Raw genomic sequence first — 225,579 nt, 5'->3', positions numbered from 1 at the left:
CGGCGGGATGAAAGAGCAGCATCTTCACAGTGACCAACTCTCCCACAGCGGCCGGGCGGCAGCCGGAACCCCGGACGGGGACGTCACGGTCCAGCCAGAACATCCACCGAGGCCCTCAGCCCGTCACACGAGGGGCGTGCTGGTCCGCCTCGGCGAGGATGCGTTCGGCCAGTTGCCAGGGCTCGCGTCATCGGTCGGCAGGACAACCGTGTCCGGGCCCAGTCGCTTCTCGCAGGCCATGGCGCCGTCGACCTGCGCAAGTCGCCAGGCCCGCACCCCGGCGTCCCGCTCGGGATCGTGCGGGAACATGATCTGGTCTGTGATGCGTCGGGTGAGGGTCTGTCGGCCGGCCGACAGCCAGCATGTCTGACGCGACCTGCAGACCACTTACGCACCCGCTGGCACAGGCGAAGTCCAACGCCAGCGCCTCGCGGAGAACCTCCTCCAGCAGGAGGAGGACGGCGTCAGCACCCGCACCCCGTGGTCAGTGCTGCACGCCGGCCGCGCCCAACCACCCGTGACCGTCCAACCGGTCAGCGTCTAGGACTACCCGTGTACGGCACCCGCTTCGGCGCCTCAGGCCGGTCGGTAAGCCGAAGCCGCCGAATACCCGGTTCCTGCGCCTGTCGCGTGCACAGGGCTTCGCGCACAGGAACGGGACCACCACGACACCGCCCCATCAACTCACTCGAAGGAGACCATCGTGACCCCGGCGGCCACCAGCCGACGCCCTCCAAACCGGCGGCCGGGAATCGGAGGGCCGCCGGCCCAGCGCGCGGGGAGTGCGGGGCCGGGCGGCACCGGTCGGCGGTCAGGCTCCGGGGTGCAGGCCGAGCCAGCCCGGTGAGGGGTCTCCCTTGACCTCGCCGAAGTACAGGGCGAAGGTCTGCTTCCAGCGCTCGATCGCCGCGCGGTCGGCCATGAAGCGGGGGAAGCCGTCGAGGTTGCCGTTGGGGTACTCCCAGACGGGCTTCAGCCCGGTCGGCGGGGTGACGTCGGTGCGGACCGACCAGCCGTTGGTGGCGGCCTTCTGCTGTTCGACGGAGAGCCGCCAGTTCAGGTACAGCTTGGCGGCGGTGGGGTTCTTGGCCTGCTTGAGGATCGCGGCCCGCTGTCCCCAGGACATGAACGGCGCCTTGTCGGGCAGCACCCACTTGACCGGCCCGGTGGACAGCGGCGCGCCGGATCCGCCGATGCCGATGGCCTTCTGGCCGCTGCTGACGGCCGCGCTCGGGGTGTAGCTGCCGCGGGCGAACTGGAGGTCCTGGGTGGCCAGTCGGGCGAGCCAGTCCCAGCCGTACTTCTGCACGTAGAGGGTGTAGAGGTACAGGACCGCGTCGTCGTCGTGCGGGTAGGAGGAGGCGATCTTCCCCTTCCAGCGGGCGTCGGCCAGGTCGAGCGGACCGCTGGGGATGTCGGAGCCGACCGCGGCGGGACCGTACATGTAGCTGAAGGCGCTCACCTGGACGGCGACCCACGCGCCGTGCGGGTCCTTGAAGGGAGCGTAGAGCTTGGAGAAACCGGCCGGCTTGTAGGCGAGCAGGCGGCCCTGCTCCTTCCAGCGCACGAAGTCCTGAACGGTCTGGAGCTGTACGACGTCGGGTATCAGGGTGTCGGTCGCGAACTGGTTGTCGACGCGGACGTCGTGGAACTTGCTGTAGTCGACGACCACCGTCAGGTCGATGCCCGGGAACCGGCTCTTGAAGCCGTTGCGGATTCCGTCCGCCTGGCTAGAGACATCGCCGCCGGCGTAGAGCACGAGCTTGCCGCCCTCCGCGAGGGCTGCTTGGTAGAGCTCGTCAAGAGTCCGCTTCTCCTCGCCGCCGCCCGTTGCCACGCGCCCCGCAGAGGCTTGGCCGGTGGCGGCCTGAGCGGGGGTGACGGAGGCAGTGGCGACACCGAGACCGAGAGCGGCGCCCGCTCCGGTGGCAAGCAGGCGGCGTCGGCTGGGAAGGCTGGTCATGGTGGGGGGAGCCTCTCTATCCGTTCTGTTCTGTTCGGTTGTCTGTGTGCTGCTGCTGTGGGGTCAGAACATGGTGTTGTCGTTGGCGCTCTTCTCGGGCACCTCCTGGATCACGTCCCAGTGCTCGACGATCTTCCCGTCGGCGACGCGCCAGAAGTCCGCGACGGCCATGCCCCGGTCACCGGGCTTGAGGTGCAGGTTGCTGTGGGTGACCACCAAGTCCCCTTCGGCGACCACGCGCTTGATGTCCAGGCGCAGGTCGGGGAACTGCCCGCGCAGCCAGTGCACATAGCCGACGAAGGCACCCGGGCCGTCCTGCGCCTCGGGGTTGTGCTGGGTGTAGCTCTCGCCGAGGTGCGCGGCGGCGGCCGCCTCGGGCTGATAGTCGTTGAAGGCCTGCTCGTAGAAGGCGGTCACGAGTGACTTGTTGTCCGCAGCGGACATCTCTGTCTCCTGCCTCTCGGTGGGTGCGGTACGACTCAGTCGTTCATGGCGTCGCGGACGAGCGCCGTGTCCACGAACTGTTCGAAGCGGACGATGAGTCCGCCCCGTACGACGAAGTGGTGCGCGACCCGGACGTCGATCAGCTTGCCGGTGGCCTTGTTGGTCGCGGTGTAACGGGCGAGGACGACGACGTTCTCGCCGTCGACGACGTAGGTGTCGTCGTGCGCGGCCCAGCCCTCCCACTCCTTGCCCAGCTGCTCCATGACGTTCGAGGTGACGCCCTCGGGCGTGCGATAGGTCCCGGCCAGCGGGAAGCCGGCCATCTCCGTCCACTCCACGTCGGGGGCGAGGGTGGCGCGCAGGGCGTCCAGGTCACCGGCTGCGGAGGCCAGGTACTGGCGGCGGACGACGTCGGCGGGAGCCGTCGACGAGGCGAACTCGCTCATGGTCAGCCCCACTTCATCTCGCCCTTGGCGACCTTCGAGCCGATCTGGGCGGCGATCAGCATGCCGTTGTCCGGGAAGCGCTTGACCAGGGCGTCGTTCAGCGCGGCACCGTCGGCGGCCTTGCCCAGTTCCTCCTCGAAGGCGACCAGGTAGTCACGGGTGGCGCTGATGGCGGAGCCGTCGGCCGCGGTGCCGGGGAGGCGGTGGCCGGGGACGACCAGTTCCGGGTCGAGGGCGGCCATCTCGTCGAGCAGGCCGATCCAGGCGGCGCGGTCGCCGGGGGTGGGGGTGTCGGCGACCCAGACGTGCTCCTGCTGGAAGAGCAGGACGCCGCCGAGCAGGGCGCGGTGCTCGGCCTGCCAGAGGTAATGGCGGTCGGACAGGCCGGCCGGGCCGCCCCTCAGCTCGAAGCGGTGGCCCTCCAGGGTGAGGTCGCCGGTCAGCGGCTCCAGGTCGACCAGGCGGGTGGGCAGGTTCGGGCCGAGCGCAGCCCAGGCCTTGAGCTTGCCCTCGTACGAGTGGGCGATGTGCTCGATGACGATCGGGGTGGCCACGAACCTCGCCTCGGGGAAGGCGTCGGCGATCACCTCGGCGCCGAAGTAGAAGTCGGGGTCGCCGTGGGAGACGAAGACGGTGGTCAGCGTCTTGCCCGAGTCGAGGATCTCGGCGACCAACCGGTGGCCGTCGGCGCGGGTGAAGGCCGCGTCCACCAGCAGCGCCTCGCTCTCGCCGGTGACGAGGGTGGCCGTCTTGTTCTTGCTGCCGGCCGGGAAGTCGAGGTCGAGGACTGTGAAGGAGAGGGTGCTCATGCGTGCTTCCTCGGGTGAAGGGTGATGGTCGGGGAAATCGCCTCGCGGCAAGGTGTACGACGTGAACGGAGTCGAGGCGGGCAGCCCGTGTCGAGCAGGGGTTCAGCCCTGGGTGCCCGGCTGGTCGAACGGGTGGAGGCTGAGGACGTGGGGCCGGACGAGTCGGCGCCATGTACATCGCCGGTGCGGAGGCCGAGGCGGGCCGTGTGACGGTCGAGGGCAGCGCGGTCGCTCATGAACCGGCCGACGCCGGACGGGTTCATGGTGGCGTGGCCGAAGATGCCCTTGCGGCCGGCGGGCGGGGCGACGCCCGTGCGGGCGCCCAGGCGCCGATTGCGTGCTCCCGCACGTCCTTGGAGAGCAGCCGGCTCAGGTACGGCTTGACGGCGGGCTGGTACGGAGCGTTCTTGAGGAGGGACGCCGGTCTGCGGCAAGGCCGCCCAGGGGGACTTGCGGGGCAGGGTGAGCGTCGGGAGACCGCTGGCGCTGTCGCCGCTGCCGAAGTCCGCCACGTGGCCGCCGGTTCCCGCCGGGTCGGCGGAATCCCGGGTGCCCCGCACGAACCTCGAGTGCTGGGCGAGCGGTTCCTTCGGGTAGTCGAAGCGGCAAGTGCCGGTGAGCGCCTTGATCTGCGGGTGGACCGTCTTCCAGCCGACCGGCGTGCAGTACCGGCAGGCCGCCGAGCACCACGTCGTCGACAGCGCCCGCAACCGGGCCTCCTCGCTTGAGCCGGTCCGCTCGGCGGTGGAGGAGGCGGCGGCGTCCGCCGAAGCGGGTGCAGACAGGCCGGACGCGAGGACGCCGCCCATGGGAGCTACGACGCCGAAGGCGGCCAGGACGCGCTTTCCCATGGGGCGGACTCCACATCTGCGGGGTGGACACGGCGAAGTATCTGCCGACGCAGACAATATATCTGCCTTAACAGATATTGCAACAGCAGATTCTTCCGCTCATGTTCTTCTGCCATCCTTGAGGAGTGAACGAGCAACTGCTGAACGACGACGACGTGACGCTCTTCGGTCTCTTCGTGGAGGCCCACAGCCGTATCAAGCCCCTGGTGAACCGCGATCTCGATATACCGCACACCTGGTTCGAAGTGCTGCTGCGACTGGCCCGCACCCCCGGCCACCAGCTCCGCATGACGGACCTGGCAGAGGCCGTGTCCTTCAGCTCGGGCGGCTTCACCCGGCTCGCCGACCGCATGGAAAAGGAAGGACTCATCCGCCGCGACCCCGATCCTGCCGACCGACGAGCCGCACTCGCCGTACTGACCGACAAGGGCGGTCAGGCGCTCGACCACGCACTGACCGCCCACGTCTCCCACCTGCGCAACCACCTCTCCGGACCACTCTCAGCCCAGGACCGCCGCCACCTTGAGCGCATCCTTCGCACGCTCCGCGACGCGAACGCGTAAGTTCCCGTCCTTGATCCGGATCACCGCCGCGGGCTTCGGACGCCGCCAGAGCCTGCCTCTGGCTCCACCGGCGACCTATCTTGGCGAGCACGTTGCAGTAGCTGCTTCCCGGCGTCCGGAGTCCCGCCGGGCCTATGACGGCCGTCACGACCCGGTGCCGTACGCCCAGCTCCTCGCGCTGATCGAGGTCGCGTCCAGGCCCAGGCCCAGAGCCTCACCAACCCCCCGACCACGAGGTCACCCGTTCCTGCGCGGGCGCCGCTCTCCATTCCTCGCCATGGCCCGTCGAGGTCACCGACGACGAGCGGAGCACCGTCCTGACCGCCGCGGACGGCGGGGTCCTGCGCTTGCAGCGCGCCCTGGACCCCTCCACACCCGACACCCGCCCCGCGACGGCGGCCGGCAGCTTCCTCGCGATGCGGGTCCGGCCGGCCGGGGTGCGCTCGCGTCGGCTGGCCCAGCAGGCCACGGTGGCCGGGCACGGCCGGTGAGACGGTGCCCTGCCGGAGGTGCGGCTGCTGGCCGAATGACCCGATGGCGAGGAGGAACCGACCCGGTTCCGGCTATCCGACCTACCCGACGACACACCGATCCCGGAGCTGGTCCGCCTGGCAAAGATTCGCTGGCGCATTGAGCACGACTACCGGGAACTCAAGCACGGCCTGGGCCTGGACCATTTCGAGGGCCGTTCCTGGACCGGGTGGCATCACCACGTCCCCCTGGTCACCGCCGCCCACGCGTTCCTCACCGAGCAGCGGCTGGCCCCAAAAGCCGATACAGCGGACTCACCCTGTACCAGATCCTCGACGCCATCCAGGCCCTGCTGAATTGCTGGACCGGTACCTGCACCACCTGCCACCAACCCCTGCCCGGGAGGACAACACCAAGATCAAGAAAGACCTAACAGAGTCCTACTGGTCGCCGTGTGACGGGCCGATATGCAGTTCGGAGTCGGTCAGCCCGCATCGACTCCGAGTTCGATCACCGGTCCGACCAGGGCAAGAGCCTGATCGACGACATCGTCCAGGCTTTCGCTGCCGTCGCTGTCCACCCAGCGGCGCAGGGCGGCTTGGAAGGCCGTCAGGGCGACGCCGGCAGCGACGGCAGGACGCAGGTCGACGTCCGGGTCCAGTCCGGCACGCAGGGCGAGGATGCCGGTCATCTCGGCCTGCCACTGGGACTGCCGCTCCAGGAAGCGGGCCAGAAGGGCCGGGGTGTCGAGGATCAGTCTGCTCACGCGCAGCATCTTGGCCGGATTGCCGACGCTCATCGAGGTGAACACCGACAGGGCGCGACGCAACGCCACCGCGGGCGGCTCGTCGGCGGGCCGGGCGTTCAGCTCCGCGCACAGCCTCACGCCGGCTTCCGCCAGCATGTGCACGATCACGTCTTCCTTGGAATCGAAGTAGCGCGAGAACGTACGGCGTGACATTCCCACGGCGGCCACGATCTGGTCGACCGTCGTCTCTTCGAATCCCTGGTCGGCCAGCAGCTTGACCGCGGCCTCCGCCAGTTCGCTGCGCACGAGCAGGCGCTTGCGCTCCGCCATGTTGGCCGCCGGGGCCGTCTTTGTATCTCCCACGACACCGATGCTAGTCCGAGCCAGAGAAGTCCCGACAGGCCCTTGTTGACTCACTGTGTCATGGACGGCAGTCTGGGTCTCATGTCAGACAGCAAATGGACCGCATCCCGCATCCCCGACCTGACGGGCCGGACCTTCGTCGTCACCGGAGCCAACAGCGGCCTCGGCCTGGCCACCACTCGCCACCTGGCGCGGCACGGTGCGCACGTCGTCATGGCCGTACGCAACGAGGCCAAGGGCCGCCGGGCCGTCGCCGACATCCGCGCCGCCGATCCCGACGCAAGCCTTGAGACGCGCCATCTCGACCTCGCCGACCTGGACTCGGTCAAGGCGTTCGCCGCCCGCGCGCACGACGACGCCCTGCAGGTCGACGTCCTGATCAACAACGCGGGTGTCATGACGCCACCCCGAACGCTGAGCCCCCAGGGCCACGAGTCACAGTTCGCCGGCAACCACCTCGGCCACTTCGCCCTCACCGGCCTGCTCATGGACCTGCTGCGGCAGGGGCGTGACCCGCGCGTGGTGACCGTCAGCTCGATCGGACATCACGGCGGGCAGATCCACTTCGACGACCTCTCCGGCGCCCGGAAGTACCAGCGCGTGAAGTACTACGACCAGTCGAAGTTCGCCAACGTCCTTTTCGGCCTGGAACTCGACCGCAGGCTCCGCGCGGCCGACAGCCCGGTACGCAGCCTGCTAGCCCACCCTGGGATCACAGCCACCAACCTCCAGCAAACTGGCCCGACCGGCCTGTTCCGGGTGGGAGGCGCCCTCGTCAACCGGCTGTTCGCCCAGGACGTCGAGATCGGCGCGCTTCCCCAGCTGCGCGCCGCGACGGCACCGGACGTCGAAGGCGGGCAGTTCTTCGGCCCCGACGGATGGAAGGAGTTGCGCGGACATCCCACGGTCGTCCGCCCCGACCCTGCGGCGCAGGACCCTGACACCGCACGCCGCCTGTGGGTGCTGTCCGAGGAACTGACCGGTGTGGTCTACGCACCCGCCCCTTCAGCATGACCCAAGGCCGTCTTCGGCCCGCAAACAGCTGCAGCGGTGAGCAAGTGCCCTGAGGAGTGCGTGCAGCCGCGCCTCGGCCTCACGGATCCGAACGGTGATGAGACTCTTTGAAATCGGCCAGACCCGCTTCTCTTCCCCACTTGTTCCGGTTTCGGACGGTGTGGGGAGGGTGGGGAGTGTGAGCATGCTTGAGGGGTCGCCGATCGTCAGGTCGGCGGCCCCTGGCCTCGGTTACGCGCTGGGCCGACGTTGCGAACGGCATCCGGACACTTGGCTGGCGCGCCGGCTCCGATCCGACAGCTGGAGCGGCATGGCCCAGACGTTCCTGACGCGTCGCGGCGGAGCCGCCGTGCTCACCGGCAGGTTCGTCGGAGTCATCCGGGCCTTCCCACCCTTCGCCGCTGGAGCGTCCGGCATGCCGTACCGCCGCTTCTTCTACGGCGCGACCGCATCGCTGGTCCAGGGCAGCGGTAACGTGCTCCTCGGCTACTTCGTCGGCGCGGCGGCGACCAGGGTCCTGCACTCGGCGGGGCTGATCGGCGCCGCCGTGCTTGCCGCCGTTGCTGTGGCGCTGTTCTGCGTCGTTCGGATCCTCAAGCGCCGTCGCGGCCGCGTGCAGGCGGTGAGTGCCGTGGTGGCGTCGGGCGGGGTTCCTCGAACCTCCGAACAGCGGCCAATGCGCGTCGTCACGCATTCCGAGGAGAACTAGTCCATGGGACGCGCCGGGCAGCGCATGGAAACCGGCAGCCGGCTCGCCCGCCCCGAGAACTCCCCGGCGGGACCTGCACTGACCGCGCGGCACCGACGTAGGCACGGGTCGCCCGCACCCTCGACAGACCCACGCCGCCGCACGCCAAAGGCGTCGGATTCGGCACCGACGCTGGTGATCGCCGACGTCCCGCCCGTCTCCCCCGGTATCCCAGCGGCCGCGCATGTCAGCACCCGGCGCGAACTCGGTGAGACGGCCATGAGGCTTCTCAGCACCGCGGAGCGAGGTCGGACGGGTCGACCGGGGCACTGGCGGGCGGCGGAGCAGCCGCCTCGACGCTCCCACGGGCACTGTATGCCGTCGAAGGCCAGACCGGTGTGGAGCTGGTCGCGACGATCAGCCGCCCGTCACGCCCTCGGCCCGGGCCCCCATTCGCAGGCCCCGGGCAGCGGTTCGAACCACTCCGGCGTTTCCGGTCAGGCCGTCCACCGCCACCCCGTCCTGCGTGGACGGCGGCGAACTGCCTGCCCGCCGGCGAAGCCCGACGGCGCGTCAGAGCACGCCGGTCCAGACCAGCTTGGCGCCCGAGTCGCCGGCCAGGTACGAGTAGACGAGATTGAGGCCGGAGAGGCCCACCACGACGACAACGAGCGCCGCAGGCGCCCAGCGTGGCATACGGGCTCCGCGCTTCGAGCGAACCTGCAGCAACAACAGAATGGTCGTTATACCGAGTCCCAGACTGAGAAGCTGCAACGTGTCGGCGTAGTCCGCGTGTTGCGCCACCTTGTGAAGCACGCTGCTCGGGTAGTGCTTCTCGGTGACCACTTCCTGCAGGCTTTCACCGGACTCCCGGGCGACGATCGCCATGAGAGGAGTCACCACCGCGAGCACCCACACCACCCAGCCCAGCTGGGGGCGGAACCGGGGCAGCATGGCGTATCCAGCAGCGCCCAGCGCCAGCAACGGGATGAGCACTACCGCCGCGTGCACTGCAAGCGGGTGCAGGGGGAGACCCATGAATTCTTTGAACACTGCTCGCTCTCGTTCCCTAGTGCATGAATGCCGGCTCGGCCGTGGTCGACTCGTGCCGGCCCTTTGACGAGTCAGCCGACATGCGGACGAACGGCGCCGCCTGCTCCACACCGGTCCCCAACTGGACCGTGGTGACAGTGACGGCGCCGTTGGCCTGGTTGCCCTGCGAGACGCCTCGCATGGCCATGGGACCGGCCACCGCCGTGGTGACGAGGGCGTTCAGCAGGGTCTGCCGAGCGAGGCGCCCGACTGTCGGGGGCTGCTCCCGGTGCGCCGGGCGCGTCGGCGTCATGGTTGCCGAGGCCGGACAGTGCGGTGTTCGGCGTCGGTACGTGCATCCGGCCCGGACCGAAGCCGCTGCCGACCCCGGTGAAGAGGACCTGGCCGACGGTCCGCTCGCTCTCGGCATGTGGCCCAAGATGCATCAGATGACACAGTGTGTCAATGGTGACCCAATGCGATCTACCCAGACGATGCGTCGGGCATCCGCGCTGCACCCGGCGCCGACAGCCGGTCGCCGAGCGGTCAGGACCGGGCTGCTGGTGCCGCGGCGCGGGCCCGGTGCGCGCGGATCTCGTCGTGGTGGTCGGCGGCCCAGCCGATCAGGGACGTCACGATCTCGTGGAGGCCGCGGCCCAGCGGGGTGAGGGAGTACTCGACGCGCGGCGGGACCTCCGCGTATGCGGTGCGGGTGATCAGACCGTCCTCGTGGAGCTGGCGGAGCGTGAGGGTGAGCATCCGCTGGGAGATGCCGGGGACCTGGCGCTGCAGGTCGGTGTAGCGCAGCGGGCCGGCCTCCACCACCGCGATGAGCAGCAGGCTCCACTTGTCGCCGACGCGGTCGAGGACCTGCCGGATGAACTCCATGTGCACGGCGGGGATGCGGGCACAGGGCCCCACCGCCGCCGCACCGCCCGAACTGCCGGTGACCTCCATGACGCACATTCCTCTCCGGCACGAACACCGATGTGCCTTTTGTATCGACTTCCATACTGGCCCATCATGGCGCTACGAACAAAACGTAAGAATCAAGCGCAGGCATGGGAGGCGCGTCATGAAGATCGAGATCTGGGCCGAGATCACCTGCCCCTGGTGCGGACTGGGCAGCCACCGTCTGGACCGGGCTGTGGAGCGGTTCGAGCACGGCGACGAGGTGGAGGTCGTCCACCACTCGTTCCCGCTGAGCAGTTCCTTCCCCGTGGATGAGACGTTCAGCGTCCGTGACGCGCTGCTGCGCCGGCACGGCATCGGCGGCTCCCAGGCCGAGGCGTCCACGCGCCGGATCGAGGCGCTGGCCGAGGCCGAGGGACTCACCCCCTACCAGGTGCTGGACAACCTGGTCGCCAACACCGACCTGGCGCACGAGTTCCTCGCCCACGCCTCCGCCGAGGGCAAGAACCGCGAAGCCTGGGACACGATCTTCCGCGCCTACTTCGGCCAGGCCCGCCCCGTCTTCAGCATGGACGACCTGCTCGACCTGGGCCAGGAGATCACTCTGGACCGCGAGAGCACCCGCCAGGCGCTCACCGAGCACCGCTACCAGCGGCAGGTGAGCGACGATGCCGCCCGCGCCCAGCGCCTGGGCGCCACCGGCGCGCCCTTCATCGTCATCGACGGCAGGTACGGCATCCCCGGGGCCCAGGACAGCGACGGCCTTCTCCGACGTGCTGCGCACGGCCTGGGACGCCTCCCACCCGCTCCCCCTCGCCACCGACGGCGACGCTGCGGTCTGCGGCCCCGACGGCTGCGCCGTAGCGGCCCGCAGCTGACCTCCACCGGTCACCCCCGATCCGCCCCCGACCCACCCTTGATCGTTTCGAAAGGCCGACTTCCCCATGTCCTACCTGCTGCACATCGACGCCTCCTCGCTCGACGAGGCATCCGTCTCCCGTCAGGTCGCCCGGTCCTTCCGTGACGAGTGGAAGGGCGCGGTCGTCCACCGCGACCTGGCCGCCTCCCCCGCCCCGCACCTCAGCGCGGCGGGCATCACCGCCCGCACCACCGACCCCGCCGCCCGCACCCCCGAACAGGCGAAGGCCGCGGCGGTCCAGGACGAGCTGATCGAGGAGTTCCTCGGCGCCGACGCCTACCTCTTCACCGTGCCGATGTACAACCTCACGATGCCGTCCGTGTTCAAGGCATGGCTCGACCAGATCATGGTCAACGGGCGCACCCTGAGCTTCGACGGACCCCCTCCCACCCTCGGCCGCCCCGCCACGGTGATCTCCGCACGCGGCGGCGGCTACGGCCCCGGCGCCCCCAAGCACGGCATGGACCACCTGGTGCCGACGCTGGAAACCGTCCTGGGTCACCCGGCCAACCTCGGCCTCGACCTGACGACGGTCCTGCCCGAACTGACCATGGCCCCGTACGTGCCGATGATGGCCCCGCTGCTGCCGGTGCACGAGGCGTCCATGACCAAGGCGCACGACGAGGCCCGCCGGCTGGGCTCTGCCCTGACCGGCCGACAGGCCGCCTGATCCACCCCTGAACTGACCGAAAGGCGTTTGATCACCATGAGCAACCTCCTGGTCCTCGGCGGCAGCGGCCGCACCGGCACCCACGTCCTGGAGCACGCCGCCCAACGCGGCCACCACGTCCGCGCCCTCGTCCGCAACCCCGACAAGGTGCAGGCACCGGCCGGCGTCGAACTGATCCAGGGCACACCCGCCGACATCGACGACATCCGCAAGGCCGCCGAAGGCACCGACGCGGTGATCAGCGCGCTGAACAACGCCCGCGCCTCCGACAACCCGTGGGCCAAGCCGGTCAGCCCGCCCATGTTCATGACCGACGCCACCCGCAACACGCTCACCGTCATGGGCGAACAGGGCATACCCCGCATCGTGCTGACGTCCACGCAGGGCGCCGGCGACGACTGGGCCCGGCTCAACCCGCTGGTCAAGGCGTTCATCAACCTGTCGAACATCAAGGCGGGCTTCGCGGACCACACCGGCCTCGACCAGCTCGTCCGCGCCTCGTCCGGCATCGACTGGACCCTTGCCCGCGCCGTCACCCTGACCGGCAAGCCCCTCAGTGGTCCCGTACGGGCAGCCGAGGCCGGCACCGAAAAGCCCGGCGCCCGGATCAACCGCGCCGACCTCGCCCACTTCCTCGTCCAGACGATCGAGGACGACACCTGGATCCGCAAAGCCCCCCTCGTCTGGAACACCCGCGGCTGACGCCCTCGGGCGGTCCGACATGAACCGGCCCCTGTCCCACCCCACCCCACCACCGCACCGCAATCCGAACAGTGAAGGGGAGAACATCCCATGTCCAAGGTGATCGCCATCTTCGGCGCCGGCAAGGGCCTCGGCGCCTCCGTCGCGCGCCGCTTTGCCCGCGAGGGTTTCCGTGTGGCGCTCGTCGCCCGCGGCAAGGAGCGTCTCGACGCCCTCGTCGAGGAGCTGAAGGCCGAAGGCATCGACGCGGCCGGTTTCACCGCCGACCTGTCCAAGCCCGAGCAGGCCGGCGCCACGGTCCAGGCCATCCGTGACCACTTCGGTCGCATCGACGTGGTCGAGTACGGTCCGATCAGCGGCGAGCAGGCCTTCGCTCCCGCCGCGAAGCTGGACGCGGCCACCCTGCGCAAGGACAGCCCGCTGCTCCTGCTCACCCCGGTCGAGGTGGCCCAGGCCGTGCTGCCGGAGTGGAACGAGCGCGGCGACGGCGCCTTCCTCATGACCACCGGCGCCACGGCCGGCTCCCCGCGCCCCTTCGCCAGCGGCGTCGGCCCGCTCATGGCAGCCGCCCGCAACTGGCTCTTCTCGCTCAACGGCGAGCTGGCCGACGCCGGCATCTACGCCGGCACCCTGTCCATCGCCGCGTTCATCGCCCGGAGCGAGATGGGCGAACTCGCCGCGAGGAGCCTGGCCAAGACCGGCTCCGGCACGGGCCCGCTCGTCGACCCCGACGCGCTGGCCGACCAGTACTGGGACATGTACACCAAGCGTGACCGCGTCGAGCAGCTCTTCCCCGAGTACGACGCCGCCTGAGGCAACGGCTGGGCAGGTGCTGCCCTACCGGCCCAATAGGACACCGCGCGGGGTGCGGCGCCCGGACGCACAGCCGTGCCCCGACGGTAGTCGAGCGGGAAAGCCCACGAGCCTGCGCGGCCCGGCAGCGCAGCCCGCGTTGCCGAGCCCTCAGCCGCCCCGCCATCAGCTCACCCGACCTCATCCCTGCCGTGATCCACACACTGTCAACCTTGCCTAGGGGCGAGTCGCTCCGCGAGGTCCTCTTCAAGCTGTCGAACATCAAGGCGGGCTTCGAAGACCACACCGCCCTCGACCAGGTCGTCCGCGCCACGTCCGGCATCGACTGGACCCTGGCCCGCGCCGTCGCCCTCGCGGACAAGCCCCTCAGCGGCCCCCTACGGGCCGCCGAGGCCGGCACCGAAAAGCCCGGCGCCCGGATCAACCGCGCCGAGCTCGCCCACTTCCTCGTCCAGACGATCGAGGACGACACCTGGATCCGCAAAGCCCCCCTCGTCTGGAGCACACGAGGATGACCCACCCCATGATCCACACCCACCGTTCGGGGACGTGGCGCTCAGGCAGGGCATCACGTTCGAGGAGCTGAGCCGCCTTGCGCCGTGGACGCGACCCTCAGGACCCTGTTCCCAACCACGGCACGCGGTGAGGGCGCCCCGCCGACAGGGACGGGAAGCCCATGCCTCACACCACCGCCTTCGCCAGGAACCAGTGGTTCCCGGCAGGAGTGGCCAACGAGACGCTCTCGCCAGTGATCACTTCCAACGGGCTCCGCCGCCGGACGCACCACCGGTGATCGAGTTCAAACAGAGCGGGTCGGCGGGAAGACATCTCGTACATGTACTTCCGAGCGCATCAGCATCCGAGACGTCTCCTTCAGAGTGACACTGGACCGCATTTGACACCCGGAATGCCCGAATATGCAGCATGGGCAGCGGACAGAGACGACGATACCCGTAGCGCAGATTCGCCCCGGATTCGTCCCCGAGGGTTTGTTTAGCTAGTAAACATGGCCTCTGACCTGCTGAAATACAAGACGGCAGACGAGTCGGGCTATACGCCGGGGAGAATCACCGCAGCGCTATGACCTGTGCAAACGTACAGGGAGGACGTTTCCCTGGCTACCTTGATGGCTACGTAAGGAGGCGCTCCGCGCCGGAGCGGTCCGGACAAGGGCTTCGTCGCTCTCGGAGAGGCCGGTTCTGGTGGCCACCGAGGCGGACGACATCACCGCCGACATGGTGATCACCGAACCCCACCGGCGCGATGTACCAGTGGTCCGGTTCAACCCCGCCGACATCGGCGAGGACCTCGCGATCCCGGCTCATTTCGGCACCTGGCCGCCCCCTGTGGCGCTACCGGCCCGTTGTCCAGCTCCGCTTCCAGGACGGCGAACCTGCCCGGGACGGGACACCCACCGGAATCCGTACTAGAATCTGTACAGAATCAAGCCTCTATATGGGTACGGTGACAGCATGGTGATCCCTGAGGTCGTGACCGTCAGCGACGCGCGCGCGGGACTGTCGCGGATCCTGGCCGACCTGTCGGAGTCCGGCGCGGATGCCGACCCGGTCCTGATCGGCGCCCACCGCAAGCCCCAGGGCGTCCTCCTGTCCGTCGAGGCCTTCGAGGCGCTGAGCGGCCGAGCGGCACGGCGTGCGGCCGTCGCCTCGGCCACCGGCTCCATCGAGGCCGAAGGGCTCCACGCCTCCGAGGCCTCCGACCGCGATACCGAGGCGTATGTGAAGGGCGACGTCGACGCGGACACCCTGGTCGCCCGCGCGATCGCCCGTCACCGACAGACTTCGGAGCGGCGGGCAGGGTGAACGATCCGTACGCCATGCCGGGCGGCGTGCTGCGCAACAAGCTCGGCATCACCGACCATCAGCTGCTCGCGGCAGCAGAGGCGGACATCACCCGGGCGCGCCTCGTCATGCTCGCCGAACGCCCCCTACCCGGCGCGTACGACCTCGGCCATTTCCAAGCGTTCCATGCCGCGATCTTCGGCGACATCTATCCGTGGGCAGGCGAATTACGCACCGTGAACATCGCCAAGCGCACACCCTTCTGCCCGGCGAGAAACCTGGTGCCCTACGCCGGAGAGGTATTCGGCCGTCTCGCCTCATCCGGCCGGCTGCGGAGTCTCCCTCGGCAGGAATTCGTCATCCAACTGGCCACGTTGTACGGCGACATGAACGTCCTACACCCGTTCCGCGAGGGCAACGGCCGTGCCCAGCGGGCGTTCCTGGCCCAGCTGAGCGCCGACGCGGGATACACCCTGAACTGGTCGGGCATGGACCCTCAACGCAACGAGGACGCCTCGGTGAAGAGCTTCCTCGGTGACAACAATCTGTTGGAGCAGCTACTCGACGAGCTCATCACCACCACGGGGTGACGCCCCCCACCACCACCGGCAGGCGCGTGGCGTGTGTCAGGCCGAAATGGAGTGCGCCGGTTCCCTGGCCACGCGGACGCTCCAGGCCGAGCAGCCCTCATCCTGGCCAAGGGCAACCTCTGACCATGCCACACGCGGCCCACCCCCATGACCTGACGACAAAGCCCTCTCCGGCTTCGCTGCAGACAGCTCGCTCAGCTGCCCTAGGATCGTCAGCAATCGCTTACGCACTGTCATGTCAGGTGGACGTACGAGCTTGGGGAGGCCCCGGATGTCTCGGGGAGAGCGCATAGCCGATCGCTACGAGTTGTGCACGCCGATCGGCCACGGCGCGATGGGCGAGGTATGGGAGTGCACCGACCTGCGCCTGAAACGGCAGGTCGCCCTCAAGTTCATCCGTCCGGAACTCCTCGGCTCCGGCGACGAACGGCAGCGCTTCATCCGGCGCTTCCGGCGTGAGGCCGCCGCTCTCGCCGGGGTTGACCATCCCCACGTCGCGACCGTGCACGACGCCGGTGAGTGGAAGACGATGCAGTATCTCGTCATGCAACTCGTGCCAGGCGTGGCGACTGTGGCGGATCTCGTGGCGGAGCATGGCCCGCTCGCTGTGGAGGCAACCGCCGCCGCAGGCGCGCAGATCGTCGCCGGGCTGTCCGCCGTACATGCGGCAGGTCTCGTGCAGCTCCCTCGGCGACCTGCTGGGCCAGGGCGCGCGGCGTGTAGTCCGCTCCAGACGGCGGACGACAAGCAGTGGAAGCTCATCGGCGCGGACGTCGATGGTCTTCAAGATGCCGTCGGGTGCAACCATGATGTTCTGCGGCTTGAGATCCCTGCCACGGAGTCCCGCCTCCGTAAGAACACCGGCACCCGGCCCGGACGGTAGACCAGCGGTTCCAGCACGACGCAGGAGATCCTCGCCTGGTCCACCGCGCTGCTGACCGGAGAAAAACCCAACTGCCTGGCCCGGCTGCGTCCAGGCGGCGCCGCGGTGCTGCTGCTGCCGCCCGCCGTCGCCGCCAGGAAAGCGGGACGGCGGATCCGTGGTTCACTGCTGCGCACCGGCCACCTCCGGGCCGTCGTCGCATTGCCCCCGGGATGCGCGGCACCGCACAGCGTCTCCCTGCACCTGTGGCTGCTGCGGACACCCGCGCCGGGGGAGGAGAAGCAGGCGGGCCGGCGGCTCCTGGTCGCCGACGCCGCGTCACGCTTCCCCCGGGACTCCGCGCGGGAGAGCACCTCCGCCCCCGACTGGGCGGCGATCGGCACCTTCGTCCGCGAGGCCGTCGAACAGGCCGACTCCCCGCAGCTCCCCGCCTACGTCGCGCAGGTGCCCGTCATCGAACTCCTCGACGACGAGGTCGACCTCACCCCGGGACGCCACATCACCCCGTCCCCAGCGGACACCGCGCCCCGACTGGCCGCGTCCTGGGACGAGTTCACCTCACTTACCGCAAGCATGGACAAGTCGGCGCGGCTGCTCGCGGCGCTCGACCTCGTCGCAGCCACGGCGGACACACCGACAGCGACCACCGTCGCCGAACTCGCCCGGGCCGGTGCACTCACCCTGCGCGGCGGCCAACAGCCACCGGAGGAATCGATCCACCCCAGTCCCTCGTCCGACGGCGACATCCCCTTTCTCACCGTTCCCGACCTATTGGGGACGGGGGAACCCGGGGGCTGGCTCGCCCCCGACGGTGATTCGGCCCGCGAGGCCGTGATCGTCCAACCCGGGGACATCGTGGTCGTGGGCGTGGCACGGAGATTCTCCGCCTGGGTCCACGACGGGCCGCCCACCGCCCTCGGTCCGCAGCTGCACGCCGTGCGGGTGCAGCCCGAACAGCTCGACGCCTGGTTCCTCGCCGGTTCGCTCCGCGCCCCGGCCAACGCCCGGCAGGCCGGCACCCACACGACGAGTTCCTCCCGCATCGACGTCCGCCGCCTCCAAGTCCGCCAGGTCCCGCTCGGCGAACAACGCCGCTACGGCGAGGTGTTCCGTGAACTGGATTCCTTTGAGAAGGTGTTGCGCCGCGCCGCCGACCTCGGCGCGGGCCTCGTCCGCGGCCTCGGCGACGAACTCGCGGCGGGACGCCTGGCGGGCGGGGCCGTAGAGCGCTGAGCGTTACACGGCGGCCGGTTCCGTGTGACTCGCGAAACGGCTCTACCGCCGACCTGCGAGCGTCACGCCGCCCGGCCTGCGCGGTTCGTGCACACGCGTCGGTGTTCGTGGGACCGGCGGGCCGTCTCCAGCCGTCCGCGGAAGGCGGCCATACGTCGACGACATCTCCCGGCCGCTCGGCGGGCACTCACGCCTCCGCATCCCCCGGGTCCGCGAGGCGGCCCAAGAGCTGGGTGTCGACCGCGACGCGTACGGCCTCGACGCGGGCCGCAAGGTCCGGTATCAGCCCGGCGGCGGTGCGGCCGGCCGTGTCAACCGCTCTGATGGCGACGTCCAGTTCGCCGAAGGCGAGGCGGCACTCGGCGAGGCGCAGCCGGATGACCGCTCGTTCAGCCCGCTCGGCAGGGCTGTCCCCGTGGATCAGGTACGGCTGCATGCGTGTTCAGGCATCGCGGCGAGATCGCCCAGATGCCCCAGGGCAGAGGCTGATTGCCCCAGTTCAGGCCCGTCGCCGCCGATCTCCGCCCCCACGCCCCATGGCTACTCTCGTGGCTGCGTACGTAGCCGCGCGACCCCGTTCGAACCGGTGCAGAGCGGGGTCTAGCCTAGCCCTCGATTTCACAGAAAGCGCCCCCTGACCAGTATGTTCGCTGACCAGGGGCCCTTGGTGGCAGACGAGTCGGGCTGTACGCCGGGTTCTGTCGCCCGGTCGCCTCGCGGCGGCCGGGGAGACGGCCATCCATCTAGGGTCGACGTTGCCGTCGGCCTCGTGCGGTCTACCCGCGGACTCGGGCGGGCAGCCCTCGAACGTCCGCGCAGAAACACCTGGGTGTTTCCTTTTGACCTTGCTCCGGGTGGGGTTTACCTAGCTGCTCAGGTCGCCCTGGGCACTGGTGGTCTCTTACACCGCCGTTTCACCCTTACCGAGGACCGAAGTCCCCGGCGGTTTGTTTTCTGTGGCACTTTCCCGCGGGTCACCCCGGGTGGCCGTTAGCCATCACCCTGCCCTGTGGAGCCCGGACGTTCCTCGGGAAGGCCCCTGAGGGACTTCACGCGGCCGTCCGCCCGGCTCGTCTGCCGTGTCGACCATGTTACCGGGCGGGTGGCGGCCCCCCGACCGGAGGCGGTCGCCAGTACCGAGCCCGCCAGGATCAGGGTGAAGGCCGCCGCGATGGCCGCAGTCAGTGGCTCGGACAGGAAGATCGCGCCCGCTGCCACCGCCACCGCCGGGTTGACGTACGTGAACACCGTCGCCCTCGTCGGACCGGCCTCCTTGATCAGCTCCAGGAAGGCCACGAAGGCGACCGCGGTGCAGACCACGCCCAGGGTGGCCAGCGCGGTCAGGACCGAGGCGGAGGGCATCGCCGACGGCCAGGTCATCGCCGCCGCCGGGGCGTAGACCAGGGCGGCGAGGGCCAGGCAGGGGGCGATGAGCTGGAGGGTCGGGACGTCCTTCAGGTAGCGCGCGGCTATCAGGGGGGCCGTCGCGTAGCCGATCACCGTTATCAGCACCTCGGCCAGGGAGCGGGCGTCGCCGCCGGTCAGGTGGGGGACCGTAAGGACTCCTACGCTGGCCAGGCCCAGGCCGAGCCCGACGACGCGCCGCACTCCCAGTCTCTCCGTCTCGCCGAAGAAGCGGGCCAGGGCCACTCCCACGATCGGGACGCCCGCGATCAGCAGGCCCGCCGTCGAGCTGGACAGGTGGCGTTCCGCGTCGGTCAAGGTCCACCAGGGGCCGATGATCTCGATGCACGCGAAGGCCAGCATCGGGCGCCAGTGGGTGCGAACGGTGGCGGGCAGGCCCCCCTGCCGTACCGCGAAGGGCAGGAGCAGGGCCGCGCCCAGCGCACAGCGCGTGAACACCACCATCGACGGGGACAGCGGGGCATCCACCGCCACCTTGATCAGCAGGTAGGGGATGCCCCAGACCACTCCCATCAGGGAGAACAGGAACCAGCCGCGCGCAGTCATGCGGCTATGTTCGCCACGTCAGCGGCTGCCGTCTTGAACGCTGTTGCGGTACGCCGCCGGGGTGACCCCCAGGACCCGCCGGAACCAGCGGGTCAGGTGCGCCTGGTCGGCGAAGCCCACCAGGCCCGCGACCTCGGCCGGCTTGAGTCCGGACTCCAGTAGTCCGCGGGCCCGGTGCACCCGGTGCTGCGCCAGCCAGGCGTACGGGGGCATCCCCATCGTCGTACGGAAGGCTCGCAGGAGTTGGTAACGGGACAGGCCCAGAGCGGTGGCGAGTTCGGCGAGGGAGGGGGGCTCCAGGAGTTCGTCGGCCAGGCGGTCCCGTACCGCGTGGGCGATGTGGGCGGCACCTGGGAGGGCATCGTCGAAAGCACGGGCCGTGGAGTGGCGGCCGACGAGGGCCGTGAGCAGCCAGGGGAGACGGGACTCGGTCTCCAACGGGTCGGGGCAGGAGCTCAGTTCGGTGTGGGCGCGGCTGAGGGCGGTGGCGAGTTCGGGGTCGTCGAGGAGGGGCTCGGGGAAGTACGGGAAGCCGCCGCCGAGGGTGCCTTCGGTGAGGAGGGAGGGATCGGGGTACAGGGCGCGGTAGGCGTAGCCGCCGTCGGAGGCTGCGGGGCGGCCGGTGTGCATTTCGCCTGGAGCCAGTACGACGATGGAGCCCGGGCCCGGACGGAGGTGGTCGCCCCGGTAGTCGATGACCTCGGAGCCGCCGACGCAGATGCCGATGCTGAACTGCTCGTGCGTGTGCGAGGCGTAGACGTGGCGGTCGAAGCGGGCGGTCAGGAGGTCCAGCGGGGGGCCGCAACGGCCCAGCCGTGCTCTCGTCCACAGTGCCTGTTCCGCCACGGTCGTCCCCCTGTCCGTCTTGCTCAGAGCTCAGAGGGTGCAACGCCCTGGCACTCAGAGAAAGTCCGCGGTCTCCAACTCGAAGGCGAACGGCTCCGGGAGGGTGAGCGCCTTGCCGAAGGGGCGGGTCCAGTGCTCGCGGTAGTCGTCCTTCTCCGGGTCGCTGAACAGCGTGACCGAGTCGGTGTCCCGGTCGACGAGAAGGTGGAGGGGGATGCCTCCGCGTGCGTAGCAGCGGCGCTTGGCCTCACGGTCTGCCTGGGGCTTCGGGGACGTCACTTCCAGGACCATGGCGACGCCGTTGCAAGGCATCCAGGATCCGGCCTGCGCGAAAAGGTCGAGGTCAAGGGGCGCGAACGTGACGTCCGGAACCGCGTGGTTCTTCGGACTACTTCTCGTGCTCCCCGTCCGGCGGCTGCGTCACAACGATCTCTCCCTCGCTCAGTTCAGCCCGGAAACCCTCCGGGGTGTCGAGGGCCAGGAAGATCTCCGGCAGTCCCTCAGCCGGCGTGAGCGGATCATGGGCCACGGCAGTCATGTCACGCCCCTCCTTCTGTCGCTCGTCAGGCTGGGGCATCGGAAGATCATCTGTCCGTGGGATCGGGAACCGTTCCCTCGATCGTGGCAGAGGCTCAGCGCCGCCGTCGCACACGATCAAGCAGGCGCGAAGCGCACCTTCGCAGCCCCCGGAGACGTTCCCGGATCCGACTGGACGACCTTCACCCTGAGCCGCTCGCCCAGCGACAGATCCTCCCCGTCGATCCGCCCCACGACCGCCGGGGTCTCCAACTGCACGGTCCCCACCGTCGGCCGGTGTTCGTCGAGGTCCACCACGCACCCGTCGAACACCTCCCCCACCCGGTCCTTCAGCACCGCCGCCTCGACGAGGTCGACGCACGCCCGTTCCACCGTGGCCGCACGGTGGCCGCCCTCGGACATCTCGCGAGGCAGCGCGTCGAAAGCGGCGAGCACCCACTCCGGCACGGGCTCCCCCGCGGCCGCCGCAAGGCAGATCTCCGACGCGTACCGGTCGACCAGGCGCCGCAGTGGTGCCGTGCAGTGGGCGTACGGGGCGGCGACCGCCGCGTGGGTGGTGAGGGAGGGCAGGACGCCGTCGCGGAAGACCGTGTAGCCGGCGCCCCGCAGCAGGGTCGTGCACTCCTGGAGGAACGCCGCGTGGGAGGGGACCCCCGGGGCCAGGGAACGGATCAGCGCCGCGTACGACACATGGTGCGGCCAGTCGATGTGCAGGGCGGTGGCGGTACGGCGGAGCCGACCCACCGCGCCGTCCGGGGCGGCGGGGAGGGTGCGGAGCACGCCCGTGCCGTACGCGAGCATCAGGTCGGCGGCGGCCATGCCCGTGAGCAGGGAGATCTGGGCGTTCCAGCCGTCGGCGGGCAGCGGAGCGCGGTACGTGAGCTCGTACGGGCCGTTCCGCTCGACGATCTCCTGCTCGGGGACCCGCAAGGAGATTCCGCCGCGCTCGACCTCAAGCCGCTCCCGGAGCGCACCGACCTCGCTCAGCAGAAACAGCGGCTCCTCCGCCGTACCCGAGTCGACCGCCCGCTGCACGCCCTCGTAGTCGAGCCTGGCCCGGCTGCGGACCAGGGCCCGGCGGACGTCGGTGGCGGTCGTACGGCCGTCCGCGTCGAGGTCGATCGTCCACAGCGCGGCCGGGCGGATCTGGTCCGGGAGGAGGCTCGCGGCGCCCTCGCTGAGCGCCGGCGGATGGAGCGGGATGCGGGTGTCCGGGAAGTACAGGGTCATCACCCGCCGGTGTGTCTCCGTGTCCAGTGCCGATCCGGGGACCACGAAGGCGGCGACGTCCGCGATGGCGTACCGGAGGCGGTAGCCGGTGCCCCGCCGGGAGAGGTGCATCGCCTGGTCGAGGTCGGTGGAGGCGGGCGGGTCGATGGTGAAGAGGGGGAGGTCGGTGGCGTCCTCGTACCCCTTCAGCACAGGCGTACGTCCTGCCTCCGCGGTCGCCTCGGGCGGGAAGTCCGAGGGCACGCCGAGTTCGGTGCGCAGGGCGGCGAAGGCGGCCCGTAGCGGGACGTCGGTCACACGTATGCGGCGGCGGGGCATACAGCGAGGGTAAGCAGATCGGGCCCCGTACGCTGTCCGGAGCTCAACAGAAGGAGATGTTCCGTGCTGGTCCTGCTGCCTCCCTCCGAAGGCAAGGCGTCCTCCGGTCGTGGCGCCCCGCTGAAGCTGGAGTCGCTGTCGCTGCCGGGGCTCAACGAGAGCCGGGAGGCCGTCCTCGACGCGCTCGTCGAGCTGTGCGCCGCCGACGAGGAGAAGGCGCGCGAGGTGCTCGGGCTGAGCGAGGGGCTGCGCGGCGAGGTCGCGAAGAACGTCGAGCTCAGGACCGCTGGGGCGCGGCCCGCCGGGGAGATCTACACGGGTGTCCTCTACGACGCCCTCGACCTGGCTTCCCTCGACGCGGCCGCGAAGAGGCGTGCGGGGCGTTCGCTGCTCGTGTTCTCGGGGCTGTGGGGCGCGGTCCGGGTGACCGACCGGATTCCGTCGTACCGCTGCTCGATGGGGGTGCGGCTGCCCGGGATCGGGGCGCTGGGCGCGCACTGGCGTACGCCGATGGCCGCCGTCGTCGACGAAGCCGCCGGGAAGGGCCTCGTGCTCGATCTGCGGTCCTCCGCCTACGCGGCCGCGTGGAAGCCGAAGGGTGAGGTCGCGGGGCGCACGGCGACCGTACGGGTGCTGCACGCGCCGACCCGGAAGGTCGTCAGCCACTTCAACAAGGCGACGAAGGGGCGGATGGTGCGGAGCCTGCTGTCGGCCGGGGTCTCCCCCAAGGGGCCGGCCGAGCTGGTCGAGGCGCTGCGGGAGCTCGGGTACGTGGTGGAGGCCGAGGCTCCCGCGAAGGCCGGGCAGGCGTGGGCGCTGGATGTGCTGGTGGACGAGATCCACTGACGTTTCGTTGCAGTGGCTGCAACGGCCGTTGCGTGCATCGCAGCGCTTCGGCACGATGACGCCATGGCCTCCTCCTCGCATGCCTCGCGTACCTCGCATGGCTCGTTGCTCGACCTCGCGCCCGTCGTCCCCGTTGTCGTGCTCCAGGACGCCTCCGACGCCGTACCGCTCGCGCGCGCCCTGGTCGCCGGCGGGCTGCCCGCGATCGAGGTGACGCTGCGGACACCGGCCGCGCTGGACGCGATCCGGGCGATCGCCGAGGAGGTGCCGGAAGCGGTGGTCGGGGCCGGGACCGTCATCACGCCCGGGCAGGTGCGGGAGTCGGTGGCGGCGGGTGCGCGCTTCCTCGTCAGCCCGGGCTGGACGGACGTACTCCTGGAGGCGATGCGGGGGTCCGGGGTGCCGTTCCTGCCGGGGGTGTCCACGGCCTCGGAGGTCGTGGCGCTGCTGGAACGGGGGGTGCGGGAGATGAAGTTCTTCCCGGCGGAGGCGGCGGGCGGTACGGCGTATCTGAAGTCCCTCGCCGGGCCGCTGCCGCAAGCGCGGTTCTGTCCGACGGGCGGGATCGGGCCCGGTAATGCCCCCGAGTACCTGTCCCTGCCCAACGTCGGTTGCGTGGGCGGCACTTGGATGCTGCCCACCGATGCGATCGCCGCGCGCGACTGGGGGCGGGTGGAGGCGCTGGCCCGGGAGGCGTCCGGACTTTCCGGCCTACGGCCGCAGGTGTGACGTGTCGTTGAGGAGCCGCACGCTCGCGTTGCCGTCGGCGTAGTACGCGACCACCGACATCGACGCCGCCGAGAGTTCCATGCGGAACAGGGACTCGGGCGGGGCGCCGAGGGCCAGGCGGACGAACGTCTTGATCGGGGTGACGTGCGTGACGAGCAGGACCGTTCGGCCCGCGTACGCCGCGACGAGCTTGTCCCTGGTCGCCGCGATCCGGGTCGCCGTGGCCGCGAAGCTCTCGCCGCCGCCGGTGGGTTGGGCCTCCGGGTCGGACAGCCAGGCGGTGAGGTCGTCCGGGTAGCGCTCGCGCACCTCGCCGAAGGTGAGGCCCTCCCAGGCGCCGAAGTCGGTCTCGATCAAGCCGTCCTCGACGGTCACCTCGATGCCGAGGCGCTCCGCCACGGCGGCGGCCGTCTCCTTCGTACGGGTCAGGGGCGAGGCGAGGATGTGCTGGATCGTGCCCCGCTCGGCCAGGGCTTCGGCAGCCCTCCTGGCCTGTTCCCTGCCGATGTCGGACAGGGACGGATCGGTGCCGCCGCTGCCCGAGAACCGCTTCTGGGGCGTCAGCGGAGTCTCCCCGTGCCGCAGGAGCACGAAGGTGGCCGGAGCACCCATGTCGGCCGGGGCCCAGCCGGGGCCTGCCACGGCCGTCGCGGCACGCACGTCGGCCGCGGCCTTGGCGGCGCGCACGTCAGCCACGTCAGTCTCCGCGTCTGCGGGACGCACGTCCGCCTCCGCCGAGTCAGCGGACAGCTTCCGCACCGAACTCGCCGACGCCCCCGAATCCATCGCCTCGTTCGCCAGCCGGTCCGCCCGCTTGTTCTGCTCGCGCGGGATCCACTCGTACGTCACCCGCCCCGGCGGAAACACCCGCCCCGCCTCCAGGGCGAGCGGCTTCATGTCGGGGTGCTTGATCTTCCAGCGCCCCGACATCTGCTCGACGACGAGCTTGGAGTCCATGCGGACGTGGACACGGGCGGCGGGGTCCAGGTCGTGCGCGGCGCGCAGGCACGCCAGCAGCCCCCGGTACTCCGCCACGTTGTTGGTGACGACGCCGAGGTACTCGTACGCCTCGACCAGCGTCTCCCCCGTCACCGCGTCCAGCACCACGCAGCCGTAGCCGGCCGGCCCGGGGTTGCCCCGCGAGCCGCCGTCGGCCTCGACGATGAACTCCCGCACGCCGACGCCCCTTACAGGCCGGAGTCGGACGTGCGCACCAGGATGCGGCGGCAGTTCTCGCAGCGCACCACGGTGTCGGGCGCGGCCGCGCGGACCTCGTTGAAGTCCGTGATGGACAGCTCCTGGCGGCAGCCCTGGCAGGTGCGCTGGTACAGCTTGGCCGCGCCGATGCCGCCCTGCTGCTCGCGGAGCTTCTCGTAGAGCTTGAGGAGGTCGGCGGGGACGGAGGCGGCGATGACCTCGCGCTCCTTGGTCACGGAGGCGATCTCGCCGTCGAGGGTCTCGAAGGCCGCGTCCCGGCGGGCGGTGGCGTCCTCGATCTTCGACTGGACGGAGGAGACGCGTCCGGTCAGCTCGGCCACCCGCTCCTGTGCGGACTCCAGACGCTCCATGACCTCGAGGACGACGTCCTCCAGGTCGCCCTGGCGCTTGGCGAGGGAGGTGATCTCGCGCTGGAGGTTCTCCAGGTCCTTGGGCGAGGTCACGGCTCCGGAGTCCAGGCGCTGCTGGTCGCGGGCGGCGCGCTGACGCACCTGGTCCACGTCCTGCTCGGCCTTGGTCTGCTCGCGGGCGGTGTCGCTCTCCTCGGTCTGGGCGGCCACGAGCAGGTCGCGCAGCTGGGTGGCGTCCTTGGTGAGCGACTCGATCTCGGCGTGCTCGGGCAGCGACCTGCGCTTGTGGGTGAGCTGCTGGAGGCGGACGTCGAGGGCCTGGACGTCGAGGAGGCGGATCTGGTCGGCGGGCGCGGCGTTCAGTTGGGGGCTCCAGGTGAAGGGGAGTGGCTGGTCCAGGGGTCGGTGACCGTCTTGGAGACGTGCACACGCAGGTTCCAGCCGTGGCGGTCGGAGATCTCGTCGAGCTGGGCGGCGGCCAGCTCGCACCAGGGCCACTCGGTGGCCCAGTGCGCCGCGTCGAGCAGCGCGAGAGGACTGTGGGCGCGGGCCGCGACGAACTCTGCGACCGGGTGGTGGCGCAGGTCCGCGGTGAGGAAGGCGTCGACACCGGCCGCGCGCACCTGGTCGAAGAGGCTGTCGCCGGAACCGCCGCTGACGGCGACCGTGCGGACGGTGGCCTCGGGATCGCCGGCGACGCGGATGCCCTGGGCGGTGGCCGGCAGGCGTTCGGCGGCTCGCGCGGCGAGTTCACGGACGGTCGTCGGGGGGTCGAGCTCGCACACACGGCCCAGCCCCCGGCGCCCTTCCGGGTCCGTCGGGTCCGGCACCAGCGGCCGTACGACACGGAGGTCGAGCGCGCCCGCGAGCGCGTCCGAGACGCCCGGGTCGGCGGTGTCCGCGTTGGTGTGGGCCACGTGCAGCGCGATGTCGTTCTTGATGAGGGTGTGGACGACCCTGCCCTTGAAGTGCGAGGCCGCCACGGTCGTCGTACCGCGCAGATAGAGGGGGTGGTGGGTGACCAGCAGGTCCGCGCCCAGCTTCACCGCCTCGTCGACGATCTCCTGGACCGGGTCCACGGCGAAGAGGACCCGCGCGACCTCCTGGTCGGGTTCGCCCACGACGGTACCGACCGCGTCCCAGGACTCGGCCCGCTCGGCGGGCCACAGGTTCTCCAGCGCGGCGATGACTTCAGACAGACGGGGCACGGGGAAAGGCTACCTGCCTGGTCTGTCCGCCTGAACCTGTGCCGTCGGCCGACGGAACCCGGGCCCCGGGAACCCGTGCCCCGCCGAGCACAGTCGCCCCGGTTTCCTCAGGCGAATCGTTCCTGTGCCACCCCTTTGCGTGAAGGGGAAGCCCGCCCGCCCCACGCCCGCGCGTGGGAAAGCTAGTTTCGTGACCGGAGGTGACCGGACGATGACGGCCTGTGCCATCGAACCCGCGGCGGCGAACGAGGAGAACGGGGAGAACGGGGAGAACGGGGACGGGGGGACCTCGCGTACGGAGCGCGCTATCACCGAGGACGGGGACACACCGCGGACGGAGCGCGTGATCACCGAGGACGGCAGGACCCCGCGCACCGCATGCGTGATCACCGTCGACGGCTCCTACGCGGCCCGCCTCGCCCGCGACGGCGACTCCTGGTTCCCGGAGCGCTGGACCCTGGACGGCCCCGAGCCCTACGCCGTGCCGCTGCCCGGCAACCAGCCCGAGGAGCCCGGCACCGAGGTGCAGCCCATGGGCGACGGGCGGGTGCTGATCAGGCGGTTCACGGACGGGCGGCACGCCTTCTCGCTGCTCTACCCGACCGCGCCCCGGACCGGCGAGCTGCCGCTGGGCGCGGTCGGGTGCCCGGACGAGGGGACGGTCCTACGGCTGCTGCCGCCGGCGCCGGGCGGCGAGAAGGCGTACGCCCTCGCCGTGGGCCCGCGCTCCAGTGCCGTGTGGCTGGTGGCGGGCGGTGCCTTCGGGCCGGAGCACGTCGCCCAGGTCCCGGGGCGCTGCTCGGGCGGGGTGTGGCTGGACCGGGCCGGGCGGATGCTGGCCCTGGACCGGGAGACGGACGGGCGGACCAAGGCGGTCGTGGTCGATCTGGAGCGGGGCGGGGAGGTGTCGCCGCTGCTGCAGATCGCCGACGGCAGCGACGACCGGCTGCTGCTGGCCGACCCGGACAGCGGGCTGCTGCTGATCTCCTCGGACGCGCCGTCGCCGGGACGTCCGCGGCTGGGCTGGGGGGTGCTGGGCAGCACGCTGCCGGTGCGCTTCCCGGAGTGCCTGCGGGTGCCCGACTGCGCACTGACACCGTTCGCGATCCAGCCGGGGCAGGTGCTGGTGCCGGAGAGCTGCGGGGTGGCGCTGCGCGTCGACGGGCCGATGGGCAGCTGGGTGGGCGTGTGGCGGCCCGCCGCCCGGCAGGTCCAGCATCTTCCGGCGCCCGGGGGGTGGCTGGCGGGGGCCGGGCTGTGGACCGAGGACGGGGAGCTGCTCCTGCCGTACGCCACGGCGGACACGCCGTGCGGGGTGGCGCGGTGGGCGGCAGCCCCGGGGAGCGGGGCCCCCGCAGGGGAAGCGGAGGGTCCGGGGACAGCGGGGGCAACGGGGGCGGGGGACGCGGGCCCGGAGGGTTCGGAGGGCGGCGGCGGGAAGCTCGCGGGGTCGCCCGAACCGGACCCTCCGGAGCCGGCCGTGGCCCGTCCTGTGCCCTTGCAGCAAGCCCCGTTGGGCAATCTTGTAACGAAGTAGTGCCGGTTGGCCGGGCCGCCTGGATTCGCCCTGTGGTGTGCCGGTTAAACTCCCCCCGCTGTAAGAAAGATCATGTTGACGGGGTGAATTACTTCCATGAGCGACGCCAGCACGAACCAGTCGACTGCCGACGTCCAGGAGTCCACGGGCCACGGTAAGCACCGGGGTCCGGTCTCGGTCCAGGACAGCGACACGGCCCCGCGTGGCCGTCACCGCAAGTCGGTCGAGCAGACCGAGGCCGCGGCCTGAGGTCAGACGGCGACACACGGCCCGCTCCTCGTCCGGGGAGCGGGCCGCTTCGCGTCTACTCCCTTTTCAGGCCCAGGACTTCGGCCGCCGCGAAGGTCTCCCCGGCCGGCCGGCGCGCGTAGTGCGGGGTGAGTAGCGCGTCCAGTTCGTCGTAGGTGAACGTGTCCTGCTTGCTGTCGAACTTGGCCTGCACCCGCGGCCGTTCGACCACGACGACCATTCCGCCGTGCACCACGAGCAGCTGGCCGTTGACGCGCTCTGCGGCGGGCGAGGCCAAGTAGCCGACGAGCGGGGCGACATGCTCGGGGGCGAGGGGGTCGAGTCCCGACTCGGGCTGCTCCAGGCCGGCGAAGACGTCCTCGGTCATCCGGGTGCGGGCACGCGGGCAGATGGCATTGGCCGTGACGCCGTACTTGGCGAGCGCGAGGGCCGTCGAGGTGGTGAGTCCGACGATTCCCCCTTTGGCCGCCGCGTAGTTGGGCTGTCCGGCGGACCCGGCGAGAAACGCCTCCGAGGAGGTGTTCACGATCCGGCCGTACACCGGCCCGCCCGCCGCCTTGGAACGCTCCCGCCAGTGCGCGGCCGCGAACCGGGTCGTGTTGAAGTGGCCCTTGAGGTGGACCCGGATCACCGCGTCCCACTCGCCCTCGGTCATGGAGAAGACCATGCGGTCGCGCAGGATGCCCGCGTTGTTGACGAGGATGTCGAGCTTGCCGAACTCGGCGATCGCCAACTCCGTGAGCTCACGCGCCTGTTGGTGGTCGGCCACGTCCCCGGTGTGGGCGACGGCCTGTCCGCCCGCGGCCCGGATCTCGTCGGCGACCTGCTCGGCGGGGCCCGCGGAGGCCTCGCCGGAACCGTCCCGGCCCGGTTGTCCGTAGTCGTTGACGACGACGGCGGCGCCGAGCCGGGCCAGCTCCAGCGCCTCCGCCCTGCCCAGCCCCCGGCCGGCGCCGGTGACGATCGCCGCGAGCCCATCGAGCGGCCGCGCCCCCGGCCGTACCCCTGCCTGCACCCCTGCCTGTGTCATACGGGGACCTCAGATCTCGATGCAGGTACGGAGTGAGCTCCCCGTGCGCATCTGGTCCAGCGCCTCGTTGATCTCGCTCAGCGACACCCGGTGGGTGATCAGACCGTCCAGGTCGATGCGGCCGGCCCGCCACAGGGCGATGGTCCGCTCGTAGGAGCGCAGCACGTCCCCGCCGCCGTACAGGGAGGGCAGGATGCGCTTCTCGTCGAAGAACAGCTCGAACATGTTGAGCTGGAGGTTGTCGTCCATGGCGCCCGCGCCGACGACCACGAGGGTGCCACCGCGCCGGGTGGTCTCGTACGCCGTCCTCGCGGTGGCCGACTTGCCGACGACCTCGAAGACGTAGTCGAAGCCCTCGCCCCCGGTCACCTGCTGCTTGGCGTCGGCGAGTTCGTCCGGGGAGACGGCCCGGGTGGCCCCGAACCCCAGGGCCGCCTCGCGGCGCGAGGCGACCGGGTCGACGGCGACGATCTCGGCGGCGCCCTTGAGGCGGGCGCCCTGGATGGCGGAGATGCCGACGCCGCCGCAGCCGATGACGGCGACCGACGAACCGGCCTCCACGTCCGCGGTGTTGAGCGCGGCCCCGAGTCCGGTGGTGACCCCGCAGCCGATCAGCGCCGCGATGTCGAAGGGCACGTCGTCGGGTATCGGCACCGCGCAGCCCGCGTCGACGACGACCTCCTCGGTGAAGGTGCCGGTGCCCGCGAAACCGAACACGTCCCCGCCGGGGCGCCGGAAGTTGGGGGTGCCCGCGTTCATGAACCCGGCCAGGCACAGCTCGGTCTGCCCGCGCTTGCAGGCGGGGCAGGCACCGCAGGCGGGCAGCCAGCAGACGACGACCCGGTCGCCCGCCTTCAAGTGGCTGACGCCCTCCCCGACTTCGACGATCTCGCCCGCGCCTTCGTGTCCGGGCACGAACGGCGCCGGCTGCGGGAGGACCCCGGCCATCGCGGACAGGTCGGAATGGCACAGCCCGGTGGCCCGTATCCGGATCCGCACCCTGCCGGGTCCAAAGCCCACCGCCTCGACGTCCTCGAGGACTTCGAGCTTTTCCTGGCCGATCTCGTGCAGTACGGCTGCGCGCATGGTGCGGCTCCCCTCGTACGGCGTTGTGGGTTCAGGAGTGTTCGACGACGGTGTCGGCGAGGACGGGTGCGTCGTCGCGCTCCACGGCGCTGACGGCGACCCTGGTGGACTGCGGCGCGTGCCACATACGGATCCGCAGGGTCTCCCCCGGGTACACGACCCCGGCGAACCGGGTGACGTAGGACTTCACCCGGCTCACGTCCCCGCCGAGCAGTGTGTCGACGACCGCCTTGAGCGTGATGCCGTAGGTGCACAGCCCGTGCAGGATGGGCCGTTCGAACCCGGCGACCTTCGCGAACTCCGGGTCGGCGTGCAGCGGGTTCCAGTCGCCGGAGAGACGGTAGAGCAGGGCCTGGTCCTCGCGGATGGGCCGCTCGACGGTCCGGTCGGGCTCACCGGCGGGGGGTTCGAGGCGGGCGGAGGGGCCCCGGTCGCCGCCCCAGCCGCCTTCCCCCCGAACGAAGATCTGCGCGTCGTTGGTCCACAACGGGCCCTCGGCGTCCGCGACTTCGGTCCGCATGACCAGAACGGCCGCCTTGCCCTTGTCGTACACGGCGGCGATGCGGTGGGTGGCGGTCGCGGTGCCCTGGGCGGGAAGGGGGCGGTGGATGACCAGTGACTGACCGCCGTGCAGGACCTTGGCGAGGTCGACCTCGATGCCGGGCATGGACAGGCCGCTGATCACTCCCGGCGATCCCGAGCCCGCGACCGTCGCGAAGCTCGGCAGGACGTGCAGCCGGGACTCGAGGGTGTAGCGCAGTTCGTCGGGGTCGGTGGCGGGGCTGGGCTTGTCGGGATGCGAGCCCGCCCCGATGCCGAGGTGGTAGAGCTGGACGTCCTTGGAGTTCCAGGAGATCTCGCCGGTCCGGGGTTCGGCGGCGAGGGCCTTGGCTGCGTCGATGGGCATACGGCTCCTGACAGGGGCTCGGTCAAGACCTCGGTACGGCCGTCCGCACCGTCGGCCGCACCGAGGTCGTCGCGGGCCGATCTAGAACGCGTTCCAGTCCGGCGCCCTCTGTATAGCCGAGCACAACGCACTTGTGAAGGCTCCTGACGGGGTGTCAGGTGCAGTGTCAGGTGGACCCGCCCGGTTCCGGCACCGTGACATTTGTACTGCCCAAGTCCGTACACGCACATCTGCCGCGCGGACTCAACGATCCGTAGCGTCGTCGGTATGACAACAGGGGACAAGCTGTCGTGCCGCGTGGACGAGATCCGCGAGGAGGTCCGCGAGGCGCGGAAGCACCAGCGGTACTACAAGGCGAACAAGAAGCGCCTCAACGCCGAGTACAAGGCGGCGCAGCAGGCCGGGGAGGTCCCCACGAACGCCGGCCTGGGCAGCGGGTTCGGTCTGCTGCCCTGGCTCCTGCTGGGGATGGGCGCCTTCTCCAACCTCTTCCAGGGCGAGGCCTCGAACCCCTGGATCGGGGGCCTCGGCCTGTTCACGTTCAACTCGCTCTACATCTACGTCGCCTTCCGCGCTTTTCACAAGGAGACCCGGGAAGCGGTCTCCACGCGGGTGGCGCTGGGCCTGCTGGGCCTTGTGACCTGCGGTCTGGCGATGGGGTACGGCGGCAACTGGCTGCTGTTCTTCCCCCTGTTCGGACTCGCGACGGGCGCGGTCGTGCGGCTTCCGCACCTGCGGTGGGTGGGCGCGGTCGTGACCGTGGTGGCCGGCGCGGCCTCCGTCTTCCGCGACGGCTGGGGCGGACTCGACACCGCGTACGCCACGTGGATCTCCACGATGGTGACGGCCGCGATCATGTCCCTCTCCGAAGCGGTACGGCAGCTGCGGGAGGCCCGCGAGGAACTGGCCCGGCGCGCGGTCGAGGAGGAGCGGCTGCGCTTCTCCCGCGATCTGCACGACCTGCTCGGGCACACGCTGTCGGTGATCGTGGTGAAGTCGGAGGCGGCCCGGCGCCTCGCACCACGCGACCTGGACGCGGCTCTCGTGCAGGTCTGCGACATCGAGTCGGTCGGCCGCCAGGCGCTCACCGAGATCCGTGAGGCGGTCACCGGCTACCGCGAGGGCAGCCTCAGCGCGGACCTCGACCGGGCCACCTCGGTTCTGCGCGCCGCGGGCATCGAGCCCGTGGTCCACCGCTCCGGTCCCCCGCTCTCCGCCCGGACCGAGGCCCTGCTGGGCTGGGTGGTCCGCGAGGCGGTGACCAACGCGGTACGGCACAGCGGGGCGGAGCGCTGCGAGATCTCCGTGCGGGGCTCGGCGGAACGGGTACGGCTGCGCGTCTGGGACGACGGTCGGGCACCGGTACCGGCGTCGGCAGCAGCACCACCGTCGGCGGTGGCAACGCAGACCATCGGCGGCACCGGTCTCAAGGGGCTCGCGGAGCGGCTGGCCGCGGCCGGTGGGTGGCTGGAGTCCGGACCGGGGCCACGGGGCGGATTCGTGGTGCACGCCGAGTTGCCGGTCGAGTCGGAGGAACCGGCAGGGCCCGAGGACCCGGCGGCCACCGTGAGCGAGTCCCGGATCGGCGAAGCTGCCCGATGACACCGCGCAGAGCCGCCCACACCGCCGGCCGGCCCGCCCACTCCACCGGCCCGTCCCCGGGCTCCGCCGGTGCTGCGGTCCATTCCTCCGCTCCCCCGGTCCACTCTCCAGTTCTCAAGGATCAGGCGCGTCGGCGCAACACAGTCGCACCTCCTCCGCCCCCCGCCCCGCGCCCTACCCTTGGGCCGTGAACGAGATGCCCCGGGACCACCGGCCCGCCAGGTCCATCCGCGTGTTGCTCGCCGAGGACCAGCAGATGATGCGGGGGGCGCTCGCGCTGCTGCTCGGGATGGAACCCGACATCCAGGTCGTGGCCCAGGTCGCGGCAGGGGACGCGATCGTGGACGCGGCCCTCACGCATCGCCCCGACGTGGCGCTGCTCGACATCGAACTGCCGGGGATGAGCGGTCTGGAGGCCGCCGCCGAACTGCGCGACCAGGCGCCGGACTGCCGGGTGCTGATCCTGACCACCTTCGGAAGACCTGGTTACCTGCGCCGGGCCATGGAGGCGGGTGCCACAGGTTTCCTCGTCAAGGACGGTCCCGTCGAGGAGCTGGCCGCCTCGATCCGCCGGGTGCTGACCGGCGAGACCGTGATCGACCCGGCCCTCGCCGCGGCTGCCCTGAGCGCCGGCCCGAACCCCCTCACCGCCCGCGAGTGCGATGTCCTCAAGGCGTCCACGGACGGCGCGACGGTCGCCGACATCGCCAGCAGGCTCCATCTCTCCGAGTCCACGGTCCGCAACTACCTCTCCTCCGCCATCGGCAAGACCGGCACCCGCAACCGGATGGAGGCGGTACGGGCGGCCCGGCAGCAGGGCTGGCTGTGAGGCAGGCCGTGCCCTACTCGACCACCTCCGCCGACTTGTACTCCGTCCCCCTCGGCGCCAGGCACACGAACCAGTCGTAGGGGGAGCCCTCGACCCGGCGGATGCCCTGAACGTCGGTGCCGGTGCCGGTGCGGGCCCGTGTTCGGACCGTTGCCTCAGTTCGCGGAGATCGTTCTCGGCAGCCACGCCAGCATCAGCACCACCCCGCCGAGCAGCACCCCCGTCCCCACCCGGAACGCCAGCGCGTACCCCTCCGTCAGCGCCTCCGGCGAGTCCGCACCCCCCGTCCGGGCCGCGGCCAGCGTCGACAGGACCGCGAGTCCGAGCGAACCGCCCATCGTGCGCGAGGTGTTGACCAGCCCCGACACCAGCCCGGCCTCCCCCGGCGCCGCCCCCGACGTGGCCAGCGAGGCGAGCGGCGTCGAGGCGAGACCCGCGCCCAGCATCATCAGGATCCCGGGACCCATGATCGAGGTGACGTAGCCGCCGTCCGGGGTCATCGTCGACTGCCAGCCGTAACCGGTCAGCGCGACGAGCGTCCCCAGAGCCGCCACCCGGCGCGCCCCGAGCCGGTGCATGAGACGCGGCGCGAGCTTGGAGCCGAGCACGATCGCCAGGGAGCTCGGCAACATGGAGAGTCCGGCTTCGAGCGGGGAGTATCCGAGCACGTTCTGGGCGTAGAGGGTGATGAAGTACCACGTGCAGAACAGGGCGGCGCCGCTCAGGAACATCGCCGCGTTCGCCGACGCCACCGCCCGCACCCTGAGCAGTCCGAGCGGCATCAGCGGAGCCGCCGTACGCGACTCGACGACGAGGAAGCCCCCGACCAGCGCGAGCCCGGCGGCCAGCGGAAGCAGGGTGGCCGCCGCCGTCCACCCCTCGGCCTCGGTCTGCGAGATGCCGTACGCCAGCACCGCCAGCCCGCCGGTGACCAGCAGCGCTCCCGGCAGGTCGAGGCGCCGCCCGGCCCCGTTGCGGCTCTCGGACAGCCACAGCAGCGAGCCCATCAGGACCACCGCACCGACCGGCACGTTGATCAGCAGCACCCAGCGCCAGGACAGGGCGTCGACGAGGAGTCCGCCGAAGAAACCGCCGGCCGCGCCGCCGCCCGCGCCCACGGCCGTCCAGGTGGCGATGGCCCTGGCCCGCGCCGCGCCCTCGGGGACGGCCGACGTGACGATGGTCAGGGTCGAGGGAGCCAGCACGGCCGCGCCGAGGCCCTGGACGGCCCGGGCGGCCAGTAGTTCTCCGCCCTGCTGGGCGAGGCCGCCCGCCAGCGAGGCGGCCGTGAACAGGCCGAGGCCGACGAGGAACATCCGCTTGCGGCCGTAGAGGTCGCCGGCCCGGCCGCCGAGGAGCATGAACCCGGCGAAGGCGATCGAGTAGGCGTTCACCACCCACTGGAGGCCTGACGCGCTCATGCCCAGGTCGGCGCGGATGGAGGGCAGCGCCACGTTGACGACCGACACGTCGAGGACGACCAGGAACTGGCCCGCGCACGCCAGCGCCACCACCAGCCAGGCGGGGGGCGTGGAGCGGACACGAGCGGGTCTGCGGGTGGCGTCAGCGGCTTCGAGCATGACGGTCATGGTCTCAATCCGCTCCGACTTCCCCAAGAGAATATAAAGAAATCGTTAGTACGCCGAAGCATCGGAATAGTTGCCCATGCATACGTAGTTCAAGCCACACGTAAGCCGATCTTCCAGGCCCGGAGGCCTCCCTCACATGACGCACACGCCGACCGACCAGCCCACCCGGAGAGCGTCCGGCGCTGTCGTCCCGGTGCTCGCCTTCGCGGGCATCGTGGTCGCGGTGATGCAGACCCTGCTCGTCCCGGTCATCAAGGACCTGCCGCAGCTGCTCGACACCGAGCCCAGCAACGCCACCTGGGTCCTGACCTCCACCCTGCTCTCGGGTGCCGTCGCCACCCCGATCATGGGCCGCCTCGGCGACCTGTACGGCAAGCGCCGCATGCTCATCCTCAGCCTCGCCGTGATGGTCGTGGGCGCCCTGGTCAGCGCGCTCACCAGCGATCTGCTCACGATGATCGCCGGCCGCACGCTCCAGGGCTTCGCCATGGGCGCGATCCCCCTCGGCATCGGCCTGATGCGCGACATGCTGCCCCGCGAGAAGCTCGGCTCGGCCATGGCCCTGATGAGCTCCTCGATCGGCGTCGGCGGCGGACTCGCCCTCCCCCTCGCCGCCCTGATCGCCCAGCACGCCGACTGGCACGCCCTCTTCTACGGCGCCGCGGGCCTCGGCGCCCTCTCGATCGCCCTCACCCTCCTCGTCGTACCGGAGTCCCCCGCGCGCGCGGAGGGCACCTTCGACGTCCTGGGCGCGATCGGCCTCTCCACGGGTCTCGTCCTCTTCCTCCTCCCGATCACCAAGGGCAGCGACTGGGGCTGGACCTCGGGCACCACGCTCGGCCTCTTCGCCGCCGCCGCGGTCGTCCTCGTCCTGTGGGGCGTCATGGAGCTGCGGGTCAAGGCCCCCCTGGTCGACCTGCGCACCACGGCCCGCCCGGCGGTCCTCTTCACCAACCTGGCGTCGATCATGGTCGGGGTCTCCTTCTACGTGGTCTCGCTCGTCCTTCCCCAGCTGCTCCAGCTCCCGAAGGCGACCGGCTACGGCCTCGGCCAGTCGATGGTCGTCGCGGGACTCCTGGTCGCTCCGCTGGGCCTGACGATGATGTTCACCGCGCCCGTGTACGCCCGGCTGTCGGCGAAGTACGGCCCCAAGTTCACCCTCATCCTCGGCATGCTGATCATCGCGATCGGCTACGGCGCGGGCCTGGGCCTCATGAGCGCGGCCTGGCAGAGCCTCGTGATCGCGGTGGTGCTGGGCGCGGGCATCGGTCTCGCGTACTCCTCTCTTCCCGCGCTGATCGTCGGCGCGGTGCCCGCGTCGGAGACGGGTGCGGCGAACGGCCTCAACACGCTGATGCGCTCCATCGGTACGTCCGTGTCGAGCGCCGTGATCGGGATGGTGCTGGCGAACACGGCGAACGACGTCGGGGGCGTGGCGGTTCCGACCATGCACGGGTTCCGGGTGTCCTTCCTCATCGCGACCGGTGCGGTGGCCGTCGGACTGCTGATGGCGCTGTTCCTGCCGAAGCCGAACCGTGCGCCGCAGCTGCGTGCGAGCAGCGAGGAGGACGCCGGGATCGAGCGGGCCGACGAGGTGCTGCGGGGCTTCCGTGGCCGTGTCCTCGACTCCGCGGGCACGCCGGTCCCCCGGGCCAAGGTCACGTTGATCGACCGGCGGGGGCGGCAGGCGGGGGCAACCCTGTCCGGTGACGACGGCACCTACGTCCTCACCGTCCCCGCCCAGGGCGCCTACGTCCTCGCCGCCCGCGCCACCGGCCACGGCCCCCTGGCCTCCTCGGCCACCCACGCGGGCGACGACCGCGCGATCGACCTCGACCTGGCCCTGCCGGGCGAGACGATCACGGCCTGACCGCCCCGACCCACACCGCACCCCCGTCCCGGACCGAGGACGGGGGTGCGGTGCGTCGGGGGTGCGCGGGAGGCCGTAGCCCCCGCACACGACCGACCGCCCATCACTCTGCAACCCACCACCGAGCCGCCCACCACAGCGACACCCCCGCCCCCTTAGGCTGCCCGTACCGGACGACTGGAAGGAATCGCCATGGCCGTGGCTCCCAAGCCCGAGGTTCTCGCCGCTTTCGAGGGCGCGAAGGGGTTCATGCCCCTGGGTGAGGGGCTGGCGCTCTACGAGGCCGCCCTGGACGCCGGACGGCTCGGGCTGCCGCTCCTGGAGGTCGGTACGTACTGCGGCCGGTCCGCGATCCTGCTGGCCGACGCCGCCCGCGAGGCCGGCGTCACCGCGCTGACCGTCGATCACCACCGGGGCAGCGAGGAGCAGCAGCCCGGGTGGGAGTACCACGACCCGGAGACCGTCGATCCCGAGCTCGGGCTGATGGACACGCTGCCCACCTTCCGCAGGACCCTCCACCGGGCCGGCCTGGAGGAGCACGTGGTCGCCCTGGTCGGTCGCTCTCCCCGGATCGCGAGGATCTGGGGGTCCCCTCTCGGCCTGGTCTTCATCGACGGCGGCCACACCGACGAGCACGCGAACGCCGACTACGAGGGCTGGGCCCCGCACGTGGCCGAGGGCGGGCTGCTCGTCATCCATGACGTGTTCCCCGAGCCCGCGGACGAGTTCACCGGTCAGGCGCCGTACCGCGTGTATCTCCGGGCCCTCGACTCCGGCGCCTTCACGGAGGTTTCCGCAACCGACTCGCTGCGGGTGCTGCGCCGGACGCGGGCGGGGACCCGGGAGCAAGGTTAGAGTCGCAGACGTGTCGTACGCAGGCCCTGAATTCGGTTCCCCCCAGCCCCGCCGCCCCCGGCGCCGCCCGCTGGCCGTCGCCCTCGCCGTGCTCGTACCGGGCGCCCTGATCGGGTGGCTGGTCTACGGGGGTGTGAGCGGAGCGGCCGACGGCAACGGAACGGCGGCCGCGGCGAGTCCGCGGGCGAGCGCTCCGCCGACCGTCTCCTCCACCACCGCCGAGGACAAGAAGCCGCTCGGCTCGCTCCGGGGCAAGGTCGTCGTCATCGACCCCGGGCACAACCTCACCAACTTCCGGCACACGGCCGAGATCAACCGCAAGGTGGACATCGGCACGAACCGCAAGGAGTGCGACACGACGGGGACGTCCACCAACTCCGGTTACGCGGAGGCCAAGTTCACCCTCGACGTCGCCCATCGGCTGCGCACCCTGCTGGAGCGGCGGGGCGCGACGGTGAAGCTGACGCAGGACGGCGACCGGCCCTACGGCCCCTGTGTGGACGAGCGGGCCAGGATCGGCAACCGGGCCAAGGCCGACGCGGTGGTGTCGATCCACGCCGACGGCGCGAGCGCCGGGCAGCGCGGCTACCACGTGATCCTGCCGGGCCGCGTCCACCACGGCATCGCCGACACCCGCCGGATCGTCGCCCCGTCCGCCGAACTCGGCAAGAGCATCGCGCACGACTTCGGACGCGCGACGCACACCGCCCCCTCCAACTACATCGGCCACGGCACCGGCCTCGACACCCGCACCGACCTGGGCGGCCTCAACCTGTCAAAGGTTCCCAAGGTGTTCATCGAATGCGCCAACATGCGCGACAGCAGGGACGCGGCCCTGCTCACGAGCGCGGCCTGGCGGCAGAAGGCCGCGCAAGGAATCTCTGACGGAATCGTGAGTTTCCTGCACGGGTGACGATCTGCGCGTGGATCCCGTCGTACGATCCGCCCGGCCGGACGATAGGGTCTACCGACGACGAGACGACCTACGAAGGACTTGAAGTGAATATCCGCTCCCTCACTCGAGGCGACGGCGTGGTGATCGGTGCAGCGGTGTTGCTGTTCATCGCGTCGTTCCTTGATCTGTACTCGGTCGACGGAGCCCCCGACGACGCCGACCTCCCCAGCGCCTGGGCGAGCGGTCCGGTCGTGATGGGGGTTGTTCTCGCGGGCATCATCGGCGCCGCCCTCGTCGTCGTGTCGCGCAGCCTGTCCCAACTCCCCAAGGTGGCGGGCCTCGACCTCGGCCAGGTCGGCACCGCGTTCACGGTGTTCGCCGCCTGGAGCGCGCTCGGGAACGTCTTCGACCCGCTGAGCGCCGCGGACTACGGCTCCAGTTCGAACACCGTCAGCGCCGGCGTCGGCCTGATCCTCGCTCTCGTCGCCACCCTGGTCATGGCCGCGGCCGCCGTCGCCACCCCGCTCGTCCCCGCCCTCCAGGCCGGCCTCGTCCCGGCCCCCAAACCGCCCCAGCCGCAGCCCTACGGCGCCCAGCCGCCCGGTGGTTACGGCTACCCGGGCGCCCAGCCCCAGCAGCCGGGACAGCAGGGACAGCAGCCGTACGGCGGTCAGCCGCAGCCGGGGCAGCCCTTCGGCGCCCAGCCGCAGCCCCAGGCGCAGGCCCCGCAGCCGCCGGCCGCGGAGTTCTCGCCGTTCTGGTTCGCGGTGCCGGTGCCGCGTCCGCTGTTCGCGGAGGACGGTTCGCCGACGCCGATCGCCGAACTCGCGCCGGGTACCTGGTACCTGGCGGTCGAGCAGCGCGGTCCGGCTCTGGTCGCCCAGACGCAGGACGGCCGCCGTGGTGTTCTCCAGGACACCAGCGGCATCCAGCGCGGCTGAGTCCTTCCAGGTCGTAGGACGGCCCCTCGCCCTTCCGGGCGGGGGGCCGTTGCCGTACATTCGCGAGCGGTCACAGAAGAGCTGACGGACCGTCAGGAGGCGTTGTGCGACTCGGCCTTGCGCTCGGTTACTGGGGACGTGGCCCCTCCCCCGACCATGTGCCGCTGGCCCAGGAGGCGGAGCGGCTCGGCTATCACTCGGTGTGGACCGCCGAGTCGTGGGGCTCGGACGCGTTCACCCCGCTCACCTGGATCGCGGCGCGGACGTCAACGATCAGGCTGGGTACGGCGGTTGCGCAGATGGCGGCCCGGTCGCCGACCACGACCGCCATGCACGCCCTCACCCTGGACCATCTCTCCGGCGGACGGGTCATGCTCGGGCTCGGACTGTCCGGTCCGCAGGTCGTCGAGGGCTGGTACGGCCGTGCGTTCCCCAAGTCGCCGCTGACCGCGACCCGGGAGTACGTCGACGTCGTACGGCAGGTGCTGAGGCGTGCGGCGCCGGTCGAGGTGAACGGCCGCTTCCACTCGCACCCCTACCAGGGCCCGGACGGCACCGGGCTCGGCAAGGCGCTCAAGCCGATCACCCATCCCCTGCGCGCCGATCTGCCGATCCTGCTGGGCGCGGAGGGTCCGAAGAACGTCGCCCAGACCACCCGGATCGCCGACGGCTGGCTGCCGCTGTACTGGTCGCCGACCCGGCCCGAGGTCTACGGGGACGCGCTCGCCGAGGCCCCGGAGGGCTTCCTCGTCGCCCCCATGGCCCAGGTGCGGGTCTGCGACGACGTGGCCGAGGGACTGCTGCCCGTCAAGACGATGCTCGGCTTCTACATCGGCGGGATGGGCCACGCGGCCCGCAACTTCCACGCCGATCTGATGGCCCGTATGGGATATGAGGACGAAGCCCGCCGCATCCAGCGGCTGTTCCTCGAAGGCCGTCGCGAGGAGGCCGTGCTCGCCGTGCCGGACGCGTTCGCCGACGAGGTCTCCCTGGTCGGCCCGCGCCAACGCATCGCAGAGCGGCTGGAGTCGTGGCGCAAGGGCCCGGTGACGGACCTGCTGGCGCTGGCCCCGGACCGTCGGTCGCTGCGGGTGCTGGCGGAGCTCAACGCGTGACGCCAGGTTTCGCCGGAGAAATCGCGGCCATTCGAACACCATGTCCACTCATACGCGCCGTGGTGCCAATTCAGCCGGGACGGTCATAGCGGTCGTCGCCGACATCATGGCCCTCATCCTGGGCCTGTGGATCCTGATGTACCTGCTGGACGCCAACCGTGCGAACGACTTCGTGCAGTTCATCCACGATGCCGCTCGCTGGCTCGCCGGCTGGTCCTACGACCTCTTCACCTTCGACGAGGCCTGGGCCCGGGTCGTCGCGGGCTACGGCCTGGCAGCGGTGGTCTACCTGTTCGTGGGCCACGCCATCGCCAACCGGGCCCACCGCCACTGAGCGCTCCGCCGGGGGTGCCGTGATCGTCCGCGGCGCCCCCGTGGCTGGTCGCACAGTTCCCCGCGCCCCTTCAGGCCGCTACCGAACCCCGCGATCTCAGGCGCAGCAGTCGGGGTCCAGGCCGATCGGCAGGCGGTCGCCGGCGAACACCGCGCAGGTGGCCTCGTGGCCGCCCAGCGCGGCGACGGCGAGCAGCAGTGACCCGGCGGTCCAGGTGGTCAGCTCCTGTGGCCACACCGCCCCGTCGTCGAACACGTACCCGGTCCAGTACAGGCCGCTGTCCGCGTCCCGCAGATGCTGGATCGACTGGAGGATCTCCAGGGCCCGGTCGGACTCGCCCGTGACCCACAGGGCCAGCGCGAGTTCGGCCGACTCCCCGCCCGTGACCCACGGGTTGGGGACGACACAGCGCACTCCGAGACCGGGTACGACGAACCGCTCCCAGCCGTCCTCGATACGGGACTTGGCCTCCGCACCGGTCAACGCCCCGCCCAGGACCGGGTAGTACCAGTCCATGGAGTAGCGGTCCTTGTCGAGGAAGCGTTCGGGGTGCCGGCGGATCGCGTGCCGCAGCGCGCCGACCGCCAACTCCCAGTCGGGCTGCGGCTCTTCGCGCTGTTCGGCGATCGCGAGCGCGCACCGCAGCGCGTGGTGGATGGAGGAGGACCCGGTGAGCAGTCCGTCGGTGACGGGCCTGCCGTCGTCCTCCCGCTTCCAACCGATCTGCCCGCCGGGCTGCTGGAGTTCCAGGACGAACTCCGTCGCCGCGTACACCGTCGGCCACATCCGGTCGAGGAACGTGTCGTCCCCGGTGGACAGGTAGTGGTGCCACACTCCTACGGCTATGTAGGCGACGAAGTTGGTCTCGCGCCCGCGGTCGGTGACGTCCGCGAAGTGCCCGTCCTGGTACGCGGCGTACCAGGAACCGTCCTCGTTCTGGTGCCGTGCGAGCCACTCGTAGGCGCGCTCGGCCGCCTCGTGCTCGCCCGCCGCGTCCAGGGCCATCGCGGCCTCGGTGTGGTCCCACGGGTCGAGGTGGTGCCCGCGGAACCACGGGATCGCCCCGTCCTCCCGCTGCACGGCCAGGATGCCGGCGACGGTCGCGGCGGCCTGCTCGGCGGTGAGGACCCCGGGCAGGACGAGGTGTTCTGTCCGGGGGGTCGTCACTTGGCGTCCACCCGGGGGAGGTGCGGCTTGGTCGCGTAGGCCACGAAGCTCTTGCCGATCAGCGGGTTCAGCGCCTGTTCGGCGACCCGGGTGGCCAGCGGTTTCTTCATGATGTCCCAGACCAGCAGCTTGTGGTACGCCTGCACCGGCAGCGCCTTGTCGTTGTCGACGCCGAAGGCGCACTTCAGCCACCAGTACGGGGAGTGCAGGGCGTGCGCGTGGTGGGTGCCGTAGGGCTTCAGGCCGGCCTCGCGTATCTTCGCGAGCAGTTCGTCCGCCTTGTAGATGCGGATGTGGCCGCCCTCGACCTCGTGGTAGGCGTCGGACAGGGCCCAGCAGACCTTCTCGGGGCCGTAGCGCGGGACGGTGACGGCGATCCGCCCGCCGGGCTTCAACACCCGGACCATCTCGGCGAGTACGCCCTTGTCGTCGGGGATGTGCTCCATCACCTCGGAGATGATTACGACGTCGAAGGACTCGTCGGGGAAGGGGAGGGCCAGCGCGTCGCCCTCCATCGCCGTCGCGGTGGCACCCTCGGGGGCCTCGCCGGCCTCGTTCATCGCCGCGAACCACTTGGCGACCTCGCGGATTTCGTCGGCGTTCTGGTCCAGGGCCACGACCTGCGCGCCGCGCCGGTAGCACTCGAAGGCGTGCCGGCCGGCCCCGCATCCGAGGTCCAGGACGCGGTCACCCGGCGCGAGCGGGAACCTGGAGAAGTCGACGGTCAGCACGTGGCCCTGCTTTCGGGATAGACACCGGTGTCAGTGGTGGGGGCTGCGGGGGCAGCGGTCTTCGAGGAGGCGACGGCGGACACGGCGCTGTTCGAGGGCGCCGGGGACGCCGGGCCGGCGTCGGCACCTGTCCCCGTCGGGGCGTCGGCCATCACCTCCCGGTATCTGGCGACCGTTCCCTCGGCGGCGCGTGCCCAGGTGAAGCGGGCGAGTACGCGCTCGCGTCCCGCCGCCCCGAGTCGGGCCCGCAGGTCCGGGTCGCCCAGCAATCGGCTCAGCGCCACCGCCAGGGCGCCGGGGTCACCCGGCGGTACCGCGAGGCATGTCTCGCCGTCGCGGCCGGCGACCTCGGGGATCGCGCCGCCCGTGGTGGCGACCAGCGGGGTGCCGGTCGCCATGGCCTCGGCGGCCGGCAGGGAGAAGCCCTCGTAGAGCGACGGCACGCAGGCGACCTCCGCCGAGCGGACCAGGTCGACCAGTTCGGCGTCCGAGATGCCCTTGACGAACTCGACGGCGCCTTCGAGGCCGTAGCGCTCGATCGCGGCGGCGACCGGGCCCTCCGTGGGCCGCTTGCCCACGACGACCACATGGGCCCCGGGGTGTTCCGTGCGCACCTTCGCCAGTGCCTCGACGAGGAAGACCAGGCCCTTGAGGGGGACGTCCGCGCTGGAGGTGGTGACGATCCGGCCCGGGACCACGGGGACCGACGGATCCGGCGAGAACTGGTCGGTGTCGGCGCCGATGTGGACGACGTGGATGCGGTCGTCGCGGACGCCGAGGTGGTCGACGATCTCCTGCCGCGAGGTGCCGGAGACGGTGAGCACGGACGGCAGCCGACGGGCCACCCGCTTCTGCATGCGCGTGAAGGAGTACCAGCGGCGCTTGGACAGCCGCTGCTGCCAGCCCTCGGCCGCGTCCAGCTCCAACTGCCGGTCCACGGTGATGGGGTGGTGGATGGTGGTCACCAGCGGCGCGCCCACGTCGCCCAACAGGCCGTAGCCGAGGGTCTGGTTGTCGTGGATCACGTCGAACTCACCGCTGCGGGCCCGGAGATGACGTCGGGCCCGCAGGGAGAAGGTCAGCGGCTCAGGGAAGCCGCCGGTCCACATCGTGGCGACTTCCAGGGCGTCGATCCAGTCCCGGAACTCGTCGCGCCGCGGGGTGCGGAAGGGGTCCGGGGAGCGGTAGAGGTCCAGGCTCGGCAGCTCGGTCAGGCTCAGGCCGTCGTAGCCCGGGTCGAGGACCGGGTAGGGCTGGGAGCCGATGACCTCTACGCGGTGGCCGAGGCGGGCCAGTTCACGCGAGAGGTGCCGTACATAGACGCCCTGCCCGCCGCAGAACGGGTTCCCTTTGTAGGTGAGGAGCGCGATACGGAGCGGTCGCTCGCCGTCGGCGGCCGAGTCCTTCGAGGGCCCGGCCTGACTGGCCTCAGCGGTCACTCTGGGCCCCCTTCTGCCTGCACTGTCCCGCGAGATTACGACGAGACGGTAATCTAGAACAAGTTTCAGACTTGATCGTTCAGGAGGCTCTGAATCTACCGGCAGGTAGGGGTCCTGTGAGCGGTGGATCAGGTGATTCACGCCACGAACGCCGCGACCGCGCCACGGCCCGGCACCCTGCCATGCTGTGTGATCGCGAGCCCTCACGGGCTGTCACGGAACCCAAGGTGGACAAGGTGGCCAAGTCGGCCGGAGTGGAAGCCAATACCGCACGACCCGACGCGCCGGCGCTGACCGAGCGGCAGGAGGCCCGGCGCCGCCGCATCCTGCACGCGAGCGCGCAGTTGGCGAGCCGGGGCGGGTTCGACGCGGTGCAGATGCGGGAGGTCGCGGAGTCCTCGCAGGTGGCGCTCGGCACCCTCTACCGCTACTTCCCCTCCAAGATCCACCTGCTGGTCGCCACCATGCAGGACCAGCTGGAACACATGCACGGCACGCTCCGCAAGAAGCCGCCCCAGGGCGAGACGGCCGCCGAGCGGGTCGCGGAGACCCTGATGCGGGCCTTCCGCGCCCTCCAGCGCGAACCGCATCTGGCCGACGCGATGGTCCGCGCGCTGACCTTCGCGGACCGCAGCGTGAGCCCGGAGGTCGACCAGGTCTCCCACCAGACCACGTTGATCATCCTGGACGCGATGGGCCTCGCGGACCCGACGCCCGAGCAGCTCTCCGCGGTCCGCGTCATCGAGCACACCTGGCACTCGGCGCTGATCACCTGGCTCTCGGGCCGCGCCTCCATCGCCCAGGTGAAGATCGACATCGAGACGGTGTGCCGCCTGATCGACCTCACCGAACCGCGGCCCTGAGAACACCGGTCCGCCCGAACCGGGATCCCGCCGAGCCCGCCCGAACCGCGGTCCCGAGGAAACCGGTCCTGCCGAACCGGGGTCCCACCAAACCCGGCCCCGCACGAAAACCGGCCCCTCCGAACCACAGCCCCGAGAAAACCCAGCCCACCCAAACCACGATGCCGAGAAAACCGGGCCCGCCCCCGGGGTCCGAGGACCCCGGGCCCGCCCGGAACCCGGTCCCGTCCCAACCACGGTCCTGACCGAACCCGCCCCCACCCAAACCCCAGACCCGCCCGGACCCCGGCCCTAGCCGAACCCGGACCCGCCCGGACCCCCGGACCCGCTCGAACCCGGACCCAACCACTCCTCCCCGCCTCTAACCGACGGCCGCAAGGAATGACCTACGAGACGGGTTCCCTTCGCCGGCATGGTCCGGATCAGGTCCTGGAGGTCGCCGTCGAGCCTTCCCGCTGCTCTCCGGCCTCTCAGCCCGACCGTCGACGTCGGCCCCGGCGGAAACCTTCGTGTCTCGCCCGAGTCGGCTACTCCGGTTGGACTCCCTCACTCGTCTCGTAGGCCTACGTCCAGAATAGAACGGGCGTCCAGGAATGAAAACCCTCAAACCATGTTTTCCCGGGCCCTACTCCTCCGGCGGGAACACCGACTCCCCGCTCCCCAGCAGCCTGATCATGATGGCCTCCACCGGGCAGTTCTCCGCCGCCGCCAGGACCTTCTCGTTGGCGTCGGTCTCCGGGTCGGCAGGGTGGGACTGACGGGCGGTGTCCAGGCGGAAGCCCCCGGGGGCGGTGTGCACGCACTGCGCGGAGCCGATGCACAGGGAGCGGTCGACCTCGACGAGCCAGCGGTCTCCCATCGCCGCTCACGCCCCCCAGCCGGCCGGAAGATGGATCATCTTGTGCTCCAGGTACTCGCCGTATCCCTCCGGACCGAACTCCCTTCCCAGCCCGGAGTTCTTGTAGCCGCCGAACGGGCCGAGCATGTCGAGGCTGAAGGTGTTGACGGAGTAGGTGCCGGTACGGACCTGGCGGGCCACCTCGATCCCGCGCTCGACGTCGGCCGTCCACACGCTGCCGGAGAGGCCGTAGTCCGAGTCGTTGGCGATCTTCACGGCCTCGGACTCGTCGCCGTAGGGCAGCAGGCAGATCACCGGGCCGAAGATCTCCTCGCGGGCGATCCGCATCGAGTTGTCGACATCCCCGAAGAGCGTCGGTTCGACGTACCAGCCGCGGTCCAGGCCGGCCGGGCGCCCGCCGCCGGTGAGGATCTTGGCGCCCTCCTCCTGGCCGATCCTGATGTAGTCGAGGTTGCGGCGCTGCTGGCGTTCGGCGACCAGGGGGCCGACCTGGGTGGCGGGGTCGAGCGGGTCGCCGACGACCAGTGAACTCGCCGCCGCGGCAAGGGCCTCGGCGAACTCGTCGTAGCGGGAGCGGGGCAGCAGGATGCGGGTCTGGGCCACGCAGGCCTGCCCGTTGTTCATCCAGGCGGACGGGACGATCCCGGCGACGGCCGCCTCGACGTCCGCGTCCGGCAGGACCACGGCCGCCGACTTCCCGCCCAACTCCAGCGTCACGCGCGTGAGGTTGCGGGCGGCGACCTCCATCACGCGCTTGCCCGCGCCCACCGACCCGGTGAAGGAGACCTTGTCGATCCCCGGGTGCCCGACCAGGTACTCACTGACCTCGCGGTCGGCCGGGAGGATGGACAGCACACCCTCGGGCAGCCCGGCCTCCTTGGTGATCTCGGCCAGGATGTAGGCGTCCAGCGGTGACTCGGGCGACGGCTTGAGCACCACCGTGCAGCCGGTGAGCAGCGCGGGCGCGAGCTTGGCGGCGGCGACGAACTGCGGGACGTTCCAAGGGACTACGGCCGCCACGACCCCTACCGGCTCGCGGCGCACGAGGATGCGGCCGAGGACTCCGTCGCGCTGCTCCTCGTAGGTGAAGTTCCGGGCGACCGTGATCGCCGAGTCCCAGACCATCATCGCGCCGAGGGCCTGCGCGAGGACGCTCCAGGAGTACGGGGAGCCGTTCTCGGAGGAGATCACGCGGGCGATCTCCTCGTGCCGTACCGCGATGGCGTCCTTGATGCGGGTGACGACCTCGATGCGCTCGTCGAGCGACATCCGCGGCCAGGGCCCCTCGTCGAAGGCGGTGCGGGCGGCGGCGACCGCCGCGTCCACGTCCGCGCGGGAGGCGTGCGGCACCCGTCCGATGACCTCCTGGGTGTGCGGGGAGATCACCTCGATGACGTCCTCGCCCAGGGGGTCGGTCAACTCCCCGCCGATGAACAGCTGTCCGTGTTCCACGAGCTCGGCCATGGCGAACGCCTCCCAGGGCGGCTTGCTGACGAACCATCAGATACGGAACTGATACCAGTTCCACTCGGAGGAGTCCACGGGCCGCACATCACGGCTGTTGGTGACCTCGGGCTACCGTCGAAACTCGTTCTAGTTATAGTGCTGGGAACGCGGTGATTGGGGAACTCATGGCGCAGGTGCACGACCACGGCGGTGGCGTCCGGTCCGTCCAGGTGCCCATCCCCGACAACCCCCTCGGCCACACGCTCGTGTACGTCGTCGACACCGACCGGGGGCCGGTGCTGGTCGACACCGGCTGGGACGATCCGGACTCCTGGGACACCCTCGCCGAGGGGCTGACCGCGTGCGGGACCGACGTCGGCGAGATCCACGGCGTGGTCGTCACCCACCACCACCCCGACCACCACGGCCTCTCCGGCAAGGTGCGGGAGGCCTCCGGGGCCTGGATCGCGATGCACGCGGCGGACTCCGCGATCGTGCGGCGCACACGGGAGACCCGGGCCGAGCGCTGGTTCACCTACATGACGGCCAAGCTGGAGGCCGCGGGCGCCCCCGAGGAACACGTGGCGCCCCTGCGCACCGCGCGCCGCCGTGAACTCCCGGGCTTCTCCCCCGCGTTGCCCGACCGCGAGATCGTCCCAGGCGAACTCCTCGACCTCCCGGGCCGCCGGCTCCGCGCGATCTGGACCCCGGGACACACGCCCGGCCATGTCTGCCTGCACCTGGAGGAGGAGCATCCGGCCCGACTCCCGGGCCACGGACGGCTGTTCTCCGGCGATCACCTGCTCCCCGAGATCACCCCGCACATCGGCCTGTACGAGGACCCCGACGACGCCACCGTGACCGACCCCCTCGGCGACTACCTCGACTCCCTGGAACGCGTCGGCCGGCTCGCCCCCGCCGAGGTCCTCCCCGCCCACCAGCACGTCTTCACCGACGCTGGCGCCCGGGTGCGGGAGTTGCTCGCCCACCACGAGGAACGCCTCACCGACCTGCGCTCCCTCCTCGCCGAGCCCCTCACCCCCTGGCAGCTCGCCGTGCGCATGGAGTGGAACCGGCCCTGGGAGCAGATCCCCTACGGATCACGGAACATCGCGGTCTCGGAGGCCGAGGCGCATCTGCGGCGGCTGGTGAAGCTGGGGCACGCGGAGGCGGTGACGGGGAGCGATCCGGTGACGTACGTGGCGGTCTGAGCGCACAGGCGGCTCTCAACCGCTTCCCTACGGACGAGTACAGTAGCCAGGTCGTATCACACCCGTACGGGGGAAAGCCGGTGCAATTCCGGCGCTGACCCTCCCCCAGTGCCTCAAGGGCCTGGGAGGTGCCCCCACCGTAAGCCGCCCCCGGGGCGGCGAGCCGGACTGCCCCGTACGGTTCGTGACCGGCTCGCGCGCATCGGCAACCGGCCGGTGTGCGGCATCGTCCAGGTATACGGAGCCGAGCCGCCCGGGGTCCTCCCGTGCTGCCCGGCTCTCCGCAGGGAGAAGGGCATCCGCCGATCATGAACGTCCGCCGCAGCGCCGCGGTCCTGGCCGCCACCGTCGTGATCGGCACGGCCACGCCCGCCGTCGCCGCCTCGCCGTCCCCGTCGCCCTCCCTGCCCTCGGGGCTGTACGGCAGCAGCGACCCCACGTACGACGGGGTATGGCGGCAGTCGCTCGCACTGATCGCCCTGTACCGGGCGCACGCGGAGCCCGCCGCCGAGGCCGTCGACTGGCTCGCCGGGCAGCAGTGTCCGAGCGGTGCGTTCCCGGCGTTCCGCGCGAACCCGGCCAAGGCCTGCGACGCCAAGCTGATGGTCGACACCAACAGCACGGCCGTGGCGGCCCAGGCCCTGTCCGTGGTCGGCGGGCACGGCGGCGCGGTCACGAAGGCGGTGGCCTGGCTGAAGTCCGTCCAGAACAAGGACGGCGGCTGGGGCTTCGCCCCCGGCGGGGCCAGCGACGCCAACTCGACGTCGGTGGTGATCGGCGCGCTCATCACCCAGCACACCCGCGTCTCGACGATCCGCAACGGCGGGAAGTCGCCCTACGACGCCCTGCTGAAGCTGTCCCTGCCCTGTGCCGACGGGGGCGCCTTCGCCTACCAGCCGGACAAGAAGGGCAAGCTCAGGGCCAACGCGGACGCGACGGCGGCGGCGGTCGTCGCCGCGCGCGGGACGAACTTCGTGACGGCGAGGGCCGACACCGGCAGGGAGACCACCTGCGCCGACGCCTCGTCCCTCACCCCTGCGCGGGCCGCGGCCAACGGAGCCTCCTTCCTCGCCGAGGCGGTCGCGAAGGACGGCTTCCTGAAGTCCGCCCTCCCCGGCGCCGAGGACCAGCCCGACTACGGCAACACGGCGGACGCGGCCGTAGCCCTCGCCGCGCAGGGCGGTCCCGAGGCCGCGCGGGGGCCGCTGGCGTGGCTGGAGCGCAACTCCGCGAAGTGGGCCGCGCAGAGCGGCCCGGCGGCGTACGCCCAGCTGATCCTCGCCGCCGAGGCGAGTGGCGCCGACCCGGGCGACTTCGGCGGCACGGACCTGGTGAAGGAGCTCACCGCGACGGGACCGGCGCCGGTCACCGCGTCCCAGGACGACTCCGACAGCTCCGTGTGGTGGATGATCGGCGCGGGTCTCGCGGCCGGCGCGGGCATCGGCTTCCTGCTCAGCAGCCGCAACAAGAGGAAGCGGCCGTGACCCGACGGGCGGCCCTCCTCTCCCTCGTGGCGGGCCTCCTGCTGGCCACCGTGAGCCCGGCCCACGCCACCGGGTACCGCTACTGGTCCTTCTGGGACCGCACCGGCACGACCTGGACCTATGCCACCCAGGGCCCCTCGACCGCGGTCCCCTCCGACGGAGACGTCCAGGGCTTCCGCTTCGCGGTGAGCGAGGACTCGTCGGACGCGACGAAGCCCCGCGGGTCGGCGTCGTTCACGGGGATCTGTGCGGACACGCCCGCCCGGGAAGGCCGTAAACGAGTGGCCCTGGTCCTCGACTTCGGTACGGCCGCGGACGCCCCGTCCGGCGAGACACCCCCGGCGGGCCGCACGGAGTGCGCGTCGGTCCCCCGGGACGCGACCACGGCGGAGGCGCTGGCATCGGTCGCCGAACCCCTCCGGTACGGCACGAACGCCCTGTTGTGCGCGGTCTCGGGGTATCCGGAGACGGGGTGCGGGGAGCCGGTCGCGGAGCACGCGGAGAACGGCGAGAAGGGGACCGCTGCGAAGAAGAGCGCGTCGGACTCCGGTCCGTCCGTGGGCCTGTTCGCGGGTCTGGCGGCGATCGTCGTACTGGGGGCGGCAGCGGCATGGCAGACGAGGCGGCGCAGGAATGCCCCGTAGCTCCTCCGTCCGGTCCGAGTCCCTGCACCCCGGCGCCTGGTGGCTCTGGGCCCTCTCCCTCGGGATCGCGGCCACCCGCACCACCAACCCCCTCCTCCTCGCCCTCCTCGTCGTCGTCTCCGCCTACGTGGTGGCGACCTGCCGCCGCCCGACCCCCTGGTCCCGCTCCTACACCGCGTTCCTCAGGCTCGCCCTCGCCGTGCTCCTCGTCCGCCTCCTCTTCGCGGTCGTCCTCGGCTCCCCCATCCCCGGCACCCATGTGCTCGTCACCCTCCCCGAAATCCCCCTGCCCGACTGGTTCCAGGGCATCCGCCTGGGTGGCAGGCTCACGGCGGAGGCCCTGGTCTTCGCGCTCTACGACGGCCTGAAACTGGCCACCCTCCTCGTCTGCGTCGGCGCGGCGAACGCCCTCGCCAACCCCCACCGGCTCCTCAAGTCCCTGCCCGGCGCCCTGTACGAACTCGGCGTGGCCGTGGTGGTGGCCCTCACCTTCGCCCCCCATCTCATCGCCGACGTGCAACGCCTGCGCGCCGCCCGCCGCCTCCGAGGCCGCCCGGACACCGGCGTCCGCGGTCTCCTCCAGGTCGGACTCCCGGTCCTGGAGGGCGCGTTGGAACGCTCGGTCGCCCTGGCCGCTGCCATGGACGCCCGCGGTTACGGCCGTACCGCCGAGGTCCCGCCCCGAGTCCGCCGTACGACCACCGCGCTCACCCTCGGCGGCCTGCTCGGCGTCTGCGCGGGAACGTACGGACTCCTCACCGCGGAGGGCGGCACGTACGGCGTCCCCGTGCTCCTCGCCGGGCTCGCCGCCGCCCTCGCGGGTCTGCGTCTGGGCGGCCGCCGCACCCCGCGCACCCGTTACCGCCCTGACCGCTGGACGGCCCGGTCCCTCCTGGTCGCCGGTTCCGGCGCGGCCGTGGCGGCGGTGATGTTCCTCGCGAGCGTCGCCGATCCGGTCGCCCTGCACCCCGGCGTGGTGCCGCTCGTCGCCCCCGTCCTCCCCCTGTGGCCGGCCGCGGCGGTCCTCGTGGGCCTGCTGCCGGCCTTCCTCGCCCCCGCCCCCAAGGAGCCGTCGTCGTGATCCGCTTCGAGGATGTCTCCGTGATCTACGACGGCGCGTCCGAACCCACCGTCCAGGGCATCGACTTCCAGGTGCCCGAGGGTGAACTCGTCCTGCTCGTGGGCCCCTCGGGGGTCGGCAAGTCCACGGTCCTCGGCGCGGTCGGCGGCCTCGTCCCGCACTTCACCGGCGGCACCCTGCGCGGCCGGGTCACGGTGGCCGGCCGCGACACCCGCACCCACAAGCCGCGCGAACTGGCCGACGTGGTCGGCACGGTGGGCCAGGACCCGCTGTCCCACTTCGTGACGGACACCGTGGAGGACGAACTCGCCTACGGAATGGAGTCGTTGGGCCTGCCGCCGACGGTGATGCGCCGCCGGGTGGAGGAGACCCTGGACCTGCTTGGCCTGGCTCCGCTGCGCGACCGCCCGCTGGCCACCCTCTCCGGCGGCCAGCAGCAGCGCGTGGCGATCGGCTCGGTCCTCACCCCGCACCCCGACGTGCTGGTCCTGGACGAACCGACCTCGGCCCTGGACCCCGCGGCGGCGGAGGAGGTCCTGGCCGTCCTCCAGCGTCTGGTCCACGACCTGGGCACCACGGTCCTCATGGCCGAACACCGCCTGGAACGCGTCATCCAGTACGCCGACCAGGTGGCCCTCCTGCCGGCCCCGGGCGCACCCCTGCGGGTGGGCACCCCGGCCGAGATGATGGCCGTGTCCCCGGTGTACCCCCCGGTGGTGGACCTGGGGCGACTGGCGGGCTGGGCGCCGCTGCCGCTGACGGTGCGGGACGCACGGCGCAGGGCGGGGGACCTGAGGGAGCGGCTGGCCGGACGGGTACCGACAGGCAACGCACCCGCGGCCGCCGACGGCGGGACCGCCCCACAGGGGCCACCCGCACCCGACCACGAAAGCGAAACGGGTGGTGCGGGTGGGAACCCCGGAACGCCCCGCCGAAGGCGGGCGTTCCGCACGCGACCCACCCCACCCGCACCAAACCTCGCCGACGTCACCGCCCTCTCCGTCCGCCGAGCCCAGATCCAGGCCCTGACCAGCATCGCCCTCACCATCCGCCCCGGCGAGACCATCGCCCTCATGGGCCGCAACGGCGCCGGAAAGTCCACCCTCCTCAACACCCTGGTAGGGCTCGTGGCACCGAGCACCGGCACAGTCCAGGTAGGCGGCGCCCCACCTCACCGCACCCCGCCCCGGGACCTCGTCCGCCGAGTCGGCCTCGTGCCCCAGGAACCCCGCGACCTCCTCTACGCCGACACGGTCGCCGCCGAGTGCCACGCCGCCGACACCGACGCCCACGCGGCCCCCGGCACCTGCCGCGCTCTCGTCACCGGCCTGCTCCCGGGCGTGACCGACGACACCCACCCCCGCGACCTGTCCGAAGGCCAGCGCCTCGCGCTCGCCCTCGCCGTGGTCCTGACCGCCCGGCCGCCGCTGCTGCTCCTCGACGAGCCGACCCGCGGACTGGACTACGCGGCGAAGGCCCGTCTCGTCCGCCTGCTCGGAGAACTCGCCGCCGAGGGTCACGCGATCATGCTGGCCACCCATGACGTGGAACTCGCCGCCGAGCTCGCCCACCGGGTGATCCTGCTGGCCGAGGGCGAGGTGATCGCCGACGGCCCGGCGACGGACGTCATCACGTCCTCCCCCTCCTTCGCCCCGCAGGTCAGCAAGATCCTCGCCCCACAGCGCTGGCTCACCGTCGCCGAGGTGCGGAAGGCCCTGTCATGACCCGGGACCCCGTCACGACCCGCGACCCCGTCGTGACCCGGACTCCCGTCAGGACCCGAGCCGTCCACCTCGGCCCCCGCTCCGTCCTCACCCTCGCCCTGGTCAGCGCCGTGGGTGTCGCCGCCTTCGGCTGGCCCTTCCTCGCCCCGCCCACCTCCCAGGTCGGCGCCCACGCCCAGGACGCCCCCTGGCTCTTCGCCGGGCTGCTGGTCCTCCTCGTCGCGGTGGTCGCCGCGGCACTCGCGGAGTCGGGGCTGGGCCCCAAGGCGGTGGCGATGCTCGGCGTGCTCGCCGCGACCGGCGCCGCGCTCCGGCCGATCGGCGCGGGCACCGCGGGCATCGAGCCGATGTTCTTCCTGATGGTGCTCAGCGGCCGCGTCCTCGGCCCGGGCTTCGGCTTCGCGCTCGGCAACGTCACGATGTTCGCGTCCGCCCTGCTCACGGGCGGGGTGGGACCGTGGATGCCGTTCCAGATGCTGGCGATGGGCTGGTTCACGATGGGCGCGGGCCTGCTGCCGGTGCCCGTCCGTGCGCGGGGCCGTACGGAGGTCCGGCTTCTGGCCGCCTACGGCTTCCTCGCCGCCTTCGCCTACGGCACCGCCATGAACATGGCCGGCTGGCCCTTCCTGGGCGCCCTCGCCTCGGATATCGCCTTCGACCCGCACGCCGGTGTCCCCGCCAACCTGGCCCGTTTCGTCGCGTACTGCCTGGCCACGTCCGTCGGCTGGGACCTCGGGCGGGCCGTGGTGACCGTCGTCCTGACGCTCACCCTCGGTCCGGCCCTCCTCAGGGCGCTGCGCCGGGCCACCCGCCGCGCGGCCTTCGAGGCCCAGGTCACATTCGAGGCGCCCGAGCGGTGAAGCGCCCCACATGACCCAGCTCACCTACTAAGGGGAACAGTAGGAACATTTCCGACATAACACCCATCGCGCACCCCCTCTGACCTGCGCTTTGAGAGCCGGATCACAGGGGTGGTCTTTCCCGGCGATTCGACCACAACTAGTAAAAGGGGTCATTGCGGACGCCGTCCGAGCCTGTTTCTGTGGACGACGTCGCACGGCGCCGACAAGCCCACGGGCCTCGGCGCCGACGCATGTTCCCCGGGGCAGCGAGCGACACCACCGTCCCCGAAGAAAAGGTTCCTCGTGTCCGTCTCCCGCTTCGCCCGCCGCATCGCTTCCCCGAAGAAGGCCATCACCACCGTCGCGATGGCCGCCGCCACCGCCGGCCTGGTCCTGACCGCGGCGCCGGCCCAGGCGGCCACGACCAACTCCTCCGTCCAGGCCAAGGCCATCGCGCACAAGATGATCCCGAACGCCGCGCAGTACAACGCGTTCAGCAGGATCGTCGAGCACGAGAGCGGCTGGGACGTCAACGCCACCAACTCCTCCTCCGGCGCCTACGGCCTGGTCCAGGCCCTGCCGGGCTCCAAGATGGCCTCCGCCGGCTCCGACTGGAAGACCAACGCCAAGACCCAGATCAAGTGGGGCCTGGACTACATGAACTCCCGCTACGGCAGCCCGACCGCCGCCTGGGCCTTCTGGCAGGCCAACGGCTGGTACTGAGCCGCCGCGCGGTCACGGCCGTACGCCGTCGAAGAACCGCACCACCTGGGAGGCCGACACCAGGACCGATCCGAAGTGGTCCACGGCCCCCTGATCGACCACCCGCACCCTCGCTCCCTGACCTGCGAGGGTGCGGGCGCATGTCCGGGTGTTGGCGAGGGGCACGTCGGTGTCCCCGGCGGCTGCGTACAGCCGCACCGGCACCTCCGGCTTCCAGCCGCAGGTGTGGTCGGCGCTCCGCATGGCGTCCAGCACGGCGCCGGACGGGTGCCGCAGCCGCTCGTGGAAGGCGGGCGTGAGCAGCTGTTTCACCGAGGGCGCGAGTCCCCTGACGACGTCCTCCTGCTCGTGGCTCCCGTCGAGCAGGCTCTCCACCCGGCTCGCGTACGGCGCGCGGAAGGCCTCGGACGGGTCCTTGTAGAGGGGGTGCAGGCGGTTCTGCGCGACCAGCCAGTACGCGATGTAGAGGACCCCGCTGGTGTCGTTGACCCGGCCGTCGAACAGCGCGGGCATCTCCTGGCCCTCCAGGTCGTACGGGCCGCTGACCGGTGCGAGGGCCACCAGCCGGAAGTGCCGGTCGGCGCCCGCCTGAAGAGCCTTCCCGAGCGCCATGGCGACCTGGCCGCCCTGCGAGAAGCCCGTCGCGTACACCGCGCCGGTCGGCGGGCGGCCGAGCCGTTCCGCCGCCGTCCGCGCCGCGCGCAGCATGTCGACGGAGGCGGTCACCGACGAGGCGGTGTCCATGTACGGATGCGGACCCGGCCCCTTGCCGAGACCGAGGTAGTCGGGGGCGGCGACCGCGCGGCCCGCGGCCGCGTTGACGTACGACGGCACCCGCCCGAAGTCCTCGCTCACCGAGGGCGCGTAGTCGCGGTCCACCATCGTGCCGTGGGTGTCGGAGACCAGGTCGAGGCAGTGGCCGCCGCCCTTGGGAAGCGTCAGCAGCCCGGTCGCGGTGGTGGGTTCGCCGTACGGGTCGACGGTCCGGTACGTCAGCCGGTACGCCCGTAAGCCGTACCGCACCCCGTCGGCGTCGACGTCCCACCCGCTCAGGAACGACCTGACCTGCCCGGCGTCCCGGTCGGCGACCGGCGTGACGGCGACCAGGTCACCGCGTCGCGTCTGCTGCGTCCGCTCGCCGGCGGCTGCTGCCACCGGGGCCGCGGCGAGCCCGGCGAGCAGCAGGGCCGCGGCTGCGGCGAGTCCCCTCCGCGTGCGCCGGCCCGCCCGCTGCCCATGAGATGTGCGCGTGTCGTCACTCATGTCCTCGACGCTACGGACGCGCGGGTCACCCCCGACATCCGAGAGTCCCCCGCATCCGTGGTGGACTTGGGTGCACCCCGACCGTCCGGCCGTCCGGAGACCCGATGAGCGAACAGAGCGGCGCCGACACGCGGGCAGCCCGCGATCCCGAGGCGCGCGGGCTGCGCCTGGTGGCCGTGCTGCTGGGGCTGACGGTGGTCAGCGGACTGATCGACGCCGTCAGCTATCTCGGCCTCGAACACGTCTTCACCGCGAACATGACCGGCAACGTGGTGGTGCTCGGGTTCGCCGCGGCCGGGGCCCCCGGCTTCTCGGTGGAGCACACGCTGACCTCGCTGGTGTCCTTCGTGGTGGGCGCGATCGCGGGTGGCCGGGTCGCCGTACGGCTCGGCTCCGGCTCCCGCCGCACCTGGGCCCGCCTCACGCTCGGCGCCGAGGCGGTGCTTCTGGGGATCTCGGCCGTGGTCGCCTTCGCCGCGCCCGGCGCCACGGCCACCGCCTACACGCTCATCGCCGTCACGGCGTTCGCCATGGGCCTGCGCAACGCCACGGTCCGCAAGCTCGGCGTCCCTGACCTGACGACGACCGTGCTGACCATGACGCTGACCGGCCTCGCAGCCGACTCCCGGGCCGGCGGCGGCCCCGGCACCCGCTCCCCCCGGCGCACGGCGTCCGTGGTCGCGATGGTCGCCGGGGCCGGGATCGGCGCGTGGCTGGTGCTCCACCACGGCCTCGGGATTCCGCTGGCCATCGCGGCGGGGCTGGTTGCCCTGCTCGCGGTGACCGCGTCGGGGCGCGAGTGACCGCTTTTTCAGGAGCTGCCAGGAGCTACTTGGCCAGGAAGGCCAGCAGCGCCGAGGTGACCTCCTCCGCGTGGGTCCACAGCAGCCCGTGCGGCGCGCCCTCGATCTCGACGTACTCGGCGGACGGCAGCAGCGCGTGGAAGGGCCGGCCGGTCGCGTCGATCGGCAGGATGCGGTCGCCGGTGCCGTGCAGGATCAGCGCCGGTACGTCGATCTTCGCCACGTCGGCCCGGAAGTCGGTGATCCAGGTCGGCACGCAGGCCACGGAGGCGTGCGCCGAGGCACCCGCCGCCACGTTCCAGCTGCCCCGGACGGCCGCTTCGCTGATCCGGCTGCCGAGCGTCTCGTCCAGGTTGTAGAAGTCCTGGTAGAAGGCGTCGAAGTAGGCGTAACGGTCCTTGGTCACGGCCTCCAGGATCCCGTCGAACACCGACTGGTCCACGCCCGTCGGGTTGTCGTCGGTCTTCAGCAGGAAGGGCTCCAGGGAGGCCAGGAAGGCCGCCTTCGCGACCCGGCCCGAGCCGTAGGTGCCCAGGTAGCGGCCCACCTCGCCGGTGCCCATCGAGAAGCCGACGAGGACCGCGTCGGTCAGGTCCAGGGTGGTGAGGACCTTGTCGAGGTCGGCGGCGAAGGTGTCGTAGTCGTAGCCGGTGGTGGGCTGCGAGGAGCGGCCGAAGCCGCGGCGGTCGTAGGTGATGACCCGGTGGCCGGCCTCTAGCAGCGCGGGGAGCTGCTTCTCCCAGGAGTGGCCGTCGAGCGGGTAGCCGTGGATCAGCACGACGGGCTGTCCGGTGCCGTGGTCCTCGTAGTAGAGCTCGATCGGCGCGCTGTTCTCCGCGCCAACGGTGATGTACGGCATGTCGGTTCTTCCTCCTTGGACGGGGAGTCCAGCTCACCAGTGGCGGCCGGTTCGCGCCAGGCAGAAACACAGGCGGAAGTAGGAAGCGCTGTTCTAATTGTCATGATGACCAGGCACACTGCACCCTCCGCGACCCCCTTCGGCGGCACCCTCCGCTCCCTGCGCCGGGCTGCCCGGCTGACCCTGGAGGAGCTCTCCGAGGCCTCCGGAGTCAGCGTCCGCGCGCTCGGTGACCTGGAGCGCGGTCGCAGCCGCGGGCCGCAGCGCCGTACCGTCGACGCCCTCGCCGCGGCCCTCGGGCTCGACGACGAGCAGCGCGAGCGCCTGCAGCGGCTGGCCGACACCGGCCGGGAACGCGGCGGGGCGCCGACACCGCCGTATCTCCTGCGGACCGTCCCGGACTTCACCGGCCGGGAGCAGGAGCTTGCTGAGCTGGAGTCCCTGGGCACCGGCACCCGTACGCGTGCCGTGGTGCTCTTCGGGCCGGGCGGACAGGGCAAGACCACGCTCGCCGCGGAAGCGCTGCGCCGCCTTTCCGGCTCCTTCCCGGACGGCTGTGTCTGCGTCCAGCTGCACGGCATGAGCGACTCCCCGCTGCCGGCCGACGAGGCTCTGGTCCTCCTGCTGACGGCGCTCGGTCTCCCGCCGGATCGGATACCGGTCGACCCCGCGGCCCGCGAGGCCGCCTACCGGGCCACGCTCGCCAGCCGCCGCGCCCTGGTCGTCCTCGACGACGCGGCCGACGAGGCCCAGACCAGACCGCTGTTGCCGGACGCCGAAGGCAGTCTGGTGCTGGTCACCAGCAGGCGTCCGCTGGCCGGTCTGGAAGGGGTACGGCGAATCCGGCTCGGCGGGCTCAGCGGCGGCGAGTCGGCGACGCTCCTGGAGCGGATCCTGGGCACCCCGCGCGTCGACGGGCAGTCCGAGTCGGTCACCCGGCTGACCGAGCTGTGCGGGCACCTCCCCCTGGCCCTGCGGATCGTCGGCAACCGTCTCTCCAGCCGCCCCAGTTGGACCCCGGCCCACCTGGTGGGCCAACTCGCCGACGAGGGACGCAGGCTGAGCGGACTGATCGCCGGCGACCTCGCCGTACGCAGCGCCCTGACCCTCTCCTACGGCCAACTCACCTCGCCGCACCGGCTGTTGCTGCGCCGACTCTCCCTCGTCCCCGGCCACGACACCGGCCCCGACCTCGCCGCCGTGCTGACCGACGAGGACCCGCTCACCACCGAGGACTCCCTCGACCTGCTGGTCGACCGGGGCCTGCTGGAGGAGTCCACGCCCGGCCGGTACGCCCCGCACGATCTCGTACGGCTCTTCGCGCGGGAGCAACTCGGCGCCGAGGAAACGGAGTCGGTGACCCGGGAGGTGCGGCGGCGCATGGCGGACTGGCTGTTGCGGTCGGCCTCCGCCGCGGGCCGCCGGTTCGAGGCACCCGGCGCGCCGGAGCCCTGGCCGGGCGAACCCGCCCCCTTCACCCCCGGGTCCGCCGAGGAGGCGGAGGAGTGGCTCACGGCCGAGCGCTCCAACTGGGCGGGCGCCCTGCCCCTGATGTTCGCGGCGGACCGGCACCAGGAGATCCTGCACGCCTCGCGCACCCTGTACTGGTTCTCCGACCGCTGGTGCCTGTGGCCCGAGTGGCGGACCCTCTTCTCCCACGGCGCCCGGTCCGCCGCCGCCCTCGGGGACCGAGCGGCCGAGGCCCACCAGCTCAACTGCCTCGCCTGGGCCCACTCGGTCGGCGCGAGCCGGTTCGAGGAGGCCGAGCAACTCGCCCGCCAGGCACTGGAGTTGGCCTCGGAGACCGGTGACCTGGACCAGCAGGCCTGGGCGTGGTCGTACATCAGCGGGGCCTGCATGGGCCAGGGCCGGCCCGCGGAGGCGGCGGAGGCGGCCGCCCGGGCCACCCACCTCTTCGACACCACCGGGGACTCCACCGGCAAGGCCGTCTCCCAACGCGTCCTCGGCACCGCCCTGCGCGAGTCAGGCCACGCCGAGGAGGCACTGGCCCTGCACCGGGCTCTGCTCGGCACCCGGCCCGGGGACGTGCCCGGCCTGAACGAGTTCGTCGAGGCGCTGCTGCGCTGCGAGACGGCCCGGGATCTGCTGGCCCTGGAACGCTGGTCCGAGGCTGCGGAGACCTTCCGGACCGTCGGCACCCCCCTCGACCACGCCGGCATCGACCGTCTGCGCGCCCACACCTCCCTCGGCCTCGCCACGGCCCTGGAACACTGCGGTGACCCCGCCGAGGCCCGCGAGCTCTTCGTCCGGGCCCGCGACCTGTACACGGCATTCGGCGACACGGCGTACGCGGCGGAGGCGAGAGCGGGGGTCGAGCGCCTCGGACACATCGACTGAGACGCGGCACCGCGAGACCCTCACCCTCCTCGACTGGACGCCTACAGCCGCTGGATGATCGTCCCCGTCGCCAGCGCCCCGCCCGCGCACATCGTGATCAGCGCGAACTCCTTGTCCGTGCGCTCCAGTTCATGCAGGGCCGTCGTGATGAGCCGGGCCCCGGTGGCCCCCACGGGGTGCCCGAGCGCGATCGCGCCGCCGTTGACGTTGACCTTCTCCAGGTCCTGTTCGAAGACCTGGGCCCAGCTCAACACCACGGAGGCGAACGCCTCGTTGATCTCGACGAGGTCGATGTCCTTGAGGGACATGCCCGCCTTGCCGAGGACCGCGCGGGTCGCGTCGACGGGGCCGTCGAGGTGGAAGTGCGGGTCGGCGCCGACCAGCGCCTGTGCCACGATCCGGGCCCGCGGCCTCAGCTTCAGCGCCCGCGCCATCCGCTTCGACGCCCACATGATCGCCGCGGCGCCGTCGCTGATCTGGGACGAGTTGCCCGCCGTGTGGATCGCCGTCGGCATGACCGGCTTGAGGCCCGCCAGCGCCTCCATGGACGTGTCGCGCAGCCCCTCGTCCCGGTCGACGAGCCGCCACATGCCCTGCCCGGCCCGCTGTTCGTCCTCGGTGGTCGGCACCTGGACGGCGAACGTCTCCCGCTTGAAACGCTCCTCGGACCAGGCGACGGCCGCCCGCTCCTGGGAGATCAGGCCGAGCGAGTCGACGTTCTCGCGGGTCAACCCCCGGCGCCGCGCGATCCGTTCGGCCGCCTCGAACTGGTTGGGCAGGTCGACGTTCCACTCGTCCGGGAAGGGCTTGCCCGGCCCGTGCTTCGATCCCGAGCCCAGCGGCACCCGGGACATCGCCTCGACACCGCAGCTGATGCCGACGTCGATGACCCCGGCCGCGACCATGTTGGCGACCATGTGGGAGGCCTGCTGCGAGGAGCCGCACTGGCAGTCGACCGTCGTCGCCGCGGTCTCGTACGGCAGCCCGACGGTCAGCCAGGCGGTGCGCGCGGGGTTCATGGACTGCTCGCCGGCGTGGGTGACCGTGCCGCCGACGATCTGTTCCACCGCGTCGGCGGGGATGCCGGCGCGGCCGAGGAGTTCTCGGTAGGTCTCGCCCAGCAGATATGCGGGATGCAGATTGGCGAGCGCGCCGCCGCGCCTGCCGATGGGGGTACGGACGGCTTCGACGATCACGGGTTCGGCGGCCATGGGTGCGGGTCCTCTCCTCCGAACGGATCCATGGAACTAGTACGTGTTCTAGTTGGCGCGTGCTTGCAGTCTGCGGACGGTCCGGCCACCACCGCAAGGGTCTTGCAGGCAATTGGGGCCTCTGCACCCCTTGCCTCTTGTAGAACCCGTTACTACCTTCACGGCAGCTCTGTTCCTGATGGGCCGTCAGAAAGTTGTCGAACGGCTGGAGTGAGTTGCCGATGTCGTGTCCAGCGCTTCCCGACGGGTTCGACTTCACCGACCCCGACCTGCTGCAAAGCCGCGTACCGCTGCCGGAGTTCGCCGAACTGCGCCGGGCCGAACCGGTGCGCTGGATCCCCCAGCCGGGCAATGTTGCCGGCTTCCAGGACGAGGGGTACTGGGCGGTCACCCGGCACGCGGACGTCAAGTACGTCTCCACCCACCCGGAGATCTTCTCGTCGTACCTCAACACGGCGATCATCCGCTTCAACGAACGCATCGAGCGCGACGCGATCGACGCGCAGCGGCTGATCCTGCTCAACATGGACCCGCCGGAGCACACCAGGGTCCGCGGGATCGTCCAACGGGTGTTCACTCCCCGGGCCATCCGCGCCCTGGAGGAACGCCTGCGCAACCGCGCCCACGCGATCGTCGAGCGCGCGACCGCCCTGCCCGGCGGCTCCTTCGACTTCGTCACCCAGGTCGCCTGCGAACTGCCCCTGCAGGCCATCGCCGAACTCATCGGCATCCCGCAGGACGACCGGGCGAAGATCTTCGACTGGTCCAACAAGATGATCTCGTACGACGATCCGGAGTACGCGATCACCGAGGAGGTCGGCCAGGAGTCGGCCATGGAGCTCATCGCCTACGCGATGAACATGGCGGCCGACCGCAAGCAGTGCCCGGCCCAGGACATCGTCACGAGGCTGGTGTCGGCGGAGGACGAAGGCAGCCTGAACTCCGACGAGTTCGGCTTCTTCGTGCTGATGCTGGCGGTGGCGGGCAACGAGACGACCCGCAACGCCATCACCCACGGCATGCACGCCTTCCTCACCCATCCCGACCAGTGGGAGCTGTACAAGGCCGTGCGCCCCTCGACGGCGGCGGAGGAGATCGTCCGCTGGGCCGCCCCGGTCAACGCCTTCCAGCGCACCGCCACCCAGGACACGGAACTCGGCGGCAAGCAGATCAAGAAGGGCGACCGGGTGGGCATCTTCTACGCCGCCGCCAACCACGACCCAGAGGTCTTCGAGAACCCGGACGTCTTCGACATCACCCGCGATCCCAACCCGCACCTCGGCTTCGGCGGCGGAGGCCCGCACTACTGCCTCGGCAAGTCCCTGGCGGTCCTGGAGATCGACCTGATCTTCAACGCCATCGCCGACGCCATGCCGGACCTCCGCGCGACCGGCGACCCACGCCGCCTGCGCTCGGCGTGGATCAACGGCGTCAAGGAGCTGCAGGTCACGCTGGGCTGACCCCTGTTCCGGCGCTGCGGGCCGACGGCTTCCGCGAGCTGTCGGCCCGTTCCGGCACGGAAGCCCGGCCGGTCCGCCCCGCCAGATGCCGTACGACGAACTCCGCGTCGCGCCCCACGCCCTGGATCATCGACGAGGCCATCGCGTACTGGAACAGCCGCCCCACGAAATACAGCCCCGGCCGCCCCTCGACGACCCCGCGCCGCTGCACCGGCTCCCCGTCCCCGTCGAACACGTCCAGGTCGATCCACGAGACGTCCGGCCGGAACCCGGTGCACCACAGCACGTTGGCCACCTCGGGCCGGGTGCCGTCGGCCAACTCCACACGTCCGTGGCGCACTCCGGCCGTACGGGCCACCCGCTCCACCCCGGCCGCCTTCAGGTCCCTCGACTTGACCCGGATCAGCGGCGCGCTGTGCGCGAGCACCCTGGGCCGCGTCTTCCGCCCCATCGGCGTCCGTACGGTGAGCACATGCCGGAAGAGGAAGAACAGCACCGGTGTCAGCGCCCGGGACACCCGCCGCTCGATCCGCCAGGGGATCTGCCCCGGATGCGGTCCGGACAGCAGGACGCGCCGCGAGGCCGACAGCTCCAGCGCGATGTCCGCCCCCGAGTTCCCGGCCCCGACGACCAGCACCGGCCCGTCGTGCAGCTGACCCGGACCGCGGTAGGAGACGGCAGGCAACTGCCGTACGCCCGGATCGAGTTCGGCCGCGAAGTCCGGCACTTTGGGCAGCCGGTCGTACCCGGCCGCGATCACCACGTTGTCTGCCGTGTACGTCGGTGCCCCGTCCGTCTCGACGACATACCGTGTCCCGTCGTACGACAGCCTCCGCACCCGCACCCCGGTCCGCACCGGCAGCTCCGCCCAGGCCGCGTACGCCTGGAGGTAGTCGGCGAACTCGTCCCGGGTCGGGAACGCCCAGTCGTCCCCGGGGTACGGCAGTCCCGGCAGCCCGTCGAAGCGTGCGGGGCTGAACAGCCGCAGCGAGTCCCACCGCTCCCGCCAGCAGTCGCCGATCCGCTCGCCCGCCTCCAGGATCACGAAGGGACGCCCGCGGCGTGCGAGGTGGTACCCGGTCGCGAGCCCCGCCTGTCCGCCACCGACGACCACGGTCTCGATGTGCTCGTGCTGTTGTCCGGTGTTCATGCCGACTCCTCGGTCCCGCGGTCGGCCCCCGTCCGTGTCCGGCGGTCGGCCTCGTAGATCGCCACGGCCTGCCGCAACATCCGCTCCGCCTCGGCGTACTCGCCGCTCACCCGCAGCAGCACCCCGAGTTCCGCGGCACAGTCGGCGAGCCTCAGCCGGGCCGTCCGTACCTGTTCGCGGAGGGTGGTCACGTCGTCGGACACGCTTCGATGCTCGTCGCGCGGGCCGGGCGCGCGCATCGACAGGACGCCCGGCGTCCCGCCCTTCGGCCAGCTCCGGTTCCACGAGCCCATTGCACCGCGCCGAACCGTCACCCGTCATCCGGCAGCACCCCTCGGGGGCGCGGGACTCACCGCTTCACGAGCGCCCGCTCCTCATCGGCCTCCGCCGCCACACGCACCACCCGAGCCCGGGGCCCCTGGAACAGATACGACAACCCGAACCCGCCGGCGACAACGGCCGCCCCACCCACCGCGTCCAGCACCCAGTGGTTCCCCGTGGCCACGATCGCCGAGACGGTGAACAGCGGGTGCAGCAGTCCGAGTCCCTTCATCCACCACCGGGGCGCGATGATCGCGATGACGACCCCGCACCACAGCGACCACCCGAAGTGCAGCGAGGGCATCGCCGCGTACTGGTTGGTCAGCGCGGTCAGGGTCCCGTAGTCCGGCTTGGAGAAGTCCTGCACGCCGTGCACGGTGTCGATGACCCCGAGCGCCGGCATCAGCCGTGGCGGGGCGAGCGGATAGAGCCAGAACCCGACGAGGGCCAGCAGCGTCGCGAACCCGAGCGAGGCCCGGGCCCACCGGTAGTCCACCGGGCGCCGCCAGTACAGAACGGCCAGCACGCTCAGCGGGACCACGAAGTGGAAGGACTCGTAGTAGTGGTCGAAGAAGTTCCGCAGCCAGTCGACCTTGACGACCGCGTGGTTGGCCCAGTGCTCGATGTCGATGTGCAGCAGGCGCTCCAGATCGAGGACCTGCTGCCCGTGCTTCTCGGCGGTGGCCCGCCCCGCGGAGTTGCTGCCGCCGGTCGCCGCGAGTCTGACCTGCTGGTAGGCGGCGTACGTGACCCGGATCAGCAGGAGTTCGAGGAGCAGGTTCGGACGCGTCAGCACCCGTCGCAGGAACGGCAGCAGCGGTACGTGCCGGAACCGGGCGGGCACCCGAGGGGCGTACTGCGTGGCGATCGGTGTCCGGTAGTACGGCGAGGTGCGCGACAGGAAGGGGATCGCCGTGGCGGCGGCGAGTGCGGCCAGCAGCACCATGTTGTCCCGCAGGGGGTACAGCGTCGCGATGTGCGGCAGCAGCATCTTCGTCGGCAGGGTCATCACCACGACGACGGCGACCGGCCACACGTACCGGTCGGAGGCCCGCTTGCCGACCCGCCCGACCACCGCGAGCAGCACCCACAGCAGCTGGTGCTGCCAGGTGGTCGGCGAGACGGCGATCGCCGCGCAGCCGGTGATCGCGACGGCGAGCAGCAGCTGGCCGTCGCGGGCGTAGCGGACGGCCCGGCGTACGCCCAGCGCGGCGACGGCCGCGCCGAGCGCCAGGAAGAGGGTGATCTCCAGCGGCCCGGCCACGCCCAGGCGCAGCAGCAGGCCGTGCAGGGACTGGTTGGCGAGGTCGTCGGCGGGTCCGCCGAGGCCGGTGCCCGCGATGTGGTGCACCCAGTAGGTGTACGAGTCGTGCGGCAGCGCGGCCCAGGCGAGCGCGGTACCGGCGACGAAGGTCGCGGCCGCGGTGAGGGCGCCCCGGCGGCGGCCGGTGAACCAGAGCAGGGCCGCGAAGAGCAGGACCGTGGGCTGGAGGGCGGCGGCGAGCCCGATGAGCAGACCGCTGACCCGCTCACCCCGGACGGCGAAGCAGGCGACGAGGACCAGCAGGACCGGAATGATGCTGGTCTGCCCGAGGTAGAGCGTGTTGCGCACGGGCAGCGACAGCATCAGGAGGCTGATCGCGACCGGCGCGGCGAGCAGTGAGGTGCGGCGGCCGACCGGCTGGGGCAGCGCGCGGGCGGCGACGAGACCGAGGGCGACGACGAGGAGCAGGGTGCCGAAGGTCCAGCCCCAGCCGAGCGCCTGTTCGGCGGCGCGGGTGAGCGGCTTCAGGACAAGTCCCCCGAACGGGGTACCGGTGAACTGCGTCGAGTCGTACAGCGACCCCTTCACATGCAGGACACCGTCCGGGCCGACCCAGGTCTCCAGGTCCGTCAGCCGCTCGCCTCTGGGGGTACGCAGGACCACGGCCACCTCGCGCAGGGCGAGGACGGCCGCCACCAGCCACAGGGCGAGCCTGGCCGCACGCATCCGCGCCTGGACCTCGGTGGTCCCACTGTGCTCCGCATTCGCCACGCCGCGTCGGCCTCTCGTCCCGTTCGTGCCATGCGTCCGTGAAGAAGGACGCAGGCCACCCCGGCTTCACCTGACGTCCGCTTCGTTTTGTCCGAATGACGATAGTCCGCCCCGACGGCCGGCGCGCAGCTGGACGCGAGATGGATCACATGCGCTCGGGGAAGGCGCCTTGCCGACCAGGCACGGGGTACCTCAATACGGCACGTTTATGTACGCTCCGCGACCGGACCCGAGCGGCACGTAAGCCCGGCAAGTCCACCTATGGTCGCTTTTTGCCCTTGTCCCCGTCGAAAGGCAGGCGAGCGAAGTTTTGCCGAGTGCCCCCGCCCTCTCTCACCCCGCCCGCACCCCTCACGACCCCGGCGCCTCCGAGGCCGTGACCGTCGACCCGGCCCTCGTGAAACGTGCCGTGAAGGCCGCCGCGCTGGGCAACGCCATGGAGTGGTTCGACTTCGGCGTCTACAGCTACATCGCCGTCACCCTGGGCAAGGCCTTCTTCCCGTCCGGCAACCCGACCGCCCAGCTCCTGTCGACGTTCGGCGCCTTCGCGGCGGCCTTCCTGGTCCGCCCCCTCGGCGGCCTGGTCTTCGGCCCGCTGGGCGACCGCGTGGGCCGCCAGAAGGTCCTCGCCGTGACCATGATCATGATGGCGGCCGGCACCTTCGCCATCGGCCTGATCCCGTCGTACGCTACGATCGGCGTCGGCGCCCCGCTGCTGCTCTTGGCCGCCCGCCTGGTCCAGGGCTTCTCGACCGGCGGCGAGTACGCGGGCGCGTCCACCTTCATCGCCGAGTACTCCCCCGACAAGAAGCGCGGCTTCCTCGGCAGCTGGCTGGAGTTCGGCACGCTCGCCGGCTACATCGCCGGCGCGGGCCTGGTCACGCTGATGACGGCCCTGCTGTCCACCGAGGACCTGGTGTCCTGGGGCTGGCGGATCCCGTTCCTGATCGCGGGCCCGATGGGCGTCATCGGCCTCTATCTGCGGCTGCGCCTGGAGGAGACCCCGGCGTTCACGGCCGAGACCGAGAAGGCCGAGTCCGCCCGCCGGAAGGTCCCGCTGCGCGAGATGATCACCGGCCAGTGGCAGGCCCTGCTGCTGTGCGTGGGCCTGGTCCTGGTCTTCAACGTCACCGACTACATGCTGCTGTCGTACATGCCCAGCTACCTGACCAGCGAGCTCAAGTACGACGAGACGCACGGCCTGCTGGTCGTCCTCGCCGTGATGGCGCTGATGATGGTCGTCCAGCCCTTCGCGGGCGCCCTGAGCGACCGCATCGGCCGCCGCCCGGTGATCGCCGCCGGCTGCGCGGGCTTCCTGTTCCTGTCCGTCCCGGCCCTGCTGCTGATCCGCCAGGGCAGCCTGTTCGCGATCGCGCTCGGCATGGGCGCGCTGGGTCTGCTCCTGGTGTGCTTCACGGCGGCGATGCCATCGGCCCTCCCGGCGCTCTTCCCGACCCGGGTGCGCTACGGCTCCCTGTCGGTCGGCTTCAACGTCTCGGTGTCCCTCTTCGGTGGCACGACCCCGCTGGTGGTGACCGCGCTGATCGGCGCGACCGGGAACATGATGATGCCCGCCTACTACATGATGGCCGCGGCCGTCGTCGGCGGTGTGGCCGTGTGGTTCATGACGGAGTCGGCGGGCCGCCCGCTGCCCGGCTCACCGGCTCAGCGGTAATTCCCCTGACAGGAGTCGGGAGCACGCCTATATTCATTAGCGCAACTAGTTAGCTGACCTAACTAGGCATATGAAAGGCATAGGTGTATGAGCGAGTCGCAGTTCTGGGACGACGTCGACGACTACTTCACCGCCCACCTCGCCCCGGAGGACGAAGCACTCCGGGCGGCCTTGCGCGACAGCGAGGCCGCCGGTCTCCCGGCCATCGCCGTCACGGCGCCGCAGGGCAAGCTCCTCCAGCTCCTGGCCCAGATCCAGGGCGCCCGCACGATCCTGGAGCTCGGCACGCTCGGCGGCTACAGCACGATCTGGCTGGCCCGCGCACTGCCCGCCGACGGCCGCCTGGTCTCACTGGAGTACAGCCCGAAGAACGCCGAGGTCGCGAACCGCAACCTCGCCCGCGCGGGCCTCGACAAGGTCGTCGAGGTACGCGTCGGCCCCGCCCTGGAGTCCCTCCCCCGGCTGGCCGACGAGAACCCGCCCCCCTTCGACCTGGTCTTCATCGACGCCGACAAGGCCAACAACCCGCACTACGTGGAGTGGGCCCTCAAGCTCACCGGCCCGGGCAGCCTGATCGTGGTGGACAACGTCGTACGGGGCGGCCGGGTGGCCGACCCCGACAACCCCGCCCCCGACGTCCGGGGCACCCGCACCGCGCTCGAACTGATCGGACAGCACCCGAGGTTGAGTGCCACGGCGATCCAGACGGTGGGCAGCAAGGGCTACGACGGTTTCGCGCTGGCGCGCGTCCTGCCGTAACCCCTCGACGATCAAACCTCGTGGTAGAAGCCGACGTTGACGCTGCGCGGGGCGGTGCGGTCGCGGATGACGATCTCCCCGTTGCCGCCCCGGGGCAGCGTCACGGAGCCGCCGTAGACCAGCGGCTGCGCGTAGGCCCCGGCCACCAGTTGCACCTCGGACGAGGGATCGGGCTGCGAGCCCTGGAGCCAGGTCACCTGCCAGACGCCCTCGGGCCCGCACAGGAACTCCAGGTGCACCCGGGAGACGAACAGCCAGTCGTCGGGGGTCGCGAGCCGGCACACGGACTTGTCCCGGCCCACCCGCAGCACGGTGCCCGGGTCACTGGGCGCGTCGGCCATCTGCATACCGGCCGTGGCACCCTCCTCCGCCGCGGTGACGACGGCCATGGTGAGTTCGAGCACGTGCGCTCCTCCTGGAAGGTCCTTGCGCGGCAACCACGTCGGCTCGCCGCCGCCGCATGATAAATCGCCCGGCACGGCGGTGTCCGGCACAAGGCACGCAAGACCGGCCCGCCCCCCGACTTCGGGCGACAGGCCGGTCGTACGTACGGACGAGACGTCAGCTGTGCAGCAGCCGCTCCGTCAGCTCGCGGTAGTCCCGCAGCGCCAGCCGGAGTTGCTCGGTGTCGCCGGCGCTCACGGCCTTGTTCTGGCCGCCGTCGCCGGTCTGCCAGGAGTTGCGCAGGGTGCGCCGACGCTGCTTCACGGCCTCGGCGAACCGGGCGGCGGCCTCCTCCAGCACGTGGTCGGCCTCCTCGACGGCGGACCGGGGTTCGTCGACGAACCCGGCGACGGCGTGCTGGAGCCGCGCGCTCAGCTTGTCGCACTCGTCGTGCGGCAGCAGCCGGGCTTCGCGAGTGCTCCCGCCCACATCCCTCCCCTTACCGACACCGGCGGTCCCGCGGCCGAGGCCGGACGCCTTGTCACGACCGACGACGGAGTCACCGCCGAACCCACCCTCGTCACCACGCCGCTCGGCGCCGGTGGTGCCCGCCGCACGTCCCTTCTGGTCCAGATCAGGAGCCTCGGTCTCGGTGGGCGTCACCAGCGGGCTGTGCGAACCCTCGGGGTCGTCGCCCGTACCCCTGCCGGTCCGCCCCTCGGCCCCCGGCCTGCTCGTGGCATCCGTCATGTCAGCTCAACTCCCCTTCGCGTGACGCCTGTTGACTGCCCACGGCTGATGTCCCCGGCTGGCGCGCGTGTGGGACTCGCCGGTGGGTGTACGGGACTCCTCGCGGCTCCGCGACGGGCCGACAAGATCCTCGAAGAGGGCCCGTGCCTCGACCATGGCCGCGCGCATGTCCTCCGTGTCCGTCCGGCCGTCGCCGTCCTGCCGGGCACTCGCCACCACGTGCACCCGCCGGTAGCCGTGCACGTGGTCCGCGTGGTGCACGGACAGCGCGTTGAACTGTTCCTCGTACTGCCCGCCGTCCGGGAAGCCCCGGGCCTTGGCGAGCTCGGCGAGCAGCCGGTCCGCCTCGGCGACGGCCTCCCGAGGGGAGTCGACGAAGCGCTCCTGGGCGGCCGTCCAGCGGTCCTCGTACCGCTGACGCTCCGCCGGTTCGAGTGGCTGCTCGCGCAGCGATCCATGCCGCTCCACGCGTTCGGCGAGTTCGCGCTCGGCGGCCTTCTCGTCCCCGTCGTGCCGGGCCACGGCACGGTCGTATTCGGGCCCGAAGCGCCGCTTCAGGCCCCGGCCGTGCTGCGCGCCCCGGCCACGCAGGGTCAGGACGGCCGCCACAACGAGGACGGCCGCCACGATCACGATCAGAGCGATGATCAGGCCTGTTGACATGTCTGCCGGGTTGCCCTGAACCCTTTGTTCAAACCGTCTCCGCATATGTGTACGCGACAATCCAGCCATGACCTGGACCATCACTCCGGAACATCCCGCCTCCCCCACGGCAGCGGCACTCTGGCGCGCCTACTACACAGAGGTCAGCGACCGCTATTACCTCCTCCACGAGAACCGCAGAACGGACCCGGCCGAGCTGGAGAGGGAGGTGGCGAAACAGACCGGAAGCGAACTGACCCCTCCGACAGGCCAGTTGCTGGTGGCCAGATACGCGGGGGAACCGGCCGGCACAGCCGGCATACGCCTGCGCCCCGACGGAAGCGCCGAGCTCACCCGGGTCTACCTGCGCGAGGAACTGCGCGGCAAGGGCGGCGCACCCCTCCTCGTCGCAGCGGCGGAGTCCGCGGCCCGAGCCCTCGGCGCGACCCGCCTGGTCCTGGAAACCCGCAAGGACCTGACCGAGGCCCTGGCCCTGTACGCGAGGCTCGGCTACGAGGAGACAGAGCCCTACAGCGACGACATCTACGCGGACCACACCCTGGCCAAGCCCCTGTAGCCCCGACGGCCCGCAAGCCGCGTACGGCGGCAAGGGGACGGGGTGGGGGGTGTCCGCCCGCAGCGGCCGGCGTCCGGACGGGCACCCCCCACCGCGCCGCAGGCATCAGGGGCGCGGGGAACTGCGCAAAAACGCCCGCCCCCACGCACCCGCACCCGCACACGAACCCGCACACGAACCCGAACCCGAACCCCCTGCTCAACCGCCGGTGGCATACGGTTGCTCACGATCCGACCCACACAATTCGTCATTCAGATCCTTCACCAGCCGCACAAGATCGGTGGGCCGATCGGGCCCCCACCAGTCCCCCAGCAGCTCCCCGAGCGACGCCTCCCGGGCCGCCGCGAGCCGCGCGGCAACCTCCTCCCCCGGCTCGGTGAGGAACAGATCAAGCCCCCGCCGTGTCCCCAGCCCCCGTTCCTCCACCTGCCGCGCCCCCTCGATGATCACGCCCAGCGGCACGGACGTGCGCTCGGCGAGCAGCGCCGGCTCCACCCACCCGTACTTCCGGATCCGCAGCACCAGCCAGCTCGCCGCGGGCAGCAGGTCGTACCCGGCTCGCGCGGTGATGTCCCGGTAGACCTCCCGCCGCCCCTCCCGGGTCCCGAGCACCGACAGCGCCCGGCACACCTCGTCGTACGACGACCGTTCCACGGGGTTGCTGGCCAGCGTCTCGGTGACGTCGGGTGCCGTGACCGACCCCCGCAGCCGGTCCTCCTTGAGGAACCAGGCGAGCACGAACCCGAGGAACGCGACGGGCGCCGCGTAGAGGAACACGTCGGTGATCGACGAGGCGTACGCGTGCAGCGCCTCGGGCCTGAGCGAGCCCGGCAGCTCCGCGAGCCCCCGGGAGTCGGCCTCGATCCCGGACACCGAGACCCCGGGCGGCAGTTGGGCCCCGTGCAGGGCCTCGGCCAGCTTGTCCCCGAGCCGGTTCGCGAAGACCGTACCGAAGATGGCGACGCCGAAGGACGCCCCGATGGACCGGAAGAAGGTCGCACCGGACGTGGCGACGCCGAGGTCCTCGTAGGAGACGGCGTTCTGCACGATGAGCACCAGCACCTGCATGACCAGGCCGAGCCCCAGCCCGAAGACACAGAAGTAGACGCTCATCACCCAGGTGGAACTGCTCTCGTCGAGCCGGTGCAGAAGCAGCAGCCCCAGCGTGGTGACCGCGGTCCCGGCCACCGGGAACACCTTCCACCGCCCGGTACGGCTGACGATCTGCCCGGACAGGGTCGAGGAGAACAGCAGCCCGAACACCATGGGCAGCATGTGCACACCGGACATGGTCGGTGAGACTCCGTGCACCACCTGGAGGAAGGTGGGCAGATAGGTCATGGCCCCGAACATCGCGAACCCGACGATGAAGCTGATGACGGCGGACAGGGTGAAGGTCCGCACCCCGAACAGCTTCAACGGCAGCACGGGCTCGGCGGCCCGCCGTTCGACCCCCACGAACACCACGGCCAGCAGCACCCCCAGCACCGCGAGCCCGACGATCTGGGGCGATCCCCATCCCCAGGTGTTGCCGCCCAGCGAGGCCACCAGCACCAGACAGGTGGCGACGGCGGCGATGAGGAAGGTCCCCAGGTAGTCGATGACGTGCTTGGTCGACTTACGGGGGATCCGCAGCACCACGGCGATCACGGTCAGCGCGACCACACCGACCGGAAGGTTGACGTAGAACACCCACCGCCAGCTCAGATGCTCGGTGAACAGCCCGCCCAGCAAGGGTCCGAGCACGCTCGTCGCCCCGAACACCGCTCCGAACAGCCCCTGGTAGCGGCCTCGTTCGCGCGGTGTGACGAGATCGCCGACGATCGCCATCGACAGCACCATCAGCCCGCCGCCGCCGAGCCCCTGCAGAGCCCGGAAGGCGATCAGCTGGGTCATGTCCTGGGCCATGCCGCACAACGCGGAGCCGATCAGGAAGATCACGATCGCGGTCTGGAACAGCCGCTTGCGCCCGTACTGGTCACCGAGCTTGCCCCACAGCGGTGTCGCCGCCGTGGAGGCCAGCAGATACGCCGTCACGACCCAGGACAGATGTTGCAGGCCACCGAGGTCGCTGACGATGGTGGGCAGCGCGGTGGACACGATCGTCTGGTCCAGCGCGGCGAGCAGCATGCCGAGCAGCAGGGCCCCGATCGAGACGAGGACGTTGCCGGACACGTGGTGTTCTCCCGTGTCTCGCACATCCTCCGTCATACCGTGCGCGTCCGCGGCCATGAAGACCTCCTGAGACTCTCGTTACCCCTCCATCGTGGTCGGTGTGACCCCTTACGGCCTGTTGAGTCCCATTGGAAGCAGATATTCCGGGGGCTTCCGAAAGTCGGCTGTGGAGGGGTTCTGCATAATCTCTGGAGTTTGTGAGGGGAGGGACGAACACATGGCGGAGTCGAACGGCCATCGGTGCCCGGAGTGCGGGGCACGGAGAGGGGCGGACAACACCCCGTCCTGCGGGTGCACCCGGCGCGCGTCGGACGCACTGCGGGACACGCGTACGGCGGACGCGGCCGCGGCGGAGGACTTCGATCCGCTGCGCATACGGCCGTACGTGGAACTGGACGACGAGACCGCACCGGTGCCGAGGGTGCCCGCGCCGGACGCCACGATGCCGCTGCGCGTGCCGACACCGCTACCGCCACCGGCCACCCCGAGCCCCACGGATCTGAGCCTGTTCGAGGCGGAGCGGGACGCCTCCGCGCACGCCTCGACCGCGGCCGCGCATCCGCGCCGCACCCGACGCCGTACCGTCCTGCTCGCCTCCGCCGGGGCGGTCGTGGCCGTGGTCGCCGCGGCCGGTCTCGCCAGTGGGCTGTTCGCGTACGAGCCGCCGTCGCGGGACGAGGCGGCACCGCAGGACGTACGGCCGGCGGTCCCGGACGCGACGACGACCGCCGCGTCGGCTCCCCCGTCCAAGGCCACGGCGTCCTTACGGCCGCCCGCCGCACCGCCGTCCGCCACGGCGAGCGCGAGCCCGTCGGCCTCCCCGTCCCCGTCGAGGTCCAGCGCCTCCCCGAGCCCGTCCCGGTCGGCCGAGCCCTCGGCGACCCCGACGGCGTCCGCCGCGACGAATCCGGCGGCCGGGTCCGACGCGGCACGCGAGACGGCGCCGCCGGTGCTGCGGCGGGGGTCCGAGGGGGCGGAGGTGGTCGAGCTCGAACTGCGGCTCACCCAGGTCGGGCTGTACTCGCGCAAGGCGGCCGGGCACTACAACGAGGGGGTCGAGGACGCGGTCGCCGCGTATCAGTGGCAGCGAGGGATCCAGGTGGCGGAGCACGGGGTGTACGACCTGGTCACGCGGGAGCGGCTGGAGTCGGAGACGAGGCAACCGTAAGGCGGTTGTGCGGGTGCGGGACAGGCGCCGGTCGCGCCCACCCCGCACCCCTGAAAGCTCTCAACCCACGTGGATCCGCAGCGTGCCGTCCGGCCGCGCCTCCACCCGCACCTGCGCCAGGTCCCGCACCACGACGTCCGGGCCGTGCGTACCGGCCCTCGGACCGATCCCCACCACGGGCATCCCCGCCGCCTTTCCGGCCGCGATCCCCGCCCCGGAGTCCTCGAAGACCACGCACTCCGCCGGTGCCACGCCCAGCTCCGCCGCCCCCTTGAGGAATCCCTCGGGGTCCGGCTTGCTGGCGCCGACCGACTCCGCGGTGACACGGACATCGGGCAGTTCCAGCCCCGCGGCCGCCATCCGGGCCGTGGACAGCGGCACGTCGGCCGAGGTCACCAGCGCGTGGGGCAGTCCTCGCAGGGAGGCCAGGAACTGAGGCGCCCCCGGTATCGCCACCACCCCGTCCATGTCCGCAGTCTCCTCCGCGAGCATGCGCGCGTTGTCCGCGAGGTTCTGTTCCATGGGCCGGTCGGGCAGCAGGACCGCCATCGAGGCGTGCCCCTGGCGGCCGTGGACGACCTTCATGACCTCGTCGCCGTCCAGCCCGTGGCGGTCGGCCCAGCGGCGCCAGATGCGTTCGACGACGGCGTCGGAGTTGACGAGGGTGCCGTCCATGTCGAGCAGGAGGGCGCGGGCGGTGAGCACGGTGGGGGCGGCGGTGGCCGTCATCGGCAGCTCCAGGACGCGGGACGTGGGGCTTCGGAGGTGTCGCCTCCGCACCCCCCGGAGGAACAAGGCGGCCCCGCCCGCCGGTCAGGGAGAACGAGCGGAGGCCACTTTGTTTCTCCACGGTACAAAATCGGGCCGGTTCTCGCCACCACCTCCCGGAGAACGCCCGGAACAGTTCACCCGCCGTTCAGCTCAGCCGGCCACGGCCTCCCACAGGCTCCACAGCCCGAGCGCCAGCATCAGCAGCGCCGCGACCTTGGCGATCAGCTTCAGCGGGACCCGCTTCATCAGGGCCTTTCCACCGACGATGCCGAGCCCGGCCACCGTCCACAGTGCGAGGACCGCGCCGAGGCCGACGGAGAGCGGGTCGTCGTACCGGGCCGCGAGGTTCGCCGTCATGATCTGGGTCAGGTCTCCGAACTCGGCGACCAGGATGAGCATGAACCCGGCCCCGGCGACCTTCCAGAAGGACTGGTCCCGCGGCTTGCGGATCTCCTCGTCGCCGTCGCCCTTCTTCAGGAGCAGTACGGCCGCGCCGCCCAGGAAGAGCACGCCGGTCACGGCCTGCACGATCTGCTGCGGCAGCAGGGTCAGCACGCTGCCCGCGGCCACGGCGAGCGCGACATGCAGCGCGAAGGCGGCGGCGACGCCCGCGAAGACGTAGGAGGCGCGGTAGCGGGTGCCGAGGACGAGGCCGGCGAGCGCGGTCTTGTCGGGCAGTTCGGCGAGGAAGACGACGCCGAAGACGACGGCCGTCACGGTGAAGCTGATCAAGGGTCCTCAATCGGTCGGGGGCTGCCCCACCGAGAGTGTTCCTGGGAAACGACGCCTCGGCACGGCAGCACACAGTCAGTGCACTACTGGCCGAAGGTCTCGCTGGCCGATCCCTGAAGACCTGCCTCCGGGCGCCGGCTCAGACGAGCTGAGCAGTATGTCGACGGTCCGGCGAAGAGCTACTCCCCTTCAACGCCCTCCATCGTACGTGATCGTTTCGCCATAAACCTTGTCGTGTCATGTACGCGTCACTAACTTCTCACCGTACGCACATCTCCCCGCAACACGGAGCCGCGAGCATTCGAACGCTCGCGCTCCAACACCCCCGCCCCCCAAGGGAGTTCGCATGCCGAAGTTCTACGCGCGTCGACGGCTGAGCATACTCGGCGCGCTCACCGCGCTCATAGCCTCCGTCGCGGTCCTCAACGGCCCGACCGCCTCCGCCGCCCTCCCCACCCCGGTCAGCGCGGCCACCGCCCGCACCTACCTCGCCTCGCTCACCGTGGCGACCGAGAACCGCACCGGCTACAACCGGGACCTGTTCCCGACCTGGATCACCATCAGCGGCACCTGCAACACCCGCGAGTACATCCTCAAGCGGGACGGCTCGAACGTCGTCGTCAACTCCGCCTGCACCGCCACCAGCGGCAGCTGGTACTCCCCGTACGACGGCGCCACCTGGACCGCCGCGTCCGACCTCGACATCGACCACCTGGTCCCGCTCGCCGAGGCCTGGGACTCCGGCGCCGGCGCCTGGACCACCGCCCAGCGCCAGGCCTTCGCCAACGACGTCACCCGCCCCCAGCTCATCGCCGTCACGGACAACGTGAACCAGTCCAAGAGCGACCAGGACCCGGCCGAGTGGATGCCGTCGGTCACGTCGTACCGCTGCACCTACGTCCGCGCCTGGGTCCAGGTGAAGTACTACTACGACCTCTCCGTCGACTCCGCGGAGAAGAGCGCGCTGACGAGCTACCTCGCCAACTGCTGACGATTCCGTAACGGAACCTCGCCGCGGACCTCCGTCGTTCCGTACCGTACGGGGCGACGGAGGAGGATCACGTGACGGATCTGCGGGTGGGACCACTGCTCAGGTACGTGGACGGCTCGTCCGCGACCGTGTGGGTCGAGACGAGCCGCCCGTGCACCGCCGAGGTGCGCTGCTCGGACGGCACCGGCGGCGAGGCCCCCACCTTCCAGATCGCGGGCCACTACTACGCGCTGGTGCCCGTCGACGGCCTCGCCCCGGGCACGGAGCGGTCCTACGAGGTGTTCCTGGACGGCACACGCGTGTGGCCGCTGCCGGACTCGCCCTTCCCGCCCTCGGTGATCCACACGCCCACCGAGGAGGCGCCGGTCCGCGTCGCCTTCGGCTCCTGCCGCTGGGCCGCGCCCCCGGACGGCGAGCACGACCCCGTGGGCCCCGACGCCCTGGACACCCTCGCGTCCCGGATCGCCGCCGATCCGGAGGGCGAACGGCCGGACGTCCTCGTCCTCCTGGGCGACCAGGTCTACGCCGACGAGACCTCCCCGGCCACCCGGAGCTGGCTGGCCGCCCGCCGCGACCTGAGCGACCCGCCGGGCAACCAGGTGGCGGACTACGAGGAGTACACCCACCTCTACTACGAGTCCTGGCTCGACCCCGAGGTGCGCTGGCTGCTGTCCACCGTGCCCAGCTGCATGATCTTCGACGACCACGACGTCATCGACGACTGGAACACCTCCGCCGCCTGGGTCGAGGACATGCGCACCCTCTCCTGGTGGCGGGAGCGGCTGCTGAGCGGGCTGATGTCGTACTGGGTCTACCAGCACCTGGGCAACCTCCCCCCGGCCGAGCTGGCCGCCGACCCGCTCTACGCCGCCGTACGCCGATCCCCCGACGGAACCGACGAGTTGCGCGCCTTCGCCTGCCGGGCCGAGGCCGACGCGGCCTCCGTGCGCTGGAGTTACCGGCGCGACTTCGGCCGGGTGCGGCTGCTCATGGTGGACTCCCGCGCGGCCCGCGTCCTCGACGAGGACAACCGGTCGATGCTGGACCCCGGCGAGGCGGAGTGGCTGCGCGAACAGGCGCTCGCGGAGCGCTCCTCCTACGACCATCTCCTGATCGGCACCTCGCTGCCCTGGCTGCTGCCGCATCTGGTGCATGACGCCGAGGCGTGGGACGCCGCACTGTGCCGGGGGGAGCGCGGGGCGCGCTGGGCCCGGTTCGGGGAGAATCTGCGGCGCAAGGCGGATCTGGAGCACTGGGCGGCGTTCCCCGACTCCTTCACGGCTCTGGCGGACCTGATCGCCGAGGTGGGTTCGGGTCCCGAGGCGCCGGCGACGGTGCTGGTGCTGTCGGGGGACGTGCACCACGCGTACGTGGCCGAGCCGAAGTGGCGCACGGGCGGACCGGACGCCCGCGTCCTCCAGCTCACCTGTTCCCCCGTCCACAACTCCGTGCCCTCCTACATCCGGTTCGGCTTCCGCTTCGGCTGGAGCTCGACGGCGCGGGCGCTCGGGCGGGGGCTCGCCCGGCACGGACGCTGTGCGCGTCCGCCGGTCTCCTGGCGGCACACGGGCGGTCCCTGGTTCGGCAACCAGCTCATGACGCTGACGCTGAGCGGGCGTTCGGCGCGGCTGCGGCTGGACCACGCGCGGGAGTCGGGCGAGGGCGGGACCCGGCTGGTGACGATCTCGGAGTCCGAACTCACCGGCGGGAGCGGACGCGAGGCGTCCCGGCTCGCCGGGCACGACATCTGATACACCGTCAAGCCCGCTGGATTCGGACACACTTTCGGTCGCCGATGAGAAGCGTGGGAGCGCTTCCACGTGCGACTGCGGGTGCAACGGAAGGGATAAGAGGGGCGTACCGATGGCCAAATGTTGAACTAGCAAGCATCAAAGAGGGGCCCCTAACGTGGAGGGCTGATTCGGCTCCCATCCCCCTGGGGCGACCCCCCTGTGGGACCGACCCGACCGAAGGAGTCCCCCACATGACCGGACGCCTGAACAGCGCCCAGCCATACGTCCTCGGCCTGTACCGCATCGTCGTCGGCCTGCTCTTCCTCTGTCACGGCACCGCCTCCCTCTTCGGTGTCCTCGGCGGTGCCGCGGGCACCGGCGGCACCCTCGAAGCGGGCAGCTGGCCCGGCTGGTACGCCGCCGTGATCCAGCTCGTCTGCGGCAGCCTCGTGCTGCTGGGTCTCGGCACCCGCGCCGCCGCGCTCCTCGCCGCGGGATCCATGGCGTACGCGTACTTCAAGGTGCACCAGCCGGCGGCTCTGTGGCCCATGGAGAACGGCGGCGAGGCCGCGGCGATGTTCAGCTGGGCCTTCCTGCTGCTGGTCTTCACCGGGTCCGGCGCGTTCGGCCTGGACCGGCTGTTCGCGAAGCGCTCGGCACAGGAACGAAAGCCGGCGGCCGAGCCGGTGGCCGTCTGAGGCGATCACGTACGGTGCCCTCCCCGCGTCCGTGGGGAGGGCACCGGCGCGTCCGGTGCGTCCGGTGCGGACGCGCCAGCCGGGTGAACATGCCGCGCGCTTCTCATGAGCCCCCCGTGAATCTCCTGTCACTGCCCACGCGTACGCTGTATGGCTGTCTACGGGGGAATCACGGGGAGTCGCGGTGTTGGAGAGCCTGGGGTCAGTGACCGGCAGTCCATGGATCTACGCCATGGTCGCGCTGTCGGTGCTCCTCGACGTGTTCGTGCCGCTGCTGCCCAGCGGGGTGCTGGTCATCACGGCCGCTACGGCCGCGGCGGCGGGCAGTGCGGCGACCGGACAGGTCCCGGACGTGATGGCCCTGATCCTCTGCGCGACGACCGCCTCCGTGCTGGGTGACCTGGCGGCGTACCGCCTCGCCTTCCGGGGCGGCGCCCGCCTCGACCGCGCGATCGCCCGCTCGCGTCGCCTCACCACCGCGCAGGAACGTCTCGGCGACGCGCTCTCCGCGGGCGGCGGGGCCCTGGTGGTCCTCGCCCGCTTCGCCCCGGCCGGCCGCTCGGTCGTCTCCCTCCTGGCCGGCACCGCCCACCGCCGAGCCCGTGACTTCCTCCCCTGGTCCGCCCTCGCGGGCCTCTCCTGGGCGGCGTACAGCGTGGCCCTCGGCTACTTCGGCGCCCACTGGCTGGGCGCGACCTGGCTGGCGACGGGGGTGTCGGTGGCCGCGCTGTTCGGGGCGGGCGCGGTGGCGGCCTTCGTGATGCGCCCACGACCGGGACAGGCGGAGGCGGGCTGACGGCGTCGACGACGCTGGGGGCAGGTCGGCCGGGGGCTACTGGAGCCGCGCAGCGACACGGCCCTGCGCCCGCACGCAGGCCAAGCTGAAGCAGCAACCGACCGGCGACCGCAGGACGGACCCGGGCTACGGGCCGGTGGGGCCACACAACGGCACGGCCCCGGCAGCAGGTAGGTCAAGCTGAAGCGGGACCCGACCGGCGACGGCGGGACGGACGTCGGTCAGGGACTGGTGACCCCGCGCAACGGCACACCCCCGCACCCGCAGGACGCGCGACGGCTACGGGCCGGCCGCCCCGCGCAACGAGACGACCCCAGGTCGAGCCCCAGCAGCAACCGACCGGCGACCGCAGGACGTACATCGGCTACGGACCGGTCGCCCCGCAGGGACACAGCCCCGCGCGCCGCAAGCCATGGCACCAACAGGCGCTGTCCCGGTCGGCACCCGCCCGGGGCAGCCCGCCTCACCCGGCGCTGCTCGCGGCTGGAGCCGCCCGGGTCACCCCGCCTCGCGGCGGGCCGTTCCCCTGACTTCCAGGTCCGCCAGCAGTTCCGCCGTCGCCTCCGCGATCACCTCCACCGCCCGTTCGAAGACCTCGCGGTTGTGGGCGGCGGGGGTCCGGAAGCCGGACACCTTGCGCACGTACTGGAGCGCGGCGGCCCGGATCTCCTCCTCCGTCGCCTCCTCGGGCAACACAGGCGGACGAAGCGTCTTGATACTGCGGCACATACCGACAGTCTCCCTCCCCGAGCGGATCGGCGCTTCCGTCCGCCCGTTCCGAATGCCATGATCTCGCCGAGGCGGCCACCGGTCCCGGGGCCGACCGACGAGAGGAACAACCCGACATGGCGCACGACTCCGCGCACCAAAAACGCACCGTGGCCGTCCTGGGCCCGGGTGGCACCGGCGGCCTCCTCGCCGCCCTTCTGGCCCGCGCCGGACACCGGGTGATCTGCCTGGCCGGCGACGACACGGCGGACACCCTGCGCACGGCCGGCATCCAGGTCCGCAGCGGCACCTTCGGCGACTTCACGACCCCCGTCGAGGCCGACACCGAGCTGCGCGAACCGGTCGACGCCTGTGTGATCGCCGTCAAGCACACCTCCCTGCACTCCGCCCTCGACCGCGTCCCGCCCACCGCCCTGGGCGACGCCCTGGCCGTCCCCCTCCTGAACGGTGTCGAGCACCCGGCGACCCTGCGCACCCGCTACCGCCCGGACCGGGTCGCCCCCGCGGTGATCCGGGTCGAGTCGACGAGGGTCGCGCCGGGCGTCATCGAGCACGGCAGCCCCTTCGCCGAGCTCGACCTGACCGGCGACGGCGTCCCCCGCAAACGCCTGGACGCCCTGGCCTCCGTCCTGGCCGCGGCCGGCCCCACCACCCGCGTCCTGGACGACGAGACAGCCACCCTGTGGGCCAAGATGTCCTTCCTCGCCCCCTTCGCCCTCCTCACCACCCTGCACGCCCTGCCCCTCGGCGAGGTACGCACCCGTCACCGCGAGGAACTGTCCGCCCTGGTCGAGGAGACCGCCGCGGTCAGCGCGGCCTGCGGCGGACCCGCCGACCCCGCCCAGGCCCTCGCCCGCTACGACGCCTTCCCACCCGGCACGAAGTCGTCGATGCAGCGCGACGCGGAGGCGGGCCGCCCCCTCGAACTGGACGCGATCGGTGGGGCGTTGCTGCGCGCGGCGGACCGGCATGGAGTGAAGGTGCCCGTCGCGACCCGGGTGGTCGGGGAACTGGCGGACGCCGGCCACTGACGGCCCGCCCGACCCGTCGCCTGGCGATCCGTCACCGGCCGTCTCTGCGCGGACTCTCAGCCGTCGTCCCCGCCGGTCAGGTCGAACCGCCAGTCGTTCGACGTGATCCAGTGCCCCTTCGGGTACTCGAACTCGGCCTGTCCGAGCAGCGTGAAGCCCGCCCGGCGGCAGACGCCGTTCGACGCGGTGTGCTCCACGCTCGGGAACGCGTGCAGATACCGGTGTCCGCCGGTGGCCCGTGCCTCCGTCACCACGGCGCGGGCCGCCCGCGCGGCCAGTCCCCGTCCCTGGAACTCCGGCAGGATCCCCCAACCGGTCTCCCATATCAGCGAGTCCTGCCACTCGCGCTCCCAGAACCCCACCGAGCCGACGGTCTCCCCGCCCTCCGCCAGCGTGACGCGGTACATCCGCCCCGACGACAACTCGACGTACCGCCGATGCCGGTCGACGAGCTTCTCCTCGCTCTCCGGCCCGCCCAAGTGGTCGGTCATCTCGGGGCTGTTGGTCCGCTCCAGCAGCCAGAAGTCGCCCTCCGCCCAGGGCACCAGCCGCACCTGCTCCGTATCCATGCCGACCACCGTAGGCGCAGGGTCTGACAACGCCTCCGACCTGCGGATTTGCCGAACCGGCAACAAACCTCGCGCGACCCCGTCGCCACCCCGCATGCTCGTCGTGGCCCGTATCCGTACGTACGGAGGACACATGCCACACCTCACCCACCGTCTGGTCCCCGGTCCCGCCGGCCGGATCCATGTCGTGGAACAGGGCACCGGGCCCCTCGTCCTGTTGCTGCACGGCTTCCCGGAGTCCTGGTACTCGTGGCGGCACCAGCTGCCGGTGCTGGCCGCGGCCGGATACCGCGCGGTCGCCGTGGACGTGCGCGGATACGGCCGTTCCTCGAAGCCGGAGGCGGTGTCGGCGTACCGGATGACCGAGCTGGTGGAGGACAACGCGGCCGTGGTGGCGGCGCTCGGCGAGCGTTCCGCGGTGGTCGTCGGGCACGACTGGGGCGCGACGATCGCCGCGCACTCGGCGCTGCTCCGGCCGGAGGTCTTCCACGCGGTCGCCCTGCTGAGCGTGCCGTACACCCCGCCCGGCGGCCCCCGCCCCAGCGAGGTCTTCGCCGGGATCGGCGGGGAGGAGGAGTTCTACGTCTCCTACTTCCAGGAGCCCGGCCGGGCCGAGCGGGAGATCGAGCCGGACGTACGCGGCTGGCTGGCGGGCTTCTACGCCGCGCTCTCGGCGGACACGATGCCCACCGCCGACGCCCACCTCCCGGCCGCCGACCCGCACTTCGTCGCACCCGGCGGGCAGTTGCGCGACCGCTTCCCCGCAGGCCGCCTCCCGGCCTGGCTCACCGAGGACGATCTCGACGTCTACGCCGGGGAGTTCGAGCGCACGGGACTGACCGGTGCCCTGAACCGCTACCGCGCGATGGACCGGGACTGGAAGGACCTGTCCGCCTACGCGGGCGCGCCGATCCGACAGCCCTCGCTCTTCCTGGGCGGCACCCTGGACGCCTCCACCACCTGGCTGTCCGACGCCATCGACGCCTTCCCCACCACGCTGCCCGGTCTGCACGCCGCCCACCTCCTCGACGGCTGCGGCCACTGGATCCAGCAGGAACGCCCCGAGGAGGTCGGCCGTCACCTGACCGAGTGGCTGGGGTCGGTCGCGAGCGGGCGGTAGCGCACGTTCACCGCGGCCGTGCGGTCGCCGCCGTCGTGGCGTTCGAGGCGGACGGGAGCGCCGCCGGGTTGGTCGAACAGCCGGATGCCGTCGCCGAGCAGGACGGGCACGATGTGCAGGTCGATCTCGTCGATCAGCCCGCGTTCGAGGAGCTGCCGGCCGATCGTGGGCGAGAAGACCTCCACGTTCTTGCCGCCGGCGGCTTCCAGGGCGATCCGGACGGCCTCGGCGATGTCGCAGCTCAAGAAGGTCACCCCGCCGGCGGGCGGCGCGTCCTCGGGGTGGTGCGTGAGGACGAACAGCGGCCCCTTCCACGCGCCGCCGTAGACGGCACCGGCGTCGGGGAAGGCGTCCCAGCCGTCCCGGCCGCCCAGCACGGCCCCGGTGGTCGCGGCGTACTCCTCGACGAGGCCGGGCCGGAACGAGAACCCCGTCATCCAGTCCATCGTGTGCCCGGGACCGGCCACGAACCCGTCCAACGACATCGTGAAGTGCCAGAGCACCTTGCCCGCGGCGGTCTGCGGTGCCATGTCCGCCACCGAAGTCGTCTGCGTATGCGTATGCGCGTGCTGCGGATTCTCCATGGCTGTTCCTTTCTCACGGCGCTTCTCGTTTCCTTGAGACCGGCCCGGCGCGCGGAAGTCATCGCCGGAGCGCCGACGTGCGGTCCTGCCCAGCGGCCGACCCTGCTCCACGCGCGGCCACGGCCATGACGGCGACGGCGGTGAGCACCATGCCCGCGCCGACGTAGAGCGGTGCGGTGTAGCCGAGACCCGCGGTGATGGCGAGGCCTCCGGCCCAGGCACCCAGGGCGTTGCCGATGTTGGACGCGGACACGTTGGCGCCTGCGGCCAGCGCGGCGCCCTGCGCGTGGTCGGTGACTCGGGTGATCATGCCGGGCACGCCGGCGAACCCGGACACGCCCATCAGGAAGACCAGCACCACCGACGCCGTGGGGCTCTCGGCGAGCAGTCCGAACACGGCCAGGGTGACGGTGAGACCGGCCAGGGCGAGGAGCAGCGTACGGTCGCGGTCGTGGTCGGCGGCCCGACCGCCGACCATGTTCCCGACGACCAGGCCGACGCCGTACACCATGAGCAGCCAGGCGACATCCGCCGAGGAGAAGCCGCCGACCTCGGTGAACGTGTAGGCGATGTAGCTGAACGCGCCGAACATCCCGCCGTAGCCGAGCGCGGTGGCCACCAGGGTGAGCCAGACCTGCCCGGACCGGAAGGCGCCGAGCTGGGCGCGCAGGCCGGTGGGAGGCGCCGGTTCCGTCGTCGGTGTCGTAACGGTGCGGCCCGGCACGCACGCGATGATCCCCGCGAGCGTGAGCAGGCCGACCGCGGTGACCGCCCAGAACGCGGCCCGCCAGCCCCAGTGCTCCCCCACCAGCGCGCCGAAGGGCACGCCGAGCACGTTCGCGACGGTCAGCCCGGCGAACATGACGGCCACCGCGCGGGACTTGCGCTCCGGCGCGACCAGGCTGCGCGCGACCAGGGAGCCGATGCCGAAGAACGAACCGTGGCACAGGGCAGCGACGATCCGCCCCCACAGCATCACCGGGTAGCTCGGCGCGATCGCGGACAGCAGGTTGCCGAGGACGAACAGGACCACCAGGCCGACCAGAACCTGTTTGCGGGGCAGCCGTGCGGTCGCCGCGGTCAGGACGATCGCGCCGACCGCGACGCTCAGCGCGTATCCGGAGATCAGCCGGCCCGCGGCCGCCTCGGACACCGCGAAACTCGACGCCACCTGCGGCAGCAGGCCCGCGATCAGGAACTCGGTCAGCCCGATGCCGAACCCGCCGACGGCCAGCGCGAGCAGCCCACTTGGCATCCGTCGCCGTTCGACCGCCGGGCTATGCACGGCACTCCTCAAGATCCGCGTCCATGAACAGACCCTCGCCTCCCGGCCGCGGCCCGGTCCATGGACAAAGCACCGACGAAGCTTGGACGAAAGCGGGGCCGACGTTCCCGACCGGGGAGCCGGAGCGGTGAACCAAGTGGCTCTACGACGATCTCGGCGCGCGGGCGCTCCCGGGCCAAATGCCATTGAGATGCCGACGTGGATCGACAAGGCTCTGGGGCCATGGAGTTCTTCTGCTACCACCGTGACCGGCCCGGCTCCCTGCCCCTGCGGGAGGAGCTGACGGAAGCGCACTGGTCCTACATGGACCGGTTCGCGGACGAACTGATCGCCCGTGGGCCGACGTTCGGCGCCGACGGGGAGACACCGACCGGCAGTGTGCACATCGTCGATCTGCCCGACCCCGCCGCGGCGCGCGCGTTCGCGTTCGACGAGCCCAACTACCAGGCCGGGGCGTACCGGGACGTGCTGCTGCGTCGCTGGCGCAATCTGCTGGGCCGCACCATGTGGGACTTCCCCGGCGGCCGGACCGGTGACGACCGGTACCTGGTGCTCGGTCTCGGCACGGGCGAGGCCGTCGATCTCGCCGTACCGCCGGAAAGGGACGATCTGATCGCCTACGGTCCCCTGCTCTCCGACGACGCCACCGCCTGGCTGGGCACGGCGGCCCTGGTCCGCGCCCCGGACCCGGAGCGGGCCCGAGCCGTGCTGACCGCGGAGCGGTACGCGGCCGTGGAGGTCCACGCGTGGGAGTTCGGCGGGCGGCGCTGACAATCCGGTTCTCGGGGCAACCGCACAGGGACCAGCCGTCCGAGCAAGGAGCGTCCACGCCATGGGTACCGCCGTCCGCGTCCCGCAGACCCGGGACATGATCGGGGACGAGCTCTCCGGAGACGAGGCGTTCACCGCCCTGCGCCACTACGGCGGCCTGCGGCTGCTGGCCGACTCCTTCGCCCGGTTCCGTTACGCCGACGGCTTCACCAACGCCCGGGCCCTCGCCTTCCAGGTGGTCCTCGGGCTGGTGCCGTGCACCGTGGCGCTGGTCGGGCTTGCCACGTCGGTGCACACGGAGGGCGTGGGCCGGATCATCGAGCTCACGCTGGGCCGGATCGTGCCGGGCGCGAGCGCCGACATCGTCAAGGACGCCTTCGACGGCACCCGCCGCACCGCGCACGGCAGTGTCTGGAGCACGCTCGCCCTGTGGCTCGGTCTGGGCTTCGCCCTGCTGAACCTCGCCTCGGCCATGGGCCAGATCGAGCGCGGCGCGAACCGGATCTACGGCATCGAGCGCGACCGTGCCTTCCCGCGCAAGTACGCGCGCGGGATCGTGCTCGCGATCGCCGCCGGTCTGCCCCTGGTGCTCGGGTTCGTCGTGCTGGTCGCCGGCGAGGCCGTGGGCGACGCGGTGGCCGAGTCCGCGGGCCGGGAGGGCGGCGGGCCGCGCTGGTGGGGTGTGCTGGACCTGCCGGTGGGGCTCGCGCTGGCCTGGGTGGCCTCCGCCGTGATCTTCCGCTGGTCGCCGCGTCGCGTGCAGCCCGGTTACACCTGGCTGGCCTTCGGCTCGGCCGTGCATCTGCTGCTGTAGGTGTCGGCCACCTGGCTGCTCGCGCTGTACGTCGAGGAAAGCGGTGCCTTCGGCGCGGTGTACGGCCCGCTCACGGCCTTCATCGCCCTGCTGCTGTGGGCGAACCTCACCGCTGTCGCGCTGTTCCTCGGCATCGCGTTCGCAGCCCAGCTGGAGGCGGCCCGCGCCGGCATCGAGTCGGCCGTGCACCCGGATCCCGGTCCGGGTGCGTGAGTCCGTACGGCGATCTCGGCGTCAGCCTTGCGCGGCGGCGGTGACGGTCGCGGGGTCCACGCCGGTCAGTTCGACGACACGGTGCGGTGGCACGCCGGCGGCCAGGGCGCGTCCGATCAGGCCGTCCCGGCCGTCCGCGGTGTCGCGGTAGGCGAGCAGCTCCTCCTCGACCCCGGCGAGGGACTCCGGGGCCAGGTGGTGGCGGACCCGGCTCAGTTCCTCGTCGCTCAGCGGCACGGGCAGGCGTTCGGCCCCCTCGGGCACGGCGGCGGTCTCCTCCGGCGGCAGCAGACGCAGGTGCGGGGAGGTCGGCGTGGAACCCTGGGCATCCAGCCACGCGCGAACTGCGGGAGTCTCCATGCACGCGAGCTCGCCGACGGCGGCGGGGGGCACGCCGAGCTGCGCGGAGGCGTCGTCGAGCAGGAACAGGTAGGCGTCGTCGGTCATCCTCGGCTCCTTCTCACCAGGGGCTGATCGACCTCCCATTACCCGGCCTGGTCCGGCTAATGTGCGGGGGCGGGGAGCGACCCGGGAGGAGCGAGGACATGGTCGGTATTCCGAGCGCGCTGTGACGTCGTAGGCCCTCCGGCCTGTCATCGCGTGCTGCCCTCGACGGTGCGGCACAGCCTGCCTTCGATCCGAGGATCCCCGTGCCGTCCTCTTCTTCCGCCGTACCCGATTCCGATCGTTCCGATCGGTCCGTCCCGTCGAGCCTGTGGCGGGACCGCGACTTCCGTAGCCTCTGGGTGGGCCAGACGGCCTCCCAACTCGGCGAACACACAAGCCTGTTGGTGTTGCCGCTGTTCGCCGTACTGACCCTCGACGCCGGTGCCGGCGAGTTGGGCGTCCTGCGAGCGGTGGGGCAGGCGCCGATCCTGCTGCTCTCGCTCTTCGTCGGCGCGTGGGTGGACCGGTGGCGGACCCGTACGGTGATGGTGCTGTCGGACACCGGCCGGACCCTGGCCCTCGGCGCCGCCGCCCTGGCCGGGTTCCTCGGCTGGCTCGGCCTGCCCGCGCTGTTCGTGGTCGTCTTCGCCGTCGGCGTCCTGTCCGTGTTCTTCGACGTCGCCTACCAGTCGTCTCTCGTACGGCTGGTGAGACGCGATCAGCTGGTGCGGGGCAACAGCGCGCTGGAGGGCAGCCGGTCCGCGGCGCAGATCGGCGGTCCGGCCCTCGGCGGGGCGCTGGTGTCATGGCTGTCGGCGCCGGTCGCCGCCGCCGTCGGCGCGTTCTTCTTCACGCTGTCGTTCCTGTCGATCCGAAGGATCCGGCGGAGCGAAGCGGTCCCGGAAGTCCGGGAGCTCCCGGAGCTGCGGCGTCCTGCTCGCACCGGGCGGCGCATTCACGAGGGGCTCCGTTTCGTCGTCGGCGACACCTCGCTGCGGGCCGTGTGCCTCGCCTCGGCGGCCTTCCAGTTCTCCTTCGCCGCGCTGATGACCGTCCATCTGCTCTTCCTGCCGCGGGAACTGCATCTGTCGGGCACCGTCGTCGGGCTGTCGCTCGCGGCGACGGGTCCTGGCGCGCTCCTGGGATCGCTGCTCGCCGCCCGTCTGCCGGGCCGGTTCGGTCATGGTGCGGTGCTCGTGTCCGCGGCGGCACTCGGCGACGGCGCGTTCCTGTGGGTACCCGCGCTGCACGGCTCATCGGCGACGACGGTCGCCGCGCTCCTCGCGGTCGGCTTCGTGTTCGGCGCGGGCGGCCAGCTGGTGAATGTCACGGTCATGGCCGTCCGGCAGGCGGTCACCCCGGACGGCATGCAGGGCCGCGCGGCCGCCACGATCACGTTCGTCGGCATGGGCCTGACCCCGCTCGGCTCCCTGCTCGGCGGATACCTCGCGCAGGAGTGGGGGTTGCGCACCAGCCTCCTGGTGACGGCCGCGGGCATGCTGCTGTCACCGGTGGTGATGGCCCTGTCCCCACTCGCCCGCCTGGGACGGACACTTCCGGAACCCGCGGAACCCGCGGAACGCACCGTCCGGGCGTCCGACTGATGTGTACGGGACCGGCCGGTCGCCGCCCGGCCAGGTGGCAGGCTCGCTGCATGGCAGATGACGTCGTGGGGAATCAGGTCGCCGACCTTCAGGCAGAGTGCGCAGAACAGGCCCGCAAGAACCGCTTCCGTCGGCGGTTCTGGCGGTTCGCCCACGCCGCGCTCGGACTGCCGGCCGCCGTGCTCGCCGGGATCTCGGGCGCAACGGGGCTCTCTTCAGCAGACGCCCGTATCCCAGCGGCAGTACTGGCACTGGTCAGCGCGGGGCTGAGCGCCGCCATCGCCTTCCTGAAACCGGAGGTGCATCAGCAAGCGGCTCACGCACGCCGCAGGGCCTACCTGGCATTGGAGGTCGAGGCCCGGTTCGCCCTGACCCAGGCGGCATCCAGGGGAGAAGCCGTATCACTGTGCGACTACCGGAATCTGCTGGAGCGCCGAAGGATGATCATCGCGGGTCAGGTCGACGAGCTTGTGCAGCGGATCGCTGTGGGAGGTCCCACCGTGGCTGAGGCCGACGAATGAAGAGGCTCGCACTGGCCAACTGGAGTGTTCGCTCACACCCGTTCGCATGAACCTCCCGAAGCCACTCGCCACCCAAAATCGAACAGGCGTAGCATTGTCTCGTGGCTGAGACCTATGACTTTCCGAGTGACCTCCTCGCCGGTCAGGAGGAGCTGCATCAGGTCCGGGCCGAGCTGTCGGCCCTGCTCAAGCGGCTCCCCTGGTCGGTCGCACCGCTGGACGGCTTCAGCGACGACAACGGCTGGCGGAAGGTGGAGCGCCCCGCCTCCCCCGGCTGGACCCCCGACGAACAGGCCGAGGTGGAGAAGCTCCGGCAGCGCGAACACGAACTCGCGGTCTTCGTCACCACCCACCGCTTCTGGAGGGAAGTGGAGACCCCGGACCGCGTCGACGCCCGGACCGGGCTGAAGCACGCGTCCCGCAAGCAGGAAGCGGGCTGAACGACGAAGGACCCCGGCCGAGACGGCCGGGGTCCTTCGTGATGTGGGCGCGGACGGTTTCGAACCGCCGACATCCTGCTTGTAAGGCAGGCGCTCTACCCCTGAGCTACGCACCCGAGACGAGTCGACAGCCTACCTTGCCCGGGGCCCTGCCCTGCAAACCCTTACCCGCGGGACCGGCGCGATCAGGGTCGGTACGGGGGAAAACCCCACCCCCGATCCGGGAGCGACCCGGATCCCCCGCCCGGGCCCCGGTCCCTAGGGTCGAAGCAAGGTCGCGGACTGCCCGCGACCGCCCGCCCAGGGCTAGATCAGGGGGAGATCGACATGGTCCGTTCCGTTCCCGCACGTGCCGCCGCCGCGGCCGGGATCCTCGCGCTCGTCGTCGCGGGGGCCACCGCCTGCGGTGCCTCCGCCGGGGACGACAAGACCCCCGATCACAAGTCCTTCGCCCTCCAGGGCCGCACCCTGACCGTCGACTCCGACGACTCGGCGCTGGAGATCGTCGCCGCCGATGCGAACAAGGCGGGCACGATCGAGGTCACCCGCTGGTTCCAGGGGACCGTCGCCGTCGGCAAGGACCCCGAGGTGACCTGGTCGATGAAGGACGACCGGCTGGTGCTGCGGATGAAGTGCAGCGGTGTCGTGGCCGACTGCGCGGCCAAGCACCGCATCGAGGTGCCCCGGGACATCGGCGTGAAGGTCGTGGACGGCGACGGCAGCGTCCGGGCCCGGGGTTTCACCCGGCCGCTGAGCATCAGCACCGGTGACGGTTCCGTGCGGGTCACCGACTCCAGCGGGCCGCTGGAGCTGCGCACCGGCGACGGGTCGATGCGCGCCCAGGTCACCTCCCGCCGGGTCACCGCCCGTACCGGGGACGGCTCGCTCCACCTCGAACTGGGCGCCGTACCGGAGCGGGTGGAGACCCGCAGCGGCGACGGCTCCGTGACCGTCGAGCTGCCGAAGGCCACCTACCGCGTCGACACGAAGTCCGGTGACGGCGGGGTCGACGTGTCCGTGCCCCGCTCCGACTCCAGCGACCACTTCGTGTCCGCCCAGAGCGGAGACGGGAAGATCACGGTGCGAACCGCGAACTGACCGGCCCGTGTGTTCGTCCCTTACCGGTGGGAGAATGACACCGGGCACCGCCAGGACGAACACAGCACGGGAGAGGGATGTGACGGCGACACCATCGCAGTCGTACTCGTCGTCGTCGGTGCCGCGTGCACACCGCCGGGCGCTCAGGGACACCCTCACGCTCGTCGGTCTGCCCCTGCTCGCCGCCCTCGCGCTGCCGGCCGCGTTCGCCGGCGGCGGCACCCGGCGCTGGTTCGGGGGGCGCGCCGAGAGCCAGCGGGCCGAGGCGCAGGCCGCGAAGGACGCCGCCGCGGCCGCGTTCTACGAACTGGACACCGCCCAGCGGGATCTGCGGATCTCGATAGAGACCATCACCGCCGTCGACGACTCCCCCGCCGCCCGGCGGGCGGTCGCCGACTTCCAGGCGATCAGCGGACGCATCGACGAGGCCAGCCGCCACTACATCGAGGCCGTCGACGCCCATGACCTCGACCGGGACGACCTGGAGGCGTCGGTCGCCGCACACGCGCGTACCGAGCTCACCCGGGCCAAGGACGAGCTCGGCAACATCAAGAAGGAGCTGGACCGGTTCGGCGACAGCCTAGGCCCGCTGCTCGACAAGGCCGAGACCCGGCTCGCCCGCCTCGCCCCGGCCGTGGAGCGGGCCCGGCAGGGGCTGCTGGCCGCCTCCAACGCCCTTGACGCGGTACGGGAGTCGGGGCTGAAGGCGGACGACCTCGCCGCCCGGCTCGCCACCCTCGGACCCGAACTGACCAAGCTGAACCAGGGTGCCGGGCAGCACGGCGTGGCGCAGACCCTGGAGCGCGCCGAACTGGTCGCGCGGGAGGCCGAGTCGATCCGGGTCGAGGCCGAGCGGCTGCCGGAGCGAGCCGCGGAGATCGACCACCGGCTGGTCTCCCTGCGCACCCGCGCCGAGGCCCTCACCACGCGCGCGGGCCAGGTCGACCCGGTCCTCAGCGAACTGCGCCGCCGGTTCACCGCCGCCTGCTGGCAGGACCTCCAACACGTGCCGGACCAGGCCGCGGAGAACGTCCGGCAGGCCGAGCAGAAGCTCCGCGAGGCCCGCGTCGCCCGCGACGAACAGCGCTGGCCGGACGCCACCTCGCTGCTCTCCACGGTCCGCGCCCTGCTCAACACCAGCGACGAGTCCGTGTCCGCCGCCGGCGACCGGCTGCGCCGGCTGAACGCCGTGCAGAAGGACCCCCAGCAGGAGATCGACCGCACCCGCTTCGCCCTGCGCGACGCCCAGCGCCTCGCCATGACCGGCCGCACCACCCCCGACCCACGGCACGCGCGCCCCCTGGACGACTCGGTGGCCCGCCTGGACCGGGCGATCGCCACCCTGGAGGGCCGCCACCCCGACTACTGGCACTTCCTCACCGAGACGGAAGCGGTACGGCAGACGGTGGCCCGGGTGGTCGCGCAGATCCGTGAGGAGCGCGGCGGCGCGCACTAGAACTGCTCGTCAACTACTCGCGAGCAGGCAATTGAATCCCGCACGAACTAGACAAATCATCCTTTTTTGCATAGATCCCCCAATGCGGTGACATGTACTGATACCCGCAGACCTCTCGCAAAGGAGATGGTGGTATGTCCTCCACCGAATTCCAGCTCGAGGACCTCACCGAGGTTCCCGGCACCGACGTCGAAGCGGCTCTCGACCCGTCGAGGCCGACGGGGTCTACCGCGACAGCCGCCAGTGCGCGGCGCTCGCTCTGACGTCCTCGTCGAGCAACCTCCTGCTGTCGCCTCCGACGCCACGGCCGAAGAAGGGCTGACGGGAGAATCCGAATGGAGCAGTCAGGCACTTCGACCCGCCTCGCGGGCGCGGTGCAGGGCCTCACCTCGGAGGCGCGATCGCCGAGGGGCAGGGCCCCGGGACGACCGCCGACCCGTCCCTCGCCACCGTACGGGTGGTGGGCGCCGATGTCGTCCTGCCGAGCGTCCTGCTGCGCTGCCCGCCCCCCGAACCGGACGACCTCACCCTGTTCAGCAGAGCCGTACACGCCTATCCGCCCCCCGCCGAAGCCGCTCCCACCTCGGTGTGGAGTCACTGGGCCATGAGGCGGGCGCTCCTGCGGCTGGACGCGTCCCTCGACGGCGCGTCGGGCGACGACAGCGAACCCGGGGCGGCCTGGCTCGACGACGCGCCATGGCAGTTCCTGACCCACCAACTCGCCGCGCTCGCGCTGCCCGGCGAGGACTGCGCGGTGGCCCGTGCGGCGCGCCGCCGTCCCCTCGATGTCGCCCGGGGGTTCGTCCGGGCGGTCCGCCGCCGCGACTGGCTCCAGGCAGCGGAGCGGGACGCCGGCTGGTCCTCCTGGACGACGTGCCGCAGACACTGGGCCTGGACACCGGCCTTGAGTTCGTGGCGCAGATGGGCGGCGAGGACGCCCGGGTGGCGCTCCAGGTCGAGGCCGCCCAACCGATGCGGACCGGAGCGCTGGTGTGACGGCGCCCGAGGTCGGGGCGGCCCCCGGGGTCCGGTCGACCCGCGGGGTCCAGACGACGCGCGAGGTCCAGGCGACGCGCGAGGTCCGGGACCTGGCCGAGGCCGCGTTGACCTGGGTGTCCGCCCACCGCGACGGATTCGCGCTCGGCGACGACGCGCTCGCCGAGCACGGCAACGTGAACACCACCTGGAAGCCCCTCGGGGAGCTGGCCCAGGTGTGCGTCTGCGTACGACGGCACACCGAACCGGCCGACCCGCTCCACGTGACGGCGTCCGACCTGCTGTCGTTCGCATGGCACCAGACCGGGCGTGGCGCCCTGTTCACGGAGTTGCAGCGCCTCGAACCCTTCGCGACCTATCCGCTGGAGCTGTACGCGGCCTTCGCGTCGGCGGGCCTGCGCCACGAAGGCTATGAGCGCGCCACCGCGACGGTGGCCCGCACCCGCGGCTGGCACGTGACGGAGCAGGAACCGAACCGGCGCATGAGTGTGCTCAACTCCGAGCGCCGCAGCGGCATCCCGGAACACGGGGACATGGCGCGGGCACTGGACCGCACCTGGCTCGCCGGCCTGCCGGAGCCGTGTACCTGCCGTTCAAGGAGCTGGGCTACAGCAGCCCCGAGGCCGAGCGGGCCTTCCGGCTCAACCAACGGCTGGACAGCTTCGCCGCGCTGGAGATGTCACCGGTCCGCCGCCTGGGCCTGTCCGCCTTCCAGCGCCGCTTCGGCCTGCCTCCCCGGCTGCCGGAAGCCGACCTCGTCGGCGCGACCTGGCTGGGGCGCGCACCCGAACCCTGGACGGTGGAGGGGCACATCGCCTACGACATCACCCACACCGTCTTCCATCTCACCGACTGGGGAGAGAGGCCCGAAGGTCTGCCGGCCGAGGTCGCCGACTACCTCGCGACCTGGCCTCCGGTCTGGCTGGACGACTGGCTCGACCTGCAACGCTGGGACCTGCTCGGAGAGTTGCTCGTCGTCGACGCCTGTCTGCCCCGGCTCACGTTCGACGAGCGGGCCTGGGAGGGGTTCGCCGCCGCCCAGCAGCCGGACGGCGCGATGCCCGCCGTGCGCACGATGCCGCAGGGCGAGCCCGACGAGGTCTTCGACATCGTCTACCACCCGACGCCGGTGGCCGCCTTCGCCTCCGTACTGGCCACGTCCCGCGCCCTGACGCACCTGGTGCGCACCCCGTCATGACAGCCGCCGCACTCCCCTGGCCGGGCGGTCCGCACGACCTAACCGACGTACTCCCGCCCGACGTCCCGCGGGCGGAGGACGACGAGAGGGTACGGCGGCTGCTCGATGCGGCCGTCGCCGCCGTGGACGCGCCCGACGTCGTGTTCGCCCTGACCCGGCACGGTCGCCGCACCGTGATGTCACCCCGTCCTCAGACGCGCTGCCACAGGCCCGGAGCGAGAGCGGGCTGCCACCCGGCCTGCGCCTGATGCGGCTGCAGGCACTCGTACTCGACGCCGTCGAGGGTCACCCGCTCCCCGACCTCGTACACCCGGCCCGCGGCCCAGGAACCCTCCTGGCCGTCCTCGGGGACGGATGTGCCGCTCCCGCTCGTGCTGGTCTTCAACGTGAGGCCGTAGGTGCTGAGCACCGGGTTGATCGGCTGGTAGAAGGTCGTACCGCCGCGTGTGCAGTCGCCGGAGCCCCCGGAGGTGACGCCCTGGGCCTGGACTCCCGAGATGTAGGAGCCGCCGGAGTCACCCGGCTCCGCGCACACCGTCGTACGGGTCACGCCGTCGACGGTGCCCTCGGCGTAGGTGACGCTGGTGTCGTGCTGCTGGATCATGCCGCAGTGCCAGCCCGTGGTGGAACCGGACCGGCACACCGCGGCCCCCACCAGGGCCTGCACCGAGCCGGCCGTCTGCACGTCCTGGCCGCCCTCGCCCTTGACGGCGGACGTCGCGGTCCAGTCGCTGTTGACGCCCACCCACGACATGTCCTGCCCGGGGAAGACGGACGCCTCAAAGGTGCCCTGGGCGACCTGGTTGTACCCGGTGGTCTTCGATCCCGCCTGCCCGCAGTGGCCGGCTGTGGCGAACCCCTGCTGGTCGCCCTTGGTGACGCCGAAGCCCACGGAACAGCGGAACGTGTCGTCGATGTAGAAGGCGTCACCTCCCTTGATGTCGAAGAGGGCGCGCGGCTGCTCGGCCGACACCTTGACGTCCACGAGCGCGCTGTCGACGCCGGCGGCCCCGATGAGCGTGTCCGCGGCGGCGCGGCTCGTCGCCTGCAGCGTCACCCGGTTGGTCCGTACGTCGACGTACCGGACCGGCGTCTGAAGGCCCTTGCCGGTCACGGCACGGTCCAGCTTCGTCTTGGCCGCCTTCAGGTCCGCCAGCGGGGTGTCGACGACCACGGCCCGCGCACCGCCGGCCTCGATGGCCGGGGTGTCCGTGACGTCGGTGCTCGCGACCGTCAGGGCGGCGGAGGTGGGGCCGTTCACCCAGGCTCCCGCGAAGCGCTTGCCCAGCGCGTTACGGAGCCGGCCGGCGCGCGTGCCCGCCTCGGCCTCGTTCACCAGGCGGGTCCTGGCCTGGGCCTCGGTCAGGCGCAGATCGCGCTCCATGGCCCGCAGGACCACGGGTGAGGGGCTGTTCGCGCCCAGCGTCTCGGCGGCGGAGGGTGCCGGCGTCGGCGCGGGGGGCTCGACGGCCGCGGCCGCGGGCAGCCCCGTGAGCACGAGTGCGCCGAGTACCGTCAATGCGGCACAGGCGGCTGAAGCGGGTCTGTGGGCCATCAGGCGTCTCCTCAAGTCGGGTACAAAACATCTCGAACCCCTAGGCTTTGCCGAATACGGCTCAAGGGATGTCCGTTTCCCGGTCGTTCCGCGCATCGGACGACAAGAGGGGGCCGCCCGGCGGATCAGGTGATGCCGCCGGGCCGCCGCACCGGGTACGTCAGACAGGCTTGAGGCCGGGGTCGCCCGCCTCCGTCACGAAGGACGCGGCGGTCGAGACCGGCGCCCCCGGAGTCGTCACGGCGGACACGGTCCTGAAGTCGGCCCGCGCCTTCTGCCGGTCGAGGGTGACCCGCACATAGCCGCGCCGCCCGTCGTAGAACTTCAGATGCGGGTTGGCCTTGAGGTACGTGTCCCACGTGGAGGGTTTCTCGGCGCCGTCCCGTCCGCTCGCGACCGACGTGGCGGCGAACTCCGTGCCGAGGGTCCGGGAGGCCGGGTCGTCGAAGTCGTCCTTGATGTCGAAGGCGTACGCGGCGTGCAGGTCCCCGGTCATCACCACCAGGTTCTCGACCCCGGCCGCTTTCGCGCCGTCGAGGATCCTGCGGCGCGAGGCCCGGTAGCCGTCCCAGGCGTCCATGGACATCTTGGGTGCCGCGGTGAGGTCGAGTTTGCGCTGCGAGAAGCAGACCTGTTGCGGCATCACGTTCCACAGGGCCTGCGAGGCGCGCCAGCCGTCGATCAGCCAGCTCTCCTGCGCCGCCCCGGTGATGGTGCGCGCCGAGTCGTCCTGCAGGGGGCCGCCGGAGTGCGTGGTGTCCGCGTACGCCTGGTCGGCGCGGTACTGCCGGGTGTCGAGGACGTCGAACTGGGCGAGCGTGCCCCACTGGAGCCGGCGGTAGAGGCGGGCGTCGGGGCCGTTCGGCTGTTGTGCGGCGCGCAGCGGCTGGTTCTCCCAGTAGGCCCGGTAGGCGGCGGCGCGGCGCAGCAGGAACTCCTCCGGCGGGTCGTCGTTCTCGCTGACGGCGCCCGCGTAGTTGTTCTCGACCTCGTGGTCGTCCCAGGTGACGACGAAGGGGTGCGCCGCGTGGACCGCCCTGAGGTCCGGGTCGCTCTTGTAGAGGGCGTAGCGCAGCCGGTAGTCCTCCAGGGTCATGGCCTCGCGGTTGAAGAGGTCGGGCAGCTTCCGGTCGGTGTAGGCGCGGTGGCCGCCCACGGAGGTGACGGCGTACTCGTACAGGTAGTCGCCGAGGTGCAGGACCACGTCGACGTCGTCCTGGGAGAGATGGCGGTGCGCCGTGTAGTAGCCGTCGAAGTAGGCCTGGCAGGAGACGGCGGCGTAGGAGAGGGACGCGGCGGCGGCCGTGGCGGCCGGTGCCGTGCGGGTACGGCCCGTTTCGCTGATCCAGGTGCCGGTCTTGAACCGGTAGTAGTAGACCCGGTCGGGATCGAGGCCGGCGACGTCGACGTGCAGGGTGTGGTGGTACTCCGGATAGGCGACGGCCGTACCACTGCGGACGGGTGCGCCGAAGCTCTCGTCGGAGGCCAGCTCCCACTGGACGACGACGGATTGCTGGGGCAGACCGCCGTCGGGCTCGAACGGAGCGGGGGCGAGCCGGGTCCACAGCAGCACGGAGTCGGGCAGCGGGTCCCCGGAGGCGACGCCGAGCGTGAACGGGTCACTGCCGATGCGCGCCGCGTCGAGTTCGCGGGAGCCGGAAGCACCCCGGGCCGGCAGGTCGGTGCTGAACGCGAGGGCGGCGGCCGCCGCGGTGACCGTGAGAAACCGCCGTCGGCCCAAGTGCCGTGCGGCGGCGCGCAGTTCGGGGTGGTGTCGCGAAGCCAAGGGGGCTCCTCCCGCGGTTGATCGCCGGCAGAGAACCCCCGCATGCTAACCAGACAATGATCAGATTTCGGACATGCCTGTCGGAGCGCCGGTTAACCTGTGCTCATGCCTCGCTACGAATACCGCTGCCGGACCTGCGGCGACACCTTCGAACTCAGCCGCCCCATGGCCGAGTCCTCCGCCCCCGCCGACTGCCCGGCCGGCCACGACGACACCGTGAAGCTGCTGTCGACGGTGGCGGTGGGCGGCTCGGCGTCCGCGTCGGCCCCGGCCCCCCAGGCGGGCGGCGGCGGAGGATGCTGCGGCGGCGGTTGCTGCGGCTGACCGCCGTACGGACGCTTCTTCAGGCTGCCTTCAGGTCCGCGTCCCTAGCGTGGGCCCATGTCAGCCATCGACTGGGTCAACGGCCTCATGGACACCCTCGGCGCGCCCGGCGCCGGGGTCGCCGTCGCCCTGGAGAACCTCTTCCCGCCCATCCCGAGCGAGGCGATCCTGCCGCTCGCGGGCTTCGCGGCGAGCGCCGGCCGGATGAGCCTGGTCGCCGTGCTGCTGTGGACGACGGCGGGCTCGGTGATCGGCGCCCTCGCGCTCTACGGCGTCGGCGCGCTCCTCGGCAGGGACCGCACGGTGGCACTCGCGGCCCGGCTGCCCCTCGTCAGGGTCTCGGACATCGAGAGGACCGAGACCTGGTTCCTGCGACACGGCACCAAGGCGGTGTTCTTCGGCCGGATGATCCCGGTCTTCCGCAGCCTCGTCTCGATCCCGGCCGGCGTCGAGCGCATGCCGCTGCCGGTGTTCCTGACGCTCACCACGCTGGGCAGCGCCCTGTGGAACACGGCGTTCGTCCTCGCGGGCCACGCCCTGGGCGCCAACTGGCCCCGGGTCACCGAGGTCGTGTCCGCGTACTCGAAGGTCGTCCTCGTGGCCGCCGCGCTCGCGGTCGTGGCGTTCGTCGCCGTACGACTGCTGCGGCGGCCCTCGTCTACTGAGGCGTCCGAACCGTCCTGAGCAGCTCCCGCAGGATCCGCTCCCCCGCCAGCACTCCCCGCTCCGGCAGCGCGCTGATCGCCGGAGCGGCCCAGTTCTCGTCCGCCAGCTCTCCGTGCCCCGGACGCCAGCCCCGGTCGGCCGCGAGGAGCAGGTCGGCGTCGAGGAGCGAGTCGCCCGCGGCCAGCGTCAGGACGGCCCCGGTACGCCGGGCCACCTCGCGCACGGCCGCGCTCTTGGTGAGCGGCTTGGGGACGGCGTAGATCTTGCGGCCCTGGAGGGAGACCGTCCAGCCGCGGCTCTCGGCCCACACCGCGAGCTCCTTCACCCATTCCTCGGGCAGCAGTTCGCGCTCGACGACGAGGTAGGCGAAGAGGTCCTCGGCGATCCGGTGCTTGCGCAGCCACAAGGGGTCGGCCGTGGCCTGGAGGTGCGCGCTGATCTCGGCCAGCGAAGCGCACTCGTCGGCGAGGCGGGCGGTGACCCGCTCGTGCCAGTCGAGGTCGGTGACGCCGTCGACCAGCAGGTGGCCGCCGTTCGCGCAGATCGCGTAAGCGGGCGGCGGGCCGGGCAGGTTGATGCGCTGGTACTGCTTGCGGGTGCGCGTGGTCGTCGGCACGAAGACCGCCTCGTCCCCGAGCTCGCAGAGCAGTCCGGCCCCGGTCTCCGTCATGTACGACAGCGGTCTGCTCTCGTGCACCTCGACACAGAGCAGCCGGGGCGCCCGCGCGTCCGGCATGGTCAGCGCGAGGGCGGCGGCGGAGTAGATGAGCGTACGGTCGAGGTCGCTCGCGACCAGCACCGGAGCCTGTGCGGCCATCAGACCGACACCGCCTTGCCGTCGGCACCCGTCGCGCCCCGCGTGTACTTGGGGTGGATCAACCCCACGCAGGTGTACGGGAGTTCGGCGACCTCTTCCACCGGGACACCTCTCTGCTCGGCCAACAGGCGTACGTGGTCCAGGTCCGCGCCCGCGCCTGCCCTGGCCAGGATCTTCCAGGGGACCCGGCGCAGCAGCACCCGGGTGGTCTCGCCGACGCCCGGCTTGACGAGGTTGACGTCGTGGATGCCGTACTCCTCGCTGATGCGCTCGACGGCGGCCCAGCCCTCCCACGTGGGCTCGCGGTCACCGGCCAGCAGTTCCTTCACGGTGGCGTCAACGGCGTCCACGACCTCGGGGAAACGGGCGGCGACGGCGTCCAGGAAGTCCACCGACACGTCCGCGCCCGCGAGTTCGCGGTAGAACTTCGCGCCGTGGAAGTCGTCCGGACCGACCAGGTCCGCGCGCAGCACCGTGCGCGAGATCAGGCCGGACACCGTGGAGTTGAGGCAGGCGGAGGGGATGAGGAAGTCCTCACGGGTGCCGTACGTCCGCACGCACGAGCCCGGGTCGGCGAGTACGGCGATCTCCGGGTCGAAGCCCGAGGCGCCCCCCTCGGCCTCGAACTTCCGCACCGCTTCCGTCAGTTCACGGGTGATCGCGCCCTTGCCGGTCCAGCCGTCGACGAAGACGACGTCGGCCGGGTCGTGGTGGTCGGCCAGCCAGCGCAGGGCGTTGGCGTCGATGCCGCGGCCGCGGACGATCGAGACAGCGTAGTGCGGCAGGTCGAGACCGTGGCGGAACTGCGCCCAGCGGCGCATCAGGACGCCGACGGGAGTGCCGGCACGGGCGAGCGAGACGAGGACGGGGCGGGGCGAGCGCTCCTGGAGCACGATCTCCGTGACCGCGCCGACGGCCTGGGCGAGCCTCGCCGAGGACTCGCCGAGGGCCGTCCGGAACAGCTCCTGGTACTGGTCGCTCGGCTGGTACTCCATCGGCAGCGACTCCGCGTAGTGCGCGCCGCCGCTCTGGATGGCCTCCTCGCGCTCCTCGGTCGGCGCCTCCAGCGTGACGTCCGAGAGGTCCTGGAGCAGCCAGCCGACGTCCTCCGGGGCGTAGGAGGAGAAGGCGGGGCCGCGGAGGGGCTCGGGGAGCATGGAGGGCCTTTCGGGGGTGTAGCTGGGGACGACCGCGAGGGTGACGTGCGGGGTGTGCTCGGCGAGCCGTGCCAGGAGGCCGTCGGGGGCGTGCAGTTCGGGGGTGTCGGCGGCGGAGTCGACGACCACGACCACCGCGTCGAAACCGGCGCCGGCGACGTTGTAGGCGTAGCGGTCGCCGGGGCCGTCGGAGGGGGTGTCGTGGGCGGGGAAGACCAGACGGCTGCGGATCGCGTAACCGGGGTCGTCCACCGCGAGCACTGGGGAGCGGGTGGTGGTGGAGTAGGTCACCTGGACGTCCTGGACGACCTGTTCGAGTTCTCGGGCGAGCCTGAGGGGGGCGTACATGAGTTCTTCGAAGCCGAGGATGTGCACGCGGTGCGCATTGACGGGGAGCGCTTCTGCGAGTCGAGCGGCCATCGCCGGGAGTTCGCTCTCCAGGCGTATTCGGTGTGCCGGGGTGAAGCCGTGTCGGCCGCCGTCGGGGAGGTCTCGGGGCCACGACAGGTCTACACGGTTGAGTGCCGGGTGCGGGTTCGTGGGGGCCTGCCGCGCCTCTGAGGAGTCGGACTCGAACCGTGCTACAAGGTCCTGCCCCTTCTCCAGCACCCCGTCGGGCAGGCGTACGGTGCCCGATGCCGCCGCCACCAGGTCCACCCTCGCGTCTATCTCCCGCGCGAAAGCCTCCAAGCGCCCCGCGTCCGCCTCCGAGCGCATGTCCACCAGCGCGACCACCACGTACCGGTCCCGCGGATACCGGTCGTGCAGATCCCTGATCGTGTTCAGGACCGTGTTGCCCGTCGAGAACTCGTCGTCGACCAGGACCAGGGGGCCCTCGCCGGCCAGGAGCGCAGGGTCCTCCGGGAGGAGCAGATGGCTCGTGGCGTGGGAGTGGGACTCCTCGAAGCCGCCCGCGGGGGCCACGCCGGGGACCGGGCGGCGGGTGGAGTGGAGGTAGGGGGCGAGGGCGATGCCGTCGGCGACGGAGTGGCCGAGGCCCGTCGCCGTCTCCGCGTAGCCGAGGACGACCGCCCGGGCCGCCTCCTCGTCGCCCAGCAGATCGCGCACCCGGCGGCCCAGTGCGAAGCCATGGCCGTAGACGACCGAGGGCGACTGCGGGACATGCTTGCCCAGCACGTGGGAGACCAGCAGATGGGCCCGCTTGGGGTTGCGGCGCAGTGCCAGTCCCAGCAGGCCGGTGAGCCGGTCGTCGCCCACGAGTTCGACGCCGAGCCGGTCGGCGACCCACGTCCCCGACCAGACCCCGCCCGGCGTCCCGTCGTTCACTGCCTTGTTCATGCGTCCCTTGGTGTCCACGAAATGATCAGCCGGAGATTCCGGCGGCGAGCAGCTCCACGAAGCCGATGTCCTCGTTGGCCACCCCGAAGACCTCGGCGCGCAGCAGGGTCCGCTCGGCCCAGGCGCGATGCGGCTTCACTTCGTTCATCTTGTTCGTGTACTGCGATCTCAGCACCCCGCCGCCGCCCCGCTCGGGGCGCAGGATGTCCTGCGCGTCGCTGAACTCCTCGTGGCTGACCACGGACAGCGCGTGCACGGGCAGCACATGGGAGGGGTGGATGCAGGTCTTGCCGAGCAGGCCGTTGGCCTGGTCGAGGGTGATCTCGCGCAGCAGGCCGTCCATGGCGTGCTCGATGAGCGCCTCGCGCAGTTCCTCGGCCTGGCCCTCCAGGAAGGGGCTGCGGCGCAGCTGCGGCTTGAACATGCGCTCCTGGACCCGGAAGTACTCCCAGACCGGCCCGGTCACCGTGAACCCGGTGCCGTCGGCGCGGCCCAGCATGTTCACCACGTCGGCGATCACGGAGGCGACGATCTGGACGTCCCAGGCGGTCATGTCGGGGGCGCGGCGCAGGCCGTAGGAGGAGCAGAAGTCGGTGACGCCCAGACGGAGGGCCAGGACCCGCTCGCGGTACTTGTCGACCGCGCGGGCGATGCCCTCCAGGGTCTCTACGCGCGTCTCCCGGTAGAGCAGCTCCGGCGACTCCAGCACCGGCATCGCGAACAGCCGGTGCCCGCTCGCGACCTCGGCGGCGGAAAGGGCCTCCAGGAAGGGGATGCCGCGCTCCTCGGTGAACTTCGGAAGCACGAATCCGGACAGCAGCCGGACCGCGGGACCGAGCCGGCGGACGAGATCGGGGATCTGCTCGGGGGCACGGACCCGGATGAAGAGCAGCGGGAGATCCACCCGCCGCTCCGCCAGGTCCGTGAACTGCCGGACGAGGTTCTCCTCACCCTCGGCGACGTCCTCGTCACCGATCGAGTCTTCCAGGCACAGCACCATCGAGACCACGCCGCGTCCGGTCTGCTTGACGATGTCGTCGGCGAGCCGCGGCCGCGTGGCCGGACTGTAGAGCGTGGCGCCCAGGGCCGCGGAGAGCAGCCGGGCCGGGGAGTCCGCGGCGAACTCGCACGGCTCCTGATGGAAGAGGCGCTGACGCACCTCAGGGGCGATGTGCCCGAAATGACGCATATGACTCCCCCGTGGTAGCTGCGCCGCCTGTGAAGGGTGCGCAGGTGGCCGGTAATAGTACGTAGGTACCCATGTCCGAGGTTCCCACCGGGCATGAATTTCAGGTAACGCAGACAAGCACGGCCATGTCGACACCGGTACGAGACGAACCGGTGTCGCGCACCCCCGCGTTGTCGTGATCAGGACCGAGAGGGCAGGATGACCGCATGACGCACGCCATGCTGAAGGGGTCGAACGTCCCGCTGGAAGCCACCACGGTACGCGCCGTGCTGCGCTGGGCGCCCGGGCAGGGGGTCCCGGTCGTCGACGCCTCGGCGCTGCTCCTCGGCCCCGACGGCCGTGTGCGGTCCGACGAGGACTTCGTCTTCTACAACCAGCCCCGGCATCCCTCCGGGAAGGTCTGGCTTCTCGGCAAGAAACGCGTCGCCGAGGGCCCCACCGACACGATCCAGACAGATCTCGCCGGTGTCGAGCCCGACGTCAGCCAGATTCTCCTGGTCGCCTCGACGGACGACACGTCCGCGGAGGACGCCACCTTCGGCCGGGTGCAGGGCCTGTGCATCCTGCTGTACGACGCCTCGGTCGCCGACGGCGAGCCGCTGGTCTCCTTCGACATCAAGCCGGAGACGGGCAGGGAGACGGCCCTGATCTGCGGCGAGCTGTACCGCCGCGGCGAGGGCTGGAAGTTCCGCGCCCTGGGCGAGGGCTATGTGGAGGGTCTGCAGGGCCTGGCCACGGACTACGGCATCGTGGTGGACGAGTCCGACTCCGGTGAGACCCCGTCCCAGCCCGAGCCCACGTCGTTCCCGCTCCCCCCGGAGCAGCCGGCCCAGTCGGCCTCCTCGGTCCCCACCCAGGCGGCCTACGGCTACCCCCAGTCGCCGACCCCGGCCACGGCCCCCGTGGCAGCGGCGGCCGGTTACGGCTACCCGCACCCGGTGCCCGCGGTCCCTGCGGGCGCGGAGTTCCGCATGCCTCCCCAGGGGCCGCAGTTCATCGGGCGGTAGCGGCGCTCACCGGTCCGCCTTCGACTTGTATCCCCGCCCCCACTGCAACCCCCACCCGTACAATCGGTCCAGCTCGCCCTGGAACCCGTACACGAACTGCACCTCGCGCCGCACGATGAGCTCGCCCTTGACGTTCTCGATCATCACGACGGCGCAGGACCGGGCCTGAGGGTGCCGCTCGTCGAGGCCTATCTCGATGCGCGGCCCGTTGCTCGGGTACAGCGTCACGATGGCGTGCGTACGGTCGAACGCCGGCGTCTGGTCGTAGATGTACACGAAGACCAGCAGCCGCTTGATCTGGTCCCGGTGGTCGAGGTTGACGTACATCGTCTCGCCGGACGCCGAGCCGAACCGGTCGTCCCCGCTGAGCTTCACGTACGGCGGCGCGTTGACGTCTCCCAGCAGGCCGCCGAGGGGCTGGACGACCCCCTTGGTGCCGTCGGCCAGCTCGTACAGGCAGCCGAGGTCGAGGTCGACGTTGACCATGCTCTGGCTGTGCCCGAGGACCTCCGGCGGCTTGAGCGCCTTGAAGGGGTGCCGCAGCAGCGACTCCCGCTGCGAGCCGCCGATGTCGGAGGTCCGCATCCGCCAGGTCAGGTTGACGCGCAGGTTCCCGGTCGCCGCGCCCTGCTTGGTGAGCGAGACCCGGTTGTGCCGCTTGGTCAGTTCGATGGCGTTGCTGGCCGCGCTGCCCGAGTCGAAGTCGACCTCGCGGCCGCCCCGGAGTCCGTCCAAGAAGCCCATTCCCGCCCCCATGTTCACTTTGGAGAAAACCGGCGGGGCGGCCGGAGGCCGGCCGCCCCGCTCAGAGCGTTCCTCACCAGGAAGGGTGTCACACCCCGGACGAGACCTCAGTCTTCTCGTCCGAGCCCTCGGCTTTTCCCTCGGCGGCCGCGAGCGCCCTGTTGCGGCGTACGGAGGACAGGAAGGACCAGCCGATCAGGACCACTCCGACGAGACCGGTGATGATCTCGTGGATCTCGTACTGGATGGTGACCATGAGGATCACGGCGAGGGCGCCGATCGCGTAGTGCGCGCCGTGCTCCAGGTAGACGTAGTCGTCGAGGGTGCCCTGGCGGACCAGGTACACGGTCAGGGACCGGACGTACATCGCGCCGACGCCGAGGCCCAGTGCCATCAGGACGATGTCGTTGGTGATGGCGAAGGCGCCGATCACGCCGTCGAAGGAGAAGGAGGCGTCGAGGACCTCCAGGTACAGGAACATGAAGAACGCGGCCTTGCCGGCCATCAGGACCGCCGACTTGGACTTGCCCTCGCGCTCGGCCCGTTCCTCCTCCTCGTGCTCGCGTTCCTCGTCCTCTTCGAGCTTGTCCTCGAAGTAGCCGGAGAGTCCGCCGACCACCATGTAGGTGATCAGGCCCGCGATACCGGAGATCAGGACGGTCTGCGCCTTGTCGACATGCGCTCCGCCGTGCTGGTGGGCGTGGGTCGCGAAGGTGAAGGCGGTGATCAGCAGGACGACCAGGGCGATGCAGACCGACAGCATGTCGACCTTGCCGAGCTTGGCGAGCGGCCGCTCGATCCAGCGCAGCCACTGGATGTCCCGGTCCTCGAAGATGAAGTCCAGGAAGATCATCAGCAGGAACATGCCACCGAACGCGGCGATCGCCGGGTGCGCGTCGGTGACCAGCTCCTGGTAGTGGTCCTTGTTGTTCAGCGCGAGGTCGACCGCCTCGATGGGCCCCATCTTGGCGCTGATCGCGACGATCACGACGGGGAAGACCAGCCGCATGCCGAACACCGCGATCAGGACGCCGACCGTGAGGAAGATGCGCTGCCAGAAGGCGTTCATCTTCTTCAGGATTCCGGCGTTGACCACCGCGTTGTCGAACGACAGGGAGATCTCGAGGATGGAGAGGATCGCCACGACACCGAAGCCCTCCCACCCCCCGTAGAGGACCGCAGCGACCAAGCCGAGCGCGGTGACCGCGAACGACCAGCCGAAGGTTTTGAGAACCACTGGCTACCCAATCCGTACGTGTACGGGTTTCCCCCGTGCCGCACTCGGCTTTACGAAACTTTGAAGCGAAGTGTAGTCGGGTACCCCCGAAGCCCGACCCGGCCCCGGCTTTTGCTCATATCGCGTTACGAGACGTTGACCCCGAAGTCGAGGGCGATGCCCCTCAGGCCCGAGGCGTAGCCCTGCCCCACCGCCCTGAACTTCCACTCGCCCTGGTGGCGGTAGAGCTCGCCGAAGATCATCGCGGTCTCGGTGGAGGCGTCCTCGGAGAGGTCGTAGCGGGCCAGTTCCTGGCCGTCGGCCTGGTTGACCACCCGGATGAAGGCATTGCTGACCTGGCCGAAGGTCTGGCCGCGGTTGTCGGCGTCGTGGATCGACACCGGGAAGACGATCTTGTCGCACCGGTCCGGCACCTGGGAGAGGTCGACCAGGATCGACTCGTCGTCGCCCTCGCCCTCACCGGTGAGGTTGTCGCCGGTGTGCTCGACCGAGCCGTCCGGGCTCTTGAGCTGGTTGTAGAAGACGAAGTACTCGTCACCCAGGACCCGCCCGCTGCTGCACATCAGGGCGCTGGCGTCGAGGTCGAAGTCGGCTCCGGTGGTGGAGCGCGCGTCCCAGCCGAGTCCGACCATCACCTGGGTGAGGTTGGGGGCGGCCTTGGACAGGGAGACGTTCCCTCCCTTGGCGAGCGTGACGCCCATGTGCTGTTCCCTCCCCGAGAGTGTGTTTCTGTGCTGTTCCTGCACGTCCGGCGCCGCACGCAAACCGTGCGGCGCCGGACGAGGAGAGCCGGGGCAGGTCCGAGGACCTGCCCGGTGGACAGGTCCTAGACGTTGACGCCGAAGTCCTGGGCGATACCGCGCAGGCCCGAGGCGTAGCCCTGGCCGATGGCGCGGAACTTCCACTCCGCGCCGTTGCGGTAGAGCTCGCCGAAGACCATGGCCGTCTCGGTGGAGGCGTCCTCGGAGAGGTCGTAGCGCGCGATCTCCGCCTCGCCGGCCTGGTTCACGACGCGGATGAACGCGTTGCGCACCTGGCCGAAGGACTGCTGGCGGTTCTCGGCGTCGTAGATCGAGACCGGGAACACGATCTTGTCGACGTCGGCCGGGACGGCGGCGAGATTGACCTTGATCTGCTCGTCGTCGCCCTCGCCCTCACCGGTGATGTTGTCACCGGTGTGCTCGACCGAGCCGTCCGCGCTCTTGAGGTTGTTGAAGAAGACGAAGTTCGCGTCGCTGGCGACCTTGCCGGCCGCGTTCAGCAGCAGCGCGCTGGCGTCCAGGTCGAAGTCGGTGCCGGTCGTGGTGCGCACGTCCCACCCCAGACCGACGATGACCGCGGTCAGGCCCGGGGCCTCCTTGGTCAGCGATACGTTGCCGCCCTTGCTGAGGCTGACTCCCACGAGTCCTCCATAGGTTGCTGTTTCTGATGCTGCCGGATCAACGTTTCGATCCTAGTGACGGGTTCCCCGCACACGCAGTCCCTGGAGGCGAACAATCACAGGGTGTCGAGCGCCTTCACGTACTCGTTCAGGTCGCGGGCGTCCGGCAGGGCGTTGACGACGGTCCAGCGGACCACGCCCTCCTTGTCGATGACGAAGGTGCCGCGCACCGCGCAGCCCTTGTCCTCGGCGAAGACGCCGTAGGCCCGGGAGACCTCGCCGTGCGGCCAGAAGTCGCTGAGCAGCGGGTACTCCAGGCCCTCCTGCTCGGCGAAGACGCGCAGGGTGTGGATGGAGTCGTTGGAGACGGCGAGCAGCTGGGTGTCGCGGTCGGAGAACTGCGGCAGGTTGTCACGCAGCTCGCACAGCTCACCGGTGCAGACGCCGGTGAAGGCGAAGGGGTAGAAGAGCAGCACGACGTTCTGGGCGCCGCGGAAGTCGGACAGCTTCACGGTCCGGCCGTGGTTGTCCTTGAGCTCGAAGTCGGGGGCCTTTTCGCCGACCTGGATCGCCATCGCGTGGATGTCCCTTCGGGGGGCTGTTCGAGTGACACGCCCACCCTACGCAGCGATCACGGCAGGACGGCGGACGGGCCGGTCGCGCCGGCCCGTCCGGTCCTACAGGGCTACTTCTTGGACTTGGCCGCCTTGGGCGTCACCAGCCGGCTGCCACTCCAGTCCTTGCCCACGCTGACGCTCTTGGAGGCGGACAGGCCTGCCGTCGTCGCGGCTTCGGAGATGTCACTCGGCTCCACGTAGCCGTCTCGGCCGGTCTTCGGCGTCAGCAACAAGATCGAGCCGCCCTCCTCGATGTACGTGGTGGCGTCCACCAGCACATCGGTCAGGTCGCCGTCCTCGTCACGGAACCAGAGCACCACGGCATCGGCGACGTCGTCGTAATCCTCGTCCACAAGGTCGCTGCCGATGACTTGCTCGATGGCCTCGCGGAGTTCCTGGTCTACGTCGTCGTCGTAGCCGATCTCCTGGACCACCTGCTCGGGCTGGAACCCCAGCCTCACGGCAGGGCTCGTCTCCGCGTGGTCCGCGGTCGCGCTCACGGGTTGCCTCCTGATCTTGTCTTTGGGTATGTCTCAGCCACGCGCGTGCGCGAAGCATTGGCCGTAGTCCACACGGGCGGGGCGGATCGCGCAAGTACCCGGCGTTTCAGACCGCCGAAACGGTGACGTTCCGGAACGTGTCGCCCAACTCCTGGCACATCATCGCGCTCACGTCGTGACGCATGCCACACCTTTCTGCCCCCTTTGCGTGTTTGGGAACCATACCCGGGTGCGGACCCTCGGGTTACCCCGGAGTAGAGATGACGTTTGGCCCCCCGAGGTACACGATGGGGAGCGGTGCAGACATACAGAAATACGGCCCTCTGACAGGTAAGGAACAGCGTGGCTTCCGGATCCGATCGCAACCCGATCATCATTGGCGGCCTTCCGAGTCAGGTTCCTGACTTCGATCCCGAGGAAACCCAGGAGTGGCTCGACTCCCTCGACGCCGCCGTGGACGAGCGTGGCCGGCAGCGGGCCCGCTATCTGATGCTGCGGCTCATCGAGCGGGCCCGTGAGAAGCGCGTGGCCGTGCCCGAGATGCGCAGCACGGACTACGTGAACACCATCCCGACCGGAGCCGAGCCGTTCTTCCCGGGCAACGAGGAGATCGAGCGCAAGATCCTGAACGCCACCCGGTGGAACGCGGCCGTCATGGTCTCGCGCGCCCAGCGTCCCGGGATCGGCGTCGGCGGCCACATCGCCACCTTCGCGTCCTCCGCGTCCCTCTACGACGTCGGCTTCAACCACTTCTTCCGCGGCAAGGACGAGGGCGACGGCGGCGACCAGGTCTTCTTCCAGGGCCACGCCTCCCCGGGCATCTACGCGCGCGCGTTCCTGCTGGACCGCCTCAGCCAGGACAACCTCGACGCGTTCCGCCAGGAGAAGTCGAAGGCGCCGCACGGGCTGTCCTCGTACCCGCACCCGCGCCTCATGCCGGACTTCTGGGAGTTCCCCACCGTGTCGATGGGCCTCGGCCCGATCGGCGCGATCTACCAGGCGCGGATGAACCGCTACATGCACGCGCGCGGGATCGCCGACACGAGCAAGTCGCATGTGTGGGCGTTCCTCGGCGACGGCGAGATGGACGAGCCCGAGTCACTCGGACAGCTCACCATCGCCGCGCGCGAGGGCCTGGACAACCTGACCTTCGTCGTCAACTGCAACCTCCAGCGCCTAGACGGGCCGGTGCGCGGCAACGGCAAGGTCATCCAGGAGCTGGAGTCGGTCTTCCGGGGCGCCGGCTGGAACGTCATCAAGCTGATCTGGGACCGGACCTGGGACCCGCTGCTCGCGCAGGACCGCGACGGCATCCTGGTCAACCGGATGAACACCACCCCGGACGGCCAGTTCCAGACGTACGCCACCGAGTCCGGGGCCTACATCCGCGAGCACTTCTTCGGTGACGACCAGCGGCTGCGCGCCATGGTCGAGGGCATGACCGACGACCAGATCCTGCACCTGGGCCGCGGCGGCCACGACCACAAGAAGATCTACGCGGCGTTCAAGGCGGCCGTGGAGCACACCGGCCAGCCGACGGTCATCCTCGCCAAGACCGTCAAGGGCTGGACGCTGGGCCCGAACTTCGAGGGCCGCAACGCCACGCACCAGATGAAGAAGCTGACGGTCGACGACCTCAAGGGCTTCCGCGACCGGCTGCACCTGCCGATCTCCGACAAGGAGCTGGAGTCGGGCGCGCCGCCCTACTACCACCCGGGCCGGAACTCGGAGGAGATCCAGTACATGCACGACCGCCGGCTGGGTCTCGGCGGTTACGTCCCCACGCGCGTGGTGCGCGCCAAGCCGCTCGCACTGCCGGACGACAAGACGTACGCGACCGTGAAGAAGGGGTCCGGGCACCAGTCGATCGCCACGACGATGGCTTTCGTACGACTGCTCAAGGACCTGATGCGGGACAAGGAGCTCGGGCGCCGCTTCGTACTGATCGCGCCGGACGAGTACCGCACCTTCGGCATGGACTCGTTCTTCCCGAGTGCGAAGATCTACAACCCGCTCGGCCAGCAGTACGAGTCCGTCGACCGGGAGCTGCTGCTCGCGTACAAGGAGTCGCCGACGGGCCAGATGCTGCACGACGGCATCTCCGAGGCCGGCTGCACGGCCTCCCTCATCGCGGCGGGTTCGGCGTACGCCACGCACGGCGAGCCGCTGATCCCGGTCTACGTCTTCTACTCGATGTTCGGTTTCCAGCGCACCGGCGACCAGTTCTGGCAGATGGCCGACCAGCTGGCGCGCGGGTTCGTGCTGGGTGCGACCGCGGGCCGTACGACGCTGACCGGTGAGGGTCTCCAGCACGCGGACGGCCACTCGCAGCTGCTCGCCTCGACCAACCCGGGCTGTGTGGCGTACGACCCGGCGTTCGGGTTCGAGATCGCGCACATCGTGCAGGACGGTCTGCGCCGGATGTACGGGCCGGACAGCGAGGACGTCTTCTACTACCTCACCGTCTACAACGAGCCCATCCAGCACCCGGCCGAGCCGGAGAACGTGGACGCCGAGGGCATCCTCAAGGGCGTCTACCGCTTCTCCGAGGGCGTCTCGGGGACGATCCCGGCACAGATCATGGCGTCCGGTGTGGCCGTGCCGTGGGCGGTCGAGGCGCAGAAGATCCTCGCCGAGGACTGGGACGTCAAGGCGGACGTCTGGTCGGCGACCTCCTGGAACGAACTGCGGCGCGAGGCCGTGGCCTGCGAGGAGTACAACCTGCTGCACCCGGAGGAGGAGCAGCGGGTGCCGTACGTGACGCGGAAGCTGGCCGGGGCGCAGGGTCCGTTCGTGGCCGTCTCCGACTGGATGCGGTCGGTTCCCGACCAGATCGCGCGGTGGGTGCCGGGCACGTACCAGTCGCTGGGCGCCGACGGGTTCGGCTTCGCGGACACCCGGGGTGCGGCGCGGCGGTTCTTCCACATCGACGCGCAGTCGATCGTGGTGGGCGTGCTGACGGAGCTGGCACGGGAGGGCAAGGTGGACCGGTCGGTGCTGAAGCAGGCGATCGACCGGTACCAGTTGCTGGATGTCTCGGCGGCTGACCCCGGGGCGGCTGGAGGGGACGCGTAGTTCTTCGGCTGCGGGTGCGTGGGGGCTGGTCACGCGGTTCCCCGCGCCCCTTCAGGGCGCCTGCCACGCCCTGTCTCTTTACCGTTTCCCTACGATGCGGACATGAAGGAACAGTCGGCGCAGGCCCGTTGGGAACAGCACACCCAGCGGCCCCTTCTGGCGCTCGCGGTGCTGTTCGCCGTCGCCTACGCCGTGCCGATCGTGGACACCTCGGCGGGGCATTCGCTGACGGCGGCGTGCACGGTGGTCGAGTGGGTGGTGTGGGGGGTCTTCGCCGTCGACTACCTCATGCGGTTGTCGCTCTCGCGGGACCGCCGCGGATTCGTACGGCAGCACTGGATGGACCTGTGCGCCGTGGTGGTGCCGCTCATACAGCCCCTGCGCCTGCTGCGGCTCGTCTCCACGCTGCTGCTGGTGGGGCGGCGGGCCCGTATGGCCTCGCAGATCAGGGTGACAACATACGTCGGCGGGGCGGTCGTCGGGCTGCTGATGTTCGGCTCGCTGGCCGTGCTCTCGGTGGAGCGGGACTCCCCGAACGGGAACATCCGGACACTGGGTGACGCGGTGTGGTGGTCCTTCACGACCATGACGACCGTGGGCTACGGCGACCACGCCCCGACGACCGGCCTGGGCCGCATGATCGCGGTCGGACTCATGCTGTCCGGCATCGCCCTGCTGGGTGTGGTGACCGCGAACATCGCCGCGTGGTTCATCGAGCGCTTCGAGAAGGACGACGTGGAGGAACGCGAGCAGACGGAGGCGATCAGAGCCCTGACAGAGGAGGTCCGTGCGCTGCGAGCCGAGGTGGCGGCCTTGCGCAAGACATCCGTCGGGGGTTGAGGGGGACTGGGTCGAGGGCGACGCCGACCCCGCAGACGGATGACGGGAGCTCCGGGCCCAGGGCAGAGGCGGCCCCTCGCGAGCCGACTGCCGGATGATCGCGACGGGGCCGAGGGCGAATCCCGGCACGAAGAAACCCGCGATCGCACAGATACCGGGCCCTCCGGGGGACAGTCCCGGAGCCGCACAGCCGTCGGCAGACATGAGGCGGGCCCGCGATCGCGCAGACACTGCCCCCTCTGGGGCCCCAGACCCCGCCCCTCGGCGATGACTCCGAGCGTCGCGCGGTCCGGCCCGTCCGTGACCACCTGGCGTCCCGGGAGCCGCACAGCCGTCGGCAGACATGAGGCGGGCCCCCGGTCGTCCCACCGGGGGCCCTTCCCTCACGCGCCCCGGGTCAGAACAACCCGCTGCCCGGGGTGGCCGCTCCGACGAGCCAGATGATCGCCAGGAGCGTGTCGATGGCGCCCAGTACGAAGGCGACCAGTGCAGGCCAGGCACGACTTCCGCCCGACCAGGTGCGGCCCATGGCAAGCCAGCCGCAGACCATCGCGACGGGGCCGAGGATGATGCCCAGTACGAAGAAACCCGCGATCGCGCAGATCACTCCGATGATTCCGAGCGTCGCGCGATCCGGCCCGGTCCGTGACCACGTCCGGCCACGTGATCGGGGGTACCTGCGCGTTCCGTGTCCGAAGCCCGCCATCATCAACTCCCTGACACCCTTGGTTGGTTGGGTTCGTCTCGGGTTCAACGATGCGAGTACCCCGGTCCCCGGGGTTAATCCTCCGGCCTTGCGGCGCGCCGCCCCCCTCCGGCAGCGCGCCGCAGCGCCGTCCGCCCTCCGCGGCGTACGAGCCTGCCGTGCGGAGGGCTTGACTTACTGTGACCTGCGGCGCGTACCGGAGGCGAGAAATCTTTAGCCTCTTCACCCTGATAGGCGAAGTTCGCTGACGTCTCGTCAGGCGTCAGATGTGGCCGACGCCCGCACCCGCCTCCGCGTTCTCGCCGCGCTTGGTGAGCAGGGCGACCAGGACCGCGAACGCGGCGACTCCCGCGGCGACCAGGGACGCGAGGCTCATGCCGGAGATGAAGGTGTCGTGGGCGACATCGGTGATCTTCGCGACGATCTCCGGCGGGGTCCCCTTGGCGACCGGGGCCACGCCCACCTGGACCGCCTCCGACGCCTGGTCCAGCTGGGCCGGCGTCAGCGGCGGCAGACCCGCGTCCTTCCAGTTGCCCGCGAGGTCGCCGTCCACCTTGGAGGCCATCACGGCGCCGAGGACGGCCGTACCGAGGCTGCCGCCGATCTGCATCGCGGCCTGCTGGAGACCGCCGGCCACACCGGAGAGCTCCATGGGCGCGTTGCCCACGATGACCTCGGTGGCGCCGACCATCACGGGCGCGAGGCCGAGGCCGAGCAGCGCGAACCAGAGGGACATCAGCGCGCTGCCGGTGTCCGTCTCAAGCGTGGACATGCCGTACATGGCGATCGCGGTGGCCGCCATGCCGCCCGCCAGCGGGATCCGCGGACCGAGCTTGGTGATCAGCGCGCCCGCGAGCGGGGAGCCGACGATCATCATCCCGGTGAGCGGGAGCAGGTGGAGACCGGCGTCGATCGGGCTCATCCCGTGCACGTTCTGTAGATAGAAGGTCACGAAGAACAGGCCGCCCATGAACGCGATCGCCATGAGGACCATGAGCACCACACCGGCCGACAGCGCCACCGAACGGAACAGCCCGAGCGGGACCAGCGGCTCCTTGACCTTCGTCTCCCAGAGGGCGAACAGCCCGAAGCCCACGACGGAGGCGACGATGAAGGTCCAGGTCAGTCCGTCGCCCCAGCCCCAGGTCGGGGCCTTGATGAGCGCCCACACCAGGCAGAACATGGCGGCGGACAGCAGGGCTATGCCCAGGAGGTCGAAGGAGCGCGGGGCGTTCTCGGCGCGGTGGTCGAGGAGGATCAGCACCCCGAGGACGAGGGCGAGGACACCCACCGGCACGTTGATGAAGAACACCGACTGCCAGTTGACGTGTTCGACCAGGACACCGCCGAGGATCGGGCCGCCGGCGGTGGAGGCGCCGATGACCATGCCCCAGATGCCGATGGCCATGTTGAGCTTCTCGGCCGGGAAGGTGGCCCGCAGCAGACCGAGCGCGGCCGGCATCAGCAGGGCGCCGAACAGGCCCTGCAGCACCCGGAAGGTGACGACCGCGGCGATGCTGCTGGACAGTCCGATCGCGCCCGAGGCGGCGGCGAAGCCGACGACGCCGATCAGGAAGGTCTGGCGGTGGCCGAAGCGGTCACCGAGCTTGCCGGCGGTGATCAGGGCGACCGCCAGCGCGAGGAAGTAGCCGTTGGTGATCCACTGGACGTCCGCGAAGCTCGCCTTGAGGTCGGCCTGGATGGCCGGGTTGGCGATGGCCACGATGGTGCCGTCGAGGGCCACCATCATGACCCCGACGGCCACGGTCAGCAGGGTGAGCCAAGGGTGGCCGCGCAGTCCCGAGGCGGCCGGCTGATCCGACGGGGACTGTGACGCCCGGTCCCCCGGCCCCGTCGTGTCGATGGTGGTCTGACTAGTCATGCGTTCGAGGCTAGTGACAGCCGCTGACAATTGACAAACCAATTCACAAGTCGGTAACTGACACCAATGGACACACTGCGCGAACGCAAGAAACAGCGCACCCGGGAGGCACTGCTGCGGGTGGCGATCGAGCTGTTCACCACCCGGGGCTACGAGCAGACGACCGTCGACGACATCGCCGACGCCGTCGGGGTCTCGCAGCGCACCTTCTTCCGCTACTTCGCCGGCAAGGAGGACGCCGCGCTCGCCCTGGACGCGATGACGGTGAGCAACTTCGTGGACTCCGTACGCGCGCGTCCGCCGCACGAACCCCCGCTGGAGGCGCTGCGCCAGGCCGTGCTCCAGGGGTGGGACACGCTGCACGAGGTCGTCGAGTCGGTCGTGCCGGTGGAGCGGTTCCTCGGCATGTACCGGGTGATCGAGTCGACGCCCGTCCTGCTCGCCGCGCATCTGCGGCGCTCGGCCGAGGTCGAGGAGGTGCTCACCCGGGTGCTGGCCGAACGCGAGGGCCTCGACGCGGCCACCGACCCGCGGCCCAGGCTGCTGGTGGCCGTCTTCAGCGGAGTGATGCGGGTGACGGAACGCCAGTGGTCGACCGACGGGGAGTTCAGCCTGGAGGCGATGCGCGCGCTGACGGTCTCCCACCTCGAACTGCTGGGTCCCGCGCTGACCGGCAAGTGGGTCCCCTACACCAAAACGTGATACCCGTCACTGGATTAACCCGAGACCGTCCCGTTCTCCTAGTGTGTCCTTTCAGTGACTTCCTTCGACACCTCCCCGCAACTCAACGTCTGGCGCGCACTGCTCGCGCTGGCCGTGGTGTTCGTGATGCTGGCGACCACCGGCTGGACGGCGCTGCGCAACCAGCGGGAGGCCGGTCCGCTCCAGGCCTCGCTCGAGTCCTGGGCGCACGGCCGCCTCCACGGACACCGGCTGCCCGACCCGGACACCGGCCCCGCCCAGCTCACCCGCTTCTTCGCCTCGCTCAGCTCCCAGGAGCGGGTCCGCCTCGCCCAGGACTACCCGCTCGCGGTCGGCAACATGAACGGCGCCCCCGTGGCACTGCGCTACCAGGCCAACCGCCTCGCGCTCCTCCAGGCCCGTGCCGTCGAGCGCACCCGCATGCACGACGCCCGGCTGACGCCGGCCGGCCAGCAGGAGGCGGGCCGCCGTATGCACCGCTTCGAGGCGCTGACCGCCCCGGACCGCCACATCCTCGCCTTCGACCCCGACGGCTCCGGCCGGGTCGCCGAGGTCTTCGGCGACCTCGGCTCGGCAGAGCGGGTCTCCGTCGTCGTGCCCGGCGTCGACACCGACGTGCTCACCTTCCAGCGCACGAATCGCAGTTACTCCGCTCCGGTCGGCATGGCCCAGGCCCTGTACCGGGCCGAGCGGAAGGCGAGCCCGGCCACGCGTACGGCGGTGATCGCCTGGGCGGACTACACGGCACCCGCAGGACTCGGCATCGACTCGGCCACCGCGATGCGCGCCGAGAACGGCGCCGTCCGGCTGAACGCGCTGGTCCGCGCGCTGCCCGGCACCTCGCCCGTCTCCCTGTTCTGCCACAGCTACGGCTCGGTGGTGTGCGGGGTGGCCGCGCACAAGCTGCCCGGCCGGGTGGCCGACATCGCGGTGGCCGGCAGCCCCGGGATGCGGGTCTCCAACGCCTCCCATCTGCGCACCACCGCGCGGGTGTGGGCGATGCGGGACGCCGACGACTGGATCCAGGACGTGCCGTACCTGGAGGTGGGCGGGCTCGGCCACGGCGCCGACCCGGTGTCCTCCGCGTTCGGCGCGCGCGTGCTGTCCGCGCAGGGTGCGGACGGTCACGCCGGTTACTTCGAACCCGGAACGGAGAGCCTGTTCAACTTCGCCGAGATCGGCATTGGCGCGTACCGCTCGGTGCAGTGCGCCCACGAGGACGAAGCCTGTCGCGCCGGTTTGTCCGGCACGGCCACGGCCGGACGCGCGTAGAGGCCGCAGGAAGTGCGGTCTGCGCGAGGAGGGACGAAGGAGCTCGTGCCGAATACGATGACCCGCATGGGTGACGTACTGGCCGGATTTCATGCCGCCTGGGAGTTCGAGTCCGACTCCGTGCTCATCCGCTACGAACGGGGGATTCGCACACCGAAGCTCTTCCAGGCGCTGGGGGAACGACGGATCCCGCTGGAGGCGATCTCCGGGGTGACGCTGACTCCCGGCAAGCGGGGCACGGTGGTGCTGCACGCCGAGCCGCGGCCCGGGGCGGACCCGCTCATGGAGGCGGCGGCGGGGCAGCTGAAGGAAGGGTGCGACCCCTACCGGCTGGTGCTGCCGGCCGACAAGGAGACGCTCGCCGAGTACTACACGGACGAGCTGCGCGCGCTCCTGAAGGAGGACGACGAGCCGGCGGACCGATTCCTGGTACCGGCGCCCGAGGTGCCGTTGCAGTTCAAGGCGTACGACGGCAAGGCGAGCTTCGACGGCAGTACCGTGCGCTTCCGCTGGTTCTGGACGGGAGCGTCCTCGGCGAAGTGGAAGGCCGGCGACCAGAATTTTCCGGTCTCCGAGCTGACGGGCGTCGAGTGGCGGTCGCCGGAGGTCTTCGAGGGGCATCTGCGATTGCTCCGCGGTGAGCCGGGGCCGGTGCAGGCGGACCAGGATCCGGCGGCCGTGGTGTTCGGGCTCGGGTACGGGCCGGTCCATGAGTCCCTGCCGTTCGCGGCGGCGGTCCTGGCGGCCGTACGGCGACGAGGACCCGCGACGGCGGTCCCGGCCGCGACCGCGCCGCGCCGGGACCCCGCCGACATCGCCGAGCGCATCCGCCACCTCGGGGAACTGCACCAGGCCGGCCTGGTCACCGACGAGGAGTTCTCCGTGAAGAAGGCGGAGTTGCTGGCGGAGCTCTAGCTCACTCGCGGCCCGCGGACGAGAACCGCATGTCCGCGTACCGGTCGCCCGCCACCTGGCCCGCGATCGGCTCGAGCAGCTCCAGCTCCTCCTTCGTGAGCTCGATGCCCGTCGCCGCCGCGTTCTCCTCGACCCTGCTCGGCTTGCGGGTGCCCGGGATCGGGATCACCGGCAGGTCGTGGACCGTCGTCTGCTGCTGGACCCAGGCGAGCGCGATCTGGCCCAGGGAGACCCCATGGGCCTCGGCGACCGTGCGGACCGGCTCCAGCAGGGCCGCGTTCGCCGCCGCGTTGTCGCCGGTGAAGCGGGGCTGCTGGCGGCGGAAGTCGTCGGCCGTGAGGTCCTTGTCGGCGTTGCTGAAGGAGCCGGTGAGGAAGCCGCGGCCGAGCGGGGAGTACGGGACGAGGGCCACGCCCAGTTCGCGGGCGGCAGGGACCACCTTGGCCTCGATGTCCCGGCTGAACAGGGACCACTCCGACTGCACGGCGGCGATGGGGTGGACGGCCTGGGCCGCGCGCAGCTCCGCCGCGGTGACCTCGCTCAGACCCAGGTGCTTGACCTTGCCCTCGCGCACCAGCTCGGCCATGGCGCCGACGGACTCCTCGATCGGCACGTTCACATCGCGCCGGTGCATGTAGTAGAGGTCGATCGCGTCGACGTCCAGGCGCTTCAGGCTCGCCTCGACCGCCTGGCGGATGTAGGGCGGGTCGTTGCGGATGATCCGCCTGGTCGGGTCGTCCGGCGGTATGGACAGGGCGAACTTGGTGGCGATCACGACCTCGTCGCGGTGGGCCTTGAAGAACGGGGACAGGAACTTCTCGTTCTCCCCCTGGCCGTAGGCGTCCGCCGTGTCGTAGAGCGTGATGCCGAGCTCCAGGGCGCGCTCCAGGGTGGCCCGGGACGCCTCCGCGTCCACGGGGCCGTACGCGAAGCTCATGCCCATGCAGCCGAGTCCCTGGACGCCGACCTCCGGGCCGGTCTCTCCCAGTCGTGCGGTGGGGATCCTGCTGTCGGTCATCCTGCCTTCTCCTTCTCCCAGTCGGCGCTGCCGGCCTCGGCGTAGAAACTGATCTTGTGGTCGAGCACGGCGAGGGTGTCCTGGAGCTCCGCGATCCGGGCCAGCACGTCCCGGCGGGTCGCCTCAAGGAGCTTGAAGCGGTCGCCGAAGGTCTGGTCGCCCTCCCGCACCAGTTCCGCGTAGCGCACCATGTCGGCGACCGGCATGCCGGTGAGCCGGAGCTTGCCGACGAAGGCGAGCCAGTCGAGGTCGCGGTTGCTGTAGCGGCGCTGGCCGGTGTGCGAGCGGTCGATGTGCGGCATGAGGCCGATGCGCTCGTACCAGCGCAGGGTGTGCGCGGTCAGGCCGGTGAAGGCGACGACCTCGCTGATCGTGTAGCTGTCCTGGCCGTTCGGGCGCCGGTGCGGGTGCGGCGGGGCGGCACAGCTGTCGGTCCTGGTACTTGTGGTCTCCATCACCGTCATGGCCTCAACGCTATGGCCTTGGAGTGCACTCCAAGCAAGCGGTACCGGTAAGAAATCGGCAGGACGCGCCCCAGGTGCGGTCGCTAGCGTGCGGACCATGAGTCTCGTACGCCGTGCCACGACCGAGGACGCCGAGGAAGTGCTGCGTCTGCGCCAGGTGATGATCGACGCTCTGCCCGGCGGGGACGCCTCCACAGCGTGGCACGCCGAGGCGCTGCCGTCGCTGCGGCGGAAGCTGGGCGAGGCCGACGGGGACTTCGCCGCCTTCGTCGTCGACCACCCGGACCGGCCGGGGGCGCTGGGCGCGCTGGTGGTCGGGACGGTCGACTACCGGATCGGCAAGGCGGGCAATCCGCACGGGGTGGCCGGGTACGTCTTCAGCGTCGCCACCGACCCGCAGGCGCGTCGGCGCGGGTACGCGCGGGCGTGCATGGACGAACTGCTGGCGTGGTTCCGCGAGCGGGGCGCCGGGCAGGTCATGCTGACCGCGTCCCAGGACGCCGAGTCGCTCTACGTCTCGCTCGGCTTCGTCCACAAGCCGGACCCCACGATGATTCTGAAGCTCTGAGCCGCTTACGCTCGACGGCATGTCCTTGCAGAGCCTCGCGTTGATCGAGAACTGGCCGGTTCCCACCGCTGCGGCGGGGGTGGTCCGGGCCGACGGCACGGTCCTCGGCACCCACGGTCCGACCGGCCACCGCTTCCCGCTGGCCTCGGTCACCAAGCCGCTCGCCGCGTACGCCGTCCTCGTCGCGTACGAGGAGGGGGCGGTCGAGCTCGACGAGCCGGCCGGGCCGAGCGGATCGACGGTGCGGCACCTGCTCGCGCACACCTCGGGGCTGGCCTTCGACGAGCACCGGGTCACCGCCCCGCCCGGGGAGCGGCGGCTGTATTCGAACGCCGGGTTCGAGCAGCTCGGGGACCACCTCGCCAAGGCCACGGACATCCCGTTCGCGGAGTATCTGCGGCAGGCGGTCCTGGAGCCGCTGGGCATGACGTCGACGTCCCTGGAGGGCTCGCCCGCGAAGGACGGCGTGTCCACGGTCGGGGATCTCCTCCGGTTCGCGGCGGAGGTGCAGGCGCCCCGGCTGCTGGACCCGCGCACGGTCGCGGAGGCGATGACCGTCCAGTACCCGGGCACGAAGGGCGTCCTGCCCGGCTACGGCCACCAGAACCCCAACGACTGGGGCCTCGGCTTCGAGATCCGCGACGGCAAGTCCCCGCACTGGACGGGGAGTTCCTCGTCCCCTCGCACCTTCGGGCACTTCGGCCAGTCCGGCACCTTCCTGTGGACCGACCCGGACGCGCGGGCGGCCTGCGTGGCGCTGACGGACCGCGCGTTCGGGCCGTGGGCGGTCGAGGCGTGGCCGGCGTTCACCGACGCCGTCCTGGCCGAGCTCTAGGACATCTCCCACACCAGCAGTTCGGCCGGGGTCACCGCCACCAGGTCCAGCTCCTTGGCCTCGGTGACCCGGGCCGCGTCACCGGCTCCCAACTCCTCGCCGTCCAGCCGCACTTCCCCCCGCACGACATGGACGTACAGGTGGCGCCCGTCCGGCACCGCCGTCCGCTCCCCCGCACCGAGCCGCCGTACGTGCAGCATCGCGCCCGCCTCGGGGATCGCGTACGGCGTCGAGTCGGCGATCCCGCGGACGATCTCGTACGACGGCTCGCCGCCGGGCTCCAGGGGTGCCAGCCAGGTCTGCACGAAGGTCAGCGGGGTCTCGGCGTCGTTGCGCTCGACGTGCCGGACGCCCGCGGCGGCGCTCAGCCGCTGGACGTCACCGGGCCGTACGACCGTCTCGTGCCCGGTGGAGTCCCGGTGCGTCAGCTCCCCCTCGACCACCCACGTCACGATCTCGGTGTGGCTGTGCGGATGTTCGTCGAACCCGGCCCCGGGCAGCAGCCGCTCCTCGTTGCAGGCGATCAGCGCGCCGAACCGGAGGTTGTCGGGGTCGTAGTGCGGACCGAACGAGAAGGCGTGCCACGACTCGATTCCGGTCCCGGGGTCCCCGCCTGGGTAGCGCTCCGCGGCGCGCCGTACGTCCGTCACGGCACCACGGTAGTGCCAGGGCGGGCCGCCCGTGGGGTCTCGGGCGGTACCCGGCGGCGCGCACTGACGTCCGGATAAGGCAGTCTTGTCCCCGTGCCCGAACCCGAACACCGCAAGTCCGACCCCGCCGCACGCGCCCCCCATGCTCATGCCGCGACCCTGAGGCGGCTGGAGAAGTCGTCCGGGTCGCTCGCCCAGCAGGCCATCACGCGCATGGACGAGACGCTGCCGTGGTACCGGGCGATGCCCCCGGAGAACCGTTCCTGGATCGGGCTGGTCGCCCAGGCCGGTATCGCGGCCTTCACGGAGTGGTTCCGGCGTCCGGACGCCCCGCAGGCCATCTCCACCGACGTGTTCGGGACCGCTCCCCGTGAGCTGACCCGGGCCATCACACTGCGGCAGACCGTGGAGATGGTGCGCACCACCATCGAGGTCATGGAGAGCGCGATCGACGAGGTCGCCGCCCCCGGTGACGAGTCCGTGCTGCGTGAGGCCCTGCTCGTGTACGCCCGCGAGATCGCCTTCGCCACCGCGCAGGTCTACGCCCAGGCCGCCGAGGCACGCGGTGCCTGGGACGCCCGGCTGGAGTCGCTCGTGGTGAACGCGGTGCTCAGCGGGGAGGCCGACGAAGGGGCCGTGAGCAGGGCGGCGGCTCTGGGGTGGAACGCGCCCGAGCATGTGTGTGTCGTGCTCGGCACCGCTCCCGACGGCGACTCGGAGCTGACGGTCGAGGCCATCCGGCGGGCCGCCCGGCACGCCAAGCTCCAGGTGCTGACCGGGGTGCTCGGGGCCCGGCTCGTGGTGATCGCGGGCGGCAGCGACAACCCGCTCGCCGTGGCCAAGTCGCTGATCGGGCCCTATGCGGCCGGACCCGTGGTCGCCGGGCCCGTGGTACCCGATCTGCTCGCCGCGACCCGCTCCGCGCAGGCGGCCGCCGCCGGTCTCAAGGCGTGTTCCGCCTGGCAGGACGCCCCGCGCCCGGTGCTGGCGGACGACCTGCTTCCGGAACGCGCGATGGCCGGTGATCCCAGTGCGCGCGAGCAGTTGGTGGAGGAGATCTACAGACCGCTGGAGGAGGCCGGTTCCGCGCTCCTGGAGACGCTCTCGGTCTACCTCGAACAGGCGTCCAGTCTGGAGGGTGCGGCCCGGATGCTCTTCGTGCATCCCAACACCGTGCGCTACCGGCTTCGACGTGTGACTGACGTCACCGGCTGGTCACCCTCCGATGTACGTTCGGCGTTCACCCTGCGCATCGCGCTCATCCTGGGGCGTCTGGCCGACGGAGATCTCCAGCCCTAGGCTTTTGTCGGGGGCCCACAAAACCCCCTCGTGTTCTTCGTCCCTGTCCCCACGGGCGGCTTGGGCCGCCCTCAAGAGAGAGTGTGAGAGTGCTCGTACTCGTCGCTCCCGGCCAGGGCGCCCAGACGCCCGGCTTCCTGACCCCCTGGCTCGAACTCCCCGGTGCCGCGGACCGCGTCGCCGCGTGGTCCGACGCCATCGGACTGGACCTCGCCCACTACGGCACACAGGCCGACGCGGACGCCATCCGCGACACCTCGGTGGCCCAGCCGCTGCTGGTCGCAGCCGGGATCCTGTCCGCCTCGGCACTCGGTGACACGGCCACGATCGCCCCGGGCGCCGTCGCCGGGCACAGCGTCGGTGAGATCACCGCCGCGGCCTTCGCGGGCGTGCTGGACGACGCCGCCGCCCTCACCCTCGTACGCAGGCGGGGTCTGGCCATGGCCGACGCCGCCGCGATCACCGAGACCGGCATGTCGGCGCTGCTCGGCGGCGACCCCGAGGTCTCCGTGGCGCACCTGGAGAAGCTGGGTCTGACCCCGGCGAACGTCAACGGCGCCGGGCAGATCGTCGCCGCGGGCACGCTGGAGCAGCTCGCCGTCCTGAACGACGACAAGCCCGAGGGCGTCCGCAAGGTCGTCCCGCTGAAGGTCGCCGGCGCCTTCCACACGCACCACATGGCCCCCGCGGTCGACGCGCTGGCCAAGGCGGCCGCCGACCTGACGCCGGCCGACCCGACGCTCACGTACGTCTCGAACAAGGACGGGCAGACCGTCGCCACCGGCGCCGAGGTGCTGGAGCGGCTGGTCGGCCAGGTCGCCAACCCGGTCCGCTGGGACCTGTGCATGGAGACCTTCAAGGAGCTCGGCGCCACCGCGTTCATCGAGGTCTCCCCCGGCGGCACGCTGGTCGGCCTCGCCAAGCGCGCGCTGCCCGGCGTGAAGACGCTGGCCCTGAAGACCCCCGACGACCTCGACGCTGCTCGCGAGCTCATCGCCGAGCACAGTGCCTGAGAAGGAGCACGAGAGCATGTCGAAGATCAAGCCCAGCAAGGGCGCCCCGTACGCGCGCATCCTCGGTGTCGGCGGCTACCGCCCGACCCGGGTCGTGCCGAACGAGGTGATCCTCGAGACGATCGACTCGTCCGACGAGTGGATCCGCTCGCGCTCCGGCATCCAGACCCGCCACTGGGCGAACGACGACGAGACCGTCGCCGCGATGTCGATCGAGGCGTCCGGCAAGGCGATCGCAGACTCCGGGATCTCCGCCGAGCAGATCGGCGGCGTGATCGTCTCGACGGTCTCGCACTTCAAGCAGACTCCGGCCGTGGCGACGGAGATCGCCGACAAGCTGGGCACGAACAAGGCCGCCGCCTTCGACATCTCGGCGGGCTGCGCGGGCTTCGGCTACGGCCTCACCCTCGCCAAGGGCATGATCGTCGAGGGCTCGGCAGAGTACGTACTTGTCATCGGCGTGGAGCGGCTGTCCGACCTCACCGACCTCGAGGACCGGGCCACCGCCTTCCTGTTCGGCGACGGTGCCGGCGCGGTCGTGGTCGGCCCGTCCGCGGAACCCGCCATCGGCCCCACGGTCTGGGGCTCCGAGGGCGACAAGTCCGAGACGATCAAGCAGACCGTGGCGTGGACCGAGTACGACTCCACGGGCAAGTTCCCCGCGATCACGCAGGAGGGCCAGGCGGTGTTCCGCTGGGCCGTGTTCGAGATGGCGAAGGTCGCCCAGCAGGCGCTGGACGCGGCCGGGATCAGCCCGAGCGACCTGGACGTCTTCATTCCGCACCAGGCCAACGAGCGGATCATCGACTCGATGGTGAAGACGCTGAAACTGCCGGAGCACGTCACGGTCGCGCGTGACGTGCGCACCACCGGCAACACCTCGGCCGCCTCGATCCCGCTCGCTATGGAGCGGCTTCTGGCGACCGGTGAGGCGAAGAGCGGCGACACCGCGCTCGTCATCGGATTCGGGGCGGGTCTCGTCTACGCCGCCACTGTCGTTACCCTCCCCTAGGCACTCCGTGCCGGACCGACCGGTCCGGCACGGGAAGCACTGCCAACCCTCTGATCAAGAAAACGAAGGAGCGCCCCCATGGCCGCCACTCAGGAAGAGATCGTCGCCGGTCTCGCCGACATCGTGAACGAGATCGCCGGCATCCCGGTTGAGGACGTCCAGCTGGACAAGTCCTTCACCGACGACCTGGACGTCGACTCGCTGTCCATGGTCGAGGTCGTCGTCGCCGCCGAAGAGCGCTTCGACGTCAAGATCCCGGACGACGACGTCAAGAACCTCAAGACGGTCGGCGACGCCACCGACTACATCCTCAAGCACCAGGCCTGAGCCACTGCTTGGGTCGGACGCTGACCGGCCCCGCCACCCGGCGGTGGCGCCGCTTAATCCTCGTACCGTTGGAGAAAGATTTCCCGTGAGCCCGACCAATCGCACCGTGGTCGTCACCGGTATCGGCGCAACCACACCGCTGGGTGGCGACGCAGCCTCTACCTGGGAGGGTCTCGTCGCCGGCAAGTCCGGCGTCAAGCCCCTGGAGCAGGAGTGGGCCGCTGACCAGGCGGTCCGTATCGCGGCACCCGTCGCCGTGGAGCCGACCGAGGTCATTCCGCGGCCGCAGGCCCGGCGCCTCGACCGTTCGGCGCAGTTCGCGCTGGTCGCCGCCAAGGAGGCGTGGGCCGACGCGGGCTTCGAGGGCAAGGCCGGTGAGGACCAGAAGGTCGACCCGGACCGCCTCGGCGCCGTCATCGCCTCCGGCATCGGTGGCGTGACGACTCTCCTCGACCAGTACGACGTGCTGAAGGAGAAGGGCGTCCGCCGCGTCTCCCCGCACACCGTTCCCATGCTGATGCCGAACGGCCCCTCGGCCAACGTGGGCCTGCTGGTGGGCGCCCGTGCGGGCGTGCACACGCCGGTCTCCGCCTGCGCCTCGGGCGCCGAGGCCATCGGCTACGCCATCGAGATGATCCGCACCGGCCGCGCCGACGTCGTCGTCGCGGGTGGCACGGAGGCGGCGATCCACCCGCTGCCCATCGCCGCGTTCGGCAACATGATGGCGATGTCCAAGAACAACGAGAACCCCGAGGGCGCCTCGCGTCCCTACGACATCGCCCGGGACGGCTTCGTCCTCGGCGAGGGCGCCGGTGTCGTCGTCCTGGAGTCCGCGGAGCACGCCGCCAAGCGCGGCGCGCGGGTGTACGCCGAGGCGGTCGGACAGGGCATCTCCGCCGACGCCCACGACATCGTGCAGCCCGAGCCGGAAGGCCGGGGCATCTCGGCCGCCCTGCAGCACCTGCTCGACAACACCGACCTGAACCCGGCGGAGATCGTGCACGTCAACGCGCACGCCACGTCGACCCCGGCCGGTGACATCGCCGAGCTCAAGGCGCTGCGCAAGGTGTTCGGCGACGACGCCGACCACTTCGCCGTGTCCGCCACCAAGTCGATGACCGGTCACCTGCTCGGTGGCGCGGGCGGCGTGGAGACGGTCGCGACCGTCCTCGCCCTCTACCACCGGGTGGCTCCGCCGACCATCAACGTCGAGAACCTCGACCCGGAGGCGGAGGCCAACGCCGACGTCGTCCGCGGCGAGGCGCGCAAGCTGCCCGTGGAGGGCCGTATCGCCGCGCTGAACGACTCGTTCGGGTTCGGCGGGCACAACGTCGTACTGGCGTTCCGCACGGTCTGAGAACCGTCCGTACGCAACGGAAGGGCCCCCACCGGTCGGTGGGGGCCCTTCATGTGTACGGCACGTCTGCGGCGGACTCACACCACCTGGTGCAGCCAGCGGACCGGGGCGCCCTCGCCCGCGTACCGGAACGGCTCCAACTCGTCGTCCCAGGGCTTGCCGAGGAGCTTGGCCAGCTCGGCCTCCAGGTCCGTCTCCCCGCGCTGGGAGCGGGTCAGGGCCGCGCGCAGGCGGTCCTCCGGGATCAGGATGTCGCCGTGGATGCCGGTGACGGCGTGGAAGATGCCGAGTTCGGGGGTGCAGCTGTAGCGCTCGCCCTCCGCAGTGGGGCAGGGCTCGGCCGTGACCTCGAAGCGCAGCAGGTGCCAGCCTCTGAGGGCGGAGGCGAGCTTGGACGCGGTGCCCACCTCGCCCTTCCAGGAGAACTCCGAGCGCCAGGTGCCCGGCGCGGCCGGCTGCCGGATCCAGTCGAGGTTGACGCGCGTGCCGAGCACCCCGGCGACGGCCCACTCGACGTGCGGGCACAGCGCGCGCGGCGCGGAGTGCACGTACAGAACTCCACGTGTCGTCACCGGGACCTCCGGGCAGAGCGGGACAGGTCTTGCTGGCCGGCACGGCGGCGATGCCGACCGGCCACGTTGATGGCGAGGCTACCGTGCGGCGGCGCAAGGAGTGTGACGTACCGTCGGTCCCGATGCCCCGAAACGCCCGCCATTCACCCGGCAGGACGCTAGTACGGGTGTCGATCGTTCCCTCGGGGCCACCGGGAACTCTCGTGCGTTGTTATGAGAGGACCACCATTTCACGAGGGGAACACCACGGATGCGGAAGCAGGGCCACCGCTCGCGGGCCGTCGTCGCCGTCCTGACGGCGGCTCTTGTGGGCCTCGCCGGCTGCGACGCCGTGGGCGGCGACTCGGCGGCTCCCACCCAGAAGCCCAAGCCCTCGCCGAAGCCGACTCCGGCGTGGGACAGCAGCCCGGCCTCGATCGCCGCCGTCGGCGACTCCATCACCCGTGGCTTCGACGCCTGCGGAATCCTCAAGGACTGCCCCGACGTGTCCTGGGCCACCGGCGGCAGCACCCAGGTCGACTCCCTCGCCGTCCGGTTGCTGGGGCGGGCGAAGGCGGCCGAGCGGAGCTGGAACTACGCGGTGTCCGGGGCGCGGATGGCCGACCTGCCCACGCAGATGGCACAGGCCGCCTCGCGCACACCGGCGCTGGTCACCGTGATGGTGGGCGCCAACGACGCCTGCCGGGACTCCACGGCGGCGATGACGTCGGTGTCCGACTTCCGCGCCGGCTTCGAGGACGCGCTCGGCGTGCTGCGCAAGCAGGCGCCCAAGGCGCAGGTGTACGTGGCGAGCGTGCCGAACCTCAAGCGGCTGTGGTCCCAGGGCCGTGGCAATCCGCTGGGCAAGCAGGTGTGGAAGCTGGGTGTGTGCCCGTCGATGCTGGCCGACGCGGACGCCCTGGACGCGGCGGCGACCGAGCGCCGGGACACCGTGCAGGAGCGGGTGGAGTCCTACAACACCGTGCTGAGGCAGGTGTGCGCCAAGGACGAGCGGTGCCGGTACGACGGCGGCGCGGTGTACGACTACCGGTTCGGCACCGACCAGCTCAGCCACTGGGACTGGTTCCATCCGAGTGTGAACGGACAGGCGCGGCTGGCGGAGATCGCTTACCGCAAGGTCAGGTCCGTGTCCTAAAGTTCCGCACATGAACGAACTCTTCGCCACACTTTCCGATGGGACACCGGTGCACCGCTGGACCCTGGAGCGCGCGGGCGTCCGGGTGCGGATCCTGTCCTACGGCGGGATCGTGCAGTCGGTCGAGGTCCCGGACCGGGACGGCCGGACGGCGGACGTGGTGCTGGGCTTCGCCGGTCTCGAGGGGTATCTGGAGCACTCCGGTCCGTATCTCGGTGCCCTCGTCGGGCGGTACGCGAACCGGATCGCGGGCGGCCGCTTCGAGCTGGACGGGGCGACGTACGCGCTCGCACCCAACAACGCGCCGAACTCCCTGCACGGCGGTGAGCGCGGCTTCGACAAGCGGGTGTGGGACATGGAGCCGGCCGGTGCGCACGGGGTGCGGTTGAGCCGGGTCAGCCCGCACGGCGAGGAGGGCTTCCCCGGGCGTCTTGAGGTCTCGGGGACGTACAGCCTTGACGAGTCGGGTGCGCTGCGGATCTCGTACGAGGCGGTCACCGACGCGCCGACCGTCGTCAACCTGACCAACCACAGCTACTTCAACCTGGCCGGTTCCGGGAACGCGGGCGGGCACGAACTGCGGATCGACGCCTCGCGGTTCACCCCGGTCGACGCGGATCTGATCCCGACGGGGGTCGAGGAGGTCGCGGGCACCCGGTTCGACTTCCGTCAGGGGCGCAAGGTCGGTGCGGGCTACGACCACAACTTCGTGCTCGACAAGGGGATCACCGAGCAGGCCGTCGAGGTCGCCGAGTTGTACGACCCCGCGTCCGGGCGGGTGCTGACGGTGGCGACCACCGAGCCGGGGCTCCAGCTGTACACCGCCGACCATCTGCCCGAGCCCTTCGCACCCGGCGACGGCGTCGCGCTGGAGACCCAGCACTTCCCCGACTCCCCGAACCGCCCGGAGTTCCCGAGCACGGTGCTGCGGCCGGGCGAGGTGTACCGGTCGCAGACGGTGTACGGCTTCGGTACGCGCTGAGCGCTTCGGTACCCGCTGAGCACGAACGAGCCCCGGCCCAGGGGTCAGGTCCCGGGCCGGGGCTGCTTGTGTGAGGGCTCTGCCCTCTACGATGAGACGTTAATCGTCGCGGTGACCCTGCGGTCCCCGATCGAGCGCCCCACCTGGATTTCGTACGAACCCTTCACATACGCCCACGATGAGGTCTTCTCGTCCCAGATCTCGAAGGCCCGGCGCGGGATCTCCACGGTGACCTCGACGCTCTCGCCGGGGCCGGCCTCGGCCCCCGCGAACCCGGCGAGCCGGCGGGCCGGACGCTCGGCGTCGGGTTCGGCGGGTGCCAGGTAGACCTGGACGACCTCGCGGCCCAACCGGGCACCGGAGTTGCGCAGCCGGACCCGGACGGTGATGCCGCGGACCTCGACGGACTCGTAGGTCCAGTCGGTGTAGCCCAGCCCGTGGCCGAAGGGGTAGGCCGGGGTGCGGCCCTCCTTCTCCCAGGCCGAGTATCCGATGAACACACCCTCGTCGTAAGGGAGTTCGCCGCCCTGGGGAGTGACCCGGGTGACCGGGGCGTCGGCCAGGGTGCCCCAGGTGGTGGGGAGGCGGCCGCCGGGCTCGTGGGCGCCGGTCAGGACGTCGGCGAGGGCCGCGCCGCCCTCCTGGCCGGGGAACCAGCCGAGCAGGACGGCGGCGACGTCCTCGCGCCAGGGCAGCTCCACCGGGGAACCGGAGTTGACGATCACGACGGTGTTCGGGTTGGCGGCGGCGACCGCGCGGACCAGCTCGTCCTGCCGGCCGGGCAGGGTCAGGTCCCGGCGGTCGTAGCCCTCGGACTCGACGCGCTCGGTGGTGGCGACCACGACGACGGCGGTGTCGGCGGCGCGGGCGGCCTCGACGGCCTCGGCGATCAGTTCGTCGGGGTCGCGCTGGGGGTCCTGGTGGGCGAGGGTGAAGGCGATGACCTTCATCGGGATGTCCTCGGGGAGGACGACGACGTAGGTCAGGGAGATGTCGACCGGCTCGCCCGCGGTCAGTTCGACCCGGGCGCGGGGCTCGGGGGCGCCGAAGAAGGTGATGAAGGGGTCGTCGCTGTCGGTGCTCTGGACGTCGTCGTAGTACGTCGTGCCGTCGACGACCAGCTTGAAGGCGCCGAGTCCCTTGATGCCGAAGGTGTGGACGCCGCTCTCGCGCGGGGTGAAGTTGCCGGTCAGCTCGACGGTGTGCAGGCGGTCGTGGGTGACGCCTCCGGGCAGGTCCGAACCCATCCACTGGATCAGGCCGTTGGGGGCGGAGGCCGTGCCGATGACCTCTCCGGCCGGGTCACGGCAGACCGCTGTGAGGCTGAACCCCTTGTCGGCCACGGAGAGTTCGGTGTTGGGGTCGGCGCCCACGACGTAGGTGAGGGTGCCGTCGGGGAGGGCGGCGGTGAGACCGTCGAGCGGGGAGACGACCCGGTCCGGGAAGACGGTGGCGGAGCCGCCGCCGAGGACCCGGGCGTCCCGGGCGGCGGCGCCGATGAGGGCGACCGTGCCGGCCTTCAGCGGCAACGCCCCCTGGTTGCGGACCAGGACGAAGGCGCGGCGGGCGATCTCGCGGGCCAGCTCGGTGCCGTCGACGGTGTCCGGGAGCTCGGTGACGACGGGTTCGGCGCCGTCCAGGATGCCGACGCGGGCTGCGAGCCGCAGCACGTTGCGTACGGCGGTGTCGACCGCGCTCTCCTGGACCTCGCCGTCCCGCACCGCCCGGGCGAGGGCTTCGCCGTAGACGGTCGTCGGGCCGGGCATGGCGACGTCGAGGCCGCCCTCGATGGCGCCCTTGGTGGAGCGGGCGGCCATCCAGTCGGAGACGTTGTAGCCGTCGAAGCCCCATTCCCCGCGCAGGACTTCGTTGACGAGGCGGTGGTGCTCGGTCATCGTCGTGCCGTTGACCGTGTTGTAGGCGGTCATGATGCCCCACGGGTGGGCGTTCTCGACGATGTGCTCGAAGGGCGCCAAGTAGAGCTCGCGCAGGGCGCGTTCGGAGACCAGGTTGTTCACCGTGAAGCGGTCGGTCTCGGCGTCGTTGGCGACGAAGTGCTTGACGGTGGTGCCGACCCCGCCCTCCTGGACACCGGTGACGTACCCGGCGCCGATCCGTCCCGTCAGGTACGGGTCCTCGCTGTAGGCCTCGAAGTGCCGGCCGCCGAGCGGGGAGCGGTGGAGGTTGACGGTGGGGGCGAGCAGGACGTGGACGCCCTTGCGGCGGGCCTCCTGGGCGAGCAGCCGGCCGGCCCTGCGGGCGAGGGCGGGGTCCCAGGTGGCGGCCAGCGCCGTCGGGGAGGGCAGGGCGATCGACGGGTCGTCGGCGCTCCAGCGCACGCCCCGGACGCCGATCGGGCCGTCGGACATGACGAGGGAGGCCAGGCCGATCCCGGGAAACGCGGGCAGGGTCCACATGTCCTGGCCGGCCAGGAGCGCCGCCTTTGCGTCGAGGTCGAGCGCGGCGAGTGCCGCCTCGACGGCCGCCTCGCGGGCCTGGTCGGCGGGGGTGGTGCCCTCGGGTCCCTCGGGTGCCGCCATGGCGGTGCCTCCTCGTTGAAGTCCGTGCGGTCCTCACATCGTGCCCCGATTACCTGGCGAGCGGTAGGTTTAGTTATCTCGCCGTTACATTCAGCTGAGTGGCATGTCGTACGGTGACGCCATGAGCGCCAGGACCAGAAGCGGGGAACGCCGGGCCGAGATCATCCGGGCGGCCCTGGAGGTCATCGCCGAGCGCGGCTACCGGGGCGCGAGCCTCGCCGCGGTGGCCGAGCGGGTCGGCCTGACCCAGCAGGGGCTGCTGCACCACTTCCCGACGAAGGACGCGCTGCTGGTCGCGGTCCTGGAGGAGCGGGACAGGTGGGACGCGGTGCCGAACGGCAGCTGGCGCGTCGACCTGCTCGCCTCGCTCGTCGAGTACAACGCGATGCGGCCCGGCATCATCCAGACCTTCTCGGCGCTGCTCGGCGAGAGCGTCACGGAAGGGCATCCGGCACGGGAGTACTTCACCGACCGCTACAGCCGGGTGCGCGCGTCGATGGCGGTGGCCCTCCGCACGGAGTACGGCGACCGCCTCCCCAACGGGCTGAGCCCGGAACGCACCGCGCCGCTGCTGGTCGCGGTCATGGACGGACTCCAGTACCAGTGGCTGCTGGACCCGGAGTCGGTGGACATGCCGGGCGCGTTCCGGGACTTCCTGCGACTGCTGGGCGAGACGGTGGAGTGAGGGTCACTGGCTCCAGACGGCGGCGAGTGTCTTGCCGAGCAGACAGACGACGGCGAGGGCGAACGCCCAGACGTGGGCCCCGGCGGCGAACAGGGCGGCGGCGCCCGCCCCGAACCACAGCAGCTCGAAGCCGACGCGACCGGCCCCGCTCGCCTTGTACTTCGCGCGCGGCGAGCCGAACAGCGCCCACAGGGCGACGAGTACGGCGGGTGCGGCGAGGCCGAGCAGCCAGGGCGCGCCGACGTCCCGGGTGAACCCCCAGTAGGCGGCACCCGCCAGGGCGCCGAGCTCGATCAGGAAGAGAACGCCCAGGTTGGCTGCCTTCATGGGCGGCAGTATCACCCGCCCGCCGGCACCGCCGCCACGACTTCGATCTCGATCCGCGCCTCGGGCCGGAAGAGCCGGGGCACCTCGAAGGTCATGCTGGTGGGCGGGGTGCCGGTGATGAACTCCCGTCGTACGGCGCCGTACTGCTCCAACTCGGAGATGTCCGTGAGGTAGGTGCGGATGTTGATGATGTCGGCCAGGCTCGCGCCGTGCGCCGCCAGCAGCGCGGTGAGGGTCTCGAAGACGCCCCGGGACTGTTCGGCGAGCGTGGCGCCCTCGGCGATCTGCCCGGAGACGAACAACAGGGCGCTGCCGTCGGCCTGTTCGACGCGGGCGACCTGGGAGTAGTAGGGGCTCAGGGGCTGGGGCGCGCCGGCGGGGTTGTCCAGGGTGATCTGCATGGGGTCGACGCTAGGTCCGCCCTTGCGATGCGACAAGCGAATGTCCAGCATGGCTGTCATGCCGAACCCGCATCACAAGGCTCTCCCTCCCGACCTCGCCACCGTGTGGCTGCGGGTCTTCCTGGAGGTCGCCCGGCACGAGTCGTTCACCGTGGCCGCGCGCACGCTGGGCTGGACGCAGTCGGCGGTGTCCCGGCAGATCGCCGCGCTGGAGGGGGCGTTGGGCGGGTCGCCGCTGTTCGACCGGCTGCCCAGGGGTGTGCGGCTGACGGAGGCGGGGCGGGTGCTCGTGCCGTACGCGGAGACCGTCACCGGGGCGCTGCACGGGGCCGCGCGCGAGCTGGCGGCGCTGCGCGAAGGGGCGGGCGGGCGGCTGCGGTTCGGGGCGTTCCCGACGGCGGACGCGGCCCTGGTCCCGCACGCCCTCGGCGCCTTCCGCACCCGCCGTCCGGGCGTGCGGGTCTCCCGCGAGGAGGGGCTCACGCCGTCGTTGCTGGACCGGCTCACCGAGGGACGGCTGGATCTCGCGGTCGTCTCCACGACCGGCGGGGCGCCCCTGTCGGCGTACGAACTGAGCCATCTGCTCGACGAGTCGCTGTACGTGGCCGTCCCGGCCGGACATCCGCTGGTGGACGAGGGCGGTGGGCCGGTGCGGCTCGGGCGGCTCGCGGACGCCGACTGGATCTCCGGGAGCCCGCGGCCCGAGGGGACGCTTCTCGACGTGGCCCTGCGGCAGGGCTTCCGGCCGCGGATCGCGCATGTCGTCGGCGAGTGGACCGCCAAGCAGGGCTATGTCGCCGCCGGGCTCGGGGTGACGCTGGTCCCGGCGCTCGCCGCGGAGTCCGTGCGGCCGGACGTCGTGCTGCTCCCGGTGCTCGACGAGGGCGCTCCGGCGCGGGCGGTGTACGCGGCGACACCGCGGGGGCGGTCTGTCACGCCGGCCGTGGAGGCGTTCGCGGAGGCGCTGCGGGAGGCGGCGGGGCGGATTCCGGGCACCTCGCCCCCCATGGCGTAGACCACTTCCCGCACGCGATACTGCCGTCGTCCGGCACCACTCGCGCCCCACAGCGACGGAAGGACCTGAACTTCCTTGACATCCCTACGTGTTCGGATCGGCATCCTCGGACTGGCCCTGCTGGCGGGCCCAGTGGCCCCCGCGAGTCCGGCGGCGGCAGAGACCGCGCCCGCGCCCACGGTGGAGGAGCGGCGGCTCGACCAGGCCGTGCCCCGGGAGATCCTCGAACGGTCCGGATTCGACACCGTGCCACTGCACTTCAACCGGGCACTCGGGTCGGCGCGTTCCTACGCGCAGGCGCGGAAGGTCGTCGTACGGCAGGGGTCCGCACTGTGGAAGCGGGCCGTGGACCGGGCGCAGGGGCGGGGGCCGGCCGGTGGGGATCTGAGCCGGGACGACGACCGGCCCCTGTACTGGGCCCGGTTGGGGATGACGCGTGAGGTGCGGACCTGGGAGCCGTCGTTCGGGCTGTCGGACGGGCAACGCGCGTCTCTGCTGGACGAGTTGGAGCGGACCTCGCGGGGGCAGACGGCCGTGCGGTATCCGGCGGGCGAGCGGCTGAAGCGGGTGCTCGTCACCGGGTTCGATCCGTTCACGCTGGACCGGGACATACGGATCTCGAATCCGTCCGGGGCGAGCGCGCTCGCGCTCGACGGGACGGTGATCGAGACGGCGGACGGGCCGGCGCGGGTGGAGACCGTCGTGTTCCCGGTGCGGTGGCAGGACTTCACGGACCAGACCGTGGAGCGGGCGCTGCGGCCGTATCTGAAGCGGGTGGATCTCTTCACGACCGTGAGTCAGGGACGGGTGGGACGGTTCGATGTCGAGCGGACCAACGGCGCCTGGCGGGGCGGGTTCGCGGACAACGACAACAGCGGGGTGACGGGCACGGTTCCGGTCACCGATCCGGGCTCACAGCCGCAATGGACCACGACGACGCTGCCGTACAAGGCGATCGTGGACGCGGACACCGGGCGCTTCCCCGTCTACGACCACACGAGCGTGACCGAGATCCCCGCGGGCGGGACCGAGCCCGTCGTCCGCCCGGACGGACCGAGCCCGGGGTCCACGGCACGGGCCGGAGGCGGCGGGGACTACCTCTCCAACGAGATCGCGTACCGGGCCACGCTGCTGCGGGACCGGCTGGGACTGCACGACGTACTGCCGGGCGGCCATGTGCACACACCTGTGCTGGAGTTCGGGGCAGGGAACACGGATCCGGCGACGGGGACGGTGACCGACCCGGGGTTCGTGCGCAACCGGCTGGACATCATCGCGCAGGTGCGGGCGATCATTTCGGTGGCGGCAGGGGCGTAGGGCCCCGTCCCGGGCTGCCGCCGTCGGCTCAGGTTCCGAGCTCCCCGGACACGGTCGCCTCGTCGGAGTCGTCGGAGTCGTCGGAGTCGTTCTCGTCCCGGGTCTCCTCCCCCAGCAGTTCCCGTGCCATCAGCGTGGCCCCCGCCACCGCGCCCGGCATCAGGAACACCGCGACGAAGGGGACCAGGAAGGACAGGCCGAGGGGGGTGCCGAAGCCCCAGATCAGGGTCTTGCGGGAGCGGAGGAGGGTGAGGCGGGCCCGGAGGTCGACGCCTCGGCGCTGCAACGCGACCGCGGTGAGTTCCTCCGTGAGGAAGAAGCCCGTGACGAAGAAGCCGAGCACCGGGACGACCGTCTGGCCCACGACCGGGATGAAGCCCAGCGCGAAGAGCAGGACCGCCCACAGCAGGGCCCGGACGACGATGCGGAGGCTGTCCCTCGCCGAGATCCACAGCTCGCGCCACAGCGGCAGACCGGACTCGGGGGCCGTGCCGTCCGGGGAGACGTCCCGGTCGACCTTCTCGGAGAGGTTCTCGTAGAAGGGCTGGCCGATGAGGAGGGTGACCGCCGTGAAGGTCACGACCGCCAGGAGGAGGGCCAACGCGAACAGGACAACGGTGAGGAAGCCCCGGAACAGGCCCTGCCACGGACTCGACCAGTCGTCGGAGAAGGGGGTCGCCCAGGACACCGCGTCCTCGCCCCAGGTCGCCAGGGCCACCAGAGCGCCCACGTACAGCACCAGGGTGATCAGGCCCGGGACCAGTCCGAAGCCGTACTGCTTGCCGTGCCGGGCCACCCACCGCTGGCCCTTCAGGAGATAGTGGAAGCCCGCCCCGAGATCACGCATGTCCCGCACCCTATCGGGTGACCCTCGGGCCGCGGACACGGCCGCGGGTCCGGTCCGGACACCCGGTCCGGACACCCGGTCCGGACACCCGGTCCGGACACGCGAGTTGCGCCATCCGGGGCATCCGCGCCACGAACTCCCTCTTGTTGCGGTTGAGTCGAACAGGTACATCTCGCCGTATCGATCTCAGGAAGCCCCTCAGGAGGTACGCGTGCCCACCACGAGAACCGTTCCTGCGAGACCCGTCCTGCTCATCGCCCTCACGAGCACACTGCTGCTCACCCCGAACAGCGCGACCGCGGACCCCGAGCCCCCCACCCGCGAGAGCGCACAGGACCAGGGTCCGGCCCGGGCCCCGGAGAGCGCCGCCCGCCGGTCGCTCACCGCCCCGACCACCGGCTTCACCGACACCACCCGCGGCTATCCCCGTGAGCAGGTCCTCACCCCCGACCCCGCGAACCCAGCTGACAAATCGGTCAAGTTGGGCCTCACTCCGTACCACGCGATCGCGCCGAAGCTGAACGCCCTCCAGCGGCTGGGCGACCGGGTGAGCGTCGAGGTCGCCGGGCGTTCGGCGGGCGGGCACCGGCTCTACCTCGTCACCGTGACCGCCCCGGAGAGCCCCGCCCGGACCCGCGCCCAGGAGCGGATGCGCGAGCTCATCGAGAACGCGCCCGCGACCGCCGCCAAGTCCCGGGAGATCAAGGCGGGTTACAAGGCACCGGTCTTCTTCAACAACAACATCCACGGCAACGAGTGGGAGGGCACGGACGCCTCCCTGAAGATCATCGAGCGGCTCGCGACCGCCCGGGACGCGCGCACGAAGGACCTGCTCGCCCACTCCCGGCTGTACTTCAACATCACCGCCAATCCCGACGGCCGGATCGCCGGAACCCGGGCGAACGCCAACGGCTTCGACCTGAACCGGGACTTCGTGACCGCCTCGCAGCCCGAGACGCGGGCGATGCGCCAGATCGAGATCGACAAGCAGCCGGCCGCGATGCTCGACCTGCACGGTTACGTCAACGGCACGCTCATCGAGCCCACCACTCCCCCGCACGGCGAGAACTACGAGTACGACCTCTTCCTGAAGAACACCTACGCCAACGCGCTCGGCATGGAGGCCGCCGTCAACGGCCTCGGCTACACGCCAGCGAAGGACGGTGTCGAGCCCGCGCAGATCCCCTTCCGGGACCAGGAGGAGGGCTGGGACGACTGGCCGCCGATCTTCACCCCGCAGTACGCCGCCTTCCACGGCGCGGTCGCCGCGCACACGGTCGAGATCCCGCTGGCCGTCAACAACTCCCTCTACGACAGCCTGCCCGTGGCGGAGCTGCGGCGCCGGTCCGCGATCAACACGGCCGTCGCGGGGGCGGCCATCACGGCGACGCTCGACTTCGTGCGGGAGCAGTGGAGTTCGCTGATCGCCGACCAGATCGAGGTCTTCCGGCGCGGGGCGGCGGGGGCCGCTCAGGTGCCGGTGTCGAAGGAGACGGTCCCCGGGGTGCCGGGCATCGGGCCCGAGGACGTGTACACCACCGACTTCCCGCGCGCGTACGTGATTCCGTCGGGCTCGACGGCCGCGGCCCGTCTCGTCGGCCACCTCCTCGCCAACGATGTCCGCGTCGGGCGCGCGAGCCGTGACGTCCGGCTCGGCGGACGGACGTACCCGAAGGGCTCGTACGTCGTCGACATGCGCCAGCCCAAGCGGGGCCTGGCGAACGTGCTGCTCGCGGACGGCCGGGACATCAGCGACAAGGTCTCCGTGATGTACGACATCTCGGGCTGGAGCCTGGGACGGCTGTGGGGCGCGACGGTCGCACCGGTGACGTCCGGGAGCCTGGCCGGTGCTCCCCTGACGCCCGTCCGAGCCGCCGTGCCCGTCGGTCACGTCGCCCCGCGCGGCGACCTGCGGCTGCGGCTGACCGACCCGCAGGAGATCGCGGCGCTCAACTCGCTTCTGCAGCAGGGTGTTTCCGTACAGCGGGCCGCCGACGGCAGTGCGATCGTGCCCGCCTCGGCGCGGGCCCTCGCCGTCGAAGCCGCTCGCACCCACGACGTGGTCTTCGACGCGACGAGGCAGAAGGGCACGACCGAGCTCCGTCGCACCCGGGTGGCCGCCGCCGTGACCCCCGGCGAGCTGTTCGCGCTGCGTGAGATGAACTTCGAGGTCACCCCGGTCTCGACGGCCGTCCTGAACGCCGGCTTCGACTGGTCGTCGGTGGACGTGCTGTTCGTGTCGGCGGGCCTGGACCGCGACGCCCTCACCAGCGGGGCCCGTACGGCCCTGGACGCCTTCCTGGGCGCCGGGCACGGGCTCGTCGGGCGCGGGGCCGTCGGGGCCGGGCTGGGCGCGGACGCGGGGCTGCTGGCCGCGAAGCCGGTGGAGGGCAACGGAGATGCCAACGGCGTGGTGCGCGTGGTGAATTCGGGCTCGGTGACGGCCGGGGCCCCGGATCACGGGTTCGTCTACGCGCCGGTGTGGTTCACCGACCTCGGGCCCGGGGTGCGGGTCGAGCAGTCGTACGCCCCCGGGAATCCGATCGTCTCCGGGCACTGGCGGCCCCTGCCGGACGGCTCGGGCGGTCCCGCCGCCGCGGCCGGGCGGGCCTCGGTCGTCAGTGCCCCGCGAGCCGTCCTGTTCGGCACCGAGCCGCTCTTCCGGGATCACCCGAAGGGGGAGTTCGCCCAGGTCGGGCGGGCATTGTTCACCATGGCGCACGCGAGCAGCGGCTGAGGTTGAGGAGAGCGGATGACGCAGGAGATCCACGGCACCGTCGCGGACGGCTTCGAGCCGGTGCGCGAGGAGTTCGCCGCTTTCGTGGCGGGCGAACGGCCCGACTACGAGGGGCAGTTGAGCGCGTACGTGCACGGCAGGCGGGTCGTCGACCTGTGGGCCGGTGAGGGTGTCGGACCGGACTCCCTCTACGGCGTGTTCTCGTCGACCAAGGGGGCCGCGCATCTGGTGGTGGCGCTCCTCGTCCAGGAGGGCACGCTGGAACTGGACCGCAAAGTGACCTACTACTGGCCGGAGTTCGGTACCGAGGGCAAGGGTCAGCTGACCCTGCGGGATCTGCTGGCGCACCGGGCCGGGGTGGTCGGCCTTGACGCCGGTTTCACCGCGCAGGAGCTGTCGGACGACCGGGTGGTGGCGGAACGGCTCGCGGACCAGAAGCCGTTCTGGCGCCCCGGCACGGCCTTCGGCTACCACGCGCTCGTGATCGGCGCGCTCACCGGCGAGATCGTACGGCGGGCGACGGGCCGGACGCTCCAGGAGGTGTACGAGGAGCGGATCCGGGCCCCGTACGGGCTGGACTTCCATCTGGGGCTGCCCGAATCCCTGGAACCCCGTTACCGCTCGGTGCAGCCGATGGTGCCGACGGCCACGCAGCAGGCCCTGCTGGACGCGACGCCGACGGGTCCGCACACCCTGGCCGCGATCGCCTTCAACCAGCAGGTGCCGGACCCGGGTGACCTGGTGGACTACGCCAACTCCCGTGCCGTACGCGCGAAAGGGCCGGCGTCGGCGGGTGGGGTGGCGGCCGCGCGGGGCCTGGCCGGGATGTACGCGGCGGCGGTCAGCGAAGTGGCCGACCGGCCGCCCCTGTTGAAGCCGGACACGATCGCGGAGGTGGGCCAGATCCAGTCCGTCGGCTACGACCTGGTGGCCCGCGCCCACAAGTCCTACGGCCTGGGCTTCCAGGCCACGGCCGACATGTGGCACCCGTTCCTGGGCGCCGGTTCCTTCGGCCACAGCGGCGCGGGCGGCTCCCAGGCCTTCGCCGACCCCCGCAGCGGTCTCGCCTACGGCTACACCCGCCGCCGGATGGCGTTCCCGGGAGGGGCGGCGCCGGAGAACGAGCGGTTCGTGAGGGCCGTGCACCGGGCGGCTCTCCCGGTGTGAGAAGGACAGGGCCCGCACCCCACGTCCAGGAGTGCGGGCCCTGCCTCGTACGACCAACGAGCTCCGTCAGGCGAGCGTCACGGAGATGTTCCCGCGGGTCGCCTTCGAGTACGGGCAGACCTGGTGGGCCTCCTCAAGGAGGGCCCGGGCGGTCCGCGGGTCGACGTTCGGGACGGTCGCCGAGATCTCGACGATCAGGCCGAAGCCGTCGGCGTTCTTGCCTATGCCGACCTTCGCGGTGACCGTCGAGCCGGAGATGTCGGCCTTCTCCTGGCGGGCGACGACACCGAGGGCGCCCTGGAAGCAGGCGCTGTACCCGGCGGCGAAGAGCTGTTCCGGGTTGGTGCCGTTGCCGCTGCCGCCCATTTCCTTGGGCGGGCCGACGACCACGTCGAGCCTGCCGTCGTCGGTGGCGACCCGGCCGTCGCGACCGTTCTCGGCGGTGGCGACGGCGGTGTACAGGACGTCGGACTGCTGGATTTCCGGCATGCGGTTGTCCTCCTTCTCGGTCCACCGCGACTCGCGCCCACGATCGACGGTGGAATTCGGAAAGAAATTACCGCATTACGGAAACACCGTGAGCGTCAGAGCTTGACGATCATCTTGCCGGTGTTGTCGCCGCGCAGGACCCCGAGGAACGCCTCCAGGGTGTTCTCGATGCCCTCGACGACCGTCTCGCGGTACTTCAGCTGCCCGGACGCCACCCACGGGCCGACCTCCGAGACGAACTGGGGCTGGAGGTCGTAGTGGTCGCCGACCAGGAAGCCCTCGATGCGGCCGCGGGTCTGGATCAGACGGGCGAGGTTGCGCGGGCCCGGGGCGGGCTCGGTGTTGTTGTACACCGAGATCATTCCGCAGATCGCGATCCGGCCGCGCAGGTTGAGGGAGCCGATGGCGGCCTCCAGGTGGTCGCCGCCGACGTTGTCGAAGTAGACGTCGACTCCGTCCGGGGCGGCCTCGCGGAGCTGGTCGCCGACCTTGCCGTTCTTGTAGTTGAAGGCCGCGTCGAAGCCGTACTCCTCGACGAGCAGCTTGACCTTCTCGTCCGAGCCGGCCGAGCCGATGACCCGGGAGGCGCCCTTGAGCTTGGCGATCTGGCCGACCTGGCTGCCGACGGCACCCGCGGCACCGGAGACGAAGACCGAGTCGCCCTCCTTGAAGGAGGCGGTGCGCAGGAGGCCGGCGTAGGCGGTGAGGCCGGTCATGCCGAGGACACCGAGGTACGTCGACAGGGGGGCCGCGTCGGCGTCCACCTTGACGGCGTGCTTCGCGTCCATGACCGCGTACTCGCGCCAGCCGAAGAAGTGCAGGACGTGGTCGCCCACGGCGATGCCCTCGGCGTTGGACTCCACGACCTCGCCGACCGCGCCGCCCTGCATGACCTTGCCGAGCGCGAAGGGCTCGGCGTACGACTTCGCGGCGCTCATGCGGCCGCGCATGTACGGATCGACGGAGAGGTACTTGTTGCGGACCAGGATCTGGCCCTCACCGGGGGTCGGGACCTCGGCTTCGACCAGGGCGAAGTCCTCGGGCTTGGGCCAGCCGACGGGGCGGGAGACGAGGTGCCATTCGCGGTTGATCATGATGCCTGCGACCTTTCCATTTACTTCAGTGCCTTAAACAACCATGCTCCTGAATATTTCAGGTTGTCAAGTAAAGGGGTATCCTGAGCGTATGCCCACTCCTCACAAGACCCGGCCCGACGCGCTGACGATGGAAGTCGTGGAGCTCATCGGGGACGTGGTGGCCCGCTTCTACTCGGACTACGAGGACGCGGCCGCGGAGCACGCCCTCACCGGAGCGCAGGCGCGGCTGTTGAGTCTGCTGTCCCTGGAGCCGCTGCCCATGCGCAAACTGGCCCAGAAACTGAAGTGCGAGCCGTCGAACGTCACCGGGATAGTCGACCGCCTGGAGGCCCGCGCACTGGTGGAGCGACGCCCCGATCCCGCGGACCGTCGGGTCAAGGTGGCGGCGGCGACGGAGGCGGGGCTGCAGGTGGCCCGGGAGCTGCGCGAGGGGTTGCGGTTCGCGCGCGAGCCGCTTGCGGGGCTGTCCCCGCAGGAGCGGGAGTCACTGCGGGATCTGTTGCGGCGGATGCGGGACGCGTGACGGGGGCGCCCTCGGTGGCGCCGGGTGCGCTGTGCGCACTGGCGGGCTGGAGGGGCGGGGCTGGGGGCCACCGGAGCAAGGGGCGGCGGCCCGCTGCCGGACCAGGCTGGCGGTGTCGGCGGATGGCATCCGGGCGGTTGCCGGGACAAGGCCGGGCGACTGCCGCAACAGAAGCCGGGCGCAGACCCGCAACAGGGATCTGGGCGCTGCCGCAACAAAAGCCGGGCGACTGTCGGAACAGATGCGGACGGCTGCTGGAGCGGCCAGGTGACTGCCCGCAACAGGGGATCGGGGCGGCTGCCGCAAAACAGGCTGGGCGACTGCCTCAACGCGCATCGGCCGACTGCCGCAGCAGAAGGCGGGCGACTGCACGCAACGAGGATCGGGCGGGCGGCTGCCGGGACCGGAGTATGTCTCGGCAGCCGGAACAGGAGCCCATTGGCTGGGTGCGGATGGTCAGCGGCCCTTTCGTACGAGGTCGCTGATGCGCTCGCCCTCGCTGATCGTGAGCGGACCGGCCCCCTCCTCGCCGATGCCCAGCGCGGCCGCCAGCGTACGGCCGTGCAGGTCGAGGGTGGCCTCGGTCAGGGTGGTGAGATCGGCCACGGCGGCGCGGGCGCGGGCCCACCCGGTCAGGCCGATGCCCGCGGCGACCAGCACGGCAGGCCACCACACCACGGTGAGCAGCAGATAGGGCACGGCCCAGGTCCCGGTGGCGACCGCGGCGGCGAACGCCGAGTGAGCGCCGGTGAGATCGGCCCGCGCGGAGTCCGGGAGCACCAGCCAGAGTCGGGACCAGCCATAGGTCAGGTCGAGTCCGTATCGGTGGTACGCGATGGACTCCACGGCGTAAATCCGGTCGCCCATCCAGGTCGGCCTGCCCGGCTCGGCCATGGCCAGCCGGGTGATGCGCCCGGCCACGGCGTCGATCCGGTCCTGCCGCTCGCGGGTGCGGATGGCCGGGCTCACGGCTTCCAGCGCGCGGCGTTCCTGGACGAGCCGGTACCACCGCGCCCGCCGGCGGGCCGTACGCGCCGACGCGACGGGGGCGAAGAGCCGGGGCCACGGTCCCAGCCAGACGCGTCGGGTGACCGCGGCCAGCGTCTGCACGACGAAGCCCACACCTGAGGCGGCCGCCAGTACGGCCACGACGAGGAGTGCCTGCGCCCCGCTCGACAGGTCGGCGACCTCAGCCATGGTGTCCTCGGCCCGCCGGGTCAGCAGCGCGGCGTCCCACGCGTCGGCATGGCCGAGTTGGACGGACAGCCACACCGCGCCCAGAAAGAACACACCGGGCAGCACGAGTAGGCTGATCCACCGGTCGGCCAGTGTCTTGGCCAACTGCTCGAGGAAACCGCCCACTTGCGCTACCCCCGCTCCATGAGCCGGCCCAGGACCGCGCAGCGCGGGACGGCACCCGCCGGGGGCGGCACCGCGGTCCGGTCGCAGGCGCCGTCCGGGCAGCGGAAGTTCTCCTGACGGGCGGTGCCCGGCCCGGCTCCGGGCAGCCCCGTGGCGAGGGTGCGCAGGGTGGTCTCACGGTCGGTGTTCAGTAACTGGCCCAGCAGGGTGAGCACCGGGCGCCGGGCCCGCGCCTCGGCCACGATCCGTTCCAGCAGTTCCTGACGTGCCGCGGTGTGGAGCCTGGTCTCGCCGATCAGCGCGTCGAACTCCCTGCACAGCGTGGTCAGGGCCGATCGTTCGGCGTCCACCACGGCTCCCCCTTCCGCCAGTCGGCCGATAGTCTCATGGGCGATGTCCTCCGACCACCGGCTTGATCCGGGTCAGCTGAACGACCAGGCGGTCGACCTTCTGAACCGCGCGACGCAGGCTGGGGACACGGTCCTGCTGGGCCGCTGCGTCCCGTTGTTCCGGAGCATCGTCGCCCTGACACCGCCGGACCATCCGTACCGTGCCACCCGCCTGTACAACCTCGCCGAGACCCACCGGGCGCTGTACGCGCTGACGGGGCGGGAGGACGAAGCCGACCAGTCGATCGCCATCGGGCGGCAGTCCGTGGCCGCCCTCCAGGCCGGCGACCCCAACTCAGCGCTGATCCTGGGCAATCTCAGCGTCACCCATCTCCTGCGGTTCCAGCGGGCGGGGGACCCTGACGACCTGGACGGGGTCATCGAGTTCGGGGAACGGGCCGTCGTCGCGACCGGCGCCGAGCTGAACATGGCGTTCTACCTGACCACTCTCGCCACGGGCCACTTGCTGCGGTTCCAGCGGACTGGTCGTCACGCGAACCTGGATCGCGCCATCGACATGTACGAGCGTGCGATGGCCGTCGCCCCCGCCGACTCCCCGCGGCTGCCGGCCATCCTGACCGACCTCGCCTCGGGCTACCTGTTCCGCTTCGAGAGGACGCGGCACTTCGCGGACCTGGACCGCGCCATCGTCACCGGCGAGCGCGCCCTGGCCGTCAACCCCGCCGACTCCCTCAGCCGGGCGGCCATCCTGACCAACCTCGCCACGTGTCATCTGCGGCGCTTCGAGACGAGCGGGCACCTCGCGGACCTGGACCACGCCATCGACACCGGCGAGCGCGCCCTGGCCGTCAACCCCGCGGACTCCGCGCACCGGCCGACCATCCTGACCAACCTCGGCACCGCCTACTGGGCGCGGTTCGAACGGGCGGGCCGTCCGGCCGACCTGGACCGTGCCATCGGGTTCGGGGAGCAGGCCGCCAAGGACACCGGCAGTCCGTATCGAGGGACCACCCTGTCCAACCTCGGTGCCGCCTATCACACCCGCTTCCAACGGACCGGGAGCCTGGCGGACCTGGACCGGGCCATCGGCCACCACGAACAGGTGGTGGCCGCGACCCCGGACGACGCGCCCGACCGTGCGACCTACCTGTCCAACCTCGGCATGGCGTACCACGCGCGGTTCGAACGGCTGGGGGAGCTGGCCGACCTGGACCGGGTCATCGGCCACCTCGGTCGTGCCGTCGCCATTGCGCCCCAGGGACATCACCAGTTCGGGACGCTCCTGTCCAACCTCGGGATCGCGTACCACGCGCGGTTCGAACGGCTGGGGGAGGTGGGCGATCTGGACCGTGTCGTCGCGCACTACGAACAGGCCATCGCCGCCACGCCCTCCGACCACCCGAACCGCGGGCTCCTCCTGTCCAACCTCGGTGCCGCCTACGACGCGCGATTCGACCGGACCGGAAATCCCGTCGACATGCACCGGGCCGTCGAGAGTCTGCAGAGATCGGTCGCCGCCGTGCCCACCGATCACCCGCTCCGCGCGACCGCCCTGAACAACCTCGCGGCGGCCCTGCGGGGACGGTTCGAACAACTGGGGGACCCGGCCGATCTGGACCGGGCCGTCGCGCATCAGGAACAGGCCGTGGCCGCCACGCCCCCCGACCACCCGGATGTCGCCTACCGCCTGTCGAACCTGAGCCTCGCCCACTGGTCCCGGTTCGCGCGCACCGGGGAGCCGTCCGACATGGACGCGGCCATCGAGGCCGGCCGACGCGCGGTGGCCGCCACACCCGACGACCACCCGAGCCGTGCGATGCACCTGAACAACCTCGGCAGCGCCCTCAGTCAACGCTTCGGGCACAACGGGAGCCTGCACGATCTGGACCGGGCCCTCGCGCATCACGAACAGGCCCTGGCCGCGACACCGGCCGACCACCCGGCCCGGGCCATGTACCTGACCAGCCTCGGGGTCGCCCACCAGGACCGGTTCCAGCGCGGCCGCGCCACGACCGACATCGACCGCGCCGTCGACCTCGCGCTCCAGGCGGTCGCCGCCACACCCGCGGACCATCCCGACCGCGCGCTGCGCCTGTTCAACCTCACGCGGGCCCATCAGACACGGTACGAGCACGCGGGCGACCCGGCCGACCTGGACCGTTCGGTCGACCTGGCGCAGGAGACGACCGCTGCGGTCCCCGCCGACCATCCGGAGCGCGCACGGTATCTGTTCAGCCTCGGCAACGCCTACCGGCTGCGGTTCCAGCGGACCGGCGCCACGTCCGACCTCGACCGCGCCGTCGAGGCCGCGGAACAGGCGGTCACGGCCACCCCGGGCGATCATCCCATCCGGGCCGCACGCATCTACTTCCTCGGGACCTGTTACAGAAGGCGGTGGGACACCGGCGGCACCCTCGACCGGTCGAGGATCGCCGGGCTGGCGCGGGAAGCGCTCGCCGCCGCGACGGCGCCCCCGCTCGACCGGCTGCACGCCTGCTGGGCGACGGGCCGGCTCGCCTACGTACTGGACGAACTGCACACCGCCCGGCTGCTGTTCGACACGGCGGTGGAGCTGCTGCCGTCGGTCGCGGCGCGGGAGTCCTCGTCGGCGGACCACGAGTACCGCCTCGGCGCGAACCACGGACTGGTCGGCGAGACGATCGCCGTGCACTGCGCCCTCGACGATCCGGGCGGCGCTGTCCAGGCCGGTGAGCTGGGCCGGTCGGTCCTGCTGGCGTCCCGGCTGGCGCTGCGGACACCCCTCGCGGACCTGGAGGCCGAGCACCCGGCCCTGGCCCGCCGTCTGAGCCGCGTCCGCACCGCCCTCAACGCGCCGGATCCTGCGGCCATGACCACGCCCAACGAAGACCAGGACATCGATCACGTCGACCGGCGCAGAAGGCTGTGGGCCGAGCACGACGCCGTCCTGACGGAGATCCGGCGCCTGCCGGGCCTTGACCGGTTCCTGCTCCCGCCGGCGTGGAGCGAGCTGCGACCGACCGCCACCGGCGGGGCCGTCGTGCTGCTCAACGCCGGACTGCAGAGGTGCGACGGCATCGTCGTCACCGCCGACGGGCCCCCGCTGCTGGTACCGCTGCCCGACCTGCGGCTGGCCGACGTCGAGGCGTGGGCCGCCGAGTTGACGGAGGCGACGCACGACGCCGGCTCGTTCACGGGCGAGTTGCGCAGGCAGCGTGTGCTGACGGAGCTGCTCGGCCGGCTGTGGGACACGGCGGTCGAGCCGGTCCTCGACGCGATCGAACAACGGCTCCGTCCGGACGACGGAGCCCTCCCCCGCGTGTGGTGGATGCCGACCGGGCCGCTCGGGCTGCTGCCGCTGCACGCGGCCGGGCATCCCGGCCGGACCGGGGCGCTCGACCGGGTGGTCTCGTCGTACACACCCACGCTGCGGACCCTGGCCCGCGCCCAGGGACGTCCGGCCGCCACGGTCCTGCGCCGGCTCGCCGTCGCCCTCGACCGGACCCCGGGGCTGCCGGACCTGCCGGCCACCACCTCCGAGGCGGCAAGCCTGCACGCGGCCCATCCGGACATGCCGCTGCTCATCAACGAGCGGGCCACCGCCGCCCGGGTGACCGGCGCGCTCGCCGAGGCGAGCTGGACGCACTTCGCCTGCCACGCGGGCACCGACCCCGACGCCCCCTCCGAGGGCGGGCTCCATCTGCACGACGGTGTGCTCTCCATCGCGGAGATCGGTCGTCGCGACCTCCGCGAGGCCGAACTGGCCTACCTGTCCGCGTGTTCCACCGGACACGTAGGCCGGCGGCACGCGGACGAGTCCATCCACCTCGCCTCCGCGTTCCAGCTGGCCGGGTTCCGGCATGTCGTGGCGAGTCTCTGGCCGCTGGACGACCGTGTCGCGGCCGGGGCGGCGATCACTTCTACCGGCTGATGCCGGCCACGCCGTCCGCAGACGACGCGGCGACCGTGCTCCATCGCGTGATCCGGCACCTGCGCGCCGAGCATCCCGGCCGACCGCACGTGTGGGCGTCGCTGATCCACAGCGGGCCGTAGCGGAATCCCCCGGGCACGGCCGGCGACGACCGTCCCGACCTCGCGCAGGTGGATTCCCTACGTGCACCACCACAGGAAGCGGTCGCACTGCGAAGGGGACGGGTCCGGGCTCGGGGCCGCGGTGGTGGGGGTGGCCGTGGGGGCCGAGCCGCCGCTCGTGGATGTGGGCGTGGCGGTGGGGGCCGACGCGCCGGGGGGCTTGCCGGTCGCCGACTGGGTGTCGGGGCTCTTGCTCGCGTCGGCTTCCTCGCTCTTGGACGCGGAGGGTGACGGGGACGCGGAGGTCGACGGGGAAGCCGAGTCCGAGGGAACGGTTCCGCCGGAGTCGGTCTTCCCCGACGCCGACGCGCTCGCCTCCGGGGAGGCGCCGCCCTCGGCCGACTCCCCGCCCGCCGCGGCCGGCTTGGGGGAGGATCCCGGGGCGTCCATCCCCAGCTCCGCGAGGCTCAGACCACCGGCCGCGAGCACGAACCCGGCGGCGATCAGCAGGGTCCGGCGTCGGCGCCGACGGTGGGCTGCCGCTTTGCGATCACGACGGCTGGCTCCGCCGCTGGGGTCGTCGGAGTCGCCCTCGTCGTACTCGTCGTACTCGTCGGCGAGGGCGTCCTCGGATTCCGCGGAGGGGGCGGGACCGTCGACGCTCTCCGCACCACGGCCACGCGCGCGCCGCCGCGAGGCCCGGCCACCGGTCGGCTCCGCCGTATCCTCGGCCACGCTGCCGCTCGCATCGCCGTCGACGCCGACGGCGTCTCCCTCAAGACCCGAGCCGGAGCCGGTGTCGGCCGCGGTCGAGCCGTGGTCCGCCCCGATCTCCGCCCACCCGCCATTCGCCGGATCGCCGGCACGAGAGGCGGCCGCGCGACCGTCCCCGCCGTATGCCACGGAACTCTGGGCGTCGCCGCCGTACCCCGCCCCGCCTCCGTCACCGGGGCCGTACGAGGTGGGGGCGTGCCCGTCTCCGCCGTACGGCGTGACCTCGTCGCCCCCTCCGCCGTACTGAGAAGTCGCATCCGTGCCGTACGCCCCGGCCATCCCCTGGCCGCCGTACACACCCGTCCCGCCCGCGTACGCGCCCGCGTGGGCGTCCCCCGCGAGGGAAGCGTCGCCGTACTGCCCCTCGACCGCGTACGCCGCGTAGGCCGGGGCCACCGGAGGCTCCTGGGGCTGGGCCTGGGTCGGTACGCGGGGCGTGTACGCGCGCAGCGCTTCGATCGAGGTGCCGCACCCCGGGCAGGCGAGGGCGCCGTTGAGGTGCCGTCGGCACGGGTTGCAGTAGTCCATGTCGCGGGAAGATTAAGTGCCCTGCGGGCGGGATTCCCAGGTTCCTTGGTGAAGGTTCTGTGGGGACCGGCCGTTCCGGCGCAGCGGATTGAGGATGATCCACCCCATCGCGTGCAAACCGACTTCCGAAGAACGCCGGAACGGTCCGCGTCCCCCTCGGCTCAGGTCTTCTTACGGGCCGTCATGGCGCGCTGGACCAGGATGAACGCGCAGAGCAGCACACCGGTGGCGATCTTCGTCCACCAGGAGCTGAGCGTGCCCTCGAACTGGATGATGCTCTTGATCAGGCCCAGGACGAGGACCCCGAAGAGGGTGCCCAGGACGTAGCCCGAGCCGCCCGTCAGCAGGGTGCCGCCGATGACCACCGCGGCGATCGCGTCGAGTTCCATGCCCACGGCGTGCAACGGGTCACCGGACTGGATGTAGAGCATGAAGAGGAGGCCGGCGAGCGCGGAGCAGAAGCCGCTCATCGTGTAGACCGCGATCTTCGTACGTCCCAGCGGAAGACCCATCAGCAGGGCCGACTGCTCGTTGCCGCCGATGGCGTACACCCGGCGCCCGAAGCGCGTGTAGTGCAGGACATAGAAGGCGGCGGCCAGGACGGCCAGAGCCACGACGGCACCGATCGACAGGTCTCCCACACCCAGCGATATCCGGGTCTCGGCCAGGCTGCTCACGGCCGAGTCCGAGATGGCGATCGACTCCTTGCTGATCACCAGGCACAGGCCCCGGAAGAGGAAGAGGCCGGCGAGCGTCACGATGAAGGGCTGGATCTCGAAGTTGTGGATCACGTAGCCCATGAGGAAGCCACCGAACGCGCCCACGCCCAGGGAGATCGGGACGACCAGGAGCAGGGGCAGCCCCACGTCCTCCACCAGCCAGGCCGTGAGCATGGTGGTGAAGCCGATCACGGAGCCCACGGACAGGTCGATCCCGCCGGACATGATGACGAAGGTGGCACCGACCGCGGCGACCAGCAGGTATCCGTTGTCGATGAACAGGTTGAGGAACACCTGTGGCTCGCCGAAGCCGTAGTTCTGGTAGCGGCTGAGGCCGACGATGTACATCACGAGGAACAGGCCGGCCGTGACGACGACGGGCAGCCGCCGGTCGCCCAGCAGCCGTGCGGACCTGGACGGGGTTCGGCTCTCCGGCGTCGTGGGAGTCCGGGTGGTCGCACTCATCACGACACCTCCATCTTGGGAGCGGCCTCGGGCTCCGCGGCGGGCTGGGCCGGAGCGGCGGCGCGGGCGCGGGCGCCGAAGACCTTGGCGCGGAACTTCGGGGACTGGAGCAGGCAGACGACGATGACGACGGCGGCCTTGAACACCAGGTTGGTCTGGGTCGGTACGCCGATGGTGTAGATCGTGGTGGTCAGGGTCTGGATGACGAGGGCCCCGATCACCGTGCCGCCGATGGAGAACCGGCCGCCCAGCAGCGAGGTGCCGCCGATCACCACGGCGAGGATCGCGTCGAGCTCGATCCACAGACCGGCGTTGTTGCCGTCCGCGGCCGAGGTGTTGGAGCTGATCATCAGGCCCGCGATACCGGCGCACAGAGCGCAGAACACGTACACCATGATCTTGATACGGCGGGACCTGATGCCCACCAGGCGGCTGGCCTCGGCGTTGCCGCCGACCGCCTCGACGAGCAGGCCGAGGGCCGTACGGCGGGTCAGCGCCACGGTGACGGCCACGACGGCCGCCACCACGAAGATGGAGAAGGGCAGCGTCAGCCAGTAGCCGCCGCCGATCAGCTGGTACGGGTCGCTGTTGATGGTGATGATCTGGCCGTCGGTGATCAGCTGGGCCACGCCTCGGCCCGCGACCATGATGATGAGGGTCGCGATGATGGGCTGGATGCCCATCCGGGCGACCAGGAAGCCGTTCCACAGGCCGCACACGACCGCCGCCACCAGGCCCAGGCCCATCGCGAGCAGCACGCCGGACAGGGCGCCCTGGTCCGCCTGGTCGCTGATGTACGAGCAGGTCAGGGCCCCGGTGATGGCGACCACGGCGCCGACGGACAGGTCGATGCCGCCGGTGGCGATGACCAGGGTCATGCCGACCGCCACCAGGATGAGGGGCGAGCCGAACAGCACGATCGAGACGAGGCTGCCGTAGAGGTGGCCGTTCGTCATGTGGATCGCGAAGAAGTCGGGGGTGAAGGGGACGTTGACGAGCAGCAGGGCGACCAGGACCGCGACCGGCCAGAAGAGGTGATGGCGCGTCAGTGCTCGCCAGCGGGAGGGGGTGGTCACTGGTGTTCTCCGCTCGCGATGGTCTCGAGGATCTTGCTGGTGGTGATCTCGGGTCCGTTGGTGAGCTGCGCCACCAGCTTGCGGTCGCGCAGCACTCCGATGGTGTGGCTGAGCCGGAGCACCTCCTCCAGCTCGGCGGCGATGTACAGCACGGACATGCCGTCCTCGGAGAGGGAGACCACCAGCTTCTGGATCTCCGTCTTGGCGCCGATGTCGATGCCGCGGGTCGGCTCGTCCAGGATCAGCAGCTTCGGCTGGGTGATGAGCCAGCGGGCGAGGAGCACCTTCTGCTGGTTTCCGCCGCTCAACTGGCCGACCCTGGCCTCCGGGTTGGCGGGCCGGATGTCCAGCGCCTTGATGTACTTGGCGACCAGTTCGTCGCGCTGGGCGGCCGGGATGGGCCGGGTCCAGCCGCGGGCCGCCTGGAGCGCGAGGATGATGTTCTCCCGCACCGTCAGGTCGGGGACCAGGCCCTCGGTCTTGCGGTTCTCCGAGCAGAACGCGATACCGGCGCCGATGGCGTCGTTGGGGGCGCTCATCGAGACCGTCTCTCCGCCGACGGTCAGCGTGCCGCTGTCCGGCTGGTCGGCGCCGAAGAGCAGCCGGGCCAGTTCGGTACGGCCGGAGCCGAGCAGACCGGCGAGGCCCACGACCTCGCCCTTCTTGATCTCCAGGTCGAAGGGGGCGATACCGCCGTTCCTGCCGAGGCCTTCCGCCTTCAGCAGTGACTCGCCGACGTCCGCGTGCAGTTGCTGGTCGTGGAGCTCCTCCAGCTGGTCCAGCGCCTTGCCGATCATCAGCTCGATCAGCCCGACCTGGTCGAGGTCGCTGACCATGTGCTCGCCGACCAGGGTGCCGTTGCGCAGGACGGTCATGCGGTCGCAGATCTCGTAGATCTGGTCGAGGAAGTGCGACACGAACAGGATCGCGACGCCCTCGTCCCTCAACTGCCGCATCAGGCGGAACAGTTCGAGGACCTCGTCGCGGTCGAGGCTGGACGTCGGTTCGTCCAGGACCAGGACCTTGGTTCCGGAGCCCTCGCCGTCACTGTCTCCGGTGCCCACCGACCGTACGATCGCCACCAGTTGCTGCACCGCCAACGGGTACGAGGACAGGGGCGCGGTGACGTCGATGTCGAGGCCGAGACGGTCGACGAGCTTCGCCGCCTCGCTGCGCATGCGCTTCCACTGGATGCGGCCCGCGCGGATCGGTTCCCGTCCGATGAAGATGTTCTCCGCCACCGACAGGTTGGGGCAGAGGTTGACCTCCTGGTAGACCGTGCTGATGCCGGCGTGCTGCGCCTGGAGCGGGCTGCCGATCCGCACGGCCTTGCCGTCGAGGGTGACGGTGCCGCCGTCCAGGGTGTAGACCCCGGTCAGCACCTTGATCAGGGTGGACTTCCCGGCCCCGTTCTCGCCCATCAGGGCGTGTATCTCGCCGGGGAAGAGCCGGAAGTCGACGCCCGACAGAGCCCTTACCCCCGGAAACTCTTTGACTATGCCCGTCATCTCCAGGACGGGCTGCGGCTCTGCCATGGCAGCGCTCCTCGTGGAATCGGTTCAGGCCCGCTGCGGGCCCGGCCCGCGGGGAGCCTTTCCGGCCGAGGCGTTCTCGGCCGGCCGAAGGCTCCCCGCCGGTGGGTGCGGTCGGTCAGTACTTGCGGGTCGGGAGGGCGGCCTTGGCCTGGTCCTGCATGAAGTCGCCCTCCTTGGTCTTGATCCAGCGCTCGACCGAGCCGCCGTCGTGGACCGTCTTCACGACCTCCATCAGCTGGGGGCCGAGCAGCGGGTTGCACTCCACGATGGCGTTGATCTTGCCCTCGGACATGGCGACGAAGCCGTCCTTCACGCCGTCGATCGAGACGATCAGGATGTCCTTGCCGGGCTTCTTGCCCGCCGCCTCGATGGACTGGATGGCGCCGATGGCCATGTCGTCGTTGTGCGCGAACAGGACGTTGATGTCCGGGTTGGACTGCAGGAAGGCCGCCATGACCTGCTTGCCGCCGGCGCGGGTGAAGTCACCGGTCTGGCTGACGACGATCTTCCAGTCGTCCTTGTGGTCGGCGTCCATGACCTCCTTGAAGCCCTTGGCGCGCTCGATCGCCGGGGCGGCGCCGGTGGTGCCCTCCAGTTGGGCGATCTTCACCGGGCCCTTGACGCCGGCCTTGGCCAGGACCTTCTCCAGGATCTTGCCGGCGCGGCGGCCCTCGTCGGTGAAGTCGGAGCCGACCAGAGTGACGTACAGGGACTGGTCGGAGGTCTCCACGGAGCGGTCGGTGAGGACCACCGGGATCTTCGCCGCCTTGGCCTCCTTGAGCACCGCGTCCCAGCCGGTGACGACCACCGGGGAGAAGGCGATGACGTCCACCTTCTGCGCGATGTAGCTGCGGATGGCGGAGATCTGGTTCTCCTGCTTCTGCTGGGCGTCGGAGAACTTCAGGTTGTACCCCGCCTCCTTGGCCGCGGCCTTCACCGAGTCGGTGTTGGCGCTGCGCCAGCCGCTCTCGGAGCCGACCTGGGAGAAGCCGAGGGTGATCGCCTTGCTGCCGCCGGACGAGGTGCCGGTGGACCCCTTGTCCTCCTTGGCGCAAGCCGCCAGGGTGCCCGCGGCCGCGACGCCGACCGCGGCGGTGAGGAAGTTTCTCCTGTTGAGCATGTTTCTTCTCCTTTGAAGAGCCGGTCCGGGAACGGACCGCCGGTACTCGTTGAGCCCTGGTACTTGATGGACCGACTCCGCTGCGTCCAGCCTGTCGATCACTATTCGAAATATCGGTCACACTGGTGTGCGAATGTGACTGCTGGCGCCGCGTCAGTCGAGAGCGTCCCCCGATTGAGGCCCGTGCGGAAACGTACTGGCACGGACGACGAGCTGGGGTTCGATGAAGATTCCCTGGGTCCCGGAGGAGGACCGGCCCTCGATCAGATCGAGCAGCAGGGAGATGCTCCGCTGGCCCACCGCCGCGAAATCCTGGCGGACGGTGGTGAGCGGCGGGGCGAAGTACTCCGATTCCGGGATGTCGTCGAAGCCGACCACCGCGACGTCCTGGGGAGTGCGCACCCCCGCTTCGCGCAGTGCCCGCAACACCCCCAGCGCCATCTGGTCGTTGGCGACGAAGACCGCGGTCAGTCCCCGGCCCACCCAGCCGGCCAGTTCCTGGCCCGCACGGTAGCCCGACAGCGGGCTCCAGTCCCCCCGCAGCGGTGTCGGCGGCTCGACCCCCACCGCTTCGAGGGCCGACCGCCAGCCGACGGTCCGGTCGACCGCCTCCTGCCAGTCCTCGGGCCCGGCGAGATGCCAGACCGTGCGATGGCCGGCGGCCAGCAGATGGCCGGTGGCCAGCCGCGCACCCAGCTGCTGGTCCACGTTGACGCTGGGGATCTCGGCTCCGGACCCGGTGCCCACGGCCACCACCGGGAAGGGGTACCGGAGTTCGGCGAGAGCCTCGGCCGCCGACCGCTGGGGGGCGAGGGCGATCACCCCCTCCACCCCGCCCTCGCTGAGGTGGTCCAGGGCTTCGGACAGCGTCTCCACCACCAGCTTGCGCAGACTGACGGTCGAGACGGTGTACCCCTCGGCACGCGCCGCCTCCTCCAGTGCGAACAGCGTGCTGGCCGGCCCGTAGAGCGTGGTGTTGGCCGAGACCACACCCAGGGTCCGGGTGCGTCTGGTCGCGAGGGCCCGCGCGGAGGAGTTGCGGCGGTAGCCCATCTCCTCGATCGCGCGCAGCACCTTGGCCCGCGTCGCGTCCCGCACATTGGGGTGATCCCCCAGGACACGGGAGACCGTCTGGTGGGACACCCCGGCCAGACGGGCCACGTCGGCCATGGTGGGCGGCCGAAGCTGCAAGTGGTTCACGGCCGCACCTCCTTGGCGATCGCTGACAGACGGGACCTGTGGTGCGGACGGTTGCGCGCCGCCCGGGTCAGACCGGGATTGCGCACACTTCCGCGACAACGGGCAGGTGGAACGAGTGGAAGCACCGCCGACACGTCGCTCGTACCCCCCTGGATGCCGGCAGGCATCGATCGATGAATGCGGAGGTCATTGTGAGCGCTAACAATTCCCAGCGGTCAAGAGGCCTGCAACGGGAAGTCGTCACGGTTCAATAACGTGACCGGTGGCAGGAGTTGGCGGGACGGCGGATCGGGGCGCCACCTGCCGCCCCCGCCGCGGGTCCGGTCCGGCGGCGCCGACGCGCGGTCCAGGACGTCCGCACATCGCCTCGCGGACGTCGCCCGAGGGTTCACGATCCCCACGCACACCGCCCGTGCGGCGGGACGACGGCGCGGGGCCGGACGGCCGGACCTCTCGTCGACACGGGTTCACCTACACGGCCGACATGGACACCTACAGGGGAACCCGTGGGTAACTGGCCGTCACATCGAAAACGTTTCTTGTTCGACCACCCGACCCATTGACACTCCGACCACGTCGTCCTTACCGTCGAGCCAGCATTTCGAACGTGGGCCGAAATTTCGAACAAGCAGAAAGCCTAGGGAGTAGCTGACGTGCGTATCACGGGAATCAGCACGCATGTGGTCGGAACGCCATGGCGCAACCTGACCTACGTCCAGGTGCATACGGACGAGGGGCTCACCGGCGTGGGCGAGACGCGCATGCTGGGGCACACCGACGCACTGCTCGGCTATCTGCACGAGGCAGAGGCCAACCACATTCTCGGGTCGGACCCGTTCGCTGTCGAGGACCTCGTCAAGCGAATGAAGTACGGCGACTACGGCCGGGCCGGCGAGATCGTGATGTCCGGAATCGCCGTGATCGAGATGGCCTGCTGGGACATCAAGGGCAAGGCGCTCGGCGTGCCGGTCTGGCAGCTCCTCGGCGGCAAGGTGACCGACAAGGTCAAGGCGTACGCCAACGGGTGGTACACGACCGAGCGGACGCCCGAGGCGTACCACAAGGCCGCCCGGGGAGTCATGGAGCGCGGGTACCGGGCGCTCAAGATCGACCCCTTCGGCACCGGCCACTTCGAGCTCGACCACGAGCAGTCCCTCTACGCCGTCTCCCTCATCGAGGCCGTCCGGGACGCCATCGGTCCGGACGCCGAGCTGATGCTGGAGATGCACGGCCGCTTCTCCCCCTCCACCGCCGTACGGCTGGCCAAGGACCTCGCCCCCTTCAAGCCCGCCTGGCTGGAGGAGCCCTGCCCGCCCGAGAACCTCAAGGCTCTGGAGAAGGTCGCCGCGAAGGTCGACATCCCGGTCGCCACCGGTGAGCGGATCCACGACCGCATCGAGTTCCGCGAGCTCTTCGAGAGCCAGGCCGTGGACATCATCCAGCCCGACGTCGGCCACATCGGAGGCATCTGGGAGACCCGGAAGCTGGCCGCGACCGCCGAGACCCACTACATGCTCGTGGCGCCGCACAACGTGGGCGGACCGGTCCTGACCGCGGCCTCTCTCCAGGTCGGCTTCACCTCGCCGAACTTCAAGATCCTGGAACACTTCAACGACTTCGCCGACGCCGAGATCAAGAAGGTCGTCAAGGGCGCTCCACAGGTCGTGGACGGGTACTTCCATCTCACGGAAGCGCCGGGCCTCGGAGTCGAGCTCGACGTCGACGCCGCTGCCGAATTCCCGCAGCAGCAGGCCCGGTTCGACCTGTGGGCCGAGGGCTGGGAGCAGCGCAAGCCGAAGGGCACCCAGCAGTGAGGAATGCCGTCGTCGTCGAGGCGCCCGGCGAGCACAGGCTGGTCGAGCACATCCCTCGTGAGCCCGCCGCCGGGGAGGCGCTCGTCCGCGTCCACGCCGTCGGGATCTGCGGCAGCGATCGCGAGGTCTACCAGGGCAACCGGCCCGAGGGGTACGTCCGTTACCCGCTCACGCCCGGCCACGAGTGGTCCGGCACGGTCGAGGCGGTGGGCTCCGAGGTGCCGGCGGCCCTCGTCGGCCGCAAGGTGGTGGGCGAGGGCTTCAGGAACTGCCAGGTCTGCGACCGCTGCCACGCGGGCGAGACCACGTTGTGCACGGCCGGCTACGAGGAGACGGGCTTCACCCAGCCCGGCGCCATGGCCACCACGCTCACTCTGCCGGCCCGGCTGCTGCACGCCCTCTCGGACGATGCCGACCTGACGGCGGCGGCGCTCCTGGAGCCCGCGGCCTGCATCGCCGCCGCCGCGCTCAAGGCGAACGCACGGCCCGGCGAGCGGGTCGCCGTCGTGGGCACGGGCACACTCGGGATGTTCGGCGTCCAGTTCCTGAGGGCGGGCTCGCCCTCGGAGCTGCTGGTGGTGGGCACTCGCAGGGACCGCGCGGAGCTCGCCACGGCCTTCGGCGCCACCGACTTCCGCACCCGGGACCAGGAGCTGCCGGACGACTTCGACGTCGTCATCGAGACCGCCGGGTCCGCGTCCGCCGCCACCACCGCCGCCTCGCTGCTCAGACGCGGCGGCCGGCTCGTCCTCACCGGCATCCCGGCCGCGGGCGCCGACGGACTCGACCCCACCGATCTCGTCGTACGGCAGCTGGAGGTGCACACCGTGTTCGGGGCACCGCCCGCGGCCTGGGCGCACACGGTGCGGGTCTTCGGGGCCGGGCTGCTCGATCCGGCGCCGCTAGTCACGCACGAGCTGCCACTGGACCAGTTCTCGCAGGCCATCGACCTGGCGGGATCCGGCGATCCGAAGGTCGGGAAGGTCCTCCTGCGGCCGTGACACACCCCTGAGCCGTGCGCCGGTACGCGGTACCCGACGACTTCGTACCGGCGCACCACCAAAGCCTTGCAGATCCAGAACCTTGCGCATCCAGAGCCGCGACCCTCGTCCGAAATATCAAACATGAAGGACAGACAGTGACCGAGACCACCGCCAGCGCGGCCCGACGACCCGGTGAGCAGGCGCTCGCTGCGCTCGGCCTGAACGCGCCCGCCCTCGCGCCCTCCGACGCCTCCCCGCACGCTTTCCCCGGTGGCGGCCGCTGGCGCACCGAAGTGCCCTCCGTGGAGGGTCCCGAGGCCCTCGGCGTGGTCCTCAAGGAGTCCTCGCGGCTCGATGTGCCGATCCACCGGGTCAGCCAGGGCTCGGGCGTGTGGATGCTCAGCGACGCCGAGATCACCGAGATGGTGGAGGCGACCGCCGAACGCGACATCGAGCTCTGCCTGTTCACCGGCCCCCGCGGCACCTGGGACATCGGCGGCTCCACCCGCACCGACTCCAGAGGCGGCGGGCTGCGCGCCCGCGGGCACGACGCGGTCGCCGGCTGCGTCGAGGACGCCGTCCGCGCCACCGAGCTGGGTGTGAAGTGCCTGCTCGTCGCCGACGAGGGGGTGCTGTGGACCCTGCACCGGGCCCGGGTCGCCGGGATCATCCCGGCCGACACGACGCTCAAGGTGTCGGCGCTGATCGGGCCGGTGAACCCGACCGCGTACGCCGTGTACGAGAACCTCGGCGGCGACTCGATCAACGTGCCCAGCGACCTGACGCTCGATCACCTCACCGAGATCCGCCGGGTGTCGGCCGCCCCCATGGACATGTACATCGAGGCCCCCGACGATCTCGGCGGCTATGTGCGGATGTACGAGGTCGCCGAGCTGATCCGGCGCGGCGCACCGCTCTATCTGAAGTTCGGCCTGTCGAAGGCTCCCGGGATCTACCCGTACGGGCACCACATGCGCGATCTCACGCTGTCGACCGCCAAGGAGAGGGTGCGGCGTGGCCGGCTCGCCCTGGACCTGCTCGCACGGCACGGGGCGGACGGTGACATGGCGCCGCTCGGCTCCCGGCTGCCGGGCGCGCTGAAGCGGTTCGAAACGCCTGCATAACGTTCCGGACAACGCCCCTTCACAAAAGCCCACGCAGTCGAACAGACTCCGACACAACCTCGACCCTTCCCGGTCCCTCCACACTGCCTCCAGGCACCCGTACCGCCGGACCGCACCCGGCCTCCCGACATCAAGGATGATGATCATGCGTACTCGTCGAGCCGCCCTCACCGCCATAGCCGGCGCCGCCTCGCTCGCCCTGACCCTCTCGGCCTGCGGCCAGGACAGCAAGGGCGGCAGCGAGGAGTCCACCGGCAGCGCCAAGGGAGGCACCATCGGCATCGCGATGCCGACCAAGTCCTCCGAGCGCTGGATCGCCGACGGCAACAACGTCGTCAAGAACCTCCAGGCCAAGGGCTACAAGACCAAGCTGGTCTACGGCGAGGACGACCCCGACCAGCAGGTCTCGCAGATCGAGAACCTGATCACGCAGGGCGTCAAGGGCCTGATCGTCGCGGCCATCGACAACAAGTCGCTGAACAACGTGCTCCAGCAGGCCAAGGACGCCAAGATCCCGGTCATCGCCTACGACCGTCTGATCCTCGGCACGCCGAACGTCGACTACTACGCGTCGTTCGACAACACCAAGGTCGGTGAGCTGCAGGCCAGTTACATCGTCGACAAGCTGGGGCTGAAGAGCGGCAAGGGCCCCTTCAACATCGAGCTGTTCGCCGGCTCCAACGACGACAACAACACCAAGTACTTCTTCGGCGGCGCGATGAGCGTGCTCCAGCCGTACATCGACAGCAAGAAGCTCGTCGTCAAGTCCAAGCAGACCAAGATCACCCAGGTCACCACGCTGCGCTGGGACGGTGCCACCGCGCAGAAGCGCATGGAGGACATCCTCACCTCCACGTACGGCAGCGGAAAGGTCGACGCGGTCCTGTCCCCGTACGACGGCATCTCCATCGGCATCCTCGCCGCGCTGAAGTCGGACGGCTACGGCTCCGCGAGCAAGCCGCTTCCGGTCATCACCGGTCAGGACGCCGAGCTCGCCTCGGTGAAGTCGATCATCGCGGGCCAGCAGACGCAGACCGTCTACAAGGACACCCGCAAGCTCGCCGAGGTCGCCTCGACCATGGTGGACGACGTCCTCAACGGCAAGAAGCCCGAGGTCAACGACACCAAGACGTACGACAACGGCTCCAAGGTGGTCCCCGCCTACCTGCTGCAGCCGGTGAGCGTCGACAAGAGCAACTACACCAAGGAACTGGTCGACACGGGCTACTACAAGGCGAGCGAGCTCAACTAGTCGAGCCACCTCCCTGTCGGCCCATCCCCCTGATTGAAAGGCACGACCATGGCGGGACCCGTCCTGGAAATGCGCTCGATCGTCAAGACCTTTCCCGGCGTCAAAGCGCTGTCGGACGTCACTCTGACCGTCCGTCAGGGCGAGGTCCATGCCATCTGCGGTGAGAACGGCGCCGGGAAGTCCACCTTGATGAAGGTGCTCTCCGGCGTCCATCCGCACGGCACGTACGAGGGCGACATCCTCTTCGAAGGAGAGGTCGTCTCCTTCAAGGACATCCGGGCGAGCGAGCAGCACGGCATCGTGATCATCCATCAGGAACTGGCCCTGGTGCCGTTCCTGTCGATCGCGGAGAACATCTTCCTCGGCAACGAACACGCCTCGGGCGGGTTCATCAACTGGAACGAGACGCTGAAGCACGCCACCGAGCTGCTGCGCCGGGTGGGTCTGAGCGACCATCCGGAGACCCGGATCACCGACATCGGTGTGGGCAAGCAGCAGCTGGTGGAGATCGCGAAGGCGCTCTCCAAGAAGGTGAAGCTGCTCATCCTCGACGAGCCGACCGCGGCTCTGAACGACGAGGACAGCGGCAAACTCCTGGATCTCATCCTGGAGTTGAAGAAGCAGGGCATCACCTCGATCATCATTTCCCACAAGCTCAACGAGATCCGCAAGGTCGCCGACTCGGTGACGATCCTCCGCGACGGGAAGTCGATCGAGACCCTCGACGTGAAGGCCCCGGAGACCACCGAGGACCGGATCATCTCGGGCATGGTCGGGCGCGACCTCGATCACCGGTTCCCCGACCGCACGCCGTACGAAGGCGAGACGGACGCGGCCCCGGCGCTGGAGATCCGCAACTGGACCGTCCACCACCCGATCGACCAGCAGCGCAAGGTCGTCGACGACGTGTCGATCCATGTGCGGCGCGGGGAGATCGTCGGCATCGCGGGCCTGATGGGCGCGGGCCGCACCGAGCTCGCGATGAGCGTGTTCGGGCGCACCTACGGCCGGCACGCGGGCGGCCAGGTCTTCAAGGACGGCAAGGAGATCCGTACGAAGTCCGTCGCGGAGGCGGTCGAGCACGGCATCGCGTACGTCACCGAGGACCGCAAGCACTACGGCCTCAACCTCATCGACAACATCAACCGCAACATCTCGCTGACCGCCCTGAACAAGGTCGCGAGGCGCGGTGTCGTCGACGAGCACGAGGAGCGCAAGGTCGCCGAGCGCTTCCGCAAGTCCATGAACATCAAGGCGCCCACCGTCTTCGAGACCGTGGGCAGGCTCTCCGGCGGCAACCAGCAGAAGGTCGTCCTCAGCAAGTGGATCTTCGCGGGTCCCGAGGTGCTGATCCTGGACGAGCCCACGCGCGGCATCGACGTGGGCGCCAAGTACGAGATCTACACGGTCATCGACCAGCTGGCCGCCGAGGGCAAGGCGGTCGTCTTCATCTCCTCCGAGCTGCCGGAGCTGCTCGGCATGTGCGACCGCATCTACACCATGGCCGCCGGACGGCTCACGGGTGAGGTCCCGCGGGCCGAGGCCACGCAGGAAGTGCTGATGCGCCAGATGACGAAGGACAAAGAGGTAACGCGATGAGCACCGATGTGACGAAGGTTCCGGCCGCGGCGCCGCCGGGCAAGGGCGGGGGGTCGTCCTCCGGCGAGGGCCTGCTCCAGCTGATGCTGAACGGGCTGCGCCGCAACATGCGCCAGTACGGCATGCTGATCGCGCTCGGCCTGATCGTCGCGCTGTTCGCGGTGTGGACCGACGGCGACCTGCTGCTGCCGCGCAACGTCTCCAACCTGGTGCTCCAGAACAGCTACATCCTGATCCTCGCGATCGGCATGATGCTGGTGATCATCGCGGGGCACATCGACCTGTCGGTCGGTTCGCTGACCGCGTTCGTGGGCGCCTTCGCCGCCGTGCTGACCGTGCAGCACGACGTGGCCTGGCCGGTCGCGCTGGTGCTGACCCTGGTGGTGGGCGCGGTCGCGGGCTCGGTCCAGGGCTATCTGATCGCGTATCTCGGCATACCGTCGTTCATCGTCACCCTGGCGGGCATGCTGCTCTTCCGCGGTCTGACGGAGATCCTGCTGGAGGGCCAGACCCTCGGCCCGTTCCCGAACGGTCTGCAGAAGCTCGGCAACGGCTTCCTGCCCGAGGTCGGCCCGAACACCAACTACCACAACCTCACCCTGCTGCTGGGCTTCGCGCTGCTGGCCTTCGTGGTCTACCAGGAGATCCGCGACCGCAAGCGCCAGCAGGAGTTCGCGCTGGACGTGCTGCCCAGGAACGCCTTCCTGCTCAAGCTCGTCGCGATCGCCGCCGCCGTCCTCGCGGTCACGATGCTGCTCGCCAGCTACCAGGGCGCGCCGATCATCCTGCTCGTCCTCGGTGTGCTGGTGGTCGGCTACGGCTACGTCATGCGCAACGCGGTCTTCGGCCGGCACATCTACGCGATCGGCGGCAACCTGCCGGCCGCGAAGCTGTCCGGCGTCAAGGACAAGAAGGTCACCTTCCTTGTCTTCCTGAACATGGGCGTGCTCGCGGCCCTGGCGGGTCTGGTGGTCGCGGCCCGCCTGAACGCGGCCTCCCCGAAGGCGGGCCTGAACTTCGAACTCGAGGCGATCGCCTCGTCGTTCATCGGTGGCGCGTCCATGAGCGGCGGCGTGGGAACCGTCCTCGGCGCGATCATCGGCGGTCTCGTCCTCGGTGTGCTGAACAACGGCATGAACCTCCTCAGCGTCGGCACCGACTGGCAGCAGGTCATCAAGGGCCTGGCCCTGCTGGCGGCGGTCGGCTTCGACGTGTGGAACAAGCGCAGGGTCGGCTCGTAGACCGGGTCGACCGGATCGGGCCCCGCCGGACGGCGGGGCCCTTCCCATGGGAGGAGAGGACAGACCGGTGAAAACGCTCTTCGGCAGGCTCGCCGACGGGACCGAAATCCACCGCTGGTCGCTGGAGAACGCCGGCACCCGGCTGAAGGTCCTGTCCTACGGCGGGATCGTGCAGTCCCTGGAGGTCCCCGACCGCGACGGCCGGTACGCGAACGTCTGCCTCGGCTTCGACCGCGTCGAGGACTACGTCGCCTCCAGCCCGTACTTCGGCGCGCTGATCGGCCGGTACGGCAACCGCATCGCCAAGGGCCGGTTCACCCTGGACGGCAAGAGCTACCAGCTCTCCGTCAACGACGGGGTCAACAGCCTGCACGGCGGCACCCAGGGCTTCGACAAGCGGGTGTGGGACGTCGAGCCGTTCACCGAGGGCTCGGACGTCGGCCTGCACCTGTACCACACGTCCGTCGACGGCGAGATGGGCTACCCGGGCACCCTCGAGGTGAAGGTGACGTACACCCTCACCCGGCACGGCGACTGGCGGATCGACTACGAGGCCACCACCGACCAGGCCACGGTGGTCAACCTGACCAACCACGTGTACTGGAACCTCGGCGGCGAGGGCACCGGCACCATCGAGGACCACGAGCTGCGCATCGCCGCCTCCCGCTACACGCCCACCGACTCGGGTCTGATCCCCACCGGTGAGCCGGCGACGGTCGCGGGCACCCCCTTCGACTTCCGCGAGAGCAAGCAGATCGGCCGGGACATCCGCGCCGGCCACCCGCAGCAGGTCCTCGCCAAGGGCTACGACCACAACTGGGTGCTCGACAAGGGCATCACGGCGAACCCCGAGCACGTGGCGACCCTGCGCGACCCGTCCTCCGGCCGCACGCTGAGGATCTCCACCGTCGAGCCGGGTCTGCAGTTCTACTCGGGCAACTTCCTCGACGGCACCCTCACCGGCACCGGCGGTCGCACCTACCGCCAGGGCGACGCCCTGTGCCTGGAGACGCAGCACTTCCCGGACTCGCCGAACCACCCGTCGTTCCCCTCGACGGTGCTGCGTCCGGGCCAGACACACCGGTCGACGACGATCCACTCGTTCGGCGCCTGACCTGGTCAGATGCCGAATTCGGGGTCGGGGTTCCCGAACTCACACTTCTTTCACACCCGTTGAACAGCGCCACGCAGGCATCCGTATGTAAGGGCGGCCCGTGCTCCCCCGCGCGGGCCACCCAATGACGACGGACCCGGTCGTCCCCGCCGGGTCCGCCCCATACGGAGGTTCGATGGCCGACAACGTCACCTCGTTGTTCCGCAGCACTTCTGCGCACAGCCCGTCCATGGCGGCGCTGGCGCGCGAAGGCGGAGACGGGACGGGGCCGGTGGACTTCTGTATCCCCTGCAATCCCTACTTTCCCACCCCGGCGATGATGGACACCATGGCCGCGCGGCTGAAGGACATCATCACCTACTACCCCAGCAGCGCCGACACGATCACCGCCGAGCTGTGCAACCTGCTCCAGCTCCCGCCGCAGGCCGTGGCGATGGGCAACGGCTCGACCGAACTGATCACCTGGATCGACCACCTGCTGGTCCGCGAGTCCCTCGCCGTCCCGGTCCCCACCTTCGGCCGCTGGACCGATCAGCCGATGGAGACCGGCAAGCGGGTCGACATGTTCCCGCTCCAGGAGTCCAGCGGATTCGCCCTGGACCTCGCGCAGTACGCCGACTTCATACGCACCCGGGGCACGCGGGTGGCGGTCATCTGCAACCCGAACAACCCCGACGGCGGCTTCATCCACAAGCACGCGCTCGTGCAGTTCATGGACGCCATGGCCGACCTGGACCTCATCGTCATCGACGAGTCGTTCCTGGAGTTCGCGGACGCCGAGCAGGAGCCCTCGGTGGTCCAGGAGGCGATGCTCCGGCCGAACGTGATCGTCCTGCGCAGCCTCGGCAAGAACTTCGGCCTGCACGGCATCCGCTTCGGCTACATGGTCGCCAACCCCTCCCTCGCGGGCCGGGTCCGCTCGATGCTGCCCAAGTGGAACCTCAACGCCTTCGCCGAGTACGTGGTGTTCATGCTCAAGGAGCACGGCGCCGAGTACGCGCAGAGCCTCCACCAGGTCCGCCGGGACCGTCTCGACATGGCGAGCCAGCTCGCCGCGCTGCCCGGCCTGACCGTCTACCCCTCCCAGGGGAACTTCCTCTTCGTGCGCCTGCCCGTGGGCGCCGAGGGCACCGTGGTCCGGGACCGGATGCTCACCGAGCACCGCATCCTCGTCCGCGAGTGCGGCAACAAGATCGGTTCTTCCAGCCGCTTCCTGCGGCTCGTGGTGCGCCCCCAGGTGGATGTGCGACGCCTGGTGTCCGGCCTGGAACAGGTGCTCTACGGGACCAGGAGGGGAGCCGCCGTGCCCGAGCTCGCTCAAGGGACCAGCTACAGCTCGGGTACGGCGGCAGTGGACCGGCTCGTCGGCCAGACCAACGGGGCCGGCATGCAGGACCTCGCGGCGATGGCCGTCGGCGGTGGAGGGATGGGCGGAGGCGTCGGCATGCCGATGCCGGTCGCCCAGCCGGTGGCGGTGGCCGCGGCGGCGCCGATGGGGGCGGTCGCTTCCATGGGCTCCATGGGCTCCATGGGTGCGGGGATGCCGATGCCGGCCCAGATGCCGACGCCGGCCCCGATGCCTGCCCCTGCCCCCGCTCCCGCCGCTGCCCAGATGCCGACGCCGGTGCCGCCTCCGGCTCCGGCTCCGGCGCCCTTCGCGCCGACTCCTCCTGGGGTGCCGGCCCGCGGCGGACTCACCGCCGCACAGGTGCGCGGCATGACCGCCCCGGCGCCGGGGGCTCCGCAGGAGCTGTCCCAAGCCCCCGCCACCGGCTGGCCCAACGCTCAGAGCTGGCCCAACGCGGCGGGCATGGGGCAGACCGGTTGAGCGGCCTCCGCATGTTCAACTGATCAGTACGCAACCGGCCAACCCGTGCTCCAGTTCAGCAGGTTGATGCCGAGCTTGGGTGTGCCGTTGTCGTTGCCGTCGTAGTAGTGGTAGACGATCAGGTCGCCGTCGGAGTCGTTCATGATCGACTGGCCGCCGGGGCCGATGTAGCGGCCGTGCGACTCCAGGACCGGGGTGCCGCCGTTGTTCGTCATCGAGACGCCGTTCTTGTCGACGTACGGCCCGGTGACGCTGGTGGCGCGGCCGACCTTGACCTTGTAGGTCGAACTGGTGCCGGCGCAGCAGGTGTCGTAGGACGCGAAGAGGTAGTAGTAGCCGTTTCGCTTCACGATGTACGGCGCCTCGACGGCCTTGGTCCCGGTGGGGCGGGAGGCGATCGAGTACCGGGTGGTGTTGGAGGAGAGCTGCTTGCCGGTGGCCGGGTTGAGCTGGATCATCTTCAGGCCGGTCCACCAACTGCCGAAGGACAGCCACCACTTGCCGTCGCCGTCGACGAACAGGTTCGGGTCGATGGCGTTGTAGTCACTGGAGGTCGTGGAGGTGTACACGGTGCCCTGGTCGCTCCAGGAGCCGGGCAGGCCGGTGCTCGACGTGGCCAGGCCGATGGCGGACTTGTTGGAGCCGAAGGTCGAGACGGCGTAGTACAGCAGGTACTTGCCGCCCTGGTAGGAGATGTCGGGCGCCCAGGCCTCGGTGGCGTACGACGACCACCAGCCCGGCTTGGCGGAGAAGGCGTCGCTGCCGGCCGTGAACGCGATCCGGTCGGTGGAGGTGCGGTAGCCGAGGCCGCCACCGGTGCCGTACAGCAGGTAACGGCCCGCCGAGGTACGGATCATCGTCGGGTCGTGGATGGTGGTGGCACCGGTGACGGTCCCGGGGTTGGGGTACGCGGAGGCCGTGCCCGGGATCAGGGCCAGCAGGAAGGCCACGGGGACGGCCAGGAGTGAGGTGCGGCGCACGGGCACGCTCCTTTGCAGGATGCGGGTGGGGGGATGTTCGATATGCCGATCACCGATCAGAGCTTCGGACGGGACCGTAGAATCGAACCCCTTGCGCGTCAATGGCCCGCGCACGCCTCAGTGGTGAGGGGTTCCGTGGCAGCCGTACAGGCGACGGTGTGGGACGACCGTGCTCCGGCAGCCGTAGGCGGCTGTTGATGGCCCCCGGAGTGACGCGGTGGCGCCGCACCGCTCGCCACCGCGCGCCGAGCTGACGTCGTCCGCTCTCTCGCCCTCGTCCAGCCTCACCGTTCACCGCGGTGGCGGACCGCCGGTCGTCGCGGAACTCCTGGACCGCACACGGGGCGGCGCCCCGGGGGCCCACTGACTCGCTCGGGGCACGCCGGGCACCACCCGCACACCCGGGGACCCGACGCCGTCAACGCGGGGCTGCGGGAGTTCCGGGACTCCCGGGTGTGCGCGTCGTGGGACTCAGCCGACCTGCTCGAAGACCATCGACCACCAGCTGTCCGGCTGGGCGAACGCGTAGGGGTCGCGGGCCTTGAGGTACTCGACGAGCTTGTCGGTGTACGCGGCGCGGTCCTGGGGTGCGGCCTGCTCCAGGTGCTTGGCGCGCAGGGCGAAGCGGTACAGGAACTCGACGAGGTCGGCGAGGGTGCGGTTCACGATCTCGGCGCGCGGCTCCGCGTCGAAGGACATGAGGATGACGTAGCCGCGGTCCATGTCGAGGCAGTACCGCATCGCCGGGTCGTCGGTGGGGCCACCCAGGACGAGGATGTGGGTCTCCTCGCCGCCCGCGGCCACCGGCACCACGGTGAAGGGATCGGGTCCCTCCTCGGCGGTGTCGAGGGTGAACAGCACGTCGACGAAGACGGGCACACCGACCTCGCACAGCACCTCGGCGTCGGCCTCGGACAGTCCGCGCTCCTCGGCGACGGCACGGTCCAGCGTGACCACGCGGTCCGCGCCGAACAGCTCCGTCATCTCGTCATGGGTGGCCATGCGTCCTCTGCTTTCCCTTCGTCCTGCCTCAGCCGGTCAGACCGGCTCGGCGCAGCAGCTTCAGCCAATCGTCGTACTCCAGCAACTCGTCGTCGATCAGAGCGAGCCGGGCGTACTCGTCGGGAGCGACCAACCGCTCCAGGAAGAACGCCCCCAGCCCGGGCGCGAGCTGCTCGAAGCGCTCCGCGTCGGGCCAGTCCGGGCCTTCTTCGATGGCTCCGAGGAGGTCGCCGCTCGCGCGGTCGACGAAGACAGGGGCCTCCTGGATCATCCCGACACAGTAGAGCTTCTCGGGGGACAACGGCAGCGGGGAGCCGACCACCGGCTCGCAGTAGAACTGGTGCTCCTCGGCTTCCGCCAGGCTGAAGAGCTGCACGGACGGCCCGCAGCTCGCGCCGTCGAGCACCCGGCAGAAGTCCAGGAACGCACGCGGCACCCCGTCGGCCTCCGCGGCGGCGGCCGTCTGCGCGTCGATCGTCCCGCCGAGCGTGGACGACAGCACGTCCGGGCTCTCCGCCAGTGCCGTCCGCAGGGCGTCCACCGTCGCGATCAGACGGGGCGACGCCGGGCTCGCGCTAGTCATCTGGCCACCACTTGATGTCGATGTTGATCGGATTGCCGTCCGGAAGATCCTTGATCTGCGGACGTATCTGCTGTGTGCCGATGTCGTAGTTCGTCGTCCGGTCGAGCATCCGCAGGTTACGCCACGCATCCGGACCACCGGTCTGGAGCTCGTTGACGTGGTCGGGTTGCATTTTACGGGCGGCCACGGCGGCCTCTTCGGCGAAGTCGGGGTCGTCCTTGTGGTTCCTGCGGATCAGCGCTTCCAGGGCGCCCTTGTACTGCGCGGTGATCTGCTTGTCCCGGTAGTCCTCGGTCTTGCCCTTGAACTTGAAGAGCTTGCCCTCCTCACCGAGCCGCTGCAGGGCCCGCGCCTTCCGTTCGAAGGCCTGCTTGGGCATCCCGGGCTTCCACTCCAGGGTGACGGTGTGCGGGTCCCTCGTCGTGTCGGGACGGTCCTTGCCGATCCCGCCGCCGTCACGGACCGTGTCCTGGTCGCGGGAACGCTTGACGATGCTCTGCAGCATCGTCTCGATGTTCTTGTCGTTGCGCGCGTGGTTGTCGCCCATCGCCCGCACGCCCTTGGACACGTCCTGCAGGTGCTTGTGGAGCTGGTCCTCGGCCTCCTCGATGGCCCTGAGGATCTTTTCGGCCCCGGTCTCGACGGCCGCCGCGAGGGCGCCCTTGCCCCGGGTACGGTTCAGCCCCGCGCGGCTGCGGCGCAGGTGGGGGCGGGCGCCGGACTCGTGCTCGTCGGCCTGGGAGGTGATCCGGTCGGCGAGCCGTTCGTGCAGTTCCTGGTCACTGCGGACGGTGTCGCTCACGCGGCGCCTCCCTTGCCGGTGAAGGTCCCCGTGGTGCCGTCGGCTCCCGTGACGGCGTCCAGCCCCTCGGACAAGCCCTCGCTGCCCGCGTGCAGGGTCTTGCCGGGGCTGTAACCGTCCTGCAGTCCCACGGCGTTGGCGCCGAGCTGGAGGACGAGGTCGGTGGCCATGTTGCCGAGCGCGGAGTAGACCGGGCCCATGGCGACGGACATGAGCTCCTCCATGAGGAGGTGCTCGGCCTCCTTCAGCAGCCGCCGTACGATCAGGCGGGTGGCCTGGGTGGCACCGAGCGCGCCGACCTCGGAGAGCCCGAGCGTGAACGGCGCGGCCGCCTGGGCGGCGATGATCTCGGCGGCGAGGATGCCGAGTTGGACGATGGCGGCCACCTTGGCTCCGGCCACGGCGATCGCGGCGCCGTCCAGGGCCGTCGCCCCGAGGTCGGCGGCTTCACCGAGCCGTTCCAGGTGTACGTCGCTGACCTTGCCCCAGTGCTGCTGGAAGGCCGCGGTCGCGATGCCCTCGTTGCCCTCCAGGAACTCCCTCACGACGCTCGCCGTGGCGTCCTTGCCCTCCCGCATCCGGGAGGCGAAGGAACGCAGGCCGTCGGCCATGTCCCGGTAGTCGTCCTCGTCGACGTTGGGCCACTCGACCCCGATGAGGTCCAGCACCCAGGCCGCCTCGTCGGGCAGCACGACCCCCATGCTCGTTCCCCCTTTGTCTTGGCAGGACCATTTCAGGTCACGCGTACGACGGCCGAACTTTACTACGGGGGGCGGGATTTGCCGGGGGTGCGGGAGGGGGCGGAGTTCTGGGCGGGAGGGGGCCTGCTGGTGGGGCGGGGTGAAGTGGGTGGGTGTGTTGCTCGTTGGGGGCGGCAGGGTTCGGCTCGGGGGGGGAGATGGACCGGCGTTCGGCGGCTGAATTCGGTGATGGGGGGCGGGTGTTCGACGGTGGAGGAAGGGGAGCCCGGGGTGGGCGTGGGGCGGTGCTGGACCGGGGGCGGGGGCGGGGTTCGGCGGTGGCCGGAAGGGCCCGGGAGGTCAGAGCTCGCCCGGGGGCCCGAGTTCGGCGAGATGCGGGCGGGGGGGGTGAACAGGGCCCGGAATCCGGCCGCGGCTGCGAGGGCCCGGGGCGGAGGTGGCGCGCGGCCACAGTCCCGACTCCAGCGTCAGCCCACCCCGAGACGCGGGCCGCACTGGAGGGGGACGTCGCTCAGCCATGGCCACGGGGACGCGGGGACGCGGGGCGGAGATGACACTCGACCGCAGGCCCAAGACCAGCGTCAGCCCACCCCGAGACGCAGGCAGCGCTAGAAGAGCCCCGGAGTCCAGCGACGGCCGCGGAAACCCGGGAAGGGGGTGGCACTCGACCGCAAGCCCGAGCCCAGCAGCAACCCAACCCGGGACACCGACAGCGCTGGAGGAGGCCTGAGTTCAGCGGTGGCCGGAGGGCGGCGGCACCGGTCGGCGAGGGCCGGAACGGACCAGGGCAGGCCCGGTGCTCAGCCGTGGCCGAAGCGCCCCGCCGGGCGGGAGCCGCCCAGCCCGCTCGCGCCCGGGTGTCGCCAGGGCCCCGAGGGCTGCTGAGGTGCCGGACGGGGCGTCGCCTCGGACGGTGAGGCGCCCTGACCCTCGCGCTCGTCACCGCGCTCTTCCTCGGTGCTCCGCGCCTCCTGCCAGGCACCGAAGCGTTCACTTGCCTCGCGGGCCTCGGCGTCGGTACGCCGCTCCCCCGCACGCCGGATCTTGTCGGCGCCGGAGAACAGGGCGCCGGCGTACTCCGGGTCGGTGAAGGCCTGTTCGGCGGTGAGGTCGCCGCGCAGCACGCCGGTCGCCATCTCCCGCAGCTTCGGATCGGGCCCGGTGCTCAGGGTGCGCAGCGCGCGGAGCAGGCTACGAGCCCGGTCCTCGTCCTTGGCGACGTCCAGCAACTCCGCCTGGTCCACCTCACGTCCGTCCGGCACTCGAACCTCCCCCTTCCGTACGCCAGTCGCTCCAGTATCCAACAGCCCCGTAGGTCACGGGAGTCGGGGAACACGACCGCCCCTCACGACGTGAGCGCGTCCCGCATCGCCTTCGCGGTGACCGCAGGGTCGTAGCCCTCGGGAACGCCCTCGACCAGGATGATGTCGCCCTCGATGTGCCGCGAGCGCAGTGGCGCGATCTCCTGGTACCCGGCGGAATCCCACCAGGCCCGCGCCTCGGCGATCCCGGGAAACCCGATCACCACGACGTGCCCGGGCCAGCCGCCCTCCTTCACCTCGTGCCGCGCGCCATGCACGAGGAAGCGTCCGCCGTACGGCTCGAAGGTGGCGGTGATGCGCTCGATGTACTCGGCGATCTCGGGGTGCGGCGCGGCTTCCCGCAGGTGGGCGATGGCGTAGGCGGTCATGGTGTCCTCCCGGTCGCTGGGGCTCCGTACACGAATGAGCCTGGCACGCACGCCGAACCGGGGTCGATTACCCGAGGGGTAAGCGGTCAGGGGCGCCGCGCGGGGTCCTCGGGGACTTCCGGGTCCGCACGCCCCAGCACTTCGGCCAGAGGAGCACCGCTTCGCGCCGCCGAGACCCGCCGCGCCCGTAGCTGAGCCCGGGTGCGGGGGCGGAACTTGGGCTCCCTGCCACAGCCGCAGGGCTCACGCCCCTCGTAACGCAGACCGGCGGCGAGAACGGCCGCCACCACGCTCCAGGCCTTCACGTCCCGCCGCCGAGGCGCCGCGAAGTCCCGCCCGGCGCAGCTCATCGGCGTGGAGCAGCGGGGGCACCGGTGCCCGCCGGGGCCGGGATGCCGCTTGAAGGCGACACGGCATGGCACGCACGCGTAGTGGAGCTTGTATGCCTTCCCGGCGTAGTGGCACATGGGCCGAAACGTACCCGGCGGTGCGACGACCGGCGAACCGGTTTCAGGGGGCCCTCCACTGCACAACAGCAACGTGGACGCCCGACACCGACACCGGCACCGACACCGGCACCGACACCGCCTCCTGAGCAGCGCGCGGCCCCGCAGTCACCTCGAACCCGGAGGTTCGGCGACCACCGCGGGGCCCGCACCGCCCCCTCAGCCGGAGGCGACCGCCGGACCGAAGTCCGCCTCCAACCGCTCCCTCCACCCCGCCTCCGCCAGCCCCGCCCCCACCAGCACGTCCCGCCAGTCCTCCTTGGCCAGCTGGACCGCGTCGAGGAGCCGGTCCACCCGGCCCTGTCCGCACAGCAGCGTCGCGGCGGCGATCCGTTCCTTGTCCTCGTGGTCGCCCCGGTCGGTGAGGTGGTTGACCAGCTCGGTGAGGAGATCGCCCACCACCTCGCCCTCGCGGCCGGGGAAGTCCTCCGCGATGCGCCGTTCGACCCGCACGGTAAGCCCCATTTACCCTCCTTGTCGGCATACGCCCCGTTACAGTAGCCCGCCCACCGCGAGGAACACCGCAACCTGTCTCGCAGGAAACTTGACGGCCCCTCACTTTGCCGAACTGACAGCCCATCAACAGCAACACCTCCTAAGGTGCCGTGTCCATGACAGACACCCCCATGAACGAGACGCCCCGGAACGACACCCCCACGAGAGACACCATCGGCCGACGGACCGTCCTCGTCGCCACCGGGGCCACGGCCGTCACCCTCGCCGTGGGTGCCGCCGTGCCCGGCACCCAGGCGGCCCCCGACACCGCACCCGTGGCCGCCGCCGCGGTCTGCACCCTCACCAGGGAGATGACCGAAGGTCCCTACTACCTCGACGGCCAGTACGTCCGCTCCGACATCACCGAGGGCAAGACCGGCTTCCCGCTCAAACTCGCCCTCACCGTCGTCGACGACGACACCTGCGCCACGATCAGCGACGCCCTCGTGGAGATCTGGCACTGCGACGCGCTCGGCGAGTACTCCGGCTACGTCGGCAACAACGGCCACAACGAGCCCGACAGCGGCACCTTCCTGCGCGGAGGCGTCCTCACCGACGCCGGCGGCGTCGCCCGCATCACCACGGTCTACCCGGGCTGGTACCGGGGCCGCTGCGTGCACATCCACGTGAAGGTGCACGTCGGCGTCACGCTCACCTCGGACGGCTCCTTCACCGGCGGCACCGAACTCCACACCGGCCAGCTCTTCTTCGACGAGACGATCACCGCCAAGGTCGGCAAGCTCTCGCCGTACTCGGCCAACACGGTCACCCGCACCACCCTCGCCCAGGACGGGATCTACGACGACGGCGGTGCCGCGTCCGGCCTCCTGACCCTGGCCGCCCTCGGCAGCAGTCCCTCGGCCGGCTACTCCGGCACCCTGACCCTCGGCGTCGAGAGGAGCTGACGCCAGGACCCGAACCGCCCGCCGCCCCTGAGGGCGGCGGGCGAGACCTGCTCGGAGGGGAGCCTCACTTGCCGGGGCACGCCTTCCACGCCATGTGGTAGACGGTGCTGATGTCGCCGTCGGTCGAGTCCATCGTCATGAAGCTGACCTTGGACGGCGAGGAGGTGCCCGCGTTCACGCGGACCTCCGTGTTGATGTTGAAGTTGCGCTGGACTCCACAGGGGGCCCAGACCAGTTGGGCCCAGTCGGTGGTGTCGGTCGCCTGCCAGTTGTCGTTGTAGGCGCCGGGGAAGGTGTGGGTCTTGGCGGCCGTCTGCGAGGAGCCCTGGAAGTAGTACGAGGCCCGCTGGACGCCGCTGGCGCCGGCCTGGAGCGAGGCGAAGCCCCGGTAGTCCGCCTCGGCGATGGCGTACGTGAAGCCCTGCGGGACATGGACGAGCAGGTTGAGCTGGCAGTTCTTGCGGAACGCCGTGGGGTCGGAGTTGCCGCCGACCTGGGCGAGGTAGTCGCTGTAGGTCACCGTGAAGGCGGTGTTGTCCTCGGAGACGGCGACGGCCGCCGTGCCCGCGGGGCAGCCGGAGCCGTTCACCGTGGCGACATCGATGACGATCTTGTCCGGGGGCGGGTCGGCGAACCCGCCGGACGGGTTGTGCGCGGGCACCGCCGCGGTGACGAGAGCGGCGATGGCACCGCCCAGAAGAAGTCCACTTGCCATGGGGGGTCTCTCCTCTGCGCTGAAGTTGAAGCGTGGAGAACCTGTGTGGTTTCTGTGAAGCACCGCGGCGATCGAATCGTAGGGAGCACTCTGTGGCACCGCCAGAGCGAACTCCAGCCATTCGACGGATGGCCGAACTCACGTGTCAACAAAGGCAGTTGATTTAGGGGTTCTCCCACGCGGCCGGTTCGGCCGCGAGCCGCTGCACCGGCTCGGGGAGCGCGTCGCCCGCGATGTCGGCGATGGTCACGCCCTCCAGGATCTTGCGGACGTTGGCCCGCAGGGCGATCCACAGCGGGAGCAGGGGCTGTGCGGACCCCGTGTACTCCAGACCGGTGGGCCGCTCGCCGCGCACCGACACGATCGGCCCGTCGACCGTGCGGATGACGTCCGCGACCGTGATGGCCGAGGCCTCGCGCGCGAGCCGGTAACCGCCGCCCCCGCCCCGCCTGCTGTCGACGATGCCACCGCGCCTCAGGTCGCCGAGAATCCCCTCCAGGAACTTGTGCGGAATGTCCTGGACCGCGGCGATGGCCTCGGCCTTCACCGGCTCCGTGCCCTGCCTGACGGCAAGCTCCAGCACCGCCCGTACCGCGTAGTCCGCCCGTGCAGAGATCCTCATACGACAATTGTGCGGCGTTCGGGCAGAGACAATGGCCACGCCACAATAGGCACACCAACCACACCCACGGACGGACTGGCGCTAGCGCGGCACGACCAGGAGGCGCTCCCTTGGAGCTGAGCAGACGTACATTCAGCGCCCTCGCCGGCACCACGGCGCTCGGCTTCGCGCTGAGCGGCAGTGGTGGGGAGACCACCCGGGCCTACGCCTCCCACAGCGTGCCCACCGGGCCCGCGCCCGGCGCTCCCGCGGCGGACCGGGCGCGCCACAAGGTCGGCTACGACAAGCACTCGCTGCTGGTCGACGGCCGGCGCCTGGTGCTGTGGTCCGGCGAGATGCACCCCTTCCGGCTGCCGAGCCCGTCGCTGTGGCGGGACGTCCTGCAGAAGATGCGCGCCCACGGCTTCAACGCGGTGAGTGTGTACGTGGCCTGGAACTACCACTCCCCCGGCCCCGGCCAGTACGACTTCACCGGCGTCCGCGACCTCGACCTGTTCCTGCGCACGGCCACCGAGACCGGTCTGTACGTGATCCTGCGCCCCGGCCCGTACATCAACGCCGAGGTCGACGGCGGCGGCTTCCCGGGCTGGCTGGCGGCGACCGCGGGCCGGGCCCGCAGCTCCGACCCGGCCTATCTGTCGTATGTCGACGAGTGGCTGACCGAGGTGAACGCCATCGCCGCCCGGCACCTGTTCACCAGGGGCACGGGCACGGTCCTGCTCTACCAGATCGAGAACGAGTACGACGCCTTCGTCGACGAGCCCCTCGGCCGCGACTACATGTCCCACCTGTACAAGAAGGTGCGCGCCGACGGGATCGACGTCCCGCTGTTCCACAACGACAAGGGCAGGAACGGTTATTGGGCCCCCGGGTCCTTCAACACCGGTGGCGAGGAGCGCGGTTGGCTCTACGGCTTCGACGGGTACCCCCTGCCCTCCGAAGTGCCGCCCGACTGGGGGGACTTCGGTGAAGGCGGCCTGAAGGGCGGAGCCACGGCCAGTCCCCGGACGCCCGGGTTCATGCCGGAGTTCGGCGGGGGCTGGTTCGACTCGTGGGGCGGCGCCACGTTCGACGGCAAGGGGTACGCCGAGGCGCGGCGGACCCGGGACGCGGCCTACGAGCGGCGCTTCCAGCTCACCAACCTCGCCAACGGCATCACCGTGCACAACGTCTACATGACCTTCGGCGGCACCTCGTGGGGCTGGCTGCCCGCGCCGCAGGTCTACACGTCGTACGACTACGGGGCGGCGATCGACGAGGCGCGCAGGCAGACACCGAAGCTCGCCCCGGCGCACCAGCTCGGCCATCTCCTGCGGACCGTGCCGGACTTCGCCAAGCTGGACCGGGCCGACGCGGTGCGGGCCGCGGACGAGCGGCTGAAGGTGTACCACCTGACCAACCCGGACACCGGCTCCCATGTGTACGTCGTGCGCAACGACACCGACGCGCCGATCACGACGACCGTCCCGGACGCCGGGATCGACGTGGCGTTCACCGTCGCCGCCCATGACGCCCGACTGCTCGCCGCGGGGGTCCGGTTGGGCGGGCGCACGCTCAGGTTCGCCACCGCGCAGCCCATGATGTGCCTGAAGGTCGGGCGGATGGACGTCGCCGTGTTCACGGCCCCGCACGGGGAGATGGCCCAGGTCCTCATCGAGTGCCCGGAGGAGCCGCTGGTCACCCGGGGCGACGCGGAACCGGCGTGGAACTACGACCTCGGCGTCCTCAGGATCACCGCGCCGATGGGTGTCGGCGGCCTGGCCCGGGTGCGGATCGAGGGCGGCGGCAGCGACACCCCGCTGCTGCTGGTCTTCGCCGACGACCCCGGCTCGCTGCGGCTGTTCCCGGTGGACACCCCGACCGGCCCGGTGCTGGTGTACGGGCCGTCGCTGGTGCGCGGGGTCACCCTGGACGGTGCGACCGCCCACCTCACCGGCGACACCGTCGAGGGCACGGGCATGGAGGTGTGGGGCCCGCGCGGCATGGCCCGGATCACCTGGAACGGGCGCCCGCTGCGCACCTCCGCCACCCCCATGGGCAGCCTGCGTGCCGACATGCCGGCCACGCCCGGACAGCTCCCGATCCCCGCCGTGGGCGAGGTGCGGCTGCCCGCGCTGGGCGGCTGGCGGCGCCGTACCGAGAACTTCGAGTCCGCCCCGGACTACGACGACTCCGGCTGGACCACAGCCGACCGCACGAGCTCGTACAGTGTCACCCCGGTCCCGAAGGGGCAGCCGGTCCTGTTCGCCGACGACTACGGCTTCCACTACGGCGACGTCTGGTACCGGGGGCGCCTGACGGACGCGGACGGGCTGGAGTCGGTGTCCCTGTCCTACAGCACGGGCACGCAGGGGCTGCTGATGGCGTGGCTGGACGGCGAGCCGCTGGGCACCCACCGGATGCCGGTGCCGGACAAGGGCACCGCGCGCAAGGGCAGTTGGACGGCGACGGCCACCTTCGACGTGCCACCGGCCGCCGGGCAGGCGCCCCGCGTCCTGTCCGTGCTGGTCCGGCGGATGGCGCACGACATGGACGGCAGGTCCACCGACTCGCACAAGGCGGCCCGGGGACTGACGGCCGTCACCTTCAAGGGCGGCTCTCCGAAGGCGAGTTGGCGTATCCAGGGCGAGACGGCGCCCGACCCGGTGCGCGGGCCGCTCAACAACGGCGGACTGTACGGGGAGCGCAAGGGCTGGCATCTTCCGGGATTCGCCGAAGAGCACTGGGAGGACACGCAGTTGCCGCGCGCCGACCGGCGCCAGGGGGTCACCTGGTACCGGACGACGTTCCGGCTCGCCGTGGACGCCGGCATCGACGCCTCCGTCGGCCTCGCCCTCGACGACGACCCGAAGCGCGCCTACCGCGTGCAGATCTTCCTCAACGGCTGGAACATGGGCCAGTACGTCAACGACGTGGGCCCGCAGCACACCTTCGTCCTCCCCAACGGCATCCTGCGCACCCGCGGCACCAACACCCTGGCCCTTGCGGTGCTGTCCGACGGGACGACGGAGTCCGGGCCCGGGGACGTACGGCTGAGACTGCTGGGGACTTCGGCCGGAGGTGTACCGGTCACGCCGGTGGATTCCCCCGGCCGCTAGCCTGATGTCCTTGAACTTTCGACCACCCGTACTCGGAAAGGGTGACCCGCGATGCCGCTGAGCCCCGGCGATCCGGAGTCCATCGGCGGCTACACGCTGGTCGACCGGCTCGGCAGCGGTGGCATGGGGGTCGTCTACCTGGGCCGTTCGGACTCCGGGCGGCGGGTCGCGGTCAAGCTCGTGCACCCGGCGTACGCGCTGGACGAGGAGTTCCGCACCCGCTTCCGGCAGGAGGTCGCGGCGGCCCGCCGGGTGAGCGGGGCGTTCACGGCCCCGGTGGTGGACGCGGACCCGGACGCCCCGCAGCCGTGGATGGCGACCCTGTACGTCCCGGGCCGCACCCTCGCGGACGTCGTGGCCCAGGACGGCCCGCTGCGCGGGAGCGCGCTGCGGGTGCTCGCGCTGGGCCTCGTCGAGGCGCTGCGGGACATCCACCGGGTCGGCATGGTGCACCGGGACCTGAAGCCGAGCAACGTCCTGATGGCCGAGGACGGGCCCAGGGTCATCGACTTCGGCATCTCCTACGCGGTCGACAACGAGGCGCTCACCATGACCGGGCGGCTGATCGGCACCCCGCCCTTCATGTCCCCGGAGCAGTTCGCCGCGCCGCGCGAGGTCACCGGGGCCTCGGACGTCTTCTCCCTCGGGTCCCTGCTGGTCTACGCGGCCACCGGCAACCGCCCGTTCGACGGCAGCAGCCCGTATCTGACGGGCTATCAGGTGATGTACGAGCCGCCGGCCCTGGACGGGGTCGCGGAACCGCTGCGCGGCATCGCCGAACGCTGCCTGGACAAGGACCCGGCGGCCCGGCCGGAACTGGGTGAACTCCACGAGTTGCTAAGGGCGTTGCCGGACACCGGGGCGCCGGCGGCCCCGGCCGTACCGGTGCCGCCCGGACCGTCCGACTCCACGGCGACCGGACACCCGGTCTCGCGACGGGGGCTCCGGCGGCGCCTCCTCATCGCTCTCGTCACGGCTCTGGCCGTCACCGGGCTGGGCATCGCGGCGGTGTGGGCCGGTTCGGACAAGGAGAGCGCGGCACCGTCACCGCCCGAGCCGACGCCGTCCACCTCGCCCGCATCCGTGACCCTTCCGCCCCGGCACGTGCCCTGGGACTACCAGATCGGCGGGGCGTACCCTCCCGCGGCCGGTGTCCGGGTGGTGAGCCGCAGCTACGAGGCCGCGCCCGCGCCGGGGCTCTACAACATCTGCAACATCAACGCCTTCCAGGCGGAGTCGGGCGAGGAGAGCGACTGGGACGCCGACCTGCTGCTGCGCGGCGCCGATGGGAAGACCGTCTACGACAAGGACTGGAACGAGGCCGCCCTGGACATCCGTACGGCCGCCAAGCGCGAGCGCATCGCCGCCCGCTTGGACACCTGGATCGACGCCTGCGCGGCCAAGGGCTACCGGGCCGTGGAGCCCGACAACTACGACTCCTTCACCCGCTTCCCGTCGTATCTCAAGGCCGCCCAGGCCGAGGCCCTGATGAAGCTGCTGGTGACGCACGCCCACGCCAAGGGGCTGGCGGTCGCGCAGAAGAACACCGCGGAGCTCGTCTCCGACCGCGCCTTGCTGGGCCTGGACTTCGCCATCGCGGAGGAGTGCGCGGAGTACGACGAGTGCGGCACGTTCGCCGACGCCTTCGACGACCACGTCCTGGTGGTCGAGTACACGAAGAAGGGTCTGACCACGGCGTGCGCCGGCTGGAGCAGCACCCTCGGCGTGGTGCGCCGGGACGAGGACGTCGTGCCCGAGGGCGCCGACGGGTTCCTGCGCGAAACCTGCTGACGCCCTCGGGGGTCCTGCTCAGCCCAGCCGGATCACGTTCCAGGACAGCGGCTCCAGTACGGCGGTGAGGGTGCCGTCCGTCAGCGCGGTGCCCTCGGCCGCGTGCGGGGCGACCCGCTCGGGCTCGTCGAGGGTGTTGCGGGCGTCCGGGTCTGCGTCGGCGAGGACGCTGTGCTCGACCACGCTCGTCAAGTCCAGGCCGTTCAGGGCGACTTCGAGCGGCAGGGACTGCGACCGGCTGCGGTTGACGGCGAAGACGGTGACCGACCCGTCCTCGGCGCGCACGGCGGTGGCGTGCAGGAGGTCGGTCTCGCCGTACTTCTTCGTCTCGTACGTCGGCGAGTCGACCCGTACGTCGAGGACCTCGCCGCGGCCGAACCGCGAGGCCTGGGCGAACGGGAAGAAGGTCGTCTGACGCCAGGCCGGGCCGCCCGGCTCGGTCATGATCGGGGCGATCACGTTGACCAGCTGGGCGAGACAGGCGACGGTCACGCGGTCCGCGTGCCGCAGCAGGGCTATGAGGAGGGAACCGAAGACGACCGCGTCCAGGACGCTGTAGTTGTCCTCCAGCAGGCGGGGGGCCTCCGCCCAGTCCCGCGCGCCGGAGTTCTCGATCTCGTGCCACTCCGAGATGTACCAGACGTTCCACTCGTCGAAGGAGAGGTTGATCTTCTTCTTGGACTTGAGCTTCGCGCCGATGTGGTCGGCGGTGGCGACCACGTTCTCGATGAAGGACTCCATGTCGACGGCGGAGGCCAGGAAGGAGTCGACGTCGCCGTTCTCGGGCTGGTAATAGGCGTGCAGGGAGATGTGGTCGACGAGGTCGTACGTCTCGGCGAGGACCGTCGCCTCCCACTCGGCGAACGTGGGCATGGACTGGCTGGAGGAGCCGCAGGCGACGAGTTCGACGCCCGGGTCGATCTGGCGCATCGCGCGGGCCGTCTCGGCGGCGATCCGGCCGTACTCCGTCGCCGTCTTGTGGCCGGTCTGCCAGGGGCCGTCCATCTCGTTGCCCAGGCACCAGAGGTTGATGCCGAAGGGGTCCTTGTCGCCGTGGGCGGCGCGGAGGTCGGAGAGGGCGGTGCCGGATGGGTGGTTGGCGTACTCCTGGAGTTCGAGGGCCTCGGCGACCCCGCGGGTGCCGAGGTTGAGGGCCATCATCGGCTCGGCCTGGGGGCCGACCTTCTTCAGGAAGGCGATGTACTCGGAGAGGCCGAAGCGGTTGGTCTCGGTGGAGCGCCAGGCGAGGTCGAGGCGGCGGGGGCGGTCCTCCACCGGGCCGACGCCGTCCTCCCACTTGTAGCCCGAGACGAAGTTGCCGCCGGGGTAGCGGATGGCGGTGACGCCGAGTTCGCGGACTAGGTCCAGGACGTCGGTGCGGAGGCCTTCGGCGTCGGCCGCGGGGTGGGTCGGCTCGAAGATGCCGGTGTAGACGCAGCGGCCCAGGTGTTCCACGAAGGAGCCGAAGAGACGGGGGTTCACTTCGCCGACGGTGAAGGCGGGGTCGAGGGTGAAGCGGGCGGTGGACGTGCTCATGGATGCCTTTCAGGAAGTTTCAGGAAGGGAGTTGCTCGACAACCGGCCAGCCACGCGCCCAACCGAGCCTGTTCAGGCCCAGCTTCGGTGTGCCGTTGTCCTCTGCGTCGTAGTAGTGGTAGGCCAGCCAGTCCTGGCCGCGGGTGCGGAAGACCGACTCGCCTCCGGTGCCGATGTACCTCCCGTGTCCTGCCAGCAGCAGGTCGCCGCCGCCCTCCAGCAGGGGCTTGCCCGTGCTGTCGGTGTACGGGCCGGTGATCGCCGTCGATCTGCCCACCCTGATCTTGTAGGTGGAGTTCACTCCCGCACAACAGGCGTCGTAGGACGCGAAGAGGTAGTAGTAGCGGCCGTGCCGCACGAGGGACGGGCCCTCGACCGCGTACGGGACGTCGGGGCGGGTGGCCAGGTGGTGGACGCGGGCCCCGGGGAGGGCCTTCCCGGTGACCGGGCTGAGCTCGACCATGCGGATGCCGGTCCAGTACGAGCCGAACGACATCCACAGCCTGCCGTCCGCGCGGACGATCGCCGGGTCGATGGCGTTCCAGGAGTCGGTGGTCCCGGAGGCGAAGACCTTGCCGCGATCGGTCCAGGTGCCGGGGAGGCCGGACGGGGAGGTGGCCACGCCGATCGCGGAGTGGTTGGTGCCCCAGGACGAGACGGCGTAGTACAGCCAGTACCGGCCCGCCCGGTAGGAGATGTCCGGCGCCCAGGGGTCACCGGCGTCGTTGTACTCGAACCACCAACTCGGCGCCTCGGCAAAGGCGTTACCCGCGTCGGTCCAGTGCCTGAGATCCCCGGACAGCCGGGCCCCGATCACACCACCGGTCGAATAGGCCACATAGCCCCCGGACTTGAGGGCGATCACGGCCGGATCGTGGATGATCTGCTGCCCACTGATCGGGAGCGGGTCGGGATAGCCGGTGGTGTCCGCCTGAGCCGCGGCCGGCAACAGGGCGATGAGGGCGGCGGCCAGAACGGCGACGACTCTGAGGCTCTTCAACTGCGTCTCCCTATGTCGGTGGCGGCCCGTCGGGGCGGGTTAAGGGCGGCATGGCGGGGTCGTCCGGCGGGGTCGTCCGGCGGTCTCGGTGGAGGCGCCCACGCCCATGCGCCGCCCGGCAGCGGCCGGTGCCGGGCGGCCTGCCGGGCGGCCTGCCGGGCACCTACGAAGACCCGACCACCCGCCCTCACCGACCTGAGCAGGCCCGCCAGTTGAACCCGAACCGCCTGACGCGCCCCTGCCCTCCCGGCCACTGCGCGAAAGCGGCCACCGGATCTCAGCCGATCCGGCTTCGGCCACCATCCGGCGGCAGCCGGCGGCAGGACCCGTGCCGCGCCACGACCGAGCCGACGGCCCACCGGGGCCGCACACGGCCGATGCCGTGTCGCCCTGCCGCCGGCTGCGAAGAAACGACCGCCCGGCGGTCACCGCCCCAGGCAGGGCCACCACGAGGTCACGGCCGGTGACCACGCCCACGCCACACCGCGACCGGGCCGTCACCGCCTCCGGATGCCTCACCACCAGGTCCTCGCCCCACCCCGAACGCCTCACTGTCCCGCCAAACCCGTATGGGCCACCCCCGCCACGATCTGGCGTTGGAAGAAGACGAACACGATGATCAGGGGGAGTCCCGCCATGAGGCCGCCGGCCATGAGTTGGGCCCACTGGATGCCGTAGGAGTTCATGACGGTCGCGATGCCGTTCGGCATGGTCATCAGGTCGGGGTTGTTGGTCACCATGTAGGGCCACAGGAAGTTGTTCCAGGAGGCGATGAAGGTGAAGATCCCGACCGCCGCCAAGGAAGGCCTCGCCAGCGGGACCACGATGGTGAAGAAGACCCGCCAGCGGCCCGCGCCGTCGATGAACGCGGCCTCCTCCAGCTCGCGCGGGACGCCCTGGAAGAACTTGTAGAGGATGTAGACCATCGCGGCCGGCGCGCACTGGGGAAGGATCATGCCCCAGTACGTGTCGACCATCCCCATCTGCTGGACCGTCGTGAACAGGGGCACTCCCAGGACCGCCGGGGAGATCATCAGGCCCGACATGACGATGCCCATCAGGACGCTCTTGCCGCGGAACTCCGTGCGGGCGAAGCCGTATCCGGCGAGGGCGCTGACCGTCAGCACGACGGAGGTGACGCAGACCGACACCACCAGGGAGTTGATGAACCAGTCGGTGATGTTGCCGGTCTCCCAAAGCGCCTTCCACGCCTGTCCCGTCCAGACCTTCGGCAGCCAGTGCGGCGGGATCTCGGCCGCCTCCGCCTCGGACTTGAGCGAGGTGAACAGCGCGGCCGCGATCGGTGCGACGAAGACGGCGGATACGGCCACTCCGAGCAGCGTGAGGACGATCTGGCTGGGCGTCCAGGGCTTGCGGGGACTCTTGCGGACCTGCACGGCGGTGGTCATCGGCCGCTCTCCTCACGGTTGCGCAGCAGCCACATCCGCGCCAGCGCGACGACTGCGATGATCACGAAGAAGATGATGGACATCGCGGAGGCGTAGCCCACCCGGTAGCTGGTGAAGCCCTGTTCGAGGGTGTACTGGACGAAGGAGCGGGTGCTGACCTCAGGACCCGGCCCGAAGTCCATCATCACGACGGCCTGGTCGAAGAGCTGCAGCGAGGCGAGGATCTGGAGCGCGATCACCAGGCCGGTGATGCTGCGCAGCATCGGCAGGGTGATGTGGACCATGCGGTGCCAGGCGTTCGCGCCGTCCAGCTTCGCGGCCTCGTAGAGGTGGCCGGGGATGCCCTGGAGAGCGGCGAGGTAGAGCAGGAAGCTGAAGCCGACGGTCCACCACAGGGTCTCGATGACGATGGCGGGCATCGCGTACGACTTGTCGGTCAGCCAGGGTGTGTCGAGCCCGAAGGTCTCGTTGATCAGGCCGATGCCCTGGGTGAACAGCCACTGGAACATGTTGGCGGCGACCGTCGAGGGCAGCAGGAACGGCACGAAGAAGCACAGCCGCCACAGCCACTTGCCGCGCTCGATGTGGTGGGCGAGCATCGCGAGCAGGAACGCGAGGACGGTGATGCACGGGACGACCAGCAGCGTGAAGTACGCGCTGTGGCCGAGCGCGTCCCACATCGCCTGGTCGTGCAGGGCCTCGCGGTAGTTGTCGAGGCCGACGAAGCTCGCGCTGTCGCCGGAGATGTTGGCGTCCGTGAAGCTGAGCCAGACGCCGCGCAGCAGCGGCCAGATCACGAACAGCGCGAAGAGCGCCAGGAACGGGGCGACGAACCAGCCCCCGTGCTGGAAGCCCTGCCTGCGGCGCACCGTCGCGACGGCGGTCGCGGTCCTCGCGCGGGCCGGTGCGGCGACGGCTCCGGTCGTCATGTGAGCGCTGGTCGTCATGCGACCGCACCTCCCTGCGCGGCGGTCCTGCCGTCCATCGGGTTCTTCGAGGCGAGGAGCTTGGTGAGGTGTTTCTTCATCGTCTGCGCGACCGACGCCGGCTTGGCGGAGCCCATCGTCGAGGAGACGACGACCGGTCCGAGGTCCTGGGCGAGCACACCGGTGGAGCCCGCGAACCACACCTTCGGCTCGGTGGCCTGGTGGTCCATGGCACTCACGTACTCGTTCTGCGGGGTGAGCTTCTGGTACGCGGCCGTGGACAGCGTCGGCGTGTACGCGGGGATGTGACCGCCGGCCGCCCACTGGAGGGCGTGCGTGACGACGTACGCGGCGAGTTCGTGGGCGCCCTCGTTGGTGGCGCCGCCGCGGCCCGCCTGGTGCGGCAGGACGAAGGCGTGCGACTCGGCGTGGGTGGCCGGTCTGCCGAAGACGGGCGGCAGCGGGGTGGCACCGTAGTCGAGCTTGGCGCCGGAGAAGACCGGCACGGACCAGTTGCCCTCCCAGGTGAAGGGGGCGCCGTTGATGAACTGTTCGCCGGTGGGGGCGCCGGGGATGACGTACCCGTCGGTGACGTGCCTGCGCAGGAACTCCAGGACCTGGGTGGCCTTGTCGGGGTCGAAGAGGACCTCGGTGTTGTCGTCGTTGAACCACAGGCCGCCGAGCTGGGTGTAGAAGGCGACGAAGAACCACCACTGGAAGTTCTGGTCGTTGGTCCACAGGCCGATCGTCTGGAGCCCTTTCTTCTGGGCCGCCTTGGCCTTCTTCAGGACGTCGAACCACTCGTCGGTGGAGGTGACCGGGATCATCCGGCCGTCGTCGCCGAGCAGGCCGGCCTTCTTCAGCACGTCCTTGCGGTAGAAGCAGAGCTGGACGTGGATGTCGAGCGGGAGGGCGTAGAGCTTGCCGTCGATGACACCGCGCTTCCACAGCGCGGGGTTGTAGTCCTGTTCGCGTACGCCGTACTCGGCGAGCAGGTCGACGTCCCAGGGGTCGAGGAGGCGGCCCGGTGAGAAGCCGGTGACCCGGCCCATGTGCATGACGCCGAGGTCGGGGGCGCGGTTGCCCGCGGCGGCCATGGCGAGCTTGGTGTAGAAGGGGTTGCCCCACTGGAGGGTGGAGTCCTTCACGTCGATGTCCGGGTGGGCCTTTCGGAAGGCGTCCAGCATCGCGATCATGTTGGCGCCGTCGCCGCCGCTGAAGAGGTTCCAGTAGCGCACCCGGGCGTCCGCGCCGGAGGCGAGCGCGTCGGCCCCGGTGCCGAGGGCCGCGAAGCCGAAGCCGGCCGCGACGGTCAGTCCGCCGGCCACGGAGAGAAGATGCCTGCGGCTCAGGTCAGGTCGTCCCATTCCCTGCCCCATCTGTTCGAGATATCGAATTGCGCCCGTAACTTCGAACGGGACCGTAGGCAGGAAGCGCTTTCTAGTCAATGGGGTGCGCAGCAAAATCCGATCGCGTGACGGGACCGGACAGTGCGCGTAGGCTCGAACAGCCCGTCCTAGGGCGGCGGGAGAGTTCAGGGGGTGGGATGGACATCGCGGGTGCGCGCAGGAGTGCCGCCCGGATCGCCTCGGCGCTACGACGCACCCGTGCGACCTCGGCCATGCGCGATCTGGTCTCCCACCTCACCGCCGCGGTCCGGGCCAGACCCCGTCCCCCGGCCGACGTGCCCGAGCTGTGCCGGGCCCTGTGCCAGGAGATGAGCGCCCGCCGCGGCGGCCGACCCGTCGACCTGCGTTTCGAACGGTTCCCCGACGAGATCGCGGTGACCGGACTGTGGGTGGAGTTCGAGGACTTCGACCTCGTCATCGTCGAGGAGCGGGCCGAGGAGATGCAGCAACTGGTCATCCTGGGCCATGAGTTGTGGCACCTGCACGCGGGCCACGCCCACCACCACGCGGCCGCGGCGGACGCGCTGGCCAAACGGCCCGGCTGGGACTCCGTCGCCCTGACCGTGGCCGCCCGCGACGGCTCCCGGGCGGCGGACGAGGCCGAGGCGGACGACTTCGGACACCGGCTGGCGGCGGCGTTCCGGCCGTTCGTCTCCGGCCGCGGCTCCGGTGCCCGGCCCGACACGGTCCAGAGAACCCTCGGCTACCGCGGAGGCGGAGCGCGGTGACACACCCCCACCTGACCGCGGGGACGGTCGGGTCCCTCACCGGTCTGAGCATCCCCTACTGGCTGCCGGGCCTGGTCCTCGGAGCGGCCCTGGCGATCAAGCTGCCCAGCATCGTCAAGCTGTGGCGGGACCCGCTGCTGCGGGCCGTGGGCGGCCTGCTGCTGTTCGCCTGCGCGGTGTTCCTGTTCGCGGCCCCGAGCACCATCGCCTGGACGAACCGGGTCACCGGCGTCCCGAACATCGCCGCGCCCTGGGTGTACTCCCTGCTCACCGCGCTGTGCGCGTCCTGGCTGCTGCTGGTCGTGCACTGGCGAGACGGCCGCACCGAGCACCACGCCCGGACCCGTCGGGCGACCCGCTGGGTGATCTGGGTGTACGCGGCCGTGGTCGTCGTGATGTGGGTGCTGTTCGCCCTCGCCGACGTCCCCGTGGAGCGGATCCGGGACCTGGACACCTACTACGCCGACACGCCGTTCATGCGCGAGCTGATCCTGCTCTACCTGTTCGCGCACACCGTGGCCAGCCTGATCACGTCCGGGCTGGTGTGGAACTGGATCCGCACCGCCGGCCTCGACGCCTGGCTGCGCTGGGGACTGCGGTTCCTCGGGATCGGCTTCGCGACGAACCTGCTCTTCAGCGCGGCCAAGCTCACCGCCGTCGTGGCCCGCTGGACCGGGCACGACCTGGACTGGCTGAACACCAACATCGCCCCGGCCGCCGCGTGCGTCGCCGCCACCCTGGTCGCGATCGGCTTCATCGTCCCGCACGCCGGCCAGTACCTCCAGGAGCGCTGGCTGGTCCGCCGTCGCCACCGTGACCTCAGGGCCCTCGCCCGGCTGATGCGGACCGTCGCGGGCAGCCGCGAGCCGCTCGCCCTGCGCGCCACCGCCGAGATGCGGCTGATCCGCCGCGAGACCTTCATCCGCGACGCGCTGCTCCAGCTGTCCCGGTTCATCGACGAGGACCTGCGCGTGCGGGCCTACGACTCCGCGCTCGCCCTCGGTTTCGAGCGCGGCCGGGCCCAGGCCCTCGCCGCCGCCGTGACGATCCTGGACGCCGTCGAGGCGGGGCGGCGGGCGCCGGACACCGAGGGCGACGGCGACCCCGACACCACGTACCTGCTCCAGGAGATCGCGGCCGTGTCCGAGGTCCTGCGCAGCCCCGACGAGATCAAGGCGGTACGCGCCCGCGCGACCGTCCCGGCAGAGAGCATGTCCACGCATGACTGAAAGCCCCTCCCCCGCCAGAGTCGCCGTCGTCCTCGGGGGATCGCACACCGGCATGCTCGCGGCGGCCGCGCTGACGGGCCTCGCCGACCGGGTGGTCGTGGTGGAGCGCGACGAACTGCCCGAGGGCCCGGCCCCGCGCAAGGGGCTGCCGCAGGCCCGGCACGCCCACATGCTGTGGTCCGGCGGGGTACGGGCGATGGAGGAGCTGCTGCCGGGCATCACCGCCGCGCTCCTGGACGCCGGGGCACGCCGGGCGCCGGTCACCACCGACATGGTCGTCCACTCGGCCCACGGCTGGTTCCGGCGGTGGCCCGAGTCCCACCACGTGATCCTGGCCGGCCGGGATCTGCTGGACGCCACGGTCCGGGCGCGGGTCCTCGCCGACGAACGGGTCGAGGTGCTCGGCGGCGCGGAGGCACTGGGGCTGGTGGGCGGCGCGGAGGCCGTCACCGGGGTCCGGGTGCGGGAGGCCGACGGCCGCGAACGGACCATCGAGGCGGGGACGGTCGTGGACGCGACCGGGCGGTCCTCCGGAACGCCCCGTTGGCTGGCGGACCTCGGGCTGCCCGCGCCGGAGCGCCGCGAGGTCGACTCGGGCCTGGCGTACGCGAGCCGCCTCTATCTCGCACCCGAACAGGCCCGCGACGGCTTCCCCGTCGTCAGCGTCCAGCCCGACACCCGCGAGCCAGGACCGGGCCGCTCGGGCTTCCTGCTGCCGATCGAGGACGGCCGCTGGATCGTCACCCTCAACGGCACCCGCGGCGGCGAGCCGACCGCCGCCGACGCCTCGGGCGAGGACTTCGTACGCTTCGCCCGCGAGGAACTCAGACATCCGCTGATCGGCGACCTGCTCGCCCGCGCCGAGCCGCTGTCCGAGGTCGCCTTCACCCGTACGACCGTCAACCGGCGGAACTTCTACGAGCGGGCGGCGGCCTGGCCGGAGCACTTCACGGTGCTCGGCGACGCGTTGGCCGCGTACAACCCGGTCTACGGGCACGGTCTGGCCGTCGGCGCCCAGAGCGCGCTGATCCTGCGGGACCTGACCCGGCGGCACGGGTTCGGGGCGGCCGGGCTGTGCCGTCGGGTGCAGCGGGCGGTGGCCCGGCCGGTGGGGGCCGCGTGGGACCTGGCCACCGGACAGGACGTCTTCTATCCCGGGGCGACGGAGACCGGCCCGACGGCCCGGGACCGGCTCGTGGCCGCGTACGTCTCGCGTCTCATGCGCACGGCCACCGGGAACGGCCGGATCGCCCGCCGGGTCACCGACGTGACCTCGCTGGAGCGGCGGGCGGAGGTACTGCTGACGCCGGCTGTGCTGCTGGCGGCGGTGCGGGGGCCGTTGAGACCGGCGCTGACCGAACCGCCGCTGACCGATGAGGAGTTGAAGAAGGCGGGCCTTCAGTAGCCGTCGGTCAGCCCGCGAACGACGGCTGCTGGACGCCCTTGCCCGCGCCCGGCACCACCAGCAGGGAGCCCGCCACCGGGTGCGGGGCGGCCAGGCCCACCCGGGCCGTGGTGATGTACAGGTCGGTCAGGTCCGGGCCGCCGAACGCGCACGCGGTGACGCGCGGGGCCGGGAGGGTGATCACCCGGTCCAGCTCGCCGTCGGGCGTGTAGCGGCGGACCGCTCCCCCGTCCCACAGCGCGACCCACACGCACCCGTCGGCGTCGACCGTGAGGCCGTCGGGGAAGCCGGCGCCGTCCTCGATCCCGACGAGGGTCCGGCGGCCGGAGATGTGCCCGTTCTCGTGGTCGAGGACGTCGACGCGGCGGGTGGGCGAGTCGACGTAGTACATGAGCCGGCCGTCCGGGCTCCAGCCGGTGCCGTTGCTGACGGCCACGTCGTCGAGGACGGTCCGGTGCGTGCCGTCACCGGTGACCCGGGACAGGGTGCCGCCGCCCGGCGCTTCGTCGTAGCGCATGGTGCCGGCCCACAGCGAACCGTCGGGGGCGACCGCGGCGTCGTTGGCCCGGCGGCCGGGGACCGGCTCGTGGTGGAGCCAGCGGAAGGTGTCGTCGGGGTCCAGCAGGGCCACGCCGTCCCGCAGGTTGAGGACCAGTCCGCCGCCGGCGCGCGGCTTGACGGCGCCGATGTGCTGGTCGAGGACGCGGACCGTGCGCTGCCCGGAGACGGGGTCGTAGCTGTGCAGCCGGGCGCCGAGGATGTCGATCCACAGCAGCTTCTCGCCGTCCCAGGTGGGCCCCTCGCCGAGGGTGGCCTCGGCGCGTACGGCGACGTCGAACTTCGTGTAGCGGGTCATCCCACGCTCCGGTGGCCGAGGCGCTCGGACAGTTCGGCGGCGCCCTTGGCGGCCAGCTGCTCCAGCTCGCCGCGGCGGTCGTCGCTCCAGCGGATCATCGGCACGGAGATGGAGAGCGCCGCGACGACCTGCCCGGTGCGGTCGCGGACCGGGGCGGCGACGCAGGAGACGTCCGGGTTGGACTCCCGGTTCTCGACGGCGACCCCGCGCCGGCGGATCTCGTCGAGGGCCTCGCGCAGGGCCGCGGGGTCGGTGATGCTGTTGGGGGTCATGCCGACCAGCGGAGTGTCCTCCGGGATGCGGGAGGCGAGCTGCGGCTCGGGGAGGGAGGCGAGGAGCATCTTGCCGACGGAGGTGCAGTGCGCGGGCAGCCGCCGGCCGGCGGCCGACACCATCCGCACCGCGTGCGTCGAGTCGACCTTGGCGATGTAGATGACGTCGGTGCCCTCCAGGATCGCCACGTGCACGGTCTCGTCACAGGTCTCGGCGACGGACCGGGCGACCTGCTGGCCCTCGGCGGCGAGGTCGAGCTGCTCGGCGTACCGGCTGCCGAGCTGGTAGGGCCGCACCCCGAGCCGGTAGCGTCCCGGCTGTCCCGGGACCTGGACGATGTACGACCGGGCGGCGAGAGTGGTCACCAGCTCGTGCACGGTGGTGCGCGGCAGCTGGAGCCTGCGCACGATGTCGGGGGCGGAGAGCGTCCCGTCTCCGTCGAGGAAGAGCTCGAGAATGTCGAGAGCCCGGGTCACGGCAGGTACGAGGCGTCCCACAACCGGCCCCCTCCCTTTGCGTCTAAGGCGTCTGCGTTCGAAATTTCAACAGACGATCGGCATGACGAACACAGGCTAGCGACATGCTGTTTCCTCCGGCAATGGTCAGGCGCGTCCCGAACTCCCCCTCCGGCCTGTTTCCGCAGGAGGGACACCGGTGCGAGCTGCCGGTACTACTGTATTCGTGTGCGACACGTCACATTGCGTGGTGTGTCCGGGGGATGTGATCCAGGGGGGATTTCGTGCTTGAAATGACCAAGGGGTCGAACACTGCCCTGTCGGCCCTGAGTGAGAACACCGGTTCGGTCATCGTGAGCCTGGGCTGGAGCAGTCCGGCGGGGGACGGCGACGCGGATGTGTCCGTCCTACTGCTGGGCCGGGACGGCAAGGTCCGCAGCGACGCGGACTTCTAACATGGGGAACAGCCGCGGCAACGCCGAGTCCAGCTTCATCCGCAGCGTGGACGACGCCGTGCACCGCTTCCACTCCACGGTGATGGTCCACCTGGACGCTCCCGCGGCCCGGCGGACGGGGGCCAGGGAGCGGGCCGGGGTGTGAGTCCCCGGGGCGGTGGTCCGTCCCTCACGCCAACTCCCCCCGCAACCGCCGCGCCCGCAGCACCAGCTCCAGTTCGAAGCGGCGGTCCGGGTCGTCGATCTCGTCGCCCCACAGTTCGCGGATCTGGCGGAGGCGGTAGCGGACGGTCTGGGGGTGGACGCCCAGGCGGGCCGCCCACTTCCGGGGCCCCGCCCCGTGTCTCCAGCCAGGCGAGCAGGGTTTCCGCGAGGCGGCGGCCGTGGGTGGGGCCGCAGTGGCGCAGGGGGGCCAGGCAGCGCCGGGCCAGGTCGTCGATGAGTTCCTCGGGCTGCAGGAGGACCAGGGCCTCGGTGTGCTCGGTGCAGTACAGGACGTCCCCGGCGGGGAGCAGGTCACGTTCCATCAGGCGTACGGCGGCCTCGGCCCAGCGCAGCGACTTGGCCGCGTCGGCGAGGGGGACCGGGGGGCCGATCGCGCCCGCCCAGCCGGTCAGGGCCCGGTGCAGGAGTTCGGGGCGGCCCGCGGCGTCCGGTTCCGGGACGACCATGCGGGGCTGTTCGTAGTCCATGTCCAGGAGGACCCCCTGGCCCACCGCGGGGGGTACCGCCTCGCGGGCCGGGCGGAGCAGGACGCCGACCGCCACCTTCTTCGGGAGGGGCCAGCCGATGCGGGCGGCGCGTTCCGTCAGCGCGTCCGCCGGGTCGCCCCGGTGGCGTTCGGCCAGCAGTAACTCCATCAGTCGGCGCTGAAGGCGCAGCCGCTCGCCCGCCTGGCGGGCCGCGGCCTCGGCGTAGCCCCGCACCGACTGGTCGACCAGACCGTCCAGGTACTCGTAGCCCGCGTCCACCAGTTCGTACATCGCGGGCGGCGGGATCTCCACGCGCTGGCCGATGTCAGCGAAACGGCGCCAGGCCAGGCGTACGCCCATGCGGTAGATCGCCTGGAGGGAGTCGAGACTGCGGCCGTTCAGGCCCTCGCCGCGGCCGAACTCCTGGAAGACGCCCGGGGGGACCGTCGGGCGGCCCTCCGCCGTTTCCAGGTGCTGGACGAAGACCTCGATCGCGCGGCGGATGCCGACCAGGGCCATCGGTTCACCGGAGTCGTCCAGGACGACCGGCAGATGGGGGTACTCGCGGCGGATCGCGCGCAGGATCTCCTCCGCGAGGGCCGGCGCCTCGGCCATGGCGATGGCCGCGAACTGACGGACCTGGAGGCGGGGGACGTCATGCCAGGCCGAGCGGGCGTCCACTGCTGCCGGGCGGGCGGCCACGGGTCAACTCCCCTGGTCCGTCTGCTCGTAGGTGATCAAGGGTGTGTTGGGCTGCTCGGGCGTCGCCTCAAGCAGCGCGACGATGCCGAGCGCGGCACCGAGGGCGAGCAGGGCGGCGACCACGACGGTCAGTGCGGCGGCGAGCAGTCTGGACATCGCAGGGGCAGCCTCTCTGGAGCGGCTCGGTCCGGCGTACGTCCCCACCCGGAACCCGCCCGGTGTCCACCCTGCCTGTAGACCCAGTGTCGACAGGACATTGACAATCCGTCAAGTCATTGACACCCCGCGTCAGAACGCCTTACGGTCTCCGGCCCATAGAGCGGCCCGAACTCCGTCATCTCACGCCCCTGGAGTGTCCGGATGCGCCGTACAGCCTCTCCAATCTCCCTGATTCTGCTGGGACTCGGCACGTTTTTGCTGGTACTGGCGCCGTTGCTCGCGTGGTACGTGGCCCCACGGGCAGCCGTGAATCCGATCAACATCGACCAGACCGCCGTCTACCGCGGTACGGGCAGCGTCTTCGACACCGAACAGGTGAAGACCGTCCCCGGCCAGCGGATCACCGTCACCCAGCGGGTGCGCGGCGACGTCGAGGACAGCGAGCGCAGCGGCCGGGCCGCGGTGTGGGACGTCACCACCACCGTCGACACCGACAAGTCGCTGCCGGCCGCCGACCCGCACGACGCGCTGGAGTTCGTCCCGCACCGCTGGGTGATGGACCGCAGGACCACCAAGCCGGTGCACTGCTGCGGCGAGAAGCCGTACATCGAGGGCGAGGCCTATCTGAAGTTCCCCTTCGACGTGCAGCGACGCTCCTACCAGTGGTGGGACAACTCCCTGGGTTCCACGGTGACCTTGCGTTACCAGGGTACGAAGAAGGTTCAGGGGTACACGGGTTACCGGTTCACCGGCACGGTCGCCCCGGCGAAGGTCGGGACACGACTGGTGCCGGGCACGATCGTGGACGAGCCCGGCCGGCCGCAGGTGCTGGCCGAGGAGTGGTACTCCAACCACGGCATCGAGCTGGTCGTCGACCAGCGCACCGGCCGGGTGGTCTACGCACAGGTGGGCCCCAAGCGCACCCTGCGGGCGCCCGGGGCGAAGAAGGACGCGGTCGTGCTGCTCGACAGCAAAAAGATCGCGTTCACCACCGCGACCCAGAAGGACGCCGTACGACTCGCGAAGCGGGACAGCGGCCAACTGCGAGCGGTGGGCGAGACGTTGCCGATCGGGGCGGCTGTGGCTGGATTCGTGCTGGCTGCCGTGGGGGGCGTTTTGGTGGTACGGGGACGCAGGCGCCCCGAGTCCACCGATATGAGCGGTACGCCCCAGCCCGTCCTCACGATGTGACTGGACGTCAGCTCTAATAAGCCCGGAAATTGTCACGTGCGTGAGTAGCCACGGCGTACCGGTGGGCGAAAACTGTGCCACCCCACCCGAGCACAACCCGTCCACACCCTCCTCCTAGGAAGCACTCAGTCCCCCCACAACAGCCTGAAAGACACCGCTGAGTTCCGCACCCTGAGACGAGTTGGAGCACCCATGCCCCAGCACGTGCCCCACCCGCTGCGCACGTCCCCCCAGGCGTCGCAGTGGCAACCCTCATCGCACGGCCCGCACCACCCCTCGGCACTCCCCCCACCCCCGCGCCGAATCGTTTTTCTCGCCCACCGTGACCTCGACAACCCGGCTGCCGGCGGCTCCGAGCTCCTCGTCGACCGGCTCGCCGACGGACTGACCCGGCTCGGCCACCAGGTGACCCTGCTGTGCGGCGGCCCGGCTTCCTACCGGGACTACCGGGTCGTGTCGGCGGGCGGCGAGTTGGGCCACTACCTGCGTGCCCGTACGGCCTTCGCCCGCCAGGTCGGCGAGACCGACCTGCTGGTCGAGGTCTGCAACGGCATGCCGTACCTCGCGCCTCTGTGGCACCACGGCCCCACCCTGTGCCTGGTCAACCATGTGCACACCGACCTGTGGAAGATGCGGTTCGGCGGACCCCTGGCCCCGGCCGCCCGGATCGGCCGAAGACTCGAACACTGGGCGCTGGCCGGTGCGGCGGCCCGGCACCGGAGTCTGCTGGTCGCCGTGTCCCCCTCGACAGCCCAGGCCCTGCGGGCGATCGGGGTCGAGCGGGACCGCATCCGGGTCGTGCACAACGGGGTCGAGGAACCGGAACCCCTGGTTCGCCGCTCGCCGGAACCGCTCTTCGTGGCCGTGGGCCGGCTCGTCGAGTACAAGCGCATCGACCTGCTGCTGAGACTCTGGGAGCGGGTGCGACCGGTGACCGGAGGCCGACTGGCGATCGTCGGGGACGGCCCCGAACGCTCCCGGCTGGAGCAACTCGCCGGTTCCTGCGTGGAGTTCACCGGCCATGTCTCCGAGGCCGAGAAGCACCGGCTGCTGTGCGAGGCGTGGTTGCTGCTCCATCCCTCGGCCGTGGAGGGGTGGGGTCTGGTGGTGACCGAGGCCGCGACCCGCAAGACGCCGACCATCGCCTTCGACGTGCCCGGGCTGCGGGATTCCGTCGTGGACGGGGAGACGGGTGTCCTCGCGCGGGGCGAGTCCTCGTTCGCCGCCGCCTGGTGCACGCTCACCCTGTCGGGGCACCGCCGTGAGCTGATGGGCAAGGCCGCTCAGGACCGGGCGGCCCGGTATCGCTGGCATCGGACGGTCAGACAGTTCCGGGCCGTGGCCGCCGAGGCGGTGAGGGGCTGGGGACCGTGACGCGGACCCGGGCGAAGGATCCCTCCCTCCGGCGCTCTCTGGCTCTCTTCCGGGCCTTCCTGCGGGAGCAGGACGACCCCGAGTCCTGCTACGCGCTGCTCGCCCGCGACGCCGTGGACCAGGTCGAGGCCTACGACGGCCCCGTCGCCGGCCGTACCGTCGTGGACGTCGGCGGCGGGAGCGGGTACTTCACCGAGGAATTCCGGCGGCGCGGCGCCGACGCGTTCCTCTTCGAGCCGGACGCGCGCGAACTGGGCGAGAAACCGCCCGACTCCACGGTGATCGCCGACGGCTACCTGCTCCCCCTGCGGGACGCCGCCGCCGACGTCACCTTCTCCTCCAACGTCCTTGAGCACGTGGCCGATCCGGAGATCTTCCTCAGCGAGCTGGTCCGGGTGACCCGGCCCGGTGGGCTGATCTACGTGTCGTTCACCAACTGGCTGTCCCCGTGGGGCGGTCACGAGTGGGCTCCCTGGCACTACCTGGGTGCCGAGCGGGCCCACGCCCGCTACCGGCGCCGTACCGGAAAGGCCCCCAAGCACACGCTCGGCGAGAACCTGTTCGCCGTGCACATCGGCCCGACCCTGCGGCAGGTGCGTGCCCGCGACGACGTCACGGTCGTCTCGGCGCGCTCCCGCTACTGGCCCTTCCTCGCGGAGACCGTCGTACGGGCTCCCGGCCTCCGCGAGATCGCCACCTGGAACCTCCTCCTCATCCTCCGGCGGTGTCCACCATGACGACGTCCACGGTCCAGGCCCCTCCTCCGGCAGCCGTCCCCAGCACCGCGATCATGTCGGGCCCCCCGGAGGGTCCGCGGTCGCGGAGCTGGCTGCTGGGGTTCTGGGCCGTGGTCTTCGTGCTGTTCCTGGTGGTGCACCCGGGCCGGCAGACCTTCGACACCAAGCTGGGCGTCACCACCGACCCCGGACGGTTCCTCGGCGACCTCGGGCAGCTGTGGCACGACCAGGGCTCCTTCGGCGGCATCCAGGACCAGTACGTCGGCTATCTGTGGCCGATGCTGCCGTTCTACTGGCTGGGCCACGCCCTCCAGTTGCCGGTGTGGCTGGTGGAGCGGCTGTGCCTGTCGCTGATCGTGTCGGTCGCCTTCTGGGGCGCGCTCCGCCTGGCCGAGCGGCTGCGCGTCGGCAACGGACCGGGCAGGCTGCTCGCCGCCCTCGCGTACGCGCTGTGGCCGACCTTCACCATCGTCGTCGGCTCGACCTCCGCCGCCGCGCTGCCCGGCGCCTTCCTGCCCTGGGTGCTGCTCCCGCTGACGAACGAGCGCCTGAGTGCCCGGATCGCCGCCCTGCGCTCGGCGCTCGTCGTCCCGTTCATGGGCGGGGTGAACGCGGCCTCGACCCTGGCCTGTCTGCTGCCCGTCGGGCTGTATCTCCTGTCCCGGCCGCCCGGACCACGACAGCGCAGGCTGATCGCCTGGTGGGTACCGGGCGTGATCCTGGCGACGGCCTGGTGGGTGATCCCGCTGCTGCTGCTCGGCCTCTACGGCGAGAACTTCCTGCCGTACGTCGAGAGCGCGCACACCACGACCGAGACGATGTCGGCGACGGAGGCCCTGCGCGGGGCCGGGAACTGGGTCGCCTATCTGCACCTGGGGGAGGCGTGGCTGCCGGCCGGCTGGACCGTGGCCTCCTCGGTGATCGTGATCCTCTGCTCGGCGCTCGCGGCCGGACTCGGCCTCGCGGGCCTGGCGCGCCGGGACATGCCGGAGCGCCGGTGGCTGGTGCTGACCGTGCTGACCGCCGTCCTGGTGCTGCTCGCGGGGTACGGCGGCGCGTTCGGCGCCCCCTTCCACGGGCTGGTGCAGGACTGGCTGAACGGCGGTCTCGCCCCCTTCCGCAACATCTACAAGTTCCAGCCGGGGCTGGCCCTCGCCCTGGTCCTCGGCCTCGCCCATCTGGTGGGCGTGGCCGCCGAGCCGCGCGGGGCGAGAGAGATCAGGGGCCGCCGGTACGCCCCGCTGGTCGCGGCCGTCCTGATCCTGCCAGGGCTGATGTGGCCGTATCTCAACGGCTCGATCCTGAACCCGGGTTCCTTCCAGGAGCTGCCCAAGTACTGGCACGCCACGGCCGACTGGCTGGACAAGTACTCCCCCGACTCGCGCGCCCTGGTCGTCCCCGCGACCGCGCACGGCATCTACACCTGGGGCTCCCCGATCGACCAGCCCCTCGACGTCCTCGCCGAGTCCCGCTGGGCGCAGCGGGACTACGTCCCCTTCGGCACCCCCGGCAACCGGCGCGCCACGGACGCGGTCGAGCAGGCGCTGATGACCGGCGGAGAGATCCCGGGCCTCGCGGACTACCTGAGCCGGGCCGGGGTCTACTACGTCGTCGTCCGCAACGACCTCGACCCCGACCAGATCGGTGCCGTGTCGTCCTCGGTCGTCAAGCGGGCCCTCGAACAGTCCGGCTACGAGCGGGTGACGGGCCTCGGGCCGCTCATGACGGGCGGGAAGATCGCGAACGACACCCCGCTCCAGATCGAGGGGCTGTACCCGAGGCAGCGGGCGGTGGAGATCTACCGTCCGGCGAGCGAGGACGTGCCCCGGCCCGGTCAGGCCGGTCTGCTGCCCGTCGCCGACACCGCACAGGTGTCCGGCGGTCCCGAGTCACTGCTCCCGCTGGCGACCGAACTGCGGGGCAGGGCGACGGTGTTGACCGGTGACAACCATCCCGGGCTCGGCACCCCGCCCCTCCAGATCGTCGGTGACGGACTGCGGCGCGCGGACACCCGCTTCGGTCTCGTCAACGCGAACACGTCGTACACGTACACCAGCGACGAACGCAACGCCTCCGGAGCCGCCCAGGACGCCGGTGAGAAACCGCACCAGATCCTGCCGGCGACGGGCCAGGCACACCAGACGGTGGCGGAACTGCGCGGCGCCCGCTCGGTGACGGCGTCCTCGTACGGCAACTGGCTGTTCCACCTCCCGCAGTTCGACCCGGTCAACGCCTTCGACGGCAACCCGGACACCGCCTGGGCGGAGGGCGTCGCGGGCTCGCCGGACGGGCAGTGGCTGCGGATCGGACTGTCCGATCCCGCGTACGACATGCCCTCGTCGTTCAAGGTCACGCCGCTGCCGCAGGAGAGCGTGCGGTCGGCGGCCACCAAGGTGCGGGTGGAGACGGAGCGGGGATCGCGGACCAGCTTCCTGCGGGCCGACGGGTCGACGCAGAGCATCAAGGCCCCTCCCGGGGCGACGAGTTGGATGAAGCTCACCATCGTCGACTCGGTGGCACGGCGGACCGGTCTCGCCGGGGCCGGGTTCTCCGAGATCGCCCTGCCGGACGTGCAGGTGACCCGGCTGCTGCGGGTGCCGACCGACGCCGACCGCGCGGACTCGGCAGCCGAGGTGGTCTCCCTGCACCGGGTCCCCGACCCGGCCGGGATCTCCCCGACCGGCACCGAGGCCGGACTGCACCGCCGCTTCACCACGGCGGCCTCGGACACGTACGCGGTGAAGGCGAGCGCGGTGCCGGTGACCGGGGAGGAACTCGACAGGCTGCTGTACGAGGTCGCCCCCGACCAGCGCGACCGCATCACCGCGACCGCCGACTCCACGGCCGCCCTCGGCACGGGCCTGTCCGCCCGCAACCTCACCGACGGCGACCTCACGACCGCCTGGATCGCGGGCGACCGCCCCACGGTCCACCTGAGCTGGGACGGCAAGCAGCCCGTCTCGGAGATCGTGCTGGCGCCCGCGGGCGGCCTCTCCACCCGCCCCACCGAGGTGGACATCACCTCGCCCGACGGCGCGACGGTCGCCGGGGTCGACGAGAACGGCGCGGTGCGCTTCCCCGCGATCACGACCGACCGCCTCGACATCACGATCACCAAGACGGCCCCGCTGGTCCTGCACAACCCGGTCGCCGACGAGGATCTCCAGCTCCCCGTGGGGCTGACGGAGGCCTACATCCCGGCCCTCGACCAGTACCGGACCCCGCAGCCGAAGGCCGGCCGGAAGTTCTCCCTGCCGTGCGGCAAGGGCCCGGTCCTGGCGATCGACGGGAAGCTGTACGAGACGGGCGTGTCGGGCCTGATCCGCGACCTGACCGACCGGCGGGAACTGACCGTGACGCTCTGTCAGTCGGGCCGGTCGGACGCCGAGTTGTCCCTCCCCTCCGGTGAGCACGTCGTCGAGGGCGGCGACGCCGGACCGCTCGCCCTGACCGACATCACCCTGACCCGCGGCACGGTCACCGAACCCACCTCCCTCACCCGGGAGTTGCGGATACGGGACTGGCTCGGCGACCGGCGCGAGGTGACCGTGGGGTCGGGCGCCGCCTCGTACCTCACGACGTACGAGAACTACAACGACGGCTGGAAGGCCACGCTGAACGGCAAGTCGCTCACCCCGCTGCGGCTCGACGGCTGGCAGCAGGGCTGGCGCGTCCCCGCGGGGTCCGGCGGCACGGTGAAGCTCTCGTACGAGCCCGCGACGACGTACGACGGCGCGCTGATCGGCAGCGGGGTCGCCCTGGCGGTACTGGTGGGCCTGGTGCTGTGGCGCAGGCGCTCCCCGAACCCGGACGCACCGCAGCCGGTGCCTCCGGCGCCGGGCGTGTGGCTCGGCGTGGTGGCGCTGACACTGGTGGGCGTGGTGATCGCCGGCTGGTTCGCCTTGCTGGTCCCAGCACTGGCGCTCCTCGCGTCCAGGCGGCACGGTCTCCTGGTCCCGATCGCCTTCGTGGCCCTGGCGGGGGCAGGGATCGCCGCGGCGGTGGGGGCGGGCGAGCCGGTGGGCGCGTCGCACGGGGCATTCGGCCACGTGGCCCAACTGCTGGCGCTGATCGGCTTGTTCGCTGGGCTGGTGAGCGTGCGTGAGCCCGAGCCCGAGCCCGAGGTGAGCAAGGGGAGGACGGAACCGGAATGACCCCACCGACGCGCATCCCGTTCCCGGTGGTCGACGAGGTCTCCCGCCACTGCCTCCAGGAGGAGGAACCGGAGACGGTCCACATCGAGGTGCATCTGCCGGGACGGCTGGACCAGTCCCGGCTGCGAAAGGCGTTCGTGGAGGCCCTGCACCGCCACCCCCGGATCCTGATGCGGGAGGCCCCGGGGGGCTGGTACCGCCGCCGCTACGAGTGGGAGCTGACCGAGAACCCGGACGTGGAGGTGGTGAGCTTTCCGAGTCCGGGGCGGAATGCGTTGCGGGACGCGAGGACAAGGGCCTTGGAGGAGGCGCCTCCCCTGACCCTGTCCCCACCAATCCGTCTGGAGGTGGTGGAGGGAGCGGGCCCAGCAGAGGGCAGCGAGGCAACAGACATGGTCGGTCTGCACCCACCCCAGGGGCGCGGGGCTGTATCAATGAGCGGCTCCGCCGCGGGGCGCGACCAGCCCCCACTCGCCCGCACCCGAAACACAACCGTCCTCTTCCTCACCATCAACCACACAGCCCTGGACGGCCCCGCCTGCCTCCGCATCCTCGCCACAGCAGCAGAGATCTACGGCGGCAAGGACAACTCCCCGGCACCCGTACCCACCCGCCCACAAGAACCCCCCGCGCCCCCCGAGAACACCCCCTCCAACTGGACCCGCCCGGCCCGCGTAGCGCAAGGCACCCCCGAGAACTCCCCCGGCAACGGCCTCCTCGTCACCGAACTCCCCCTCCCCCACCGCCCCAAGGGCTCCCCCTACACGGTCAACGACCAGCTCATGGTCGCCACGGCCCTGACGATCGCCCACTGGAACAGGGAACACGGAGAAACCCCCCGCCCTCTTCGCATCACCATGCCCGTGGACGACCGCCCCAGGGACATGACGATGCCGATGGGAAACGGCACCCGCCTGGTTGAAGTCCCGTTTTCACCAGCGGAGTTGGTACGCAAACCCGAAGACATGTCCGACCTCCTGCGCCGCACCGCACAACGAACCCGCGCCCTCAAATCCCTCAGCCGCCCGCAGCTCGGCCACGGCGCAGGCGTCCTTACGGCTCCGGTCACCCCGGTGACCTGGCGCGCCGCCCTCACCCGCGGCCTGCGCAGAGCGGCGGCCCCCTGGACCTCCACCACCCTCCTCAGCAACATCGGCCGCATCCCGTACCCCCTGGACTTCGGCGAGGAGGCGGGCCGCGCGCACGCCGTGTGGTTCTCGGCGCCCGCGCGGATGCCCCGCGGCCTCACCGTCACGACCGCCTCGACCGCGGGCCGCCTGCACCTCGCCCTGCGCTGGTCGCGGGCCCTGCTCGGGCACGGTGACGGCGCCCATCTGCGGGACCTGTTCGAGCACTACCTGCACACCACGGAGGTGGCCCCGTGAACACCACCGCACCCCCGCGCCGCGGCGGCCTCAGGGACTTCTACGAGGACCCGGCCGTCCCGGTCGCCTCCGGCACGCCCCGCTCCCTGCGCCAGGCCCGCATGCTGGCCGCGGCCCTCGGCACCGCCGGAACAGCGCCGCGTACCGTCCTGGACATCGGCTGCGGCGACGGCTCCGCGGCCGCCACCGCCGCCCCGCTCCTCACCGGTCACCGCATCGTCGGCGTCGACTGGTCCCAGGACGCCCTCCAACGCGCCCGCAGCAGACTGTCGTACGCCATCCGCGGTGAACTCGGCGACACGGGGCTGCCGTTCAGGGACGCCTCGGTCGACGCCGTGCTGTTCAGCGAGGTCGTCGAGCATCTCGTCGACCCCGACGCGGCGCTGGACGAGATCCGTCGCATCCTTCGCCCGGGAGGCCATCTCATGCTGTCCACTCCGAACCTGGCCGCCTGGTACAACCGCGGCCTGCTGCTGGCCGGCGTCCAGCCGGTGTTCTCGGAGGTGAGTCTGCGGGCGATCCACGGGCGGCCGGGGCGGGAGGTCGTGGGGCATCTGCGGCTGTACACGGCGCGTGCGCTGCGGGAGTTCGTCGCTGCGGCCGGCTTCGAGGTCGTAGGGCTGGCGGGAGCGCCCTTCCACGGTGTGCCGCGTCCGCTGCGCGCACTGGACCGGCTGGCGTGTGCCAGACCCTCACTCGCGTCGATCCTGCTGCTGCACGCGCGCAAGACCTAGGGGGCGTGGACCATGTGGTGGGGAGTGGCGGCGGCCCTGTTGGCGAACACCCTGTACAGCGTCGGATTCGTGCTGGAGAAACGGGCGTTGACCGCCCTGCCCGAGGTGTCGATCCGGCAACCGGCCCGGCTGCTCGGGCTGGTGCTCAGGAGCCCGCTCTGGATCGGCGGCTCCTTGTCACTCGCGGCCGGGTTCGGGGCACAGCTCGCGGTGTACCGGACGCTGCCGATCGCGGCCGCGCAGGGCATCTTCGTCTCCGGCCTGGTGCTGCTGGTGCTGCTGTCGGCGCGGCTCCTGGGCGAGGAGACGACCGGGCGGGAACGGTACGCGCTGGGCGCCATCCTCGCCGCGCTCCTCATGGTGGTGCTGTCCCTGAAGGAGGGCTCGGACCGGGTCAGCCGGGACGCCCCGTACCCGCTGATCCTGCTGGTGTGCGTGCCGTCGCTGGCGGCGGGCGTGTGGCTGTACGGGTCCGCCGAGCGGCGCACCCGACACCGGCACCGGATGCCGACGACCGGCGTCGAGTACGGCGTGGCGGTGGGCCTGCTGTACGGGGTCAGCTCGCTCGCGATCAAGGGCGTGTCGAGTTATCTGACGTCAAGTGGGCTCGGTGGCGCGGTGGTTGAGCTGTTGGGCTCTCCGTATCCGTATCTCCTTTTGTTCACCGGAGCGTTCGGTCTGGTGATGTCGCAGGCGGCGCTGCAGCGCTGCCGGGCCTCGCTGATCGTGCCGGTGTGCACGACGGTGACCTGTCTGTACACCGCGGTGCTCGGCACGCTCTCGTTCGGTGAGTCCCTGCCCCACGATCCGCTGCGGCTCGCGCTGCGCCTCGCGGGCACGGTGCTCGCCGTCGCCGTACTGCTCAGCATGCCCAAGCACGATCCGGCGCCCCAACCCCCCATCGGTGCCAAGGAGTTGACGCCCCCATGAACCCCGACGACCCGCTGCTGCAGATCCTGGCCTGCCCGCTCGACAAGGGCCCCCTGCACCTCGTACCGCCGGACGAGGCCCTCTACAACCCCCGGCTGCACCGCCGTTACCCGATCGTCGACGGCATCCCGCAGCTGCTGCCGTCCTCCGGTGAGCAGGTGACGGACGACGAGCACGAGGATCTGCTGCTGCGCTGCACCGGAGGTTCCCCGCGGACTCCCGGGGCGACCCCATGACCGGACCGGCTCGCACCTGGGCGGCGAGAATAGCCCCCCATCTGCCCACCCGCCTCGTCGCGGCGGCGGCCCGGGCCGTGTACCCGCGCTTCGAGCCGGAGCTGGCGCGGCTTGCCGAGCTGTGCCCGGCGGACTGCCGGACGGCGGTGGACGTGGGCGGCTGGTACGGGCCGTGGACGCGCCGGCTGGCCGGGCGGGCGCGGCAGGTGGTGACCGTCGAGCCGGTCCCCCACCTGGCCCGGCTGCTGACCTCGGCGGCCCCCGCGAACGTCCAGGTCGTCCAGGCCGCCGCCGCGGACCGCTCGGGCATCGCCCGGCTGTGGCTGCCGCCCGGCGACGAGGGGGACCGCGGGGTGTCCTCCCTGGTCCGGCGCGACATCCACGGCCGCGCGCTTGACGTCCGCTGCGTCACGCTGGACGAACTGGGCCTGAAGGACGTCGGTTTCATCAAGATCGACGTGGACGGGAGCGAGCTGGCGGTGCTGCGCGGGGCGACGGGAATTCTCGCGCGCGACCGGCCCGCGCTCTTCGTCGAACTGGAGTCCCGGATCCAGCCGATCGCGCCTGTGGTGACCTACCTGTCCCTCCTCGGCTACGACGGCTGGGTGCTGCCCCGCGCCACCTGGGTCCCGCTGTCCGGCTTCCCCCTGGAGGCCCACCAGGAGACGGCCTCGTACGTCGTCGGCCAGGGCCTGCTCCGCCGGGTCCTGCCCTTCGTCCGCCGCCCGCGGTACATCAACTCGGTGCTGTTCCTCGCCGACGGCCGCCGGCCCGGTGTCGCCCGTGCGGAGCCGGAGGGCGCGTCGGTGTCGAGGGGAAGAGCGCGCGGAGGCCCGAAGGGGTGAGCTCGGTCTTCCCCTCGACACCGACTGAGGCGCCCGGAGGCGGAGCGCCAGGGGAAGCAGCGGTGGGGGACGATGGGGACCATGCCCTCCGGAAAGCTCCCGGCCAGCCCCTTCACCGTCCATGACTTCCAGTTGGTCCTGCTGCGCCGCATGGCCGACCACAACCCCGACCTGGTGGAGGGCGCCAGACGCACCCTGGGCGCCTCGATCGCGGACATGCGCGAGGCCAACAAGCGCTGGCAGGCGATGGTCCGCTCGCCGCGGGTCCGCGCCGCCGCGTCCCGGTACCGCTCGGTCCTCGGCGCCCCGGAGACCGTCCTGACCCGCGCGGTGGGCGACCTGGAGTGCGAGGCCTGGCTCTGGCCCGTCCCGCTCTGGCCCGGCCTCCGCTTCGAGGTCCTCCTCTCCCCGACCGGCGCGGTCTGGAACGAGTGGCTGATCCGCGCCCCGGGAGCGGCGGGCCCCGGCCTGCACACCCTCGCCGACCTCACCCCCTGGTCCTGCACGGTCGACGAGGCGGCCCGGGCCTTCTCCCCGGCCCGCCCCCTGGAGGGCACGGCCCCGACCCGCTGGGGCCTGGCGTTCACGGCCCCGGACGAGGAGGGCGTACGACGCGAGGTGGTGGCCGAGTTCACCTGGGGGCTGCTGCAGAGACTGACCGTGCGCTGACCGCCCGGCGCCGCGTCCCGACACGTGCGGGACGCGGCAGCTCCAGCTTGTCGTGGAGAGGTAAAGCGGTTGCCGCGGTTGCGTCCGCCGTGGTTAGCCTGCTGGTCGAGCTGTATGGGAAAGGAATCCGCCGTGCTCCGAATCGCCCTCGTCACCTACGACCCCCGGCCCGAGCCCAGCAAGGACGCCGACCTGCCCGTGCTGGTGGCGGCGCTGCGCGAGGCAGGGGCCGACGCGCAGGCCGTGTTCTGGGACGACGGGGAGGTCGACTGGGCCGGGTACGACCTGGCCGTCATCCGCTCCACCTGGGACTACAGCTGGCGGGCGGCCGAGTTCGTGGCGTGGGCGGAGCGGTGCGGCAAGGCGACGCGGCTCGCCAATCCGGCGGAGGTCGTGCGCTGGAACACCGACAAGCGGTACCTCGGGGAGCTCGCGGAGGCGGGCGTGCCGGTGGTGCCGACCCGCTATCTGGCGCCCGGCGACCCTGCCGACCTGCCCGACGACCACGAGTACGTCGTCAAGCCCACATCCGGGGCGGGCGCGCGGTACGCGGCGCGGTACACGCCCGGGCAGCACGAGAGTGCGGTACGGCAGCTGGAGCGCATGCACGCGGAGGGGCTGACCGCGATGGTGCAGCCGTACATGCGGGGCATCGACGCGGCCGGTGAGCGGGCGCTGCAGTTCTTCGGGGGCCGGCTGCTGCACGCCAGCCGCAAGCGGGCCGTCCTGGCTCCCGGTACGGCCTTCGACGCGGCGAAGGTCGCCCACCCGGGCCTGGAGCCCTGGACGCCGACCCCGGCCGAACAGGCCGTCGCCGAGCGCGCCCTGGCCGCCGTACCGGACGCGCCGGAGCTGCTGTACGCGCGCGTGGACCTCGTCGACGGAGAGGACGGGCAGCCGCGGGTCATGGAACTGGAGCTGGTCGAGCCGAACCTCTTCCTGTTCCTGCATCCCGGGTCGCTGCGGCCGGTGGTGGAGGCGGTGCTGCGGGCCGCGCGTTGACATGCTCCTCGCCCCGAAGGGCACATGCGGAAGCCGTACCGGAGCTGCGGGGTCGGCCGAGGTGCGATGCGGAGTCGTCCGGGGCCGACTTGCGCGGCGCTGGGGTGTGACACGAAGACCTCATCGGGGGGATCACTCGCCGACGGGCCGGCGCGGGTGGGCCATGGCGCAATGCGGCAATGGGGCAATGCGGCTCGGAGAGTGGCCGGCGGTGCGGATGACCACGCCCCCTGACGCCCGCGGGTGGGTGTGGGGTGTCAGGGGCGCGTGTTTCACAGGATGATGACGGCGCATTCACCGGAGGCGTCCGTGCGGACCGACGCCTTCTGCGCGTCGCACCGGGTCTATTCGGCCCAGGCACGCTCCAGCAGGGTCCCGAAGGTGGCGGGCTCTCGCCCGATCAACTCGGCGAGCGTCGAGTCGACGGCGGTGAACTCGCCGTTCCGCGCCGCCGCGAAGATGCTCAGCAGCAGATCGGCTACCGGGGCCGGGGTGCCGTGCGCCAGGGCCTGCTCATGGAAGGCGTCGTCGGGGACGACGGTGCGGGTGAAGGGCCGTCCGGTGGCCTGGGACGCGATCTCGGCGACGGTGCCGAAGTCGAGCGCCGCCGCGCCGGTGAGAGGCGGGGTGGGTCCCTCGAAGCGGCCCTCCTCGGCGAGGAGTGCGGCGGTGGCATCGGCGAGGTCGTCGTGGCCGGTCCAGGCGACGGGGCCGTCGGCGGGGAGGGCGATGTCGCCGGTGTGGCGGGCGGACTCCAGGAACTGCAAGGCGCTGGCCGCGTAGAAGCCGTTGCGCAGCGCGGTCCAGGGCAGGCCGGTGGCGCGCAGCAGGTCCTCGGTTCGGGCGTGGTCGCGGCACGCCTGGAAGCGCGAGTCGTGGGCGGCGCCCATCTGGCTGGTGTAGAGGATGCGGCCGACGCCGGCCTTCACGGCGGCGTCGATGGCGGTGCGATGGCCGGTGACGCATTCCTCGCCTATGCGGTCGAGGGAGACGAGGAGAAGCTGCTCGGCGCCCTCGAAGGCGTGCACGAGCGAGGCGGGGTCGTCGAAGCTGCCCTGCCGGACACGGACGCCGCGGTCGGCGAGGTCCTGGGCCTTGCGGGGGTCGCGGACGCTGACGCCGACGCGGTCGGCGGGAACGCGCTCCAGAAGGCGTTCGACGGTGCGACGGCCGAGCTTTCCGGTGGCTCCGGTCACGATGATCACGGGTTCTCCCGACGCTGTTTCCAGTGGAATCAATTTGACGTTAACACTGAAATATCGATGGAATCAAATCCTCGATATCATCGGTACATGGCTACGCACGACACCACCGACAGCCCCCGTCGCCGCATCATCGAGGCGGCCGTCGAGCTACTGGAGAAGGGCGGCCCGGACGCGGTGAGCACCCGCGCGGTCGCCGCCGCCGCCGGAATGCAGCCACCGGCGATCTACCGCCTCTTCGGCGACAAGGAGGGGCTCCTTGAGGCCGTCGCGGAGCACGGCTACGCGCAGTTCCTGGAGAGCAAGCGCGCGCAGGTCGATCCCCAGCCACAGGACCCGGTGGAGGACCTGCGCCGCGGCTGGGACATGGTGGTGGAGTTCGGGATCTCCCGCCCCGAGCTGTTCGCGGTGATGAACCGGGCCACCGGCCGGGGGGCGGACCTGGCACACCGCGCGGGCCTGGAGATCCTCCACGGCCGGGTGCGCCGGCTGGCGGCCGGGGGGTGGCTGCGGGTCGACGAGGAGCTGGCCGCCCAGATCATCCACGCCACCGGCCGAGGCGCGGTCACCACCTGGCACTCCATCCCGGCAGACCGCCGCAATCCGGCACTGCTGACCGCCCTCCGCGAGGCCATGGTCGCCGCCGTCACTCGCGCCGAACCGACGGTCCCCGCCACGGAGACCGGCCCGGCCGCGGCGGCCCGCGCGCTGCGCGCCGCGCTCCCCGACGACGCCGATGTCCTGAGCGACGCCGAGCAGCACCTGCTGCGCGAGTGGCTCACCCGCCTCGCAGCGGACGGTGGCGTCCACCGAGAAGGGCCGGGGGCGGCCACACGGCTCCGGCCGGTTTCCCCTCGTCCCTAACGCCCCGCCCGACCACACCACCGCCACGACGATGCCGCCCGCCAAGTGCAGCCGGCCATCGGCCGGCGATCACCGGCACACCCGTTCGTACCGTGTCAGCGACACCGGCACTCCGTACCCTGAACCCGAAGCGGCGACGCTCCGCGTCGCAACCACCGGATGCGATTGCTCCCCGGCGTGAACGCCGGAGCCTCCTCGCAAGAAGCAGGTGAAGCGTGACCTCTCTCTTCCCGGCCCTCAGGGGCGCCACGGCGGACCGTCCCGCCCTGCGGTTCGGTGACCGCTCGCTCACCTACGCGCAACTCGCCGCCGCGACCGGCACCCTGGCGGCCCGTCTCGGGCGGTACGACCGCGTGGCCGTCTGGGCGACGCCGGAACCGGAGACCGCTGTGGCCGTGGTGGCGGCCCTGGAGGCCGGTGTCGCCGCGGTGCCGCTCAACCCGAAGTCCGGCGAGAAGGAGCTCGGGCACATCCTGGCCGACAGCGCGCCGGGCCTGCTGCTCGCCGCGCCCGGTGCCGAACTCCCGTCAGCGGTGGGGGGTCTGGAGCGCGTCGACGTCGACGCGCACGCCGCCGGCCACCCCGCCCCCGACAGCGGGGCGCGGGACGGCGACCCCGCCCTCGTCGTCTACACCTCCGGCACCACCGGCCCCCCGAAGGGTGCCGTGCTCCCCCGCCGGGCCGTCGCGACCACCCTGGACGCCCTCGCGGACGCCTGGCAGTGGACCTCGACGGACGTCCTCGTGCACGGTCTGCCCCTGTTCCATGTGCACGGTCTGGTCCTAGGCGTCCTCGGCCCGCTCCGCCGCGGCGGCTCGGTCCGTCACCTGGGCCGTTTCAGCACGGACGGTGTGGCCCGTGAGCTGAACGACGGCGCGACCATGCTGTTCGGCGTCCCCACGATGTACCACCGCATCGCCGAGACCCTGGCGGCGGACCCGGAGTTGGTGAAGGCACTGGCCGGTGCCCGTCTCCTCGTGTCCGGTTCGGCGGCGCTGCCCGTGCACGACCACGAGCGCATCACGGCCGCGACCGGCCGGCGGGTCGTGGAGCGGTACGGCATGACGGAGACCCTCATGCTGTGCTCGTCCCGGTGGACACCCCCGGACCCCCGGCCCGGCGTGCGCGCGGACGGCGAGCCGCGTGCCGGGACCGTGGGCACACCGCTGCCGGGTGTGGAGCTGCGGCTGGTGGAGGAGGACGGGGCGCCGATCACGTCGTACGACGGCGAGACGGTGGGCGAGATCCAGGTGCGCGGCCCGAACCTGTTCACCGAGTACCTCAACCGGCCGGACGCGACGGCGGCCGCGTTCACGGCGGACGGCTGGTTCCGCACGGGGGACATGGCGGTGCGGGACGGGGACGGGTACGTCCGGATCGTCGGCCGGAAGGCCACCGACCTGATCAAGAGCGGCGGTTACAAGATCGGGGCGGGCGAGATCGAGAACGCGCTGCTTGAGCACCCCGGGGTGCGGGAAGCGGCGGTGACCGGGGAGCCGGACCCGGACCTGGGTGAGCGGATCGTGGCGTGGATCGTCCCGGCCGATCCCCAGTCGCCGCCGCAGTTGGACGAGTTGGCGGACCACGTGGCCCGCCGCCTGGCCCCGCACAAGCGCCCCAGGGCCGTCCACCACCTCACCGCCCTCCCCCGCAACGACATGGGGAAGATCATGAAGCGGGCGCTGCATGGCTGAGCGCCTGTCCGCACGCGAGACGGTCGCCCTGCTCGCCGACGACTTCCGCGAAATCCCGTACCCCGAACGGCAGTCGAAGCCGGACGGGCCGCTCTCCTGGCAGGGCTACGACGCCTCGCGCGCCCGCGCCGCCGAGCGCACCGGCGAGCAGGAGTCGGTCGTCTGCGGCACCGCACACGTCGAGGGCACCCGAGCCGTCCTGATCGCCTTCGAGTTCGGTTTCCTCGGCGGCTCGCTGGGCGAACGCACCGGGGACCGTCTGGAGGCGGCGTACACCTACGCCCGGAAACACCGCCTGCCGGTCGTCCCGTTGGTGGCCACGGGGGGCAGCCGTATGCAGGAGGGCATGCTCGCCCTGTCCCAACTCCAGCGCGTGGCACGCCAGTCGGCGCTCACCCGGGCGGCGGGCCTGCCTCATATCGCGGTACTGCGCGATCCCACGACGGGCGGCGGCTGGGCCACGTTGGGCGCGGGCGCCGACGTGGTCCTCGCCCTCCCGGGCGCCCAGGTCGGCTTCGCGGGCTCCCGGGTCCGCCCTGCGGACGCCGACCCGACGGCGTACACGGCTCAGGCGCAGGTGGCGGCGGGCGCGGCGGACGCGGTCGTACGGCCGCGGGACCTGCGGGAGACGCTGGGACTGTGGCTGCGGCTGCTGGCGAGGCCGTCGGGCAAAACCGGCGACGAGACCGCGGACGGCCGTACCCCAGACACGGCGCCCGCACCCGTCCCGGCCCCGCTCGGCACGGCCGGCCTGCCCGCCACCGGGTGGGACGCGGTCCGCAGGGCCCGTTCTCCGCAGCGGCCGCGTGCGCAGGCGTACCTGGACGCCTACTTCACCCACCGTGCGGCCGTGTCCGGCGACCGCTGCGGGGGCACCGACCCGGGCATGCTGTGCGGCTTCGGCGAGCACGGGGGCCGTACCGTCGCCTACGCCGCCCAGACCGGCACGGCGACCCGCCCCGCCGGCTACCGCACCGCCACCCGTCTGATCCGTCTCGCGGACCGCCTCGGCATCCCGGTGCTCACGCTGGTGGACACCCCGGGCGCGGCCAACGACGCGGAGGCCGAGCACCAGGGCGTGGGAGCGGCCATCGCCGACCTGTTCACCGCGGTCGCCTCCGCCCGCACCCCGATCACGTCCCTGCTCATCGGCGAGGGCGGCTCCGGCGGCGCGTTGGCCCTGGCGGCACCCGGAAATACGTACGCCACGCCGGACAGCTACTTCTCCGTGATCGCGCCGGAACTGGCGGCGGCGATCCTGAAGCGAGCGCCGGAGGAGGTCGAGGCGACGGCGGACCAACTGCGGATCCGGCCGCAGGACCTGGTGGAGCTCGGGGTGATCTCGCCTCCCGACGGCGGAAACCCCCATTCAGCGGCACCCCGCCCGGCCCCCTAATAGAGGCGCCCCCTCCCCCGCCCCCGCACGATGCCACTAAGCCCGCCACCCGGCGCGCCCCCACGGTCTGTGCTCTCGGGAGGACCTCCATGACCGCCAGTCTGGAGCAGCTGCGCCGCTGCCACTTCGCCGTCGACCTGGGCGCGGCGAGGACGCGGGTGTACGTGAAGGGGGCCGGGCTCGTCGTCGACCAGCCGTCGGCCGCCGCCGTGAACACCCGTACCGGCGCGCTGATCGCGGTCGGCGAGTTCGCCGAGAAGATGATGGGCCGCACCCCCGACTACATCCGTGTCGTACGGCCCGTCTCCGGCGGCACCGTCGTCGACATCGAGATGGCCCAGCGCATGCTGCGGCACCTGCTCGGCGACAAGATCCGCCGCAACCTGCGCCGCAAGCCCCGGCTGCGGGCCGCCGCCTGCACCCCGCACGACGCCGACCCGCTGGCCCAGCGCGCGGCGATCGAGACCCTCGTGGGGCTCGGGGCGCGGCGCGTGGAGCTGGTGGACACCCTCATCACGGCCGCCGTCGGCTGCGGACTGCCCGTCGAGCGGCCCGAGGCCACCATGATCATGGTGTGCGGGGCCGCCGCCACCCAGGTCGCCGTGCTCTCCCTCGGGTCGATCGTGACCGCCGAGCGCGTCCCGGTCGGCGGCGAGGCCGTCGATCACGCGATCGTCCAGCACCTGCGTCACGAGCACGAGCTGATGCTGCCCAGTCAGTCCGTACGACCGCTCCAGCTCGCCCTCTCCGGCAACGGCCTCACCTCGCAGGGCCCCGCCTCCACCGAGATCCACGGACGGGACGTCGCCACCGGACTGGCCCGTTCCGTGCAGGTCGACACCGCCGCCGTACGGGACGCGATCGAGACCCCGCTGACCGCCGTGCTCGACGGCATCGGCCGGGTGCTGCGCAACTGCCCGCCCGATCTCGTGGCCGACCTCGCCGACCGCGGGATCATGATGGTCGGCGGTTCCGCCCTGCTCCCCGGGCTCGACCAGATGCTGCGGCACGCCACCGGAATGCCGGTGCACATCGCCGAACGGCCCGACGTCTGCGCCGTACAGGGACTGGGGTACATGCTGGAGGGCAAGATCGAGCCGCTGTCGCTCGACCCGCTGGCCACCTGAGGGTCGCCCACCTGAGGGTGGCCCCTGTGGGCCCGCTCAGACCATCTCCGGCACCCGGGCCGTGCCCTCGGGGTGGAACCGTTCCAGCCGTCGCGGCGGCACGATGCTCGGCAGCAGCATCTCCCACATGAGGGTGGTCTCCTCGGTCAGGTCGGCCCGCCCGCTGAGGACTTGGGAGCTGAGCTGCAGTCCGGTCCAGGAGCCGACGACCAGCCGGGCCACCCGTCCGGGGTCGAGGTCCGCCTTCACGTCCCCGCGCCGCTGGGCCTGGACGAGGCACTCGCGGAAGAGCTCGATCCACCGGGTGTACGGCTCGCTGACGATGCCCGCCTTGGAGCTCTGGTCGATGACCAGGCGGATGCCGGCCCGCACCCGGACGTCCGCCAGCAGCCGCCGGGCCATGGAGTGCACGATGTCGATGACGGTCTGCACTCCGGGCCTGCGCGTGTCCGTGACCGACTCCAGGGCGGAGAACTGCTCGTCGACGAGGGCCTGGGCGAGCTCCTCCTTCGAACCGAAGTGGCAGTACAGCGCGCTCTTCGTCACTCCGGCCTCCTTGAGGATGTCCCCGAGCGACGTCCCGTGGTAGCCCTCGGCGTCGAAGGCGCGGGCCGCCCCGTCGAGGATGGCCGACCGGGTGGCCTCCGCGCGTTCCTGTCCGACCATGCGTCCAACCCCTGCCTGTGTCACGAGAGCTCTCGGGAGCAGTCTGCCTTGGGACGTCGGCGCCCACGCCGAGCGGGGATGAGGTCGCCACATCCATCTCCCGGCGCTGCCTGCGCTAAACGACTTTCGGACACGACGTCGCACACAGGACTGGTGGACCCTGGCTTCATGCTGACCTGCTGGGCGCGGTCAAGTCGGCGGCAGGGAGCGGCAGTCGGGGGCGGCGGGGCCGAGTGGACGTCGTCCGGCGAGCCCGGTGTGAGCGGGTGCGCCCCTGTATGCTCCCCGCCGACGGCGTTACGGTGTAGTCACCGACGGCTGTGGGAGGCTCTCTCGTGACGAGCGGAACCGCGACGACCCGACAGGCCGGAACCTCTCCCACCGTGACCGGACCGGCTCTCACCACGGTCACCCGGATCGGCGTGACGGGGCACCGCTCCATCCCGGGCCAGGTCCTGCCGGTCGTGCGGGCGGGGATGCGCGGGCACCTCGGCGGCGGCTCCCTGGAGGCCCTCACCTGTCTCGCGGCCGGGGCCGACCAGTTGTTCGCGGACATCGCTCTGGACAGTGGTGTCCCGGTGACGGCGGTGATCCCGGGCATGGAGTACGAGGCCCACCTCGACGACGACGCGGCACGCGCCGGGTACCGCAGGATCCTGCGCGCCTGCGCGCACCGCGTAGAGCTGCCGCCCGAACCGACGCACGAGGAGGCGTACTTCGCGGCGGGCCGCTGGATCGTCGACCACTGCGACCGTCTGATCGCCGTGTGGGACGGCCGTCCGGCGCGGGGTCTGGGGGGCACCGGCGACGTGGTGGCCTACGCGCGCAGGACGGGGGTCCCGGTGACCGTGCTCTGGCCGAGCGGGGCCCAACGCGGCTGACGGATGCAGGGTCCAGAACTGCCGAACCCGACTGCATACCGTCACACCCCGAAGCGAACCAGCCTGCGGAACACGGGGCGTCCGTGCGGATCCCCCGAGACCCCCACCCGAGGCCTTGACCGGGCCACGCTGCCCGACCCCTGCCCACGGGGCGTACGGCGAAACGAACACGCAGGTGAGCGCACGTCGTGGCAGCCGGGCCTCGGCGGTCAGACGGCGAACCAGCAGCGGACCGTCGTGCCGTCCGGCCCGGTGTGCACGCGCACGAGGTCGGCGACGAGGTTGACGATGAGGAGGCCGCGGCCGCCGAACTGGTCCCGGGAGGGCGGCCGGCGACCGGCCAGCAGGTCGGTGAGGTGTCCCTGGTCGCGGACCTCGCACACCACGTGCCCGTCCTCGGCCCACACCCGCAGCAGGCCCGAACCGCCGCCGTGCACCACGCTGTTGGTGGTCAGCTCGGCGACGGCCAGCGCCAGGTCGTCGAGCCGGGGCCGCTGCAGCCCGAACCGCTCGGCCGCGTCGGACGCGAAGTGCCGGATCTCGCCGAGCACATCGGCGACGAAGGCGTGGTCGGCCACGTCGGGGGCCGGGGGCAGCGGGGCGTTGTAGCGGGCGTGCACGGCCTCGAAGTCGTACCGTCCGCTCTCCTCCTCCCGCCCGGAACCGGCGTCGACGACCACGGGATGGGTGGCGTGGGCGTCGGCGACGACCTGCGGGTCGAGGCGCCGGGTGTCGTAGGGGCACAGGATGGTGACCGGGCGGCCCTGGAAGGCGGCGTTGATCAGCGCCTCGTGCTGGACGCACGCGGGGTACTCGACGTCCGAGCGGCCGGCCCAGATCGGTTCGCCGACGATCCGTACCCGGGTGCCGGGCGGCTGGGCGTCGGCGAAGGCGCGCAGCACCCCCGGGATGATCCGGCCGGGGTTGCGCCCGGCCTCCCGCATGTCGAGGAACCGTACGTCCTTCTCGGCGCCGATCTCCGCCTTCAGCAGCCGCAGGTTCTCGGTGGGCACGGCCACGGCGACCGGTTCCCCGGCGGCGAGCGCCTTGTGCACGAACGGCACCACTGCGGCCAGGTACTCCCGCTGGTCGCGGTAGAACAGCGCGGGATGCACGAACGGATCAGGCGTCTCGGCCAGCACGCTCACCACGGCGTGACCCTGTTCCCGCACGCCGGAAGGCGGCGCCGTGGCGCCTTGTACCGGACCTTCACACCCACTCGCCACTGCCGACCCGCCTCTCTCCCCTCCGATACGTGTCCCCTCCCGAAACGTCTCCTGTCCAGACCTGTATGAGACCGCGTTTACCCCTGAGTGCGCCCGTCACGCCCCACCGGGCCGGGTGTACTCGCGGAGGGGCCGGGCAGGCGCATTCCAGCACCGCCGGATCCCGCAACAGCCACACCCCTGGGCCGGGCCGGAATCCGGCGGCGATCGGTGACTCAACGTCGTGACGACTGTGGGGAGCAGCGAGGCGGACATGAGTTCAGCGACGAACACATCGCTCGCGGGGCGGCTGGACACCCTGGCCATCGACAGCAGTGTGGAGGGGGGCCGGGCCGTGCTCGTCGTCCGCGGCGAGCTGATCCACGGCTGTGCGGACGCCCTGGGCAGGACCCTGGCCCGGCTGCCGGAGGGCACCGACCGAGTCGACGTGGACATGACGGGCGTCACCTTCATGGACACGGCGGGACTGCAGTTCCTGGAGGTCCTCGACACCTACGGCCGCCGCCGTCGCGTACGGGTGGCGGCGACCGGCTGGGCCGAACAGCCGCGCCGCGTCCTGGAGACGGCCGGTCTGGACCCCGACGATCCCCTGCACGGCCCCGGAACACGCCGGGAGCACGTGCCCTCCACGGTGGTCCTGGAGCGCACCCAGCAGCTGGACCGGCTGCGCACGGAGGTCGAGCAGCTCCGGCAGGCGATCGCCACCCGCCCGGTCATCGACCAGGCGCGCGGAATCCTGATGGCCACTCACGCCTGCTCCTCGGACCAGGCGTGGAACGTCCTGCGGGAGGCCTCCCAGCTCTCCAACACCAAACTGCGCAAGGTCGCCGCGGTGGTCACGGCCGGTGCGGAGGGCGGTGGCCCGCTGCCGTCGCCCGAACTGCGCCGAGCGCTGCGGACGGCGATCGACCGCTGTCTGAACTGACCAGCGGTCGTGGGCCGTTGCGGCGTCAGTAGGGCAGCAGTCGTCCCGACGGAGTCCTGCGGTCGATCTCGGGCTGCCGGGTGTCACGGGACGACGAGGGCCGACGGCTGACACGAACACGGATCTGGCGGTTCATGGCGCCCTCCTCGGGCCTGGATTCCTGTTCCCCGACACGAACCAGCCTCGTCCTCGAGACCCGCCCGCACATCGTGCCCACGGAGGCACCTGCCCTGCCTCCCCGGGACGACCGCACCGCCTCCCGCTACTCCCGGGGGAGGACAACTACCCCCGAGAACGCCCGATCAAGCCTTGTGAGACAGGACGCGCGGGAACACCCGGCCGCGCACGAGGCGCACACTGGAGGAACGCGGCGGTCGGAAGCCGGTCCTCCGCACCCGCGAGGGCCTGTCGGCGAGGCCCGGTCGGCACGGACGCCACGGACGCCAGGAGGGGCCATGCGCACAGGCACAGCTCCGGAGGTGACCGCGCCCCGAGCCGCACGACGGCTGCTGGCGGCCGTACGGTGGCCGGCGGTTGTACGGCCACTCCTGCGCCCCCTGCTGTGCCGCCGCCCTGCCCCCGTCGGCCCGTCGCGGCCGGACCAGTTGAGGGCGCTCGTCGCCGTGCTGGACGAGGCGGTGACCGCACAGCGGCCGGCCGACGAGGCGGTCGCCGCGTGCGGCGAGCCCGGCCCGGTGTCCCGCGGGTCGGCCCGGGACTGCGGGCAGCAGAGCATCGCACTGCACCGGCTGCGCGCCCGGCTCCAGGACGTGGGCACCACCGACCCGGACCTGGTGGCGGTACAGGCCCGCGCGGCCCGGCTGCTCGCCTACGACCTGTGGATGCTGCGCGCCTCGCTGAACCTGGCCTTCACCGTCCGCCCCGTCGAACGCACCGAGGCGGCCCGGCTGCGCCTCAACGGCCTGGGCCGCCCCGCGGACGACCTGCGCCGCCTGCGCGACACCCTGCGCGCGGAGCTCTCCGAGACGTAGGTCGTCAGGTGCCGGGGTCCAGCCGGTGGGCGAGGTCGTGGACGGCGGCGCTGGTGAGGTCCCCGACGAAGGAGCCGACGATCTCCAGACGGCCGCCGGTGATCGAACGGTTCACGTAGGGGTTGCCCCACAGCTTGCCGTCGATGACGATGGCGAATTCGTTGCGCGGAGCCGGGGCCGGGGCGATGGAGCCGGTGAGGGCGGCGAACCGGGCCCGGTCGGCGGCGTTGAGGGTCACCTCGACCTGCCAGGCGCCGTCGATACTGCTCTTGACCGCCTTGGCGGAGGCGACCCGGACGCCGGTCATGCCCTTGGCCCGGTCGGTCCGGACGCAGAGCTCCGGGTGGGTCGCCCTCGCGGGCACGGTGTAACCGCCGCTGCCGGGGGCGCAGGCGCGCTCCGTGGACGAGGTGACCGGCAGGAGGGACATCAGGGCCGCCTTCCCGTTGCTGTCCCCTGCCGCGGGCTGCACCACGTGCCCGCGCGGCGTCGTACCGTCCGGGACGGCCACCCAGGCGGTGGCGACCGCGGCGGCGACGGCGACACCGGCCCCGGCGCGGACCAGCCGCTGCCGCCGCCGGGCCATCCGCAAGGCGCCGTCGGCGAGTCCGGCCAGCCGGGCACCGGCGGCGTCGCCGCCGCTCTCCCGGACCTGGGCGTGCAGGGCGTCGCGCAGCGGGTGTTCGGTCGAGTCGTTCATGCGACGACGCCCCTTCCGGAGGCAGTGGACAGGGAGGTGCGCAAGGAAGTGAGCGCCTTGTGGGTCTGGCTGCGGACCGTCCCCTGGGCGACGCCCAGAATCGCGGCGATCTCCTCGTCCGGCCGGTCCTCGAAGTAGCGCAGCACGATCACCGCCCGCTGGCGCTTGGGCAGCCGCCGCAGTGCGGCCATGATGTCCTGCCGCTGAACCACGGTGTCGGCCCAGTCGGTGACCTGCGCCGACGGCTGGTCCGGCAGGGTGTCGGTGACCGTCTCCCGTCCCCAGCTGAGCAGTCGGAAGCGGTCCACCTGGGCGTGGTAGAGCGCCCGGCGCACATAGATCTCCGGCTGCTCCCGGTCCCGCAGCTTCGACCAGCGCCGAGCGGTCGCGGCGAGCGCGGTCTGGAGCAGGTCCCGGCCCTGCTCCCAGTCCCCGGTCAGCAGGTAGGCCGTGTGCAGCAGCGATCTCGACCGCGCCGCCACGAACTCGCGGAACTGGCGTTCCTCGTCGGCGTTCAATGCGCCCTCCCTCGTTCCCCTGTAAAGACGGGTGGGGAAGGGGGTTCGACTGCCCTGCCGCTCGGACTTTCTCGTGAACAGTCACCAGTCACCAGTGATCAGTGACCGGCGAGGCTCGCCTGCCGCGGCACGGGTGCGGTGAGGGCTGACGCCGAGACCGGGGCCGGTCCGGAGCCCGTGCTCCGGACCGGTGGTCAGAGGTGTGTCAGCCGGCCGCGGGCACCGGCTCCCGGTCCGCCCCTGTCGGCACCCTCGGGTCGGGCTCCTCGGCCTCCTCGGGGTTCGCGTCCGGCGTCGGTTCTGCCTGCGGCTCGGGGGCGTGGTCGTCCTCGGGCGCGGCGGTGAACGGGAGGTCGCCGCGCAGGACGGCCCTGGCGCGTTCCTCGTCCAGCTGTCCCTCCCACTTGGCCACCGCGAGCGTGGCAACGCCGTTGCCGACCACACTGGTCAGGGCGCGGGCCTCGGACATGAAGCGGTCGATGCCGAAGATCAGGGCCAGGGCGGCGACGGGCACGTGCGGTACGGCGCTGAGGGTGGCCGCCAGGGCGATGAAGCCGGAGCCGGTGACACCGGCCGCGCCCTTGGAGGTGAGCAGCATGACGGCGAGCATGGACAGTTGCTGCGTGAGGCTGAGGTCGATACCGAGGGCCTGGGCGAGGAAGACCGAGCCCATGGTCAGGTAGATGGCGGTGCCGTCGAGGTTGAAGGAGTACCCGGCGGGCAGCGTGATCCCGACGACCGGCTTCGAGGCACCGGCGTGCTGCAGCTTGGCCATCATGCGCGGCAGCACCGGCTCGGAGGACGAGGTGCCCAGGACGATCAGCAGCTCCTCCTTGATGTAGCGGAGGAAGGGCAGCAGGCGCAGGCCGTTGACGCGCATCACGGCGCCGAGCACGACCAGGACGAAGAACAGCGCGGTGAGCCAGAACGAGCCGACCAGCAGGGCCAGGTGGCGCAGGGTGTCCAGGCCGTAGTTGCCGATGGTGAAGGCCATGGAGCCGAAGGCGCCGATCGGGGCCAGCCGCATGATCCAGCGGATGAGCGTGAACAGCACCCTGGAGAGCTTCTCGATGCCCTGGGTGATCCCCGCGCCCGCTTCACCGGCGGCGTTCAGGCCGAAGCCGAACAGCACCGAGATCAGCAGCACGGGCAGGATCTCGTGGCCGGTCAGTGCGCTGAGCAGGGTGTCCGGGATCATGGCGAGCAGGAACGCGGAGAGACTCTCGTGGCTCGCGGTCGCCTCCGGCGGCAGCCCCTCGGTCGACAGGGTCGAGGGATCGACGTGCAGCCCGCTGCCCGGCTGGACGACGTTCACGACGACCAGCCCGATCACCATGGCGACGGTCGTCAGGACCTCGAAGTAGACCAACGCCTTGAGACTGACCCGGCCGACGGCACGCGCGTTCCCCATGGAGGCGATGCCGTGGACGACGGTACAGAAGATGACGGGCGCGATCATCATGCGCACCAGGGCGATGAACCCGTCGCCCAGGGGTTTGAGATCGGCTCCGAACGACGGCCACAGCCAGCCTGTGGCGGCCCCGGCCAGGACGCCGATCAGGCACTGGACGTACAGCAGGGACAGCAGCCTGCGCAGGCGGCTCGGGGGAGCGTTGCCGGTACCCGGGGCAGCGTCGTTGCGGCTCATACGGGGCGTCCTTCCAGGACGGGAACGAGGAGTTCGGCTCGGGCGATGCGGCGGGCGGCGCGGTGCAGCAGCACCGTGGGGGAGGCGCCCTCCGCCGCGGGGACGGCTCGGGCGGTGACGATGCCGGCCGGGGTGCCCAGGCGCAGCGTCCCGTCGGCGGTCTGCCGGGCGACGCGGTGGGCGAGGGTGCCGGGGATGGTGGCAGCGGTGGCCAGGGCGACGGCCGAGGTGAGGCCGATCGCCGGGTGGGGTGCGTGCATCGAGACCATACGGACGGCCAGGTCGTACGCGTCCTGTGGGACGAGGGTGCCGTCGGTGGTGCGGTAGGCGGCAGGTCGGGCGACCACTCCGACCTTCGGGACGGCGTGGCTGACGGGGTCGGTCTCCTCCGCCAGTCCCATGGCCAGGGCGGCCTGCCGGCGCAGGAGGGTGAGGGCGGGCACCGCCGTGGCGAAGTCGGCGAGGGACTCGGTGCCGTCGAGTCCGAACGCCTTGGCCTCGAACAGCGCCGCCGGGGCGCCGGCATCGACCAGGGACGCCTCGACGGTGCCGGTGGGCCCGGTCAGCGTGTCCACGGCGTGGCCGGTCGGCAGGGCCCGGCCCGTCGACGTACCCGCGGGGTCCTCGAAGCCGAGGAGTACCGGCACGCCGAGCGCGGCGGTGCCCGGCACCCGGGCCGTTCCCGCGTCGGGGGCGACCCGCCCCGGGGTGGGGATGGTGCCGCTGAGCCGGGCGCCGGTGTTGATGTTGAGCATCCGCACCGTGGTCGAGCCCGACGCGAGAGGCACCAGCCCGTTGTGGACGGCGTACAGGGCGACGGCGGTGGCGCAGTTGCCGCAGTTGCTGGTCCACTCCACCTGCTCGTCGCCGATGCCGACCTGCGCGAAGGCGTACTCGACATCGACGTCCGGCTTCGTCGAGGTCCGGACGATCGCCGCCTTGGAGGTGGTGGAGGAGGCGCCGCCGACGCCGTCGATCTGGCGGGGGTCGGCGGCGTTGTAGGCGGCGAGCAGGAGGGTGTCGACGTCCACGCCGGTGGCCACCACGTCGTGGTGGTCGAAGATCCAGCACTTGCTGGTACCTCCGCGGATCATCTCGCCCTGCAGACGCAACACAACGGTCTCCTCGTGGAAACCCCGACGGCACTTCCGCTGGGGTGCGATCCACAGTGGGGGCGGAAAGCGTGAAGTACAATCTCGGAAATCTGCATGGGTATTAACTTGAACTAAACGCTGGAGGTGGCGGGATGCTCGACGTCCGGCGCATTCTGCTCTTCACCGAGGTCGCCCGCCGGGGCTCGGTGACGGCGACCGCGCGCGCCCTCAACTACACGCCGTCAGCGGTGTCGCAGCAGGTCAGCCGACTGGAGGCGGAAGCCGGACAACCCCTGCTCGAGCGTCATGCGCGGGGCGTCACCCTCACCGACGCGGGGCGAGCGCTGGCCGAGCGGGGAGAGCGGATCGAGCGCGAACTGACGGCCGCGGAGAACGAACTCGCCGACTTCGCGGGACTGCGCGCGGGCACACTCCGGGTCGGCACCTTCCCCACCGTCGGCGCCTCCCTCCTCCCCCGGGCCGTGATCGCCTTCCGGCAGACGCACCCCGACGTACGGCTGACCGTGCGCAGCGCCCGCATCGCGGGGCTGTGGGCGATGCTGGAGAACCGCGAGATCGAGATGTCCCTGATGTGGGACTACGACTGGAACCGCATCGACCGCGAGGACATCGTCGTCACCTCGCTCGTCGACGACCCTCCGGCACTCCTCGTCGGCGAGGACCACCCCCTCGCCGGCCGCTCTTCGGCCGCCCTCGCCGACTTCGCCGAAGACGCCTGGATCACCCGCGCCGACCATCACCCGGTGGCCGAGGCCCTCGCCCGCAGCTGCCGCGCGGCCGGTTTCGAACCGCAGATCGCCTACGAGGCCCACGACTACCAGGAGGCCCAGGCCATGGTCGCCGCCGGCATCGGCGTCGCCCTCGCCCCAACCCTGGCCCTGGAGGGCATCCGCCGAGGCGTCAGCGTGCTGCCCCTCCTGCCCCCCGCCCCGGTGCGCCGCATCCTCCTGGTCCGCATGGGCGACCACGCCCTGACCCCGGCCGCCGAGGCCTTCGCGGGCTTCCTGCGTGACAGCGCGGCGGTCGCCGGGGGGCGCTGAGGCGGCGCGCTCCGGTGCTCCGCACCTGCACCGCCGAGCCGGGCGGCCGGATCACCCGGATCCCAGGACCGTCATCCAGCGCCACTGGGTGAACTGCTCCAGATTGGCGGTACCGCCGATGCGGGAGCCGTTGCCCGACGCTCCCATCCCGCCGAAGGGGGCGTTCGCGGCGTCCTTGGCGCAGACGTCGTTGAGGTGCACCATGCCGGTGCGCAGCTGCTCGGCGACGACCGCGGCCCTCGACGTCGAACCGGAGTGCACAGCCGCCGTCAGGCCGTATGCGGTGTCGTTGGCGATCTCGACGGCCTCATGGTCGGTGCGGAACGTGACGACGGGAGCGACCGGCCCGAAGATCTCCTCGGTGAAGGCGGGCATGGTCCGCTCGACGCGGTCCAGGACGGTGGGCGGGTAGAACAGCCCGTCGCGGCGTCCGCCCGCCAGCACCCGTGCGCCGGCGGCCACGCTCTCGTCCACGATGCGTTCGATCCGCGCGGCCTGGCGCTCGCTGATCACCGGTCCCAGGGCCACGCCCTCCTCGCGCGGATCGCCGACCCGCAGCTCGTCGGCCTGCCTGAGCAGCGCCTCCGTGTAGGGCTCCACGACGTCGGCGTGCACCAGATGGCGTCCGGCGGCGACGCAGGCCTGCCCCTGATAGCCGAAGGAGCTCATCGCCCCGGCTGCCGCGGCGGAGTCGATGTCCGCGTCGTCGAGC

The 225,579-nt window shown here is 71.2% G+C and carries 209 protein-coding genes, 1 tRNA gene, 1 other RNA gene and 10 pseudogenes (1 of these 221 only partly in view); 116 read left to right on the top strand and 105 right to left on the bottom strand.

Annotation, left to right across the window (positions count from 1 at the left end):
- Positions 1-123: 123 nt before the first annotated feature.
- The 6 genes from RKD20_RS31320 to RKD20_RS31295 all read right to left on the bottom strand — a co-directional run bounded on the left by RKD20_RS31320 (position 124) and on the right by RKD20_RS31295 (position 4,513).
- The gene (locus tag RKD20_RS31320) at positions 124-309 is read right to left on the bottom strand and encodes a hypothetical protein (protein WP_424880626.1); all 186 of its coding nucleotides are present in this window, start codon (positions 307-309) and stop codon (positions 124-126) included.
- A 502-nt stretch (positions 310-811) separates the two neighbouring features.
- Positions 812-1,963 carry an ABC transporter substrate-binding protein gene (locus RKD20_RS31315; protein ID WP_424880625.1) on the bottom strand — a complete coding sequence of 384 codons (1,152 nt, stop codon included), beginning with the start codon at positions 1,961-1,963 and terminating at the stop codon, positions 812-814.
- 63 nt (positions 1,964-2,026) lie between these two features.
- Positions 2,027-2,407 (bottom strand): nuclear transport factor 2 family protein, encoded by a 381-nt coding sequence (locus RKD20_RS31310; RefSeq protein ID WP_424880624.1) that lies wholly within the window; start codon positions 2,405-2,407, stop codon positions 2,027-2,029.
- Between the two features lie 35 nt (positions 2,408-2,442).
- Positions 2,443-2,853 carry a nuclear transport factor 2 family protein gene (locus RKD20_RS31305; protein WP_424880623.1) on the bottom strand — a complete coding sequence of 137 codons (411 nt, stop codon included), beginning with the start codon at positions 2,851-2,853 and terminating at the stop codon, positions 2,443-2,445.
- A gap of 2 nt (positions 2,854-2,855) precedes the next feature.
- Complete coding sequence (locus RKD20_RS31300; protein WP_424880622.1) at positions 2,856-3,662, bottom strand: MBL fold metallo-hydrolase; 807 nt, start codon at positions 3,660-3,662, stop codon at positions 2,856-2,858.
- Positions 3,659-4,513, bottom strand: a complete 855-nt coding sequence (locus RKD20_RS31295; RefSeq protein ID WP_424880621.1) for a hypothetical protein — start codon at positions 4,511-4,513, stop codon at positions 3,659-3,661. The genes RKD20_RS31300 and RKD20_RS31295 overlap by 4 nt, the downstream gene beginning before the upstream one ends.
- 125 nt (positions 4,514-4,638) lie before the next feature.
- Here RKD20_RS31295 and RKD20_RS31290 point away from each other — a divergent pair, with 125 nt between their 5' ends.
- Both RKD20_RS31290 and RKD20_RS31285 read left to right on the top strand, forming a co-directional pair.
- Positions 4,639-5,076, top strand: coding sequence for a MarR family winged helix-turn-helix transcriptional regulator (locus RKD20_RS31290; protein ID WP_424880620.1), 438 nt, complete (start codon positions 4,639-4,641; stop codon positions 5,074-5,076).
- Positions 5,077-5,483: 407 nt separating this feature from the next.
- Positions 5,484-5,903 (top strand): annotated as a pseudogene (locus RKD20_RS31285) (transposase); the annotation flags it as partial.
- A 128-nt stretch (positions 5,904-6,031) separates the two neighbouring features.
- On the opposite strand, the gene RKD20_RS31280 reads toward RKD20_RS31285, so the two are convergent.
- A complete protein-coding gene (locus tag RKD20_RS31280; protein WP_424883370.1) occupies positions 6,032-6,625 on the bottom strand; it encodes a TetR family transcriptional regulator in 594 nt (197 codons plus the stop codon).
- Positions 6,626-6,739: 114 nt separating this feature from the next.
- Here RKD20_RS31280 and RKD20_RS31275 point away from each other — a divergent pair, with 114 nt between their 5' ends.
- Together RKD20_RS31275 and RKD20_RS31270 are read left to right on the top strand one after the other, a co-directional pair.
- The gene (locus RKD20_RS31275) at positions 6,740-7,672 is read left to right on the top strand and encodes an oxidoreductase (RefSeq protein ID WP_424880619.1); all 933 of its coding nucleotides are present in this window, start codon (positions 6,740-6,742) and stop codon (positions 7,670-7,672) included.
- Positions 7,673-7,769: 97 nt separating this feature from the next.
- The gene (locus RKD20_RS31270; RefSeq protein ID WP_424883369.1) at positions 7,770-8,381 is read left to right on the top strand and encodes a DedA family protein; all 612 of its coding nucleotides are present in this window, start codon (positions 7,770-7,772) and stop codon (positions 8,379-8,381) included.
- Positions 8,382-8,933: 552 nt separating this feature from the next.
- Here RKD20_RS31270 and RKD20_RS31265 read toward each other — a convergent pair.
- From RKD20_RS31265 to RKD20_RS31255, 3 genes are all read right to left on the bottom strand, one after another.
- Positions 8,934-9,398: a DUF2231 domain-containing protein gene (locus RKD20_RS31265; protein ID WP_207921682.1), complete on the bottom strand. Its 465-nt coding sequence runs from the start codon at positions 9,396-9,398 to the stop codon at positions 8,934-8,936.
- Positions 9,399-9,429: 31 nt separating this feature from the next.
- Positions 9,430-9,705: a hypothetical protein gene (locus RKD20_RS31260; RefSeq protein WP_424880618.1), complete on the bottom strand. Its 276-nt coding sequence runs from the start codon at positions 9,703-9,705 to the stop codon at positions 9,430-9,432.
- 233 nt (positions 9,706-9,938) lie between these two features.
- Entirely contained in the window at positions 9,939-10,349 is a 411-nt protein-coding gene (locus RKD20_RS31255; protein WP_424880617.1) for a winged helix-turn-helix transcriptional regulator, read from the bottom strand.
- A gap of 118 nt (positions 10,350-10,467) precedes the next feature.
- On the opposite strand from RKD20_RS31255, the gene RKD20_RS31250 reads away from it, so the two are divergent.
- The 9 genes from RKD20_RS31250 to RKD20_RS31210 all read left to right on the top strand — a co-directional run bounded on the left by RKD20_RS31250 (position 10,468) and on the right by RKD20_RS31210 (position 17,916).
- Positions 10,468-11,328 (top strand): DsbA family oxidoreductase, encoded by an 861-nt coding sequence (locus RKD20_RS31250; protein WP_424880616.1) that lies wholly within the window; start codon positions 10,468-10,470, stop codon positions 11,326-11,328.
- A complete protein-coding gene (locus tag RKD20_RS31245; protein WP_424880615.1) occupies positions 11,249-11,893 on the top strand; it encodes an FMN-dependent NADH-azoreductase in 645 nt (214 codons plus the stop codon). Before RKD20_RS31250 ends, RKD20_RS31245 begins: the two co-directional genes overlap by 80 nt.
- Positions 11,894-11,929: 36 nt before the next feature.
- Positions 11,930-12,595: an NAD(P)-dependent oxidoreductase gene (locus tag RKD20_RS31240; protein WP_424880614.1), complete on the top strand. Its 666-nt coding sequence runs from the start codon at positions 11,930-11,932 to the stop codon at positions 12,593-12,595.
- 90 nt (positions 12,596-12,685) lie between these two features.
- Complete coding sequence (locus RKD20_RS31235; protein ID WP_385626521.1) at positions 12,686-13,408, top strand: SDR family NAD(P)-dependent oxidoreductase; 723 nt, start codon at positions 12,686-12,688, stop codon at positions 13,406-13,408.
- A 212-nt stretch (positions 13,409-13,620) separates the two neighbouring features.
- On the top strand, positions 13,621-13,923 hold the full coding sequence (locus tag RKD20_RS31230) for an NAD(P)H-binding protein (protein ID WP_424880613.1): 303 nt from the start codon (positions 13,621-13,623) through the stop codon (positions 13,921-13,923).
- 957 nt (positions 13,924-14,880) lie between these two features.
- Complete coding sequence (locus RKD20_RS31225) at positions 14,881-15,231, top strand: type II toxin-antitoxin system Phd/YefM family antitoxin (RefSeq protein ID WP_307625421.1); 351 nt, start codon at positions 14,881-14,883, stop codon at positions 15,229-15,231.
- Positions 15,228-15,800 (top strand): Fic/DOC family protein, encoded by a 573-nt coding sequence (locus RKD20_RS31220; RefSeq protein WP_424880612.1) that lies wholly within the window; start codon positions 15,228-15,230, stop codon positions 15,798-15,800. Before RKD20_RS31225 ends, RKD20_RS31220 begins: the two co-directional genes overlap by 4 nt.
- 271 nt (positions 15,801-16,071) lie before the next feature.
- On the top strand, positions 16,072-16,683 hold the full coding sequence (locus RKD20_RS31215; RefSeq protein ID WP_424880611.1) for a protein kinase domain-containing protein: 612 nt from the start codon (positions 16,072-16,074) through the stop codon (positions 16,681-16,683).
- A 27-nt stretch (positions 16,684-16,710) separates the two neighbouring features.
- A complete protein-coding gene (locus RKD20_RS31210; protein ID WP_424883368.1) occupies positions 16,711-17,916 on the top strand; it encodes an N-6 DNA methylase in 1,206 nt (401 codons plus the stop codon).
- A gap of 187 nt (positions 17,917-18,103) precedes the next feature.
- Here RKD20_RS31210 and RKD20_RS31205 read toward each other — a convergent pair whose 3' ends face one another.
- The 6 genes and pseudogenes from RKD20_RS31205 to RKD20_RS31180 form a co-directional block, all read right to left on the bottom strand.
- Positions 18,104-18,352: a hypothetical protein gene (locus RKD20_RS31205; protein WP_424880610.1), complete on the bottom strand. Its 249-nt coding sequence runs from the start codon at positions 18,350-18,352 to the stop codon at positions 18,104-18,106.
- A gap of 235 nt (positions 18,353-18,587) precedes the next feature.
- Positions 18,588-18,989: RNase P RNA component class A (gene rnpB / locus RKD20_RS31200), an RNA gene on the bottom strand.
- 115 nt (positions 18,990-19,104) lie between these two features.
- Positions 19,105-19,887 (bottom strand): annotated as a pseudogene (locus tag RKD20_RS31195) (DMT family transporter); the annotation flags it as partial.
- A gap of 18 nt (positions 19,888-19,905) precedes the next feature.
- Positions 19,906-20,733, bottom strand: a complete 828-nt coding sequence (locus tag RKD20_RS31190; protein WP_424880609.1) for a helix-turn-helix domain-containing protein — start codon at positions 20,731-20,733, stop codon at positions 19,906-19,908.
- A gap of 54 nt (positions 20,734-20,787) precedes the next feature.
- Positions 20,788-21,271: pseudogene (locus RKD20_RS31185) on the bottom strand (Uma2 family endonuclease).
- A 116-nt stretch (positions 21,272-21,387) separates the two neighbouring features.
- Complete coding sequence (locus RKD20_RS31180; RefSeq protein ID WP_424880608.1) at positions 21,388-22,818, bottom strand: RNB domain-containing ribonuclease; 1,431 nt, start codon at positions 22,816-22,818, stop codon at positions 21,388-21,390.
- Between the two features lie 63 nt (positions 22,819-22,881).
- Here RKD20_RS31180 and yaaA point away from each other — a divergent pair, with 63 nt between their 5' ends.
- Entirely contained in the window at positions 22,882-23,664 is a 783-nt protein-coding gene (gene yaaA / locus RKD20_RS31175; RefSeq protein WP_424880607.1) for a peroxide stress protein YaaA, read from the top strand.
- A 63-nt stretch (positions 23,665-23,727) separates the two neighbouring features.
- Positions 23,728-24,393, top strand: a complete 666-nt coding sequence (locus RKD20_RS31170) for a bifunctional 4-hydroxy-2-oxoglutarate aldolase/2-dehydro-3-deoxy-phosphogluconate aldolase (RefSeq protein ID WP_424880606.1) — start codon at positions 23,728-23,730, stop codon at positions 24,391-24,393.
- Here the strand turns inward: RKD20_RS31170 and RKD20_RS31165 are convergent.
- From RKD20_RS31165 to RKD20_RS31155, 3 genes are read right to left on the bottom strand one after another with little or no spacing between them, the layout of a single operon-like run.
- Positions 24,376-25,569, bottom strand: a complete 1,194-nt coding sequence (locus RKD20_RS31165; RefSeq protein ID WP_424880605.1) for a bifunctional RNase H/acid phosphatase — start codon at positions 25,567-25,569, stop codon at positions 24,376-24,378. The genes RKD20_RS31170 and RKD20_RS31165 overlap by 18 nt on opposite strands.
- 11 nt (positions 25,570-25,580) lie before the next feature.
- Positions 25,581-26,324: a zinc ribbon domain-containing protein gene (locus RKD20_RS31160; protein WP_359426019.1), complete on the bottom strand. Its 744-nt coding sequence runs from the start codon at positions 26,322-26,324 to the stop codon at positions 25,581-25,583.
- Entirely contained in the window at positions 26,321-27,169 is an 849-nt protein-coding gene (locus RKD20_RS31155; protein WP_424880604.1) for a Nif3-like dinuclear metal center hexameric protein, read from the bottom strand. The genes RKD20_RS31160 and RKD20_RS31155 overlap by 4 nt, the downstream gene beginning before the upstream one ends.
- 211 nt (positions 27,170-27,380) lie before the next feature.
- Between RKD20_RS31155 and RKD20_RS31150 the strand changes: the two genes are divergently transcribed.
- Both RKD20_RS31150 and RKD20_RS31145 read left to right on the top strand, forming a co-directional pair.
- On the top strand, positions 27,381-28,706 hold the full coding sequence (locus RKD20_RS31150; protein ID WP_424880603.1) for a hypothetical protein: 1,326 nt from the start codon (positions 27,381-27,383) through the stop codon (positions 28,704-28,706).
- A gap of 96 nt (positions 28,707-28,802) precedes the next feature.
- Positions 28,803-28,955, top strand: coding sequence for a hypothetical protein (locus RKD20_RS31145; protein WP_020116022.1), 153 nt, complete (start codon positions 28,803-28,805; stop codon positions 28,953-28,955).
- Between the two features lie 55 nt (positions 28,956-29,010).
- On the opposite strand, the gene RKD20_RS31140 is transcribed toward RKD20_RS31145, so the two are convergent.
- Genes RKD20_RS31140 through RKD20_RS31130 form a run of 3 tightly spaced genes read right to left on the bottom strand, consistent with a single transcriptional unit; the run spans position 29,011 to position 31,978 of the window.
- Complete coding sequence (locus tag RKD20_RS31140; RefSeq protein WP_424880602.1) at positions 29,011-29,985, bottom strand: 3-oxoacyl-ACP reductase; 975 nt, start codon at positions 29,983-29,985, stop codon at positions 29,011-29,013.
- Positions 29,986-29,994: 9 nt separating this feature from the next.
- Positions 29,995-31,071, bottom strand: coding sequence for a Zn-dependent alcohol dehydrogenase (locus RKD20_RS31135; protein ID WP_424880601.1), 1,077 nt, complete (start codon positions 31,069-31,071; stop codon positions 29,995-29,997).
- Positions 31,072-31,102: 31 nt separating this feature from the next.
- Complete coding sequence (locus RKD20_RS31130) at positions 31,103-31,978, bottom strand: MaoC/PaaZ C-terminal domain-containing protein (protein WP_424880600.1); 876 nt, start codon at positions 31,976-31,978, stop codon at positions 31,103-31,105.
- A gap of 267 nt (positions 31,979-32,245) precedes the next feature.
- Here RKD20_RS31130 and RKD20_RS31125 point away from each other — a divergent pair, with 267 nt between their 5' ends.
- On the top strand, positions 32,246-33,580 hold the full coding sequence (locus RKD20_RS31125; protein ID WP_424880599.1) for a sensor histidine kinase: 1,335 nt from the start codon (positions 32,246-32,248) through the stop codon (positions 33,578-33,580).
- 196 nt (positions 33,581-33,776) lie between these two features.
- On the top strand, positions 33,777-34,409 hold the full coding sequence (locus RKD20_RS31120) for a response regulator (protein WP_424883367.1): 633 nt from the start codon (positions 33,777-33,779) through the stop codon (positions 34,407-34,409).
- Positions 34,410-34,564: 155 nt separating this feature from the next.
- Here the strand turns inward: RKD20_RS31120 and RKD20_RS31115 are convergent, their stop codons facing one another.
- Complete coding sequence (locus tag RKD20_RS31115; protein WP_424880598.1) at positions 34,565-35,998, bottom strand: MFS transporter; 1,434 nt, start codon at positions 35,996-35,998, stop codon at positions 34,565-34,567.
- A gap of 136 nt (positions 35,999-36,134) precedes the next feature.
- On the opposite strand from RKD20_RS31115, the gene RKD20_RS31110 reads away from it, so the two are divergent.
- The 6 genes from RKD20_RS31110 (at position 36,135) to RKD20_RS31085 (ending at position 42,008) form a co-directional block, all read left to right on the top strand.
- Positions 36,135-37,868 (top strand): MFS transporter, encoded by a 1,734-nt coding sequence (locus tag RKD20_RS31110; protein ID WP_424880597.1) that lies wholly within the window; start codon positions 36,135-36,137, stop codon positions 37,866-37,868.
- Between the two features lie 192 nt (positions 37,869-38,060).
- Positions 38,061-38,723 (top strand): class I SAM-dependent methyltransferase, encoded by a 663-nt coding sequence (locus RKD20_RS31105; RefSeq protein WP_424880596.1) that lies wholly within the window; start codon positions 38,061-38,063, stop codon positions 38,721-38,723.
- Between the two features lie 10 nt (positions 38,724-38,733).
- A complete protein-coding gene (locus RKD20_RS31100; RefSeq protein ID WP_424880595.1) occupies positions 38,734-39,636 on the top strand; it encodes an N-acetylmuramoyl-L-alanine amidase in 903 nt (300 codons plus the stop codon).
- An 86-nt stretch (positions 39,637-39,722) separates the two neighbouring features.
- Complete coding sequence (locus RKD20_RS31095) at positions 39,723-40,559, top strand: hypothetical protein (protein ID WP_424880594.1); 837 nt, start codon at positions 39,723-39,725, stop codon at positions 40,557-40,559.
- Between the two features lie 104 nt (positions 40,560-40,663).
- Entirely contained in the window at positions 40,664-41,674 is a 1,011-nt protein-coding gene (locus RKD20_RS31090) for an LLM class F420-dependent oxidoreductase (protein WP_424880593.1), read from the top strand.
- A gap of 40 nt (positions 41,675-41,714) precedes the next feature.
- The gene (locus RKD20_RS31085; protein ID WP_028807437.1) at positions 41,715-42,008 is read left to right on the top strand and encodes a hypothetical protein; all 294 of its coding nucleotides are present in this window, start codon (positions 41,715-41,717) and stop codon (positions 42,006-42,008) included.
- A gap of 96 nt (positions 42,009-42,104) precedes the next feature.
- On the opposite strand, the gene RKD20_RS31080 is transcribed toward RKD20_RS31085, so the two are convergent.
- The 3 genes from RKD20_RS31080 to RKD20_RS31070 are packed head-to-tail and all read right to left on the bottom strand — an operon-like array spanning position 42,105 to position 45,345.
- On the bottom strand, positions 42,105-43,175 hold the full coding sequence (locus RKD20_RS31080; RefSeq protein ID WP_424880592.1) for a prenyltransferase/squalene oxidase repeat-containing protein: 1,071 nt from the start codon (positions 43,173-43,175) through the stop codon (positions 42,105-42,107).
- Entirely contained in the window at positions 43,172-43,906 is a 735-nt protein-coding gene (locus RKD20_RS31075) for a class I SAM-dependent methyltransferase (protein WP_424880591.1), read from the bottom strand. Before RKD20_RS31075 ends, RKD20_RS31080 begins: the two co-directional genes overlap by 4 nt.
- A complete protein-coding gene (locus RKD20_RS31070; protein WP_424880590.1) occupies positions 43,900-45,345 on the bottom strand; it encodes a glycosyltransferase family 4 protein in 1,446 nt (481 codons plus the stop codon). Before RKD20_RS31070 ends, RKD20_RS31075 begins: the two co-directional genes overlap by 7 nt.
- Positions 45,346-45,572: 227 nt before the next feature.
- On the opposite strand from RKD20_RS31070, the gene RKD20_RS31065 reads away from it, so the two are divergent.
- The gene (locus RKD20_RS31065) at positions 45,573-46,208 is read left to right on the top strand and encodes a TetR family transcriptional regulator (RefSeq protein WP_424880589.1); all 636 of its coding nucleotides are present in this window, start codon (positions 45,573-45,575) and stop codon (positions 46,206-46,208) included.
- Positions 46,209-46,833: 625 nt separating this feature from the next.
- Here the strand turns inward: RKD20_RS31065 and RKD20_RS31060 are convergent.
- Positions 46,834-47,067, bottom strand: coding sequence for a ferredoxin (locus RKD20_RS31060; RefSeq protein ID WP_424880588.1), 234 nt, complete (start codon positions 47,065-47,067; stop codon positions 46,834-46,836).
- Between the two features lie 6 nt (positions 47,068-47,073).
- Positions 47,074-48,531, bottom strand: a complete 1,458-nt coding sequence (locus RKD20_RS31055; protein ID WP_424880587.1) for an aldehyde dehydrogenase — start codon at positions 48,529-48,531, stop codon at positions 47,074-47,076.
- Positions 48,532-48,698: 167 nt separating this feature from the next.
- Here RKD20_RS31055 and RKD20_RS31050 point away from each other — a divergent pair, with 167 nt between their 5' ends.
- The 7 genes from RKD20_RS31050 (at position 48,699) to RKD20_RS31020 (ending at position 56,222) form a co-directional block, all read left to right on the top strand.
- On the top strand, positions 48,699-49,724 hold the full coding sequence (locus tag RKD20_RS31050; protein WP_424880586.1) for an MBL fold metallo-hydrolase: 1,026 nt from the start codon (positions 48,699-48,701) through the stop codon (positions 49,722-49,724).
- Positions 49,725-50,032: 308 nt separating this feature from the next.
- The gene (locus RKD20_RS31045; RefSeq protein WP_424880585.1) at positions 50,033-51,208 is read left to right on the top strand and encodes a prenyltransferase/squalene oxidase repeat-containing protein; all 1,176 of its coding nucleotides are present in this window, start codon (positions 50,033-50,035) and stop codon (positions 51,206-51,208) included.
- Positions 51,205-51,852 carry an SCO2322 family protein gene (locus RKD20_RS31040; RefSeq protein WP_424880584.1) on the top strand — a complete coding sequence of 216 codons (648 nt, stop codon included), beginning with the start codon at positions 51,205-51,207 and terminating at the stop codon, positions 51,850-51,852. Before RKD20_RS31045 ends, RKD20_RS31040 begins: the two co-directional genes overlap by 4 nt.
- Positions 51,842-52,933 (top strand): energy-coupling factor transporter transmembrane component T, encoded by a 1,092-nt coding sequence (locus RKD20_RS31035; RefSeq protein ID WP_424880583.1) that lies wholly within the window; start codon positions 51,842-51,844, stop codon positions 52,931-52,933. Before RKD20_RS31040 ends, RKD20_RS31035 begins: the two co-directional genes overlap by 11 nt.
- The gene (locus RKD20_RS31030) at positions 52,930-54,657 is read left to right on the top strand and encodes an ABC transporter ATP-binding protein (RefSeq protein ID WP_424880582.1); all 1,728 of its coding nucleotides are present in this window, start codon (positions 52,930-52,932) and stop codon (positions 54,655-54,657) included. The genes RKD20_RS31035 and RKD20_RS31030 overlap by 4 nt, the downstream gene beginning before the upstream one ends.
- Positions 54,654-55,517: an ECF transporter S component gene (locus RKD20_RS31025; protein ID WP_424880581.1), complete on the top strand. Its 864-nt coding sequence runs from the start codon at positions 54,654-54,656 to the stop codon at positions 55,515-55,517. Before RKD20_RS31030 ends, RKD20_RS31025 begins: the two co-directional genes overlap by 4 nt.
- Positions 55,518-55,802: 285 nt before the next feature.
- A complete protein-coding gene (locus RKD20_RS31020) occupies positions 55,803-56,222 on the top strand; it encodes a transglycosylase SLT domain-containing protein (protein ID WP_424880580.1) in 420 nt (139 codons plus the stop codon).
- Between the two features lie 12 nt (positions 56,223-56,234).
- Here the strand turns inward: RKD20_RS31020 and RKD20_RS31015 are convergent, their stop codons facing one another.
- Entirely contained in the window at positions 56,235-57,485 is a 1,251-nt protein-coding gene (locus RKD20_RS31015) for an alpha/beta hydrolase (protein WP_424880579.1), read from the bottom strand.
- Between the two features lie 104 nt (positions 57,486-57,589).
- Between RKD20_RS31015 and RKD20_RS31010 the strand changes: the two genes are divergently transcribed.
- Complete coding sequence (locus RKD20_RS31010) at positions 57,590-58,288, top strand: YoaK family protein (protein ID WP_424880578.1); 699 nt, start codon at positions 57,590-57,592, stop codon at positions 58,286-58,288.
- Between the two features lie 25 nt (positions 58,289-58,313).
- On the opposite strand, the gene RKD20_RS31005 is transcribed toward RKD20_RS31010, so the two are convergent.
- On the bottom strand, positions 58,314-59,147 hold the full coding sequence (locus RKD20_RS31005) for an alpha/beta fold hydrolase (RefSeq protein ID WP_007381675.1): 834 nt from the start codon (positions 59,145-59,147) through the stop codon (positions 58,314-58,316).
- 105 nt (positions 59,148-59,252) lie between these two features.
- On the opposite strand from RKD20_RS31005, the gene RKD20_RS31000 reads away from it, so the two are divergent.
- Entirely contained in the window at positions 59,253-61,505 is a 2,253-nt protein-coding gene (locus RKD20_RS31000; protein ID WP_424880577.1) for a helix-turn-helix domain-containing protein, read from the top strand.
- A 41-nt stretch (positions 61,506-61,546) separates the two neighbouring features.
- On the opposite strand, the gene RKD20_RS30995 is transcribed toward RKD20_RS31000, so the two are convergent.
- A complete protein-coding gene (locus RKD20_RS30995) occupies positions 61,547-62,716 on the bottom strand; it encodes a steroid 3-ketoacyl-CoA thiolase (protein WP_355737633.1) in 1,170 nt (389 codons plus the stop codon).
- Positions 62,717-62,937: 221 nt separating this feature from the next.
- On the opposite strand from RKD20_RS30995, the gene RKD20_RS30990 reads away from it, so the two are divergent.
- Positions 62,938-64,176, top strand: a complete 1,239-nt coding sequence (locus tag RKD20_RS30990; protein WP_424880576.1) for a cytochrome P450 — start codon at positions 62,938-62,940, stop codon at positions 64,174-64,176.
- On the opposite strand, the gene RKD20_RS30985 is transcribed toward RKD20_RS30990, so the two are convergent.
- The 3 genes from RKD20_RS30985 to RKD20_RS30975 form a co-directional block, all read right to left on the bottom strand.
- A complete protein-coding gene (locus RKD20_RS30985) occupies positions 64,163-65,326 on the bottom strand; it encodes a flavin-containing monooxygenase (protein WP_424880575.1) in 1,164 nt (387 codons plus the stop codon). The two genes, RKD20_RS30990 and RKD20_RS30985, sit on opposite strands and share 14 nt — an antisense overlap.
- Entirely contained in the window at positions 65,323-65,529 is a 207-nt protein-coding gene (locus RKD20_RS30980; protein WP_424880574.1) for a tetratricopeptide repeat protein, read from the bottom strand. Before RKD20_RS30980 ends, RKD20_RS30985 begins: the two co-directional genes overlap by 4 nt.
- Positions 65,530-65,675: 146 nt before the next feature.
- A complete protein-coding gene (locus RKD20_RS30975) occupies positions 65,676-67,682 on the bottom strand; it encodes a bifunctional glycosyltransferase 87/phosphatase PAP2 family protein (RefSeq protein WP_424880573.1) in 2,007 nt (668 codons plus the stop codon).
- 310 nt (positions 67,683-67,992) lie between these two features.
- Here RKD20_RS30975 and proP point away from each other — a divergent pair, with 310 nt between their 5' ends.
- Both proP and RKD20_RS30965 read left to right on the top strand, forming a co-directional pair.
- Positions 67,993-69,357: a glycine betaine/L-proline transporter ProP gene (gene proP, locus RKD20_RS30970; protein WP_424880572.1), complete on the top strand. Its 1,365-nt coding sequence runs from the start codon at positions 67,993-67,995 to the stop codon at positions 69,355-69,357.
- An 87-nt stretch (positions 69,358-69,444) separates the two neighbouring features.
- Positions 69,445-70,116, top strand: a complete 672-nt coding sequence (locus RKD20_RS30965; protein WP_424880571.1) for an O-methyltransferase — start codon at positions 69,445-69,447, stop codon at positions 70,114-70,116.
- 11 nt (positions 70,117-70,127) lie between these two features.
- On the opposite strand, the gene RKD20_RS30960 is transcribed toward RKD20_RS30965, so the two are convergent.
- The 3 genes from RKD20_RS30960 to RKD20_RS30950 all read right to left on the bottom strand — a co-directional run bounded on the left by RKD20_RS30960 (position 70,128) and on the right by RKD20_RS30950 (position 71,913).
- Positions 70,128-70,520: a hypothetical protein gene (locus RKD20_RS30960; RefSeq protein WP_020116060.1), complete on the bottom strand. Its 393-nt coding sequence runs from the start codon at positions 70,518-70,520 to the stop codon at positions 70,128-70,130.
- A gap of 157 nt (positions 70,521-70,677) precedes the next feature.
- Positions 70,678-71,250, bottom strand: coding sequence for a hypothetical protein (locus RKD20_RS30955; protein ID WP_424880570.1), 573 nt, complete (start codon positions 71,248-71,250; stop codon positions 70,678-70,680).
- A 6-nt stretch (positions 71,251-71,256) separates the two neighbouring features.
- Positions 71,257-71,913, bottom strand: coding sequence for a hypothetical protein (locus tag RKD20_RS30950; protein ID WP_424880569.1), 657 nt, complete (start codon positions 71,911-71,913; stop codon positions 71,257-71,259).
- Positions 71,914-71,980: 67 nt separating this feature from the next.
- Between RKD20_RS30950 and RKD20_RS30945 the strand changes: the two genes are divergently transcribed.
- Complete coding sequence (locus tag RKD20_RS30945; RefSeq protein ID WP_424880568.1) at positions 71,981-72,469, top strand: GNAT family N-acetyltransferase; 489 nt, start codon at positions 71,981-71,983, stop codon at positions 72,467-72,469.
- A gap of 198 nt (positions 72,470-72,667) precedes the next feature.
- On the opposite strand, the gene RKD20_RS30940 is transcribed toward RKD20_RS30945, so the two are convergent.
- A complete protein-coding gene (locus tag RKD20_RS30940; RefSeq protein WP_424880567.1) occupies positions 72,668-74,701 on the bottom strand; it encodes an MDR family MFS transporter in 2,034 nt (677 codons plus the stop codon).
- Positions 74,702-74,861: 160 nt separating this feature from the next.
- Here RKD20_RS30940 and RKD20_RS30935 point away from each other — a divergent pair, with 160 nt between their 5' ends.
- Positions 74,862-75,812, top strand: coding sequence for a peptidoglycan-binding domain-containing protein (locus RKD20_RS30935; RefSeq protein ID WP_424880566.1), 951 nt, complete (start codon positions 74,862-74,864; stop codon positions 75,810-75,812).
- A 60-nt stretch (positions 75,813-75,872) separates the two neighbouring features.
- On the opposite strand, the gene RKD20_RS30930 is transcribed toward RKD20_RS30935, so the two are convergent.
- Together RKD20_RS30930 and RKD20_RS30925 are read right to left on the bottom strand one after the other, a co-directional pair.
- Entirely contained in the window at positions 75,873-76,541 is a 669-nt protein-coding gene (locus RKD20_RS30930) for an HAD-IA family hydrolase (protein WP_424880565.1), read from the bottom strand.
- Positions 76,542-76,733: 192 nt separating this feature from the next.
- The gene (locus RKD20_RS30925) at positions 76,734-77,315 is read right to left on the bottom strand and encodes a TMEM165/GDT1 family protein (RefSeq protein WP_424880564.1); all 582 of its coding nucleotides are present in this window, start codon (positions 77,313-77,315) and stop codon (positions 76,734-76,736) included.
- Between the two features lie 346 nt (positions 77,316-77,661).
- Here RKD20_RS30925 and RKD20_RS30920 point away from each other — a divergent pair, with 346 nt between their 5' ends.
- The 4 genes from RKD20_RS30920 to RKD20_RS30905 all read left to right on the top strand — a co-directional run bounded on the left by RKD20_RS30920 (position 77,662) and on the right by RKD20_RS30905 (position 81,533).
- The gene (locus tag RKD20_RS30920; protein WP_424880563.1) at positions 77,662-78,306 is read left to right on the top strand and encodes an HNH endonuclease family protein; all 645 of its coding nucleotides are present in this window, start codon (positions 77,662-77,664) and stop codon (positions 78,304-78,306) included.
- A gap of 71 nt (positions 78,307-78,377) precedes the next feature.
- Positions 78,378-80,057, top strand: a complete 1,680-nt coding sequence (locus RKD20_RS30915; protein WP_424880562.1) for an alkaline phosphatase D family protein — start codon at positions 78,378-78,380, stop codon at positions 80,055-80,057.
- A gap of 233 nt (positions 80,058-80,290) precedes the next feature.
- Positions 80,291-80,737, top strand: a complete 447-nt coding sequence (locus RKD20_RS30910) for a DoxX family protein (protein ID WP_424880561.1) — start codon at positions 80,291-80,293, stop codon at positions 80,735-80,737.
- A 232-nt stretch (positions 80,738-80,969) separates the two neighbouring features.
- Positions 80,970-81,533, top strand: coding sequence for a DedA family protein (locus RKD20_RS30905; RefSeq protein ID WP_424883366.1), 564 nt, complete (start codon positions 80,970-80,972; stop codon positions 81,531-81,533).
- 498 nt (positions 81,534-82,031) lie between these two features.
- Here RKD20_RS30905 and RKD20_RS30900 read toward each other — a convergent pair whose 3' ends face one another.
- Positions 82,032-82,262 carry a DUF2277 domain-containing protein gene (locus RKD20_RS30900; RefSeq protein WP_424880560.1) on the bottom strand — a complete coding sequence of 77 codons (231 nt, stop codon included), beginning with the start codon at positions 82,260-82,262 and terminating at the stop codon, positions 82,032-82,034.
- 116 nt (positions 82,263-82,378) lie between these two features.
- On the opposite strand from RKD20_RS30900, the gene RKD20_RS30895 reads away from it, so the two are divergent.
- Entirely contained in the window at positions 82,379-83,293 is a 915-nt protein-coding gene (locus tag RKD20_RS30895) for a ketopantoate reductase family protein (RefSeq protein ID WP_424880559.1), read from the top strand.
- A 56-nt stretch (positions 83,294-83,349) separates the two neighbouring features.
- On the opposite strand, the gene RKD20_RS30890 is transcribed toward RKD20_RS30895, so the two are convergent.
- Positions 83,350-83,862, bottom strand: coding sequence for a GNAT family N-acetyltransferase (locus RKD20_RS30890; RefSeq protein ID WP_424880558.1), 513 nt, complete (start codon positions 83,860-83,862; stop codon positions 83,350-83,352).
- A gap of 133 nt (positions 83,863-83,995) precedes the next feature.
- Between RKD20_RS30890 and RKD20_RS30885 the strand changes: the two genes are divergently transcribed.
- Positions 83,996-84,982, top strand: a complete 987-nt coding sequence (locus RKD20_RS30885) for an alpha/beta fold hydrolase (protein ID WP_424880557.1) — start codon at positions 83,996-83,998, stop codon at positions 84,980-84,982.
- Here RKD20_RS30885 and RKD20_RS30880 read toward each other — a convergent pair.
- Positions 84,940-85,566 (bottom strand): dihydrofolate reductase family protein, encoded by a 627-nt coding sequence (locus RKD20_RS30880; protein WP_424880556.1) that lies wholly within the window; start codon positions 85,564-85,566, stop codon positions 84,940-84,942. The genes RKD20_RS30885 and RKD20_RS30880 overlap by 43 nt on opposite strands.
- Positions 85,567-85,624: 58 nt before the next feature.
- Complete coding sequence (locus tag RKD20_RS30875; protein ID WP_424883365.1) at positions 85,625-86,821, bottom strand: MFS transporter; 1,197 nt, start codon at positions 86,819-86,821, stop codon at positions 85,625-85,627.
- A 252-nt stretch (positions 86,822-87,073) separates the two neighbouring features.
- Between RKD20_RS30875 and RKD20_RS30870 the strand changes: the two genes are divergently transcribed.
- Both RKD20_RS30870 and RKD20_RS30865 read left to right on the top strand, forming a co-directional pair.
- The gene (locus tag RKD20_RS30870; protein ID WP_424880555.1) at positions 87,074-87,622 is read left to right on the top strand and encodes a YciI family protein; all 549 of its coding nucleotides are present in this window, start codon (positions 87,074-87,076) and stop codon (positions 87,620-87,622) included.
- Between the two features lie 61 nt (positions 87,623-87,683).
- Positions 87,684-88,649, top strand: a pseudogene (locus RKD20_RS30865) (YihY/virulence factor BrkB family protein).
- Between the two features lie 21 nt (positions 88,650-88,670).
- Here RKD20_RS30865 and RKD20_RS30860 read toward each other — a convergent pair.
- Positions 88,671-89,096, bottom strand: a complete 426-nt coding sequence (locus RKD20_RS30860; protein WP_424880554.1) for a DUF6003 family protein — start codon at positions 89,094-89,096, stop codon at positions 88,671-88,673.
- A gap of 203 nt (positions 89,097-89,299) precedes the next feature.
- On the opposite strand from RKD20_RS30860, the gene RKD20_RS30855 reads away from it, so the two are divergent.
- The 3 genes from RKD20_RS30855 (at position 89,300) to RKD20_RS30845 (ending at position 91,601) form a co-directional block, all read left to right on the top strand.
- A complete protein-coding gene (locus RKD20_RS30855; RefSeq protein ID WP_424880553.1) occupies positions 89,300-90,640 on the top strand; it encodes an MFS transporter in 1,341 nt (446 codons plus the stop codon).
- Positions 90,641-90,690: 50 nt separating this feature from the next.
- Entirely contained in the window at positions 90,691-91,161 is a 471-nt protein-coding gene (locus RKD20_RS30850) for a hypothetical protein (RefSeq protein WP_424880552.1), read from the top strand.
- A gap of 101 nt (positions 91,162-91,262) precedes the next feature.
- Positions 91,263-91,601, top strand: coding sequence for a hypothetical protein (locus RKD20_RS30845; RefSeq protein WP_424880551.1), 339 nt, complete (start codon positions 91,263-91,265; stop codon positions 91,599-91,601).
- A 44-nt stretch (positions 91,602-91,645) separates the two neighbouring features.
- Here the strand turns inward: RKD20_RS30845 and RKD20_RS30840 are convergent.
- Positions 91,646-91,717, bottom strand: a tRNA-Val gene (locus RKD20_RS30840).
- A gap of 211 nt (positions 91,718-91,928) precedes the next feature.
- On the opposite strand from RKD20_RS30840, the gene RKD20_RS30835 reads away from it, so the two are divergent.
- From RKD20_RS30835 to RKD20_RS30810, 6 genes and pseudogenes are all read left to right on the top strand, one after another.
- Positions 91,929-92,699 carry a DUF4097 family beta strand repeat-containing protein gene (locus RKD20_RS30835; protein WP_424880550.1) on the top strand — a complete coding sequence of 257 codons (771 nt, stop codon included), beginning with the start codon at positions 91,929-91,931 and terminating at the stop codon, positions 92,697-92,699.
- 79 nt (positions 92,700-92,778) lie between these two features.
- Positions 92,779-94,155, top strand: a complete 1,377-nt coding sequence (locus RKD20_RS30830; RefSeq protein ID WP_424880549.1) for a hypothetical protein — start codon at positions 92,779-92,781, stop codon at positions 94,153-94,155.
- A gap of 134 nt (positions 94,156-94,289) precedes the next feature.
- Positions 94,290-94,477: pseudogene (locus RKD20_RS30825) on the top strand (hypothetical protein).
- Positions 94,478-94,490: 13 nt separating this feature from the next.
- A pseudogene (locus RKD20_RS30820) lies at positions 94,491-95,151 on the top strand (hypothetical protein).
- Positions 95,148-95,738 (top strand): annotated as a pseudogene (locus RKD20_RS30815) (DUF6895 family protein); the annotation flags it as partial. The pseudogenes RKD20_RS30820 and RKD20_RS30815, both read left to right, overlap by 4 nt.
- Positions 95,732-96,349, top strand: a pseudogene (locus RKD20_RS30810) (DUF6895 family protein); the annotation flags it as partial. The pseudogenes RKD20_RS30815 and RKD20_RS30810, both read left to right, overlap by 7 nt.
- 190 nt (positions 96,350-96,539) lie before the next feature.
- Here the strand turns inward: RKD20_RS30810 and RKD20_RS30805 are convergent.
- Together RKD20_RS30805 and RKD20_RS30800 are read right to left on the bottom strand one after the other, a co-directional pair.
- Complete coding sequence (locus RKD20_RS30805; RefSeq protein WP_424880548.1) at positions 96,540-97,904, bottom strand: alpha-lytic protease prodomain-containing protein; 1,365 nt, start codon at positions 97,902-97,904, stop codon at positions 96,540-96,542.
- Between the two features lie 160 nt (positions 97,905-98,064).
- The gene (locus tag RKD20_RS30800) at positions 98,065-99,690 is read right to left on the bottom strand and encodes an alkaline phosphatase D family protein (RefSeq protein WP_424880547.1); all 1,626 of its coding nucleotides are present in this window, start codon (positions 99,688-99,690) and stop codon (positions 98,065-98,067) included.
- A gap of 105 nt (positions 99,691-99,795) precedes the next feature.
- On the opposite strand from RKD20_RS30800, the gene RKD20_RS30795 reads away from it, so the two are divergent.
- Both RKD20_RS30795 and RKD20_RS30790 read left to right on the top strand, forming a co-directional pair.
- Positions 99,796-100,014 carry an FmdB family zinc ribbon protein gene (locus tag RKD20_RS30795; protein WP_028807445.1) on the top strand — a complete coding sequence of 73 codons (219 nt, stop codon included), beginning with the start codon at positions 99,796-99,798 and terminating at the stop codon, positions 100,012-100,014.
- A gap of 57 nt (positions 100,015-100,071) precedes the next feature.
- On the top strand, positions 100,072-100,698 hold the full coding sequence (locus RKD20_RS30790) for a DedA family protein (protein WP_424880546.1): 627 nt from the start codon (positions 100,072-100,074) through the stop codon (positions 100,696-100,698).
- On the opposite strand, the gene RKD20_RS30785 is transcribed toward RKD20_RS30790, so the two are convergent.
- Genes RKD20_RS30785 through RKD20_RS30775 form a run of 3 tightly spaced genes read right to left on the bottom strand, consistent with a single transcriptional unit; the run spans position 100,673 to position 105,142 of the window.
- Positions 100,673-101,497, bottom strand: a complete 825-nt coding sequence (locus tag RKD20_RS30785; RefSeq protein ID WP_424880545.1) for an HAD family hydrolase — start codon at positions 101,495-101,497, stop codon at positions 100,673-100,675. The genes RKD20_RS30790 and RKD20_RS30785 overlap by 26 nt on opposite strands.
- Positions 101,497-103,953, bottom strand: coding sequence for a phosphoribosyltransferase (locus tag RKD20_RS30780; RefSeq protein ID WP_424880544.1), 2,457 nt, complete (start codon positions 103,951-103,953; stop codon positions 101,497-101,499). Before RKD20_RS30780 ends, RKD20_RS30785 begins: the two co-directional genes overlap by 1 nt.
- Positions 103,954-103,978: 25 nt before the next feature.
- On the bottom strand, positions 103,979-105,142 hold the full coding sequence (locus RKD20_RS30775; protein ID WP_424880543.1) for an HpcH/HpaI aldolase/citrate lyase family protein: 1,164 nt from the start codon (positions 105,140-105,142) through the stop codon (positions 103,979-103,981).
- A gap of 206 nt (positions 105,143-105,348) precedes the next feature.
- Here RKD20_RS30775 and RKD20_RS30770 point away from each other — a divergent pair, with 206 nt between their 5' ends.
- On the top strand, positions 105,349-106,149 hold the full coding sequence (locus RKD20_RS30770) for a TerD family protein (RefSeq protein WP_424880542.1): 801 nt from the start codon (positions 105,349-105,351) through the stop codon (positions 106,147-106,149).
- A gap of 6 nt (positions 106,150-106,155) precedes the next feature.
- On the opposite strand, the gene RKD20_RS30765 is transcribed toward RKD20_RS30770, so the two are convergent.
- The 6 genes from RKD20_RS30765 to RKD20_RS30740 form a co-directional block, all read right to left on the bottom strand.
- The gene (locus RKD20_RS30765; RefSeq protein WP_359425794.1) at positions 106,156-106,893 is read right to left on the bottom strand and encodes a TerD family protein; all 738 of its coding nucleotides are present in this window, start codon (positions 106,891-106,893) and stop codon (positions 106,156-106,158) included.
- Positions 106,894-106,981: 88 nt separating this feature from the next.
- Positions 106,982-108,130 (bottom strand): DUF475 domain-containing protein, encoded by a 1,149-nt coding sequence (locus tag RKD20_RS30760; protein WP_424880541.1) that lies wholly within the window; start codon positions 108,128-108,130, stop codon positions 106,982-106,984.
- A gap of 125 nt (positions 108,131-108,255) precedes the next feature.
- The gene (locus tag RKD20_RS30755) at positions 108,256-108,831 is read right to left on the bottom strand and encodes a TerD family protein (RefSeq protein WP_020116103.1); all 576 of its coding nucleotides are present in this window, start codon (positions 108,829-108,831) and stop codon (positions 108,256-108,258) included.
- Positions 108,832-108,956: 125 nt separating this feature from the next.
- Complete coding sequence (locus RKD20_RS30750; protein WP_007381726.1) at positions 108,957-109,532, bottom strand: calcium homeostasis/redox stress adaptation protein; 576 nt, start codon at positions 109,530-109,532, stop codon at positions 108,957-108,959.
- Between the two features lie 95 nt (positions 109,533-109,627).
- Positions 109,628-110,086, bottom strand: a complete 459-nt coding sequence (locus tag RKD20_RS30745) for a peroxiredoxin (protein WP_007381727.1) — start codon at positions 110,084-110,086, stop codon at positions 109,628-109,630.
- A gap of 110 nt (positions 110,087-110,196) precedes the next feature.
- A complete protein-coding gene (locus RKD20_RS30740) occupies positions 110,197-110,628 on the bottom strand; it encodes a DUF3052 domain-containing protein (protein WP_020116104.1) in 432 nt (143 codons plus the stop codon).
- A gap of 342 nt (positions 110,629-110,970) precedes the next feature.
- Between RKD20_RS30740 and aceE the strand changes: the two genes are divergently transcribed.
- Positions 110,971-113,703: a pyruvate dehydrogenase (acetyl-transferring), homodimeric type gene (aceE, locus tag RKD20_RS30735; RefSeq protein WP_424880540.1), complete on the top strand. Its 2,733-nt coding sequence runs from the start codon at positions 110,971-110,973 to the stop codon at positions 113,701-113,703.
- A 102-nt stretch (positions 113,704-113,805) separates the two neighbouring features.
- On the top strand, positions 113,806-114,543 hold the full coding sequence (locus RKD20_RS30730; RefSeq protein ID WP_424880539.1) for a potassium channel family protein: 738 nt from the start codon (positions 113,806-113,808) through the stop codon (positions 114,541-114,543).
- A 397-nt stretch (positions 114,544-114,940) separates the two neighbouring features.
- Here the strand turns inward: RKD20_RS30730 and RKD20_RS30725 are convergent, their stop codons facing one another.
- Positions 114,941-115,252 carry a small hydrophobic protein gene (locus RKD20_RS30725; protein WP_424880538.1) on the bottom strand — a complete coding sequence of 104 codons (312 nt, stop codon included), beginning with the start codon at positions 115,250-115,252 and terminating at the stop codon, positions 114,941-114,943.
- A gap of 259 nt (positions 115,253-115,511) precedes the next feature.
- Positions 115,512-117,131, bottom strand: a complete 1,620-nt coding sequence (locus RKD20_RS30720) for an MFS transporter (protein ID WP_424880537.1) — start codon at positions 117,129-117,131, stop codon at positions 115,512-115,514.
- Positions 117,132-117,197: 66 nt separating this feature from the next.
- Between RKD20_RS30720 and RKD20_RS30715 the strand changes: the two genes are divergently transcribed.
- The 3 genes from RKD20_RS30715 to RKD20_RS30705 are packed head-to-tail and all read left to right on the top strand — an operon-like array spanning position 117,198 to position 120,020.
- Positions 117,198-117,833 (top strand): TetR family transcriptional regulator, encoded by a 636-nt coding sequence (locus tag RKD20_RS30715; protein ID WP_424880536.1) that lies wholly within the window; start codon positions 117,198-117,200, stop codon positions 117,831-117,833.
- A 54-nt stretch (positions 117,834-117,887) separates the two neighbouring features.
- Positions 117,888-119,105, top strand: coding sequence for an alpha/beta hydrolase (locus tag RKD20_RS30710; protein ID WP_424880535.1), 1,218 nt, complete (start codon positions 117,888-117,890; stop codon positions 119,103-119,105).
- A gap of 57 nt (positions 119,106-119,162) precedes the next feature.
- Entirely contained in the window at positions 119,163-120,020 is an 858-nt protein-coding gene (locus RKD20_RS30705; RefSeq protein ID WP_424883364.1) for a DUF4429 domain-containing protein, read from the top strand.
- A 1-nt stretch (position 120,021) separates the two neighbouring features.
- Here RKD20_RS30705 and RKD20_RS30700 read toward each other — a convergent pair whose 3' ends face one another.
- Both RKD20_RS30700 and RKD20_RS30695 read right to left on the bottom strand, forming a co-directional pair.
- Positions 120,022-121,038: an aldo/keto reductase gene (locus RKD20_RS30700; protein ID WP_424880534.1), complete on the bottom strand. Its 1,017-nt coding sequence runs from the start codon at positions 121,036-121,038 to the stop codon at positions 120,022-120,024.
- Positions 121,035-121,502 carry a MerR family transcriptional regulator gene (locus tag RKD20_RS30695; RefSeq protein ID WP_020116113.1) on the bottom strand — a complete coding sequence of 156 codons (468 nt, stop codon included), beginning with the start codon at positions 121,500-121,502 and terminating at the stop codon, positions 121,035-121,037. Before RKD20_RS30695 ends, RKD20_RS30700 begins: the two co-directional genes overlap by 4 nt.
- A gap of 97 nt (positions 121,503-121,599) precedes the next feature.
- On the opposite strand from RKD20_RS30695, the gene RKD20_RS30690 reads away from it, so the two are divergent.
- Positions 121,600-122,070, top strand: a complete 471-nt coding sequence (locus tag RKD20_RS30690; protein WP_424880533.1) for a GNAT family N-acetyltransferase — start codon at positions 121,600-121,602, stop codon at positions 122,068-122,070.
- 19 nt (positions 122,071-122,089) lie between these two features.
- Complete coding sequence (locus tag RKD20_RS30685) at positions 122,090-122,905, top strand: serine hydrolase domain-containing protein (protein WP_424880532.1); 816 nt, start codon at positions 122,090-122,092, stop codon at positions 122,903-122,905.
- On the opposite strand, the gene RKD20_RS30680 is transcribed toward RKD20_RS30685, so the two are convergent.
- The gene (locus RKD20_RS30680; RefSeq protein ID WP_020116116.1) at positions 122,902-123,555 is read right to left on the bottom strand and encodes a pirin family protein; all 654 of its coding nucleotides are present in this window, start codon (positions 123,553-123,555) and stop codon (positions 122,902-122,904) included. The genes RKD20_RS30685 and RKD20_RS30680 overlap by 4 nt on opposite strands.
- 93 nt (positions 123,556-123,648) lie before the next feature.
- Here RKD20_RS30680 and RKD20_RS30675 point away from each other — a divergent pair, with 93 nt between their 5' ends.
- The 5 genes from RKD20_RS30675 to fabF all read left to right on the top strand — a co-directional run bounded on the left by RKD20_RS30675 (position 123,649) and on the right by fabF (position 128,563).
- Positions 123,649-124,854 carry a PucR family transcriptional regulator gene (locus RKD20_RS30675; RefSeq protein WP_020116117.1) on the top strand — a complete coding sequence of 402 codons (1,206 nt, stop codon included), beginning with the start codon at positions 123,649-123,651 and terminating at the stop codon, positions 124,852-124,854.
- 89 nt (positions 124,855-124,943) lie between these two features.
- Positions 124,944-125,867, top strand: a complete 924-nt coding sequence (locus RKD20_RS30670; protein WP_424883363.1) for an ACP S-malonyltransferase — start codon at positions 124,944-124,946, stop codon at positions 125,865-125,867.
- Positions 125,868-125,883: 16 nt separating this feature from the next.
- Positions 125,884-126,879, top strand: a complete 996-nt coding sequence (locus tag RKD20_RS30665) for a ketoacyl-ACP synthase III (protein WP_424880531.1) — start codon at positions 125,884-125,886, stop codon at positions 126,877-126,879.
- Between the two features lie 78 nt (positions 126,880-126,957).
- On the top strand, positions 126,958-127,206 hold the full coding sequence (locus RKD20_RS30660; protein WP_007381745.1) for an acyl carrier protein: 249 nt from the start codon (positions 126,958-126,960) through the stop codon (positions 127,204-127,206).
- A gap of 85 nt (positions 127,207-127,291) precedes the next feature.
- A complete protein-coding gene (gene fabF / locus RKD20_RS30655; RefSeq protein ID WP_020116120.1) occupies positions 127,292-128,563 on the top strand; it encodes a beta-ketoacyl-ACP synthase II in 1,272 nt (423 codons plus the stop codon).
- Positions 128,564-128,640: 77 nt separating this feature from the next.
- Here fabF and RKD20_RS30650 read toward each other — a convergent pair whose 3' ends face one another.
- Positions 128,641-129,135 carry a DUF3145 domain-containing protein gene (locus tag RKD20_RS30650; RefSeq protein ID WP_007381747.1) on the bottom strand — a complete coding sequence of 165 codons (495 nt, stop codon included), beginning with the start codon at positions 129,133-129,135 and terminating at the stop codon, positions 128,641-128,643.
- 250 nt (positions 129,136-129,385) lie between these two features.
- Here RKD20_RS30650 and RKD20_RS30645 point away from each other — a divergent pair, with 250 nt between their 5' ends.
- A complete protein-coding gene (locus tag RKD20_RS30645) occupies positions 129,386-130,270 on the top strand; it encodes an SGNH/GDSL hydrolase family protein (RefSeq protein WP_424880530.1) in 885 nt (294 codons plus the stop codon).
- Positions 130,271-130,280: 10 nt separating this feature from the next.
- Positions 130,281-131,252, top strand: coding sequence for an aldose epimerase family protein (locus tag RKD20_RS30640; protein WP_424880529.1), 972 nt, complete (start codon positions 130,281-130,283; stop codon positions 131,250-131,252).
- A gap of 86 nt (positions 131,253-131,338) precedes the next feature.
- Here RKD20_RS30640 and RKD20_RS30635 read toward each other — a convergent pair whose 3' ends face one another.
- A complete protein-coding gene (locus RKD20_RS30635) occupies positions 131,339-133,792 on the bottom strand; it encodes a glycoside hydrolase family 3 protein (RefSeq protein WP_424880528.1) in 2,454 nt (817 codons plus the stop codon).
- 103 nt (positions 133,793-133,895) lie between these two features.
- On the opposite strand from RKD20_RS30635, the gene RKD20_RS30630 reads away from it, so the two are divergent.
- Complete coding sequence (locus RKD20_RS30630; RefSeq protein ID WP_020116125.1) at positions 133,896-134,477, top strand: TetR/AcrR family transcriptional regulator; 582 nt, start codon at positions 133,896-133,898, stop codon at positions 134,475-134,477.
- A gap of 3 nt (positions 134,478-134,480) precedes the next feature.
- On the opposite strand, the gene RKD20_RS30625 is transcribed toward RKD20_RS30630, so the two are convergent.
- Together RKD20_RS30625 and RKD20_RS30620 are read right to left on the bottom strand one after the other, a co-directional pair.
- On the bottom strand, positions 134,481-134,804 hold the full coding sequence (locus tag RKD20_RS30625; protein ID WP_424880527.1) for a YrdB family protein: 324 nt from the start codon (positions 134,802-134,804) through the stop codon (positions 134,481-134,483).
- 11 nt (positions 134,805-134,815) lie between these two features.
- The gene (locus RKD20_RS30620; protein WP_424880526.1) at positions 134,816-135,205 is read right to left on the bottom strand and encodes a RidA family protein; all 390 of its coding nucleotides are present in this window, start codon (positions 135,203-135,205) and stop codon (positions 134,816-134,818) included.
- 58 nt (positions 135,206-135,263) lie between these two features.
- Here RKD20_RS30620 and RKD20_RS30615 point away from each other — a divergent pair, with 58 nt between their 5' ends.
- Both RKD20_RS30615 and RKD20_RS30610 read left to right on the top strand, forming a co-directional pair.
- On the top strand, positions 135,264-136,220 hold the full coding sequence (locus RKD20_RS30615; RefSeq protein WP_424880525.1) for a LysR family transcriptional regulator: 957 nt from the start codon (positions 135,264-135,266) through the stop codon (positions 136,218-136,220).
- A gap of 75 nt (positions 136,221-136,295) precedes the next feature.
- The gene (locus RKD20_RS30610) at positions 136,296-137,537 is read left to right on the top strand and encodes a pyroglutamyl peptidase (RefSeq protein WP_424880524.1); all 1,242 of its coding nucleotides are present in this window, start codon (positions 136,296-136,298) and stop codon (positions 137,535-137,537) included.
- A gap of 28 nt (positions 137,538-137,565) precedes the next feature.
- On the opposite strand, the gene RKD20_RS30605 is transcribed toward RKD20_RS30610, so the two are convergent.
- A complete protein-coding gene (locus tag RKD20_RS30605; RefSeq protein WP_424880523.1) occupies positions 137,566-138,384 on the bottom strand; it encodes an EI24 domain-containing protein in 819 nt (272 codons plus the stop codon).
- 211 nt (positions 138,385-138,595) lie between these two features.
- On the opposite strand from RKD20_RS30605, the gene RKD20_RS30600 reads away from it, so the two are divergent.
- Positions 138,596-141,121: a M14 family zinc carboxypeptidase gene (locus tag RKD20_RS30600; RefSeq protein WP_424880522.1), complete on the top strand. Its 2,526-nt coding sequence runs from the start codon at positions 138,596-138,598 to the stop codon at positions 141,119-141,121.
- A gap of 15 nt (positions 141,122-141,136) precedes the next feature.
- On the top strand, positions 141,137-142,288 hold the full coding sequence (locus tag RKD20_RS30595; protein WP_424880521.1) for a serine hydrolase domain-containing protein: 1,152 nt from the start codon (positions 141,137-141,139) through the stop codon (positions 142,286-142,288).
- A gap of 66 nt (positions 142,289-142,354) precedes the next feature.
- On the opposite strand, the gene RKD20_RS30590 is transcribed toward RKD20_RS30595, so the two are convergent.
- Entirely contained in the window at positions 142,355-142,777 is a 423-nt protein-coding gene (locus RKD20_RS30590) for an organic hydroperoxide resistance protein (protein WP_424880520.1), read from the bottom strand.
- 95 nt (positions 142,778-142,872) lie between these two features.
- Complete coding sequence (locus RKD20_RS30585) at positions 142,873-143,871, bottom strand: NADP-dependent oxidoreductase (RefSeq protein ID WP_424880519.1); 999 nt, start codon at positions 143,869-143,871, stop codon at positions 142,873-142,875.
- A gap of 91 nt (positions 143,872-143,962) precedes the next feature.
- On the opposite strand from RKD20_RS30585, the gene RKD20_RS30580 reads away from it, so the two are divergent.
- Positions 143,963-144,397, top strand: coding sequence for a MarR family winged helix-turn-helix transcriptional regulator (locus tag RKD20_RS30580; RefSeq protein ID WP_020116137.1), 435 nt, complete (start codon positions 143,963-143,965; stop codon positions 144,395-144,397).
- A gap of 456 nt (positions 144,398-144,853) precedes the next feature.
- On the opposite strand, the gene RKD20_RS30575 is transcribed toward RKD20_RS30580, so the two are convergent.
- Together RKD20_RS30575 and RKD20_RS30570 are read right to left on the bottom strand one after the other, a co-directional pair.
- The gene (locus RKD20_RS30575) at positions 144,854-145,759 is read right to left on the bottom strand and encodes a hypothetical protein (RefSeq protein ID WP_424880518.1); all 906 of its coding nucleotides are present in this window, start codon (positions 145,757-145,759) and stop codon (positions 144,854-144,856) included.
- A 5-nt stretch (positions 145,760-145,764) separates the two neighbouring features.
- A complete protein-coding gene (locus tag RKD20_RS30570; RefSeq protein WP_424880517.1) occupies positions 145,765-146,109 on the bottom strand; it encodes a hypothetical protein in 345 nt (114 codons plus the stop codon).
- Positions 146,110-146,152: 43 nt separating this feature from the next.
- On the opposite strand from RKD20_RS30570, the gene RKD20_RS30565 reads away from it, so the two are divergent.
- Positions 146,153-150,019 carry a CHAT domain-containing protein gene (locus RKD20_RS30565; protein WP_424880516.1) on the top strand — a complete coding sequence of 1,289 codons (3,867 nt, stop codon included), beginning with the start codon at positions 146,153-146,155 and terminating at the stop codon, positions 150,017-150,019.
- Positions 150,020-150,198: 179 nt separating this feature from the next.
- Here the strand turns inward: RKD20_RS30565 and RKD20_RS30560 are convergent, their stop codons facing one another.
- The 6 genes from RKD20_RS30560 to RKD20_RS30535 all read right to left on the bottom strand — a co-directional run bounded on the left by RKD20_RS30560 (position 150,199) and on the right by RKD20_RS30535 (position 157,537).
- The gene (locus RKD20_RS30560) at positions 150,199-151,422 is read right to left on the bottom strand and encodes an SCO2400 family protein (protein ID WP_424880515.1); all 1,224 of its coding nucleotides are present in this window, start codon (positions 151,420-151,422) and stop codon (positions 150,199-150,201) included.
- A 161-nt stretch (positions 151,423-151,583) separates the two neighbouring features.
- Entirely contained in the window at positions 151,584-152,606 is a 1,023-nt protein-coding gene (yjfF, locus tag RKD20_RS30555) for a galactofuranose ABC transporter, permease protein YjfF (RefSeq protein ID WP_424880514.1), read from the bottom strand.
- The gene (locus RKD20_RS30550; protein WP_424880513.1) at positions 152,606-153,682 is read right to left on the bottom strand and encodes an ABC transporter permease; all 1,077 of its coding nucleotides are present in this window, start codon (positions 153,680-153,682) and stop codon (positions 152,606-152,608) included. The genes yjfF and RKD20_RS30550 overlap by 1 nt, the downstream gene beginning before the upstream one ends.
- Positions 153,679-155,217: a sugar ABC transporter ATP-binding protein gene (locus RKD20_RS30545; RefSeq protein ID WP_424880512.1), complete on the bottom strand. Its 1,539-nt coding sequence runs from the start codon at positions 155,215-155,217 to the stop codon at positions 153,679-153,681. The genes RKD20_RS30550 and RKD20_RS30545 overlap by 4 nt, the downstream gene beginning before the upstream one ends.
- 115 nt (positions 155,218-155,332) lie before the next feature.
- A complete protein-coding gene (locus tag RKD20_RS30540; protein ID WP_424880511.1) occupies positions 155,333-156,337 on the bottom strand; it encodes an ABC transporter substrate-binding protein in 1,005 nt (334 codons plus the stop codon).
- Positions 156,338-156,490: 153 nt separating this feature from the next.
- The gene (locus RKD20_RS30535; protein ID WP_424880510.1) at positions 156,491-157,537 is read right to left on the bottom strand and encodes a LacI family DNA-binding transcriptional regulator; all 1,047 of its coding nucleotides are present in this window, start codon (positions 157,535-157,537) and stop codon (positions 156,491-156,493) included.
- 653 nt (positions 157,538-158,190) lie between these two features.
- On the opposite strand from RKD20_RS30535, the gene RKD20_RS30530 reads away from it, so the two are divergent.
- From RKD20_RS30530 to RKD20_RS30495, 8 genes are all read left to right on the top strand, one after another.
- Entirely contained in the window at positions 158,191-159,351 is a 1,161-nt protein-coding gene (locus RKD20_RS30530; protein ID WP_424880509.1) for a mandelate racemase/muconate lactonizing enzyme family protein, read from the top strand.
- Complete coding sequence (locus tag RKD20_RS30525) at positions 159,348-160,352, top strand: zinc-dependent alcohol dehydrogenase (protein ID WP_424880508.1); 1,005 nt, start codon at positions 159,348-159,350, stop codon at positions 160,350-160,352. The genes RKD20_RS30530 and RKD20_RS30525 overlap by 4 nt, the downstream gene beginning before the upstream one ends.
- Before the next feature lie 137 nt (positions 160,353-160,489).
- A complete protein-coding gene (locus RKD20_RS30520) occupies positions 160,490-161,458 on the top strand; it encodes a hypothetical protein (RefSeq protein ID WP_424880507.1) in 969 nt (322 codons plus the stop codon).
- 145 nt (positions 161,459-161,603) lie between these two features.
- Positions 161,604-162,710 carry a multiple monosaccharide ABC transporter substrate-binding protein gene (chvE, locus tag RKD20_RS30515; protein ID WP_424880506.1) on the top strand — a complete coding sequence of 369 codons (1,107 nt, stop codon included), beginning with the start codon at positions 161,604-161,606 and terminating at the stop codon, positions 162,708-162,710.
- 48 nt (positions 162,711-162,758) lie between these two features.
- Positions 162,759-164,309, top strand: a complete 1,551-nt coding sequence (mmsA, locus tag RKD20_RS30510; RefSeq protein ID WP_424880505.1) for a multiple monosaccharide ABC transporter ATP-binding protein — start codon at positions 162,759-162,761, stop codon at positions 164,307-164,309.
- The gene (gene mmsB, locus RKD20_RS30505) at positions 164,306-165,550 is read left to right on the top strand and encodes a multiple monosaccharide ABC transporter permease (RefSeq protein WP_424880504.1); all 1,245 of its coding nucleotides are present in this window, start codon (positions 164,306-164,308) and stop codon (positions 165,548-165,550) included. Before mmsA ends, mmsB begins: the two co-directional genes overlap by 4 nt.
- Before the next feature lie 67 nt (positions 165,551-165,617).
- Positions 165,618-166,664, top strand: a complete 1,047-nt coding sequence (locus RKD20_RS30500; RefSeq protein ID WP_424880503.1) for an aldose epimerase family protein — start codon at positions 165,618-165,620, stop codon at positions 166,662-166,664.
- A gap of 175 nt (positions 166,665-166,839) precedes the next feature.
- Positions 166,840-168,492 carry a pyridoxal phosphate-dependent aminotransferase gene (locus RKD20_RS30495; protein WP_424880502.1) on the top strand — a complete coding sequence of 551 codons (1,653 nt, stop codon included), beginning with the start codon at positions 166,840-166,842 and terminating at the stop codon, positions 168,490-168,492.
- 23 nt (positions 168,493-168,515) lie between these two features.
- Here the strand turns inward: RKD20_RS30495 and RKD20_RS30490 are convergent, their stop codons facing one another.
- The 9 genes from RKD20_RS30490 to RKD20_RS30450 form a co-directional block, all read right to left on the bottom strand.
- Positions 168,516-169,472: an arabinan endo-1,5-alpha-L-arabinosidase gene (locus RKD20_RS30490; RefSeq protein ID WP_424880501.1), complete on the bottom strand. Its 957-nt coding sequence runs from the start codon at positions 169,470-169,472 to the stop codon at positions 168,516-168,518.
- A 471-nt stretch (positions 169,473-169,943) separates the two neighbouring features.
- Positions 169,944-170,474: an SUKH-4 family immunity protein gene (locus RKD20_RS30485; RefSeq protein ID WP_424880500.1), complete on the bottom strand. Its 531-nt coding sequence runs from the start codon at positions 170,472-170,474 to the stop codon at positions 169,944-169,946.
- 28 nt (positions 170,475-170,502) lie between these two features.
- Positions 170,503-171,057 carry a hypothetical protein gene (locus RKD20_RS30480; RefSeq protein WP_424880499.1) on the bottom strand — a complete coding sequence of 185 codons (555 nt, stop codon included), beginning with the start codon at positions 171,055-171,057 and terminating at the stop codon, positions 170,503-170,505.
- Positions 171,050-171,859 carry a hypothetical protein gene (locus RKD20_RS30475; protein ID WP_424880498.1) on the bottom strand — a complete coding sequence of 270 codons (810 nt, stop codon included), beginning with the start codon at positions 171,857-171,859 and terminating at the stop codon, positions 171,050-171,052. The genes RKD20_RS30480 and RKD20_RS30475 overlap by 8 nt, the downstream gene beginning before the upstream one ends.
- Entirely contained in the window at positions 171,856-172,560 is a 705-nt protein-coding gene (locus RKD20_RS30470; RefSeq protein WP_424880497.1) for a hypothetical protein, read from the bottom strand. The genes RKD20_RS30475 and RKD20_RS30470 overlap by 4 nt, the downstream gene beginning before the upstream one ends.
- A gap of 800 nt (positions 172,561-173,360) precedes the next feature.
- Entirely contained in the window at positions 173,361-173,822 is a 462-nt protein-coding gene (locus RKD20_RS30465; protein ID WP_424880496.1) for a hypothetical protein, read from the bottom strand.
- Positions 173,823-173,905: 83 nt separating this feature from the next.
- On the bottom strand, positions 173,906-174,250 hold the full coding sequence (locus RKD20_RS30460) for a DUF1330 domain-containing protein (RefSeq protein WP_424880495.1): 345 nt from the start codon (positions 174,248-174,250) through the stop codon (positions 173,906-173,908).
- Between the two features lie 86 nt (positions 174,251-174,336).
- Positions 174,337-174,717 (bottom strand): hypothetical protein, encoded by a 381-nt coding sequence (locus RKD20_RS30455; RefSeq protein WP_424880494.1) that lies wholly within the window; start codon positions 174,715-174,717, stop codon positions 174,337-174,339.
- Positions 174,718-174,915: 198 nt separating this feature from the next.
- Positions 174,916-175,221, bottom strand: coding sequence for a hypothetical protein (locus tag RKD20_RS30450; RefSeq protein WP_424880493.1), 306 nt, complete (start codon positions 175,219-175,221; stop codon positions 174,916-174,918).
- Between the two features lie 146 nt (positions 175,222-175,367).
- On the opposite strand from RKD20_RS30450, the gene RKD20_RS30445 reads away from it, so the two are divergent.
- Positions 175,368-176,156, top strand: coding sequence for an intradiol ring-cleavage dioxygenase (locus RKD20_RS30445; protein WP_424880492.1), 789 nt, complete (start codon positions 175,368-175,370; stop codon positions 176,154-176,156).
- Positions 176,157-176,220: 64 nt separating this feature from the next.
- On the opposite strand, the gene RKD20_RS30440 is transcribed toward RKD20_RS30445, so the two are convergent.
- The gene (locus RKD20_RS30440) at positions 176,221-176,871 is read right to left on the bottom strand and encodes a DUF4360 domain-containing protein (RefSeq protein ID WP_424880491.1); all 651 of its coding nucleotides are present in this window, start codon (positions 176,869-176,871) and stop codon (positions 176,221-176,223) included.
- A gap of 163 nt (positions 176,872-177,034) precedes the next feature.
- Positions 177,035-177,493, bottom strand: coding sequence for an RrF2 family transcriptional regulator (locus tag RKD20_RS30435; protein WP_028807453.1), 459 nt, complete (start codon positions 177,491-177,493; stop codon positions 177,035-177,037).
- A gap of 110 nt (positions 177,494-177,603) precedes the next feature.
- Here RKD20_RS30435 and RKD20_RS30430 point away from each other — a divergent pair, with 110 nt between their 5' ends.
- The gene (locus RKD20_RS30430; RefSeq protein WP_424880490.1) at positions 177,604-180,591 is read left to right on the top strand and encodes a glycoside hydrolase family 35 protein; all 2,988 of its coding nucleotides are present in this window, start codon (positions 177,604-177,606) and stop codon (positions 180,589-180,591) included.
- Positions 180,592-180,642: 51 nt separating this feature from the next.
- Positions 180,643-182,382, top strand: coding sequence for an endo alpha-1,4 polygalactosaminidase (locus RKD20_RS30425; RefSeq protein WP_424880489.1), 1,740 nt, complete (start codon positions 180,643-180,645; stop codon positions 182,380-182,382).
- 18 nt (positions 182,383-182,400) lie between these two features.
- Here RKD20_RS30425 and RKD20_RS30420 read toward each other — a convergent pair whose 3' ends face one another.
- The 5 genes from RKD20_RS30420 to RKD20_RS30400 form a co-directional block, all read right to left on the bottom strand.
- A complete protein-coding gene (locus RKD20_RS30420) occupies positions 182,401-183,918 on the bottom strand; it encodes an alpha-N-arabinofuranosidase (protein ID WP_424880488.1) in 1,518 nt (505 codons plus the stop codon).
- Between the two features lie 19 nt (positions 183,919-183,937).
- Entirely contained in the window at positions 183,938-184,918 is a 981-nt protein-coding gene (locus RKD20_RS30415; RefSeq protein WP_424880487.1) for an arabinan endo-1,5-alpha-L-arabinosidase, read from the bottom strand.
- Between the two features lie 548 nt (positions 184,919-185,466).
- Positions 185,467-186,327 (bottom strand): carbohydrate ABC transporter permease, encoded by an 861-nt coding sequence (locus RKD20_RS30410; protein ID WP_424880486.1) that lies wholly within the window; start codon positions 186,325-186,327, stop codon positions 185,467-185,469.
- Positions 186,324-187,274, bottom strand: coding sequence for a carbohydrate ABC transporter permease (locus tag RKD20_RS30405; protein ID WP_424880485.1), 951 nt, complete (start codon positions 187,272-187,274; stop codon positions 186,324-186,326). The genes RKD20_RS30410 and RKD20_RS30405 overlap by 4 nt, the downstream gene beginning before the upstream one ends.
- The gene (locus tag RKD20_RS30400) at positions 187,271-188,620 is read right to left on the bottom strand and encodes an extracellular solute-binding protein (RefSeq protein ID WP_424880484.1); all 1,350 of its coding nucleotides are present in this window, start codon (positions 188,618-188,620) and stop codon (positions 187,271-187,273) included. The genes RKD20_RS30405 and RKD20_RS30400 overlap by 4 nt, the downstream gene beginning before the upstream one ends.
- A 179-nt stretch (positions 188,621-188,799) precedes the next feature.
- Between RKD20_RS30400 and RKD20_RS30395 the strand changes: the two genes are divergently transcribed.
- The 3 genes from RKD20_RS30395 to RKD20_RS30385 are packed head-to-tail and all read left to right on the top strand — an operon-like array spanning position 188,800 to position 192,024.
- The gene (locus tag RKD20_RS30395; RefSeq protein WP_424880483.1) at positions 188,800-189,390 is read left to right on the top strand and encodes a toxin-antitoxin system, toxin component family protein; all 591 of its coding nucleotides are present in this window, start codon (positions 188,800-188,802) and stop codon (positions 189,388-189,390) included.
- A complete protein-coding gene (locus RKD20_RS30390; RefSeq protein WP_424880482.1) occupies positions 189,387-190,619 on the top strand; it encodes an MAB_1171c family putative transporter in 1,233 nt (410 codons plus the stop codon). The genes RKD20_RS30395 and RKD20_RS30390 overlap by 4 nt, the downstream gene beginning before the upstream one ends.
- Entirely contained in the window at positions 190,612-192,024 is a 1,413-nt protein-coding gene (locus RKD20_RS30385) for an NAD(P)/FAD-dependent oxidoreductase (RefSeq protein WP_424880481.1), read from the top strand. The genes RKD20_RS30390 and RKD20_RS30385 overlap by 8 nt, the downstream gene beginning before the upstream one ends.
- A gap of 7 nt (positions 192,025-192,031) precedes the next feature.
- Here the strand turns inward: RKD20_RS30385 and RKD20_RS30380 are convergent, their stop codons facing one another.
- Together RKD20_RS30380 and RKD20_RS30375 are read right to left on the bottom strand one after the other, a co-directional pair.
- Positions 192,032-192,880 carry an SMP-30/gluconolactonase/LRE family protein gene (locus RKD20_RS30380; RefSeq protein WP_424880480.1) on the bottom strand — a complete coding sequence of 283 codons (849 nt, stop codon included), beginning with the start codon at positions 192,878-192,880 and terminating at the stop codon, positions 192,032-192,034.
- The gene (locus RKD20_RS30375) at positions 192,877-193,650 is read right to left on the bottom strand and encodes an IclR family transcriptional regulator (protein WP_424880479.1); all 774 of its coding nucleotides are present in this window, start codon (positions 193,648-193,650) and stop codon (positions 192,877-192,879) included. The genes RKD20_RS30380 and RKD20_RS30375 overlap by 4 nt, the downstream gene beginning before the upstream one ends.
- A 251-nt stretch (positions 193,651-193,901) precedes the next feature.
- Here RKD20_RS30375 and RKD20_RS30370 point away from each other — a divergent pair.
- Both RKD20_RS30370 and RKD20_RS30365 read left to right on the top strand, forming a co-directional pair.
- Positions 193,902-194,060, top strand: a pseudogene (locus tag RKD20_RS30370) (TerD family protein); the annotation flags it as partial.
- A gap of 4 nt (positions 194,061-194,064) precedes the next feature.
- On the top strand, positions 194,065-194,208 hold the full coding sequence (locus RKD20_RS30365; protein ID WP_424880478.1) for a hypothetical protein: 144 nt from the start codon (positions 194,065-194,067) through the stop codon (positions 194,206-194,208).
- A gap of 24 nt (positions 194,209-194,232) precedes the next feature.
- On the opposite strand, the pseudogene RKD20_RS30360 reads toward RKD20_RS30365, so the two are convergent.
- Positions 194,233-195,457: pseudogene (locus RKD20_RS30360) on the bottom strand (PucR family transcriptional regulator).
- Between the two features lie 3 nt (positions 195,458-195,460).
- Positions 195,461-195,613: a hypothetical protein gene (locus RKD20_RS30355; protein ID WP_020116177.1), complete on the bottom strand. Its 153-nt coding sequence runs from the start codon at positions 195,611-195,613 to the stop codon at positions 195,461-195,463.
- 204 nt (positions 195,614-195,817) lie between these two features.
- Between RKD20_RS30355 and RKD20_RS30350 the strand changes: the two genes are divergently transcribed.
- The 11 genes from RKD20_RS30350 to RKD20_RS30300 all read left to right on the top strand — a co-directional run bounded on the left by RKD20_RS30350 (position 195,818) and on the right by RKD20_RS30300 (position 208,873).
- Entirely contained in the window at positions 195,818-196,807 is a 990-nt protein-coding gene (locus tag RKD20_RS30350; RefSeq protein ID WP_424880477.1) for a DUF3068 domain-containing protein, read from the top strand.
- A gap of 192 nt (positions 196,808-196,999) precedes the next feature.
- Complete coding sequence (locus RKD20_RS30345) at positions 197,000-198,181, top strand: glycosyltransferase family 4 protein (RefSeq protein ID WP_424880476.1); 1,182 nt, start codon at positions 197,000-197,002, stop codon at positions 198,179-198,181.
- On the top strand, positions 198,178-198,918 hold the full coding sequence (locus tag RKD20_RS30340) for a class I SAM-dependent methyltransferase (protein ID WP_424880475.1): 741 nt from the start codon (positions 198,178-198,180) through the stop codon (positions 198,916-198,918). Before RKD20_RS30345 ends, RKD20_RS30340 begins: the two co-directional genes overlap by 4 nt.
- On the top strand, positions 198,915-203,072 hold the full coding sequence (locus RKD20_RS30335; protein WP_424883362.1) for an alpha-(1->3)-arabinofuranosyltransferase domain-containing protein: 4,158 nt from the start codon (positions 198,915-198,917) through the stop codon (positions 203,070-203,072). Before RKD20_RS30340 ends, RKD20_RS30335 begins: the two co-directional genes overlap by 4 nt.
- Positions 203,069-204,457, top strand: a complete 1,389-nt coding sequence (locus RKD20_RS30330; RefSeq protein ID WP_424880474.1) for a condensation protein — start codon at positions 203,069-203,071, stop codon at positions 204,455-204,457. The genes RKD20_RS30335 and RKD20_RS30330 overlap by 4 nt, the downstream gene beginning before the upstream one ends.
- Positions 204,454-205,191, top strand: coding sequence for a methyltransferase domain-containing protein (locus RKD20_RS30325; RefSeq protein ID WP_424880473.1), 738 nt, complete (start codon positions 204,454-204,456; stop codon positions 205,189-205,191). Before RKD20_RS30330 ends, RKD20_RS30325 begins: the two co-directional genes overlap by 4 nt.
- Positions 205,192-205,215: 24 nt before the next feature.
- Complete coding sequence (locus RKD20_RS30320; RefSeq protein WP_381332502.1) at positions 205,216-206,121, top strand: hypothetical protein; 906 nt, start codon at positions 205,216-205,218, stop codon at positions 206,119-206,121.
- A complete protein-coding gene (locus RKD20_RS30315; protein ID WP_351987659.1) occupies positions 206,118-206,357 on the top strand; it encodes a Trm112 family protein in 240 nt (79 codons plus the stop codon). The genes RKD20_RS30320 and RKD20_RS30315 overlap by 4 nt, the downstream gene beginning before the upstream one ends.
- Positions 206,354-207,202 carry an FkbM family methyltransferase gene (locus tag RKD20_RS30310; protein ID WP_424880472.1) on the top strand — a complete coding sequence of 283 codons (849 nt, stop codon included), beginning with the start codon at positions 206,354-206,356 and terminating at the stop codon, positions 207,200-207,202. The genes RKD20_RS30315 and RKD20_RS30310 overlap by 4 nt, the downstream gene beginning before the upstream one ends.
- Positions 207,203-207,274: 72 nt before the next feature.
- The gene (locus tag RKD20_RS30305) at positions 207,275-207,871 is read left to right on the top strand and encodes a hypothetical protein (protein WP_424880471.1); all 597 of its coding nucleotides are present in this window, start codon (positions 207,275-207,277) and stop codon (positions 207,869-207,871) included.
- A 132-nt stretch (positions 207,872-208,003) separates the two neighbouring features.
- Positions 208,004-208,873: an ATP-grasp domain-containing protein gene (locus tag RKD20_RS30300; protein WP_424880470.1), complete on the top strand. Its 870-nt coding sequence runs from the start codon at positions 208,004-208,006 to the stop codon at positions 208,871-208,873.
- A gap of 344 nt (positions 208,874-209,217) precedes the next feature.
- Here the strand turns inward: RKD20_RS30300 and RKD20_RS30295 are convergent, their stop codons facing one another.
- Positions 209,218-210,078 (bottom strand): SDR family oxidoreductase, encoded by an 861-nt coding sequence (locus RKD20_RS30295; protein WP_424880469.1) that lies wholly within the window; start codon positions 210,076-210,078, stop codon positions 209,218-209,220.
- Positions 210,079-210,165: 87 nt separating this feature from the next.
- Between RKD20_RS30295 and RKD20_RS30290 the strand changes: the two genes are divergently transcribed.
- The 4 genes from RKD20_RS30290 to RKD20_RS30275 all read left to right on the top strand — a co-directional run bounded on the left by RKD20_RS30290 (position 210,166) and on the right by RKD20_RS30275 (position 215,156).
- A complete protein-coding gene (locus RKD20_RS30290; protein ID WP_424880468.1) occupies positions 210,166-210,939 on the top strand; it encodes a TetR/AcrR family transcriptional regulator in 774 nt (257 codons plus the stop codon).
- Between the two features lie 215 nt (positions 210,940-211,154).
- Positions 211,155-212,633, top strand: a complete 1,479-nt coding sequence (locus RKD20_RS30285; protein ID WP_424880467.1) for an acyl-CoA synthetase — start codon at positions 211,155-211,157, stop codon at positions 212,631-212,633.
- The gene (locus RKD20_RS30280; RefSeq protein WP_424880466.1) at positions 212,626-214,029 is read left to right on the top strand and encodes a carboxyl transferase domain-containing protein; all 1,404 of its coding nucleotides are present in this window, start codon (positions 212,626-212,628) and stop codon (positions 214,027-214,029) included. The genes RKD20_RS30285 and RKD20_RS30280 overlap by 8 nt, the downstream gene beginning before the upstream one ends.
- Before the next feature lie 89 nt (positions 214,030-214,118).
- Complete coding sequence (locus RKD20_RS30275; protein ID WP_424880465.1) at positions 214,119-215,156, top strand: rod shape-determining protein; 1,038 nt, start codon at positions 214,119-214,121, stop codon at positions 215,154-215,156.
- A gap of 36 nt (positions 215,157-215,192) precedes the next feature.
- On the opposite strand, the gene RKD20_RS30270 is transcribed toward RKD20_RS30275, so the two are convergent.
- Positions 215,193-215,822: a ScbR family autoregulator-binding transcription factor gene (locus tag RKD20_RS30270; RefSeq protein WP_424880464.1), complete on the bottom strand. Its 630-nt coding sequence runs from the start codon at positions 215,820-215,822 to the stop codon at positions 215,193-215,195.
- A gap of 383 nt (positions 215,823-216,205) precedes the next feature.
- Here RKD20_RS30270 and RKD20_RS30265 point away from each other — a divergent pair, with 383 nt between their 5' ends.
- The gene (locus tag RKD20_RS30265; RefSeq protein WP_424880463.1) at positions 216,206-216,703 is read left to right on the top strand and encodes a hypothetical protein; all 498 of its coding nucleotides are present in this window, start codon (positions 216,206-216,208) and stop codon (positions 216,701-216,703) included.
- 209 nt (positions 216,704-216,912) lie between these two features.
- Here RKD20_RS30265 and RKD20_RS30260 read toward each other — a convergent pair whose 3' ends face one another.
- On the bottom strand, positions 216,913-217,842 hold the full coding sequence (locus RKD20_RS30260) for an anti-sigma factor RsbA family regulatory protein (protein ID WP_424883361.1): 930 nt from the start codon (positions 217,840-217,842) through the stop codon (positions 216,913-216,915).
- A gap of 340 nt (positions 217,843-218,182) precedes the next feature.
- Between RKD20_RS30260 and RKD20_RS30255 the strand changes: the two genes are divergently transcribed.
- The gene (locus RKD20_RS30255) at positions 218,183-218,854 is read left to right on the top strand and encodes an ANTAR domain-containing protein (protein ID WP_424880462.1); all 672 of its coding nucleotides are present in this window, start codon (positions 218,183-218,185) and stop codon (positions 218,852-218,854) included.
- A 455-nt stretch (positions 218,855-219,309) separates the two neighbouring features.
- Complete coding sequence (locus RKD20_RS30250; protein ID WP_424880461.1) at positions 219,310-219,846, top strand: hypothetical protein; 537 nt, start codon at positions 219,310-219,312, stop codon at positions 219,844-219,846.
- A gap of 4 nt (positions 219,847-219,850) precedes the next feature.
- On the opposite strand, the gene RKD20_RS30245 is transcribed toward RKD20_RS30250, so the two are convergent.
- The 4 genes from RKD20_RS30245 to RKD20_RS30230 all read right to left on the bottom strand — a co-directional run bounded on the left by RKD20_RS30245 (position 219,851) and on the right by RKD20_RS30230 (position 223,827).
- Entirely contained in the window at positions 219,851-220,546 is a 696-nt protein-coding gene (locus tag RKD20_RS30245) for a SecDF P1 head subdomain-containing protein (protein WP_424880460.1), read from the bottom strand.
- Positions 220,543-221,064 carry a SigE family RNA polymerase sigma factor gene (locus RKD20_RS30240; RefSeq protein WP_424880459.1) on the bottom strand — a complete coding sequence of 174 codons (522 nt, stop codon included), beginning with the start codon at positions 221,062-221,064 and terminating at the stop codon, positions 220,543-220,545. Before RKD20_RS30240 ends, RKD20_RS30245 begins: the two co-directional genes overlap by 4 nt.
- Positions 221,065-221,269: 205 nt before the next feature.
- Positions 221,270-222,712 carry a C4-dicarboxylate transporter DctA gene (dctA, locus tag RKD20_RS30235; RefSeq protein WP_424880458.1) on the bottom strand — a complete coding sequence of 481 codons (1,443 nt, stop codon included), beginning with the start codon at positions 222,710-222,712 and terminating at the stop codon, positions 221,270-221,272.
- On the bottom strand, positions 222,709-223,827 hold the full coding sequence (locus RKD20_RS30230) for a PrpF domain-containing protein (protein ID WP_424880457.1): 1,119 nt from the start codon (positions 223,825-223,827) through the stop codon (positions 222,709-222,711). The genes dctA and RKD20_RS30230 overlap by 4 nt, the downstream gene beginning before the upstream one ends.
- Positions 223,828-223,958: 131 nt before the next feature.
- Between RKD20_RS30230 and RKD20_RS30225 the strand changes: the two genes are divergently transcribed.
- Positions 223,959-224,867 (top strand): LysR family transcriptional regulator, encoded by a 909-nt coding sequence (locus RKD20_RS30225; RefSeq protein ID WP_424880456.1) that lies wholly within the window; start codon positions 223,959-223,961, stop codon positions 224,865-224,867.
- Between the two features lie 51 nt (positions 224,868-224,918).
- Here the strand turns inward: RKD20_RS30225 and RKD20_RS30220 are convergent, their stop codons facing one another.
- Positions 224,919-225,579, bottom strand: the 3' portion of a protein-coding gene (locus RKD20_RS30220; protein ID WP_424880455.1) for an aldehyde dehydrogenase family protein. Its footprint extends 803 nt past the window's final position; 661 of the gene's 1,464 nt are visible here — the last part of the coding sequence; its start codon lies beyond the right edge, outside the window; its stop codon occupies positions 224,919-224,921.

Source organism: Streptomyces sp. SLBN-8D4, from assembly GCF_049739545.1.
Lineage (GTDB): Bacteria > Actinomycetota > Actinomycetes > Streptomycetales > Streptomycetaceae > Streptomyces > Streptomyces canus_C.
The sequence above is the reverse complement of the archived record's forward strand: the minus strand, read 5'-3'. Positions and strand labels throughout refer to the sequence as shown.

What these genes read in the sequence shown, in the direction of transcription:
- RKD20_RS31295 (WP_424880621.1), bottom strand. Translation starts at nt 4,513, where the DNA reads ATGGGAAAGCGCGTCCTGGCCGCCTTCGGCGTCGTAGCTCCCATGGGC.
- RKD20_RS30745 (WP_007381727.1), bottom strand. Translation starts at nt 110,086, where the DNA reads ATGGCGATCCAGGTCGGCGAAAAGGCCCCCGACTTCGAGCTCAAGGAC.
- RKD20_RS30705 (WP_424883364.1), top strand. Translation starts at nt 119,163, where the DNA reads ATGACCCGCATGGGTGACGTACTGGCCGGATTTCATGCCGCCTGGGAG.
- RKD20_RS30460 (WP_424880495.1), bottom strand. Translation starts at nt 174,250, where the DNA reads ATGACCGCCTACGCCATCGCCCACCTGCGGGAAGCCGCGCCGCACCCC.
- RKD20_RS30355 (WP_020116177.1), bottom strand. Translation starts at nt 195,613, where the DNA reads ATGTCCAGACTGCTCGCCGCCGCACTGACCGTCGTGGTCGCCGCCCTG.
- RKD20_RS30395 (WP_424880483.1), top strand. Translation starts at nt 188,800, where the DNA reads ATGGACATCGCGGGTGCGCGCAGGAGTGCCGCCCGGATCGCCTCGGCG.
- RKD20_RS31005 (WP_007381675.1), bottom strand. Translation starts at nt 59,147, where the DNA reads ATGCCGTACATCACCGTTGGCGCGGAGAACAGCGCGCCGATCGAGCTC.
- RKD20_RS30640 (WP_424880529.1), top strand. Translation starts at nt 130,281, where the DNA reads ATGAACGAACTCTTCGCCACACTTTCCGATGGGACACCGGTGCACCGC.
- RKD20_RS30380 (WP_424880480.1), bottom strand. Translation starts at nt 192,880, where the DNA reads ATGACCCGCTACACGAAGTTCGACGTCGCCGTACGCGCCGAGGCCACC.
- RKD20_RS31015 (WP_424880579.1), bottom strand. Translation starts at nt 57,485, where the DNA reads ATGAGTGACGACACGCGCACATCTCATGGGCAGCGGGCGGGCCGGCGC.
- RKD20_RS31260 (WP_424880618.1), bottom strand. Translation starts at nt 9,705, where the DNA reads ATGACGCCGACGCGCCCGGCGCACCGGGAGCAGCCCCCGACAGTCGGG.
- RKD20_RS30345 (WP_424880476.1), top strand. Translation starts at nt 197,000, where the DNA reads ATGCCCCAGCACGTGCCCCACCCGCTGCGCACGTCCCCCCAGGCGTCG.
- RKD20_RS31170 (WP_424880606.1), top strand. Translation starts at nt 23,728, where the DNA reads ATGGCCTCCTCCTCGCATGCCTCGCGTACCTCGCATGGCTCGTTGCTC.
- mmsA (WP_424880505.1), top strand. Translation starts at nt 162,759, where the DNA reads ATGGCGGGACCCGTCCTGGAAATGCGCTCGATCGTCAAGACCTTTCCC.
- RKD20_RS30965 (WP_424880571.1), top strand. Translation starts at nt 69,445, where the DNA reads ATGAGCGAGTCGCAGTTCTGGGACGACGTCGACGACTACTTCACCGCC.
- RKD20_RS30905 (WP_424883366.1), top strand. Translation starts at nt 80,970, where the DNA reads ATGGTCGCGCTGTCGGTGCTCCTCGACGTGTTCGTGCCGCTGCTGCCC.
- RKD20_RS30645 (WP_424880530.1), top strand. Translation starts at nt 129,386, where the DNA reads ATGCGGAAGCAGGGCCACCGCTCGCGGGCCGTCGTCGCCGTCCTGACG.
- RKD20_RS30620 (WP_424880526.1), bottom strand. Translation starts at nt 135,205, where the DNA reads ATGCAGATCACCCTGGACAACCCCGCCGGCGCGCCCCAGCCCCTGAGC.
- RKD20_RS30450 (WP_424880493.1), bottom strand. Translation starts at nt 175,221, where the DNA reads ATGGGGCTTACCGTGCGGGTCGAACGGCGCATCGCGGAGGACTTCCCC.
- RKD20_RS31250 (WP_424880616.1), top strand. Translation starts at nt 10,468, where the DNA reads ATGAAGATCGAGATCTGGGCCGAGATCACCTGCCCCTGGTGCGGACTG.
- RKD20_RS30885 (WP_424880557.1), top strand. Translation starts at nt 83,996, where the DNA reads ATGCCACACCTCACCCACCGTCTGGTCCCCGGTCCCGCCGGCCGGATC.
- RKD20_RS31280 (WP_424883370.1), bottom strand. Translation starts at nt 6,625, where the DNA reads ATGGCGGAGCGCAAGCGCCTGCTCGTGCGCAGCGAACTGGCGGAGGCC.
- RKD20_RS30410 (WP_424880486.1), bottom strand. Translation starts at nt 186,327, where the DNA reads ATGACCACCGCCGTGCAGGTCCGCAAGAGTCCCCGCAAGCCCTGGACG.
- RKD20_RS30770 (WP_424880542.1), top strand. Translation starts at nt 105,349, where the DNA reads ATGACGCACGCCATGCTGAAGGGGTCGAACGTCCCGCTGGAAGCCACC.
- RKD20_RS30920 (WP_424880563.1), top strand. Translation starts at nt 77,662, where the DNA reads ATGCCGAAGTTCTACGCGCGTCGACGGCTGAGCATACTCGGCGCGCTC.
- RKD20_RS30775 (WP_424880543.1), bottom strand. Translation starts at nt 105,142, where the DNA reads ATGCGTCATTTCGGGCACATCGCCCCTGAGGTGCGTCAGCGCCTCTTC.
- RKD20_RS30605 (WP_424880523.1), bottom strand. Translation starts at nt 138,384, where the DNA reads ATGCGTGATCTCGGGGCGGGCTTCCACTATCTCCTGAAGGGCCAGCGG.
- RKD20_RS30245 (WP_424880460.1), bottom strand. Translation starts at nt 220,546, where the DNA reads ATGAACGACTCGACCGAACACCCGCTGCGCGACGCCCTGCACGCCCAG.
- RKD20_RS31045 (WP_424880585.1), top strand. Translation starts at nt 50,033, where the DNA reads ATGAACGTCCGCCGCAGCGCCGCGGTCCTGGCCGCCACCGTCGTGATC.
- RKD20_RS30440 (WP_424880491.1), bottom strand. Translation starts at nt 176,871, where the DNA reads ATGGCAAGTGGACTTCTTCTGGGCGGTGCCATCGCCGCTCTCGTCACC.
- RKD20_RS31130 (WP_424880600.1), bottom strand. Translation starts at nt 31,978, where the DNA reads ATGCCCATCGACGCAGCCAAGGCCCTCGCCGCCGAACCCCGGACCGGC.
- RKD20_RS31025 (WP_424880581.1), top strand. Translation starts at nt 54,654, where the DNA reads ATGACCCGGGACCCCGTCACGACCCGCGACCCCGTCGTGACCCGGACT.
- RKD20_RS30790 (WP_424880546.1), top strand. Translation starts at nt 100,072, where the DNA reads ATGTCAGCCATCGACTGGGTCAACGGCCTCATGGACACCCTCGGCGCG.
- RKD20_RS30720 (WP_424880537.1), bottom strand. Translation starts at nt 117,131, where the DNA reads ATGACTAGTCAGACCACCATCGACACGACGGGGCCGGGGGACCGGGCG.
- RKD20_RS30545 (WP_424880512.1), bottom strand. Translation starts at nt 155,217, where the DNA reads ATGGCAGAGCCGCAGCCCGTCCTGGAGATGACGGGCATAGTCAAAGAG.
- RKD20_RS30910 (WP_424880561.1), top strand. Translation starts at nt 80,291, where the DNA reads ATGACCGGACGCCTGAACAGCGCCCAGCCATACGTCCTCGGCCTGTAC.
- RKD20_RS31205 (WP_424880610.1), bottom strand. Translation starts at nt 18,352, where the DNA reads ATGCAGCCGTACCTGATCCACGGGGACAGCCCTGCCGAGCGGGCTGAA.
- RKD20_RS30445 (WP_424880492.1), top strand. Translation starts at nt 175,368, where the DNA reads ATGACAGACACCCCCATGAACGAGACGCCCCGGAACGACACCCCCACG.
- RKD20_RS30580 (WP_020116137.1), top strand. Translation starts at nt 143,963, where the DNA reads ATGCCCACTCCTCACAAGACCCGGCCCGACGCGCTGACGATGGAAGTC.
- RKD20_RS30935 (WP_424880566.1), top strand. Translation starts at nt 74,862, where the DNA reads ATGGCGGAGTCGAACGGCCATCGGTGCCCGGAGTGCGGGGCACGGAGA.
- RKD20_RS30420 (WP_424880488.1), bottom strand. Translation starts at nt 183,918, where the DNA reads ATGAGCACGTCCACCGCCCGCTTCACCCTCGACCCCGCCTTCACCGTC.
- RKD20_RS30995 (WP_355737633.1), bottom strand. Translation starts at nt 62,716, where the DNA reads ATGGCCGCCGAACCCGTGATCGTCGAAGCCGTCCGTACCCCCATCGGC.
- RKD20_RS30805 (WP_424880548.1), bottom strand. Translation starts at nt 97,904, where the DNA reads ATGGCCCACAGACCCGCTTCAGCCGCCTGTGCCGCATTGACGGTACTC.
- dctA (WP_424880458.1), bottom strand. Translation starts at nt 222,712, where the DNA reads ATGAGCCGCAACGACGCTGCCCCGGGTACCGGCAACGCTCCCCCGAGC.
- RKD20_RS30695 (WP_020116113.1), bottom strand. Translation starts at nt 121,502, where the DNA reads ATGACGGTGATGGAGACCACAAGTACCAGGACCGACAGCTGTGCCGCC.
- RKD20_RS31115 (WP_424880598.1), bottom strand. Translation starts at nt 35,998, where the DNA reads ATGACCGTCATGCTCGAAGCCGCTGACGCCACCCGCAGACCCGCTCGT.
- RKD20_RS30585 (WP_424880519.1), bottom strand. Translation starts at nt 143,871, where the DNA reads ATGATCAACCGCGAATGGCACCTCGTCTCCCGCCCCGTCGGCTGGCCC.
- RKD20_RS30725 (WP_424880538.1), bottom strand. Translation starts at nt 115,252, where the DNA reads ATGATGGCGGGCTTCGGACACGGAACGCGCAGGTACCCCCGATCACGT.
- RKD20_RS31105 (WP_424880596.1), top strand. Translation starts at nt 38,061, where the DNA reads ATGGCCGTGGCTCCCAAGCCCGAGGTTCTCGCCGCTTTCGAGGGCGCG.
- mmsB (WP_424880504.1), top strand. Translation starts at nt 164,306, where the DNA reads ATGAGCACCGATGTGACGAAGGTTCCGGCCGCGGCGCCGCCGGGCAAG.
- RKD20_RS30875 (WP_424883365.1), bottom strand. Translation starts at nt 86,821, where the DNA reads ATGCCAAGTGGGCTGCTCGCGCTGGCCGTCGGCGGGTTCGGCATCGGG.
- RKD20_RS31215 (WP_424880611.1), top strand. Translation starts at nt 16,072, where the DNA reads ATGTCTCGGGGAGAGCGCATAGCCGATCGCTACGAGTTGTGCACGCCG.
- RKD20_RS31145 (WP_020116022.1), top strand. Translation starts at nt 28,803, where the DNA reads ATGAGCGACGCCAGCACGAACCAGTCGACTGCCGACGTCCAGGAGTCC.
- RKD20_RS30795 (WP_028807445.1), top strand. Translation starts at nt 99,796, where the DNA reads ATGCCTCGCTACGAATACCGCTGCCGGACCTGCGGCGACACCTTCGAA.
- RKD20_RS30780 (WP_424880544.1), bottom strand. Translation starts at nt 103,953, where the DNA reads ATGAACAAGGCAGTGAACGACGGGACGCCGGGCGGGGTCTGGTCGGGG.
- RKD20_RS30480 (WP_424880499.1), bottom strand. Translation starts at nt 171,057, where the DNA reads ATGACTAGCGCGAGCCCGGCGTCGCCCCGTCTGATCGCGACGGTGGAC.
- RKD20_RS30955 (WP_424880570.1), bottom strand. Translation starts at nt 71,250, where the DNA reads ATGACGGATGCCACGAGCAGGCCGGGGGCCGAGGGGCGGACCGGCAGG.
- RKD20_RS30880 (WP_424880556.1), bottom strand. Translation starts at nt 85,566, where the DNA reads ATGGAGAATCCGCAGCACGCGCATACGCATACGCAGACGACTTCGGTG.
- RKD20_RS31240 (WP_424880614.1), top strand. Translation starts at nt 11,930, where the DNA reads ATGAGCAACCTCCTGGTCCTCGGCGGCAGCGGCCGCACCGGCACCCAC.
- RKD20_RS30595 (WP_424880521.1), top strand. Translation starts at nt 141,137, where the DNA reads ATGACGCAGGAGATCCACGGCACCGTCGCGGACGGCTTCGAGCCGGTG.
- RKD20_RS30785 (WP_424880545.1), bottom strand. Translation starts at nt 101,497, where the DNA reads ATGGCCGCACAGGCTCCGGTGCTGGTCGCGAGCGACCTCGACCGTACG.
- RKD20_RS31135 (WP_424880601.1), bottom strand. Translation starts at nt 31,071, where the DNA reads ATGCGCGCAGCCGTACTGCACGAGATCGGCCAGGAAAAGCTCGAAGTC.
- RKD20_RS30625 (WP_424880527.1), bottom strand. Translation starts at nt 134,804, where the DNA reads ATGAAGGCAGCCAACCTGGGCGTTCTCTTCCTGATCGAGCTCGGCGCC.
- RKD20_RS31125 (WP_424880599.1), top strand. Translation starts at nt 32,246, where the DNA reads ATGACAACAGGGGACAAGCTGTCGTGCCGCGTGGACGAGATCCGCGAG.
- RKD20_RS30950 (WP_424880569.1), bottom strand. Translation starts at nt 71,913, where the DNA reads ATGTCAACAGGCCTGATCATCGCTCTGATCGTGATCGTGGCGGCCGTC.
- RKD20_RS31225 (WP_307625421.1), top strand. Translation starts at nt 14,881, where the DNA reads ATGGTGATCCCTGAGGTCGTGACCGTCAGCGACGCGCGCGCGGGACTG.
- RKD20_RS30250 (WP_424880461.1), top strand. Translation starts at nt 219,310, where the DNA reads ATGCGCACAGGCACAGCTCCGGAGGTGACCGCGCCCCGAGCCGCACGA.
- RKD20_RS30660 (WP_007381745.1), top strand. Translation starts at nt 126,958, where the DNA reads ATGGCCGCCACTCAGGAAGAGATCGTCGCCGGTCTCGCCGACATCGTG.
- RKD20_RS31180 (WP_424880608.1), bottom strand. Translation starts at nt 22,818, where the DNA reads ATGCCCCGCCGCCGCATACGTGTGACCGACGTCCCGCTACGGGCCGCC.
- RKD20_RS30850 (WP_424880552.1), top strand. Translation starts at nt 90,691, where the DNA reads ATGGCAGATGACGTCGTGGGGAATCAGGTCGCCGACCTTCAGGCAGAG.
- RKD20_RS30455 (WP_424880494.1), bottom strand. Translation starts at nt 174,717, where the DNA reads ATGTGCCACTACGCCGGGAAGGCATACAAGCTCCACTACGCGTGCGTG.
- RKD20_RS31310 (WP_424880624.1), bottom strand. Translation starts at nt 2,407, where the DNA reads ATGTCCGCTGCGGACAACAAGTCACTCGTGACCGCCTTCTACGAGCAG.
- RKD20_RS31010 (WP_424880578.1), top strand. Translation starts at nt 57,590, where the DNA reads ATGAGCGAACAGAGCGGCGCCGACACGCGGGCAGCCCGCGATCCCGAG.
- RKD20_RS30365 (WP_424880478.1), top strand. Translation starts at nt 194,065, where the DNA reads ATGGGGAACAGCCGCGGCAACGCCGAGTCCAGCTTCATCCGCAGCGTG.
- RKD20_RS30425 (WP_424880489.1), top strand. Translation starts at nt 180,643, where the DNA reads ATGCCGCTGAGCCCCGGCGATCCGGAGTCCATCGGCGGCTACACGCTG.
- RKD20_RS31265 (WP_207921682.1), bottom strand. Translation starts at nt 9,398, where the DNA reads ATGGGTCTCCCCCTGCACCCGCTTGCAGTGCACGCGGCGGTAGTGCTC.
- RKD20_RS31255 (WP_424880617.1), bottom strand. Translation starts at nt 10,349, where the DNA reads ATGGAGGTCACCGGCAGTTCGGGCGGTGCGGCGGCGGTGGGGCCCTGT.
- RKD20_RS30590 (WP_424880520.1), bottom strand. Translation starts at nt 142,777, where the DNA reads ATGCCGGAAATCCAGCAGTCCGACGTCCTGTACACCGCCGTCGCCACC.
- RKD20_RS30900 (WP_424880560.1), bottom strand. Translation starts at nt 82,262, where the DNA reads ATGTGCCGCAGTATCAAGACGCTTCGTCCGCCTGTGTTGCCCGAGGAG.
- RKD20_RS30225 (WP_424880456.1), top strand. Translation starts at nt 223,959, where the DNA reads ATGCTCGACGTCCGGCGCATTCTGCTCTTCACCGAGGTCGCCCGCCGG.
- RKD20_RS31120 (WP_424883367.1), top strand. Translation starts at nt 33,777, where the DNA reads ATGCCCCGGGACCACCGGCCCGCCAGGTCCATCCGCGTGTTGCTCGCC.
- RKD20_RS30565 (WP_424880516.1), top strand. Translation starts at nt 146,153, where the DNA reads ATGTCCTCCGACCACCGGCTTGATCCGGGTCAGCTGAACGACCAGGCG.
- RKD20_RS31050 (WP_424880586.1), top strand. Translation starts at nt 48,699, where the DNA reads ATGGCGCAGGTGCACGACCACGGCGGTGGCGTCCGGTCCGTCCAGGTG.
- RKD20_RS30400 (WP_424880484.1), bottom strand. Translation starts at nt 188,620, where the DNA reads ATGGGACGACCTGACCTGAGCCGCAGGCATCTTCTCTCCGTGGCCGGC.
- RKD20_RS30615 (WP_424880525.1), top strand. Translation starts at nt 135,264, where the DNA reads ATGCCGAACCCGCATCACAAGGCTCTCCCTCCCGACCTCGCCACCGTG.
- RKD20_RS30635 (WP_424880528.1), bottom strand. Translation starts at nt 133,792, where the DNA reads ATGGCGGCACCCGAGGGACCCGAGGGCACCACCCCCGCCGACCAGGCC.
- RKD20_RS30665 (WP_424880531.1), top strand. Translation starts at nt 125,884, where the DNA reads ATGTCGAAGATCAAGCCCAGCAAGGGCGCCCCGTACGCGCGCATCCTC.
- RKD20_RS30755 (WP_020116103.1), bottom strand. Translation starts at nt 108,831, where the DNA reads ATGGGCGTCACGCTCGCCAAGGGAGGGAACGTCTCCCTGTCCAAGGCC.
- RKD20_RS31110 (WP_424880597.1), top strand. Translation starts at nt 36,135, where the DNA reads ATGACGCACACGCCGACCGACCAGCCCACCCGGAGAGCGTCCGGCGCT.
- RKD20_RS30270 (WP_424880464.1), bottom strand. Translation starts at nt 215,822, where the DNA reads ATGGTCGGACAGGAACGCGCGGAGGCCACCCGGTCGGCCATCCTCGAC.
- RKD20_RS30715 (WP_424880536.1), top strand. Translation starts at nt 117,198, where the DNA reads ATGGACACACTGCGCGAACGCAAGAAACAGCGCACCCGGGAGGCACTG.
- RKD20_RS30895 (WP_424880559.1), top strand. Translation starts at nt 82,379, where the DNA reads ATGGCGCACGACTCCGCGCACCAAAAACGCACCGTGGCCGTCCTGGGC.
- RKD20_RS30765 (WP_359425794.1), bottom strand. Translation starts at nt 106,893, where the DNA reads ATGGGCTTCTTGGACGGACTCCGGGGCGGCCGCGAGGTCGACTTCGAC.
- RKD20_RS30730 (WP_424880539.1), top strand. Translation starts at nt 113,806, where the DNA reads ATGAAGGAACAGTCGGCGCAGGCCCGTTGGGAACAGCACACCCAGCGG.
- RKD20_RS31320 (WP_424880626.1), bottom strand. Translation starts at nt 309, where the DNA reads ATGTTCCCGCACGATCCCGAGCGGGACGCCGGGGTGCGGGCCTGGCGA.
- RKD20_RS31150 (WP_424880603.1), top strand. Translation starts at nt 27,381, where the DNA reads ATGACGGCCTGTGCCATCGAACCCGCGGCGGCGAACGAGGAGAACGGG.
- RKD20_RS30335 (WP_424883362.1), top strand. Translation starts at nt 198,915, where the DNA reads ATGACGACGTCCACGGTCCAGGCCCCTCCTCCGGCAGCCGTCCCCAGC.
- RKD20_RS31035 (WP_424880583.1), top strand. Translation starts at nt 51,842, where the DNA reads ATGCCCCGTAGCTCCTCCGTCCGGTCCGAGTCCCTGCACCCCGGCGCC.
- RKD20_RS30860 (WP_424880554.1), bottom strand. Translation starts at nt 89,096, where the DNA reads ATGACCGACGACGCCTACCTGTTCCTGCTCGACGACGCCTCCGCGCAG.
- RKD20_RS30255 (WP_424880462.1), top strand. Translation starts at nt 218,183, where the DNA reads ATGAGTTCAGCGACGAACACATCGCTCGCGGGGCGGCTGGACACCCTG.
- RKD20_RS30700 (WP_424880534.1), bottom strand. Translation starts at nt 121,038, where the DNA reads ATGACCGACAGCAGGATCCCCACCGCACGACTGGGAGAGACCGGCCCG.
- RKD20_RS30280 (WP_424880466.1), top strand. Translation starts at nt 212,626, where the DNA reads ATGGCTGAGCGCCTGTCCGCACGCGAGACGGTCGCCCTGCTCGCCGAC.
- RKD20_RS31060 (WP_424880588.1), bottom strand. Translation starts at nt 47,067, where the DNA reads ATGGGAGACCGCTGGCTCGTCGAGGTCGACCGCTCCCTGTGCATCGGC.
- RKD20_RS30435 (WP_028807453.1), bottom strand. Translation starts at nt 177,493, where the DNA reads ATGAGGATCTCTGCACGGGCGGACTACGCGGTACGGGCGGTGCTGGAG.
- RKD20_RS31300 (WP_424880622.1), bottom strand. Translation starts at nt 3,662, where the DNA reads ATGAGCACCCTCTCCTTCACAGTCCTCGACCTCGACTTCCCGGCCGGC.
- yjfF (WP_424880514.1), bottom strand. Translation starts at nt 152,606, where the DNA reads ATGAGTGCGACCACCCGGACTCCCACGACGCCGGAGAGCCGAACCCCG.
- RKD20_RS30310 (WP_424880472.1), top strand. Translation starts at nt 206,354, where the DNA reads ATGACCGGACCGGCTCGCACCTGGGCGGCGAGAATAGCCCCCCATCTG.
- RKD20_RS31305 (WP_424880623.1), bottom strand. Translation starts at nt 2,853, where the DNA reads ATGAGCGAGTTCGCCTCGTCGACGGCTCCCGCCGACGTCGTCCGCCGC.
- RKD20_RS30540 (WP_424880511.1), bottom strand. Translation starts at nt 156,337, where the DNA reads ATGCTCAACAGGAGAAACTTCCTCACCGCCGCGGTCGGCGTCGCGGCC.
- RKD20_RS30630 (WP_020116125.1), top strand. Translation starts at nt 133,896, where the DNA reads ATGTCGTACGGTGACGCCATGAGCGCCAGGACCAGAAGCGGGGAACGC.
- RKD20_RS30560 (WP_424880515.1), bottom strand. Translation starts at nt 151,422, where the DNA reads ATGGACTACTGCAACCCGTGCCGACGGCACCTCAACGGCGCCCTCGCC.
- RKD20_RS30835 (WP_424880550.1), top strand. Translation starts at nt 91,929, where the DNA reads ATGGTCCGTTCCGTTCCCGCACGTGCCGCCGCCGCGGCCGGGATCCTC.
- RKD20_RS30945 (WP_424880568.1), top strand. Translation starts at nt 71,981, where the DNA reads ATGACCTGGACCATCACTCCGGAACATCCCGCCTCCCCCACGGCAGCG.
- RKD20_RS30275 (WP_424880465.1), top strand. Translation starts at nt 214,119, where the DNA reads ATGACCGCCAGTCTGGAGCAGCTGCGCCGCTGCCACTTCGCCGTCGAC.
- RKD20_RS31270 (WP_424883369.1), top strand. Translation starts at nt 7,770, where the DNA reads ATGAGACTCTTTGAAATCGGCCAGACCCGCTTCTCTTCCCCACTTGTT.
- RKD20_RS30485 (WP_424880500.1), bottom strand. Translation starts at nt 170,474, where the DNA reads ATGGCCACCCATGACGAGATGACGGAGCTGTTCGGCGCGGACCGCGTG.
- RKD20_RS30305 (WP_424880471.1), top strand. Translation starts at nt 207,275, where the DNA reads ATGGGGACCATGCCCTCCGGAAAGCTCCCGGCCAGCCCCTTCACCGTC.
- RKD20_RS30940 (WP_424880567.1), bottom strand. Translation starts at nt 74,701, where the DNA reads ATGGCCGCGGACGCGCACGGTATGACGGAGGATGTGCGAGACACGGGA.
- RKD20_RS30350 (WP_424880477.1), top strand. Translation starts at nt 195,818, where the DNA reads ATGCGCCGTACAGCCTCTCCAATCTCCCTGATTCTGCTGGGACTCGGC.
- RKD20_RS31275 (WP_424880619.1), top strand. Translation starts at nt 6,740, where the DNA reads ATGTCAGACAGCAAATGGACCGCATCCCGCATCCCCGACCTGACGGGC.
- RKD20_RS31055 (WP_424880587.1), bottom strand. Translation starts at nt 48,531, where the DNA reads ATGGCCGAGCTCGTGGAACACGGACAGCTGTTCATCGGCGGGGAGTTG.
- RKD20_RS30385 (WP_424880481.1), top strand. Translation starts at nt 190,612, where the DNA reads ATGACTGAAAGCCCCTCCCCCGCCAGAGTCGCCGTCGTCCTCGGGGGA.
- RKD20_RS30985 (WP_424880575.1), bottom strand. Translation starts at nt 65,326, where the DNA reads ATGAACACCGGACAACAGCACGAGCACATCGAGACCGTGGTCGTCGGT.
- RKD20_RS31245 (WP_424880615.1), top strand. Translation starts at nt 11,249, where the DNA reads ATGTCCTACCTGCTGCACATCGACGCCTCCTCGCTCGACGAGGCATCC.
- RKD20_RS31235 (WP_385626521.1), top strand. Translation starts at nt 12,686, where the DNA reads ATGTCCAAGGTGATCGCCATCTTCGGCGCCGGCAAGGGCCTCGGCGCC.
- RKD20_RS30890 (WP_424880558.1), bottom strand. Translation starts at nt 83,862, where the DNA reads ATGGATACGGAGCAGGTGCGGCTGGTGCCCTGGGCGGAGGGCGACTTC.
- RKD20_RS30470 (WP_424880497.1), bottom strand. Translation starts at nt 172,560, where the DNA reads ATGGGGGTCGTGCTGCCCGACGAGGCGGCCTGGGTGCTGGACCTCATC.
- RKD20_RS30690 (WP_424880533.1), top strand. Translation starts at nt 121,600, where the DNA reads ATGAGTCTCGTACGCCGTGCCACGACCGAGGACGCCGAGGAAGTGCTG.
- RKD20_RS31315 (WP_424880625.1), bottom strand. Translation starts at nt 1,963, where the DNA reads ATGACCAGCCTTCCCAGCCGACGCCGCCTGCTTGCCACCGGAGCGGGC.
- chvE (WP_424880506.1), top strand. Translation starts at nt 161,604, where the DNA reads ATGCGTACTCGTCGAGCCGCCCTCACCGCCATAGCCGGCGCCGCCTCG.
- RKD20_RS30870 (WP_424880555.1), top strand. Translation starts at nt 87,074, where the DNA reads ATGGAGTTCTTCTGCTACCACCGTGACCGGCCCGGCTCCCTGCCCCTG.
- RKD20_RS30495 (WP_424880502.1), top strand. Translation starts at nt 166,840, where the DNA reads ATGGCCGACAACGTCACCTCGTTGTTCCGCAGCACTTCTGCGCACAGC.
- RKD20_RS30990 (WP_424880576.1), top strand. Translation starts at nt 62,938, where the DNA reads ATGTCGTGTCCAGCGCTTCCCGACGGGTTCGACTTCACCGACCCCGAC.
- RKD20_RS30685 (WP_424880532.1), top strand. Translation starts at nt 122,090, where the DNA reads ATGTCCTTGCAGAGCCTCGCGTTGATCGAGAACTGGCCGGTTCCCACC.
- RKD20_RS30930 (WP_424880565.1), bottom strand. Translation starts at nt 76,541, where the DNA reads ATGACGGCCACCGCCGCCCCCACCGTGCTCACCGCCCGCGCCCTCCTG.
- RKD20_RS31140 (WP_424880602.1), bottom strand. Translation starts at nt 29,985, where the DNA reads ATGACACAGGCAGGGGTGCAGGCAGGGGTACGGCCGGGGGCGCGGCCG.
- RKD20_RS30405 (WP_424880485.1), bottom strand. Translation starts at nt 187,274, where the DNA reads ATGACGACCAGCGCTCACATGACGACCGGAGCCGTCGCCGCACCGGCC.
- RKD20_RS31085 (WP_028807437.1), top strand. Translation starts at nt 41,715, where the DNA reads ATGTCCACTCATACGCGCCGTGGTGCCAATTCAGCCGGGACGGTCATA.
- RKD20_RS30315 (WP_351987659.1), top strand. Translation starts at nt 206,118, where the DNA reads ATGAACCCCGACGACCCGCTGCTGCAGATCCTGGCCTGCCCGCTCGAC.
- RKD20_RS30290 (WP_424880468.1), top strand. Translation starts at nt 210,166, where the DNA reads ATGGCTACGCACGACACCACCGACAGCCCCCGTCGCCGCATCATCGAG.
- RKD20_RS30330 (WP_424880474.1), top strand. Translation starts at nt 203,069, where the DNA reads ATGACCCCACCGACGCGCATCCCGTTCCCGGTGGTCGACGAGGTCTCC.
- RKD20_RS31000 (WP_424880577.1), top strand. Translation starts at nt 59,253, where the DNA reads ATGACCAGGCACACTGCACCCTCCGCGACCCCCTTCGGCGGCACCCTC.